The sequence below is a fragment of the Massilia arenae genome (assembly GCF_008014745.1).
GTDB classification, from domain to species: domain Bacteria; phylum Pseudomonadota; class Gammaproteobacteria; order Burkholderiales; family Burkholderiaceae_D; genus Telluria; species Telluria arenae.
This window is the reverse complement of the sequence record NZ_VPFD01000001.1, coordinates 1-226,154: the sequence shown is the minus strand read 5'-3', so window position 1 is coordinate 226,154 and position 226,154 is coordinate 1. Positions and strand designations below refer to the sequence as shown.

The 226,154-nt window shown below is 65.1% G+C and carries 214 protein-coding genes and 5 tRNA genes (1 of these 219 running past the window's edge); 78 read left to right on the top strand and 141 right to left on the bottom strand.

Annotation, left to right across the window (positions count from 1 at the left end):
• From FVD38_RS01100 to FVD38_RS01025, 16 genes are all read right to left on the bottom strand, one after another.
• Positions 1-245, bottom strand: the 5' portion of a protein-coding gene (locus tag FVD38_RS01100; RefSeq protein WP_147933137.1) for an NADH-quinone oxidoreductase subunit J. The gene continues 436 nt to the left of window position 1, outside the view; 245 of the gene's 681 nt are visible here — the first part of the coding sequence; the start codon lies at positions 243-245; its stop codon lies beyond the left edge, outside the window.
• A gap of 23 nt (positions 246-268) precedes the next feature.
• Positions 269-757 carry an NADH-quinone oxidoreductase subunit NuoI gene (gene nuoI / locus FVD38_RS01095; RefSeq protein WP_123067876.1) on the bottom strand — a complete coding sequence of 163 codons (489 nt, stop codon included), beginning with the start codon at positions 755-757 and terminating at the stop codon, positions 269-271.
• Between the two features lie 9 nt (positions 758-766).
• A complete protein-coding gene (nuoH, locus tag FVD38_RS01090) occupies positions 767-1,858 on the bottom strand; it encodes an NADH-quinone oxidoreductase subunit NuoH (protein WP_147933136.1) in 1,092 nt (363 codons plus the stop codon).
• Positions 1,858-4,200 (bottom strand): NADH-quinone oxidoreductase subunit NuoG, encoded by a 2,343-nt coding sequence (gene nuoG, locus FVD38_RS01085; protein WP_147933135.1) that lies wholly within the window; start codon positions 4,198-4,200, stop codon positions 1,858-1,860. Before nuoG ends, nuoH begins: the two co-directional genes overlap by 1 nt.
• Before the next feature lie 21 nt (positions 4,201-4,221).
• Positions 4,222-5,517: an NADH-quinone oxidoreductase subunit NuoF gene (nuoF, locus tag FVD38_RS01080; protein ID WP_123067873.1), complete on the bottom strand. Its 1,296-nt coding sequence runs from the start codon at positions 5,515-5,517 to the stop codon at positions 4,222-4,224.
• The gene (gene nuoE / locus FVD38_RS01075; RefSeq protein ID WP_147933134.1) at positions 5,514-5,990 is read right to left on the bottom strand and encodes an NADH-quinone oxidoreductase subunit NuoE; all 477 of its coding nucleotides are present in this window, start codon (positions 5,988-5,990) and stop codon (positions 5,514-5,516) included. The genes nuoF and nuoE overlap by 4 nt, the downstream gene beginning before the upstream one ends.
• 21 nt (positions 5,991-6,011) lie before the next feature.
• Positions 6,012-7,265, bottom strand: a complete 1,254-nt coding sequence (locus FVD38_RS01070; RefSeq protein WP_147933133.1) for an NADH-quinone oxidoreductase subunit D — start codon at positions 7,263-7,265, stop codon at positions 6,012-6,014.
• Positions 7,265-7,858, bottom strand: coding sequence for an NADH-quinone oxidoreductase subunit C (locus FVD38_RS01065; protein ID WP_123067870.1), 594 nt, complete (start codon positions 7,856-7,858; stop codon positions 7,265-7,267). Before FVD38_RS01065 ends, FVD38_RS01070 begins: the two co-directional genes overlap by 1 nt.
• Before the next feature lie 18 nt (positions 7,859-7,876).
• Positions 7,877-8,353 (bottom strand): NuoB/complex I 20 kDa subunit family protein, encoded by a 477-nt coding sequence (locus FVD38_RS01060; RefSeq protein ID WP_147933132.1) that lies wholly within the window; start codon positions 8,351-8,353, stop codon positions 7,877-7,879.
• A 3-nt stretch (positions 8,354-8,356) separates the two neighbouring features.
• Complete coding sequence (locus FVD38_RS01055; protein WP_147933131.1) at positions 8,357-8,716, bottom strand: NADH-quinone oxidoreductase subunit A; 360 nt, start codon at positions 8,714-8,716, stop codon at positions 8,357-8,359.
• A 171-nt stretch (positions 8,717-8,887) separates the two neighbouring features.
• Positions 8,888-8,972: transfer RNA gene (locus FVD38_RS01050), tRNA-Leu, on the bottom strand.
• Between the two features lie 297 nt (positions 8,973-9,269).
• Positions 9,270-9,716, bottom strand: a complete 447-nt coding sequence (secG, locus tag FVD38_RS01045; protein ID WP_147933130.1) for a preprotein translocase subunit SecG — start codon at positions 9,714-9,716, stop codon at positions 9,270-9,272.
• 101 nt (positions 9,717-9,817) lie between these two features.
• A complete protein-coding gene (tpiA, locus tag FVD38_RS01040; protein WP_147933129.1) occupies positions 9,818-10,564 on the bottom strand; it encodes a triose-phosphate isomerase in 747 nt (248 codons plus the stop codon).
• Between the two features lie 161 nt (positions 10,565-10,725).
• Positions 10,726-11,712 (bottom strand): NAD(P)H-quinone oxidoreductase, encoded by a 987-nt coding sequence (locus FVD38_RS01035; RefSeq protein WP_147933128.1) that lies wholly within the window; start codon positions 11,710-11,712, stop codon positions 10,726-10,728.
• 75 nt (positions 11,713-11,787) lie between these two features.
• Positions 11,788-12,738, bottom strand: coding sequence for an MYG1 family protein (locus FVD38_RS01030; RefSeq protein ID WP_147933127.1), 951 nt, complete (start codon positions 12,736-12,738; stop codon positions 11,788-11,790).
• Positions 12,739-12,810: 72 nt separating this feature from the next.
• Positions 12,811-13,374 (bottom strand): Rv1443c family protein, encoded by a 564-nt coding sequence (locus FVD38_RS01025; protein WP_147933126.1) that lies wholly within the window; start codon positions 13,372-13,374, stop codon positions 12,811-12,813.
• Positions 13,375-13,570: 196 nt separating this feature from the next.
• On the opposite strand from FVD38_RS01025, the gene FVD38_RS01020 reads away from it, so the two are divergent.
• Positions 13,571-14,749, top strand: coding sequence for a GDSL-type esterase/lipase family protein (locus tag FVD38_RS01020; protein WP_147933125.1), 1,179 nt, complete (start codon positions 13,571-13,573; stop codon positions 14,747-14,749).
• A gap of 4 nt (positions 14,750-14,753) precedes the next feature.
• On the opposite strand, the gene FVD38_RS01015 is transcribed toward FVD38_RS01020, so the two are convergent.
• Entirely contained in the window at positions 14,754-15,377 is a 624-nt protein-coding gene (locus tag FVD38_RS01015) for a tetratricopeptide repeat protein (RefSeq protein WP_147933124.1), read from the bottom strand.
• A 24-nt stretch (positions 15,378-15,401) separates the two neighbouring features.
• Positions 15,402-16,190 carry a GIN domain-containing protein gene (locus FVD38_RS01010; RefSeq protein ID WP_147933123.1) on the bottom strand — a complete coding sequence of 263 codons (789 nt, stop codon included), beginning with the start codon at positions 16,188-16,190 and terminating at the stop codon, positions 15,402-15,404.
• A 280-nt stretch (positions 16,191-16,470) separates the two neighbouring features.
• Between FVD38_RS01010 and FVD38_RS01005 the strand changes: the two genes are divergently transcribed.
• The 3 genes from FVD38_RS01005 to FVD38_RS00995 all read left to right on the top strand — a co-directional run bounded on the left by FVD38_RS01005 (position 16,471) and on the right by FVD38_RS00995 (position 19,695).
• Positions 16,471-17,862: a M16 family metallopeptidase gene (locus tag FVD38_RS01005; RefSeq protein ID WP_147933122.1), complete on the top strand. Its 1,392-nt coding sequence runs from the start codon at positions 16,471-16,473 to the stop codon at positions 17,860-17,862.
• Between the two features lie 10 nt (positions 17,863-17,872).
• Positions 17,873-19,294, top strand: a complete 1,422-nt coding sequence (locus FVD38_RS01000; protein WP_147933121.1) for a M16 family metallopeptidase — start codon at positions 17,873-17,875, stop codon at positions 19,292-19,294.
• A gap of 119 nt (positions 19,295-19,413) precedes the next feature.
• Entirely contained in the window at positions 19,414-19,695 is a 282-nt protein-coding gene (locus tag FVD38_RS00995; RefSeq protein ID WP_147933200.1) for a PAAR domain-containing protein, read from the top strand.
• Between the two features lie 3 nt (positions 19,696-19,698).
• On the opposite strand, the gene FVD38_RS00990 is transcribed toward FVD38_RS00995, so the two are convergent.
• Entirely contained in the window at positions 19,699-20,511 is an 813-nt protein-coding gene (locus tag FVD38_RS00990; protein ID WP_147933120.1) for a TOBE domain-containing protein, read from the bottom strand.
• A gap of 98 nt (positions 20,512-20,609) precedes the next feature.
• Here FVD38_RS00990 and modA point away from each other — a divergent pair, with 98 nt between their 5' ends.
• The 3 genes from modA to modC are packed head-to-tail and all read left to right on the top strand — an operon-like array spanning position 20,610 to position 23,111.
• Complete coding sequence (gene modA, locus FVD38_RS00985; RefSeq protein ID WP_147933119.1) at positions 20,610-21,353, top strand: molybdate ABC transporter substrate-binding protein; 744 nt, start codon at positions 20,610-20,612, stop codon at positions 21,351-21,353.
• 1 nt (position 21,354) lies between these two features.
• Positions 21,355-22,038: a molybdate ABC transporter permease subunit gene (gene modB / locus FVD38_RS00980; RefSeq protein ID WP_123067852.1), complete on the top strand. Its 684-nt coding sequence runs from the start codon at positions 21,355-21,357 to the stop codon at positions 22,036-22,038.
• A complete protein-coding gene (gene modC, locus FVD38_RS00975) occupies positions 22,035-23,111 on the top strand; it encodes a molybdenum ABC transporter ATP-binding protein (protein WP_147933118.1) in 1,077 nt (358 codons plus the stop codon). Before modB ends, modC begins: the two co-directional genes overlap by 4 nt.
• A 118-nt stretch (positions 23,112-23,229) precedes the next feature.
• On the opposite strand, the gene FVD38_RS00970 is transcribed toward modC, so the two are convergent.
• The 11 genes from FVD38_RS00970 to FVD38_RS00920 all read right to left on the bottom strand — a co-directional run bounded on the left by FVD38_RS00970 (position 23,230) and on the right by FVD38_RS00920 (position 36,444).
• Complete coding sequence (locus tag FVD38_RS00970) at positions 23,230-25,146, bottom strand: ATP-binding response regulator (protein ID WP_147933117.1); 1,917 nt, start codon at positions 25,144-25,146, stop codon at positions 23,230-23,232.
• A gap of 12 nt (positions 25,147-25,158) precedes the next feature.
• Entirely contained in the window at positions 25,159-26,517 is a 1,359-nt protein-coding gene (locus tag FVD38_RS00965; protein WP_147933116.1) for an ATP-binding protein, read from the bottom strand.
• Entirely contained in the window at positions 26,514-27,542 is a 1,029-nt protein-coding gene (locus tag FVD38_RS00960) for an ATP-binding SpoIIE family protein phosphatase (protein WP_147933115.1), read from the bottom strand. The genes FVD38_RS00965 and FVD38_RS00960 overlap by 4 nt, the downstream gene beginning before the upstream one ends.
• Complete coding sequence (locus FVD38_RS00955; RefSeq protein ID WP_187271442.1) at positions 27,530-27,997, bottom strand: anti-sigma regulatory factor; 468 nt, start codon at positions 27,995-27,997, stop codon at positions 27,530-27,532. The genes FVD38_RS00960 and FVD38_RS00955 overlap by 13 nt, the downstream gene beginning before the upstream one ends.
• Complete coding sequence (locus FVD38_RS00950) at positions 27,997-28,353, bottom strand: STAS domain-containing protein (protein WP_027867697.1); 357 nt, start codon at positions 28,351-28,353, stop codon at positions 27,997-27,999. Before FVD38_RS00950 ends, FVD38_RS00955 begins: the two co-directional genes overlap by 1 nt.
• Before the next feature lie 10 nt (positions 28,354-28,363).
• Positions 28,364-29,227 carry an STAS domain-containing protein gene (locus FVD38_RS00945; protein ID WP_147933114.1) on the bottom strand — a complete coding sequence of 288 codons (864 nt, stop codon included), beginning with the start codon at positions 29,225-29,227 and terminating at the stop codon, positions 28,364-28,366.
• 125 nt (positions 29,228-29,352) lie between these two features.
• Positions 29,353-32,538, bottom strand: a complete 3,186-nt coding sequence (locus tag FVD38_RS00940) for an efflux RND transporter permease subunit (protein ID WP_147933198.1) — start codon at positions 32,536-32,538, stop codon at positions 29,353-29,355.
• A gap of 22 nt (positions 32,539-32,560) precedes the next feature.
• Positions 32,561-33,751: an efflux RND transporter periplasmic adaptor subunit gene (locus FVD38_RS00935; RefSeq protein WP_147933113.1), complete on the bottom strand. Its 1,191-nt coding sequence runs from the start codon at positions 33,749-33,751 to the stop codon at positions 32,561-32,563.
• The gene (locus FVD38_RS00930) at positions 33,748-34,983 is read right to left on the bottom strand and encodes a TolC family protein (RefSeq protein WP_147933112.1); all 1,236 of its coding nucleotides are present in this window, start codon (positions 34,981-34,983) and stop codon (positions 33,748-33,750) included. The genes FVD38_RS00935 and FVD38_RS00930 overlap by 4 nt, the downstream gene beginning before the upstream one ends.
• A gap of 81 nt (positions 34,984-35,064) precedes the next feature.
• On the bottom strand, positions 35,065-35,400 hold the full coding sequence (locus FVD38_RS00925) for a DUF2946 family protein (protein WP_147933111.1): 336 nt from the start codon (positions 35,398-35,400) through the stop codon (positions 35,065-35,067).
• 144 nt (positions 35,401-35,544) lie between these two features.
• Positions 35,545-36,444 (bottom strand): LysR family transcriptional regulator, encoded by a 900-nt coding sequence (locus FVD38_RS00920; protein WP_147933110.1) that lies wholly within the window; start codon positions 36,442-36,444, stop codon positions 35,545-35,547.
• 114 nt (positions 36,445-36,558) lie between these two features.
• On the opposite strand from FVD38_RS00920, the gene FVD38_RS00915 reads away from it, so the two are divergent.
• Entirely contained in the window at positions 36,559-37,389 is an 831-nt protein-coding gene (locus tag FVD38_RS00915) for an SDR family oxidoreductase (protein ID WP_147933109.1), read from the top strand.
• A 26-nt stretch (positions 37,390-37,415) separates the two neighbouring features.
• Here FVD38_RS00915 and FVD38_RS00910 read toward each other — a convergent pair whose 3' ends face one another.
• The 3 genes from FVD38_RS00910 to rpsO form a co-directional block, all read right to left on the bottom strand.
• The gene (locus tag FVD38_RS00910; protein WP_147933108.1) at positions 37,416-39,257 is read right to left on the bottom strand and encodes an ABC transporter ATP-binding protein/permease; all 1,842 of its coding nucleotides are present in this window, start codon (positions 39,255-39,257) and stop codon (positions 37,416-37,418) included.
• Between the two features lie 275 nt (positions 39,258-39,532).
• Complete coding sequence (gene pnp, locus FVD38_RS00905; protein ID WP_147933107.1) at positions 39,533-41,635, bottom strand: polyribonucleotide nucleotidyltransferase; 2,103 nt, start codon at positions 41,633-41,635, stop codon at positions 39,533-39,535.
• A gap of 172 nt (positions 41,636-41,807) precedes the next feature.
• Complete coding sequence (gene rpsO / locus FVD38_RS00900) at positions 41,808-42,077, bottom strand: 30S ribosomal protein S15 (RefSeq protein WP_137173370.1); 270 nt, start codon at positions 42,075-42,077, stop codon at positions 41,808-41,810.
• 195 nt (positions 42,078-42,272) lie between these two features.
• On the opposite strand from rpsO, the gene FVD38_RS00895 reads away from it, so the two are divergent.
• Together FVD38_RS00895 and FVD38_RS00890 are read left to right on the top strand one after the other, a co-directional pair.
• On the top strand, positions 42,273-42,758 hold the full coding sequence (locus tag FVD38_RS00895; protein WP_229493325.1) for a hypothetical protein: 486 nt from the start codon (positions 42,273-42,275) through the stop codon (positions 42,756-42,758).
• Between the two features lie 22 nt (positions 42,759-42,780).
• Positions 42,781-43,266, top strand: coding sequence for an outer membrane protein assembly factor BamE (locus tag FVD38_RS00890; RefSeq protein WP_147933105.1), 486 nt, complete (start codon positions 42,781-42,783; stop codon positions 43,264-43,266).
• A 3-nt stretch (positions 43,267-43,269) separates the two neighbouring features.
• On the opposite strand, the gene FVD38_RS00885 is transcribed toward FVD38_RS00890, so the two are convergent.
• From FVD38_RS00885 to FVD38_RS00840, 10 genes are all read right to left on the bottom strand, one after another.
• Positions 43,270-44,199, bottom strand: a complete 930-nt coding sequence (locus FVD38_RS00885) for an alpha/beta hydrolase (RefSeq protein ID WP_147933104.1) — start codon at positions 44,197-44,199, stop codon at positions 43,270-43,272.
• The gene (pssA, locus tag FVD38_RS00880) at positions 44,199-45,065 is read right to left on the bottom strand and encodes a CDP-diacylglycerol--serine O-phosphatidyltransferase (RefSeq protein WP_147933103.1); all 867 of its coding nucleotides are present in this window, start codon (positions 45,063-45,065) and stop codon (positions 44,199-44,201) included. The genes FVD38_RS00885 and pssA overlap by 1 nt, the downstream gene beginning before the upstream one ends.
• Positions 45,066-45,195: 130 nt before the next feature.
• Positions 45,196-45,966 carry an SIMPL domain-containing protein gene (locus FVD38_RS00875; RefSeq protein WP_147933102.1) on the bottom strand — a complete coding sequence of 257 codons (771 nt, stop codon included), beginning with the start codon at positions 45,964-45,966 and terminating at the stop codon, positions 45,196-45,198.
• A 334-nt stretch (positions 45,967-46,300) separates the two neighbouring features.
• Positions 46,301-47,317 (bottom strand): ketol-acid reductoisomerase, encoded by a 1,017-nt coding sequence (ilvC, locus tag FVD38_RS00870; RefSeq protein WP_147933101.1) that lies wholly within the window; start codon positions 47,315-47,317, stop codon positions 46,301-46,303.
• A 94-nt stretch (positions 47,318-47,411) separates the two neighbouring features.
• Positions 47,412-47,903 (bottom strand): acetolactate synthase small subunit, encoded by a 492-nt coding sequence (gene ilvN, locus FVD38_RS00865; protein WP_005666354.1) that lies wholly within the window; start codon positions 47,901-47,903, stop codon positions 47,412-47,414.
• Complete coding sequence (locus FVD38_RS00860) at positions 47,903-49,630, bottom strand: acetolactate synthase 3 catalytic subunit (RefSeq protein WP_123070644.1); 1,728 nt, start codon at positions 49,628-49,630, stop codon at positions 47,903-47,905. Before FVD38_RS00860 ends, ilvN begins: the two co-directional genes overlap by 1 nt.
• Positions 49,631-50,066: 436 nt before the next feature.
• Positions 50,067-50,927 (bottom strand): ABC transporter permease, encoded by an 861-nt coding sequence (locus tag FVD38_RS00855; protein WP_147933100.1) that lies wholly within the window; start codon positions 50,925-50,927, stop codon positions 50,067-50,069.
• The gene (locus tag FVD38_RS00850) at positions 50,927-51,766 is read right to left on the bottom strand and encodes an ABC transporter ATP-binding protein (RefSeq protein WP_147933099.1); all 840 of its coding nucleotides are present in this window, start codon (positions 51,764-51,766) and stop codon (positions 50,927-50,929) included. Before FVD38_RS00850 ends, FVD38_RS00855 begins: the two co-directional genes overlap by 1 nt.
• 1 nt (position 51,767) lies before the next feature.
• Positions 51,768-52,772 (bottom strand): ABC transporter substrate-binding protein, encoded by a 1,005-nt coding sequence (locus FVD38_RS00845; protein WP_147933098.1) that lies wholly within the window; start codon positions 52,770-52,772, stop codon positions 51,768-51,770.
• A 17-nt stretch (positions 52,773-52,789) separates the two neighbouring features.
• Entirely contained in the window at positions 52,790-53,665 is an 876-nt protein-coding gene (locus FVD38_RS00840; RefSeq protein WP_147933097.1) for a TauD/TfdA dioxygenase family protein, read from the bottom strand.
• Between the two features lie 219 nt (positions 53,666-53,884).
• Here FVD38_RS00840 and FVD38_RS00835 point away from each other — a divergent pair, with 219 nt between their 5' ends.
• The 5 genes from FVD38_RS00835 (at position 53,885) to FVD38_RS00815 (ending at position 57,299) form a co-directional block, all read left to right on the top strand.
• Positions 53,885-54,457, top strand: coding sequence for an RNA polymerase sigma factor (locus tag FVD38_RS00835; RefSeq protein WP_123070640.1), 573 nt, complete (start codon positions 53,885-53,887; stop codon positions 54,455-54,457).
• Entirely contained in the window at positions 54,454-54,870 is a 417-nt protein-coding gene (locus FVD38_RS00830) for a DUF3619 family protein (RefSeq protein ID WP_147933096.1), read from the top strand. The genes FVD38_RS00835 and FVD38_RS00830 overlap by 4 nt, the downstream gene beginning before the upstream one ends.
• Positions 54,867-55,682, top strand: coding sequence for a DUF3106 domain-containing protein (locus FVD38_RS00825; RefSeq protein ID WP_147933095.1), 816 nt, complete (start codon positions 54,867-54,869; stop codon positions 55,680-55,682). The genes FVD38_RS00830 and FVD38_RS00825 overlap by 4 nt, the downstream gene beginning before the upstream one ends.
• A complete protein-coding gene (locus FVD38_RS00820; protein ID WP_147933094.1) occupies positions 55,669-56,217 on the top strand; it encodes an RDD family protein in 549 nt (182 codons plus the stop codon). Before FVD38_RS00825 ends, FVD38_RS00820 begins: the two co-directional genes overlap by 14 nt.
• Before the next feature lie 92 nt (positions 56,218-56,309).
• On the top strand, positions 56,310-57,299 hold the full coding sequence (locus FVD38_RS00815; protein WP_147933093.1) for an SDR family oxidoreductase: 990 nt from the start codon (positions 56,310-56,312) through the stop codon (positions 57,297-57,299).
• Here the strand turns inward: FVD38_RS00815 and FVD38_RS00810 are convergent.
• The 17 genes from FVD38_RS00810 to FVD38_RS00730 all read right to left on the bottom strand — a co-directional run bounded on the left by FVD38_RS00810 (position 57,293) and on the right by FVD38_RS00730 (position 72,332).
• A complete protein-coding gene (locus FVD38_RS00810) occupies positions 57,293-58,942 on the bottom strand; it encodes a choice-of-anchor I family protein (protein ID WP_147933092.1) in 1,650 nt (549 codons plus the stop codon). The two genes, FVD38_RS00815 and FVD38_RS00810, sit on opposite strands and share 7 nt — an antisense overlap.
• 67 nt (positions 58,943-59,009) lie before the next feature.
• Positions 59,010-59,516 (bottom strand): hypothetical protein, encoded by a 507-nt coding sequence (locus tag FVD38_RS00805; RefSeq protein WP_147933091.1) that lies wholly within the window; start codon positions 59,514-59,516, stop codon positions 59,010-59,012.
• 11 nt (positions 59,517-59,527) lie between these two features.
• A complete protein-coding gene (locus FVD38_RS00800; RefSeq protein WP_147933090.1) occupies positions 59,528-60,229 on the bottom strand; it encodes an RNA pseudouridine synthase in 702 nt (233 codons plus the stop codon).
• Entirely contained in the window at positions 60,226-61,260 is a 1,035-nt protein-coding gene (gene ltaE / locus FVD38_RS00795) for a low-specificity L-threonine aldolase (protein WP_147933089.1), read from the bottom strand. Before ltaE ends, FVD38_RS00800 begins: the two co-directional genes overlap by 4 nt.
• Before the next feature lie 4 nt (positions 61,261-61,264).
• Complete coding sequence (locus FVD38_RS00790; protein WP_147933088.1) at positions 61,265-62,149, bottom strand: class I SAM-dependent methyltransferase; 885 nt, start codon at positions 62,147-62,149, stop codon at positions 61,265-61,267.
• Between the two features lie 7 nt (positions 62,150-62,156).
• Positions 62,157-62,498, bottom strand: coding sequence for an ISC system 2Fe-2S type ferredoxin (gene fdx, locus FVD38_RS00785; RefSeq protein ID WP_123070630.1), 342 nt, complete (start codon positions 62,496-62,498; stop codon positions 62,157-62,159).
• Positions 62,499-62,575: 77 nt separating this feature from the next.
• On the bottom strand, positions 62,576-64,465 hold the full coding sequence (hscA, locus tag FVD38_RS00780) for a Fe-S protein assembly chaperone HscA (protein ID WP_147933087.1): 1,890 nt from the start codon (positions 64,463-64,465) through the stop codon (positions 62,576-62,578).
• Positions 64,466-64,539: 74 nt separating this feature from the next.
• The gene (gene hscB / locus FVD38_RS00775; protein ID WP_123069697.1) at positions 64,540-65,055 is read right to left on the bottom strand and encodes a Fe-S protein assembly co-chaperone HscB; all 516 of its coding nucleotides are present in this window, start codon (positions 65,053-65,055) and stop codon (positions 64,540-64,542) included.
• A gap of 4 nt (positions 65,056-65,059) precedes the next feature.
• Complete coding sequence (gene iscA / locus FVD38_RS00770; RefSeq protein ID WP_005666326.1) at positions 65,060-65,383, bottom strand: iron-sulfur cluster assembly protein IscA; 324 nt, start codon at positions 65,381-65,383, stop codon at positions 65,060-65,062.
• 30 nt (positions 65,384-65,413) lie between these two features.
• A complete protein-coding gene (gene iscU, locus FVD38_RS00765; RefSeq protein WP_147933086.1) occupies positions 65,414-65,806 on the bottom strand; it encodes a Fe-S cluster assembly scaffold IscU in 393 nt (130 codons plus the stop codon).
• A 20-nt stretch (positions 65,807-65,826) separates the two neighbouring features.
• Complete coding sequence (locus FVD38_RS00760) at positions 65,827-67,083, bottom strand: IscS subfamily cysteine desulfurase (protein ID WP_147933085.1); 1,257 nt, start codon at positions 67,081-67,083, stop codon at positions 65,827-65,829.
• A 19-nt stretch (positions 67,084-67,102) separates the two neighbouring features.
• Positions 67,103-67,579 (bottom strand): Fe-S cluster assembly transcriptional regulator IscR, encoded by a 477-nt coding sequence (iscR, locus tag FVD38_RS00755; protein ID WP_109347015.1) that lies wholly within the window; start codon positions 67,577-67,579, stop codon positions 67,103-67,105.
• A 203-nt stretch (positions 67,580-67,782) separates the two neighbouring features.
• Positions 67,783-68,574 carry a uracil-DNA glycosylase family protein gene (locus FVD38_RS00750; RefSeq protein ID WP_147933084.1) on the bottom strand — a complete coding sequence of 264 codons (792 nt, stop codon included), beginning with the start codon at positions 68,572-68,574 and terminating at the stop codon, positions 67,783-67,785.
• A 78-nt stretch (positions 68,575-68,652) separates the two neighbouring features.
• Positions 68,653-69,420, bottom strand: a complete 768-nt coding sequence (locus FVD38_RS00745) for a PEP-CTERM sorting domain-containing protein (protein WP_147933083.1) — start codon at positions 69,418-69,420, stop codon at positions 68,653-68,655.
• A gap of 477 nt (positions 69,421-69,897) precedes the next feature.
• Positions 69,898-70,590, bottom strand: coding sequence for a hypothetical protein (locus FVD38_RS00740; RefSeq protein WP_147933082.1), 693 nt, complete (start codon positions 70,588-70,590; stop codon positions 69,898-69,900).
• Between the two features lie 66 nt (positions 70,591-70,656).
• Entirely contained in the window at positions 70,657-71,301 is a 645-nt protein-coding gene (gene maiA, locus FVD38_RS00735; protein ID WP_147933081.1) for a maleylacetoacetate isomerase, read from the bottom strand.
• A gap of 11 nt (positions 71,302-71,312) precedes the next feature.
• Positions 71,313-72,332, bottom strand: a complete 1,020-nt coding sequence (locus FVD38_RS00730) for a fumarylacetoacetate hydrolase family protein (protein ID WP_147933080.1) — start codon at positions 72,330-72,332, stop codon at positions 71,313-71,315.
• Positions 72,333-72,424: 92 nt separating this feature from the next.
• Between FVD38_RS00730 and FVD38_RS00725 the strand changes: the two genes are divergently transcribed.
• Together FVD38_RS00725 and FVD38_RS00720 are read left to right on the top strand one after the other, a co-directional pair.
• Positions 72,425-73,324: a LysR family transcriptional regulator gene (locus FVD38_RS00725; protein ID WP_147933079.1), complete on the top strand. Its 900-nt coding sequence runs from the start codon at positions 72,425-72,427 to the stop codon at positions 73,322-73,324.
• A 52-nt stretch (positions 73,325-73,376) separates the two neighbouring features.
• Entirely contained in the window at positions 73,377-73,958 is a 582-nt protein-coding gene (locus FVD38_RS00720) for a gamma-glutamylcyclotransferase (RefSeq protein ID WP_147933078.1), read from the top strand.
• Here FVD38_RS00720 and FVD38_RS00715 read toward each other — a convergent pair.
• The 3 genes from FVD38_RS00715 to FVD38_RS00705 form a co-directional block, all read right to left on the bottom strand.
• Positions 73,939-74,520 (bottom strand): AAA family ATPase, encoded by a 582-nt coding sequence (locus FVD38_RS00715; protein ID WP_147933077.1) that lies wholly within the window; start codon positions 74,518-74,520, stop codon positions 73,939-73,941. The genes FVD38_RS00720 and FVD38_RS00715 overlap by 20 nt on opposite strands.
• Before the next feature lie 19 nt (positions 74,521-74,539).
• A complete protein-coding gene (locus FVD38_RS00710) occupies positions 74,540-75,853 on the bottom strand; it encodes an MFS transporter (RefSeq protein WP_147933076.1) in 1,314 nt (437 codons plus the stop codon).
• A 138-nt stretch (positions 75,854-75,991) separates the two neighbouring features.
• Positions 75,992-76,612, bottom strand: a complete 621-nt coding sequence (locus FVD38_RS00705) for a TetR/AcrR family transcriptional regulator (protein WP_147933075.1) — start codon at positions 76,610-76,612, stop codon at positions 75,992-75,994.
• 145 nt (positions 76,613-76,757) lie between these two features.
• Here FVD38_RS00705 and FVD38_RS00700 point away from each other — a divergent pair, with 145 nt between their 5' ends.
• Positions 76,758-77,774: a zinc-dependent alcohol dehydrogenase family protein gene (locus tag FVD38_RS00700; RefSeq protein WP_222706873.1), complete on the top strand. Its 1,017-nt coding sequence runs from the start codon at positions 76,758-76,760 to the stop codon at positions 77,772-77,774.
• Positions 77,775-77,802: 28 nt separating this feature from the next.
• On the opposite strand, the gene FVD38_RS00695 is transcribed toward FVD38_RS00700, so the two are convergent.
• Genes FVD38_RS00695 through FVD38_RS00675 form a run of 5 tightly spaced genes read right to left on the bottom strand, consistent with a single transcriptional unit; the run spans position 77,803 to position 83,772 of the window.
• Entirely contained in the window at positions 77,803-78,984 is a 1,182-nt protein-coding gene (locus tag FVD38_RS00695) for a PA0069 family radical SAM protein (protein ID WP_147933074.1), read from the bottom strand.
• A 58-nt stretch (positions 78,985-79,042) separates the two neighbouring features.
• Positions 79,043-79,639, bottom strand: a complete 597-nt coding sequence (locus FVD38_RS00690; protein WP_229493323.1) for a tRNA-uridine aminocarboxypropyltransferase — start codon at positions 79,637-79,639, stop codon at positions 79,043-79,045.
• On the bottom strand, positions 79,639-81,009 hold the full coding sequence (locus tag FVD38_RS00685) for an efflux transporter outer membrane subunit (RefSeq protein ID WP_229493321.1): 1,371 nt from the start codon (positions 81,007-81,009) through the stop codon (positions 79,639-79,641). The genes FVD38_RS00690 and FVD38_RS00685 overlap by 1 nt, the downstream gene beginning before the upstream one ends.
• Positions 81,010-81,017: 8 nt before the next feature.
• Entirely contained in the window at positions 81,018-82,079 is a 1,062-nt protein-coding gene (locus FVD38_RS00680) for an HlyD family secretion protein (protein ID WP_229493319.1), read from the bottom strand.
• A 19-nt stretch (positions 82,080-82,098) separates the two neighbouring features.
• The gene (locus tag FVD38_RS00675; RefSeq protein WP_147933070.1) at positions 82,099-83,772 is read right to left on the bottom strand and encodes an MFS transporter; all 1,674 of its coding nucleotides are present in this window, start codon (positions 83,770-83,772) and stop codon (positions 82,099-82,101) included.
• A 211-nt stretch (positions 83,773-83,983) separates the two neighbouring features.
• On the opposite strand from FVD38_RS00675, the gene FVD38_RS00670 reads away from it, so the two are divergent.
• Together FVD38_RS00670 and FVD38_RS00665 are read left to right on the top strand one after the other, a co-directional pair.
• The gene (locus tag FVD38_RS00670; protein ID WP_147933069.1) at positions 83,984-85,264 is read left to right on the top strand and encodes a dienelactone hydrolase family protein; all 1,281 of its coding nucleotides are present in this window, start codon (positions 83,984-83,986) and stop codon (positions 85,262-85,264) included.
• Between the two features lie 164 nt (positions 85,265-85,428).
• Positions 85,429-86,622 carry an esterase/lipase family protein gene (locus FVD38_RS00665; RefSeq protein WP_147933068.1) on the top strand — a complete coding sequence of 398 codons (1,194 nt, stop codon included), beginning with the start codon at positions 85,429-85,431 and terminating at the stop codon, positions 86,620-86,622.
• A 3-nt stretch (positions 86,623-86,625) separates the two neighbouring features.
• On the opposite strand, the gene FVD38_RS00660 is transcribed toward FVD38_RS00665, so the two are convergent.
• The gene (locus FVD38_RS00660; protein ID WP_123070674.1) at positions 86,626-87,153 is read right to left on the bottom strand and encodes a DUF2325 domain-containing protein; all 528 of its coding nucleotides are present in this window, start codon (positions 87,151-87,153) and stop codon (positions 86,626-86,628) included.
• A gap of 118 nt (positions 87,154-87,271) precedes the next feature.
• Positions 87,272-89,179, bottom strand: a complete 1,908-nt coding sequence (locus tag FVD38_RS00655; RefSeq protein WP_147933067.1) for a hybrid sensor histidine kinase/response regulator — start codon at positions 89,177-89,179, stop codon at positions 87,272-87,274.
• Positions 89,180-89,416: 237 nt separating this feature from the next.
• Between FVD38_RS00655 and FVD38_RS00650 the strand changes: the two genes are divergently transcribed.
• A complete protein-coding gene (locus FVD38_RS00650) occupies positions 89,417-91,657 on the top strand; it encodes an ATP-binding protein (RefSeq protein ID WP_147933066.1) in 2,241 nt (746 codons plus the stop codon).
• Between the two features lie 8 nt (positions 91,658-91,665).
• Positions 91,666-92,121, top strand: a complete 456-nt coding sequence (locus tag FVD38_RS00645) for a response regulator (protein WP_147933065.1) — start codon at positions 91,666-91,668, stop codon at positions 92,119-92,121.
• Here the strand turns inward: FVD38_RS00645 and FVD38_RS00640 are convergent.
• Positions 92,103-93,752, bottom strand: a complete 1,650-nt coding sequence (locus FVD38_RS00640; protein ID WP_147933064.1) for a response regulator — start codon at positions 93,750-93,752, stop codon at positions 92,103-92,105. The two genes, FVD38_RS00645 and FVD38_RS00640, sit on opposite strands and share 19 nt — an antisense overlap.
• A 189-nt stretch (positions 93,753-93,941) precedes the next feature.
• Between FVD38_RS00640 and FVD38_RS00635 the strand changes: the two genes are divergently transcribed.
• Positions 93,942-94,232 carry a hypothetical protein gene (locus tag FVD38_RS00635; RefSeq protein WP_123070679.1) on the top strand — a complete coding sequence of 97 codons (291 nt, stop codon included), beginning with the start codon at positions 93,942-93,944 and terminating at the stop codon, positions 94,230-94,232.
• Positions 94,233-94,432: 200 nt separating this feature from the next.
• Here FVD38_RS00635 and FVD38_RS00630 read toward each other — a convergent pair.
• A tRNA-Asn gene (locus FVD38_RS00630) sits at positions 94,433-94,508 on the bottom strand.
• Positions 94,509-94,666: 158 nt separating this feature from the next.
• On the opposite strand from FVD38_RS00630, the gene purT reads away from it, so the two are divergent.
• The gene (purT, locus tag FVD38_RS00625) at positions 94,667-95,881 is read left to right on the top strand and encodes a formate-dependent phosphoribosylglycinamide formyltransferase (RefSeq protein WP_147933063.1); all 1,215 of its coding nucleotides are present in this window, start codon (positions 94,667-94,669) and stop codon (positions 95,879-95,881) included.
• Between the two features lie 26 nt (positions 95,882-95,907).
• Entirely contained in the window at positions 95,908-96,468 is a 561-nt protein-coding gene (locus FVD38_RS00620) for a cysteine hydrolase family protein (RefSeq protein WP_147933062.1), read from the top strand.
• 54 nt (positions 96,469-96,522) lie between these two features.
• On the opposite strand, the gene FVD38_RS00615 is transcribed toward FVD38_RS00620, so the two are convergent.
• The 4 genes from FVD38_RS00615 to FVD38_RS00600 all read right to left on the bottom strand — a co-directional run bounded on the left by FVD38_RS00615 (position 96,523) and on the right by FVD38_RS00600 (position 98,916).
• A tRNA-Asn gene (locus FVD38_RS00615) sits at positions 96,523-96,598 on the bottom strand.
• Positions 96,599-96,664: 66 nt separating this feature from the next.
• Positions 96,665-97,423, bottom strand: a complete 759-nt coding sequence (locus FVD38_RS00610) for an alpha/beta fold hydrolase (protein ID WP_147933061.1) — start codon at positions 97,421-97,423, stop codon at positions 96,665-96,667.
• A gap of 90 nt (positions 97,424-97,513) precedes the next feature.
• A tRNA-Asn gene (locus FVD38_RS00605) sits at positions 97,514-97,589 on the bottom strand.
• A gap of 115 nt (positions 97,590-97,704) precedes the next feature.
• Positions 97,705-98,916, bottom strand: coding sequence for an amino acid aminotransferase (locus FVD38_RS00600; RefSeq protein WP_147933060.1), 1,212 nt, complete (start codon positions 98,914-98,916; stop codon positions 97,705-97,707).
• 118 nt (positions 98,917-99,034) lie between these two features.
• Here FVD38_RS00600 and uvrB point away from each other — a divergent pair, with 118 nt between their 5' ends.
• Positions 99,035-101,131: an excinuclease ABC subunit UvrB gene (gene uvrB / locus FVD38_RS00595; protein WP_147933059.1), complete on the top strand. Its 2,097-nt coding sequence runs from the start codon at positions 99,035-99,037 to the stop codon at positions 101,129-101,131.
• A gap of 175 nt (positions 101,132-101,306) precedes the next feature.
• On the opposite strand, the gene FVD38_RS00590 is transcribed toward uvrB, so the two are convergent.
• From FVD38_RS00590 to ndk, 20 genes are all read right to left on the bottom strand, one after another.
• Entirely contained in the window at positions 101,307-103,316 is a 2,010-nt protein-coding gene (locus FVD38_RS00590; RefSeq protein ID WP_147933058.1) for a hybrid sensor histidine kinase/response regulator, read from the bottom strand.
• A 96-nt stretch (positions 103,317-103,412) separates the two neighbouring features.
• On the bottom strand, positions 103,413-104,045 hold the full coding sequence (locus FVD38_RS00585; RefSeq protein WP_187271441.1) for a PEP-CTERM sorting domain-containing protein: 633 nt from the start codon (positions 104,043-104,045) through the stop codon (positions 103,413-103,415).
• A 137-nt stretch (positions 104,046-104,182) separates the two neighbouring features.
• The gene (locus FVD38_RS26610) at positions 104,183-104,827 is read right to left on the bottom strand and encodes a PEP-CTERM sorting domain-containing protein (protein WP_222706872.1); all 645 of its coding nucleotides are present in this window, start codon (positions 104,825-104,827) and stop codon (positions 104,183-104,185) included.
• Positions 104,828-104,987: 160 nt separating this feature from the next.
• Positions 104,988-105,584: a MarC family protein gene (locus FVD38_RS00575; RefSeq protein ID WP_147933056.1), complete on the bottom strand. Its 597-nt coding sequence runs from the start codon at positions 105,582-105,584 to the stop codon at positions 104,988-104,990.
• A gap of 275 nt (positions 105,585-105,859) precedes the next feature.
• Entirely contained in the window at positions 105,860-106,399 is a 540-nt protein-coding gene (locus tag FVD38_RS00570; RefSeq protein ID WP_147933055.1) for a phosphoribosyltransferase, read from the bottom strand.
• Positions 106,400-106,423: 24 nt separating this feature from the next.
• On the bottom strand, positions 106,424-107,740 hold the full coding sequence (locus FVD38_RS00565; RefSeq protein WP_147933054.1) for an adenylosuccinate synthase: 1,317 nt from the start codon (positions 107,738-107,740) through the stop codon (positions 106,424-106,426).
• Positions 107,741-107,743: 3 nt separating this feature from the next.
• Positions 107,744-108,898 (bottom strand): ATP phosphoribosyltransferase regulatory subunit, encoded by a 1,155-nt coding sequence (locus FVD38_RS00560; protein ID WP_147933053.1) that lies wholly within the window; start codon positions 108,896-108,898, stop codon positions 107,744-107,746.
• Positions 108,899-109,135: 237 nt separating this feature from the next.
• A complete protein-coding gene (hflC, locus tag FVD38_RS00555; protein ID WP_147933052.1) occupies positions 109,136-110,014 on the bottom strand; it encodes a protease modulator HflC in 879 nt (292 codons plus the stop codon).
• Entirely contained in the window at positions 110,014-111,300 is a 1,287-nt protein-coding gene (gene hflK, locus FVD38_RS00550; RefSeq protein ID WP_147933051.1) for an FtsH protease activity modulator HflK, read from the bottom strand. Before hflK ends, hflC begins: the two co-directional genes overlap by 1 nt.
• Positions 111,301-111,303: 3 nt before the next feature.
• Positions 111,304-112,515: a GTPase HflX gene (hflX, locus tag FVD38_RS00545; protein ID WP_229493341.1), complete on the bottom strand. Its 1,212-nt coding sequence runs from the start codon at positions 112,513-112,515 to the stop codon at positions 111,304-111,306.
• A gap of 32 nt (positions 112,516-112,547) precedes the next feature.
• A complete protein-coding gene (gene hfq / locus FVD38_RS00540) occupies positions 112,548-112,787 on the bottom strand; it encodes an RNA chaperone Hfq (protein WP_005666255.1) in 240 nt (79 codons plus the stop codon).
• A gap of 169 nt (positions 112,788-112,956) precedes the next feature.
• A complete protein-coding gene (gene der / locus FVD38_RS00535) occupies positions 112,957-114,294 on the bottom strand; it encodes a ribosome biogenesis GTPase Der (protein WP_123071971.1) in 1,338 nt (445 codons plus the stop codon).
• Between the two features lie 8 nt (positions 114,295-114,302).
• Positions 114,303-115,457 (bottom strand): outer membrane protein assembly factor BamB, encoded by a 1,155-nt coding sequence (gene bamB, locus FVD38_RS00530; protein ID WP_147933049.1) that lies wholly within the window; start codon positions 115,455-115,457, stop codon positions 114,303-114,305.
• A gap of 84 nt (positions 115,458-115,541) precedes the next feature.
• Positions 115,542-116,222 (bottom strand): YfgM family protein, encoded by a 681-nt coding sequence (locus tag FVD38_RS00525; protein WP_147933048.1) that lies wholly within the window; start codon positions 116,220-116,222, stop codon positions 115,542-115,544.
• Between the two features lie 48 nt (positions 116,223-116,270).
• Positions 116,271-117,623 (bottom strand): histidine--tRNA ligase, encoded by a 1,353-nt coding sequence (gene hisS / locus FVD38_RS00520; protein ID WP_147933047.1) that lies wholly within the window; start codon positions 117,621-117,623, stop codon positions 116,271-116,273.
• Positions 117,624-117,752: 129 nt separating this feature from the next.
• Positions 117,753-119,039 (bottom strand): flavodoxin-dependent (E)-4-hydroxy-3-methylbut-2-enyl-diphosphate synthase, encoded by a 1,287-nt coding sequence (gene ispG / locus FVD38_RS00515; protein WP_147933046.1) that lies wholly within the window; start codon positions 119,037-119,039, stop codon positions 117,753-117,755.
• A 28-nt stretch (positions 119,040-119,067) separates the two neighbouring features.
• The gene (locus FVD38_RS00510; RefSeq protein WP_147933045.1) at positions 119,068-120,105 is read right to left on the bottom strand and encodes a RodZ domain-containing protein; all 1,038 of its coding nucleotides are present in this window, start codon (positions 120,103-120,105) and stop codon (positions 119,068-119,070) included.
• A 49-nt stretch (positions 120,106-120,154) separates the two neighbouring features.
• Positions 120,155-120,976 carry a type IV pilus biogenesis/stability protein PilW gene (pilW, locus tag FVD38_RS00505; RefSeq protein WP_123071977.1) on the bottom strand — a complete coding sequence of 274 codons (822 nt, stop codon included), beginning with the start codon at positions 120,974-120,976 and terminating at the stop codon, positions 120,155-120,157.
• Positions 120,976-122,145, bottom strand: a complete 1,170-nt coding sequence (rlmN, locus tag FVD38_RS00500) for a dual-specificity RNA methyltransferase RlmN (protein ID WP_123071978.1) — start codon at positions 122,143-122,145, stop codon at positions 120,976-120,978. The genes pilW and rlmN overlap by 1 nt, the downstream gene beginning before the upstream one ends.
• Before the next feature lie 126 nt (positions 122,146-122,271).
• Entirely contained in the window at positions 122,272-122,697 is a 426-nt protein-coding gene (gene ndk / locus FVD38_RS00495) for a nucleoside-diphosphate kinase (RefSeq protein WP_123071979.1), read from the bottom strand.
• A 255-nt stretch (positions 122,698-122,952) separates the two neighbouring features.
• Between ndk and FVD38_RS00490 the strand changes: the two genes are divergently transcribed.
• Positions 122,953-123,639, top strand: coding sequence for a Bax inhibitor-1/YccA family protein (locus tag FVD38_RS00490; RefSeq protein ID WP_123071980.1), 687 nt, complete (start codon positions 122,953-122,955; stop codon positions 123,637-123,639).
• A 46-nt stretch (positions 123,640-123,685) separates the two neighbouring features.
• On the opposite strand, the gene FVD38_RS00485 is transcribed toward FVD38_RS00490, so the two are convergent.
• From FVD38_RS00485 to FVD38_RS00450, 8 genes are all read right to left on the bottom strand, one after another.
• Positions 123,686-125,278 (bottom strand): PQQ-dependent sugar dehydrogenase, encoded by a 1,593-nt coding sequence (locus FVD38_RS00485; RefSeq protein ID WP_229493317.1) that lies wholly within the window; start codon positions 125,276-125,278, stop codon positions 123,686-123,688.
• Positions 125,279-126,652 carry a 23S rRNA (uracil(1939)-C(5))-methyltransferase RlmD gene (gene rlmD, locus FVD38_RS00480; protein ID WP_147933044.1) on the bottom strand — a complete coding sequence of 458 codons (1,374 nt, stop codon included), beginning with the start codon at positions 126,650-126,652 and terminating at the stop codon, positions 125,279-125,281. It lies immediately after the preceding gene.
• Between the two features lie 128 nt (positions 126,653-126,780).
• Positions 126,781-127,803: an RNA polymerase sigma factor RpoS gene (gene rpoS / locus FVD38_RS00475; protein ID WP_123070867.1), complete on the bottom strand. Its 1,023-nt coding sequence runs from the start codon at positions 127,801-127,803 to the stop codon at positions 126,781-126,783.
• A 7-nt stretch (positions 127,804-127,810) separates the two neighbouring features.
• Positions 127,811-128,683 carry a peptidoglycan DD-metalloendopeptidase family protein gene (locus FVD38_RS00470; protein WP_147933043.1) on the bottom strand — a complete coding sequence of 291 codons (873 nt, stop codon included), beginning with the start codon at positions 128,681-128,683 and terminating at the stop codon, positions 127,811-127,813.
• Between the two features lie 54 nt (positions 128,684-128,737).
• Positions 128,738-129,592: a protein-L-isoaspartate(D-aspartate) O-methyltransferase gene (locus FVD38_RS00465; protein ID WP_147933042.1), complete on the bottom strand. Its 855-nt coding sequence runs from the start codon at positions 129,590-129,592 to the stop codon at positions 128,738-128,740.
• Complete coding sequence (gene surE, locus FVD38_RS00460; RefSeq protein WP_123070864.1) at positions 129,589-130,338, bottom strand: 5'/3'-nucleotidase SurE; 750 nt, start codon at positions 130,336-130,338, stop codon at positions 129,589-129,591. The genes FVD38_RS00465 and surE overlap by 4 nt, the downstream gene beginning before the upstream one ends.
• A 426-nt stretch (positions 130,339-130,764) precedes the next feature.
• Positions 130,765-133,224 (bottom strand): tetratricopeptide repeat protein, encoded by a 2,460-nt coding sequence (locus FVD38_RS00455; protein WP_147933041.1) that lies wholly within the window; start codon positions 133,222-133,224, stop codon positions 130,765-130,767.
• Positions 133,225-133,232: 8 nt separating this feature from the next.
• Positions 133,233-133,841 carry a toll/interleukin-1 receptor domain-containing protein gene (locus tag FVD38_RS00450; protein ID WP_147933040.1) on the bottom strand — a complete coding sequence of 203 codons (609 nt, stop codon included), beginning with the start codon at positions 133,839-133,841 and terminating at the stop codon, positions 133,233-133,235.
• Positions 133,842-134,018: 177 nt separating this feature from the next.
• On the opposite strand from FVD38_RS00450, the gene FVD38_RS00445 reads away from it, so the two are divergent.
• Positions 134,019-134,993 (top strand): NADPH:quinone oxidoreductase family protein, encoded by a 975-nt coding sequence (locus tag FVD38_RS00445; RefSeq protein WP_147933039.1) that lies wholly within the window; start codon positions 134,019-134,021, stop codon positions 134,991-134,993.
• 15 nt (positions 134,994-135,008) lie between these two features.
• Here FVD38_RS00445 and yoaA read toward each other — a convergent pair whose 3' ends face one another.
• Together yoaA and FVD38_RS00435 are read right to left on the bottom strand one after the other, a co-directional pair.
• Positions 135,009-137,057 carry a DNA repair helicase YoaA gene (gene yoaA, locus FVD38_RS00440; protein ID WP_370660620.1) on the bottom strand — a complete coding sequence of 683 codons (2,049 nt, stop codon included), beginning with the start codon at positions 137,055-137,057 and terminating at the stop codon, positions 135,009-135,011.
• 31 nt (positions 137,058-137,088) lie between these two features.
• Positions 137,089-137,289 (bottom strand): YdcH family protein, encoded by a 201-nt coding sequence (locus FVD38_RS00435; RefSeq protein WP_005666222.1) that lies wholly within the window; start codon positions 137,287-137,289, stop codon positions 137,089-137,091.
• Positions 137,290-137,470: 181 nt separating this feature from the next.
• Here FVD38_RS00435 and FVD38_RS00430 point away from each other — a divergent pair, with 181 nt between their 5' ends.
• Complete coding sequence (locus FVD38_RS00430) at positions 137,471-138,256, top strand: PP2C family protein-serine/threonine phosphatase (RefSeq protein ID WP_147933038.1); 786 nt, start codon at positions 137,471-137,473, stop codon at positions 138,254-138,256.
• Between the two features lie 7 nt (positions 138,257-138,263).
• Here the strand turns inward: FVD38_RS00430 and FVD38_RS00425 are convergent, their stop codons facing one another.
• From FVD38_RS00425 to FVD38_RS00400, 6 genes are all read right to left on the bottom strand, one after another.
• Complete coding sequence (locus FVD38_RS00425; protein ID WP_147933037.1) at positions 138,264-138,962, bottom strand: hypothetical protein; 699 nt, start codon at positions 138,960-138,962, stop codon at positions 138,264-138,266.
• 14 nt (positions 138,963-138,976) lie between these two features.
• Positions 138,977-140,074, bottom strand: a complete 1,098-nt coding sequence (gene zapE, locus FVD38_RS00420) for a cell division protein ZapE (protein WP_147933036.1) — start codon at positions 140,072-140,074, stop codon at positions 138,977-138,979.
• Positions 140,075-140,231: 157 nt separating this feature from the next.
• Positions 140,232-141,668 carry a dihydrolipoyl dehydrogenase gene (gene lpdA, locus FVD38_RS00415; RefSeq protein WP_147933035.1) on the bottom strand — a complete coding sequence of 479 codons (1,437 nt, stop codon included), beginning with the start codon at positions 141,666-141,668 and terminating at the stop codon, positions 140,232-140,234.
• A 15-nt stretch (positions 141,669-141,683) separates the two neighbouring features.
• The gene (locus FVD38_RS00410) at positions 141,684-142,037 is read right to left on the bottom strand and encodes a PspC domain-containing protein (RefSeq protein WP_109346952.1); all 354 of its coding nucleotides are present in this window, start codon (positions 142,035-142,037) and stop codon (positions 141,684-141,686) included.
• A 69-nt stretch (positions 142,038-142,106) separates the two neighbouring features.
• Positions 142,107-143,360 carry a 2-oxoglutarate dehydrogenase complex dihydrolipoyllysine-residue succinyltransferase gene (odhB, locus tag FVD38_RS00405; protein WP_147933034.1) on the bottom strand — a complete coding sequence of 418 codons (1,254 nt, stop codon included), beginning with the start codon at positions 143,358-143,360 and terminating at the stop codon, positions 142,107-142,109.
• A gap of 129 nt (positions 143,361-143,489) precedes the next feature.
• A complete protein-coding gene (locus FVD38_RS00400) occupies positions 143,490-146,345 on the bottom strand; it encodes a 2-oxoglutarate dehydrogenase E1 component (RefSeq protein WP_147933033.1) in 2,856 nt (951 codons plus the stop codon).
• Positions 146,346-146,654: 309 nt separating this feature from the next.
• Between FVD38_RS00400 and FVD38_RS00395 the strand changes: the two genes are divergently transcribed.
• From FVD38_RS00395 to FVD38_RS00375, 5 genes are read left to right on the top strand one after another with little or no spacing between them, the layout of a single operon-like run.
• The gene (locus FVD38_RS00395; RefSeq protein WP_147933032.1) at positions 146,655-147,326 is read left to right on the top strand and encodes a PepSY-associated TM helix domain-containing protein; all 672 of its coding nucleotides are present in this window, start codon (positions 146,655-146,657) and stop codon (positions 147,324-147,326) included.
• Positions 147,327-147,352: 26 nt separating this feature from the next.
• Positions 147,353-147,865, top strand: a complete 513-nt coding sequence (locus tag FVD38_RS00390) for a DUF2271 domain-containing protein (RefSeq protein ID WP_147933031.1) — start codon at positions 147,353-147,355, stop codon at positions 147,863-147,865.
• A gap of 29 nt (positions 147,866-147,894) precedes the next feature.
• A complete protein-coding gene (locus FVD38_RS00385; protein ID WP_147933030.1) occupies positions 147,895-148,710 on the top strand; it encodes a DUF4198 domain-containing protein in 816 nt (271 codons plus the stop codon).
• 5 nt (positions 148,711-148,715) lie between these two features.
• The gene (locus FVD38_RS00380) at positions 148,716-149,723 is read left to right on the top strand and encodes an FAD:protein FMN transferase (protein WP_187271440.1); all 1,008 of its coding nucleotides are present in this window, start codon (positions 148,716-148,718) and stop codon (positions 149,721-149,723) included.
• Positions 149,720-151,063, top strand: a complete 1,344-nt coding sequence (locus tag FVD38_RS00375; protein WP_147933029.1) for a sulfite reductase subunit alpha — start codon at positions 149,720-149,722, stop codon at positions 151,061-151,063. The genes FVD38_RS00380 and FVD38_RS00375 overlap by 4 nt, the downstream gene beginning before the upstream one ends.
• A 63-nt stretch (positions 151,064-151,126) precedes the next feature.
• Here FVD38_RS00375 and FVD38_RS00370 read toward each other — a convergent pair whose 3' ends face one another.
• Complete coding sequence (locus FVD38_RS00370; protein ID WP_147933028.1) at positions 151,127-151,471, bottom strand: KGG domain-containing protein; 345 nt, start codon at positions 151,469-151,471, stop codon at positions 151,127-151,129.
• 260 nt (positions 151,472-151,731) lie between these two features.
• On the opposite strand from FVD38_RS00370, the gene FVD38_RS00360 reads away from it, so the two are divergent.
• The 15 genes from FVD38_RS00360 (at position 151,732) to FVD38_RS00290 (ending at position 170,084) form a co-directional block, all read left to right on the top strand.
• Entirely contained in the window at positions 151,732-153,237 is a 1,506-nt protein-coding gene (locus FVD38_RS00360; protein ID WP_187271439.1) for an ATP-binding protein, read from the top strand.
• On the top strand, positions 153,234-153,896 hold the full coding sequence (locus tag FVD38_RS00355) for a response regulator (protein ID WP_147933026.1): 663 nt from the start codon (positions 153,234-153,236) through the stop codon (positions 153,894-153,896). The genes FVD38_RS00360 and FVD38_RS00355 overlap by 4 nt, the downstream gene beginning before the upstream one ends.
• A gap of 66 nt (positions 153,897-153,962) precedes the next feature.
• The gene (locus FVD38_RS26365) at positions 153,963-154,364 is read left to right on the top strand and encodes a hypothetical protein (RefSeq protein ID WP_187271438.1); all 402 of its coding nucleotides are present in this window, start codon (positions 153,963-153,965) and stop codon (positions 154,362-154,364) included.
• A 49-nt stretch (positions 154,365-154,413) separates the two neighbouring features.
• The gene (locus FVD38_RS00345; RefSeq protein WP_187271437.1) at positions 154,414-155,244 is read left to right on the top strand and encodes an alpha/beta fold hydrolase; all 831 of its coding nucleotides are present in this window, start codon (positions 154,414-154,416) and stop codon (positions 155,242-155,244) included.
• Between the two features lie 95 nt (positions 155,245-155,339).
• Positions 155,340-157,106 carry a GMC family oxidoreductase gene (locus FVD38_RS00340; protein WP_147933023.1) on the top strand — a complete coding sequence of 589 codons (1,767 nt, stop codon included), beginning with the start codon at positions 155,340-155,342 and terminating at the stop codon, positions 157,104-157,106.
• Between the two features lie 87 nt (positions 157,107-157,193).
• Positions 157,194-158,549, top strand: a complete 1,356-nt coding sequence (locus tag FVD38_RS00335; RefSeq protein WP_147933022.1) for an MFS transporter — start codon at positions 157,194-157,196, stop codon at positions 158,547-158,549.
• A 4-nt stretch (positions 158,550-158,553) separates the two neighbouring features.
• Positions 158,554-161,577, top strand: a complete 3,024-nt coding sequence (locus FVD38_RS00330; protein WP_147933021.1) for a xanthine dehydrogenase family protein molybdopterin-binding subunit — start codon at positions 158,554-158,556, stop codon at positions 161,575-161,577.
• Positions 161,574-162,392: an FAD binding domain-containing protein gene (locus tag FVD38_RS00325; protein WP_147933020.1), complete on the top strand. Its 819-nt coding sequence runs from the start codon at positions 161,574-161,576 to the stop codon at positions 162,390-162,392. The genes FVD38_RS00330 and FVD38_RS00325 overlap by 4 nt, the downstream gene beginning before the upstream one ends.
• Positions 162,389-162,982: a (2Fe-2S)-binding protein gene (locus FVD38_RS00320; RefSeq protein ID WP_147933019.1), complete on the top strand. Its 594-nt coding sequence runs from the start codon at positions 162,389-162,391 to the stop codon at positions 162,980-162,982. Before FVD38_RS00325 ends, FVD38_RS00320 begins: the two co-directional genes overlap by 4 nt.
• A 35-nt stretch (positions 162,983-163,017) precedes the next feature.
• Positions 163,018-164,574, top strand: coding sequence for an AMP-binding protein (locus tag FVD38_RS00315; protein ID WP_147933018.1), 1,557 nt, complete (start codon positions 163,018-163,020; stop codon positions 164,572-164,574).
• Positions 164,574-166,043, top strand: coding sequence for a UbiD family decarboxylase (locus FVD38_RS00310; protein WP_147933017.1), 1,470 nt, complete (start codon positions 164,574-164,576; stop codon positions 166,041-166,043). Before FVD38_RS00315 ends, FVD38_RS00310 begins: the two co-directional genes overlap by 1 nt.
• A complete protein-coding gene (locus FVD38_RS00305; RefSeq protein WP_147933016.1) occupies positions 166,040-166,654 on the top strand; it encodes a UbiX family flavin prenyltransferase in 615 nt (204 codons plus the stop codon). Before FVD38_RS00310 ends, FVD38_RS00305 begins: the two co-directional genes overlap by 4 nt.
• A 31-nt stretch (positions 166,655-166,685) precedes the next feature.
• A complete protein-coding gene (locus FVD38_RS00300; RefSeq protein WP_147933015.1) occupies positions 166,686-167,492 on the top strand; it encodes an enoyl-CoA hydratase/isomerase family protein in 807 nt (268 codons plus the stop codon).
• 14 nt (positions 167,493-167,506) lie between these two features.
• A complete protein-coding gene (locus FVD38_RS00295) occupies positions 167,507-168,958 on the top strand; it encodes an aldehyde dehydrogenase family protein (RefSeq protein WP_147933014.1) in 1,452 nt (483 codons plus the stop codon).
• Between the two features lie 37 nt (positions 168,959-168,995).
• Positions 168,996-170,084: a porin gene (locus FVD38_RS00290; protein ID WP_147933013.1), complete on the top strand. Its 1,089-nt coding sequence runs from the start codon at positions 168,996-168,998 to the stop codon at positions 170,082-170,084.
• Positions 170,085-170,118: 34 nt separating this feature from the next.
• On the opposite strand, the gene FVD38_RS00285 is transcribed toward FVD38_RS00290, so the two are convergent.
• On the bottom strand, positions 170,119-171,054 hold the full coding sequence (locus FVD38_RS00285) for a LysR family transcriptional regulator (RefSeq protein WP_147933012.1): 936 nt from the start codon (positions 171,052-171,054) through the stop codon (positions 170,119-170,121).
• 148 nt (positions 171,055-171,202) lie between these two features.
• On the opposite strand from FVD38_RS00285, the gene FVD38_RS00280 reads away from it, so the two are divergent.
• Positions 171,203-171,667 carry a DUF421 domain-containing protein gene (locus FVD38_RS00280; protein ID WP_147933011.1) on the top strand — a complete coding sequence of 155 codons (465 nt, stop codon included), beginning with the start codon at positions 171,203-171,205 and terminating at the stop codon, positions 171,665-171,667.
• A gap of 151 nt (positions 171,668-171,818) precedes the next feature.
• The gene (locus FVD38_RS00275) at positions 171,819-172,418 is read left to right on the top strand and encodes a CHRD domain-containing protein (RefSeq protein WP_147933010.1); all 600 of its coding nucleotides are present in this window, start codon (positions 171,819-171,821) and stop codon (positions 172,416-172,418) included.
• Here the strand turns inward: FVD38_RS00275 and gluQRS are convergent.
• From gluQRS to FVD38_RS00220, 11 genes are all read right to left on the bottom strand, one after another.
• Positions 172,390-173,325, bottom strand: a complete 936-nt coding sequence (gene gluQRS / locus FVD38_RS00270; protein ID WP_147933009.1) for a tRNA glutamyl-Q(34) synthetase GluQRS — start codon at positions 173,323-173,325, stop codon at positions 172,390-172,392. The two genes, FVD38_RS00275 and gluQRS, sit on opposite strands and share 29 nt — an antisense overlap.
• A 4-nt stretch (positions 173,326-173,329) precedes the next feature.
• Positions 173,330-173,821: a nuclear transport factor 2 family protein gene (locus FVD38_RS00265; RefSeq protein ID WP_147933008.1), complete on the bottom strand. Its 492-nt coding sequence runs from the start codon at positions 173,819-173,821 to the stop codon at positions 173,330-173,332.
• Positions 173,822-173,901: 80 nt separating this feature from the next.
• Positions 173,902-174,309 carry a nucleoside diphosphate kinase regulator gene (gene rnk, locus FVD38_RS00260; protein WP_147933007.1) on the bottom strand — a complete coding sequence of 136 codons (408 nt, stop codon included), beginning with the start codon at positions 174,307-174,309 and terminating at the stop codon, positions 173,902-173,904.
• 339 nt (positions 174,310-174,648) lie between these two features.
• Positions 174,649-175,335 (bottom strand): thiol:disulfide interchange protein DsbA/DsbL, encoded by a 687-nt coding sequence (locus FVD38_RS00255; RefSeq protein ID WP_147933006.1) that lies wholly within the window; start codon positions 175,333-175,335, stop codon positions 174,649-174,651.
• 160 nt (positions 175,336-175,495) lie between these two features.
• A complete protein-coding gene (gltA, locus tag FVD38_RS00250) occupies positions 175,496-176,797 on the bottom strand; it encodes a citrate synthase (protein ID WP_147933005.1) in 1,302 nt (433 codons plus the stop codon).
• Positions 176,798-176,893: 96 nt separating this feature from the next.
• Entirely contained in the window at positions 176,894-177,172 is a 279-nt protein-coding gene (locus FVD38_RS00245; RefSeq protein ID WP_005666165.1) for an FAD assembly factor SdhE, read from the bottom strand.
• A gap of 235 nt (positions 177,173-177,407) precedes the next feature.
• Complete coding sequence (locus tag FVD38_RS00240) at positions 177,408-178,118, bottom strand: succinate dehydrogenase iron-sulfur subunit (protein WP_123069828.1); 711 nt, start codon at positions 178,116-178,118, stop codon at positions 177,408-177,410.
• A gap of 48 nt (positions 178,119-178,166) precedes the next feature.
• A complete protein-coding gene (gene sdhA, locus FVD38_RS00235; protein WP_147933004.1) occupies positions 178,167-179,945 on the bottom strand; it encodes a succinate dehydrogenase flavoprotein subunit in 1,779 nt (592 codons plus the stop codon).
• Between the two features lie 2 nt (positions 179,946-179,947).
• Complete coding sequence (sdhD, locus tag FVD38_RS00230; RefSeq protein WP_109346929.1) at positions 179,948-180,316, bottom strand: succinate dehydrogenase, hydrophobic membrane anchor protein; 369 nt, start codon at positions 180,314-180,316, stop codon at positions 179,948-179,950.
• 3 nt (positions 180,317-180,319) lie between these two features.
• Positions 180,320-180,745 (bottom strand): succinate dehydrogenase, cytochrome b556 subunit, encoded by a 426-nt coding sequence (gene sdhC, locus FVD38_RS00225; RefSeq protein WP_183407442.1) that lies wholly within the window; start codon positions 180,743-180,745, stop codon positions 180,320-180,322.
• Between the two features lie 270 nt (positions 180,746-181,015).
• Complete coding sequence (locus tag FVD38_RS00220; protein ID WP_123069830.1) at positions 181,016-181,780, bottom strand: GntR family transcriptional regulator; 765 nt, start codon at positions 181,778-181,780, stop codon at positions 181,016-181,018.
• A gap of 321 nt (positions 181,781-182,101) precedes the next feature.
• Here FVD38_RS00220 and FVD38_RS00215 point away from each other — a divergent pair, with 321 nt between their 5' ends.
• The 4 genes from FVD38_RS00215 to acnA all read left to right on the top strand — a co-directional run bounded on the left by FVD38_RS00215 (position 182,102) and on the right by acnA (position 187,550).
• Entirely contained in the window at positions 182,102-183,091 is a 990-nt protein-coding gene (locus FVD38_RS00215; protein WP_147933003.1) for a malate dehydrogenase, read from the top strand.
• 85 nt (positions 183,092-183,176) lie between these two features.
• Complete coding sequence (locus FVD38_RS00210) at positions 183,177-184,166, top strand: HpcH/HpaI aldolase/citrate lyase family protein (protein ID WP_147933002.1); 990 nt, start codon at positions 183,177-183,179, stop codon at positions 184,164-184,166.
• A 7-nt stretch (positions 184,167-184,173) separates the two neighbouring features.
• Positions 184,174-184,722 (top strand): lysozyme inhibitor, encoded by a 549-nt coding sequence (locus tag FVD38_RS00205; RefSeq protein WP_147933001.1) that lies wholly within the window; start codon positions 184,174-184,176, stop codon positions 184,720-184,722.
• A 119-nt stretch (positions 184,723-184,841) separates the two neighbouring features.
• Positions 184,842-187,550: an aconitate hydratase AcnA gene (acnA, locus tag FVD38_RS00200; protein WP_147933000.1), complete on the top strand. Its 2,709-nt coding sequence runs from the start codon at positions 184,842-184,844 to the stop codon at positions 187,548-187,550.
• Positions 187,551-187,806: 256 nt separating this feature from the next.
• Here acnA and FVD38_RS00195 read toward each other — a convergent pair whose 3' ends face one another.
• Positions 187,807-188,490 carry a Fe2+-dependent dioxygenase gene (locus tag FVD38_RS00195; RefSeq protein WP_147932999.1) on the bottom strand — a complete coding sequence of 228 codons (684 nt, stop codon included), beginning with the start codon at positions 188,488-188,490 and terminating at the stop codon, positions 187,807-187,809.
• Positions 188,491-188,884: 394 nt separating this feature from the next.
• Between FVD38_RS00195 and FVD38_RS00190 the strand changes: the two genes are divergently transcribed.
• Positions 188,885-190,138, top strand: coding sequence for a DUF2863 family protein (locus FVD38_RS00190; protein ID WP_147932998.1), 1,254 nt, complete (start codon positions 188,885-188,887; stop codon positions 190,136-190,138).
• A gap of 177 nt (positions 190,139-190,315) precedes the next feature.
• Here FVD38_RS00190 and FVD38_RS00185 read toward each other — a convergent pair whose 3' ends face one another.
• Positions 190,316-191,257 (bottom strand): LysR family transcriptional regulator, encoded by a 942-nt coding sequence (locus FVD38_RS00185; protein WP_147932997.1) that lies wholly within the window; start codon positions 191,255-191,257, stop codon positions 190,316-190,318.
• 134 nt (positions 191,258-191,391) lie between these two features.
• Between FVD38_RS00185 and FVD38_RS00180 the strand changes: the two genes are divergently transcribed.
• Positions 191,392-192,135 (top strand): SDR family oxidoreductase, encoded by a 744-nt coding sequence (locus FVD38_RS00180; RefSeq protein ID WP_147932996.1) that lies wholly within the window; start codon positions 191,392-191,394, stop codon positions 192,133-192,135.
• Between the two features lie 15 nt (positions 192,136-192,150).
• On the opposite strand, the gene glf is transcribed toward FVD38_RS00180, so the two are convergent.
• From glf to FVD38_RS00150, 6 genes are all read right to left on the bottom strand, one after another.
• Complete coding sequence (gene glf / locus FVD38_RS00175; RefSeq protein ID WP_147932995.1) at positions 192,151-193,305, bottom strand: UDP-galactopyranose mutase; 1,155 nt, start codon at positions 193,303-193,305, stop codon at positions 192,151-192,153.
• Between the two features lie 203 nt (positions 193,306-193,508).
• Entirely contained in the window at positions 193,509-194,669 is a 1,161-nt protein-coding gene (locus tag FVD38_RS00170) for a serine hydrolase domain-containing protein (protein WP_147932994.1), read from the bottom strand.
• Positions 194,666-195,145, bottom strand: a complete 480-nt coding sequence (locus FVD38_RS00165) for a CYTH domain-containing protein (protein ID WP_147932993.1) — start codon at positions 195,143-195,145, stop codon at positions 194,666-194,668. The genes FVD38_RS00170 and FVD38_RS00165 overlap by 4 nt, the downstream gene beginning before the upstream one ends.
• A 4-nt stretch (positions 195,146-195,149) precedes the next feature.
• The gene (locus tag FVD38_RS00160; protein ID WP_147932992.1) at positions 195,150-196,271 is read right to left on the bottom strand and encodes a M14 family metallopeptidase; all 1,122 of its coding nucleotides are present in this window, start codon (positions 196,269-196,271) and stop codon (positions 195,150-195,152) included.
• Between the two features lie 139 nt (positions 196,272-196,410).
• On the bottom strand, positions 196,411-196,815 hold the full coding sequence (locus tag FVD38_RS00155; RefSeq protein WP_229493314.1) for a hypothetical protein: 405 nt from the start codon (positions 196,813-196,815) through the stop codon (positions 196,411-196,413).
• 162 nt (positions 196,816-196,977) lie between these two features.
• On the bottom strand, positions 196,978-197,301 hold the full coding sequence (locus FVD38_RS00150; RefSeq protein ID WP_147932991.1) for a KGG domain-containing protein: 324 nt from the start codon (positions 197,299-197,301) through the stop codon (positions 196,978-196,980).
• A 329-nt stretch (positions 197,302-197,630) separates the two neighbouring features.
• Here FVD38_RS00150 and FVD38_RS00145 point away from each other — a divergent pair, with 329 nt between their 5' ends.
• From FVD38_RS00145 to FVD38_RS00135, 3 genes are all read left to right on the top strand, one after another.
• Entirely contained in the window at positions 197,631-198,512 is an 882-nt protein-coding gene (locus tag FVD38_RS00145) for a hypothetical protein (RefSeq protein ID WP_147932990.1), read from the top strand.
• A 178-nt stretch (positions 198,513-198,690) separates the two neighbouring features.
• Positions 198,691-199,698, top strand: coding sequence for a glycosyltransferase family 2 protein (locus FVD38_RS00140; RefSeq protein WP_147932989.1), 1,008 nt, complete (start codon positions 198,691-198,693; stop codon positions 199,696-199,698).
• A 17-nt stretch (positions 199,699-199,715) separates the two neighbouring features.
• A complete protein-coding gene (locus tag FVD38_RS00135; protein ID WP_147932988.1) occupies positions 199,716-200,315 on the top strand; it encodes a D-glycero-alpha-D-manno-heptose-1,7-bisphosphate 7-phosphatase in 600 nt (199 codons plus the stop codon).
• A 40-nt stretch (positions 200,316-200,355) separates the two neighbouring features.
• Here FVD38_RS00135 and FVD38_RS00130 read toward each other — a convergent pair whose 3' ends face one another.
• The gene (locus FVD38_RS00130) at positions 200,356-201,048 is read right to left on the bottom strand and encodes a cation efflux transmembrane domain-containing protein (RefSeq protein ID WP_147932987.1); all 693 of its coding nucleotides are present in this window, start codon (positions 201,046-201,048) and stop codon (positions 200,356-200,358) included.
• Positions 201,049-201,117: 69 nt separating this feature from the next.
• On the opposite strand from FVD38_RS00130, the gene cadR reads away from it, so the two are divergent.
• On the top strand, positions 201,118-201,519 hold the full coding sequence (gene cadR / locus FVD38_RS00125) for a Cd(II)/Pb(II)-responsive transcriptional regulator (RefSeq protein WP_229446334.1): 402 nt from the start codon (positions 201,118-201,120) through the stop codon (positions 201,517-201,519).
• Positions 201,520-201,540: 21 nt separating this feature from the next.
• On the opposite strand, the gene FVD38_RS00120 is transcribed toward cadR, so the two are convergent.
• The gene (locus FVD38_RS00120) at positions 201,541-201,810 is read right to left on the bottom strand and encodes a hypothetical protein (protein WP_147932986.1); all 270 of its coding nucleotides are present in this window, start codon (positions 201,808-201,810) and stop codon (positions 201,541-201,543) included.
• Positions 201,811-202,079: 269 nt separating this feature from the next.
• Here FVD38_RS00120 and FVD38_RS00115 point away from each other — a divergent pair, with 269 nt between their 5' ends.
• The 4 genes from FVD38_RS00115 to FVD38_RS26720 all read left to right on the top strand — a co-directional run bounded on the left by FVD38_RS00115 (position 202,080) and on the right by FVD38_RS26720 (position 207,862).
• On the top strand, positions 202,080-203,099 hold the full coding sequence (locus tag FVD38_RS00115) for a transporter (RefSeq protein WP_147932985.1): 1,020 nt from the start codon (positions 202,080-202,082) through the stop codon (positions 203,097-203,099).
• Between the two features lie 123 nt (positions 203,100-203,222).
• Complete coding sequence (locus tag FVD38_RS27045; RefSeq protein WP_147932984.1) at positions 203,223-204,944, top strand: FAD-dependent oxidoreductase; 1,722 nt, start codon at positions 203,223-203,225, stop codon at positions 204,942-204,944.
• A gap of 84 nt (positions 204,945-205,028) precedes the next feature.
• Entirely contained in the window at positions 205,029-207,497 is a 2,469-nt protein-coding gene (locus FVD38_RS00105; RefSeq protein ID WP_147932983.1) for a PAS domain-containing sensor histidine kinase, read from the top strand.
• A 41-nt stretch (positions 207,498-207,538) separates the two neighbouring features.
• Positions 207,539-207,862 (top strand): response regulator, encoded by a 324-nt coding sequence (locus FVD38_RS26720; RefSeq protein WP_229493333.1) that lies wholly within the window; start codon positions 207,539-207,541, stop codon positions 207,860-207,862.
• A 21-nt stretch (positions 207,863-207,883) separates the two neighbouring features.
• Here the strand turns inward: FVD38_RS26720 and FVD38_RS00095 are convergent, their stop codons facing one another.
• Complete coding sequence (locus tag FVD38_RS00095; protein ID WP_147932981.1) at positions 207,884-208,864, bottom strand: NAD(P)H-quinone oxidoreductase; 981 nt, start codon at positions 208,862-208,864, stop codon at positions 207,884-207,886.
• Positions 208,865-209,100: 236 nt separating this feature from the next.
• Between FVD38_RS00095 and FVD38_RS00090 the strand changes: the two genes are divergently transcribed.
• From FVD38_RS00090 to FVD38_RS00080, 3 genes are all read left to right on the top strand, one after another.
• Complete coding sequence (locus FVD38_RS00090; RefSeq protein ID WP_147933191.1) at positions 209,101-210,024, top strand: LysR family transcriptional regulator; 924 nt, start codon at positions 209,101-209,103, stop codon at positions 210,022-210,024.
• A 152-nt stretch (positions 210,025-210,176) separates the two neighbouring features.
• A complete protein-coding gene (locus FVD38_RS00085; RefSeq protein WP_147932980.1) occupies positions 210,177-211,616 on the top strand; it encodes an NAD-dependent succinate-semialdehyde dehydrogenase in 1,440 nt (479 codons plus the stop codon).
• A gap of 22 nt (positions 211,617-211,638) precedes the next feature.
• Positions 211,639-211,980, top strand: a complete 342-nt coding sequence (locus tag FVD38_RS00080) for a carboxymuconolactone decarboxylase family protein (protein WP_147932979.1) — start codon at positions 211,639-211,641, stop codon at positions 211,978-211,980.
• Here FVD38_RS00080 and FVD38_RS00075 read toward each other — a convergent pair.
• Positions 211,896-212,417 (bottom strand): hypothetical protein, encoded by a 522-nt coding sequence (locus tag FVD38_RS00075; protein WP_147932978.1) that lies wholly within the window; start codon positions 212,415-212,417, stop codon positions 211,896-211,898. The genes FVD38_RS00080 and FVD38_RS00075 overlap by 85 nt on opposite strands.
• Positions 212,418-212,583: 166 nt before the next feature.
• A tRNA-Pro gene (locus FVD38_RS00070) sits at positions 212,584-212,660 on the bottom strand.
• 172 nt (positions 212,661-212,832) lie between these two features.
• Between FVD38_RS00070 and FVD38_RS00065 the strand changes: the two genes are divergently transcribed.
• Entirely contained in the window at positions 212,833-214,032 is a 1,200-nt protein-coding gene (locus FVD38_RS00065; RefSeq protein WP_187271436.1) for a DUF418 domain-containing protein, read from the top strand.
• Positions 214,033-214,051: 19 nt separating this feature from the next.
• Here the strand turns inward: FVD38_RS00065 and FVD38_RS00060 are convergent, their stop codons facing one another.
• Complete coding sequence (locus FVD38_RS00060; protein ID WP_147932976.1) at positions 214,052-215,941, bottom strand: MFS transporter; 1,890 nt, start codon at positions 215,939-215,941, stop codon at positions 214,052-214,054.
• Between the two features lie 270 nt (positions 215,942-216,211).
• Here FVD38_RS00060 and FVD38_RS00055 point away from each other — a divergent pair, with 270 nt between their 5' ends.
• Complete coding sequence (locus FVD38_RS00055; protein WP_147932975.1) at positions 216,212-216,391, top strand: hypothetical protein; 180 nt, start codon at positions 216,212-216,214, stop codon at positions 216,389-216,391.
• Positions 216,392-216,557: 166 nt separating this feature from the next.
• On the opposite strand, the gene FVD38_RS00050 is transcribed toward FVD38_RS00055, so the two are convergent.
• Both FVD38_RS00050 and FVD38_RS00045 read right to left on the bottom strand, forming a co-directional pair.
• Positions 216,558-217,877, bottom strand: a complete 1,320-nt coding sequence (locus tag FVD38_RS00050) for a homoserine dehydrogenase (protein WP_123070719.1) — start codon at positions 217,875-217,877, stop codon at positions 216,558-216,560.
• A gap of 39 nt (positions 217,878-217,916) precedes the next feature.
• Positions 217,917-219,140 (bottom strand): pyridoxal phosphate-dependent aminotransferase, encoded by a 1,224-nt coding sequence (locus FVD38_RS00045; protein WP_147932974.1) that lies wholly within the window; start codon positions 219,138-219,140, stop codon positions 217,917-217,919.
• Between the two features lie 132 nt (positions 219,141-219,272).
• On the opposite strand from FVD38_RS00045, the gene FVD38_RS00040 reads away from it, so the two are divergent.
• From FVD38_RS00040 to FVD38_RS00005, 8 genes are all read left to right on the top strand, one after another.
• A complete protein-coding gene (locus FVD38_RS00040) occupies positions 219,273-219,653 on the top strand; it encodes an Mth938-like domain-containing protein (protein ID WP_147932973.1) in 381 nt (126 codons plus the stop codon).
• A 181-nt stretch (positions 219,654-219,834) separates the two neighbouring features.
• On the top strand, positions 219,835-220,299 hold the full coding sequence (locus tag FVD38_RS00035; protein WP_267874114.1) for a peroxiredoxin: 465 nt from the start codon (positions 219,835-219,837) through the stop codon (positions 220,297-220,299).
• A gap of 263 nt (positions 220,300-220,562) precedes the next feature.
• Complete coding sequence (locus tag FVD38_RS00030) at positions 220,563-222,362, top strand: PhoH family protein (RefSeq protein ID WP_147932972.1); 1,800 nt, start codon at positions 220,563-220,565, stop codon at positions 222,360-222,362.
• A gap of 137 nt (positions 222,363-222,499) precedes the next feature.
• Entirely contained in the window at positions 222,500-222,856 is a 357-nt protein-coding gene (locus tag FVD38_RS00025) for a YciI family protein (protein WP_147932971.1), read from the top strand.
• A 111-nt stretch (positions 222,857-222,967) separates the two neighbouring features.
• Positions 222,968-223,366 (top strand): YciI family protein, encoded by a 399-nt coding sequence (locus FVD38_RS00020; RefSeq protein WP_147932970.1) that lies wholly within the window; start codon positions 222,968-222,970, stop codon positions 223,364-223,366.
• The gene (locus FVD38_RS00015; RefSeq protein WP_147932969.1) at positions 223,363-224,649 is read left to right on the top strand and encodes an RNA polymerase sigma factor; all 1,287 of its coding nucleotides are present in this window, start codon (positions 223,363-223,365) and stop codon (positions 224,647-224,649) included. Before FVD38_RS00020 ends, FVD38_RS00015 begins: the two co-directional genes overlap by 4 nt.
• Positions 224,650-224,758: 109 nt before the next feature.
• Complete coding sequence (locus FVD38_RS00010; protein ID WP_147932968.1) at positions 224,759-225,649, top strand: MBL fold metallo-hydrolase; 891 nt, start codon at positions 224,759-224,761, stop codon at positions 225,647-225,649.
• A 127-nt stretch (positions 225,650-225,776) separates the two neighbouring features.
• Positions 225,777-226,022, top strand: a complete 246-nt coding sequence (locus FVD38_RS00005) for a hypothetical protein (RefSeq protein ID WP_147932967.1) — start codon at positions 225,777-225,779, stop codon at positions 226,020-226,022.
• The last annotated feature ends 132 nt before the right edge of the window (positions 226,023-226,154 follow it).

Genomic DNA, 226,154 nt, shown 5'->3' with positions numbered 1-226,154 from the left:
TCGATATTAATGTCGAGCATCATGACGACGAAGAGGAACAGCACCATGACGGCGCCCACATAGACCAGCACCAGCACGATGGCGAGGAATTCGGCCTTCAGCAGCAACCAGATGCCGGCCGCGTTGAAGAAGGCCAGCACCAGGAACAGCGCGGCGTGGACCGGATTCTTGGCGGTGATAACGCGCAGCGAGGCCAGCACCATGATGGCCGCGAACACGTAGAACAGAACAGTTGTAAATGTCATGACTTACCCAGGACCCTTATGTTTTAGCGGTACTTCGCGTCCGCCTCGCGGGCGGCGGCGATGTCGGCTTCGTAGCGGTCGCCCACGGCGAGCAGCATCTCTTTGGTGTAGTAGAGATCGCCGCGTTTTTCGCCGTGATACTCGAAGATGCTGGTTTCCACGATCGAGTCGACCGGGCACGATTCTTCGCAGAAGCCGCAGAAGATGCACTTGGTCAGGTCGATGTCGTAGCGCGTGGTGCGGCGGGTGCCGTCATCGCGCTGCGACGATTCGATCGTGATGGCCATGGCAGGGCACACTGCTTCGCACAGCTTGCAGGCGATGCAGCGCTCTTCCCCGTTGGGGTAGCGACGCAGCGCGTGCAGGCCGCGGAAGCGGTTCGACATGGGAGTCTTTTCTTCCGGGTACTGGACCGTGATCTTGCGCGACAGCGCATATTTCCCGGTCAGGGCAAGGCCCTTGATCAACTCGGTCAGCATCAAGCTGCCGAGGATTTCTTTCATTCGAGACATGTCCGTTCCTTACTTCCAAATATTCCACGGCGTCTGCATCCAGACGGCAACGACGACCAGCCAGATCAGGGTCAGCGGGATGAACACCTTCCAGCCCAGGCGCATGATCTGGTCGTAGCGGTAGCGTGGGAAGGTACCGCGGACCCAGATGAAGAAGGTCACGAACAGGAAGGCTTTCAGGAACAGCCAGAAGAAGCCGATGAAGCCGCCAATGGTGCCGCCCACTTCCAGGAAGGCGAACGGCGCCGACCAGCCGCCCATGAAGAACAGCGAGGCCAGGGTACCGATCAGGATCATGTTGCCGTATTCGGCCAGCATGAACATCGCGTACGACATGCCCGAGTACTCGACCATGTGGCCGGCCACGATTTCCGATTCGCCTTCGATCACGTCGAACGGGTGACGACCGCACTCGGCCAGGCCCGACACGAGGTAGATGATGAACAGCGGGAACAGCGGCAGCCAGTTCCACGACAGGAAGTTCAGCCCTAAGTCGGCGAACATGCCCACTTGCTGGCCGGCGACGATGCCCGACAGGTTCAGGGTGCCCGAGACCATCAGCACGACCACCAGCACGAAGCCCATCGGGATTTCGTACGAGATCATCTGTGCCGAGGCGCGCATCGCGCCCATGAACGAGTACTTCGAGTTCGAGGCCCAGCCGGCGATGATGATGCCGTAGACTTCGACCGAGGTGATCGCCAGCAGCAGCAGCACGCCAGCGTTGACGTCGGCCAGCGCGAATTGCGGGCCGAACGGCACCACCGACCAGGCTGCCAGCGCCGGCATGATGGTCATGATCGGGCCGATGATGAACAGGTTGCGGTTCGCCTTGGCCGGGATCACGATTTCCTTGATCAAGAGCTTCAGGCCATCGGCCATCGGCTGCAGCAGGCCGCCAGGACCGACGCGGTTTGGGCCGATACGGATCTGGATCCAGCCGATGAATTTACGTTCCCACAGGGTGGCGTAGGCGATCGCGATCATCAGCGGTGCGACCACCGCGACGATCTTGATGATGGTCCAGACCAGAGGCCAGACCGGGCCGAGCAGGTCGGCGCCGCCGGCGTTGAATGAATCGATGTAACCGGGCGTTGCCATTACTTGCCCTCCCCTGCTTTTTCAACTTGGATGGAACCGAACATCGCGCCGAGCGTGGCGACGGCCGGATGGCCGGCGGCGACACGCACCGCGTTCGACGGCAGGGTCTTGTCGACGCTGGCGACCAGGACGGCCGAACCGTTGCCTTGCGTGACCTTAACCTTGTCGCCGGGGGTGACGCCGATCGATTCGGCGACCGCTTTCGACAGCGTGACCAGCGGCGCATTCGCGTCGGCGGTGCGCTGCAGCGGCTCGGAACGGCGGGCCAGCGCGTCGGTGAAGTACACCGGCACGTCGGTCAGGCGCTCGAGCTGGCCGGCCGGGGCATAGCTGCCTGCGGTCGGAGCCAGTTTCGCCACGTTGTTCAGCTTGGCCGACAGATCGGTATTGCCCTTGCCGAAGGCTTCGTCGCGGATCGATTCCGAAGTCTCGTAGTCGAAGCCGGTCAGGCCCAGCAGGTTGCCCAGCACGCGCAGCACTTTCCAGGCCGGACGCGCATCGCCCAGCGGACGCACGGTACCGTTGAAGCTCTGTGCGCGGCCTTCGCAGTTCACAAAAGTGCCCGAGGTTTCCGAGAACGGCGCGATCGGCAGCAGCACATCGGCGTAGTCCATGCCGTGCTTGAAGGCCGACATCGCGACCACCATTTCGGCGCCCTTCAGGGCGGCGACGGCTTGCTGCGGGTTGGCCGCATCCAGTTCCGGTTCCGCGTTCAGCAGCACATAGGCTTTCTTCGGCGTGGCGAACAGCGATTCCTTCTTGCCCGAGACAGCGCCCACCAGGTGGCCGCCGACCGAGTTGGCGGCGTCGACCAGGTAGCCGAACGAGCAACCGGTCTGCTCGGCGATCCACTGCGCGGCGGCATGGATCTGCGACGCTTGCGGATGTTGTGCGGCGGCGTTGCCCAGCAGGATAGCGCCTGGGACTTCGACGTCACCGACGACGACCAGCGAAGCGGCGATGGCACGCGCGTGCTCCGATGCTTCGATGCCTTCGAAACCGGCTGGCACGGCGATGTTCTTGTCGGCGGCGATGGCGACCACGACTTCCGACAGGGCGACCAGCCAGTCGCTCGGTGCGGCGACCAGCTTGTGGGCGACCTTCATCAGCAGCTCTTCATCGCTGCCACCCAGCACCGACAGGCGCAGGCCGGCCTTGGTGGCGGCGCGCAGGCGGGTGGTGACCAGCGGGTGATCCTTGCGCAGGAAGGAGCCGATGACGAGCGCGCGCTTCAGGGTCGACAGTTGCGCGATCGGCATGCCCAGCCATGGGGTCACCTGGCCGTCCAGCGCGAAATCGCTCTGGCGCAGGCGGAAGTCGATGTTCTCCGAACCGAAGCCGCGGAAGGCCTTGTTCAGCAGGTACAGTTCTTCCACCGTCGAGTGCGCGGTGGCGACGGCCGCGAGGGTGTCGGCGCCGTGCTCGTGGCGGATATTGCGCAGGCCGTGAGCGACATATTCAAGGGCCGTCGACCACTCGGTCTCGATCCACTTGTTGTCCTGCTTGATCATTGGCTTGGTCAGACGATCGGCATTGTCCAGCGCCTCGTACGAGAAACGCTCTTTATCCGACAGCCAGCACTCGTTGACCGCTTCGTTCTCGAGCGGCAGCACGCGCATGACTTTGCCGCCCTTGACCTGGACGATCAGGTTGGCGCCCAGCGAATCGTGCGGCGACACCGATTTGCGGCGCTGCAGTTCCCAAGGACGTGCCGAGTAGCGGAACGGCTTGCTGGTCAGCGCGCCGACCGGGCACAGGTCGATCATGTTACCGGACACTTCCGAGTCGACGGTCTTGCCGACGAAGGTGGTGATCTCGGAGTGCTCGCCGCGGCCCAGCATGCCGAATTCCATGACGCCGGCTACTTCTTGGCCGAAACGCACGCAACGGGTGCACTGGATGCAACGCGACATCTCTTCCATCGAGATCAGCGGGCCCGCTTCTTTCGGGGCCACCACGCGTTTTTCTTCTTCGTAGCGCGAGCCGCTCTTGCCGTAGCCGACGGCCAGATCCTGCAGCTGGCATTCGCCGCCCTGGTCGCAGATCGGGCAATCCAGCGGGTGGTTAATGAGCAGGAATTCCATCACCGACTTCTGGGCCTGCACGGCCTTGTCGCTGTGGCTGCGCACGATCATGCCTGGCGACACTGGCGTGGCGCATGCTGGCAGCGGCTTCGGCGCCTTCTCCACTTCGACCAGGCACATGCGGCAGTTCGCTGCGATCGACAATTTCTTGTGATAGCAGAAGTGCGGAATATAGGTGCCGAGTTTGTTTGCGGCGTCCATCACCATGGAACCCGGTGGGACTTCGACTTTCTTGCCGTCTAATTCGATTTCAACCATTTGATCGTTACCTGACCTGGTTTAAAGGTATGCGGGCACGAGGCAGTGCTTGTGCTCGATGTGATATTCAAATTCCTGGCGGAAGTGCTTGATCATCGCCTGGACGGGCATCGCGGCGGCATCGCCGAGCGCGCAGATGGTGCGGCCCTTGATGTTGTCGGCGATGTTGTTCAGCAGATCCATGTCTTCCGGACGACCCTGGCCATTCTCGATGCGATGGACCATGCGGTACATCCAGCCGGTGCCTTCACGGCACGGGGTGCACTGGCCGCACGATTCTTCGTAATAGAAGTACGACAGGCGCAGCAGCGACTTGACCATGCAGCGGGTCTCGTCCATGACGATGACGGCGCCCGAACCCAGCATCGAACCGGCTTTCGCGATCGAATCGTAGTCGAGGTCGGTCTGCATCATCAGATCGCCAGGAACGACAGGCGCCGACGAACCGCCAGGAATCACGGCCTTGATCTTCTTGCCGCCGCGCATGCCGCCAGCCAGTTCCATCAGGGTCGCGAACGGCGTGCCCAGCGGGACTTCGTAGTTGCCTGGACGCTCGACGTCGCCCGAGATCGAGAAGATCTTGGTGCCGCCGTTATTTGGTTTACCCAGCGCCATGTAGTTCTCGGCGCCGATGTTCAGGATGAACGGGACGGCCGCGAAGGTCTCGGTGTTGTTGATCGTGGTCGGTTTGCCGTACAGGCCGAACGAGGCCGGGAACGGCGGCTTGAAGCGCGGCTGGCCCTTCTTGCCTTCGAGCGATTCGAGCAGCGCGGTTTCTTCGCCGCAGATGTAGGCGCCATAGCCGTGGTGGGCGTGCAGCTGGAAGCTGAACTCCGAACCCAGGATGTTATTGCCCAGGAAGCCAGCGGCGCGCGCTTCTTCCAGCGCTTCTTCGAAGCGCAGGTAGTCTTCGAAGATCTCGCCGTGGATGTAGTTGTAACCCACGGTGATGCCCATCGCGTAGGCGCCGATGGCCATGCCTTCGATCAGCGCATGCGGGTTGTAGCGGATGATGTCGCGGTCCTTGAACGTGCCCGGTTCGCCTTCATCGGTATTGCAGACGAGGTATTTCTGGCCCGGGAACTGGCGCGGCATGAAGCTCCACTTCAGGCCGGTCGGGAAGCCCGCACCGCCGCGGCCACGCAGGCCCGAGGCCTTCATGTCGGCGATGATCTGCTCAGGGGTGATCTTTTCTTCGATGATGCGGCGCAGCGCCGAATAGCCGCCACGATTGACGTAGTCGGCCAGGTGCCAGTTTTCGCCGTTCAGGTTGGCGAGGATCAGCGGTTTGATGTGACGGTCGTGCAGACTGGTCATTTGTTCAGGTCCTCAAGCAGGGCGTCGATCTTGGCGTCGCTCATGAACGAACACATGCGGTGGTTGTTCACCAGCATCACCGGTGCGTCGCCGCAGGCGCCCATGCACTCGCCTTCCATCAGCGTGAACTTACCGTCGGCGGTGGTGTCGCGGAAGTCGATGCCGAGCGCGTCCTTGATGCGCTGGGCCGCGCGTTCGCCGCCCGACAGCGCGCATGGCAGGTTGGTGCACACGGTGATCTTGTGCTGGCCGACCGGCTTGATGTTGAACATATTGTAGAAAGTCGCCACTTCCTGCACGGCGATGGCCGGCATGCCGATGTAGTCGGCAATCTCTTGCATGGTTTCAGGCGACAACCAGCCCAGTTCGACCTGGGCGTGGGCCAGCGAAGCCATCACGGCCGACTGGCGTTGATCGGCTGGGTACTTGGCCAGCTCGCGATCGATTTTTTGATAGCACTGCGCGGATAACATAGTTTTTCTCTGCCCTTCCTCTTACCGGTCGATACTGCCGAACACGATGTCCTGGGTACCGATGATGGCCACCGCGTCAGCGATCATGTGGCCGCGTGCCATCTCGTCGAGGCTCTGCAGGTGGACATAGTCCGGAGTGCGGATTTTCAGGCGGTATGGCTTGTTGGCGCCGTCGGAGACGATATAGATGCCGAACTCGCCCTTCGGGTGCTCGACCGCGGCATACGCCTCGCCCTCTGGGACGTGGAAGCCTTCGGTGAACAGCTTGAAGTGGTGGATCAGCGATTCCATATTGGACTTCATGTCCATCCGGTTCGGCGGCGCGATCTTGTTGTTGTCGATCATCACCGGGCCTGGATTGGCGCGCAGCCAGGTCAGGCACTGCTTGATGATGCGGTTCGACTGGCGCATTTCTTCCACGCGCACCAGGTAGCGGTCGTAGGAGTCGCCATTGGTGCCGACCGGGATGTCGAACTCGACCTTGTCGTAGGCCGCGTAAGGCTGATGCTTGCGCAGATCCCAGGCGATGCCCGAACCGCGCAGCATGGCGCCGGTGAAGCCCATGGCTTTCGCGTCTTCAGGCGACACGACACCGATGCCGACGGTGCGCTGCTTCCAGATACGGTTATCGGTCAGCAGGGTCTCGTACTCGTCGACATAGCCGTCGAACCGCTTGGTGAACGCGTCCAGGAAGTCGATGACCGAACCCTGGCGGTGTTCGTTCAGGTCGGCGATCGCCTTGGCGCTGCGGATCGGCGATTGCTTGTGCTGCGGCATGGTGTCCGGCAGGTCGCGATACACGCCGCCCGGACGGTAGTAGGCCGCGTGCATGCGCGCGCCCGACACCGCTTCATAGACGTCGAACAGGTCTTCGCGGTCGCGGAAGCAGTACAGGAACGGGCCCATGGCGCCGATGTCCAGTGCGTGCGCGCCGAGCCACATCAGGTGGTTCAGGATGCGGGTGACTTCGTCGAACATCGTGCGGATGTACTGGGCGCGGATCGGCGCTTCGATGCCGAGCAGCTTTTCGATCGCCAGCACGTAGCCGTGCTCGTTGCACATCATCGACACGTAGTCGAGACGGTCCATGTACGGAACCGACTGCAGATAGGTGCGGGTTTCCGCCAGCTTCTCGGTACCGCGGTGCAGCAGGCCGATGTGCGGGTCGGCGCGCTGGATCACCTCGCCGTCGAGTTCGAGCACCAGGCGCAGCACGCCGTGCGCTGCCGGGTGCTGCGGACCAAAGTTCAGGGTGTAGTTCTTAAGCTCAGCCATTATTTCGTCCCGTAGGTCTCTTCGCGAATCACGCGCGGGATGTTCTCGCGCGGCTCGATCGTGACGGGTTGGTAGATCACGCGTTTCTGTTCCGGGTCGTAGCGCATTTCGACATAGCCCGAGATCGGGAAGTCCTTGCGGAACGGGTGGCCGATGAAGCCGTAGTCGGTCAGGATGCGGCGCAGGTCGCCGTGGCCGTCGAACAGGATGCCGAACATGTCGAACGCTTCGCGCTCGAACCAGTTGGCGGCGCGCCAGATACCGGTGATCGATTCGACCAGCGGCATGTCGTCGTCCGGGCAGAACACGCGCACGCGGACGCGCCAGTTCTTCGCCAGGGAAAGCAGGTGCACCACGACCGCGAAGCGCGGACCTTCGTAGGTGCCTTCGCCATAGGTCGAATAGTCGACGCCGCACAGGTCGATCATCTGTTCGAATGCCAGGGTGCTGTCGTCGCGGAGCAGCTGCATCGTCTTGATGTAGTCTGCGGCCTTGACCACCACCGTCACTTCGCCCAGCGCCGCCGAAATGGCAACGCCCTCGCCCAATGCATTTTTCAGGGCGAGTTCAAGGGTCTCGAGTTTTGTCGTCATGGAGTACGCCGTCCGTTTTTAGCGCGCGATGGTATTGGTGCGCTTGATCTTGTTCTGGAGCTGCATGATGCCGTACAGCAGAGCTTCGGCAGTCGGCGGGCAGCCTGGCACGTACACATCGACCGGGACGATGCGATCGCAGCCGCGCACCACCGAATACGAGTAGTGGTAGTAGCCGCCGCCGTTGGCACAGGAACCCATCGAGATCACCCAGCGCGGTTCCGCCATCTGGTCATAGACCTTGCGCAGCGCCGGCGCCATCTTGTTGCACAGGGTGCCGGCGACGATCATCACGTCGGACTGACGTGGCGATGGACGGAACACGATACCGAAGCGGTCCATGTCGTAGCGGGCCGCGCCCACGTGCATCATCTCGACCGCGCAGCAGGCCAGACCGAACGTCATCGGGAACATCGACCCCGTGCGCGCCCAGTTGACCAGCTTGTCGGCTGTGGTGGTGATGAAACCTTCGTTTAATACGCCTTCAATTGCCATGGCTTATTCCCAATCAAGGGCACCTTTCTTCCAGATGTACCAGAAACCGACCACGAACTCGGCGATGAACACCATCATCGTGATGAAACCGGTCCAACCCAGCTCGCGCATCGAGACGCCCCATGGGAAGAAGAATGCCGTTTCCAGATCAAACAAAATGAACAAGATCGCGATCAGGTAGTACCTGACGTCGAACTTCATGCGTGCGTCTTCGAACGCTTCGAAGCCGCATTCATACGGGGACAGCTTGGCAGCGTCGGGCTTGTGCGGGCCGAGCAGGCGACCGAGCACCTGCGGGGCAACACCGACACCGATGCCAACCAGGATAAAGAGAAGAACGGGGAGATAATTTTCGAGGTTCACAGCTGAAGCTTCCTGAACGATCGGTTAATGAAATGCTGCGGGGATGCAGCACCGAATCGTGCGAACCTGGCTTCAAGCCTGCCACCAGGACCGGACGACGATCCTCGTAAAAAAGCCAGCGCAGGCATGAGGAAAAACTCGTGCGCCCTTGCTGGCTTTCTTTCTAAATTTTGGTGCCGACGGCGAGACTCGAACTCGCACAGCTTGCGCCACTACCCCCTCAAGATAGCGTGTCTACCAATTTCACCACGTCGGCTGGAGACCAGTATTTTACCCTGCCTTAGCATTACTTATCAATGCTCAAATTGCGCAATCACAAGGATATTTGCGAATTCTTTGAATCATGTCGCCGAATAATCGATGGCTCATCAATTATTTACGCCAACAGACCGCACTGCTAAACAAGGTACGTGTCAATATTCCAGGGTCACGTACCGTATGGCTTGATACTTTAGCCACGCGCCGCAGCATTCTACGCCTAAAAACACAAACGCGCCGTAGAACGGCGCGTTTATGAACAACAAGTGTGGCGCGGTTGCCGCGCCCTACCCCATTACTTGGCTGGAGCGGCCGGCGCTGGCGCCGGTGCTGCCGGGGCCGGGGTCGCCGGAATGGCTGCGGCCGGTGCGGCGCTGTTGGCTGGCAGGGTCGGCACGTCGGCCGGTGCGGTCTGGGCCGGTGCGCCGCCAGGGATGCCCGTAGCAGGCGCCTGGCTCGACGGCACGGTCACACGTCCCATGACGCCGCCACCGCTCTCGCCGCTGCCGCTGTTGCCGATATAGGCCAGGGCCAGGGTCGAACCGAAGAAGATGGCGGCCGCGACCGCGGTCGACTTCGACAGGAAGTTCGACGAACCCGAGGCGCCGAACAGGCTGCCCGAGGCGCCCGAACCGAAGGCCGCGCCCATATCGGCGCCCTTACCGTGCTGCATCAGGACCAGGCCGATAATGGCCAGGGCCGAAACAACTTGCACGACGATAATCAAATTGAACCAGATCATTGCAATTCCATTCCAAGTTTAAAACAACGTTTTTAAATTTCTTATATTTTCAAAAGATTCGAAAATTCGTGATGCCTATAGCCAAATCTTATGCTGCGCGCTTACGCGGCCCGAATAATCCCAAGGAAATCACTCGACTTTAAGGCCGCCCCACCAATCAGGCCGCCATCGATATCCGGCTGCGCCATCAGATCGCCTGCATTCTCCGGCTTCATGCTGCCGCCGTAAAGGATTTGTACGCTCTCCGCCGCCTCGGCGTTGCAGTTGCGCAGTTTTTCGCGCAAGAAGGCGTGCACTTCCTGGGCCATCGCCGGCGTCGCCGTCTTGCCGGTGCCGATCGCCCATACCGGCTCGTAGGCCAGCACCAGCTTCGGCACGGCATCGGCGCCCACCGCTTCCAGCACCGCATCCAGCTGGGCGCCGACCACGTCCTGCGTGGCGCCCGCTTCGCGCTGTTCGAGCGCTTCACCGACGCACACGATCGGGGTCAGGCCGGCATCCAGCGCCGCCTTGGCCTTGCTCGCCACCAGCGCATTCGATTCGCCATGGTAGGCGCGGCGCTCGGAGTGGCCGACGATCACGTAACGACAGCCGAAATCCTGCAGCATCGAGGAACAGACTTCGCCGGTGAAGGCGCCGCACGGCTCGGTCGCGACGTCTTGCGCGCCCCAGGCCATCGAACTGCCTGCGAGAAGTTGTTCACACTGAAAGAGGTAGGGAGCGGGGACGCAGACGGCGCTCGCGGCGCCTGCCTCGGTCAATCCAGCAAGAATACCTTGCAGCAGCTGTGCATTGGCTGCACGGCTGCCGTTCATCTTCCAGTTACCTACGACGAGTTTGGGACGCATACTACCCCATGTCAAATAACCCGCTATTCTAGCGGTCGATCATATGGCGGTCAAACACAGGCTGAGCTGCTCAGCTCGTTGATTTTTTGCCTGGAAACCGCCGCCACTGCGTGCCCGCGAGGCCGTCCTGGCCCCGCCGACACGCTCCTTTTCCCTACCTGTCAGCCCGGCTGCACCTGCAGCACGATCTTGCCGACGTGGGTGCTCGATTCCATCAGGGCATGGGCCTCGGCCGCCTGCTCCAGGGGGAAAACCTGGTGGATCACCGGCTTGATCTTGCCCTGGGCAAACAGCGGCCAGGCATGTTCACGCAACTGTTGCGCGATCGCCGCCTTGAATTCCACCGGACGCGGCCGCAGGGTCGAGCCGGTGATGTGCAGGCGCCGCCGCAGCACCTGCCCCATATCGACATTGGCGCGCGCGCCGCCCAGCAGCGCGATCACGACCAGGCGGCCGTCGTCGGCCAGGCAATCGATCTCGCGCGCCACGTAGTCGCCCGCGACCATGTCCAGGATAACGTCGACACCTTTGCCGTTCGTGAGTTCCTTGATCACGGCGACGAAATCCTCGTCGCGGTAATTGATGCCCCGGTCGGCGCCCAGCGCTTCAACGGCGCGGCATTTGTCCGCGCTGCCGGCGGTGGCGAACACGCGGTGGCCCAGGGCCTTGGCCAGCTGGATCGCGGTCACGCCGATGCCCGAGCTGCCGCCCTGCACCAGCAGGCTTTCGCCCTCGGACAGGCGGGCGCGATCGAACACATTGCTCCACACGGTGAAATACGTTTCCGGCAAGGTGGCCGCCTCCAGCGCGCTCAGGCCTTGCGGCACCGGCAGGCACTGCTCGAGCGGCGCCGCGCAGTATTCGGCATAGCCGCCGCCCTGCACCAGCGCACACACGAGGTCGCCCTTTTTGAGGTCACTGCCTTCCAGGTCGCCGTCGACGATCTCGCCCGCCACTTCCAGGCCCGGCAGGTCGGAGGCGCCGGGCGGCACCGGGTATTTACCCATGCGCTGCAGCACGTCGGGCCGGTTGATGCCGGCGGCGTGAACCTTGATGAGCACTTCGCCGGCCTTCAGGACCGGCGTCGGGCGCTCGCACAGCTGCAGGACTTCCGGCTTGCCGGGCTGGGTGATCTCGATGGCGCGCATGGTTGATTACTCCCGTGTTAGCAAAACCGTAATTGTACGGGAGTCGGAGCCGGCTTGCGCGCCGCCGTGAATGCCTTAGGCGCCCGCCTCAACCGCCGCCAGCGCCTGGCGCGCCATGGTCAGGGCGCCCGCATAGCTGCGGGCGGCGGCGATGAAGCGGCCGGTATGGCAGAACACGGCATCCTCGACACCGGTGACGGCCGCCAGCTCGGCTTCGCGCAGGCCGGCCCAGGCTTCCGGCAGGTCGGCTCTAGCGTCGAAGCTCTCGGTGTCGACCGACACCGTGTGCAGCATATAGCGCTGCTCGGTCAAACTGTGGCTGATGACGAACAGGATCTTCGGCATCTCCTTGCGCACCACACTGCTCCAGGGAAGCGCGGCATTCTTGAGGAACAGCAGCTTGCCGTCTTCGAGCACCTCGGCCTGGCGCACCTGGGTCACGGCCAGCATCGCGCCGACGCGGTAGCGCACGGCATTGCCCATGATGTCGGTCAAGAACTCGACGGCGCGCATGAACTGGCCCATGCGGTAGACCTCGACCGCCTCGCCATAGCCCAGGCGCTGCTCGTCGAGCCAGCCGGGATTAAAGCCCGACACCACTGCCGACAAGCCATAGCTACCCGGCGCGTTCTTGGCCACGCCGACGTCCGACAGGTCGAGATATTGCACGATGTCGGCATCGATCGCGTAGGCGATCTGCTGGGCCGTCTCGTCCGTCAACCGCTCACCGGTATGGCGCTCGGCCAGGGCGGCGACGCAGCGCGCGCCATAATCGCGCCAGACCAGGCCGGCGCTGGCATAGGGCACGCCGGACACGCGGGTGGCGTCGAATTCCTTCTGGTGGTGGTCGAAACGGCCGGTGGCCGGGTCCCAGACCCCGCCGACGTCGATCGCGAAATCGGCGGCATCGATCCTGGCCTGTTCGCGGGTGCGGACGACGTCCGCCTCGGGGAACAGCACCTTCAGGACGGCGACCGCCCACGCATCATCTGCGTGGAATTTGCCGCCGTGAGTGGCAATCAACATACATGCTCCAAATGGTCGCCGCGCCATAGCCACTGTATTGACAGGCGCGCGCGCGTGAGTCGAAGCCGAAGCCTACCACGCGGACCTGTCCCGGCGCGCCCTTCCATCTCTGTTTTGGGCAATTTCCTGGCTTTGCGCACCGAGCGCACGCGCCAGCATCTTGTGGCGGTGCGCGAACAACAGCTTCACCATGGCGCGCACGACCGGCGTGGCGAACCGGGGCGAGAACTTCACATGGTCGGTAATCAGGGCGCCGCGGCCGTCGGCAGCCGGCGTGATCACGCGCTCGTGGCGCCAGGCGTGCATCGACAGCAGTTGCGACTGCTCGACGAAGCGATGGCCCGGCACGATCTCGGTGAACGTCAACTTCGACATATCGACCGGAAACAAACCGAACAACAGGAACTGGCAGCGGCCCAGCGACTTGCCGAGCATCGTATTGGCGCCGATATCCGTCATCCCTTTCGGAAAGACGAGCTTCAGCAAGGGCCGCATCTCGGCGCGCACGCTCTGGAGCGAGGTCGACCAGGCCCAGGCCTCTTGTGTCGAAACCGGCACCTGGGTCGTCATCGTCAATTCAACATCCGCCATCGTCATCTCCTCATCGATGTATCCAGGCATCATGCTGGACCCCATCGGCGCTCCGCTCAGTTCGCCAGATCGCTTACGGCCAACTTTAGATGGCTGGAATTTTCTTGTTGGAATCGCAATCAAAGTGGGCTTCGATATCGCGCAACGATGCAGCGGCTTGCCGTCTTTTCCACATCCTGTATTGCCGCTAGATTGTCAATACGAGCTCATGCTTATCGCATGAGTATCCGAGGAGCATCACATGAACCGTTTCCTGTCCGCCCTGGCCGCAGCCATCATCCTGGCCGCGCAGCCCGCCGTGGCCCAATCATGGGACACCAGCCATTGGACCGCGAGCTGGGGCGCCGCGCCGGCCGGACCGCCACCGGACGCCAGCATGCATGCCTTCAATAACCAGACCCTGCGCCTGATCGTGCAGTCCAGCGTGGGCGGCAATCGCGTGCGCATCCGCCTGTCCAACGAACTGGGATCGACACCGCTGCGGATCGGCGCGGCGCGCATCGGCCTGCGCTCCCAAGGTTCGGACCTGGCGCCCGGCACCGACCGCGCCCTGACCTTTGGCGGGCGCACCGGCGTGACGATCCCGGCCGGCGCGCCGGCGCTGTCCGATCCCGCCGAGCTGAACCTGCCGCCCCTCGCGCAGGTGGCCGTCAGCATCTACCTGCCGGGCGCCGTGCAGGCGTCCAGCGTGCACGTCCAGGCGCGCCAGACCGGCTATGTGTCCTTGAGCGGCGACCATACCGCCAGCGCCAGCCTGCCGGTCCAACGCACGATCGCGGCCTGGCCTTTCCTGACGGCGCTGGAAGTCGATGGCATGCAAGGCGCCATCGTCGTGCTGGGCGACGCCGACCGGCGCTGGACCGACGTGCTGGCGCGGCTCCTCCAGGCCCGGCGCGACGCCGCTGCGCGCCTTGCCGTGATCGACCGCGGCGTCAAAGGCAACCGCCTGCTGGGCGACGACCCGGCCAACCCGCTGGCCGGACGCAGCGCCCTGGCGCGGTTCGAGCGCGACGTGCTGGCCACCAGCGGCGTGCGCCAGCTGGTGCTGATGATCGGCATCGAGGATATCGGCCACAGTTCGGCCGCCAATCCGCTCACGCCGGAGGAGTTGGTGGCCGGCTATCGCCAGCTGATCGCGCGCGCCCGCGCCGCGCGCATCGCCGTGACCGGCGGCACGCTGGCGCCGTTCGAGGGCGCGGCGCTGTACTCGATTGAAAAGGAAGCGCTGCGCCAGGCGGTGAATGCCTGGATCCGCAGCAGCGGTGAATTCGACGCGGTGTTCGACGCCGACCGCGTGCTGCGCGACCCGGCGCGCCCCAGCCGGCTGTTGCCGGCCTATGACAGCGGCGACCACCTGCACCCGAACGACCGTGGTTACCAGGCGCTGGGCGAGGCGATGCCGCTGCTGAATACCCGCTGAATGCCTACAGGTTGCCGCCCGTCTTGGACGCGGTCGGCAAGGCCGTCCCCGCCTTCCAGGTGCGCGACAGGGCCTGCGCTTCTTCGACCTGTTCCGGCGTCATCTTCTTGCCGATCGCAGCGCGCTGTTCGACCGCATTGCGGTGGCCACCGGCCGCGGCCAGGTTGTACAGCATATAGGCCAGCACCGCATCCTGCGGCACGCCGGCCACGCTGTAGCGGTACATCAGCCCGAGCGCGTGCTGGGCGTCGGGATTGCCCTGCTCGGCCGCCTTGCGGAACCAGCTCACCACATGCTTCTGGTCCTGCGGCACGACGTTGCCGGTGTAGTACATGGCGCCCACCACGTACTGGGCGTCGGCCTTGCCCTGCCCGGCCGCCTTCAGGTGCCAGGCGAAGGCCTGCTTGTAGTCGCGCGTGACGCCGCGGCCCATGTAGTACATCAGGCCCAGCAGGTGCTGGGCGTCGGGATCGCCGGCCTTGGCCAGCGGACTGATTTCTTTTAATGCCAGCGCATAGTTGCGGGCGTTGTAGGCGCTCGCGCCCTCCGCAAAGCCGGCCCGGGCGCTCGCCTGCAGGCCCAATTGCAGGCCGATGGCTAGCAGCGTCACAAGGAGTATTTTTTTCATGTCTCGTGCACAGAATCTGGATCGTTATTTCCAGTTGACCTTGCCCAGGCCATCGAGGGCGACCTTGCGGTTGGCCGGCTTGCCGAACACCGTCACCGAGCCCATGCCCGACAGCGCGAGGTTGGCGCTGCGCTGGGCATTGACGGTGGCGTTGCCCAGGCCCGACAAGTCCAGCGTGACCGAGTCGACCGTACAGGCCTGGGCGTCCAGCCCGCCCAGTCCGCCCAGCTCGGCCCTGAGGTTCTTGCTGCGCCCGCTCAGGGTCACGTAGCCGGCGCCGCCCAGGCTCAGGTCGACGTGCTCGCTGTTCACGCCCTGGATCTTGAGGTTGCCGACGCCGCCCAGGCTGGCCTTGATGGTGCGGTATTCCGACGATGATACATACATCGAGCCGGCGCCATCCAGGTTGATGCTCAGCGTTTCGCCGGCAAAGCCGCTCACGGTGGTGGAACCGAGGCTTTCCGACGACACCGCCTGCAGGTTCGGCAGCACCAGTTCGGCCTGCAGGCCGGACGAGCGGCCGAAGCTGAAGCCGGAATTGCGGCCCTCGGTCTCGATGTTCAGGGTATCCCCTTTCTGCGAGGTCGTGGTCCGCGACAGCAGGCGCGCATCGCCGGTGAGCACCAGGGCCGGGGTGGCCCCCTGCCGGATCTTCAGGTCGCCCAGCCCTTCAAGCTTGACGCGCACCACCCGCGCATCGATCGGGCGGGTCTCGGTGCTCATCTCCGGGGCGGCCTCGGCGACGCCGATCGACGCCCAGAACAAGGCGCACGGCACGGCAATGGCGGCGCCCAGCTTGATCAGGTGGTTCATCCATTCTCTCCAGTAAATTCTTGCGCCGGCTTGGCGCCGGGACTTGTCATGTTGCAACTATAGCCTGAAAGCCAGGCGGGTCGATGGCCCATGCGACGAACTGCACGATTCGCCACCCGAAATGCACACGCCGGGGATGGATGCCGTCTGCATGAGATCGGCATAGACAGGCATAAGCCGTGCGATGGCACAATAAAAAGACCACTTATCAACATGCCATTGCGCTAAGATGAGCCGCCGGTGGCCCCGCCGCCGTCCTACCATTCATCATGAGGTCCCCATGCGCATGCGCCAATTACCTGTCCTGATGGCCGGGCTCACCCTGTCGATGTCGGCCTTCGCGGCCCCGAGCGACCAGTGGACCCTGCCGGTCAATACCAAGAAACTCGACAACGGACTGACCGTCATCGTGTCGGAAGACCGCAGCTCGCCGACCGTCGGCGTCTCGGTGGTCTACCACGTCGGCATGCGCCTCGAGCCGCGTAACCGCACCGGCTTCGCCCACCTGTTCGAACACCTGATGTTCCAGGGCACGCCGAACGCGCCGAAGGGCGTGTTCGACACCACCATCACCGCCGGCGGCGGCTGGAACAACGGCTCGACCCGCCCCGACTTCACCAACTACATCGAGACCGCCCCGGCCTCGAGCCTGGAGCCGATCCTGTGGCTGGAAGCCGACCGCATGAAGACGCTCGACTTCAACCCCACGACGCTGAAGAACCAGCAGGACGTGGTCAAGGAAGAGATCCGCGTCAACGTCAAGAATCAGCCCTACGGCGGCTTCATGTGGATCGACATCAGCCAGCACGCCTTCCAGAAATGGGAGAACAACCACGACGGCTACGGCAGCTTCGAAGACCTGGAAAACGCCAGCCTGGACGACGTGCGCGCCTTCCACCGCGACTACTACGGCCCCAATAACGCGGTGCTGGCGATCGCAGGCGACATCACGCCGCAGCAGGGCTTCGCCCTGGCCCAGAAATACTTCGGCGGCATCGCGGCGCGCCCTGTGCCGAAGGGCACCGATTTCTCGGAGCCGCTGGGCACCGCCGAAAAACGGCTGGAGCAAAGCGACGCCCTGGCCCAGGTGCCGGCCATCGCGGCGGCCTGGAAGGTGCCGGAGCGCGGCAGCCGCGACCAGGCGCCGATCGCAGTGCTGGCCGAGCTGCTGGGCGGCGGCGACGCCTCGCTGTTCTACCAGGGCCTCGTGAAGGGCCGCGAGATCGCCCTCAACGTCGACACCATGTTCGGCCTGACCAGCCCGTGGGAATACAACGGCCCGACCCTGATGACCGTGTTCGCGCTATATAAGCCGGACAGCAGCGCCGACGCCGTGCTCAAGGCGATGGACGAAGAGATCGCGAAGATCGCGAAGGATGGCGTCGATGACGCGACCCTCAAGCGCGTCAAGACCCGCATGCTGGCCGACTGGAACAACAAGCTGGAAAGCTTCGTGAACCGCGCCGACACGATGGCCAAGCTGCAGGTCTTGTGGGGCGACGCCAATGTGGTCAACAAGATCCCGGGCTGGATCGAGGGCGTGACCTCGAACGACATCCAGCGCGCGGTCAAGACCTACCTGGTGCCGGCCAACCGCACCGTCATCGACCGCAAGCCGGCCGCCATGATCGAGGCGGCCAAGACCGCCTCGGCCGCCACCAACACCAAATAAGGAGCGCATCATGAACAAACTGATGCTGAAGTTGACCTTACCTCTCGCTGTTTCCCTCGCCTTTGCGCCGGGGGCACATGCCGCTGACGTCAAGACGCCATCCGGCATGCCTGCCTACGGCCAGGAAAAATCGATCCCGGCGCCCAAGATCGCCAAACAGACCCTGTCCAACGGCCTGACCGTATGGGTCGTGCCACGCGAGGGCCTGCCGCGCGTGGACTATGTGCTGGCGCTGCGCGGCGCCGGCTTCGCGGCCGACGCGCCGAACCAGAGCGGCTTTGCCGCCATGCTGGCCGGCATGCTCAACGAAGGCACGGCCAAGCGCGATTCGCGCGCGATCGCCGAAGCGGCCCAGGGCATGGGCGGTGAAGTGGCGGCCAGCCCGGCCGCCGACGGCATCGTCGTCTCGGGCAACGCCCTGGCCTCGCAGGCAAGCGGCATGCTGAACCTGATGGCCGAGATCGTGCGCCAGCCGTCCTTCCCCGAGAACGAAGTGACGCTGGCCAAGGCCAATGCGCTGCAGTCGCTGCGTGTGTCCGAGACCCAGCCGAGCTTCCGCGCCGAGCGCGCGATCAAGAAGGCCGTGTATGCCGACCACCCGTATGGCCGCACCGACCCGACGGTCGAGTCGATCAATGCCGTCAGCGCCGGCATGCTGCGCACGGAACACGCGAAGCGCTTCCGTCCCGACCGCGCGCTGCTGGTGGTCACCGGCCGCATCACCGAAGCCGAGGCCATGAAGCTGGCGCAAGCGGCGTTCGGCGACTGGAAAGCCAGCGGCGCGGCCCTGCCCGACACCACGGCGGCGGCGACGAATGTGAAGCCGGCGCGCATCCTGCTCAAGCGTGACGGCAGCGTGCAGTCGACCCTGCGCCTGGGCAGCCCCGGCATCGCGGCCAGCGCGGCCGACCAGATCCCGCTGCGCCTGACCAGCACCATCCTGGGCGGCGGCTTCTCGAGCCGCATCAACACCAATCTGCGCGAAGAAAAGGGTTATACCTACGGCGCTTCGGCCGGCGCGCGCATGAGCCGCGCGGGCGGCATGATGGTGGGCGGCGCCGACGTGCGCAACGAAGTCACCGGTGCTTCGCTGGAAGAGTACTTCAAGGAATACAAGCGTCTGGGTAGCGAGCTGGTACCGGCCAAGGAGATGGACATGAACAAGCGCTATGTCGCGGGCGGCTACCTGCTCAGCAACCAGTTGCAGCGTTCGGTCGCCAACACCCTGGCCGCCAACTGGCTGGTCGGCCTGCCGCCGGAATTTTTGGGCGAATACGTGCCGAAGATCCAGAAAGTCACGCCGGAGCAGGTGCGCACCGTGGCGAAGAAGTATTTCGCTCCGGATAACCAGTCGCTCGTGGTGGTGGGCGATCCGTCCAAGCTCGAGGAGCAGCTCAAGCCGTATGGCGACTTCAAGGTGACGGACAAGTAAGCTGGCCGCAGATTCTTGCCTGAAAGCCCCGCGACCTTGGCGGGGCTTTTTTTATAAGTTGTCAAAACCGGCTACCCGGTCCATCCTTATGCTGCAGCCTTGGGTACAAGGAGTTGGACATGGCAACGCGCTACTACATCACGCTCGGCGCATCGACGACGTCCGGCGGCAAGGTCACGTCAGCCAGCTCGCTGCTGGCGCTCGATGGTGTGAAGGTCGCGCTCGAAGGCGACCAGGTGTCCTGCCCCGTCTGCGAGACGACGGGCATCATCGGCCTCGACGGCCCACGCCTGTCGGCGCGCCACGACGGCCGGCAGTACGCCCTCGACGGCGACCTGTGCCTGTGCCGCTGCGATCCGCCGCCGCGGCTGGTCGCGGTGCAGCATCTGTGCGGCCAATAATGCCTACTCAGGCACGCCCAGGATCACGCTCGACGCCTTGAACAGCGCGGTCGCCGCCGCGCCCTCGGCCAGTTCGAGCGCATCCACGCTCTCGTTGGTGATCGTGGCCGCCACGCTGCCGCCGCCGGCCAGTTCGATCACCACTTCGGAGTTGACCGCGCCGCGCATCAGCCGCGTGACCTGGCCCTGGAGCTGATTGCGCGCCGACAGCCGCGCGCCTTCGCCGGCCGTCATCACGATCACCGACGACGATTTGATCAGCGCAAAGGCCTGCCGCCCTTGCGCAAGTCCGAGATTTTCCGAACTCTCGCGCGTGACGATGGCGACGATCGTCTGCCCGCCCGCGATCTCGAGCTCGACCTCGTCGTTGACGGCGCCGCGCGCCACCCGCGCCACCGTGCCGAAGAACTGGTTGCGTGCGCTGGTCCTCATCTTGAACCTCGTGAAAATTGCCAGGTCGTCGGCCACGTTGCCGGCCTGGCGGTTGAGTCGATCAAGAAAATCATTGTGCACCTGCTCGATCGTCCTGAAATTGTCCACCAGCTGCTGGCCGCGCGCCGTGAGCCGCGTGCCGCCGCCTCCCTTGCCGCCGGTGACGCGCGCCACCAGCGCCTCGCCCGATAGATTGTTCATCGTGTCGATTGCGTCCCAGGCCGCCTTGTAGCTCAGGCCGACCGCCTTCGCTGCGCCCGTGATGGAGCCGAGCTGCCCGATCGCCGCCAGCAGTTCGACCCGGTTGCCGCCGCCGAGGTTCTCGCCGCCGACCGTCATCCAGACCTTGCCCTCCAGGGCGATTCCCTTGTCTTCCGTGCTCATCTGTTGCCGTGTGAAATTTCGTTATATACTTCAATACATAGCGCCTGCATATCAACCAGCAGGCTACCACGATGTTGCCGACCTTACCTGGAGAAAACATGAAACGCCTTGCCAGCCTGCTCGCCGTACTGACCATGATGGGAACGGCCCACGCCGACGAGGTCCAGGTCGCAGTCGCCGCCAACTTCGCCGGCCCGATGGAAAAGCTGGCCGCCGAGTTCCAGCGCGACACCGGCCACAAGGCCGTGGTCGCCAGCGGCGCCACCGGAAAATTCTACGCCCAGATCCGCAACGGCGCGCCGTTCGAGGTGCTGCTGGCGGCCGACGACGAGACCCCGGCCAAGCTGGAAACCGAAGGCCACGTCGTGGCCGGCAGCCGCTTTACCTATGCCACCGGCCGCCTCGTGCTGTGGTCGGCCAAGGATGGCGTCGTCGATGCCAACGGCAACGTCCTCAAGACCGGCAGCTACAAGCACCTGGCGATTGCCAACCCGAAGACCGCGCCGTATGGCGCCGCCGCCGTCGCTACCCTGCAAAAACTCGGCCTCTACGAGACCGTGCAGCCGCGCATCGTCCAGGGCGAGAACATCGCCCAGGCCTGGCAGTTCGCCAGCACCGGCAACGCCGAACTGGGCTTCGTGGCCCAGGCTCAGGTCTGGCGCGACGGCAAGTTCACCTCCGGCTCGGGCTGGATCGTCCCGGCCAGTATGCACGAGCCGATCCGCCAGGATGCCGCGCTGCTGGCCAAGGGCGCGAAGAACCCGGCGGCCCAGGCGCTGCTGCAATACCTGCGCACCGACAAGGCGAAAGCGCTGGTCCGTACTTTCGGCTACGAAGTCTGAGGTGCTCGATTCGTCCGACTTCGCCGCGATCTGGCTGACCCTCAGGCTGGCCACGGTCGTCACCCTGCTCTTGCTGGTGTTCGGCACGCCGCTAGCCTGGTGGCTGGCGCGCACGCACTCCAGGCTGCGGCACGCGGTTGGCGCGGTGGTGGCCCTGCCGCTGGTGCTGCCGCCGACCGTGATCGGCTTCTACCTGCTGCTGGCGATGGGGCCCAACGGCCCGCTGGGCCAGCTGACCACGGCGCTCGGCCTGGGTACGCTGTCGTTCACCTTCACGGGTCTCGTGATCGGTTCGGTCTTCTATTCGCTGCCCTTCGTGGTGCAGCCGCTGCAGAACGCCTTCGAGGCGGTCGGCACGCGGCCGCTGGAGGTAGCGGCGACCCTGCGCGCCAGTCCCTGGGACACCTTCTGGTCGGTGGTGGTGCCGCTGGCGCGGCCCGGCTTCGTCACCGGCGCCATCCTCGGCTTCGCCCATACCATCGGCGAGTTCGGCGTGGTGCTCATGATCGGCGGGAACATCCCCGACAAGACGCGCGTGGTCTCGACCCAGATCTACGATCACGTGGAAGCGATGGAGTACGCGCAGGCCCACTGGCTGGCCGGCGGCATGCTGGTGTTCTCGTTCGTGGTGCTGCTGGTGCTGTATACGCTGTATCCACAATCGGTCAGGGGGACACGTCGATGAGCGGCATACGCATCAAGGTAAGACTCGATCGGGGCGCATTCGCCCTCGACGCCGACCTCGACCTGCCCGACCACGGCGTGAGCGCCCTGTTCGGCCATTCCGGCTCGGGCAAGACCACGCTGCTGCGCATCCTGGCCGGCCTGGAACGCACGCCCGGCGCCTTCATCGCCGTGGGCGACGAAACCTGGCAGGACGATGCGCGCGGCGTGTACGTGCCGACCCATCGGCGCGGCATCGGCTACGTGTTCCAGGAGGCGAGCCTGTTCGACCATCTCGACGTGCGCGCCAACCTGGAGTTCGGCCTCAAGCGCCTGCCACGGGATGCGCGCCGCTTCGAGCTCGGGCCCGTGACCGAATTGCTCGGCATCGGCCACCTGCTGAAGCAGCGCCCGGCTACCCTGTCGGGCGGCGAACGCCAGCGCGCCGCGATCGCGCGCACCCTGCTCGCTTCGCCGCGCCTGCTGCTGATGGACGAGCCGCTGGCGGCGCTCGATATGAAGCGCAAGCAGGAGATCCTGCCCTATCTCGAACGCCTGCACGACGAGCTGGCGCTGCCGGTGGTCTACGTCAGCCACTCGGCCGACGAAGTGGCGCGCCTGGCCGACTACCTGGTGGTGCTGGAACAGGGACGCGTACTGGCCAGCGGTCCGCTGGCCGACACCCTGGCGCGGCTCGACCTGGCGGCGAATTTCGAGGACGATGCCGGCGTGATGATCGACACCGCGTTTACCGGGCGCGACGACGACGGCCTGTCGCACCTGGCCTTCCCCGGCGGCGTGCTGCTGGTCGGCCGGCGTGACGCCGCCATTGGCAGCCGGGTGCGCTGCCGCATCCATGCGCGCGACGTCAGCCTGGCGCTCGAGCGCCCGCGCGGCAGCAGCATCACCAATATCCTGCCGGCCGTCGTCGATGCGGTGGGTCCGGCGGCGGCGCCGGGTCAGGTGCTGGTGCGCCTGAAGATCGGCAAGACCGCGCTGCTGGCGCGCATCACCGAGCGCTCGCGGCGCGAGCTCGCGGTGGAGCCGGGATGCGCGCTGTGGGCACAGGTGAAGGCGGTGGCGCTGCTAGCGTAATCGTCGTACCCGCGAAGGCGGGTACCCAAGTTAGCCTGCGTAGTCGATACGTCGCGCGCAGCGTAATTGCGAGCGCACTTGGGTTCCCGCCTCCGCGGGAACGACGTTGCGGGTGATGTCAGCCCCGCAGCGCCGCTTCCAGATCGGACAACTCGGCCGGCTTGACCAGGTGCGCGTCGAAACCCGCCTCCTGCGCGCGGCGCCGGTCCTCGGGTGAGCCGTAGCCGGTGTGCGCCACCAGGCGGATGTGCGCCAGGTCAGGATTGGCCTTGATGCGGCGCGCGACCTGGTAGCCGTCCACGCCCGGCAGGCCGATGTCGAGCACGATCACCTGCGGCTTGTGGCGCAGCGCCAGCGCCTCGAGCTCGCCGGCGTCGGCCGTGGTGACCGGCTGGTAGCCCATCTCGGCCAGCAGGAAGCCCATCATCTCCATGGCGTCGACGTTGTCGTCCACCAGCAGCACGCGCATGCCGCCGGATTCGTTGCTTTCTTCAGCTTCCTGCGGCGCGGCCGCGGGCGCGCCGGACGCGGCGCGCAGCAGCGGCAGTTCGATCGTGAAGGTGCTGCCCTGGCCGATGCCGGGGCTGGCCGCTTCGAGCTGGCCGCCATGCAGCTCGGCCAGGTGCGACACCAGCGACAGGCCGATGCCCAGCCCTTCCGGAGCGCGGTCCGGCGGCACCGCAGCCTGGGCGAACATGCCGAAGATGTGCGGCAGGCTGTCGGCGTCGATGCCGATCCCGTTGTCGCGCACCGAGATGCGCACGCGTTGCTGCTCACTCTCATGCGCTCCCTCGCCGCTCACTTCCACGCCCAGGACGATCGCGCCGCCGGCCGGCGTAAACTTTGCCGCGTTGTGCAGCAGGTTGCCGACCGACTGGGCCAGGCGCACCGGGTCGCCCATCACCCACAGGTCTTCGTCCGGCTGGCGCACGTCGAGGTCGTGTGCGCGGCTGGCGATCAGCGGGCCGGCGGTTTCGATCGCCTGCGCGATCACGCTCCTCAGGTTCACTTCTTCATTGCGCAGCACGATCTTTCCTTCCGAGATGCGCGCCACGTCGAGCAGGTCGTCCACCAGGTGGGCCAGGTGGTCGACCTGGCGCGTGATCACGTCGCGCGCGCGCGCCTGGCGCTCGGCCGCACCTTCCCCGCTGGCGCCCAGCAGCGCCGCCGCGTTGCGGATCGGGCTCAGGGGATTGCGCAGCTCGTGGGCGAGAGTCGCCAGGAACTGGTTCTTGTTGCTGTCGGCGGTGCGCAGCAGCGCCTCCATCTCCTTGCGCGCCGTGATGTCGCTGCTCATGCGCGCCACCCGGTATACCTCGCCGCGCGAGTTACGCACCGGGAACAGGCGGTCGCGCACCCAGCGCAGCTGGCCGTCGGCGCCATGGATGCGGAATTCGTCGTCGTAGTGGGGCTCTTGCGCCAGGCGCTCCCAGCGCGCCGTCATGCGCGCGCGGTCGTCGGCGTGCACGGCCTCGAGCCAGCCACCGGGATCGTCACGCAGCGAGGCGGCGCTGAGGCCCCAGATCGGGGCATACGCCGGGCTGACATAGACCAGCGCGCGTGCCGGCACCGAGAACATCCAGAACACGTCGTCGATATTGTCGGTCAGCTGGCGAAAGCGCTCTTCGCTGTCGCGCAGGTCGACCTGGATGCGGCGCATGCGCAGCAGCGCGTTGACGTTGGCGATCAACTCATCGGCCTCGATCGGCGCCGCCAGATAATTGTCGGCGCCGCCCTCCAGGCCGCGGATCTTGTCGGCGCGGCCGGTCAGCGCGGCCGATGTCTGCAGCACCAGCACGCTGCTGCTGTCCGATTCGGCCTTGATGCGGCGGCACACCTCGATGCCGTTGATGTCCGGGAGCTTGACGTCGAGCAGAACCAGCGCCGGCGACAGGCGCTTGACCATGTCGAGCGCGTCGGTGCCGTTGGCGGCCTCGATGACGTCGAAACCGGCGCTCTGCAGGATGCGGGTCTTGGCGTAACGGGCCCCATCGTTGTCGTCAACGTTGAGAATCTGGGTCGGATGACTATTCATGATGCGGTTCCATCAGGATCCATTGGGCGGTTGCGGCGAAGTGTTGGGCAAGGTGCGCGGCAAGGTCAGTGTAAAGGTCGAGCCGACGCCCGGCGTGCTCGATACGTCGACCCGCCCCCCGAGCAGGTCGGCCAGCTTGCGGCACAGTGGCAGTCCGAGGCCCGTGCCCTTGCTGCGCCGCTGGAGCGGATGCTCGATCTGGCTGAACTCCTCGAAGATCAGCTGCAGGTTGTCCCGGCTGATGCCGATGCCGGTGTCGGCCACCGCGAAGGCGATGGTGTCGGCTTCCGGATCGTGGGCCGCGAACACCAGCACCGAGCCGTGTTCGGTGAATTTCAATGCGTTCGAGATGAAGTTGCGCAAGATCTGGGAGATCTTGCCTTCGTCGGAGTAAAACGGCTCCTCGATGCCGGACGGCTCGAAGATCAGCTCCACCCGCGCCTCGTCCACCAGCGGACGCAGCATCCCCTTGAGCGCGCGGAACAGGTTCTCGACCACCACCGGCTCGGCATGGACCTCGACCCGGCCGGCCTCGATCTTGGCCAGGTCGAGCAGGTCGTTGACCAGCTCCGACAGGTCGGCCGCCGCGGTGGAGATGAACTTCACCTGCCGCTCCTGCTCGTCGGTCAGGTCGCCATCCATGCGGTCCAGCAGCAGCTGGGCCAGCGCGCGGATCGACGACAGCGGTGTGCGCAGTTCATGGCTGGTGTTGGACAGGAAGCGCGACTTCATTTCGTCGGCGCGGCGCAGGCGCTCGGCCTTGTCCTCGATCTCGGCGTACAAGGCCACGATGCCGCGATTGGTGTCTTCCAGTTCGCGCGTCAGCGACATCAGGTCGTCCTGGCGCTCGCGCAGCTCGGCCAGGGTCGACAGCAATTCCTGGTTTTGCAGCTGCAGCTCGTGTACCGGGTTCGATACCGGGGTGTCGGCCAGGCGCGCGCCGATTTCGGCCAGCCTGGCGCCCGTCACATGTTCGTGACGCGGCAGCATCTTGCGTACCGTGACGGTCGACGCGCCGGCCTCGCCGGGATCGACCTCACAGGCATCCATCAGGCGGTGTGCGGTGACGATCGCCAGTTCGCGCAGCGATTCGACCTCGTCGGTCGCGGCCGGGCGGCCACTACCCGCGCCGCCGCTGAGCAGCACCTCCAGGTACTGGCGACCATCCTTCTCGCCCAGCTGGAACAGCGCCCTGCCGCCGCGCCCGTGGAGACTGGCGCCGCGCGCGACTTCCGAGACGGCGGTGCCGATGCGCACCTGGTCCTGCTGCGAAAAGCCCAGCAGCGCCGAGATCTGGCGCGCGCGCTGGCGCACCAGCACCACGTCCTGGTCGCTGTCCAGGCCGACGTTCAGGATGCGCTGGGCAGTCATCCCGCCCCCGCCAGGCGCCGCACCACGAGCACCATCGCGTCGTCGCGGCCGCGGATATAGTCGCGCATCAGCACCGCCGCGATCAGGGCCGGACTACGTCCCTGCAGACCCGGGTACTTGTCCAGGTCCCAGCGGGTCTCGATGCCGTCCGAATGCAGGACGCACAGCGCGCCGGGACCGAACGGCACGGCGAACTCCTGCACCTTGCGCATATTGTGGCCGACGATGCCGTTGTGCGACACCAGTGCGCGGCGCGTCTGGTCGAAGGCGACCGCACCGATATTGCCGACACCGGCGAAGCGCAGCTCATCGGCATCGAAATCGATGCGCGCGGCGGCCAGCGCCGCGCCGCGCGTGGGCCGCAAGGCCTCGTGCGCCAGGTGCATCATCTCGCTCGCCCCGACCGGTCCGCGCCGTTCGAGGGCGCCGATGGCGGCGTTGGCGGCGCGCGCCGCGTCCGGACCGTGTCCCAGTCCATCGGCGGCGAGCAGCGTCGCGCCGGAAGCCTCGCAGGCGACCGCCCAGCCGTCGCCGCAGGCCTCCTCGCCCCGGATCGGCGTCCACAGCGCGCCCACCTCGACCCCGCAAGGAGTCGGGCCGGGCACGTCGCGCCACAGGCGCATGAAGAAGACGGAGCCCTCGCCGGGCGTGGAATACACATCGAATTCGTCGGACAGGCGGTGCAGCGCCCCCAGGCCGGTGCCGGCGGTGCCGGCAGTCGAGACGCCGTCAACCAGGCTGCTGGCGAGGTCGGCGATGCCCGGGCCCTTATCGAGCGCCAGCACATCGACGCCGATGCCGCTAGGGGACTGCGCCGGACCGACGTGGATTTCGCCCTCGCCTGCGTGCTTGAGGATATTGGTGGCCGCTTCGGTAATGATCAGGGCCAGCTGGCCGGCGCGGGTTTCGTTGAAACCCAGCGAATCGGCCACCTTCTGTCCGGCGCGGCGCACCGCGGCAACGTCGCTGGCGTGGGAAACGGCGAAGACATACTGCGGGGACTGCGAACTGATCAGCGTTTCCATTTGACGATCAGCACCGCGGTGCCCTCCTTCGGACGGCTGTCGATGTCGAATTCGTCGACCAGGCGCTTGGAACCGCCCAGACCCAGGCCCAGGCCACCTCCGGTAGTAAAACCATCCCGCAAGGCACTGTCGATGTCGGGAATGCCTTGCCCGGCATCGACGAACAGCAGGCCGATGCCCTTGCGCAGGCCGTCGTCGAGCGCATCGAAATGCACTTCGCCGCCGCCGCCGTACTTGATCGTGTTGCGCGCCAGTTCGCTGGCGGCCGTCACCAGCTTGGTCTGGTCGACCAGCGACAGCGCGATTGCCACCGCGCGCTCGCGCACCTGCTTGCGCAGGCCCACCACGTCGACGTCCGAACGCAACGGCAGGGTCACGCGCGCCGTGCGCTGCTGGCGGTGATGGTCGAGCAGATGCGTCTCGAACAGGACCGCATCGGTATGCGCGCCGACCATTATTTATAGCTCTTTCCGAGCAGGGCCATGCCCTTCTCGACGTTCAGCGCGGTTTTCACGCCGTGCAGGGTTAGGCCCAGCTCGACCAGCGTGATCGCCACCGCCGGCTGCATACCCACCACCACGGTGCGCGCGTCCAGCACGCGCGCCATGGCGGCAGTATTGCTGATCATGCGGCCGATGAAGGAGTCGACCAGGTCGAGCGCCGAGATGTCGATCAGGACGCCCTTGGCGCCGTCGCTCACGATGCGCTCGGTCAGGTCGTCCTGCAGCTGCATGGCGAGCCGGTCGTGCATGTCGACCTGGATCGTCACCAGGAGCAGGTCGCCCATGCGCAGGATCGGGATGCGTTCCATGGCGCGGACCTCAGGCTTGCTTGATGGTGATTGCGGCGCCGGTGCGCTCGAGCGCCACCAGGAAGGCGTCGGCCAGGGTGGCCTTGGTGATCACGTCTTCCAGGTTCACGCCCAGGTGCACGATGGTCTGCGCGATCTGCGGACGGATGCCGCTGATGATGCAGTCGGCGCCCATCAGTCGCGCGGCGGCGATGGTCTTCATCAGGTGCTGCGCCACCAGGGTGTCGACAGTCGGCACGCCGGTGATGTCGATGATGGCGATGATAGCGCCGGTGTCGACGATCTTCTGCAGGATGTTCTCCATCACCACCTGGGTGCGGGCCGAATCGAGGGTGCCGATCAGCGGCAGCGCCAGGATGCCGTTCCACAGCTTGACGACAGGCGTGGACAGCTCGAGCAGCTCCTGCTGCTGGCGCACGATGATCTGGTCCTTGGTCTTCTGGAACACCTCGATGGTGTACAGGCCCAGCTTGTCGAGCAGGTTGGTGGTGATCCACGTCGCCGCGGCCAGTCCCGCAGGGTCGTCCGCGAACGCCTCCTGCAGGCGGCTGAACAGCGGCTGCTTGACCGAGAATACGAAAGTGGCGGTCTCGCTCGGAGTCGAGCCCGACTTGGCGCGGGTCGACGAGATCTCGGCCAGGAGGTCGCGCACCTCGTCCCAGGAGCGGTGTTGGATGTTCTCGAGTTCGCCGCTGCGGGTGGCGCCGGCGAACGCTTTCAGGAACTGGTTGCAGTGCGAGCGCAGCTGCTCGCGCGCGGCGGCGTTGCTGCGCACGAGCAGCGCTTCGAGCTGGGCGAGCCATTCGGCGCCGATGGCGGCCTCCTGGTCCAGGATTGTCTGGCTGATGCGATCCGCGTAATCCTTCGTGCTCATCTGTCTGATCCCTTGTAATGGTGATTGGCGCTGCGCCGGGGCCGCCTGGCCGCCGGCACGGGCGAATTCTGTTAAACATCCAACTATACCATTTTCAAATAGAGCAATATGTGGCGCACGGTTGTCTATGGGATATTTTTGCTGTCCCCGCGAAAAAACCCACGCACGAATGGCGAAACGACCCGTATAGGCCGTTCCCGATGCGTCCATTCATACAAAACCGGCAACAAAAGCAGGGTCAGGACGGTTGACGACAGCACCCCGCCGATGACCACCGTGGCCAGCGGCCGCTGGACCTCGGCCCCGGTGCCGACCGCCAGCGCCATCGGCACGAAGCCGAGCGAAGCGACCAGCGCCGTCATCAGCACCGGCCGCAGGCGCGCCAGCGCGCCCTGGCGCACCGCGTCCGGCACCGACATCCCATCCTCGCGCAGCCCCCGGATGAAGGAAATCAGCACCAGGCCGTTGAGCACCGCCACCCCGGACAAGGCAATGAAGCCGACCGCCGCCGAAATCGACAGCGGAATCCCACGCGCCCACAGGGCGGCCACGCCGCCGGCCAGGGCGAACGGGATCCCGGTGAACACCAGCAGGCCGTCGCGCACATTGTTGAACACCAGGTAGAGCAGGACGAAGACCAGCAGCAGCGAGGCCGGCACGATCAGCTGCAGGCGCTCGGCCGCCTTCGCGAGGTGCTCGAACTGGCCGCCCCAGGCGATCCAGTAGCCGGGCGCGATGCGCACCTCCTGCGCAATGCGCTCCTGGGCCTGGGCGACGAAGGAACCGATGTCGCGCTCGCGCACGTTGGCGCTGACCACCACCCGGCGCTTGCCTTGCTCGCGACTGAGCTGATTGGGGCCAGGCGCCACTTCGAAGCTGGCGATCTCGCCCAGGGCGATGAAGCTGCGGGTTCCCTCCGCACTGCCCGGCAGTGCCACCGGCAGCCGGCGCAGCGCGTCGATATCGCCGCGCACCGCTTCCGGCAGGCGCACCACGATGTCGAAGCGGCGGTCGCCCTCGAACAGGGTGCCGGCGGCGCGGCCGGCGGTGGCGGTGGCGATCATTTCCTGCACGTCGCCGATGTTCAGGCCCATGCGCGCGGCGCGCTCGCGGTCCACGCGAATCTGCAGCATCGGCAGGCCGCTGGTCTGCTCCACCTGCACTTCGCTGGCGCCGGGCACGCGGCGCAAGGTGGCGGCGATCTCGTTGGCCGTGGTTTCCAGCACACCCAGGTCGTCGCCGAACAGCTTCACGGCGACGTCGCTGCGCACGCCCGAGATCAGTTCGTTCACCCGCAGCTGGATCGGCTGGCTGAATTCGTAGCTGTTGCCGGGCAGGCCCTCGAGCGTGGTGCGGATCGCGCTTTCGACCTGCGCGCGGGTACGCCTCGGCTTGGGCCACTCCTTCTCGGGTTTGAAGATGATGTAGCTGTCGGCCACATTGGGCGGCATCGGGTCGGACGCGATCTCGGCGGTGCCGATGCGGGCGAACACGCGCGCGATCTCGGGGAACTCGCTCTTCAAGACGGTCTCGATCTGCTGCTGCATTTTCACCGACTGGGTCAGGCTCGTGCCGGGCACGCGCATCGTCAGCACCGCCATGTCACCTTCATCCAGATTCGGCGCGAACTCGGTACCAAGGCGCGTGCCCATCAGGGCGGCAAGTGCGATCACCACGGCCGCGAACACCAGCATCACGGCGCGGTTGGCCAGCGCGTAGTCGAGCGCCGGCGCATACCAGCGGCGCGCCGCGCCCATCACCCGGCTTTCCTTTTCCTCGACAGAGCGGCCGATGAACAGCGCCACGGCGGCCGGCACGAAGGTCACCGACAGGATCATCGCGCCCAGCAGCGCGAACACCACGGTGAAGGCCATCGGATGGAACATCTTGCCCTCGATGCCGGTCAGGGCGAAGATCGGCAGGTAGACGATCATGATGATCAGCTGGCCGTAGATGAGCGGCCGGCGCGCCTCGCGCGCCGCCTCGAACACCTCGGCAAAACGCTCCTCGCGCGTGAGGACCCGTCCCAGCCGGTGCTGGGCCGCAGCCAGGCGCCGCACGCAGTTCTCGACGATCACCACAGCGCCGTCGACAATGATGCCGAAGTCCAGCGCCCCCAGGCTGAGCAGGTTGGCGCTGACTCCGTTAGCCACCATGCCGCTGAAGGTGAACAGCATCGACAACGGGATCACCATGGCGGTGAGCAGCGCCGCGCGCAGATTCCCCAGGAAGAAAAACAGCACCGCCACCACCAGGATCGCGCCCTCCACCAGGTTCTTGCGCACCGTGGCGATGGCGCGCTCGACCAGCACCGTCCGGTCGTAGACCGTGACGGCCTTGACGCCTTTCGGCAGGCTACGGTTGATCTCGAGCATGCGCGCGTCGACCGCCTTCGACACCGCGCGGCTGTTCTCGCCGATCAGCATCACCACGGTGCCGAGCACCACCTCCACGCCATTCTCGGTGGCGGCGCCGGTGCGCAGCTCCTGGCCGATCGTCACCTCGGCCACGTCGCGCACCCGCACCGGGATGCCGCGGATGCTGGTGACGACGATATTGCCGATGTCGTCGATCGACGCGGCCTGGCCCGGCGCACGCACCAGGTATTGCTCACCTTCGCGCTCGATGTAGCCGGCGCCGACGTTGCTGTTGTTGCGCTCCAGCGCATTCACGATGTCCGCCAGCTCCAGCCCATAGGACGACAGGGTGGCCGTGTTCGGGGCCACCAGGTATTCCTTGTCGAAGCCGCCGATCGAGTTGATCTCGGTGACGCCCGGCACGGTACGCAGCTGCGGCTTGATGATCCAGTCCTGGATCTCGCGCAGGTCGGTCGGCGTGTAGGGCGTGCCGTCCGGCTTCTTCGCGCCCGGTTCGGTCTCCACAGTCCACTGGTAGATCTCGGACAGGCCGGTCGCAATCGGGCCGAGGGTCGGGATCACGCCGGCAGGCAGGCCTTCGCGCGCGTCCTGCAGGCGCTGGCTGACCAGCTGGCGCGCGAACTGGATGTCGGTGCCCTCCTCGAACACCACCGTCACCTGCGACAGGCCGTAGCGCGACAGGGAGCGGAATTGTTCAAGATGCGGGAGGCCCGACAGCACCGCCTCGACCGGATAGGTGATGCGCTGCTCGGTCTCGAGCGGCGAATAGCCCGGCGCCGCGGTATTGATCTGCACCTGGACATTGGTCACGTCCGGCACCGCGTCGATCGGCAGGCGGCCATAGTTGTAGACGCCGATGCCGGCCATCGCCAGCACGGCCAGCATCACCAGCCAGCGGCGCGCGATCGCCGTCGCGATCAGGCGGTCGAACAGGGTCGGGGATTGATTTGAGTGATCAGTGTTCATGACTACCCTCCCCCTTGCCCTGCTCCGCCTTGACCGCGAAGCTGCCGGCGGCCGCGTAGGCGTCGCCCGCGCTCAGGCCGGAGGTGACCTCGATGAAGCGCCCGTCCGAGCGGCCGGTGGCCACCGGCTGCGCGACAAAACCTTCCTTGACCCGCTTGTAGACGACTTGCCGCCCATCCGCCGTCTGGATCGCCTCACGCGCCACCGCTACCGACACGTCGCTGGAGCCGGTGACGATGTCGATGTTCACCGCCAGCCCCGGACGCCAGGCCGCGCCTGGATTGTCGAGCACCACCCGCGCCTTGGCCGAGCGCGATTCCTCGCCCACCAGCGAACTCACATACGACACCTTGCCCGGCGCCGTCGTGTTCGATGCGATCGAGCGGATCACGGCATCGGTGCCGACCCGGACGATGTCGAGGTCGCGCGCTGGCACCACCACGTCGGCCCACACGGTCGACAGGTCGGTGAGCGTGAACACGCGGGTGTCGGCGCCCACGACTTCACCCATCGTGATGTGTTTTTCGACGATCACGCCATCGAACGGCGCCCGGATTTTCAGGAGATTCGACGAACCGGCATCGCGTGCGCCGAGCGCCTGCAACTGTTGGCGTGTGCTCTGCACGGCAATCTCCGCTTCGCTCAATTCCTGTTCGGCGCGCAGCAAGTCCTGGCGCGCCGATATCTTCTCTTCCCACAGCATTTTTTCGGACGCATGGATCTTGCGCGCATACGCGAGCCGGCGCTCGGCCGTCGTCAGCGCACCGCGCTGGGCCGCCACTTCGGCGCTGGCGACGCTGGCCAGCACCTGATCCTTGCGCACCTTCTCGCCGAGGGTGGCATTGACTTCGCTGACCGCCCCGGCGGCGCGCGGCGTCACGTGGGCGGTGCGATCTTCATTGAGCGCGATCTGGCCGGGCATGCGGATGAAGGTGTCAAGGTGGACCGGGCCGGCCTTGGCGATCGTGATGCCGGCCACGCCGACCTGCTGCTCGGTGAAGCGGATCACGCCGTCGTCGGCATGCTCCTCTTGACCGCGTTCATCCGCGTGTTCCTGCCCCTCTTGATGAGCGTGTTCATCCGCACCGCCTGGTGCGCGGTCGCGCAACAGCACGATGGCGGCGAGGAAGATGGCGATCGCCAGCATGATGGCGATGACCTTGCTTTGCTGCTTGTTCATGGATTCTCCTGGACGGCTGCATGTCCCAGCAGCCGTGCGATATCGGCGGCCGCGCGATGACTCTCCGCGACGGCGTTCAGGTATTGGTTCTTCGATTGGGCCAGCACGCGCTGGGCGTCGAGCACGTCGATCAGGCCGAACTTGCCCAGCTCGAAGCCGCGGTTGGCGGCGCGCTGGGCGTCTTCGGCGCCGGGCAGCACCTCGCCGGCGATCAGCGCGCATTCGGCCAGCGCCGCCGTCAGCCGCGCATGCGCCTGGGCCAGTTCGGCGCGCAGGCGCGCTCCTGCCGCATCTGCCTCACTGCGCGCCTTGTCGACCCGGCGCAGCGCATCGAGCACGGCGCCGTCGTTGCGGTTGAACAGCGGCAGCGGCACCGACAGGCCGAGCACCGCGCGGTTGCGGGTGTCCGGCCCTTCGCGCTGGGCGCCGACTATCACGTTGACGTCGGGCGTGCGACGCGCGCGTTCGAGCCGCGCCAGCGCCTCGCGGTGGCCCACCTGGGTGCGCGCATGGCGCATCGCCGGCGCCTGGTCGAGCTGCGCCAGCAGTTTGTCCAGCGACGGAGCCAGGGGCAGCGCGGCGGCTTGCGGCGCGACGATGGCCAGCTGGCGCGCATCGCCGGCCCACAGGGCGGCCAGGCGGATGCGCGCGCCTTCCAGGTCGCGCGCCGCCTGCAGCGCCTCGATCCGGGCGCTGCCCTGGGCCACGCGGGCGCGGGTCTCTTCGACCGGCGACAAGGTCCCGGCCTCGACCCGCTTGCCGGCGGCGCCCAGCGCGCGGCCGGCAAGCGCGACGAGCTCCTGGGACATGCGCTCGCGCTCCTGCGCCGCGACGACGTCGTGGAAGGCGGCGGCGGTATCGGCGCGGACCTTGTCCCGTTCCGCTTCCAGCGCGATCGCCGCCAGCTGTCTTTCCTGGCGTGCCGCATCGACCCGCGCGCTGCGCTTGCCGCCCAGTTCAATGGGAATGTTCAGGGTGGCGGTCGTGGTGCGGTTGCTACTACCCTCGCCTTCGCGCAGCAGCTCGAGCTCGGGATTGGGCAGCGTCCCGGCCTGGGTCAGCGCGCCCTCTTGCGCCGCCACTTCGCTGCCGGCCGCGCGCAGGGTCGGATTGGCGCGCAGGGCCAGGTCGATGGCCGCTTCCAGGGTCAACGGTGATGACCATGCCGCAGCGGGCACGCACGCGCAGACGAGCGCGAACGCCGCCAGCAGCGGTGTCAAACGATGTTTCATGATGATGCTCCGAACGGGTGAATGTCCGGCGGGTGCGATGGCGTTGCCGCGTTACGCGGCTCTGTGAAAGTCCCCGCCGCCTCAGGCGCGGCGCGGGCGGTCTGGCGGAGGAATCAGGTCGGGGACGTGGGAGACGTAGCGCCGCAATTCGCCACGCATATGCGGGGCGCCCTTGGGCAGCGGCAGATTGGGTTGCGCGGACAGCACGGCGCTCGCCGTCAGGTGGTGGCAGGCGTCGCAATCGTCGCAATGCTCGCCCGGTGTGCCATCGTCCTGGTTACTCGATGGCGGATGCTTGTGGACGTGGTGACCCGGATGCATGGTCTGTTCGTCATGACTGCAATACGGCGCGCCGGCGGCCCAGGCGGCCTGGAGTGGCATCATGAGCAGCAGGAGTATCAGGAGCAGGCGTCGCATCGCGTCAGGTGGTCAGGTAGCGCAGGGCCGGTCGGCCAATTTTTTCTACCAGCTATTAAATACCCTGTAGCCGCTACAGGGTCAAGCACATTCGTACCGTTCACTGCGATTCCCGCATATCGCGTAAGGGAATCGATCCGGAACTCACGCCGGCGCGTACACCTCCTGCAGCACCTTGACGAAGGCGCGCAGCGCCGCCGGCACGTGGCGATGTCCCGGATAGTACAGCGCCAGCTCGGACGACGGCTCGCACCAGTCTTCCAGCAAAGGCAGCAGGCGGCCTTCCTGCAAATGATCGCGCACGGTCGTGTCCGGCACATAGGCGATGCCACGTCCGGCGATGGCGGCCTCGACCATCAGCCCGACCTGGTTCAGGACCAGGGTGCCCGGCACGTCCAGCGCGAAGGCCTGGCCGTGGCGCGCGAACTCCCAGCGATAGATCTTCCCGCTCTGCATGCGCATGCGGATGCATTGGTGCTGCAGCAGATCGTCTGGCACCTGCGGCGTGCCGCGCGCCGCCAGGTAGGCGGGCGATGCAACCGGCATGAAGCGCACCGGCGCGCCGAATGGGGCGACGTGCATGTCTTGCGGGACCGCCTCCAGTAGGCGCACGCCCGCATCGAAGCCGGCGGCGACGATATCGACCAGGCCATTCTCGACGAACAGGTCGAGCGACACCTCCGGATAGCGTTCCTGGAATACCGGTACCGCATGCTGCAGCAGCCAGCGGGCGGTCGGTTCGGCCGTGTTGATGCGCAAGCTGCCGCCCGGCCGCTCGCGAAAGCCGTTGACGTCTTCCAGCGTGGCGCCCAGTTCGCGCAGCACCGGTTCGAGCCGGCGCAGGAAGTGCTCACCGGCCTCGGTCGGCGCGACGCTGCGCGTGGTTCGATGCAGGAGGCGCACGCCGAGTTTTTCTTCCATCACCCGCATCATGTGGCTCAGGGTCGAGGGAGACACGCCGCGTTCGTCGGCGGCCTTGCGGAAGCTGCGGCGTTGGACAATGGCCACGAAGGCGCGCAGGCTGTCGAGGTCGGGCTGGGACATTGATGGTGATCCTTCACTAATGCATGCGGGATTGAATGGATGATAACAGCAATGCATTCGTCTATTCTGTTTTCAAGGCAGCCATCCGGCGACCACCAAGACAAGGAGAACGACATGCAACGCACCTGGTTCATCACCGGCACCTCGACCGGCTTTGGCCGCATCATGACCGAACAACTGCTGGCGCGGGGCGACCGCGTTGCGGCCGCGCTGCGCAATCCTCCCGTGCTGGCCGAGCTGCAGGAACGGCATCCCGGACAGCTGTGGGTGGCGCAGCTAGACGTCACCGACGACGCGGCCATCCGCAGCGTGATGGCGCGCGCTTTCGCGGAACTGGGTCGCATCGACGTCGTCGTCAGCAATGCGGCCTACGGCCTGTTCGGCGCGGCCGAGGAGTTGACCGACTTGCAGGTCAAGCGCCAGCTCGACACCAATCTGCTCGGATCGATCCAGCTGATCCGCGCCGCCCTGCCCCATCTGCGCGCGCAAGGTGGCGGGCGGGTGATCCAGGTCTCGTCGGAAGGCGGCCAGATGGCTTATCCGAACTTCAGCGTGTATCACGCGACCAAATGGGGGATCGAAGGTTTTGTGGAATCGGTGGCGCAGGAAGTCGCGCCGTTCGGTATCGAGTTCACACTCGCCGAGCCGGGGCCGACGCCGACCAATTTCGCGGCGGGTCTCGATGCGGCGCCGGCGATGGACGAGTATGTCGACACGCCGTCGGGTGGCGTGCGGCGCGCGCTGGCGGACGGCAGTTTCAAGCTCACCGGCGACCCGGTGCGAATGGTCGAGATCATGATCGACTCGGCCGGCCAGGTGCCGGCGCCGCGCCGCATCACACTGGGCTCGACCGCCTATGATTCGATCCGGGCGGCGCTCACCGATCGGCTGACCCGGCTCGACGCGCAAAAGAGCGTCGCCCAGGATGCGGACCTGAAGGCCTGACAGGCCTGGACGGTGAGCGCAGCCGACTAACCCGCCAGTGCTGTCTCGCGCGGCTGCCATGCGGCGGCCTGCGGCGCCATCGCGCCGAACTGGTAGTCCGCCGCGGCATGCATCTCCCAGCAGCCCTCGCCGGTCAGCCACAGCACATGGGTGTGGTGACGCAGCACCCCCGCGCGGTGCGCGATGCTGACCAGCGTCGTTCCCTTGTCGCGCAGGCGCTTGTACAGCGATGATTCATTGGCGCTGTCGAGCGCACTGGTGGCTTCGTCGAGGATGACGACGCGCGGCTCGTGCACCAGCACGCGGCCGAACGCCAGCCGCTGCTGTTCGCCGATCGACAGCAGCTTTTCCCAGTCCAGCACGGCATCCAGGCCGCCGACGCGGCCGGCCAGATAAGGCAGGTGCACCTGCTCCAGGATGGAGAGCAGCTGCTCGTCGCTCAGGTCGGTACGGTCGCTCGGATAGATGAGCTGGCTGCGCAGGGTACCCGGCTGCATATACGGCTGCTGCGGCAAGAAGAAGCACTCCTCGCGCGGCGGATGGTGGATCGTGCCGCTGCCCTGGTGCCACAGGCCGGCGATCGCGCGCAGCAGCGAGCTTTTTCCGCAGCCACTGTCGCCGGTGATCAGCAAGGCATCGCCGGGTTGCACCGCCAGCGTCAGGTCCTTGATCAGGACACGCTCGGATTGCGGCGGGCACAGCGTAAGCGAGTCGATCTTGAGGTGCGAGCAAGGCGTGCGTTGAATACGCGATGACGGATCACATGCCGGCTCGCCCGCGGATTGCGGCGCCGGCAGCACGTGGCTGGACAGGGTCTGCAGGCGCCCGATGCCGGCCACGAAGCGGCTCAGGCTTTCGAAGTTGTCAACGATGACGCCTACCGCCGTCAGCACCGCGGTGAAGGCGCCGGCAGCCTGGACCGCGCGCCCCACCTCCAGCTGACCCGACAACACGGCATCGGCCAGGATCACGAACGGCAGCACCAGGGTGAGCTGGCTGAAGGTGCGCTGGAACAGGTTGAGCGCGCGCTGCTTCTTGATCAGGCGCGAGAAATTATGGATGACCTTGTTGAACTTGTTATCGATGCGTGCGCGCTCCTGCGCCTCGCCGCCATAGAAGGCAATCGACTCGGCGTTTTCGCGCACGCGTATCAGGCTGAACCGAAAATCGGCCTCGCGCCGCAGCTGCCAGAAATTCAGGTGGATCAGCGGATTGCCGAACACGTACAGCGCGACCATCGTTCCCACCAGTGCATAGGCAACCAGCACGCCCACCAGCACCTGCGAGATCGACCACAGGACGGCGCTGAAGGCGACCAGCTGCATCAGCGAGCCCAGGAAAATCAGCATGAAGTGGATGGAGCGACCGGTGAAGGTGTTGACGTCCTCGCTGATGCGCTGGTCCGGATTGTCGATCTCGCGGTTCGACCCGAGCTCGTAGTATTTGCGTCCACCGAGGTAGCCGTCGAGGAAACGCCGGGTTAGCCAGCGCCGCCACTGGTTCGCGAACAGGTCGCGCATATAGTAGTAGAAGGCATAGATCGGCACGGCGAACGCCAGGACGACCAGGCAGGCCTGGACCGAGGTCCAGAAACGATCGCGATCCCGTCCCGCCAGCGCCGAGGTCATTTCCCCGGCCTGGTCGTTGAGCATGACCGCGAGCTTGGTTTCCACCAGCATCAGCACGATCAGGAGCGCGAGCAGCAGCCACGCCCTGCCCTTCTCGTCGCCCAGCCAGTAAGGCTTGGCGACGCCAATGAACTGCTTCCACGCAGCCACCGACAAGGTCGCGCCGCTGCGTCGTTTCTTCGTTGACCCTGGAATGTCGCCAGTGATTCCATCGTTCGACGTCTGCGTAGGGGTCTTCATGATTCGTGTGGTGCCCATGCCCGGTCAGGTCCGGCCGCAGGACATGACTGGTCTTGCTATCATCCTTGTCGACAGCGGCGCCCATCGCCCTCCCGGCGCCGGTGTCTGCGGTCCCGTGGCTTGTATTTATCCAATCCACGAGCCCAGCATAGAACCGGGAATCGAACCGTTCCGTGCGAAAACATACATAGCGAACGCCAAATAAAAAAACCGCCAGGCTCACGCACTGGCGGTTTTTTCATCGAGCGGCGAACCGCTCCGTTGCTTGCAGCTTATTACTGCGCTGCGCCTTCAACCGGATCGGCCGCCTTCATCGACAGCTTCAGACGACCGCGCTCGTCGGTCTCAAGGACCTTGACGCGCACTTGCTGGCCTTCTTTCAGGTAGTCGGCAACGGCGTTGACGCGCTCGTTGGCGATCTGCGAGATGTGCAGCAGGCCGTCTTTACCTGGCATGACCTGCACGATCGCGCCGAAGTCCAAGAGCTTCAACACGGTGCCGTCGTAGGTCTTGCCCACTTCGACCGATGCGGTCAGCTCTTCGATGCGGCGCTTGGCTTCCTGGCCGGCGGCGGCATCGACCGACGCGATGGTGACCACGCCTTCATCGCTGATGTCGATCTGGGTGCCGGTTTCTTCGGTCAGCGCGCGGATGACGGCGCCGCCCTTGCCGATCACGTCACGGATCTTTTCAGGATTGATGCGGATGGTGATCAGGCGCGGTGCGAAGTCCGACAGCTCGGTCTTCACGGTTGGCATGGCCTTCTGCATTTCGCCCAGAATGTGCTGGCGGCCTTCCTTGGCTTGCGCCAGCGCCACTTGCATGATTTCCTTGGTGATGCCCTGGATCTTGATGTCCATCTGCAGCGCGGTGATGCCTTGCGCGGTGCCGGCCACCTTGAAGTCCATGTCGCCCAGGTGATCTTCGTCGCCCAGGATGTCGGTCAGGACCGCGAACTTGCCGCCTTCCTTGATCAGGCCCATGGCGATACCGGCCACGTGCGCTTTCATTGGCACGCCGGCGTCCATCAGCGCCAGGCAGCCGCCGCAGACCGACGCCATCGACGACGAACCGTTCGACTCGGTGATTTCCGACACCAGGCGCACCGAGTAGCTGAAGTCTTCAGGGTTAGGCAGTGCAGCGATCAGCGCGCGCTTGGCCAGGCGGCCGTGGCCGACTTCGCGGCGCTTCGGGGTGCCTACGCGACCGGTTTCGCCGGTGGCGAACGGAGGCATGTTGTAGTGCATCATGAAGTCGTCGGTGTACTCGCCCATCAGCGCGTCGATCTTCTGGCTGTCGCGGGCGGTGCCGAGGGTGGCGACCACCAGGGCCTGGGTTTCGCCGCGGGTGAACAGGGCCGAGCCGTGGGTGCGCGGCAGGACGCTCGAGCGGATCGAGATCGGACGCACGGTGCGGGTGTCGCGACCGTCGATGCGTGGCTCGCCGTCCAGGATCTGCGAACGCACGACCTTGGCTTCCATGTCGAACAGGATGTTGCCGACATCGCCAGCATCGGCGGCGACGCCTTGTGCCGACAGCTCGGCCATCACTTCCGACGACAGCGACTTCAGCTTCTGCTGGCGCGCCGATTTTTCGCGGGTCTGGTAGGCGTCACGGACCTTGGCGCCGGCCAGTTCGCCAACGCGGGCGATCAGTTCTTCGTTCTTTGGCGCCGGCGCCCATTCGACTTCCGGCTTGCCGCCTTCGGCGACCAGGTCGTGGATCGCGTCGATCACGGCCTTCATTTGCTCGTGGCCGAACACGACCGCGCCGAGCATGACTTCTTCGGACAGTTGCTGGGCTTCCGATTCCACCATCAGGACGGCGGTTTCGGTACCGGCCACGACCAGGTCCATCTGCGAGGTTTTCAGCTCGGTGGTGGTCGGGTTCAGGATGTACTGGCCGTTGGCGTAGCCGACGCGCGCGGCGCCGATCGGGCCGGCGAACGGGATGCCGGCGATGCACAGGGCAGCCGACGCGCCGATCATCGCCGGGATGTCCGGATCGATTTCAGGGTTGACCGACAGCACGTGGATGATGACCTGGACTTCGTTCAGGTAGCCTTCCGGGAACAGCGGACGGATCGGACGGTCGATCAGGCGCGAGGTCAGCGTTTCTTTTTCGGAAGGACGGCCTTCGCGCTTGAAGAAACCGCCAGGGATCTTACCCGCAGCGTACGTTTTCTCCATGTAGTCGACGGTCAGCGGGAAGAAATCCTGGCCCGGCTTGGCGTCCTTGCGTGCAACCACGGTTGCCAGGATGACGGTGTCTTCGACCGACACGACGACGGCGCCGCTTGCCTGGCGCGCGATTTCACCCGTTTCCAGGGTGACCGTGTGTTGACCGTACTGGAAGGTTTTCGTAACTTTATTAAACATTGGGTAATCCCTTTCATTTTACCGACAGATTTTCAGGAGCTGTCGTTCACCTCTCACCACGGGTTGCCTTAGCAACCTTTACAGCAAAAACAAACCGCAAAAACGAAAAATGCCCGCGCTAGATTCCTGGCGCAGGCATTTTTTGACTAAACCGTCTGAAGCAAGCTTGCAATTACTTACGCAGGCCCAGTTTCGAGATCAGATCGCGGTAACGGTTCAGGTCTTTGTTCTTCAGGTAGGCCAGCAGGCTCTTACGACGGTTGACCATCATGATCAGGCCGCGGCGCGAGTGGTGATCCTTCTTGTGCTCTTTGAAGTGACCGTTCAGGTCATTGATGCGTGCGGTCAGCAGTGCAACTTGCACTTCTGGGGAACCGGTGTCTTTTTCGCCACGGGCGTTGTCCGCGATGATCGCGGCTTTGTTGATGTTTTCAACCGACATGATGTTACCTTTCACATGCGGTGCAAGAGTCGGAACCCCAGGCACCGTGAGTTATCAAATACCTGTCCGGATTGGACAGACCCGCTAGTATAGTGCAAAACGCCGGCTCGAACCAGTGTTTGCTATCTTCCTTCCGCGATTGGACAGGACCCCGTCCGGCTGGCAAGCTCGACACAGGTGACAATCATGAACAAGATGAGCAAATCTACAACGCTGGCCACCGCCCTGCTGCTGGCTGCTTGCGCCATCCGCCAGGCGCCCGCCCCTGGCGATCCGCAGGACGTGGTCCAGTTCAAGATGGGCGCGCCCACCGCGGTCTACACCGACGGCGCGCAACGCACGCTCGAGTATTCAACCGGCCCCATGGGTCAATACACCTGGATGGCGCACCTGGGCCCGGATGGCCGCCTTACCGCTTACGAGCAAGTCCTCACAAGCGAGAAATTTGCCACCGTTAAAATCGACCATGCGACCAAGGACGACATGCTGCGCATCTTCGGCCATCCGGCCGAGCGCTCGCGCGTCGCCATGCACGACTATGAGGTATGGTCCTATCGCTACAAGGAAGCCGGCGTGTGGAATTCACTGATGCACGTCCATTTTGACGGGCAAGGCGTGGTGCGCCAGATGCTGAATGCATCGGATCCCATGTACAACCCACAGGATCGCGGCAGCTGGTGAGTGCCGCGACGATGAGAACACAATGATCAAACCAACAATATTCATCGCCACCTTGTTGCTGACGGCATGCGCCATGCGCACGCCGCCGAACCCCGGCGACACGCAGGATGTGATCCAAGCCAAGATGGGAATGCCAACCGCGGTGTATGCCGACGGCGCGTCGCGTACGCTCGAATACGCCACCGGCCCCATGGGCCAATTCACCTGGATGGCGCACCTCGGCCCGGATGGCCGCCTGCTCTCATACGAGCAAGTGCTCACGAGCGAGAAATTTGCCACGATTAAAATCGATGGAGCAAACAAGGACCAGGTGCTGCGTACCGTCGGTCGTCCGGCCGAGCGATCGCATGTCGCCATGAAGGATTATGAAGTCTGGTCCTATCGCTACAAGGAAGCCGGCGTCTGGAATTCGCTGATGCACGTTCACTTCGACGGGCAAGGCGTCGTGCGCCAGATGATGAATGGTCCCGATCCGATGTACGAACCGCGCGACCGCTTCGGCTTCTAGGCGCTACTTTGCCGGAGCTGCCGGAGCGGTGCGTCGACCGCCGTCGCTGCGCACGAAATCCTCGACCGCGTCCAGGCTTGGCGCCAGGCGGCTCAGCGTGGATGATAGCGTGGCCACCAGGGTGGCGTGGTTGACGTTGTCGTAGTACTCCTCGCGCACGGGAACGCCGGCGTTGCGCATCCTGGCCGCGAGCGCGCCGGTGTTGCGTTCCGGGTTCACCGTCGTGTCGTTGCGGGCGGCGATCAGCAGCGCCGGCGGCGCACCGGTCGTGACGTGAGCGATCGGCTGCGAGTCGCGCGGCGTATCGGGGTAATGGAAAACGGGACGCGTGGTCTCGTTCTCGACGGGCAAGAAGTTATACGGGCCGGCCAGGCCGATCCAGCCGCGCAGGATGTTGGGGCTACTCCCCTGTTCGCGCAGCCAGCGTGGATCGAGCGCCAGCATCGCCGCGTTGTAGGCGCCCGCGCTATGCCCCATGACGAACAGGCGTTTCGGATCGCCGCCATAGGCCGCGATCCGGCGTTGGGTCCAGACCAATGCGCGCGCGCCATCGTGCAGGAAGCCGGGATAGCTGGCCTGCGGATACAGGCGATAATCGGGAATCACCACCACGAATCCGCGCTTGGCCAGCGAACGGCCGACGAAGGCATAATCGTCGCGCTCGCCACTGACCCAATTGCCGCCGTAGAAGAAGACGATCACCGGCGCCTTGCTCGCGCCCGATGCAGGCCGGTAGATCGACAGCACGTGGCGCGGATCGGGACCGAAGGCGGCCGTCGCAACGGAACGCGCCGTTCCGCCCGGCGACACCGCATTGACCAGGCTGAGCGGCGAACAGGCGCTCAGGGCGCCGGCCAGGACCAGGATGGCGAGCGCCGCCGCGGCGACGGCGAGCGTCTTCGTCAAGCGCGAACGGCAGCCAGGCAGCGACATCAGCGGCGCACGTCGTCCGGCTCGTCGTCGAGCGGAATGATGCTGACCGGCTTGCCCTTGGCCTTCTGCCAGACATACACGGCGTAGCCCGACATCCCGTACACCACGAAGATCGGCCACAGCACCTTGGGCGGATCGATCGCCAGCAGCGCCAGCACCAGCGCGATCAGGAACACCGCGATGAACGGCACCGACTTCCTGAAATTGATGTCTTTGAAACTATAGAACGGTACATTCGACACCATGGTCAGGCCGGCGAACACGGCGATGCACCAGGACACCCAATCCACCTTGCGCGCACTGACGCTGATGTCGGGGTCGATCATCATCATGATGAAGCCGATCACCAGCGCCGCGGCGGCCGGACTCGGCAAGCCCTGGAAGAAGCGCTTGTCCACCACCTGGATATTGGTGTTGAAGCGCGCCAGGCGCAGCGCCGCGCAGGCGCAGTAGATGAAGGCCGCGATCCAGCCCAGCTTGCCCAGGCCGCGCAGCGACCATTCATAGATCACCAGCGCCGGCGCGGCGCCGAACGAGACCATGTCGGCCAGGCTGTCGTATTGCGCGCCGAACTCGGACTGGGTATTGGTCAGGCGCGCGATGCGTCCGTCCAGGCCGTCGAGGATCATGGCGATGAACACGGCCCAGCAGGCATGCTCGAAGCGCTGGTTCATTGCCATGACGATGGCGTAGAAGCCGCAGAACAGGGCCGCGGTGGTGAAGGCGTTGGGAAGCAGGTAGATGCCGCGCCCACGTTCGCCGGCCTGGCGGTCTTCCGCGCGGCGGCCGAAACGCTTTTTCAGGCGGGAAAATCGTGGACCCTTTGGCGTTGTCCCTGGTGTTCTTCTTCGTGGAAAGGTTGGCATAAGGATTCGTATTCAAGTAAGTCGCCGAGCGACAGTTCCCCCACATTATAGAGGTGGGGACACGTGTTAGCGAAACACTACGCTAACCCGACTGGCGATTGCCTGGCGCTTACTTGAACACAGCCAGTTTTTACTTGAACTTGACCTTGCCCACCACGCGCATTTGCAGCGTGGTTTCGCCCGGTTCGAAGCTCGGTTCCGACATCTCGTCGGCCATCTCGCGCTTGGCGCTGCGCATCATCATGGCCTGCGGCGCCGCGGCATCTCCCGCGTAATTGCCCGAGCCTTCGAAGTCGACTGTATCGAGCATGGCGTCGGTCGGCTGGCGGCCCATGGCCTTGGCGATCGAGACGATGCGCTCGTTCAGGTTCTGGTAGGTTGCGGCGATGCGTTGGTCGTCCAGGCGCTTCAGGAGTTCAGGGCTCAGGCCAAAATTGACGCCATTGATCTGCAGCACCTTCTGGGCGGCGGCGGCGGTCTTCGGCAGCGCAGCCAGGTTAGTGGTCTTCACTTCCAGGTACTGGCCGACGCGCCAGGCGATCGGCACCGGCTTGACCGGTTGCTGGGTGGTGCGGCCGACCGGCTGCGGCGGCACTTCCGGATAGACCGGGTAGGTGTAATAGCCCTGGGTCTTGAGTTCGGCATTCGGATCGGCGCGGCGCACGATCTCGGTGCCCTCCTTCATCTTGCGATTGACGCGATCGGCGGCAGCATTCTTGTCCTTGTCGTGCTCTTCGACGGCGAACACGACGGTGGCCTGGTCGTTGGCGTGCTTCACTTCGCCGAAGGCCGGAACCACGACCATGGTGCCGCTGGTGGCCGGCGACGGCAGGTTTTGCGCCTGGGCAGCGCTGAAGGCCAGGACCAGGGCGGCGGCGACGAGGGATTTAGAAACGGCCATTTATTGTTCTCCTATAAGTTGCGACAGATGTCTGACAGCACTTATACGATACCAATCACAATGATTCCATCGTGATTTTGTAATGGACAGTTGCAAATGAGTAGGTTTACGGTCGAATTTGTAACAGCCGGGGAGTATCAGGAACCGTATTGCCTTCTACTCGACTCCCTAAAACAACGTCGTCCCCGCGCAGGCGGGGACCCAAGTTTCTTCGCGTAGCCACTTAATTTCATATAAGTGGTTTGCTGAGGACTTGGGTCCCCGCCTGCGCGGGGACGACGTGCTAAAGCTGCCGACCGGGTAGCGCAATCGCTGCGCTACCGTGCCAAAAAACTTAGTTCTTCGACTGATCCACCAGCTTGTTCTTGGCGATCCATGGCATCATGCCGCGCAGCTTGGCGCCGACTTCCTCGATCTGGTGCTCGGCGGTCAGGCGGCGACGCGAGATCAGGGTCGGGGCGCCGGCCTTGTTTTCCAGGATGAAGCTCTTGGCGTATTCGCCGGTCTGGATGTCCTTCAGGCACTGGCGCATCGCTTCCTTGGTCTGCTCGGTGACGATGCGCGGGCCGGTGACGTACTCGCCGTATTCCGCATTGTTCGAGATCGAGTAGTTCATATTGGCGATGCCGCCTTCGTAGATCAGGTCGACGATCAGTTTCAGCTCGTGCAGGCACTCGAAATACGCCATCTCCGGCGCGTAGCCGGCTTCGGTCAGGGTTTCGAAGCCAGCCTTGATCAGCTCGACGGCGCCGCCGCACAGCACGGCCTGCTCGCCGAACAGGTCGGTTTCGGTCTCTTCGCGGAAGTTGGTCTCGATGATGCCGGCGCGGCCGCCGCCGTTGGCCATGGCATACGACAGCGCGATGTCGCGCGCCGCGCCTGACTTGTCCTGGTAGACGGCGACCAGGTGAGGCACGCCCCCACCTTGCGTGTAGGTGCCGCGCACGGTGTGACCCGGCGCCTTCGGCGCGACCATGATCACGTCGAGGTCGGCGCGCGGCACGACCTGGCCGTAATGCACATTGAAGCCGTGGGCGAAGGCCAGCACGGCGCCCTGCTTGGCGTTCGGTGCGACGTTCTTGTTGTAGACCTCGGCGATGTTTTCGTCCGGCAGCAGGATCATGATGACGTCAGCGTTTTTCACTGCCTCATCGACCTCGGCGACCTTCAGGCCGGCCTGCTCGACCTTGCCCCACGACGCGCCGCCGCGGCGCAGGCCGACGGTGACGTTAACGCCCGATTCAGAGAGGTTCTGGGCGTGGGCGTGGCCTTGCGAGCCGTAGCCGATGATGGCGACGTTCTTGCCTTTGATGAGGGAGAGGTCGCAGTCTTTGTCGTAGAAAACTTTCATTTTAGGATCCTGTATATAAATAGTTATGTATGAGTATGGGGGCGTTACGCGTGGACGGCGTAGCCGTCCACCCTACGGTTCAGCACGTATTTGGTCAGACTTTTAGGATGCGTTCGCCGCGTCCGATGCCCGAGCCGCCTGTGCGGACGGTCTCGAGGATGGAAGCCCGGTCGATCGAGTCGATGAAGGCGTCCAGCTTCGACTTGGCGCCGGTGAGCTCGATCGTGTAGGTCTTTTCGGTGACATCGATGATGCGGCCGCGGAAGATGTCGGCGGTGCGCTTCATTTCTTCGCGCTCCTTGCCGACCGCGCGCACCTTGATCAGCATGAGCTCGCGCTCGATGTGCTGGCCTTCGGTCAGGTCGACCACCTTCACCACCTCGATCAGGCGGTTCAGGTGCTTGGTGATCTGCTCGATGATGTCGTCCGAACCGGAAGTGACGATCGTCATGCGCGACAGGGTCGCGTCTTCGGTCGGGGCCACGGTCAGGGTTTCGATGTTGTAGCCGCGCGCCGAGAACAGGCCGACCACGCGCGACAGCGCACCGGCTTCGTTCTCCAGGAGGACTGAGATAATGTGTCGCATCACAGATCCTCCGAGCCGAGCAGCATCTCGTTCAGGCCGCGGCCCGCCTTGACCATCGGCCAGACGTTTTCGTTCTGGTCGGTGATGAAGTTCATGAAGACCAGGCGGTCTTTCATGGCGAACGCTTCGCGCAGCGAACCCTCGACGTCGCCCGGCTTTTCGATGCGCATGCCGACGTGGCCATAGGCTTCAGCCAGCTTCTCGAAATCGGGCAGCGAATCCATGTACGACTCGGAATAGCGCGAACCGTAGTCGATCTGCTGCCACTGGCGCACCATGCCCAGGAAGCGGTTGTTGAGCAGGATGATCTTGGGCGTCAGGTGGTATTGCTTGCAGGTGGCAAGCTCCTGGATGCACATCTGGATCGAACCCTCGCCGGTGACGCAGGCCACGGTCGCATCCGGATTGGCCATCTGCACGCCCATCGCGTACGGCAGGCCGACACCCATCGTGCCCAGGCCGCCGGAATTGATCCAGCGCCGCGGCTTGTCGAAGGCGTAGTACTGCGCGGCCCACATCTGGTGCTGACCGACGTCGGAGGTGATGAAGGCGTCGCCATTGGTCACGCGGTGCAGCTGCTCGATGACGGCCTGCGGCTTGATCACGATGTCCGAGGTCGGATACTTGAGGCAGTCGCGGCCACGCCATTCGGCGATCTGCTTCCACCAGCCCTGCAGCGCATTGGTGTTCGGCGAGACATTGCCAGCATCGAGTTGCGACAGCAGTTCGACCAGCACGTCCTTGACATTGCCGACGATCGGGATGTCGACCCGCACCCGCTTCGAGATCGACGAAGGGTCGATGTCGATGTGGATGATCTTGCGCGGATTCGAGGCGAAGTGCTTTGGATTACCGATCACGCGGTCATCGAAGCGGGAGCCGATGGCGATCAGCACGTCGCAGTGCTGCATCGCCATGTTCGCTTCATAGGTGCCGTGCATGCCCGGCATGCCGACGAAGTGCGGATCGGACGAGCGCGATCCGCCCAGGCCCATCAGCGTATTCGTGATCGGGAAACCGGTTTTCTCGACCAGGCGGTTCAGTTCATCCGAGGCATTGGCCAGGATCACGCCGCCGCCCGCATAGATCATCGGGCGCTCGGCGTTCTGCAGCAGCTGGACCGCCTTGCGGATCTGGCCGGCATGGCCCTTGTCGACCGGACGGTACGAGCGCATTTCGATCTCGCGCGGGTACTCGAACAGGCATTTATTGACGGTGATGTCCTTCGGAATATCGACCAGCACGGGGCCTGGACGGCCGGTACGGGCGATGAAGAAGGCTTTCTTGATGGTCGAGGCCAGCTCGCGCACATCCTTGACCAGGAAGTTGTGCTTGACCACCGGACGGGTGATGCCGACGGTATCGCATTCCTGGAAGGCATCCTGGCCGATCGCGTGGCTTGGCACCTGGCCCGAGATCACGACCATCGGGATCGAATCCATATAGGCGGTGGACAGACCGGTGACGGCATTGGTGACGCCCGGACCGGAAGTGACCAGGGCGACGCCCACGGTGTTCGAGCTGCGCGAATAGGCGTCGGCGGCATGCACCGCGGCCTGTTCGTGGCGAACGAGGACGTGCTGGAATTTGTCCTGTTGGAAGATCGCGTCGTAGATATAGAGGACCGCGCCGCCCGGGTAACCGAAGACGTGCTTGACGCCCTCTTCTGCCAGACAACGGACCACTATCTCAGCGCCCGTGATCGGGACGGCTGAATCGTTACTCATGTACATTCCTTTCAAAACCCAATGGGAGATTGATCGGATGCCCGTTCCTAACGATATGCGTCTTTGCGCGACAACCCTCAGGCTTGACTACTTTCTGCGTGCACGTCGATGTTTCGGACACCGTAGGGTCCTTACGCACCGGCGCTGGGCGCAACTCGTTGAGCGTGAGTGTTTGTAGCGGTCTTACGCATCTCTCGCGCTTGTGGCGCGGGTCGGAGCAAACTGCCTACAAATGAAAGCGTGTCACAACGGACGAGGCCTTGTGTGCCGGGTCCGGATGACGGAAAAGCCTTGGGGGTGCAAAGCGTGAGGGACACCTTACCGCGCCGCACCATTTTGGTCAAGAAGGAAAGATAAAAATCGCTTCGTGAACGAAAATGGTGCAACAAATTCGGCCGACTATCCGAAAAGTGCGCGGTTTTTGCGTGAAGGGAGTTTAACGCTGCATGCCCCATCGCCGCACGGTGACGCGTTCCAGCGTCTGGAACACGAAGTGCTCGATCGCCAGCCCGATGATGATTACGGTCGCCAGTCCCGCGAACACCTTGTCGGTGAACAGCTCATTGCGGCTCTGGAAGATGTACCAGCCCAGCCCGCCCTGCCCCGAAGTGCTTCCGAACACCAGCTCGGCGGCGATCAGGGTGCGCCAGGCGAACGCCCAGCCGATCTTGAGACCCGACAGGATCGACGGCAATGCGGCCGGAATCAGGATTTGCAGGACCATGCGTAATCCCCCAAGACCGTAATTGCGACCGGCCATGCGCAAGGTCTCGGGCACGGCGCGGAATCCCGCGCTGGCATTCAGGGTCAGCGGCCATAGCACAGAGTGCACCAGCACCATCAACAGGCTGCCCTTGCCCAGCCCGAACCACAGCAGCGCCAGCGGCAGCAGCGCGATGGCAGGCAGCGGATTGAACATCGAGGTCAGGGTATCGATCAGCTCACGTCCAAAACGGTTCGAGACCGCCAGCCAGGTCAGCAGGAAGGAACCCGCCACGCCCAGCAGAAAGCCCTGGCTCAGGATCGCCAGCGACACCGAGACATAGCCGATCAGCTCGCCCGACAAGATGCCGTCCACGAAGGCGCGGCCGGTCTGCAGCGCCCCCGGTAGCAGCAGGTCGTTGTCGAACCAGCGCGCCAACACTTCCCACACGACGGCCAGCGCCAGCAGGATGGCGGGTTTTCTCAGCCAGCCGAAGCGGTCCAGCGAGATCGATGCCGCGGCGGGGACAGCCACGGCAGGCCGCAATGGCAGCACGTACTCGGGACGGATCGGCGGTTCGCGCAGGGTCGTCATCAGTGCGCCTCCGCCATGCGGTCTTCGTCCTGGCGCACATCCGGTGCGGTATCGCCATCGAACAGCAAGCCATGGATGCGCTGGGTAGCCGCCTGGAATTCCTGGCTGCCGGCGCTCGACAGGCTGAACTGGTGACTATTGAGCTCGGCCCGCACCCGCCCCGGATGGGGCGACAGCAGCAGGATGCGGTTGCCCACCACCAGCGCTTCCTCGATCGAGTGGGTCACGAACAGCATCGTAAAACCGATCTCGTCCCACAGCGCCTGCAATTCTTCCTGCATGCTGCGCCGGGTCAGCGCATCGAGCGCGGCGAACGGCTCGTCCATCAGCAGCACGGCCGGCTGCATGGCCAGCGCGCGGGCAATGGCCACCCGCGCCTTCATGCCGCCCGACAAGGTGTGCGGATAGGCGTCGGCAAAGCGCGCCAGCCCGACCTTGCCCAGCCAGTGGCGGGCACGCCTGTCGCTCTCTTCTCGTCCTACGCCGCCCGCCAGCATCGGGAACATCACGTTCTGCCGCACCGTCTTCCAGGGCGGCAACTGATCGAATTCCTGGAACACGACGATGCGATCCGGTCCCGGCCCCGTGATCGGCTCACCGGATAGGCTGAGGCTGCCGGCGCGCGGCGCGATGAAGCCGCCGATCGCTTTCAACAAGGTCGACTTGCCGCAGCCGGACGGCCCCAGCAGCACGAAGCGGTCGCCGCGATGGACGTCGAAGCTGACGTCGTCGGTGGCCCTGACGATGCCGCGCTCGCTTGCATACTCGAGCGTGACGTGCTCGGCGCGCAGCAGCGGCTCCGGGGGGACCAGGTTCAGCGGTATAACGGGGGTCATCATGTCAGCTCCCGTTGGCAATCACCGGATGCTCGAAGAAGTAATCCTTCCACGAGGCCGGCTTGTTCTTGATGGCGCCGACCTGGTGCAGGAACTGCGCCAGGCCCAGCGTATTCTGCGGCGCGACGCGGAACTGGGTCTTCGGATCCTTGATCACCTTCAGCAGCAGTGCGCGGTCGATATTGCCCTTGTTGACCCGCAGGTAGGCATAGGCAGCCCCTTCCGGATTGGTCGCGATATACTCGGCGGCCTCGGCCAGCGCATCGAGGAAGGCGCGGTAGGTCTTGGGATTTTGCCGTACGTATTTTTCGGTGGCATACAGCACCGTCGCCGACGCCGGCCCGCCCAGCACCTGGTAGGAATCGAGCACGATTTTCGCGTTCGGGTTACCGGCAAGTTCTTGCTCCTGGAATGGCGGCCCGCCGAAGTGGGCGTTCAGTTCGGTCTTGCCGGCGATCAGGGCCGCTGCCGCGTCCGGGTGCGGCAAGGTCTGGGTGATCGGGTCGAGTTTCTTGAATTGGGCATTGCCCCACTGCTTGGCGGCGGCCATCTGCAGGATGCGGGCCTGCACCGACACCGTCACCGCAGGCAAGGCAATGCGGTCTTTGGGGCCGAAATCGGCAATGGTCTTGACATTCGGATTGGTGCTGACCAGGTAATAAGGGAAGCTACCCAGCGAGGCGACGCCGCGCACGTTCTGGCGGCCCTTGGTGCGGTCCCAGATCGTCATCAGGGGACCGACGCCGGCGCCGGCGATATCGATCGAGCCCGACAGCAGCGCATCGTTGATCACGGCGCCGCCGGAAAGCTTGATCCAGCCGACATCGATGTCGACGCCCTGCTTCTTGCCATGCTTTTCGATGAGTTTCTGGTCTTGCGCCACGTTCAGCAGCAGATAGACCACGCCGAACTGCTCGGCGATGCGGATCTGGCCTTCGGCCTGGGCAAATGATGGCAGCGCCAGGGCCAGCGCGGCGCCTAAGGCAATGAACTTCTTGTGGTATTTCATGGATTTCCCGGGTTGAGTCAGAACGGAACGTCGCCTTCGATGGTCGTGCGGTACAGCTTGCGGCGTAGGTGGTCAGGACAGCCGGCCGCCAGGTGCATCAGCGAACGGTTATCCCAGAACACCATGTCGTGCGGCTGCCACTGATGGCGGTAGACGTGCGGCGCGCGCGTGCTGTGGTCGAACAGCGCGTCGAGCAGTTCGCGGCTGCGCTGTTCCGTCACACCCAGGATGCGGGTCGTGAAGTGCTCGCTGACGAACAGGGCCTTGCGGCCGGTCTCGGGATGGGTGCGCACCACCGGGTGGCTGACCGGCCTGACTTCGTCGATCTGGGCCTGGGTGAGCTTCGGGCGGAACGGGTTTTTCTGGCGCAGCTCTTCATACTTCGCCAGATACCAGTGCTCGGCCTGCAAGCCTTCGACCTCGCGCTTCAGATGGTCAGGCGAGGCGTCCCAGGCCGTGTGCTGGTTCGCGAACAGGGTGTCGCCGCCTTCCGCGGGCAACTCTTGCGCATGCAACATCGAGCCCAGGCTCGGCGTTTCCTTGTACGACAGGTCGGAATGCCAGAAATGGCCGGCATCGCCCAGGCCGATCGGCTCGCCGTTCTCGCGGATGTTCGAGACGATCAGCACTTCGGGGTGGCCCGTCAGCTGGAAATTGCGCAGCACGTGGATCTGCAACTGGCCGAAACGGCGGCTGAACTCCACCTGCTCGGCCGGCGTGATGTGCTGGTCGCGGAACACCAGCACGTGGTAGTCGAGGTGGGCGCGGTGCAGGCGTTCGAAATCTTGCGCACTGAGCGGACGCGACAGGTCAAGGCCGACGACTTCAGCGCCCAGCGGCGCGCCGATGATGGGGTGGATAGCAAATGCTTGGCGGGGAATATCGAGCGGCATGATGGCGGAGGCGGGTATGGTCGTGCTGACAGCGTAATGACGCTCCAATAGGCGAACAACGAATGATTTCGCCTATCTTCATGCAGTTTTTAAACGTTATGCATATGACATTACCGCCTCCCTCGACTGAGCGATTACGGTGCAGGCCAGGGCGTTTTTTGCTAGGATGCGAAGGTTTTCCCTAAAGCACGAGTAAGACGAGCGCTTCCTTGAACCCGCATGGCCACAGATAAAGAACTCAACGACTTCCTCGAGAATGTCGAACGGCGTGCGTTCAAGCAGGCGGTGTATGCGGTGCGCAAGGACGAGTCGGCGCTGGACATCGTCCAGGACGCCATGATCAAGCTGGCCGAAAAATATGGCGACAAGCCGGCCGCCGAGCTGCCGATGCTGTTCCAGCGCATCCTGCAGACGACGATCCTCGATTACTTCCGCCGCGAAAAAGTGCGCAACACCTGGGTCAGCCTGTTTTCTGGCTTCAGCCGCCGTGAGGGAGATGACGATGACGACTTTGATATACTTGCCTCATACGCGGCTGAAGATGGATCGGCCGCGGCAGAGTCGAGTGCGGACCAGCTTGAGCGTGAACAAACTTTGCGCTTGATCGAAGAAGAAGTACAAAAGCTCCCAACGCGTCAACGGGAAGCCTTCCTCATGCGTTACTGGCAGGATATGGACGTGGCCGAAACGGCCGAAGCAATGGGATGCTCCGAAGGCAGCGTCAAGACACATTGCTCCCGTGCCACCCACGCCCTCGCCGCAGCGCTCAAGGCCAAGGGAATCACACTATGAATACCGACGACATCAACCTGGCGTATAAAATCCGCCATGCACTGAACGAACAGCTCGATACCCTGCCGGCATCGACCACCGACCGGCTGGCCGCCGCGCGCGCGGCCGCGCTCGCGCGCAAGAAGGCGGACGCGCCGGTCGAGTATTTCAAGCCGGCCCCTTCCGGCTGGCGCCAGATGCTGGCCGGCTTCGGCAATGCCCTGAGCGGCCCGGCCATGTCGCGCCTGGCGGTCGCGGTGCCGGTCCTGGCGCTGGTGATCGGCATGGGCGGCGTCTACCAGCACGAACAGCAACAGCAGATCGCCGAGCTGGCCGATATCGATGCGGCCGTGCTGTCCGATGAACTGCCGCTCAACGCGTACCTCGACCCGGGCTTCTCCGCCTATCTGGAGTCGCAGCAGCGCCGGCAATGACAAAGAACGACGCTTCACAGTCTCGCGCATCGAAGCCCGGCGCCTCGAAAGCACGGTTTCCCGTCCTGAAAACGGTGGCCGGGGTGCTGGTGGCGGGCGTCATCGCCTGGGTCATCGTGGACCGTTTCGACACCCCGTCCGTACTGCCGTCGGTGGCCGACGTCGTCGATGGCGAGCGCGCGTCGCCCAAAAGCTTCGACAAGCCCCTGTGGAACGACCTGAGCAGCGCGCAGCAAGTGGCGCTGGCGCCGCTGGAACCCGAGTGGAACCGCATGGAAGGACCGCGCAAGCGCAAATGGATCGAGATGTCGGCGCGCTTCGCTTCCATGCCCGCGTCCGAACAGCAGCGCGTACACCAACGCATGCGCCAGTGGATGAAGCTCACCCCCGAACAGCGCGAACTCGCGCGCGAGAACTACAGCCGCACGAGCCGCCTGGCCCAAGGCGACAAGGCGGCCAACTGGGAAAACTACAAGCAGCTGTCGGATGACCAGAAACGCAAGCTGGCCAACAGCCCGGCAGCGGCGCGCAACAAGAGCATCCCGGTGGCGCTGCCTGAAGCGCCGATGCTGGTCACGCCGACGCCCTGCCCGCCGAACACCACCCGCCGCGGCGCCGAATGCATCCTGATCGGCACGGATACCGTGGTGCCGACCGACACCGCGAGCGTGCCGCCGGCAGTGCAGAGCGTCCCTGCTCCCGGTTCCCCGGTGACGCCGGGTCCGGCGGCCAGTTCCTCCGCCGATGGCGGCGCGATCGCCGCCCCGGGCGGCCAGCAGGCACCCGCGCAGGCTGCCAATGCAAGCAACTGAGCCGCTTGCCGCTGGGGGCGCGGCCACGCCGGCGCACGCGACTTCCTTGCCGACGCCGACCGTCAAGCGCCGCGTGACGGTGATGGTCTATGAATTCTTCCTGCTGTTCGCCGTCGAAATGCTGGCGGTGCTGATCTATATCCTCCTCACCGGCAACCGCCAGGAACCGCTGTTCCAGCATGGGCTCAAGCTCTGGCTGTTCCTGGTGACGGGCCTGTACTTCATCTGGTGCTGGCGCGACAGCGGCCACACGCTGGCCATGAAGACCTGGCGCATCAAGGTGGTCCAGGCCGGCCACGCGCGCCTGCCATGGCGCACGGCCATCGTGCGCTACCTGCTGGCCTGGGGCTGGTTCGCACCGGCGCTGCTCGTGTGCGCCGCGGCCGGGCTGCACGCCAAGGGCGAGATCGCCGTTGCGCTGACGGTCGGCATCGTCCTCTGGGCGCTCACCGCCTTCCTCGACAAGGACCGCCAGTTCCTGCACGACCGCCTGGCCGGCACCCGCCAGGTCCAGCTGCCCAAGGTCAAACGCTAGTCCTCCCTCGAGCTTGCCGCGCGGCATTCGAACGCGGCGACATCCGGAATCGCGGAATAATCGGCCTTTTCACTGTGAATGAAAGGTCAACAATGAAGCCATCGAATCTCCGCGTGGTCATCATGGGCGCCTCGAGCGGCATCGGCGCCGCGACCGCCATCGCCTTTGCCCGTGAGGGCGCCGACCTGGTGCTCGGCGCGCGCGGCAAGGAAGGCCTCGACGATGTCGCCCGCCAATGCTTTGAGGCCGGCGGCCGGGCCGAAACAGTGGTGGTCGACGCAACCGACGCCAAGGCGGTGGCAGCTTTCGCGCGCGAAGCGCGGGGCATCCTGGGACAGATCGACCTCTGGTTCAGCAATGTCGGCGCCGGCGTGGTCGGCAAATACCAGGACGTGCCGATGGCCGACCACCGCCAGGTGATCGAAACGAACCTCCTCACCCACATGAATGACGCCCACGCGGTGTTGCCGATCTTCCTGGAACAGGATCGCGGCATCTGGGTCAATATGATCTCGTCCGGCGGCTACGTCGCCACGCCCTATGCCGCGGCCTACGCGGCCAGCAAGTTCGGCCTGCGCGGCTTTTCCGAAGCCCTGCGCGCCGAGGTGGGCAAGCGGCGCCACATCCACGTCTGCGACGTGTACCCTACTTTCGTGGACTCACCCGGCTTCAGCCATGCGGCCAACTATAGCGGCGCCCATCTCTCGTATCCGCCGGGCGCGCTGGCGCCGGAAACCGTGGCCGATGCCGTCGTCAAGCTGGCCCGCCGTCCGCGCGACACGACCGTGATTGGGGCGCCCGCCGCCGCCATGAAAGCCACCCAGCTGGCGCCGAATCTCATCGCGGCCGGGATGAATCGCTTCATGGATGCGTGGGCAAAACGGGCGGAGCGCACGCCCGATACGCGCGGCGCGCTATACGAAGCGCCGCGTGGCGCCAGTGGCCTGCATGCCGATCCGAGCCGGCTCAATCAGCCTCGTCCCCAGCCGAGCCAGCCGGCCAACAAGGCGCTGGTGGCCGGTGCGGCGGTGGTCGCCGCCGCGATCGGCATGCAGCTGCTGCGCAAGCGCGCGGATCAGTAGGTCAGGTTGATCTGCATGACGGCGGTGGTGCCGCTGACTTCGTTACCGACGATCAGCAGCGGCTTGCCGTTCGGCGATTTGTAAGCCGGGATCAGGGTCAGGCCTTCCGGGCCCAGGTCGCCCTTGTCGCCGTCGCGCGTGTTCAGGTAGGTGACGAAGGAAGCCTGGGATGGTTTACTCACGTCATACACCATCACGCCGCCGACGCGCTCCAGGCCGATGAAGGCATAGTGCTTGTTGCCGAACTTGCCGACCACCGCGCCTTCCGGTTCCGGGCCCTTCGACGCGCTGCGGTCTTCCAGGTCGTTGTTGTCGTTGCTGGCGTTGAATTTGACGTTCGGCAGCGCCTTGGTGCGCTGCTCGAATTCGTCGCCCGAGTCGTAGACGCGTTTGATGTCGGTGTCCCAGATCGAGAACGAGCGGCCGCCGAAGGTGTACAGCTCGTTGCACTGCCCTGCCGCGTTCTTGCCATCCTTGCCGCCGTTCGGCGTCGTCGTGATGCGGAGGCGCCCCAGGTTCGAATCGAAGATCTGGTTGGCCGCGTCCGGGAAGACAGCGGGATCCAGGCCTGCCGTGCAATGCGCACGCACGCGGCTCTCTTCGTTGAAGCCCGGCCAGTCGGCGCGCGCGTCTCCCTCGTTGGCGGTGATCAGGTAATGCTTGCCGTCCACCGAATAGCTGGCGATGGCGTCCGGCAAGTACATGCCTTTCACCGGCTGCGGGCCGATCTTGATGGCCGGCGAACCGCTATTGGTATTGGTGCCGCCATCCTCGTCCGACGCATCCATCCCGAAGCCGGCGACGCTGTGGTCTTTAAAACCGAGCGGCTTGACCGCGGTGACCTTGGCCGTCGCGACGTCGATGATGGCGATCGCGTTGTTCTCTTGCAGGGTCACCCAGGCGGTGCGGCCGTCGTCGCTGACGGTGATGTATTCCGGCTCGAAGTCCTGGGCCGCGCTGGCGTTCGGTCCGAAGATGCGGATGCCCTGCGCGCGCAGCGCAGCTTCCTGGCCGTTGAAGGCGCGGAAATCGGCGGTCGCCACCGATGGCGCGCCGCCGCGGTTGACGGTGATGATGCTGACCGAACCTTCCGGATCGGTCGTGCCGGCGACGCCATAGCCGCTCGGCTCACCCTCGTTCGCGACCAGCACCTTGGTGCCGTCCGGCGTGAAGGTCAGCATATCGGGCAGCGCGCCGACCTTGACGCTGCCCGCCAGCTTGAGATCGGCCGCATTGTAGAAGGCGACGGTGCCCGGCTGGGTCTTGGGATTGGCTTCGATCGCCAGCGCCACCAGGCCGTCGTGCACGGCGACGCTGTTGACCGCCTTGCCCAGGCTGGCCACATTGATGGTGCCGATCAGTTTCGGCGTGGCCGGCGCCGACAGGTCGAGCACATCGACCGTGCCGTTGGCGCCGTTGACGACGAACAGGCGACGGCTGCCCGCATCATAGGCCGTGATCTCGGCCGCGCCGGCCGCTCCGCCGTTATAGCCGCCGATTTTTTGCAGCGCGAGCGTGGTCGGGGTCGGATCGTCGTCGTCGCCACCGCAGGCCGCGAGCACGCAGGCCAGCGCGATCGCGCTCAACATCGGCACGTAACCCGGGAGGTAACGGGAAGGTTTGGCAGGGCGGCGCAGGAACATGGTTGTCGATTTTCCAAGGATGAAAAATCGACAGCATATTGACGCAAGATGACAGCCGTATGACTTCTCAGGCTCGTTCGACGGCGCGCTGCATCAGCTTGCGCGGCCATGGCAGCAGCTGGAACAGGATGCCGCAGGCCAGTGCCGGCAGGATGAACAGTTCGATCACCATATAGGCGCGGATGATCTTCCATGGATCCGGGTTGTTCGGATCCATCCCCCCCAACAGGTCGCCGTAGGAATGGCGCGCGATGTAGAGAGTGAGCGCGGTCATCGCCAGCCCGCACAGCAGCGCCGCGCCCGCGCCCAGCAGCACGCGGCGCGGCGTGGTCTGCAGGCGCCGGCGCAGCGGCTCCAGCTTGACGGCCAGCGCCACCAGCATGCCGTGGGCCAGGCCGAGCGCACCCGCGATCAGGGCGCCGAACAGCAGCGCCGCCAGGTAGAACGACGGCATGAGCTCCATGCGGCCCTTGGTGAACAGGGTGGCCAGGGTGAACTCGATCACCGGGATCACGGGCCCGAGCAACAGGAAAAACAGGACGCTGGTCGCGACCAGGCGGAACGAACTTGGCATGGCAGTTGGATTCAGAAGCGCTCGACGTCGCGCAGGTAACGCCAGCCGCCTGGCGGCAGGCTGCCCATGGAAATGCGGCCGATGCGCAGGCGGCGCAGTGCGGTGACCTTCAGGCCGACGTCGCCGCACAGGCGCTCGATCTGGCCGCGCTGGATATTCTTGCCGGCGATGCGCAGGCGGGCCTCGCTTTGCCAGCTGGCGCGGAACATGCGGCCCAACTTGTCCAGGCCGCCATCGGCGATCTTTCCGTCCACCTCGGCCACGTACTCGTACTCGTTGCGCGGCGCGTCCTCGACGAGTTTACGCATCACGCGCCAGTCCTGGCTGAAGACGACCAGGCCGGACGCCGTTGTCTCGAGCGGCGTCGCCAGCGCCAGCTTGAACAGGTGGCGGCGCAGGAACGGCTTGCCGAAGCCATTGTCCAGCACTTGCGTGTCGGCGCCGATCGTCGCCAGCAGCGCGTCCTGATCGACGCCGGCTGGCTTGTGCAGCAGGATGGTGACCGGTTCCGGCTCGACCGGGGTCGCGCCAGGCAGCATTGCGACCTGTTGCCCGGCCGTGACGCGGGTGGCGGGATCTTCGGCCACCACGCCATCGACGCTGACCCAGCCGCCGGCGATATAGCGCTCGGCGTCGGCGCGCGAGCACCCCGCTACGTCAGCGACGCGTTTCGCGAGGCGGATGCCGTCGTCGGTGTTCGATGGTGCGGTCATGCTTGCCAATCAGAGAAAAATTCGGTGAATACGTCGATCGTACGCTTGATGTCGGCATTCGAGATGTCGAGATGGGTCACCAGGCGCATTCTGGGGCCGACGGTGGCGCGGATCTGCGCGCGCTCGAGCGCCTGGCGCAGCGGCGCGCAGGCGGCGGCCGGCACGTCCATCCAGAAGATATTCGTTTGCGGCGTGCCGACAGTGAGCTGTTCGATCCTGGCCAGGCCGCGCGCCAGTTCGGCTGCGTTGTCATGGTCGTTGGCGAGCAGCGCGACATTGTGCTCCAGTGCGTAGTGGGCCGCGGCGGCGATCACGCCGGCCTGGCGCATGCCGCCGCCCAGCATCTTGCGCCAGCGCTTGCCCTGCTCGATGAAGGCCTTCGGTCCCAGCAGGACCGAACCGACCGGCGCGCCCAGGCCCTTGGACAGGCAGACCGACACGGTATCGAAACCTTTGACCGCGTCAACCAGGCTGATGCCCTGCTTGACGGCGGCATTGCAGATGCGGGCGCCGTCGAGGTGGGTAGCCAGGCCTTTATCGTGGGCGAGCGTGGTCGCCGCGACGATGTATTCCTGGCTCAGCACGCGGCCACCGATCGTGTTTTCCAGCGCCAGCAGACGGGTGCGGGCGAAGTGCATATCGTCCGGCTTGATATAGGCCTCGATGTCAGCCAGCGCGATGCTGCCGTCCGGCTGGTTCGCGATAGGCTGCGGCTGGATGCTGCCCAGCACCGCGGCGCCGCCGCCTTCGTACTTGTAGGTGTGCGCTTCCTGGCCGACCAGGTATTCGTCGCCGCGGCCGCAGTGGGTCATCAGGGCGATCAGATTGGTCTGGGTGCCGCTTGGGGCGAACATGCCCGCTTCGAAACCGAACAGCTCGGCCGCATAGTCCTGCAGGCGGTTGACGGTCGGGTCGTCGCCGTAGACGTCGTCGCCGACCGGGGCGGCCACCATCGTGGCGCGCATCGCGGCGCTCGGCTGGGTCACGGTGTCGCTACGCAGGTCGATCCAGCGCTGTTGGTCTTGGCTCATCTTCTTATTCCGTGGTCTCGACTTGCGGGGTATAAAAACGGCGCTTCATTTCGTCCAGGCCGACCTCGTGCAGCACCTCGTGCAGGCGCTCGCTCGGCCGGCGGCGCGGCAGGTTCTTGTAGGTGGCGACGATCAGCTCGTTTTTCATCGAGTGTTCCCAGCCCACCAGTTCGGTGACCGTGACCTGGTAGCCGTGGGCCTCGAGCTGGAGGCAGCGCAGCACGTTGGTGATCTGGCTGCCGAATTCGCGGGTATGGATCGGGTGGCGCCAGATCTCGGTCAGCGCGCTGCGTTTGATGTCCTGGCCCTTGTTCTTGCGCAGCACGGTCGCGACTTCGGCCTGGCAGCACGGCACCAGCACCATATGCTTCGCCTTCTTCTTGAGGGCGAAGTCGATGGCGTCGTCGGTGGCGGTGTTACAGGCGTGCAGCGCGGTGACGATGTCTATTGTCTGGGGCAATTCTGTCGAGGAGGTCGATTCAGCCACCGACAGCGGCAGGAACGACATCCCATTGAAACCCAGGCGCGCGGCCAGCTCGGTCGATTTGCTGACCAGTTCTTCGCGGGTCTCGATGCCGTAGATGTGGGAGCCTTCGCCCTCGGCCTTGACGAACAGGTCGTACAGGATGAAGCCGAGGTAGGACTTGCCGGCGCCGTGGTCGACCAGCGACACGCTGCCCTTCTCGTTTCTCACGTCGCGCAGCAGCGGCTCGATGAAGTTGTACAGGTGGTAGACCTGCTTGAGCTTGCGGCGGCTGTCCTGGTTCAACTTGCCGTCGCGGGTCAGGATGTGCAGCTCCTTGAGCAGCTCGATCGACTGGCCGGGACGGACCTCCGGCGGCAGTTCCTGTGGTGCCGGGACTTTCCGGGCTTGCTCAAGACGCTTCATGGACGGCTCAGTGGTTCTTTTCGGCGGCGTGGTTGATCGTGTATTTCGGGATCTCGACCACCAGGTCTTCTTCCGCGACGATGGCCTGGCACGACAGGCGCGAATTCGGCTCCAGGCCCCAGGCCTTGTCGAGCATGTCTTCTTCCTTCTCTTCCTGCTCGTTCAGCGACTCAAAGCCTTCGCGCACGATCACGTGGCAGGTGGTGCAGGCGCAGACGCGGTCGCAGGCGTGTTCGATGTCGATGTCGTTGTCGAGCAGGACGTCGCAGACCGACTTGCCGGCCGGAGCTTCGAGCACGGCGCCGTCTGGGCAGAACACCGGGTGTGGGAGGATGACGATTTGTGGCACTTGGGTTACCTCGGTTGGTTGGATAATTGAATTATCCGTTGTTCTTCATATTGCGTATTCAAGCCGTTGGGGGAGATTCAAATCTCGTCCAGCGACTTGCCCGCCAGCGCCTTGCGCACGCTCTTGTCCATGCGGCGGGCGGCGAATTCTTCGGTGCCCCTGGCCAGTGCCTGCACCGCATTGTGCAAGGCATCCTGGCGCTGACCCGCTGCGGTCGACGCGTCGCTCGACGCCGTCACCGCATCGCGCACCGCCTGCAGCTGCTCGCCAATCGCGGCCTGCTCTTCCGGCGCCAGCAGATCGACGTCGGCGTCCAGCGCCGACTGGGTCGCCAGCAGGATGCGCTCGGCCTCCACCTGCTCTTCGCGCAGCGCGCGCAACTGCATGTCTTCCGATGCCGAGCTGTACGATTCCTGCAGCATGCGCGCCACGTCGTCGTCGGCCAGGCCATAGGATGGCTTGACCGTGATCGACGCTTCCACGCCCGAGCGCATCTCGCGCGCGGCCACCGACAGCAGGCCGTCGGCGTCGACTTGATACGTGACGCGGATGCGCGCCGCGCCGGCCGCCATCGGCGGGATGCCGCGCAGCTCGAAGCGCGCCAGCGAACGGCAATCCGACACCAGTTCGCGCTCGCCCTGCACCACGTGCACTGCCAGCGCGGTCTGGCCATCCTTGAAGGTCGTGAATTCCTGGGCGCGTGCGACAGGGATCGTCGAGTTGCGCGGAATGATCTTCTCGACCAGGCCGCCCATCGTCTCGATGCCCAGCGACAGCGGGGTCACGTCCAGCAGCAGCCAGTCGTCGCCCTCGGCGCGGTTGCCGGCCAACTGGTCGGCCTGGATCGCGGCGCCCAGCGCCACCACGCGGTCCGGATCGATATTGGCGTGCGGGATGGTCTGGAAGAATTCCGAGACGGCGCGGCGCACGTGCGGCATGCGGGTTGCGCCGCCGACCATCACCACGCCATCGACGTCGTCGACACTGACGCTCGCGTCGCGCATCGCCTTGCGGATCGCATTCATGGTCTTGCCGACCAGGTGCTTGGTGATCTCGGAGAACACTTCGGCGGTGACGGTCACCTGCACCAGTTCGCCCGACTTCAGGATGGCCTCGACCGTCGTTTCTTCATTGGTCGACAAGAGTTCCTTGGCCTGGCGCGCCTTGACCATCAGGGTCGCGGTGTCGTGCTCCGACAGCGGCGCCAGCTTGGCCTGCTCGGTGATCCAGCAGAACAGGCGATGGTCGAAATCGTCGCCGCCCAGGGCCGAATCGCCGCCGGTCGATAGCACCTCGAACACGCCTTTCGAGAGCTTGAGGATCGAGATGTCGAAAGTGCCGCCGCCCAGGTCATAGACGGCGTAGACGCCCTCTTTACCGTGGTCGAGGCCATAGGCGATGGCGGCGGCGGTCGGCTCGGACAGCAGGCGCAGCACGTTCAGGCCGGCCAGCTGGGCCGCATCCTTGGTGGCCTGGCGCTGGGCGTCGTCGAAATAGGCCGGCACGGTGATCACGGCGCCGACCAGGTCGTCGCCCAGCGAATCCTCGGCGCGCTGGCGCAGCGTCGCCAGGATCTGGGCCGACACCTCGACCGGGCTTTTCACGCCGGCGACGGTGTTCAGCTGGACCATGCCCTGGCCTTCGACGAAGTCGTAAGGCAGGTTTTCAGCGTGGGCGATGTCCTTGAGGCCGCGGCCCATGAAGCGCTTGACCGAGACGATCGTGTTCTTCGGGTCGGTGGTCTGGTGCACGCGCGCCTTGTGGCCGATGTTGGCGTGGCCGTTCGGCAGGTAGCGCACGATCGACGGCAGCAGCGAACGGCCCTCCTCGTCGCTCAGCACTTCGGGGCTGCCGCTACGGACGGTGGCGACGAGCGAGTTGGTGGTGCCCAGGTCGATGCCCACGGCCAGGCGGTGCTGGTGCGGGGCGGTGGACATGCCGGGTTCGGCGATTTGGAGGAGTGCCATAGTCGTGATACCAATATTGTTTTTCTGCGCCGGGAGTCAAACGGTGGACCGTCCGACAAGCGATCCGCAGCGGATCAGGCGTCGATCGCCTCGAAGGCGTACTGCACTTCATCGCCGAATTTGTCGAGGAACATCAGGCCGCGCACGCCTTGCGCGGCGCCACTGAAGTCGCCCGCGTCCAGCTGGCGCGCCACGGCGGCCAGCATGTTCTTGCGCTCGGCGCGCAGCTGCGCTTCCAGGCGGTCGAGCGCGATGGCGTCCTTGGCCGCGCGTGCGTCCTCGAGCTCTTCGCGCCATTCCATCTGCTGCATCAGGAAGGCCGGCGGCATGGCCGTATTCGACTCGGTCTGCAGGTCGACGCCGTTCAGCTCACACAGGTATTGCGCGCGCTTTTGCGGGTTGCGCAACGTTTGATAGGCCTCGTTGGCGCGGGTCGCCCATTGCATCGCGACGCGCTTTTCGGCGTCGGTGGCATTGACGAAGCGGTCCGGGTGGACGCGGCCCTGGACTTCGCGGTAGGCGGAATCGAGGGCATCCTGGTCGACCTCGAATTGGGCCGGCAGCTGGAACAGGTCGAAGTGATTCTGCATCGGCTTAAATACGGAAGCTCTCGCCGCAGCCGCAGTTGTCCTTGACGTTCGGGTTGTTGAAGCGGAAGCCTTCGTTGAGCCCTTCGCGGGCGAAATCGAGCTCGGTGCCGTCGATGTACGCCAGGCTTTTCGGGTCGACGAAGACCTTGACGCCGTGCGACTCGAACACCGCGTCTTCGGCGGCGCTCTCGTCGACGTATTCGAGCTTGTAGGCCAGGCCGGAGCAGCCGGTGGTGCGCACACCGAAGCGCAAGCCGATGCCCTTGCCCCGGCGTTCGAGGTAACGGTTGACGTGCTTCGCGGCTTTTTCGGTCAGGGTGATTGCCATGTGCTTCTCCAGCTCTGTTCTACTAAAAAATTACGCTGCTGCCTTTTCGTGCTTCGCCTTGTAGTCGGCGACGGCGGCCTTGATCGCGTCTTCGGCCAGGATCGAGCAGTGAATCTTGACTGGCGGCAGAGCCAGTTCTTCGGCGATCTGCGTGTTCTTGATCGCCAGCGCCTCGTCCAGGCTCTTGCCCTTCACCCATTCAGTGATGAGGGAGCTCGATGCGATGGCCGAACCGCAGCCATAGGTCTTGAACTTCGCGTCTTCGATCAGGCCCTGGTCGTTGACCTTGATCTGCAGTTTCATGACGTCGCCGCAGGCCGGCGCGCCGACCATGCCGGTGCCGATTGCATCGTCGCCCTTGTCGAAAGCGCCAACGTTGCGCGGGTTTTCGTAGTGGTCGAGTACTTTGTCCGAATATGCCATGGTGATGCTCCTTCAGTGATTTAGTGGGCTGCCCATTGGATCGAATTCAAGTCGATCCCTTCTTTGAACATGTCCCACAGCGGCGACAGTTCGCGCAATTTGCCAACCTTTGCTTTCAGCAAGTTGACGGCGAAGTCGATCTCTTCTTCGGTCGTGAAACGGCCGATGGTGAAGCGGATCGAGCTGTGCGCCAGTTCGTCGCTGCGGCCCAGGGCGCGCAGCACATACGATGGTTCCAGGCTGGCCGAGGTGCAGGCCGAACCGGACGACACGGCGATATCCTTGACCGCCATGATCAGCGACTCGCCTTCGACATAGTTGAACGAGATGTTCAGGTTATGCGGCACACGGTGGTCCATGTCGCCGTTGATGTACACCTCTTCGATTTCGAGCAGGCCCTTGGCCAGGCGATCGCGCAGCGCGCGGATGCGGACCAGTTCACTCTCCATCTCTTCTTTGGCCAGGCGGAAGGCTTCGCCCATGCCCACCAACTGGTGGGTCGGCAGGGTGCCCGAACGCAGGCCGCGCTCGTGACCGCCGCCGTGCATCTGCGCTTCGAGGCGCACGCGCGGCTTGCGGCGCACGTACAGGGCGCCGACGCCTTTCGGGCCATAGACCTTGTGCGCGGTGAAGGTCATCAGGTCGACCTTCGATTTTTCGAGGTCGATGACCACCTTGCCGACGGCTTGCGCGGCGTCGCAGTGGAAGATGATGCCTTTCGAGCGGCACAGTGCGGCCAGCTCTTCGATCGGCTGGACCACGCCGATCTCGTTATTGACCAGCATGACCGAGACCAGGATGGTGTCCGGACGCAGCGCAGCTTCCAGCTGCTCGACGGTGATCAGGCCGTTGTCTTGCGGCTCGAGGTAGGTGGCGTCGAAGCCGACGCGCTCGAGTTCGCGCACGGTGTCGAGCACCGACTTGTGCTCGGTCTTGACCGTGATGATGTGCTTGCCCTTGGTCTTGTAGAACTGGGCCGCGCCCTTGAGCGCCAGATTGTTGCTCTCGGTCGCGCCCGAGGTCCAGATGATCTCGCGCGGATCGGCGCCAACCATGTTCGCGACGTTCTGGCGCGCCTCTTCGACCGCCGCTTCAGCGCTCCAGCCATAGGCGTGGCTGCGCGAGGCCGGGTTGCCGAACTGCTCGCGCAGGAACGGGATCATGGCATCCGCGACGCGTGGATCGACCGGCGTGGTGGCCGAGTAGTCCAGGTAGATCGGGAAATGGGGCGCAGTCGCGAAGCTCTGCTCGGTTTTCTTGTCCAAAGGCGCGTTCATCAATTCACTCCAGTAAGCTTCAGTTTGTTCCGACGGCGGCGGGGGCGCCACGGTGCACGTGCACGACGTTCTGTTCTTTTTGCCGCTGCTGGTCGACCAGGTCTTGCAGCGATACCGAATCGAGGTAGTCGACCATTTTTTCGTTCAGCGTGGTCCACAATTCGTGGGTCATGCAGCGGGCGCCATCGGTGTGGGCGCCGTGGCAATTCTCTTTGCCACCGCACTGGGTCGCATCCAGCGGCTCGTCGACGGCGATGATGATGTCGGCCACCGTCACCTTGCCCGCCGGCCGTGCCAGGCTGTAGCCGCCACCCGGGCCGCGGATCGATTCGACGATCTCGTGGCGACGCAGCTTGCCGAACAGCTGCTCCAGGTAGGACAGCGAAATGGCCTGGCGCTGGCTGATGCCCGACAGCGTGACCGGACCATTGCCTTGACGCATGGCAAGATCGATCATCGCGGTAACAGCAAAACGGCCTTTGGTGGTCAGACGCATTACAACCCCGGTTAATGTTAAAATATTCCTCTTGTCCAACTATCACGTCCTGCCGCCGACTTCTCTTGCGGGACCAGGCTAAAAACCCGATTAGTTGAACGATTTAGTCAAGTATAGCAAATCGCGGACATCTTGTCTTGGCGGCCCCCAAAATGGGCCTCCCACCTTCTCTCCCTTTCGTTTGACTCCTGCGACGCCGGTCGTTATCGCTTGCGCAACAGCGCCATCGGGCCAAACAGCTGTTGCATACCCGCGTGCCCGATGAAGCTCAGGTTGTAGGGATGCTCGGCCAGCGCCTGCGGGAAGGCGGCCGTCTCGGGCAGCCTTTTCAGTTGTTCGGCGATTTTGCCCCACAGGACCAGGGTCGGGGGATCGGGCCGCTCGGCCAGCGCCGCCAGCACGGTTTGCAGGAATGGCAACCAGGCGCGTGCATCGATGGCCGGCGCGACGTGTTTACGGAACACCAGCGCTGCGTTCAGCAGCAGGAAGCCGTGGCCGTGCAGATTGTCCTGCAGTTCGGCCAGGGTCTGGATCGAGCCGTCGCTTCTCGCGGCCAACGCGATCGGCGCCAGCGCCGCGCCGCCGGTCGCGTCAGGCTGCAACTGGCCGCTCGCCACCAGCAGCATCTTCATGAAATTGCGCAGCGAGGTCGCGCGGTTGACCGGCTTCGACAGGCCGCTGTCGGACCACAATTCCCCCACTGCCCCATCCATGAAACAGACGCCGGTCGCGCTCGCGGCACGCGGGTATGGGCCCTCGCCCACCAGCACGTAGCGGACCTTGTCCAGTGGCTGGGCGAAGGCGGCGAACAGGCGGTGTTCGGTGGGCAGGTAGTCGTCGACCGCCAATGCCGACAGGTAGCCGGGATTGGCGGTCGCCACGGCCTCGAGGCCGGCTTCGAGGATGGGATGCCAGGAGGCGTCGGCCAGGTCGAGGGCTTGCAGGATCGGGGCGGGAATCAGCGCGGAAGGCGCACGGGCGGCGGTAGAGTTCATGGCGTACCGGTAAAAAGACGAGGCCGGATTGTATCCCGCCTCGTCGATCCGGTTCGCCAGCCTTCCGCCGGTTGTCGGTCAAGCCCTCGGTGTATGGCGCGAGCGACGGCGCGCCATCCAGCCCAGCATGCCGAGACCGCCGAACATCAGCGCGACGCTCGACGGCTCCGGCACCTCGGCCACGCCGGCGCTGACCGAAATATTGTCGATCGCGACGTCGAAGTCGGTGAAGCCGTAGAACCAGCCGGGAACGAGGGTCGAGAATACCAGTTCATCCACGCTCGACAGCACGTCGGCAAAGGTGCGGCCGGACGGGAGACCCGGACCCTGGGCGTCATCCGTCGTACCGTAGCCGCCCCAGCCGGCCGGCAGGGCCGCCATGGTGGTATCGGCGATCGTCACCGACAGGTGCTGCCAGCCAAGCGTGGCGTCGATGACGCCCAGGTCGAACCAGACGCTGGAATATGGCATGCCCTCCGGCGTATTGTTGTAGTCACGCAATTCGACGATCAGGTTGCGCGAGACCTGCTGGCCGACATAAGTGATCGAATTGGCGATGATGTCCAGGCCAATGGTCACGCTGCCGAGCTTCGAGTAATCCCCCACGTAATTCTGGCTGCTGTTGCTGAAACCGATGCCGAAGTTTTCCATCACGGTGTGCAGCGCAAGGGCGCCATTGCCCAGGGTGGTATCGATCCATGACCCGCCTTCGCCATTTGCAGGCTGCGAGCCTTCCCATCCCTGGGCGCCGTTGGAAAAGTCGACGAATGACGAGGCCGGTGCGGCCTTGACGACGGTCGCCGCCAGAGAAAGCGCCAACACAAACATCAATTTATGCAAGGTCATGATTTTCCCTATGAATATTTAAAAAAGGCAAATATCCACCCCTTCCAGCTATAAGCAGAATCGATTTAGAACGCGCTGAAATAAATGCAGGGGAAATGGATGAGTGATTCTAGGGCTGCCATATTTCTCGGTCTATGGCATCACGACACTAAATTGTCATAATATGTAGCAAATTTACTATTGGAGATTTATTCATTCCCCATAGAAACCATTACTGTGATCGAGAATCGATTAATAAAGTTCGGGCAAAATAACCACCTTAGTTTAGTAAAAACCACTCCCGTGTTTAGCGCGTTTATTAAATGAATTGGCGATCCCGAATGTGGGCAATTCGGAATATCATGAATATCTGACGGGGAGGATGCGGGGGGGCGCGTGTGATTCGCGGAGCCGATGCCGGGCAAAGCCCGATGTCGCAGCCGATGATCTGGGCCAGCTCGCGTACGCTCGAATTGCCTCCAGCAACTGGCGTATCAGTCAGATCCGCAGCTTCGCATGTGCGGCAAACACTTCCTCGCTGATAACGGCAGGACGACTTCCGTTTCCTGGGGACTGGACGACAAATTGCAGGGAGTCGCGCAAAGCCGTTGGGTGACCTTCCACATCGCAGCCAATCGCGGCACCGGCGGAAAAAGGCGCGAGGGCCTGGCTGAATCGCCTGACGAGATTGTCTTGCCCGTAGCTGTTCTGATGAAATCTCACCGCTTCGTTCAAGAGCGCACAATCGATCATGGTGCCGGTGAGCCATTCACACGCGGATGCATAACCGATGATCCAACGTAGATTACTCCCCTGCAAGGTCAACTTGTGCGCGTCGGTGATACTGCCGGCATAACAGCTGCCAAGCAGCATTCCCGTGATATTGAAATCCTTTGAACGTTTGCGGACTGCCGAGCTGATGTCGGTGAGATGAGCACCGGCGTGCGTTTGGCTGCCATGGGCCGCCACATACACCAGCGTATTTCTGAATGGCGTCTTGCACAGCTTTTCCAGGCCGTCTTCAAAACTGTCCTCGTCATAGAAAACAGTATGGCATACCTCGATGTCGCCGGCATACTTCGCCATGCCCTCGATGAATGGTTTAACGCTACTGCGGTTCGCATCGCGCTCGTCGAGTCCCCACGGACTTTCGAGGACCAGGATTGCACCTTTCGTCTGCTGCATCGGCATGTGACTTCTTCAATAAAATCATCATGCTAGCACGCAACAATGCGTCAACCGCTTCGCCTGCAGCGCTTATTCTGTATCCGTCTGATGCGACGGATGCGCCGCCCTGAACGCCGGCAACTCAACGCACAGCGAATTGATGCGATCGATATTCGGATAGGCCGAGACATCGATATTGAAACGCTGGGCATTGAAGACCTGCGGCACCAGATAGCAGTCGGCGATGGTCGGATGATCGCCATGGCAGAACGGTCCGGCGCCCGGATCGCGCGCCAGATGCGCCTCGAGCGACTGGAAGCCCTCGATGATCCAGTGGCGATACCACTCGGTCTTGGCCTGGTCCGACAGGCCCATGTGCTTGACCAGGTAGTTCAGCACACGCAGGTTGTTGATCGGGTGGATATCGCAGCCGATGATCTGGGCCAGCTCGCGCACCCTGCCCCGACCCGGCGCATCCTTTGGCAGCAGCGGCGGCTCGGGATGGATCTCTTCGAGGTATTCGATGATCGCCATCGACTGGGTCAGCGTGATGCGGTCATCCTGGAACGACGGCACCAGGCCGCTCGGGTTGATCTTGCGGTAGTCGTCCTGCAGGTGCTGGCCGCCGTCCTTGAGCAGGTGCACCGGCACCGCATCGTAGAACATGCCCTTCAGGTTGAGCGCAATGCGCACCCGGTATGCGGCCGAGCTGCGAAAATAGGTATAGAGCTTCATCGCTGCCTCTCTTACTTCTCTTGATATCGCATCACTTCCTGGTCGATCGCGCCGAAGATGCTGGCGCCGTCGGCATCCAGCATCTCGATGCGCACCGTGTCGCCGAAGCGCAGGAATGGCGTCTTCGGCTTGCCTTCTTCGATGGTTTCATACATGCGCACTTCGGCCAGGCAGCAGTAGCCGACGCCGCCGTTTTCGACGCTCGAACCGTGCAGGCTGCCCTGCTTGTTCGACACCGTGCCCGAGCCGATGATGCTGCCCGCGCACAGCTCGCGGGTGGCGGCCGCGTGCGCGACCAACTGCGCGAAGCTGAAGGTCATGTCTTCGCCGGCATTCGGACGGCCGAAGGCGGCGCCGTTAAGCGTCACCAGCAGCGGCAGGCGCAGCTTGCTGCCCTGCCAGGCGTCGCCCAGCTCATCCGGCGTGACGGCGACCGGCGAGAAGGCGCTGGCCGGCTTGGACTGGTAGAAACCGAAGCCCTTGGCCAGTTCGTTCGGGATCAGGTTGCGCAGCGAGACGTCGTTGACCAGCATAACCAGGCGGATCGCGCTCGCGGCCCGCTCGACGCTGGCGCCCATCGGCACGTCGCCGGTGACCACCGCCACCTCGGCTTCGAGGTCGATGCCCCAGTCCTCGGACAGTGCCGCGATCGGGTCGCAGGGCCCGACGAAGGAATCGCCGCCGCCCTGGTACATCAGCGGATCGGCATAGAACGAGGCCGGCACTTCGGCATTGCGCGCCTTGCGCACCAGCTCGACGTGGTTAATGTAGGCCGAGCCGTCGGCCCACTGGTAGGCGCGCGGCAGCGGCGAGTGGCATTCCTGCTCGATGAAGGACTCGGCGCCGTCGGCGTCGCCGTCGTTGAGCTGCTCGTAGACCTGCTGCAGGCGCGGCGCGACCGCATCCCAGTCATCCAGCGCGGCTTGCATGGTGCGCGCGATCTCGGGCACGACCTGATAGGTGACCAGGTCGCGGCTGACGACGACCAGGGAGCCGTCGCGGCCGCCGGATTTGAGGGTGGCGAGTTTCATGGGCGTTTCCTTATTGCTGAGTAGCCACCATTACAAATCAAAAGCCACTATCATACAAACAGTATTTTCAACCCGATTTATCAGGTTTTCTTATGAATCCAACCCTGCGCCAGATGCGCGCCTTCGTCGCCCTGGCCAAGACCGGCAATTTCACGCTCGCGGCGCAGGCGATCCACGTGACGCAGTCGGCGCTGTCCGGGCTGATCAAGGAGCTCGAACAGACCCTTGGCGCACGGGTGGTCGACCGCAGCACGCGCCGCATCGTATTGACCGACATCGGCCGCGAATTGTTTCCCTTATTTAGCCAGATGATCGATGACCTGGACGGTGCGCTGGCTAACGTCGCCGATCACACGCAACTCAAGAAGGGGCTGGTGCGGATCGCGGCGCCGCAGCTGATGTCGTGCACCCTGCTGCCGCAGGCGATCGCGGCTTACCGGGCCGAGCACCCGGCGATCGAGGTGCGCCTGAGCGATACCGAAGTGGAAGGCGTGATCGCGCGCGTCTTGTCGGGCGAGGCGGACGTGGGCATCGGTCCCGAGCGTGTGCCGGCGCCACCGCTCGAGGCGCGCGAGCTGTTCGAGATGCCGTTCGCGCTGGTCTTTCCAGAAAATCATCCGCTGGCCTCGCTGCCGCGCCTGACCTGGCGCGACGTGGCGAATTTCCCCTTCATTTCGCTGCAGGGCCAGTTCACGGAACGCCTGCTCGACGATATGCATGCGTCGCTGCGCGAGACGCCCATCAAGCCGGCGCACGAGGTGACCTTCATGACCACGGCGTTGGCGATGGTCAGCGCCGGGCTCGGGGTAACGGTCTGCCTGCCATATGCCGAGCCGCTGGTGAAGTTGCACGGTCTGGTTTTGCGTCCGCTGGATGAGCCGGTGCTGACGCGGCGCTTTTTCGTCTACACCCGTCCCGGCCGCTCGCTGTCGCCGGCGGCCGAGAGTTATATTAATTTCCTGTTTGGATATGTAAAACGGTCGCAACGCTGATGGCGCCTGGCGCGCTACAATGAACAGCATCTGTCTTAGCCCTGACCTCACGATGTCACACAATACGATCGCGATCAACCAGCGGATGAACAAGTTCAACGGCCACAAGCGTGTCTGGCTGTTCGGCTACGGTTCACTGATCTTCAAGGCCGATTTTCCCTTCATCGACCGGCGCCCCGCCTATATCGGCGGCTGGTCGCGGCGCTTCTGGCAAGGTTCGCACGACCACCGCGGCACCGAGACGGCGCCGGGACGGGTCGTCACCCTGGTGCCCGACGCCGGCACGCTATGCCACGGCATGGCCTACCTGGTGACGCCGGAAGAATTCGCGCATCTGGATCACCGCGAAAAGAATGGCTATCTGCGCCTGGCGACCGAGATGCATTTCGACGACGGCAGCAGCGACGAGGGGATCGTCTACATCGCCACGCACGAGAACGAAGCCTATCTCGGCCCGGCCGACGAAGTCGACATCGCACGCCAGATCGCCACGGCCCGCGGCCCGAGTGGGCCGAACAGCGAATACCTGCTGGGCCTGGCGCAAGCCCTGCGCGAACTCGGCAAGCCCGATCCGCACGTGTTCGCGCTCGAGCGGCACCTGGCCGATTTCGGCGTTACGCAGCTGCGCGCGTAATTTCGCGGTCCTGCTCGATCGACGACAGGACTTCCATCACCTTCGCGGCGCGCTGTTCCAGCGTGCCCGTCAACACCGTGTAGTCGATGCCGCGCCGGTCGAGGTCTTCCAGCACCAGGCGCTGGATGTGCGTCCTCCAGCCGGCGTTCTCGCGCACGCCGGGTTCTTCTTCATACGGGATGTCGTCCGCGCACACGAAATGGTGCAGGTAGCGGGTACGGCAGTCGTCGGCATGGCGCAGCAGCGCGGGCGGGACCGGTTCGGTGACCTGGCCGAAGCACAGGCCGAGCAGCAGCGTGGTGAGCGCATTAGTGTCGACGAAGACCCAGGGGCTAGAAGTCTGGCTGACTACAGCATCCTCGGCAGCGCGGTGGCGTTCCGATATCTCGACGTAATCGTCGGCCGTGAGCCGGCCCTGCTTTTCTTCCCAGATGAAGCGGCCGATTTCGGGAACGAAGCCGGCGTCGAGCCGCTGCGCCAGGTGCTGCGCCAATGTGGATTTGCCGGTCGATTCCGCGCCGACGAAGACGATCATGCCGGCCTGCTGCTGTTGTACGCCCATCCGTTTCACCTCTGTATCCTCAATCCAGCGCCCGCTGGCGCGACTCGGTGTCGACGCACAGGATAGCGACCGCCCCGACCAGCAATAAGCTGGAGAGCATCACCAGCGCCAGCGTGAAGTGCGTCGCCATCACCGGCGCCACGATCGCCGGCGCGAACAGGCCACCGAAGCGCGCGACGGCGCCGGCCGTGCCCATGCCGGTTGCGCGCAGGCGGGTCGGATAGACCTCGGGCGTGAACGCATACAGGGCGCCCCAGGTGCCGAGCAGGGCGAAGCTCATCAAGAGCGTCGATCCTACCACCAGCGCGGTGGAACTGCCGAGGCTATAGCCAAGGCAGCCGACGGCGCTCAGCAACAGGAAGCCGACCAGGGTCGGCTTGCGCCCCCAGCGCTCGACGCCATAGGCCGCCAGCGCGAAACCCGGCAACTGGACCAGCGCCAGCACGATCAGGAATTCCTGGCCGCGCATGAAGCCGAAGCCTTCGGCGCCGAGCCTGATCGGCAGGTAGACGAACACGCCGTAATAGGCGATCGAAATCAGCGCCCATGCCATGAACAGCGCGACGCTGCGGCGGCGCAGACCGTCCCTGAACAGCGAGAGCAGCGACGTGGCCTGCCTGCGCTCGGGCTGCAGCATCGGGATGTCGACATTGCGGCCATTGGTCCTGGCCACCCGCGCCAGCACCGCGCGCGCCTCCTCGATCTTGCCGCTGCGGTGCAGGTACATGGGTGACTCGGGAATATAAAAACGCAGGACCACGCCGACCAGGGCCGGCAGGCCGGTGACGAAGAAAATGACGCGCCAGGCGTCGTCGCCCCACTGCACCGCCCACAGCGCCAGCACCGCCAGGCAGATCGTCCCCAGCGCCCAGAACGACTCGAGCAGCACCAGCCAGCGGCCACGCCGGTCGCTGGGCAGGAATTCGGCCATCATCGTGTAGTCGACCGGCAGGGTCGCGCCGACGCCGACGCCGGTCAGGAAGCGCAGCACCAGCAGCCAGGTGAAGTCGGGGGCGAAGGCGGACGCCACGCCGAAGCAGGCGTCGATCAGCACCGCGATCAGGAGGACGGGGCGGCGGCCGATCCGGTCCGCCAGCCGGCCGAACACGAAGGCGCCGATCAGCATGCCGACGAAGAACAGCGTCCCCGTCTGCAGGGCTTGCGGCATGCTCAAGCCGAAAGTCCTGGCGATCGACGGCGCACTGAAACCGATCGACAGCACCTGCATGGCGTCGGCCAGCCAGACCAGGCCGAAGATCGTGAAGATGCGGTACTGGAAGCGGCCGACGCCGGCGGCCTGGAGGCCCTGCTCCACTGTCACGGACGTCGTCATGCGGACATGGGCTGCATCGCCACCAGCTTCATCGTTCACCCTTAGCCAAGATATTTAAATGAACGAGGCCGTCATCGCGCCGACCTCACATGCTGGATTATAGGGGGATTCGGCGCGCAGCCGCGGGAGCAAGCCGTTTCAATGGCGCGCCGCGCAAGCGTCCCATGCGGCCAGCGCACAGCCGACGCCCGCCTCGATGGCCGCCAGCGGGACGCCGTCGCGCACCTGGATCGACACGCCGAGCAAAAAGCCGTCGAACAACGCCGTCAATCCCTGCAGGTCGGCATCGGGGCGTAACTCGCCCGCCTCCACGCCGGCTTGCAGGCAGTCGCGCAGCGCGGCGCGCGTGAAGGCGCGGCCATCGGCCGCCACGGCGCGCGCCTCGCCGCCGGCATGGGCGTCGATCGGCGCCGACAGGGTCAGCATGCAGCCGAGCGGATGCGAGGCGTCGCCCTGCACCGCGACCGACGCGCGCAGCGCCCGTTCGAGCCGCATGCGCGGCGCCAGCGTGCGGTCGCGCAGGATCTCGAGCATGCCGCCATGCAGCGCGTGATAGCGCGCCAGCGCCTCGCGGTAGAGCGCCTCCTTCGATCCGAAGGCCGCATAAAAGCTGGCCGACGACAGTCCCTTGGCGCCGCCCATCGTCCGCCGCAACTCGTCCAGCGACGTGCGCTCGTAACCGCGTTCCCAGAACAGCAGCATGGCGCTATCGACCGCGGCGTCGCGGTCGAAACCGCGCGGCCGTCCTGCTCTTGCCATCTTCACTCCCTTCGTTATCCCGCCCCGCAAGGACTGCGCCATGGCGATCTGTGTATAATTATGGATCAATCAATCCACAATTACCACCGCATTCACTGCGCCTGCGCGCCACCCTGGCGCCGCACACCACCGTGAAGGAAAGACCATGATGAAAGCATTTGAAATCGGCGCCCAAACCGGTCTCGATTCCCTGCGCGCCGCCACCCGCCCCGTCCCGACGCCGGGCCCCGGCCAGGTACTGGTGGCGCCGCAACTGGTCAGCCTGATCAGCCGCGACGCGCAAATCCTGCGCGGCACGTATGCCGCGGGCCAGTCGCCGCAGCGCATTCCCGTGTCGGAGGGCGTCGGCCGGGTGGTCGCTATCGGCGAGGGCGTCACCGAGGTCGCGGTTGGCGAGCGAGTGGTGTGCGGGCATTTCGCGGACTGGATCGATGGGCCCTTCAATCCCGCCATCTTCGGTCATGACATCGGCGCCACCCACGATGGCTGGCTGGCCGAGCGGGTGCTGCTGCCCGCAGCGTCCGTGATCCCGGTGCCGCCGTCGCTGGCCGACGAAGACGTCGCCGGCCTGGCTTCGGCAGGCCTGACCGCCTGGCATGCGCTGGTCGAGATGTGCCATGTCAAACCCGGCGACCTGGTGCTATGCCTGGGTACGGGCGGCGTCGCGCTGGCCGCCATGAAGCTGGCCAAGGCCCATGGCGCGCGCGTGGCCATGACGTCGTCCAGCGACGCCAAGCTGGCCGTGGTGCGCGAACTGGGCGCCGACATCACCATCAACTACCGCACCCATCCGGATTGGGCGGCCGAGCTGCTGGCGCAAACGGGCGGCGTCGGCGCCGACATCGTCATCGAGACCGGCGGCCAGGACACGCTGGGTCTGTCGATCGCGTCGATCGCTCCCAATGGCCGCATCGTAGTGGTTGGCCTCACGCCCGGCACCCGGCATGCCATTCCCAATTACCTGGCCTTCGTCACCCACAACGTGACGATTCGCGGCATCGCCAACGGCAGCCGCGCCATGATGGTCGACCTGCTGCGCGCCATCGAAACCCACGGCATCAAGACCGTGGTCGGCAAGACTTTCGCCTTCGACGACGCACCCCAGGCCTACCGGTATTTCGCCGAGGCGAATCACGTGGGCAAGGTCATGATCGCCTTCTGACCGAGTGTGGGCGCCCCGCCCCGCACAGTCAGAACAAGTCCAGCTGCCCCTCCCGCTGCGCCGCCAAGGCGCGCGCGGCGGATGCGGGCACAACTAGCGGCCGCCTGAACTGCGACCTGTCGAGCCGCCCGAAGCGCCCGCGCAAGTCTGAAAAGCCCAGGCGCTCGGATGCCTTTTCGAAACGCTGCCGGATCAGGTCGGCCCACACGCCCTCGCCCTTCATGCGGGTCGCGAAATCGCTGTCGTAGTCCTTGCCGCCCCGCATCTCGCGGATGCGGTTCATCACCCGTTGCGCGCGGTCCGGGAAGTGCGCCTGCAACCATTCCTGAAACAAGGGATTGACCTCGTGCGGCAGGCGCAGCACCGTGTAGTGCGCGCCCACCGCGCCGGCGTCGCGCGCCGCTTCCAGGATGCGTTCGATCTCTGGCTCGGTCACGAATGGAATGATGGGCGCCACGCTGACGCTCACCGGGATACCCGCGTCGGTGAGCGTGCGGATGGTGCGCAGGCGCCTCATCGGCGCCGCCGCGCGCGGTTCCAGCGTGCGCGATATCTCCGCGTCCAGCGTGGTGAGCGTTATGGCAGCGCACGCCAGCCCCTTCGCGGCCATCGGCGCCAGGATGTCGATGTCGCGCTCGATCAGCGAGGATTTGGTGATCAGCCCGGCCGGGTGACGGCATTCGGCCAGCACTTCGAGCACCGACCGCGTCAGCTTGCGCTCGCGCTCGCACGGCTGATAGGCATCGGTGTTGACGCCGATGGCGATGTGCTCGGGCACGTAGCCGGGTTTCGCCAGCTCGCGCCGCAGCAGCTCGGGCGCGTTCACCTTGGCGAACAGGCGGGTCTCGAAATCGAGCCCCGGCGACAGGCCGAGATAGCTGTGCGTCGGCCGCGCGAAGCAATAGATGCAGCCATGCTCGCAGCCGCGATAAGGATTGAGCGAGACGCTGAACGGGATGTCTGGCGAGGTATTGCGCGACAGGATGCTCTTGGCGATCTCGTCGGTGACCACGGTCTTGAAGGCTGGCGCTTCATCATCGTCGACCGCCCACCCGTCATCGAAGCGCTCGCGGCCGTTGACCTCGTAGCGGCCTTGCAGGTTCGACACCGCGCCGCGCCCCTTGCGCGCGAGCGGCGCCACGGACGGTGCAAGGGCAACGTGCCCGTCGTCGAACGGTTCGCGCTGGAGTGGAAAATCGATGGTGCCCATGGTCGGCGCTCCGATACTGTATATTTGTACAGTATATTACGCCGCTCCTGCGGCGAATTCAAGCGCGCACGTACGATGCCTGTTGCGAAACAAACCCATCGAAGGCTTCCAACAATGCCCCGTACCGTCCGCCATCGCCTTCGAGCTGGCCCAGCGCCTGCGCCGCCGCTTCCAGGCTCGACAGCTGATGCGGGGCATGCGCCTTGCGGATGCGATAGTTGGACGGCGCCACGTCGCTCAAGGCCAGCCGCGGCAAGCGCTGCAAGGCCGGATTCAGGTACAGCATCTTGCGGCTTTTGCGCCAGGTGGCGTCGAGCACGACCAGGCGCAGCATCGATGCCGGCAGCGAAGGAAGCGCCGGCGGGGGCGGCACACTCCGGTCGTCCGGCGTCTGCGGATACAGCAGCACCGGCGTGCGTCCATCGGCATGCAGCAGGCCGTCCAGCACCTCCGCATCGAACATTTCACCGACCGCCAGCGCGCTGCCCGCCACGCTCAGGTGCAGCAATCTCCCACTGTTCTTGGCATTGCCGGTTTCGAGCGGATGCAGCAGGACGAGCAGCGCGGCCTCGGGCGAGACGGGCGCGATCCAGCGGCAGATGCAGGCCGACTGCGCCCGCAAGCAGGTCGGGCAGACCGCACGCTTCGTCGCCATCACTGCGCAGGCGTCCATCCGCCGCCCAGTGCACGGTACAGGTCGACGTGCGCCGCCAGCAGGCTGGCACGCAACTGCAGCGCATTCAGGTCAGCATTGAAGGCCGTGCGCTGCGCGTCGAGCTCCTCCAGATAGGAAGCGTAGCCATTGCGATAACGGTTGGCCGCCACCCGCAATACCTCGCCCGCCGCCCGGCGCCGCGCCTCGGCCTCCACCAGTTGCCGCTGTAAGCCCTCGATCGAAGCCAGCGCATTGTCCGTCTCGGCGAACGCCGTGCGCACCACCGATTCATAGGTGTAGACCGCGCGGTCGCGCACCGTGCCCGCGATCTCTGCCTGTGCGCGCAGCCGGCCCGCGTCGAACAGCGGCGCCAGCACACTGCCGCCGATGCTCCACAACTCGGTCGGATCGCGCAGCAGCTGCGACAGGCTGTGTCCCTGCGCGCCCAGCGATGCCGTCAGGCGGATCGACGGCAGCAGCGCATCGCGCGCCACCGCCAGGCTGGCGTCGCTGGCGGCCACCAGGCGCTCGGCCTGGGCGATGTCGGGGCGCCGGCGCAGCAGTTCCGACGGCAGCCCCGGCGCCGGCCGCGGTTCGTGCAATGCTTTCAGTTCGGCGCCGCGCGCCAGCGGACCGGGGCTGGCGCCGAGCAGCAGGTTCAGCGCCTGCTCCTGCAGCGCGATCTGGCGCTCGAGCTGGGGCACGGTGGCGGCGGTCGAATGCAGCTCGGCCTCGGCCTGCGACATCTCCAGGCGCGAGCTGTAGCCGACCTCGAACTGGTGGCGCGCGAGTTCAAACGAGCGCTCGCGCGATTCGAGGGTTGCGCGCGCCAGCGCCAGCTGGGCGTCCAGCCCGAGCAGGTTCAGGTAGCCGGACGCCGTGTTGGCGGCCACCGCCAGCGCCGCGGCTTCCAATGCAGCCTCCTGCGACAGCGATTCGAAACGCGCGGCCTCCACGCTGCCGGCGATGCGGCCAAACAGGTCCACTTCATAACTGGCCTGTACCGCGCCGACCACCGAGGTGGTCTCGACCGGCTCGCCGAGCGCGCCGATGGTGCGCGAGCGCGTCGGCCCCAGCGACAGGTTCAATGCCGGCAGCCGCGCGCTGTCGGCCACGCGGATGCGCGCCTGGTATTCCTGCAAACGCGAGCGCGCGATTTTCAGGTCGCCGTTATTGTCGAGCGCGCGCCGCACCAGCGAGTCGAGCGCCGGATCGCCAAAGGCGCGCCACCAGTCACGGTCGATGGCAGCGCTGCCGCCAGCGCTGGCCGTGCGCCAGGCCGGAGGAACGGTCAGGGAGGGCTCCGGCGCCGGCTGCGGCGCCATCGCGCAGGCCGACAGCAGCAGCGGCAACGCTGCCAGGACGAGCACGCGCCGGCTCACCGCGCGGCTCCGACTTGCGCCGTATCGATCGTGGTCACCACCGACATGCCAGGCCGCAGGCGCGCGGCCAGCGGCTGGTTCGGATCGATGCTGATCCGCACGGGAATCCGCTGGGCGATCTTGACGAAATTGCCGGTGGCGTTATCGGGCGCGATCACCGAGAACTCCGAGCCGGTTGCCGGCGAGATGCGTTCAACCTGGCCGCGCAGGCGTGCGTTACCCAGGGCGTCGACGCTGAACGTCACCGGCTGGCCGACGGCCACATTGGCCATCTGCGTTTCCTTCATATTGGCGATGACCCACATCGTGTCGGGCACCAGCGCCGTCAACTGCGCGCCCGCGTTCACGTAGGCTCCCTGGCGCACCGTCACCTGCCCCAACTGGCCGTCGCGCGGGGCGGTGATATGGGTGTTGGCCATGTCGATCTCGGCCAACTTGACGGTCGCCTCGGCATTGGCCACCGCCGCCTCGAGCGCGGCGCGGTTGACGTCGACCGAGCGCAGGTTCTGGCGTGCGATCTCGATCGCGGCGCGCGACTGGTCGCGCGAGGCGCTGGCCTGGGCCTGCGTTGCGCGCGCGGCATCGAGTTCGCGCGCCGACAGCGAACCGTCGGCCGCCAGCTCTTCCACGCGGCGCAGGTCGGCCTGGGCGCGCCGTGACTGCGCCTCGTTCGACGCCAGCAGCGCCTGGTTCTGGGCGATGGTGGCGCGCGCGCTCGACTGGCTCTGGGCAAAGTTCGCCAGCGCTGCCTGGCGGTTGGCCAGTTCGGCGCGCGCCTGCGCCAGGCGCTGGGTGGGAATGCGCTCGTCGATGCGCATCAGGAGTTCCCCCTTCTTGACCATCTGGAAATCCTGCACCCGCACCTCGACCACGTAACCACTCAGTTGCGGGCTGATGATCGTCACCTGGCCGCGCACCAGCGCATTCTCGGTGCTCTGCAGGGTGCTGCGAAACGGCGGCAGGTTCCAGGCATACAGCACGATCAATACGCCGGCGATGGCGATGGCGCCGAACGCGAGTGCGCTCAGCAGGATGCGGCGGCGGGAACGGGATGGCACGGTCGATGGTTCTGGCATATCAGTCGGTCACAGGGTCGGGTGGTGGTGGGGTTCCCGGCTTGGGCGCGGGGGTCGGCACGGCTTTCGCCGCCGCGAAGTAATGCAGCCACACGGCATGCAGGAAGATCCAGGCCGCGCTCCCGGCAGCCAACATGGCCAGCACCAGGAACACGTCGTTGTAGGCGAGAATATTGGCTTCGCGCGTCGCGGTGGCCGACAGCGACTGCAGGCTCTGGCGCGTTGCGGCCGCGGGGTCGGCCAGCAGGCGCCCGGCCGCGGCGGCGCCGGACTGGATGCGGCTGGCCACCAGCGGATCCAGGCTGGAAAGGCCCTCGACGATCAGCGAGGAATGGTATTTTTCGCGGATCACCTGGAAGGTGCCCACCAGGCTCGAACCGAGCAGGCTGCCCAGGTTTTGCGTCAGGCCGAACAGCACCGAAAAGCTGATCAGGTTTTGCGGATTGGGGATCACGGCCCCGAGCAGCGACACCACCAGGGGCCCGAGGAACAAGGTGCCGCCGAAGGCGAGCAGGCTCTGGCTCAGGTACATCTGCTCGGGGCGGGTCTGGTTGCTGGCATGGGCATCGATCCAGGCCCCCAGCGCCATGCACAGGAGCGCGATCACCTGCGGCGATACCAGGTGCTTGACGTTGATCGTCAGCGCCGACACCACGATCCCGGCCACCGTGGCGGCCAGCACGATCGCGTACAGGGTTTGCAACTGGTCGTTGTCGAGGCCAACGGCGCGCAGGAAGCCGACCGCGCCCACGCTCTGCTCCGACAGCACGATGCGCACCAGCAGCATCGACAGCGCCAGGCGCGCGATATTGCCGCTGGCCAGCCAGCGCAGGTTCAATAGCGGATTGGCGCGGTTGTGCTCGACGCATAGCGCCGCCGCCAGCAGCACGATCGCGCCCGCCAGCGCCATCCCGATCCAGGCGCGCTCGAACCACCACTCCACGCGGCCGAAGCTGATCGCCGCGCACAGCAGCGCCATGCCCGGCGCGAACAGGGCGAAGGTGACGAAATCGGTGGGCCGGAAGGCCTTGATGTAATCGCCCGACGGCAGCTTGAGCAGCAGCACGGCGCCCAGCGACACCAGCGCCAGGCCCAGCTCGAACAGGTAGAGGCCGCGCCATTCGGCGATCTGCAGCAGGTCGTTGGAGAAGATATAGGCCAGCGGCAGCGCCAGCTGGGCCGCGCCCATCGCCAGCGCCACCCCGCGCAGGCGCCACTCCTTCTTGAAGCCTTGCAGGACGTAATACAGGCCCAGCGGAGACACCGCCGCCGCCAGCATGCCATGGGCGGCGCGCACCGCGATCGCCGAGGCCAGGTCGTTGACGAACAGGTGGGCGAAGGTCACCAGCGCATACAGCACCAGGAAGATCTCGGTGAACAGGCGCAGGCCGAACTGTTGCCGGAATTTCACCAGCAGCAGGTTCATCGAGGCATTGGCCATCACGTAGGCGGCCGGCAACCAGGTGGTTTCGGTGGAATAGGCGCCCAGCACACCTTGCAGATGGACCAGGTTGACGGTGACCAGCGCGTTGCCGAGACCGCCGGTAATGGTGATCAGGACGCCGACGAACAGGTAGGCGAAGCGCAGCGGAGTCGGATGGGCCGGCGTGGACGGCGAGCCCGGCATCATCGGCCGCTCGTCGGGTGCCCACTCGCGCGGCGCATACTTGCTCATGCGTAATTTCCCTTGCTACTCACAGGGCGCGATGATACTCCTTGTGGGAAAAACGCGTCGGATGACACTTTCGCCACACACAAAAATATTCCTTCCGATCTGGTCAACCGGATATTGCTCTCAAGATTTACCCGTCCTAGACTCGGTTTATTCCCTGCGGAAATTGTTCCGCATGGCAGTAAATATGCACCGCGCATTTCCAGAGTCATCCATGTCGAGAACACTGTCCACCCTGATCTCCGCTTCGATTGCCGCGCTGGCCATGCTGCCCGCCGTGGCGCATCTGCAGGAACTGCCTGCCGCAGCCGTCCCTGCCAGCACCGCGGCGCTCGATTACCGCATGAACGAGCGCATCGTCCAGGTTCCGGCCGGCGACGGCGGCGTCACGCTCGAGACCACCGTGTTCCAGCCGAATGGAGCCGGTCCGTTTCCCCTGATCGTCATCAACCACGGCAAGGATTCCGGTCGCCCCAGCCTGCAGCCGCGCGACCGCTTCTATCACATGGCCAGCGCCTTCGTGAAGCGCGGCTATGCGGTGATGGTGCCGATGCGCCAGGGCTTTTCGAAGTCGGGCGGCCGCTACCGCGACCATGGCTGCGACATGACGGCCAACGGCTATACGCAAGCCAAAGACATCCGCTCGACCCTCGACTATGCGCGCCAGCAGTCCTGGATCGATGCCGAGCGCATGGTGGTGGCCGGCCAGTCGTATGGCGGCCTGGCCACGATCGCCCTCGGCACCGAAAACCTGCCGGGCGTGCGTGGCCTGATCAATTTCGCCGGAGGCCTGCGCGACGACAGCGACCGCTGCGCCTGGCGTTCGCAGCTGGTGGCGGCCTTCGGCGAATATGGCGCCAAGGCCACGCTGCCGAGCCTGTGGATGTATGGCCAGAACGACTCGCTGTTCGGGCCGGAACTGGCGGGCCGCATGCACGCCTCCTACGCCCAGGCCGGCGGCCGCGGCCGCCTGGTCGAGTTCCCCTCGTTCAAGCGCGATGCCCACGGCATGCTGGCCAGCCGCGACGGCGAGAAGGTGTGGCTCGAAGATACCGAACGCTTCCTGAAAGAGATCGGCATGCCGACCGCGGTCGTGGTCGACGTCGCGGCCCCGCCGAGCCAGCCGCGCACCGATTTCGCCAGCTTCGACGATGTCGATGCCGTGCCCTTCCTGTCCGAGCACGGCCGCCGCGCCTACCGCGAATACCTGACCAAGATGACGCCGCGCGCCTTTGCCGTTTCGCCGAGCGGCGGCTGGACCTGGGCCGAGGAAGGCGAAGACCCGGAAGGCCGCGCGCTGGCCACCTGCTCGGCCAAGAGCCGCGACCCGTGCCGCCTGTATTCGGTCGACGACTACGTGGTCTGGACCGATGGCCGCCTGGAGCAGGCCGAAAAGGCGGCGGCCACCGCGTCGACCGAACCGGTGCCTGGCGCGACGCCGGCGACGGCGGTCTCGGAGCCGACCACCTCGGTCGGCAGCACCACGGTGCGTTGATCGTATAAGAAATAAACGCAGGGAATGTGACACCGCCTTGTCAAGCGACATGCGCATGTTTCCTCGCGTGAAGTTTAATTCCTTTGCCGCGGGTCGATGCAGCGCAAACCCGACCGTCGTCCTACCTCCGACAATGTGCTTGACGCATTTATCGGAGAAGCCAGATGGTTCGGTTCTATCGCGCCTGCGCCGCCCTGTTGACGGCGCTGGGCATCCTTGCCGCCCCCGCCTGCAGCGCGGCAAATAACTATCCCGTCATCCTCGTCCACGGCTTCCTCGGCTTCGGGCCCGAGGAATTCCAGCACAGCGGTTTCAACTACTGGGGCGGCTACGGCGACATCGCCTCGCAGATGCAGATCTACCGCGGTCCACGCGCCGTATTCGCCGCGGCGGTCGGGCCCATTTCGTCCAACTGGGACCGCGCCGCCGACCTGTACGCCCAGATCAAAGGCGGCTGCGTCGACTATGGCAAGGCCCATGTGCGCGACCACGGCTTGCCCGGTCAAGTACAAAAGCCGCCCGGTAAATGCTGGGCCGCCGATCCGCGCAACAACCCGCAAGACTATCCGCTGGCCCTGTATCCGGCCTGGGACCAGGACCACCCGATCCACATGATCGGGCACAGCCAGGGCGGCACCACGATCCGGGCGCTGATCGAACTGCTGGAGCATGGCTCGCCCCAGGACGAAGGCGACGGCGAACTGTTCAAGGGCGGCAAGGTCGGCTGGATCCGCAGCGTGACCACGATCTCGGCGCCACACAACGGCACCACCCTGACCGATGCCGTGTTCAACATCCTGCCAGGCATCCGCCTGCCGCTGCGCGACGTCCTCGGGCACCGGGTAGCGGGCTGGGAACTGGCGCCGGACGGCGCGCGCGAATTCAATCTGTGGGCGCGCACTTCGCCGAACATCTATTATTTTTCGGTCGGCACGGTGGCCACCGAAGGCGGCGCCTGGTGCTGCAACGGCACCGACCGCATCGTCGCCCCGGTCCAGACCACCTTGTTCCAGTATGCGCGCGCCGACATGATCCCCTATTTCAAATCCTTCGCCGGCGAATGGATCGTGCCCTCGGTGGCGCAGCGCGGCATGGGCAGCTATACCCTCGACCTGCCTAATCGGGTACGCATCGACAGCGACTGGTTCTCGAACGACGGCGTGGTCAACACGATCAGCATGCGCTCGCCCAATGGCCACCCGGCGCGCGACTACGACGGCACGGCCGTGCGCGGCGCCTGGAATTTCCTCGGCAACTACAAGGGCTACGACCACTTCGACATCCTGAACTGGCCCAACCAGGGGCCATCGGCCGACAAGCTCTATGAGCAGGTCAGCGACATCATTTTTGCGCTGTAAGATTTACGCGAGGCTCTCAATGCGCACGATGTGCATGCGGTCGGGCCGGTCGACCAGCATGCATACTTTGCCGCTGCGCTTGCAGTGATCCTGCACGCGCCAGTAGTCGCCATGGCTCAGGCAACCGGTCTGGCAGATCACCAGATCGGCCGCCAGCAGGCTGGCTTCCAGCTCGACTGGCAAAGCCTCGTCGGCCCGCGAAGCATGCTCGGCCAGTTCGCGCGCATGCAGTTGGCGCATCAGTGTGTGCACCCGCGCCTGGAGGGACTCGATCTGGCGGCCCATGGCGGCGCGCCGCTTCAGGCCAGGCGTAGCCTCTTCGAGCGCGGCGCGGTCTTCGCGCTCCCAGGCAAGCTCAGTAAGGCTGCGGATCGCCGCCGCGCGCGAGCGCATCAGCGCCGCATCCAGGCCGCGAATGCGCTCGGCCTGCTCGCGTAACAGCACCGTGCAGCGCGCCTGGACCTGGGCATGAGCCCGCAGCAGCGCGCCATGCTCGCATAGCAGTCGATCGACGTCCTGTTCGGCCAGCATCCCATCCCCTTTCGAAGAGTGACACAAGGCGCGCCACAGCCGCCATCTTAAATGAGAATTATTCTCATTTCAATAAAGACCCTTTGGCAACCATGGACTCAGAGACAAAAGGCACCGATCAATGCGCGCTGCGCAGGCTCCGGGCCAAATCCGACAAGCGGTACGGCTTGCTGACGAAGGCGAACTCCCCCAGCCGCGAGCGGTCGAGTTTCAATGCTGGCTGCGGATAGCCCGAGGCCAGCATCACCTTCACGTTCGGGTAGTTGTTGCGCGTGTAGGCCGCCAGTTCGATGCCGTTCATCCCGTTCGGCATCACCACGTCGGTGAACAGGATGTCGACGTCGCGGCTGGCCAGCAGGTTCAGGGCGTCGTTGCCGCTGGCGGCGGTCATCACGTCGTAGCCCATGCTCAGGAACAACGAGGACGCGACGTCCAGCAGGTCGGGTTCGTCCTCGACGATCAGCACGGTCTCGGTCTCGATTTCCGCAAGATCGTGCGCGTGCGAGGTCACGGCCGGCAGCCAAATGACGATGCTGGTGCCCTCGCCCACCGTGCTCTCGATGGTCACCTCGCCGCCCGACTGCTTGATGAAGCCATATACCTGCGACAGGCCGAGGCCCGTGCCCTTGCCCACTTCCTTGGTGGTGAAGAAGGGTTCGAAGGCGCGCGCGATGGTCTCGGGCGCCATGCCGGTGCCGGTGTCGCTCACGCTCAGGCGCACATAGTGGCCGGCCGCCAGCGACGGGTGCTCGCCGTGCACCAGCTCCACATTGGCCGTCTCGACCAGGATCCGCCCGCCGCCCGGCATGGCGTCGCGCGCATTGACCACCAGGTTCAGCACCGCCGACTCCAGCCGCGCGGCGTCGATCACGGCGTTCGGCGCCCGGGCATCGAGCTTCATCACGAACTCGATCGACGAATTGGCCGCGCGCCGCAGCACCGATTCGAAGCCGCTGATAATGCGGTTGACGTTGCGCGTCTCGGGTTCCAGCGGCTGCTGGCGCGCGAAGGCCAGCAATTGCTGGGTGAGCGTGGCGCCGCGGTCGATAGCGCGCCGCATGCTGTCGAGCGTCTTGGCGTCGCCGCCGGGATTACGCTGCATGCTCAGCACCTCGACGCCGCTCGAGATCACCGACAGCAGGTTGTTGAAGTCGTGCGCGATGCCGCCGGTGAGCTGGCCGATCGATTCCATCTTCTGGGCCTGGAACAGGGCCGCCTGCGCCTTGTCGAGCGCCTCGGCCGCCGCCTTCTTCTCGGTCAGGTCGCGCGTGATCTTGGCAAAGCCGACCAGGCGCCCGTCCTCGTCGCGGATGGCGTCGATGACCACATTGGCCCAGAACCGGGTGCCGTCCTTGCGCATGCGCCAGCCTTCGGCCTCGTAGCGGCCGACCTCGCCGGCCGTCATGAGCGCGCGCACCGGCAGGCCGCGCAGGCGGTCCTCGTCGGTATAGAAGCGCGAGAAATGGTGGCCGACGATGTCATCGTAGCTGTAGCCCTTGATGCGCTCGGCGCCGACGTTCCAGTTCGACACCATCCCCTCGGGTGTCAGCATGTACAGCGCGTAGTCGGTCACTCCCTGCACCAGCAGCCGGAAGCGCCGCTCGCTGTCGCGCAGCGCATCTTCGGCGCGCTTCTTCTCGGTGACGTCGCGCGTGATCTTGGCGTAGCCGATCAGGACGCCGCCGCTGTCGCGGATCGGATCGATCACCACATGGGCCCAGAAGCGGCCGCCGTCCTTGCGCACGCGCCAGCCTTCGGATTCGTAGCGACCGTATTCGAGCGCATGGGCCAGCGCCTGCGCCGGCAGGCCGGTGGCGCGGTCTTCCGGGGTATAGAAACGGGAGAAATGCTGCTGCAGGATCTCGTGCTCGACATAGCCCTTGAAACGCTGGGCGCCGGCATTCCAGCTGTTGACGTATCCCTGCGGATCGAGCATGTAGATCGCGTAATCGCTGATGCCGGCGATCAGGTACTGGAAGCGTTGCTCGTCGGTCAGCGTCTGCTTGACGGGTAGAGAAGTGTCCATGGGGCGATACCGCGTCCTTGTCTACGGGGCCAAAAAAGTAGCCCATCATACATCTGCTTTTGCCAAACACGCCATGCGAAAATATGTACGTGTGCGACGGTAACCAGTTGTCAGGACGGATAACCACAGTGGCAATACGTTGGGGTATCGGGTGTTGAAAAACATTCTATATAGAATGAGATACCAGCTTTTCACGTTACAATGCGCCTTGTTCCCTGCTCGTTACCAAGCGGCTCCATGACCCAGGCCTCTCCCGACAACCTCGACATCACCGGCTGCGACCGCGAACCGATCCGCACGCCGGGCAGCATCCAGCCGCATGGCTTCATGCTGACGCTGTCGCCTGCACTCGACGTGCTGCAGGCGAGCGCCAATCTCGCCGGGTGGACCGGCGTCGACGCCGGCGCCGCGATCGGCCGGCCGCTGGCCGCCGCGATCGGCGAAGCGGCCGTTGCCCACCTGGCCCTGGAACTGGGCAGCGGCACGCTGGGCCAGCGTCCGGCCTACCTCGGCACCGTCACGACCGGCAACGGCCAGCACTTCGACGTGTTGGCGCACGCCTGGGACGGCCTGGTGATCGCCGAATTCGAATCGGTCATGCGCGCGCAGCCGGCCGATTTTCGCCACCTGTACCCATTGATCTCCGACTTCCTGGCACGGGTCGGCGACCATGCATCCATTCCGGCCCTGACCGACCTGGCCGCGCGCCACGTGCGTTCGGTGACCGGCTACGGCCGCGTGATGGTCTACCAGTTCGACCCCACCGGCCATGGCCGGGTGGTGGCCGAGTCGAAGGCGGACGATTACGACTCGTATCTCGATCAATCGTTCCCGGCCAGCGATATCCCGGTCCAGGCGCGCGCACTGTATACGCTGTCGCCGATCCGTGTGATCCAGGACGCCAACTACGAGGCCGCCCCTCTGGTCCCGGACGTCAATCCGGCCACCGGCGCGCGCAACGACCTGTCGTTCGCCGCCCTGCGCAGCGTCTCGCCGGTGCACCTGCAGTACATGCGCAATATGGGCACGCTGGCCTCGATGTCGGTGTCGCTGATCGTCAAGGGCCAGTTGTGGGGCCTGATCTCGTGCCATAACGCGACGCCCTGCCAGGTGTCGGTCGAAAAGCGCACCGCCTGCGAGCAGCTGGGCCAGATCCTGGCGCTGTGCGTCGAGTCGCGCGAGGATGCGCGCGAACTGCAGTTCCGCCTCGACGTGCGCCGCATCATGGTCGAGATGCTGGGCCGCCTGACCAAGGGTTCCGACTTCATCGACAACCTGTCCGGCGTGTTCCCCGAACTGCTGCGCTTTGCGCGCGCCGGCGGCGTGGCGATCGTGGTGGACGACCGCATCCTGACCTATGGCGACACGCCGAACGACGCGTCGATCCGGTCGCTGGCCACCTGGCTCGCGGTGCACGGTCACGAGGTGTTCCATACCGATCACCTGGCCGACGCCTACCCGCCGGCGCAGGAACTGACGCGCAACGCCAGCGGCCTGCTGGCGCTGCCGATCTCGCGCATCCACCAGCACTATCTGCTGTGGTTCCGTCCCGAGCTGGTGCAGACCGTGGAATGGGCCGGCAACCCGTATGAAAAACAGGCCGCCGCCAATGCGCCGACCAGCCTGTCGCCGCGCCAGAGTTTCGCCGCCTGGCGCGAGACCATCCACGGCCACAGCCTGCCGTGGCATGCCGCCGAGATCGAGCTGACCACCGAGTTTCGCAGTGCGCTGCTGGGCATCGCGCTCGAGCGCGCGGAACAGATGGCCGAACTGGCCGAAGAACTGGGCCGCGCCAACAAGGAGCTCGAAGCGTTCTCGTATTCGGTGTCGCACGACCTGCGCGCGCCGCTGCGCCACATCGCGGGCTTCTCGGACCTCTTGATCGAATCGGCCGGCAGCGAAGACGTGGCCATGCGCCAGCGCTTTTTAAAGAACATCAAGGAATCGGCGCGCCTGGCCGGCAAGCTGGTCGACGACCTGCTGTCGTTCTCGCAGATGGGCCGCGCCGCCCTGCGCCCGACCAATATCGACATGACAGACCTGGTGTCGGGCTGCATCGATAAACTGGCCCTGGACATCGGCCAGCGCAAGGTCGACTGGCATATCGAAGGCATGCCGGTGGTCTGCGCCGACCCTGCGTTTTTACATCTGGCGATGTTCAACCTGCTGTCGAACGCGGTCAAGTTCACGCGCGAGCGCGAACAGGCCGTGATCCGGATCACCTGCGACGAGACCGCCGACGAATTCGTGTTCCACGTAGCCGACAACGGCGCCGGCTTCAATCCCAACTACGTGCACAAGCTGTTCGGCGTATTCCAGCGCCTGCACCGGATGGAAGACTTCCAGGGCACCGGCATCGGCCTGGCCAACGTCCGCCGTATCATCGAGCGCCATAACGGCCGCGTGTGGGCCGATTCGATACTGGGCGAAGGAGCGACGTTCTCCTTCACCCTTCCAAAACAACCCATCAATCCGTAGACCGTACCATGCTCAAACCCATTCTTCTGGTAGAAGACAATCCGCACGACCTCGAACTGACGCTGATCGCGTTGTCGAAGAGCCAGCTGGCCAATGAAGTCGTAGTTGCACGCGACGGCGCCGAGGCGCTTGACTACCTGCACCGGCGCGGCGAATTCGCCGACCGCCAGCAGGGCAGCCCGGCCGTGATCCTGCTCGACCTCAAGCTGCCCAAGGTCGACGGCCTTGAGGTGCTCAGGGAAATCCGCAACACCGAGGCGCTCAAGCCGGTGCCGGTAGTGATGCTGACCTCGTCCAAGGAAGAGCAGGACGTGGTGCGCAGCTATGCGCTGGGCGTGAACGCCTATGTGGTCAAGCCGGTGGACTTCAATGAATTCGTGCGCGCGATCGCCGATCTCGGCATCTTCTGGGCGGTGCTGAACGAGCCGCCGCCAGGCTCGCACCGCTACATCAAGCCGAAGTGAGTCGCGCTTGACGGCTTGCCGGCGGCGCGCCTGGCGCGCCGCAGCAGGTGACGGATGCGCGCACTCAGCGCTTCCGGATGGTAGGGCTTCTGCAGCAAATGGACCGATGCGTCCAGTTTTCCTTCATGGGTCAGCACACCCTCGGCATAGCCCGAGGTGTACAGCACTTCGCATTCCGGCAACTTGCTGCGCACGATCTCGCCCAGTTGCAGGCTGGTGAGCGGCCCCGGCATCACCACGTCGGTGAATACCAGGTCGATGTGACGCCCCTGCTCGATAATCGCCGCTGCCTGCGCGGCATCTCCCGCCTCCAGCACGTCGTAGCCGAGCGCGGACAGGATGCCGCAGGTCGACGAGCGCACGTCTTCTTCGTCCTCGACCACCAGGATGGTTTCCAGGCCGCCGGCCAGCGGCAAGTGGTAAGGATGCTCGCTGGCGACCTGTGGCGCCGCACTGCTGCGCGGCAGATAGATGCACACACTGGTACCCTTGCCGGCTTCGCTGCGCAGCACGATCTCGCCGCCTGACTGCTTGACGAAACCGTAGGCCATCGACAGACCCAGGCCAGTGCCCTGCCCGGTCGGCTTGGTGGTGAAAAACGGCTCGAAGGCGCGGGCCATCACGTTGGGCGGCATGCCCTTGCCGGTGTCGGCAATCTCGATCATCACGAAGTCGTCGGATGCCACTTCCACCGGCCGTGCGTCGCCAGGGCCGACGTTAGTGGCGCGAATGGTCAGGGTACCGCCGCCAGGCATCGCGTCGCGCGCATTGATGACCAGGTTGAGCAGCACATTATTGAGCTGGTTCGGATCAATCACCGTGCTGCCAAGGTCGGCAGCGATCTCGCTGCGGACAAAGGTATTGGCGTCCAGCAGGCGGCGCGCCATATCGTCGAGCTCACGCAGCAGATGGCCGGGATCGATCACGATCGACTGCAAGGGCTGGCGGCGCGCAAAAGCGAGCAGGTGCGACGCCAGCTTGGCGCCGCGTTCGACGCCGGCCAGCGCCATCTCGACCCGCGAGCGCCCCGCATCGCTCAGGCCGCCAACCATCCTGAGCAGTTGCAGGTTGCCGCCGATGATCTGCAGCACATTGTTGAAGTCGTGGGCGACGCCGCCGGTGAGCTGGCCGATTGCTTCCATTTTCTGTGCCTGTTGCAGGGCCGACTGGCTGGCGGCCAGCTCTTCCTGGCTGCGGCGCAGCGAGGCGAAGGCCTGGTCGCGCTCGCGCCGGGCGATGCAGGCGCCGCTGTGGTGGCGCACGCGCGCCACCAGTTCGCGCGGATCGGGCCACTTGACCATATAGTCGCTGGCGCCGATGGCGAAGGCCTTGGCCTTGATGTCGGGATCGTCCTCGGACGAGAGCAGGATGACGGGAATGTCGTGGGTATCCGGATGCGCGCGCAAGCTGGCGATGACGTCGAAGCCGTCGACGCCACCCGGCATGCGCAGGTCGACGAGGACAACGGTCGCATCGACCTGGCGCGCCACCTCGACGGCGCGCGACGAGTCCGATTCATACACGAGTTGATGGCCGACACAACCTTTCAGACCGTGCGCGATGATGTCCTGGGCAAAGGATTCATCGTCAATCAACAGCACGGAACAGCGGGTCGAGTCGTCTTCAATCATGCAACTGCGTCGCTTTCAGGCTAAAGAGGTGAATGTCTTGCGCTAAGGCCAAGGGTAAATTTTACACGTTTCCTATTTTACACAAGGCGCACACGCATTTCTCCATTGAAATTATCGGGTCAAGACTTGTGCAACGCGCTCTAGCCCACCATATCGCAATCGATAAGCAAACACAACCCGGAGAAGGATGTGATCGACAACTGTTGTCCCCTGTGCGGACGGCCTCTCGGGACTGTCAATATCGACCGCCACCACCTGGTCCCGAAGACCTTCAAGGGCAAGGAGCAGTTCCCGATCCACAAGATCTGCCACCGCAAGATTCACTCTGCGCTGACCGAGCGCGAACTGCTGCGGCAGTATCACACCTGGGACGCGCTGCGCGGGCACGAGGACATCGCCGCCTTCATCGACTGGGTGGCAAACAAGCCGCCCGAGTTCTACACCCGTACTTACACATCCAACAAGAAAAAGAGCCGCTGATCGATAGGCTCGCGACAACTTTCGCACTCACCCGCAGTCCAGGGTGGATTGGGGCGCTCTTGGCGGCAATGGTGGCGGGGATGGACATCTACGATGCTGCAGCAACGGCGCTTGCAAGGGCTGCAGGCACGGCGCGCGGCGACACGAAAGCTTTGCAAAAGCAAAAAGGGCCGCATTCGCATGCGGCCCTTCTCTTGTTCTGGCTCCCCGACCTGGACTCGAACCAGGGACCTGCGGATTAACAGTCCGTCGCTCTACCAACTGAGCTATCAGGGAATTGAGGCAATATTATAGCCGGGCGATTGCAATTTGACCAGTGCCTCTTGTGAATCGATGCCACTACCCGATCCTGCGCCTCCTGCTTTGCTATAGTTTCGGCTTCGCCGCCACCTGCGGCCTGCCACCTCATCACAGTCCGACATCACAGACAAACCATGACCACTTCCCGCACCCTCGGCACCCCGCTCTCCCCTTCCGCAACCAAAGTCATGCTGCTCGGCTCCGGCGAGCTGGGCAAGGAAGTGATCGTCGCCCTGCAGCGCCTGGGCGTCGAAGTGATCGCCGTCGACCGCTACCCGAACGCGCCCGGCCACCAGGTGGCGCACCGCGCCCACGTGATCGACATGACCGACGGCGCCGCACTGGAGGCCCTGATCGACCGTGAGCGCCCCGACCTGGTGGTGCCCGAGATCGAGGCGATCGCCACCGACAAGCTGGCCGAACTCGAAGCCGCGGGCCGCATTACCTGCATCCCGACCGCCCGCGCGGCCCAGCTGACCATGAACCGCGAAGGCATCCGCCGCCTGGCAGCCGAGGAACTGGGCCTGGCAACCTCGCCCTACCGCTTCGCCAGCAGCCTGGCCGAATTGCAGCAAGCCTGCGAAGCGGTCGGCTTCCCCTGCGTGGTGAAACCGGTGATGTCGTCGTCCGGCAAGGGCCAGTCGAAGCTCGATTCCGCCGGCGACGTGCAAGCCGCCTGGGCCTACGCCGCCGCGGGCGGACGGGTCGACGCCGGCCGCGTGATCGCCGAAGGCTTCATCGATTTCGACTACGAAATCACCCTGCTGACGGTGCGCTCGCTGGGCGCCGACGGCACGATCGAAACGAGCTTCTGCGAACCGATCGGCCACAAGCAGGTGCAGGGAGACTACGTCGAATCGTGGCAGCCGCACCCGATGCAGCCACTGGCGTTGGAGCGTGCGCGAGATATCGCGAGCAAGGTCACCGCCAACCTGGGCGGGCTGGGCGTGTTCGGTGTCGAGCTGTTCGTCAAGGGCGATATGGTGTGGTTCTCGGAAGTGAGCCCGCGTCCGCACGACACCGGCATGGTGACGATGGCGAGCCAGTTGCAGAGCGAATTCGAACTGCACGCGAAAGCCATCCTCGGCCTGCCGGTGAATCCGGCATTGCGCGCGCCCGGCGCCTCCGCCGTGATCTATGGCCAGCTGGACGAAGCCGGCATTGTCTTCGAGGGCGTCGCCGAAGCGCTGCGCGTGCCGGGCGCCGACCTGCGCCTGTTCGGCAAGCCGGAATCGTTCGCGCGCCGCCGCATGGGCGTGGCGCTCGCGAGCGCCGACGATGTCGAGACCGCGCGCCAGCGTGCGCTCGAGGCGGCGTCGAAGGTCAGGCCGGTGTCTGGCAAGCGCTGAAGCAACCTCCATCAAGGACGACCGCCATGCATGAACAGCTTGCACTGCTCATCATCGATATGCAGAACGCGATGTGCAGCCAAACCCTTCCACCCCGCAACAACCCGGCGGCGGAAGACAATATCGCACGCCTCCAGCTCGCCTGGCGCAATGCGGGCCAGCCGCTGGTCTTCGTGCGGCACATCAGCCGTTCGCCGACGTCCGTGTTCGCGCCTGGCCAGCATGGGGCGACGCACCAGGAGCGCTTCCAGCCGCAGCCACATGAACACGTCGTCGAGAAGAACGTGCCCGACGCCTTCATCAACACCGGGCTCGAGCGATGGCTACACGCACGGGGCTTGCGCCGCCTCGTGATCGCCGGGGTCAGCACCAACAATTCGGTCGAGGCGACGGCGCGCACCGCCGGCAACCTGGGCTTCGACGTCGTGGTCGTGTCCGATGCCTGCTTCACCTTCGACAAACAGGATTTCGGCGGCACGTGGCGCAGCGCCGAAGAGGTGCACCTGATGGCGCTGGCCAACCTGCATGACGAGTATGCGCAGGTGCGCAGCACGGATGAGGTACTGGCGGCGCTACCGGATCGCTGAGCGGTTACGCGCAAAACAAAAAGGGCCGCATTCGCATGCGGCCCTTCTCAATTCTGGCTCCCCGACCTGGACTCGAACCAGGGACCTGCGGATTAACAGTCCGTCGCTCTACCAACTGAGCTATCAGGGAAAGGAGGCCGCATTATACCTGCTGTTTTCGATTTCGCAAGCATTCACGCGACGAAAAAACGTGAAACTAGACTTTCGTCCGCGCGACCAGGCGCTTCAGGGCGTCCAGCACCAGCGCCGGCTCGGTCAGCTGCGGGAAGTGGGCGCTGCGCCGCGCCTCGATCCGCTCGCCCAACGGCGACAAGGCCGCCAGCCCCAGCTGCGTACGCTCGCGCTCGCGCACGAGCGCCGCAGGCACCATCCAGCGCGGCAGGCGCTTCGTGCCGGACAGCACCGTCACCGGCACTGGCGGGAACGCGGGCGCCTCCTGGATGTCCTTCACGGTCTCGGCTTCGTGCCGGATCTCGTCAAATTGATCGCGCGGCGATATGCGGTCGAGCAGATTGATGAAGCCGCGCTGCAGCGGCGACTGGAATTGCTTGAGCGTGGTGACGTCGTCCGGCGCGGTCGCTTCCAGGAACATCACGCCGGCCACTTCGTCCGCGAAGGCGCGTGCGAACAGGTTGGCGTGCAGGCCGCCGAAGGAATGGCCGACCAGCACGAACGGCGGCTCGACGCCGGCCGTCTGCAGCAGCAGGCGCAGCTGCGCCACCACGGTCTCGCCGTACTGCGCCTCGCGCGGCTTGGGGCTGCCGCCGACACCGGGCCGATCATAGGCGAACACGGTGCCCAGCTGTTCGATCTCGGGATACAGCTTGTACCAGCCATCGAGCGGGCCGCCCGCGCCATTGATCAGCACGATCGACGGCTTGCCCTGCCCCGACTTCATCAAGCGGAACATCTGCCCTTCGATCAGGGTGGCATGGCTTTTCGGAAGTTGCTTCACGCGGGTATCTCCTATGGTGCCCGACAGCGCCAATGATGCACGCCGCAAAACGAAAAAGGCCGCATCCTCAGATGCGGCCTCTTCTAATTCTGGCTCCCCGACCTGGACTCGAACCAGGGACCTGCGGATTAACAGTCCGTCGCTCTACCAACTGAGCTATCAGGGAATTGATGCTTGCATTATATGGCTGGTGAAACGTTTCTGTCAAATCTGCACAGTGTTCAACAACCATTCACGCTTGCTCTCCACAAACGCTGTAACGCTTGCGGAGAGCCGGGATTTTAGAGAACTTTGGCAACCGCGTCAACGACGCGATCGATATTGGTCGAGTTCAGCGCGGCGACGCAGATGCGGCCGGTGTCCACGGCGTAGATCGATTCGTCGCGCAGCTTGCCCACTTGCTCCTTGGTCAGGCCGGAATACGAGAACATGCCGACCTGCTCGCGCACGAATTCGAAGTCGTGGCCCGGGGCCTTGGCCTTCAGCTTCTCGACCATCGCGCCGCGCATTTCGCGGATGCGCACGCGCATGCCGGCCAGCTCTTCTTCCCACAGCTTGCGCAGCTCGGGGGTCGACAGCACGGTCGCGACGACCTTGCCGCCATGGGTCGGCGGGTTCGAATAGTTGGTGCGCACCACGCGCTTGAGTTGCGACAGCACGCGGGACGCCTCTTCGCCACTGGTGGCGACGATCGACAGCGCGCCGACGCGTTCGCCGTACAGCGAGAACGACTTCGAGAACGAGTTCGACACCAAGAGCGGCATGCCGGTCGCGGCGAAGCGGCGCACGACGGCGCCGTCTTCGTCGATGCCGTTGGCGAAGCCCTGGTAGGCCATGTCCAGGAACGGCACCAGGCCGCCTGCCTGCACGGTGGCGATGACTTGATCCCACTGCTCTTGCGACAGGTCGGCGCCGGTCGGGTTGTGGCAGCAGGCGTGCAGCACGACGATCGCGCCGGCCGGCATGGCCTTGAGCGCGGCCAGCATGCCGTCGAAATTCACGCCGCGGGTGCTTGGATCGTAATAGGCGTAGTTGTGGACGGTGAAGCCGGCACTTTCGAACAGCGCGCGGTGGTTTTCCCAGCTCGGGTCGCTGATGTACACGTCCGAATTCGGCAGGAAGCGCTTGAGGAAATCGGCGCCGATCTTGAGCGCGCCGGTGCCGCCCAGGGCTTGCACGGTGATCGCACGTTTCTCTTGAATTACGGCGCTGTCGGCACCAAATACCAGCTCTTGCACCGCCTTGTCGTAGGCCGCCAGGCCATCGATCGGCAGGTAGGTGCGCGGCGCAGGCTGCTCCATCAACTTGGCTTCCGCTTTCTGTACGCATTCCAACAGTGGCACCTTGCCGTTATTGTCATAATAGACGCCCACGCCGAGGTTGATCTTGGCAGGGTTGGTATCGGCATTGAAGGCTTCGGTGATGCCCAGGATCGGGTCACGCGGGGCCATTTCAATGGCGCCGAAGAGGCTGGCAGAGGCGGTGGAAGTCATCGTGATAAACTCGGTTTTCGGCTGGGTTGGCAGCGGTGGGGTTAGTAATTGTATAGACAGCGGCCCTTGTAGGTCCAAGGCCGCGGGCGGATTCTCATTCTAACAAAGGTCTGTAAGCATGGCTGATTTATCCATCGCAACTTCGCCGGAACCGACGGTCATCACCTTCCCGGATTCCCCTTTCAAGTTGCATCAACCGTTCGAGCCGGCGGGCGACCAGCCGACCGCGATCGCGGGCCTGATTGAAGGCATCAACGACGGCCTGTCGTACCAGACGCTGCTTGGCGTGACGGGCTCGGGCAAGACGTACACGATGGCCAATGTGATCGCGCGCGCTGGCCGTCCGGCGATCGTGTTCGCACCCAACAAGACGTTGGCGGCCCAGCTGTATTCGGAGTTCCGCGAATTCTTCCCGCAGAACGCGGTCGAGTATTTCGTTTCTTACTACGATTACTACCAGCCCGAGGCCTATGTGCCGCAGCGCGACCTGTTCATCGAAAAGGACTCGTCGATCAACGAGCACATCGAGCAGATGCGCCTGTCGTGCACCAAGTCGCTGATGGAGCGGCGCGACGTGGTCATCGTGGCCACCGTGTCGGCGATCTACGGTATCGGTAATCCGAACGAATACCACAAGATGATCCTGACCCTGCGCCACAAGGATAAAGTGGCGCAGCGCGACATCATCGCGCGCCTGATCCAGATGCAGTACACCCGCAACGAGATGGATTTCTCGCGCGGATCGTTCCGTGTGCGCGGCGACACCATCGACATCTTCCCGGCCGAGCATGCCGAGCTGGCGATCCGCATCGAGATGTTCGATGACGAGATCGAATCGCTGCAGCTGTTCGACCCGCTGACGGGCCGCGTGCGCCAGAAGATCCCGCGCTTTACCGTGTATCCGGGCTCGCACTACGTCACGCCGCGCTCGACGGTACTGCGCGCGGTCGAGTCGATCAAGGCCGAGCTGCGCGACCGCCTCGAGGAATTCCGTCAGCAGAACAAGCTGATCGAAGAGCAGCGCCTCGAACAGCGCACGCGTTTCGACCTCGAGATGATGGCCGAGATCGGCTTTACCAAGGGCATCGAGAACTACTCGCGCCACCTTTCCGGCGCGATGCCGGGCGAGCCGCCACCGACCCTGATCGACTACCTGCCGAAAGACGCGCTGATGTTCATGGACGAGTCGCACGTCATGATCGGCCAGCTCAACGCCATGTACAGCGGCGACCGCTCGCGCAAGACCAACCTGGTCGACTATGGCTTCCGCCTGCCGTCGGCATTGGACAACCGCCCGCTCAAATTCCAGGAATTCGAGAGCAAGGCGCGCCAGACGATCTTTGTCTCGGCCACGCCGGCCGACTACGAGCAGGGCAAGGCCGACAATGTGGTCGAGCAGGTGGTGCGGCCCACCGGCCTGGTCGACCCGCAAATCATCGTGCGCCCCGCCCTGTCGCAGGTCGACGACCTGATGAGCGAGATCAACGACCGCGTCGCCAAGGACGAGCGTGTGCTGGTGACCACGCTGACCAAGCGCATGGCCGAGCAGCTCACCGAATACCTGGGCGACCACGGCATCAAGGTGCGCTACCTGCACAGCGATATCGATACGGTCGAGCGCGTGGAGATTCTGCGCGACCTGCGCCTGGGCACCTTCGACGTGCTGGTCGGGATCAACCTGCTGCGCGAGGGCCTGGACTTGCCCGAGGTATCGCTGGTGGCGGTGCTCGATGCCGATAAAGAGGGCTTCCTGCGCTCCGAGCGTTCGCTGATCCAGACCATCGGCCGCGCGGCGCGTAACCTCAACGGCGTGGCGATCCTGTACGGCGACCAGATCACCGATTCGATGCGGCGCGCGATCGACGAGACCGAGCGTCGCCGCGCCAAGCAGATCGCCTTCAACGAGGCCAATGGCATCACGCCGAAGGGTGTGCACAAGAAGATCAAGGAAATGATCGACGGCGTGTACAGCAGTGCCGCGCAGAAGGCCATGGTCGAGGGCGTGCACGAGGATGCGGCGACGGCCAAGGTCGAGTCGATGAGCGAGAAGCAGATCAGCAAGGAGATCAAGCGCCTCGAGAAGCTCATGGTCGATCACGCCAAGAACCTCGAGTTCGAGAAGGCGGCGCAGGTGCGCGATCAGCTGCATGTGCTCAAGCAGCAGGCGTTCGGGGCGCCGGGGGCGGATAATGTGGTGTCGATGTTGGGCAAGTAACGCGCCCGCCAGTTCGCAACGCTCGCCCGTCGTTCCCGCGTAGGCGGGAACCTAATTCGCCTGCGCAGAGACTACGTTTGAGATAGTCGACATAGCGTCAGCCTTAGGTTCCCGCCTGCGCGGGAACGACGTTTTCAGGCTGCGAACAGAATTACCTTCGTACGGTGCGGACGCCCTACACCGCCACCGCCGCCAGCAACTCCAGCAGCTTCGCCAGATCCGCCGGCTTAGCCATGTGATGATCGAATCCGGCATGGTGCGCACGCTGCCGGTCTTCCTCCTGCCCATAACCCGTCAGCGCCACCAGCATTGCCTGCGTGGTCTCGGGCATCGCCCGCAGCCGGCGCGCCAGTTCGTGGCCGTCGATGTCGGGCAGGCCGATATCGAGCAGGGCCACGTCCGGGGGCGCCTGCAGCGCACTCGCCAATGCGCCCTTGCCGTCGTATTCGACCTTGACCTCATACCCATTCATCTCCAGCAGCGTCCCCAGCATCTGGGCCGCATCGACGTTGTCGTCGACCACCAGCACCTTCAGCCCGCGCGCCCCGCGCGACTGCACGTCGAGCCGCCGCGGACCCGCTTCCGGCGCCGCGGCCAGGCACGGCAGGTACACCACGAACTCGCTGCCCTTGCCCAGGCCTTCGCTGTGCGCCTCTACCCGTCCGCCATGCAGCACGGCCAGGCTCTTGACCAGCGCCAGGCCGAGCCCAAGGCCGCCCTGCGAGCGGTCGGGCGTGCGCTCGGCCTGGATGAACAGGTCAAAAATGTAGGGCAGGATCGGCGGATCGATGCCCTGCCCGTTGTCGCGCACCGCCACCCGCACGTCACCGGCCTCGATGCACGCGCTGAGCACGATGCATCCGCCCGGCGTCGTGTACTTGGCGGCGTTGTTGAGGATGTTCGAGACCACCTGGACCAGGCGCGTGCGGTCGCCCTCCACGCGCAGCGTGCCGGAGGCGATCTCGCAGTGCAGTTCGTGGCCGCGCGCATCCATCAGCGGGCGCACCTGTTCCACCGCCGCGCCCACGATCTCGCGTACCTCCAGCGCCTCCCTGGTGATGGTCACCTGGCCGCGTGTCACGCGCGAGACGTCGAGCAGGTCGTTGACCAGGGACGTCATGTGCTGGGCCTGGCGCGCGATGATGTCGCTGGCGCGCTGGATGCCTGGCGCGTCCATCTGGCCGCGCTGCAGCAGCTGGGCCGCCGTCGTAATCGGCGCCAGCGGGTTGCGCAGCTCGTGCGCCAGCATCGCCAGGAACTGGTCCTTCTGGCGGTTGGCGGCGCGCAGCTCGTCCTCGATGCGCTTGCGCGCCGTGACGTCGCTGCCTTCGACGAAGATGCCGGAGACCTTGCCGTGCTGGTCATGGATCGGCTGGTAGACGAAGTCGATGAAGCGCTCTTCCAGCGGCGCGTCGCGGTCGCGCTGCACGCGCAGCGGCACCGCGTGGCCGACGAAGGGCTGGCCGGTCTGGTACACGTGGTCGAGCAGCTCGAAGAAGCCCTGTCCCTTCACCTCGGGCAGGGCGTCGCGCACGGCCTTGCCCACCAGCGCGCGGTGGCCCACCAGCTGCAGGTAGGAGCGGTTGGTGAGCTCGAACACATGGTCCGGGCCGCGCAGCACGGCGATGATGCCGGGCGCCTGCTCGAACAGCGTCACCAGGCGTTCGTTCTCTTCCTCGCGGTAGCGCTGGGCCAGCACCTCGCCGGTCATCTCGACGCAGGCGCAGAACATGCCGGCCACGGTGCCGTCCTCGTCGCGCACCGGAGAGTAGGAAAAGCGAAACCAGGTGTCTTCGTCGTAGCCGTGGCGGCGCATGCGCAGCGGCAGGCGGTCCATATAGCTCGCCTCGCCCTTGAGTGCGCGCACGACCAGCGGATGGATGTCGAGCCAGATCTCGGCCCAGACATCGTGGAATCGTCTGCCAAGCGCGGTCGGGTGCTTGTCGCCCAGGATCGCGATGTAGGAGTCGTTGTACAGGAAGCCGAGCTCGCCGCCCCAGGCGACAAACATCGGGAACTTCGAGTTGAGCATGAGGCCGACCGTCGTGCGTAGCGCCTGCGGCCAGGTGCGCGGATGCCCCAGGGGCGAGGCCGACCAGTCGTGGGCGCGCATCATCGCGCCCATCATCCCTCCCCCGCTGAGAAAGGGCAGCCATTCGGTCGGTGACGCGGATTCCTGATTCATTCGTGTGCCGGGAGTCGCGTACAGTTTACGCAATTGCAGTGTGCCAGAATTGTCCGGCGACTCCCGCACGGATGCGCGGAACAGGCTGCTTGCCGCTCAGGACGCGCGTGTGCGCCGCCACCTGCAGAGGCCGAGACAGCCGAGCGCCATTCCGAACAGCGACAAGGTTCCTGGCTCCGGGATCTGGCTGATCGCCAACTCGACCGAGACGTCGTCGAAGAAGATGCCCGAAGGGTCGTGGTAGCCGGATAACTGCAGGATGGTCGACGCCGATGTCGCCAGCAGGTTGCGGACAATGATCTGTGTGGACGGGCCGCCCGTCGTGATATCGGTGGACGTGTTCGTGGTCGGGAAGTTGTAGATGGCCGTGGCCAGCGCGTCGCCGAACATCACCTGTATTCCGTTATCAAACTGAGCTACCGGAAAGCCTTCCGGGCCGATCAGGCCGTCGGCGTACAGCCAGAAGCTCAGGTCGTAGCGTTGGCCGATCGTCGTCGGCAGGACCTGGGTGGCGAAGCAGGAGAACTCGGGCCCGAAGCAGCCGGTACTGAGCGAGTTGACCCCGCTTTGCGCGCCGCGGCCGGCGTCACCCAGAAACCAGCCTTCGGTGAGTTCCCAAGTGCCATCGTTCAATTCGAAACTGCCGTCGCGGACAATATTGGCACTTGCCGGCACGGCGACCGCCACCGCAAGCAGGATTGCCGCGGCAACACGCATTACAGCTTTCATCGAGACCTCCTCTGAACACATCCGGGAGTAAACGATGATTGATTTTCGCGAGGACGAAGTCAAGGAACGCCATCTGACGGGAGTCAATGCGGAGGCGAGTCCCGCACAGATGGCTTCAGGACGGCAGGGGCCGCCCCTTAGTCGGCGCGCACGCGGCGCCTGCGCGCCAGCGCCAGTCCGCCCATTGCCAGGCCGAGCAGCGACAGCGTGCCCGGCTCCGGCACTTCGCCCGGCTCTTCGCCAGGCACTGCCTCGACCACGACGTTGTCGAGATAGATGCCGGCCGGGTTGTGGTAGCCGGCGAACTGCAGGACGGTCGATGCGGAAGTCGCCAGGATATTGCTGATAGTGATCAGCGTCGAAGGTCCACCGGGGTTGAAGCTCCCGCTCGTATTCGTCGTCGGGAAATTGATGATCGTCTGGACGATCTCGTCGCCGAACCAGACCCGCAAGCCGTTATCGAAATTCAACGCAACGTTGCCATTGCTGTCGACAACGCCGTCGGCGTACAGCCAGAAGCTCAGATCGTAGCGCTGACCGGCGACAGTGGCCAGGGTCTGGCTGAGCGTGCAGCTGAAATTGCTGCCCATAGCGCAACCGGTACCTACCGACGAGCTGCCGTCCTGCGTGCCGCGCACGTACCGGCTCCAGCTCTCGGTTTGCCATGCGCCCTCGCCGTCGAAGGCTTCGAAACTGCCGTCGACGACGATATTGGCGCTGGCCGGTGCGATGACCGCGGCAGCCAGGACGAACGTGGCGGCAAGTTGTTTTGCGAATTTCATCTGACATCCCTTCAGAAATAGTTGGTCTTGTGTCCTCCCATCGAAAGGAAGGTGCTTCTGCCTAAGCAAAAAGCACACCACGCCAACAATTTCCTTAGGAATCAAGCAACTAAAGTTGCGTCACACCTGACACTGCGATCTCTGTAAAGAAAACCGACAGCTACAACGACTGAACGAATTCGCGAATACCACCCAGCAGCATCTCGATCGACATCGCCGTCAGGATCAAGCCCATCAGGCGCTCGAAGGCGGTCATGACTTGCGGGCCGAGTTTCTGCTGCAGCTTCTCGGCGCTCAGGAACACCATCAGCCACACGATGCCCACGGCAGCCAGCGCGGCGACGTGCACCATCGTGTCGGTGAAGCTGGTCGACGAGAACAGCAGCACCGTCGCCAGCGCCGACGGACCGGCCAGCGCGGGAATCGCCAGCGGCACGATGAAGGGCTCGCCGCCTTCGCTCTTGCCCAGCACGCCATCCGGGTGCGGGAAGATCATGCGAATCGCGATCATCAACAGGATGACGGCGCCGCCGATGCGCAGCGCGACCGGGGAGAGGTGCAGCGCTTCGAGGAAGTGCTTGCCGAAGAACATGAAAGTCAACAGCAGCAGGAAGGCGATGGCGCACTCACGGATCACGATCTTGTTGCGGCGCTCGATCGGCGTGTCTTTCAGGGCGGCGGCGAACAGGGGGACGTTACCGAACGGGTCGGTGACGAGGATGAGCAGGATAAAGGTCTGGAAGAAGCTTTGGGTCATGGCTTGTTATTGTTGGGATGCCAAAAGTTTTGGTGAGGCAATACTACCAGAGGCCCGAAACGACGTCGTCCCCGCGAAGGTGGGGCCCCAAGTAAAGACGTCGTCCGCGCGAAGGTGGGGACCCAAGTAAAGACGTCGTCCCCGCGAAGGCGGGGACCCAAGTTAATGTGCGCAGCCACTTCGCTTGAAGCAAGTGGTGCGCTGAAAAACTTGGGTCCCCGCCTGCGCGGGGACGACGTGGGGCGGCGGCTGACTGGGTAGCCGTAGCGGTCTGCTTACTTCTCGAATTTCTTCAGCCACGCCGCGAGCTGGTGCGGGCGCAGGCCGTCGTACTCTTCGAACGGTTGATGGATCCACGGATTGTGCGGCAGATCGTCCAGGAAGTAATCCGGACGGATCGACGACGTGCCCTTGACCCAGATGACCGCCGATTTCACTTCGGTCACTTGCGGGTAGTTCTCGGTCAGGTGCTGGCTGACTTTACGCAGCGTCACGCCCGAATCGGCCAGATCGTCGACCAGCAGCACGCGGCCGGACAGCGGACCCTTGGTCATGGTCATGTACTTCGAGATGTCCAGATCGCCCTGCTTGGTGCCGGCTTCTTCGCGGTACGAGCTGGTCGACAGGATCGCCAGCGGCACGTCGAAGATGCGCGAGAATACGTCGCCAGGACGCACGCCGCCGCGCGCCAGGCACAGCACCTGGTCGAACTTCCAGCCCGATTCATAAACCTGCAGCGCCAGGCGCTCGATCAGGCGGTGGTATTCATCCCAGGAGACCCACAGGTCCTTGTCCGTCGATACGGGGGTATTCATCTTCTACTCCAGATTCTTCTTGATTTATGCTGCGAACGGGTGACGCAGGACGATGGTTTCTTCACGGTCCGGGCCGGTAGACACCATGTCGATCGGCACGCCAACCAGTTCTTCGATGCGCTTGATGTAGGCGCGGGCGTTGGCCGGCAGCTCTTCCATCGACTTGGCGCCGACGGTGGTTTCGGTCCAGCCTGGCATCTCTTCGTACACCGGCTCGCACAGGGCGGCTTCTTCGGCGCCGACCGGGAAGATGTCGACCTCGCGGCCGTCGATCCTGTAACCGGTGCAGAGTTTAAGGGACTCGATACCATCCAGCACGTCCAGCTTGGTCAGGCACATGCCCGACACGCCGTTGATCTGGACCGAGCGGCGCAGCAGCGCGGCGTCGAACCAGCCGCAACGACGGGCGCGGCCGGTCACGGTGCCGAATTCATGGCCGATGCGCGACAGGTGCTCGCCCACGCCTTCTTCGGTCGGCAGTTCGGCCGGGAACGGGCCCGAACCGACGCGGGTGGTGTAGGCCTTGGTGATGCCCAGGATGTAGTGCAGCATGTTCGGACCGACGCCGGCGCCGGCGGCGGCATTGCCGGCCACGCAGTTCGACGAGGTGACGAACGGATAGGTGCCGTGGTCGACGTCGAGCAGCGAACCCTGCGCGCCTTCGAACAGCAGCTTGCCGCCGGCCTTGTGGGCCGCGTACAGCAGCGACGACACGTCGGCGACCATTGGACGCAGGCGCGGCACGAGGGCCATCGCGTCGTCGTAGGTGGTCTGGAAGTCGATCGCTTCGCCGCCCAGGTAGTTGACCAGCACGTGGTTGTGGTAGTCCAGGTTTTCCTTGAGCTTCTCGGCGAAGCGCTCGGCGTTGAGCAGGTCGGCGATACGGATCGCGCGGCGCGCGACTTTGTCTTCGTAGGCCGGGCCAATGCCCTTGCAGGTGGTGCCGATCTTGTTCTCGCCGCGCTTGGCTTCGCGCGCCTTGTCGATGGCGACGTGGTACGGCAGGATGATCGGGCACGCCTCGGAGATCTTCAGGCGCGACACGACTTCGATGCCGGCAGCCTGCAGCTTGTCGATCTCGCGCATCACGTCCGGTACCGAGACCACGACGCCGTTGCCGATGTAGCAGGCCACGCCTTCGCGCATGATGCCCGAAGGGATCAGTTGCAGCGCGGTCTTCTGGCCTTTGATCACCAGGGTGTGACCAGCGTTATGGCCGCCCTGGAAACGCACCACGCCGGCGGCGTGGTCGGTGAGCCAGTCGACGATCTTACCTTTGCCTTCATCGCCCCACTGGGTGCCGATGACAACGACGTTCTTTGCCACGTTAGTATTTGACATCACTTAACCTAAGTTTTTGAGAATCCAATTTCCGTTTTCGAGGACGAGCACGCGGTCGCACTCGAACTCGTCCTGAACATTGTCGTGACCAGGCATGCTCTGGATCACGACTTCGCCTGCCTTGCGCAGGTCAGCGATTTTTTCCTTCAGCTCGGGGGCATTGCCCCACGGCGCGCGGATGGAATGCTTGCGCTCGGCCGTCGGCAGCAGCCGGGCCAGTTCGCGCAGGTCGAGCGAGAAGCCGGTCGCCGGACGCGCGCGTCCGAAGGCCTCGCCCACATGATCATAGCGCCCGCCACGGGCGACGGCGTTCGGCAGGCCCGGCACGTACAGCGCGAACATGGCGCCGCTTTCGTACTGGTAGCCGCGCAGGTCGGCCAGGTCGATCGCCACGTCGGCGCGGCCGATGGCGCCAGCGGCCAGCGCCGCCAGTTCAGCCAGCGCGCGCCCGATCCCCGGCAGCGCCGGCAACTGTTCGCGCGCCTTGGCCAGCACCTCGACGTCACCGTACAGGTGCGGCAGCGCCAGCAGCGCCTGGCGGGTCTGCGGGTAGTAATTGGTCGAGATCTCGTCCAGGCCCGGCGCATCCTTGGCGCGCAGCAGGCAATAGATCTGGGTCTCGTCGCGCTTGGCGGCCGGGTCTTCGTTCAGCAGTGCGCGCAGCACGCCGACGTGGGCCAGGTCCAGGCGCACATTGGTGAAGCCGGCCAGGGCCAGCGAGCCGAGGGCCAGTTCCTGGATCTCGGCGTCGGCTTCCAGCCCGGCATGGCCGTAGATCTCGGCGCCGATCTGCACCGGCTCGCGGGTGGCGTGCAGGCCCGACGGACGGGTATGCAGCACGCTGCCGGCATAGCACAGGCGGGTGATCGATTCGCGGTTCAGCAGGTGGGCGTCGATGCGCGCTACTTGCGTGGTCATGTCGGCGCGCAGGCCGAGCAGGCGGCCCGACAGCGGGTCGACGACCTTGAAGGTCTTCAAGTCGGTATCTTCGCCGGCGCCGGCCAGCAGCGATTCAAGGTACTCGAGCATTGGCGGCATCACCAGCTCGTAACCGTAGAGCCGGAAGTTATCGAGCATCAGGCGGCGCAGCTCTTCGATCTTGCGCGCTTCGGACGGCAAGACATCGGCAATATTCTCAGGCAATAGCCAGTTCGGCATGGGCAACAGATGGGAGTTGGGATTGTATTTGCGATGGGCGTGCCAGCGCATGGCGCGAACGCCGAATCGGTGATTTTACCCGAAAACAGCGCGGGTGAGGCATGGAATGCTGGTTCGACAGCTTGCCGGGTTAACAATCTGCCACGTTCGGGATGCCTATACAAGCTGGCAAATCCCATGAAAAACGGGCTCCCGTTTGCGCGGGAGCCCGTCCTGGGCGATGCCTGGCGACGCGGTTTAACGTCCCGACGCTGCCGGCTGCTTGAGGTACTTGAAGAACTCCGAGCTCGGATCCACCACCAGCACGTCGCTGCGATCCTTGAAGCTGGCGCGGTAGGCTTCGAGCGAACGGTAGTAGCGGGCGAATTCCGGGTTCTTGCCGAAGGCGTCGGCGTAGATGGCCGAGGCTTTCGCGTCGCCGTCACCCTTGACCTTCTCTGCGTCGCGGAAGGCTTCGGCGATGATCACCGTGCGCTGGCGGTCGGCATCGGCGCGGATCTGTTCCGACTCGGCGGCGCCGGTCGAACGCAGCTCGTTGGCGACGCGGACGCGCTCGGCGCGCATGCGTTCGTACACCGAGTTGTTGATCTGCTCGATGTAGTCCACACGCTTGAGGCGCACGTCCACGATACTGACGCCGATCTCCTTGGCCTCGGCCACGACCTTGGCCTGCACCGCCGCCATCACCGCGGCGCGCTCGCCGGAAATCACTTCGCGCACGGTGCGCTTGGTGATCTCGTCGTTCAGGGCCGCCTTGATGATCTGCGACATGCGGTCGCGGGCACGGCTTTCGTCGCCGCCGAAGCTGACGTAGTACAGGCGCGGATCTTCGATACGCCATTTCATGAAGGCATCCACCAGGATGTTCTTCTTCTCGGCCGTGATGAAGCGGTCGGCGTCAGGCGTGTCCAGCGTGAGGATGCGCTTGTCCAGGTAGATCACGTTCTGGAACGGCGGCGGCAGCTTGAAGTGCAGGCCCGGCTGGGCGATCACTTCCTTCACCTGGCCGAGCGCGAACACGATCGCGAAGCGGCGCTGGTCGACGACGAAGATCGTCGACGACAGCAGCATCAGTGCGATGAAGCCCGCGACGAAAATAGTTACGAGGCGGTTCATCAGCGGGTCTCCCTGTCGCGTGAGGTATCGCGGCTACGCTCGTCTCGCTGGCGCACCGCTTCCAAGGCCTGGGTCACTTCGGCCGGCTGGCCGTTCTGCTGCAACTGCACCGGACCGGATTTGCTGCCGACCTGGGCGTCGTTGGCTGCCTGCTGCTGCATCAGCTTGTCGAGCGGCAGGTACAGCATATTGTTGTTGGCGCGCGAGTCGATCATCACCTTGGTGGTGCTGGTGAAGATCTGCTGCATGGTGTCGATGTACATGCGGTCGCGGGTCACGGCTGGAGCACGCGAATACGCATCCACCACCTGGTCGAAGCGCGAGGCGTTACCGGTTGCGTTCTCGACCACCATCGAGCGGTAGGCTTCGGCGTCCTGCTGCAGGCGGAAGGCCTGGCCGCGCGCAGCCGGGATGATCTGGTTGGCATATGCTTCACCTTCATTACGGGCACGGGCGCGGTCTTGCCCTGCGCGCACGGCGTCATCGAAGGCACTCTGCACCTGCTCCGGTGGCTGCACGCCCTGCATCGTGACGTTGGTGATCAATGCGCCCAGCGCATAGCGGTCACCGATCGCCTGCATCATCGAGTGCACGTCGGCGGCGACCTTCTCGCGGCCTTCGTACAGGACGAAGTCCATCTTGTTGCGGCCGACCACTTCGCGGATCGCGGTTTCGGCGATCTGGCGCACGCTGTCGTCCTGGTCGCGGTTGTTGAACAACCAGGCGACCGGGTCCTTCAGCGTGTACTGCACCGCGAACTGGATGTCGATGATGTTTTCGTCATCGGTCAGCATCAGCGCTTCTTGCGGCTGCTTGTTGCGCACGTTCGCGCGGTAGCCGATCTCGGCAGTACGGATCTGCGAGGTGTTGACGGTCTCGTGGGCCTGGAACGGATACGGCCAGCGCCAGTTGAAACCCGGCGTGGTCGTATGGCTGTATTTGCCAAAGGTGGTCACGACGCCGGCCTGGCCCTCTTGCACGATGAAGGCGCCACTGGCGAGCCAGATGAAGCCGACGATGATGGCGATCACGCCGGCGCCGATGCCGGCGCCGCGCATCTCGCCGCGCGGGCTGCCGTTGTCGCCGCCGCCGTTATTGTTGCCGCGGCCGCCGAACATGCGGTTCAGGCGCGCATTGAAATCGCGCCACATCTGGTCGAGGTCGGGAGGACCGTCACCGGGGCGGCGACCATCCTGGGCCTTGCGGTCGTCTTCGGGGTTGCGTCCCCAGCGTGGGTCGTTCAGCGACAATTTGACGCCGAATCTTTTTAGTAGAGAAACAAGCATAGGCTAGTTGGGCCTGACATGGGTGGAAGTTGGCATATTGTCGGCAAGACCGCCGGGGTGCGCGTCCACCGACGCGTCGTCCTCGGCGAGCCCGAAGGCTTCGTCCTGCTCTTCGTTTTCTGGGTTGCTGTACCCGCCTGACCCCGGCGCGGAAGCGGCTGCCTCGGCGATTGCCGAACGCAGCAGATCCAGGCCGGCGCCACTGTGGGCGCTGATGAAAACCCGGTTGATCTTATCATACTCATCACGCTCGATCCCAGGTTCCAGGCCGGCGGCATCGATCTTGTTCCATACCAAAATTTGCGGAACATGATCTGCGCCAATCTCGCGCAAGACTTCATTGACCTGTTCGACCTGTTCCATGCGCGTCGGGGAGGCGCTGTCGACCACGTGCAGCAAGAGGTCGGCATGGATGGTTTCTTCCAGCGTGGCGCGGAAAGCCGCCACCAGCTGGTGCGGCAGTTCGCGCACGAAACCGACGGTGTCCGAGATCACGACGCTGCCCACCTCGTCATTCAGGTACATGCGGCGGCTGGTGGTGTCGAGGGTCGCGAACAACTGGTTCGCCACGTACACGCCGGCTTTCGTCAGCGTGTTGAACAGGGTCGACTTGCCGGCGTTGGTATAACCGACGAGCGACACCGAGAAGGTCTTGTTGCGGCCGCGCTGGCGGCGCTGGGTCTCGTGCTGCTTGCGCAGCTTGGCCAGGCGCGCGCGCAGCATCTTGACCCGCTCGCCGATCAGCCGGCGGTCGGTCTCGAGCTGGGTTTCACCCGGACCGCGCAGGCCGATACCGCCCTTTTGACGTTCAAGGTGGGTCCAGCCGCGGATCAGGCGCGTGGCCAGGTGCTGCAGCTGAGCCAGTTCAACCTGCAATTTACCCTCGTGGCTCTTGGCGCGCTGGGCGAAGATATCGAGGATCAGGCTGGTACGGTCGATCACGCGCAGCTCGAGACGACGCTCGAGGTTACGTTGCTGGGCGGGAGACAGTGCGTGGTTGAAGATGATGATCTCGGCGCCAAGGGCCTTGGCGTCGAGGGCGATTTCGTCGGCCTTGCCGCTGCCGACGAAAAACGCGGGATCGGGGCTGCTGCGCTTCGCCGTGATCGTGGTGATCGGATCGGCGCCGGCGGAGCGCGCAAGCAGCGACAGCTCTTCGAGACTGGCGGCAAAGTCGCCAGTCCCGAAGTCGATGCCGACCAGCGCTGCGCGCAAGGTGGGAGTGCCGGGGGCGTCAGCCATCGGCCTTACTCGGCTTCGTTGGAGTCAAGGTTGAGGTTGACGGCACGTGCCGGCACGACGGTGGAAATGGCATGCTTGTAGACCATCTGGGTCACGGTATTACGAAGCAGAACGACGTATTGGTCGAAGGATTCGATATGGCCCTGGAGTTTGATACCGTTGACGAGGTAGATGGAGACAGGGACGTGTTCCTTGCGCAAGGCGTTGAGGAATGGGTCTTGTAACAGTTGCCCTTTGTTGCTCATAACAGCTCCGTAATGTTGTTGTAGTTAAAAGTTTGAGGCGATTTGCCGGTTTTCAAGTAGCTAGAGCCATATTCTGCGTGAGCGAATGCAGCCCTAAGCCTACTGTAACCTGTTTTGCCGGTTTTTGTCGTACTGCTAAGGTTAAGAACGACTTAATCGCCTCGGCAAATCAATCCTTGGCAAACGGGTTCTTACCGCTACGCAGCTCGATCCGCAGCGGCGTGCCGACCAGGCTGAACGTCTCGCGGAAATGCTTTTCCAGATAACGCTTGTATGGCTCGGTAATGCCTTCGAGGGCATTGCCGTGGATGACGATGATCGGCGGGTTCTGGCCACCCTGGTGGGCGTAGCGCATCTTCGGACGCGAGGTACCCTTGCGCTTCGGCTCCTGCTTCTCGACCGCTTCTTGCAGCGCGCGCGTCAGGCGCGGCGTCGACAGGTTGGCGGTGGCGGCGGCATAGGCCGCTTCGACCGATTTCATCAGCTGCGACACACCGGTGCCGCGCAGCGCCGACACGAAGTGGGTCTTGGCGAAACTGAGGAAGTCCAGCTTGCGGTCGAGGTCGATCTTGACCTCGTCGCGGTCCTGCGTCTGCAGGCCATCCCATTTATTCACGGCTACCACGAGCGCCCTACCCGACTCCAGGATGAAGCCGGCGATGTGCGCATCCTGCTCCGAAATATCCTGCTGGGCGTCGAGCAGCAGGATCACGACGTTGGCGTCCGAGATCGACTGCATGGTCTTGACCACCGAGAATTTCTCGATCGCCTCGAACACCTTGCCGCGGCGGCGGATACCGGCGGTGTCGATCAGCGTGAAGCGCTTGCCGTCGCGTTCGAACGGCACTTCGATCGAGTCGCGGGTGGTGCCGGGCATGTCGAAGGCGATCACGCGCTGCTCGCCGACCAGGGTATTGATCAGGGTCGACTTGCCGACGTTGGGACGGCCGACGATGGCGATCTTGAAGCCGTGGTCGGCCGGCTCGAGCTCTTCGGGCTCTTCCGGACGGCCTTCGAAGGCCATGTCGAGCGCCTCGTTGACCAGGTCGGTGACGCCGTCGCCATGGGCGGCGGAGATGACGTAAGGGTCGCCCATGCCGAGCTCATAGAAATCGGCGGTGACCGAGGTGTACTTCATGCCTTCCGACTTGTTCACCACCAGCATGACCTTGCGGCCACTCTTGCGCAGGAAATCGGTGATGGTCTTGTCGTGCGGCGTCAGGCCCTGGCGGCCGTCGACGATGAACACGACCACGTCGGCCTCGGCCACGGCTTGGCGCGTCTGCAACGCCATTTCATGCATGATGCCTTCTTTGGCGACCGGCTCGAAACCGCCCGTGTCGATGACCAGGAATGGCCGTTCGCCAATCCGGCCTTCGCCATAGTGGCGGTCGCGTGTCAGGCCAGGGAGGTCGGCCACCAGCGCGTCACGCGAACGGGTCAGGCGGTTAAATAAGGTCGATTTCCCGACGTTGGGACGACCTACGAGTGCGATTACCGGCTTCATGTTTTATTCTATTCGACCGCGATGGCGGTCACAGTTCCATTTTGTGTTTGAAAAATCAGGTTCGTGCCGGCCACCAGCGGCGTACCCATGATCGGGCTGCCATCGGTCGCTGCGCGCGCCAGGAAAGATCCGTCCTCGCGCGACAGGAAGTGCACGAAGCCCTCGAAGTCGCCGACCGCGACGGCGCGGCCATACGACAGCGGGGTCGACAGGCGGCGGAAGGCCAGCTTGTCGTTCTTCCAGCTGGAAGAACCCGTATCGCGGGTGAAGGCATGCAGAGCGCCCTTGTCGTCCGGTGCGAACACATACAATTGGTCGACGGCGACGCCGGCATCGGACGACAGGTCGCGCGTCCATTTGGCCGAACCGGTGACCAGGTCGAAGCAGCCTACGCGGCCTTGATAGGACGCGGCGCACACCTCGCTCTCGAACAGCACTGGGGCGCCGCCGATATCGGTCACGCGCTCCAGTTCGGTGGCGCCGCGCGAGACGCCCACCTCGACGTCCCAGCGCGGCGCGCCGGTGGCCAGGATCATCGACGACAGCTTGCCGCCCGGCTGGGCGACGATGACGTCGCCGCCGGCCACGATCATGCCCGGCGCATTGCGCAGGGTGAGCGGCGGCGCGACCTTTTGCACGGTCCACTTGGTCTTGCCGTTGGCGGCATCGATGCCGACGATGCGGTTGTCGATCGAGCGCGCCACGACGATGCCTTGCGACACCACCGGCGCCGACAGGATTTCGCTCGACAGCTGGCTCGTCCACAATTTCTTGCCGTCCATGTCGAAGGCCAGCAGCTGGCCCTTGTCGGCGCCGACCACGATCAGGTTGCCGTCGGTGCCGACGCCAGCCGACAGTTCGGTATCGGCCTTGATGCGCCACAGCTGCTTGCCGCTCTCGGCTTCGACGCGCGCGATGGCGCCGTCGGCGCCGGCCACGACCACCGTGTTGCCGGTCAGCGCGGGCGAGAAGGTGTAGCCGTGCGCCTTGCCGATATCAAGTTTCCATGCGGTACGCACGGCCATGCTGCCTTTCAGCTCGACCAGCTTGGCCGGCTGGTCGCCCTTCTTTTCAGACGCGAATGGATTGAGCGAATTGAGGGTCGAGCAACCCGTCATCAGGGCCAGTACGCCGACACCAACAAGCTTGCTGCAAATACGCATTTTGTTCTACCTTGTTCCTGGACTATAGAGGACGCAAGGCCCGCGCCGCCGTCAGGCGTGCGCGGGCCCTCTCATGGGGGAGGATTACGCGGCTGCCTTTTGCTCGGCAGCTGCTTCCGATTTCTTATCTGCCGGCACGGTGCCGCCGATCGCTTCCAGCTTGATCTGCACCAGCTGGCGGCCAGGCGCGTTCGGATCCATGGCGGCGATCGCCGCGACATAGGCCGCGCGCGCTTCGTTCAGCTTGTTCTGCGCGACCAGCACGTCGCCCTTGCGGTCGTTCACTTCCGACGTGAACTGCGGCAGGAACTTGCCGTTCAAGACTTTCAGCGCTTCGTCGAATGCCTTCTCGTCCAGCAGCACGCCGGCCAGGCGCAGGTTGGCGATCGACTTGTATTCGTCGTTGCCGTGCTCGGCCGCCCACTGCAGGTGCGCCTTGGCGCTCTTGAGGTCGTTGGCTTCGAAGGCGGTCTTGGCCGCGGCCAGGGCCGCCATCGTGGCGTAGGCCGACGATTCGTACTTGGTGCGGATGTCGCCCGCGACGCGCTGCACCTTGGCATTATCGTTCGCCAGCAGCGAGGCCTGCAGCTCGTCATACAGCGCCGACGCCTCGACCGACTGGTTGCGCTGGTGGGTTTTCCAGTAGTTCCAGCCGGCGTAGGAGCCGAGCGCGAGAATCAGGACCCAGATGATGATATTGCCGTACTGCGACCAGAACGCCTTGAAGGAATCAAGCTGTTCCTGTTCCTGGTGATCGTATGCCATGTGCGTATTCTTGTAGTGAGTGGTTCGAAAATGTGGCCAGTGCCGGGATTAATGCCGGTGCACGTGGTCGTGGTCGTGGTCGCAGTCGGGGCCGTGAACATGTCCACCGACGATCTGGTCGACCAGGTAGTCGACCACTTCCTCGAACGGCACGCTGGCCTGCTGCTGTTCGCCAATCTCGCCGCGCATCGTTTTCACTTGCACGGCATTGTTCGCGATCTCGTCCTGGCCGATGATGACGGCAAAGGCCGCGCCGCTGCCATCGGCCTTCTTCATCTGGCTCTTGAAGCTGCCTGCACCCGTTGGAGTTGCGCAATGTAACACAACATCCAGGCCGGCATCCCGAATCCTCTCGGCCAGGATGAAGGACTGCAGTTGCGCTTCTTCACCCTGGTGGACCATGTAGACGTCGCACACGTTCGGCTCGGCCGGTTCGCCCAGGCCCTTCATGAGCTCGATGATGCGTTCCATGCCCATCGCGAAACCGACCGCCGGGGTCGGCTTGCCGCCGAAGGTCTCGATCAGCGGATCGTAGCGGCCGCCGGCGCAGATGGTGCCCTGGGCGCCCAGCTCGTCGGTGACCCACTCGAACACGGTGCGGTTGTAGTAATCCAGGCCGCGCACCAGGCGCGGGTTGACGGTGTACTGCACCGCGTTCTTGTCCAGCAGCGCCTTGACGCCGTTGAAGTGGGCCAGCGACTCCTCGCCCAGGTAGTCCAGCAGGCGCGGGGCGGCGTTGACCATCTCTTGCATCGCCGGGTTCTTGGTGTCCAGGATGCGCAGCGGATTGCTGTGCAGGCGGCGCTTGGCCTCGGCGTCCAGGATATCTTCGTGCTTCTCCAGATACACGATCAGGTCGGCGCGGTGGCGGTTGCGCTCTTCGGCATTGCCGATCGAGTTCAGTTCGAGACGCACGTTCTGCAGGCCCAGGTCATCCCACAGGCGGCGCGACATCATGATCATTTCGGCGTCGATGTCCGGGCCCGAGAAGCCGATCGCTTCAGCGCCGAACTGGAAGAACTGGCGGTAGCGGCCGCGCTGCGGACGCTCGTGGCGGAACATCGGGCCCTTGTACCACAGGCGGCGCGGGCCGTCGTAGACCAGGTTGTGCTCGAGCACGGCGCGCACGACGCTGGCCGTGCCTTCCGGACGCAGGGTCAGCTGGTCGCCGTTCATCGAGTCTTCGAAGGAATACATCTCCTTCTCGACGATGTCGGTGACGGCGCCGATGGCGCGCGCGAACAGGCCCGTCTGCTCGACGATCGGGGTCACGATCTTCTGGTAGCCGTAGCTTTTGAGGATCGTTTCGGTGGTGTTCTCGAACAGCTCCCACAGCGGCGCATCTTGCGGCAGGATGTCGTTCATGCCTTTGATGGCGACGATTTTTTCTGGTTTGGACATAAGTGTTAGCTCTCAAATCACCGTCGTTCCCGCGGAGGCGGGGACCCAATTTTGTATGCGTCACGGCGGCGCTAAAAACTTGGGTTCCCGCCTTCGCGGGAACGACGTGTTGTGGCCGGTGGCCGTATTTTATTGCGTTGCCGCCTCGCGGCCGTAATTCTTCTTCACATAATCGAGCACGATGGTCTGGAACTCGTCGACGATGCGCTCACCGCGCAGGGTCGCGAATTTCTGGCCATCGACGAATACCGGTGCGGCCGGCGATTCGCCGGTGCCCGGCAGGCTGATGCCGATGTTCGCATGCTTCGATTCGCCCGGGCCGTTGACGATGCAGCCCATCACGGCCACGTTCATCGCCTCCACGCCTGGATACGTTTTCTTCCATTCCGGCATCTGCTCGCGCAGGAAAGTCTGGATATTGTCCGCCAGCTCCTGGAACACGGTCGAGGTCGTACGGCCGCAACCCGGGCAGGCGATCACCATCGGGGTGAACTTGCGCAAGCCCATGGTTTGCAGGATTTCCTGACCCACCACCACCTCGCGGGTGCGGTCGCCGCCCGGTTCCGGCGTGAGCGAGATGCGGATGGTGTCGCCGATGCCCTCTTGCAGCAGCACCGACAAAGCCGCGGTCGAGGCGACGATACCCTTGCTGCCCATGCCGGCCTCGGTCAGGCCCAGGTGCAGCGGGTAGTCGCAGCGGCGCGCCAGTTCGCGGTAGACCGCGATCAGGTCCTGCACGCCCGACACCTTGCACGACAGGATGATCTTGTCGCGCGCCAGGCCGACTTCTTCGGCGCGCACGGCGTTCTCGATCGCCGACGTGATCAGGGCTTCGTACATCACCGCCTGGGCGCTCCAGGGATTGGCGCGCGCGGCGTTCTCGTCCATGATGCGGGCCAGCAGCGACTGGTCCAGACTGCCCCAGTTGACGCCGATGCGGACCGGCTTGTCGTATTTGGCGGCGATCTCGATCATCTGGGCGAACTGGGTGTCGCGCTTGGCGCCCTGCCCCACATTGCCCGGATTGATGCGGTATTTCGACAGCGCCTGCGCGCATTCCGGATAGTCGCGCAGCAGCAGGTGGCCGTTGTAGTGGAAGTCGCCCACCAGCGGCACGTCGACTTCCATGCGGTCGAGCTGTTCGCGGATCGCCGGCACGGCGGCAGCTGCCGCCGGCGTGTCGACCGTGATGCGCACGATCTCGGAACCGGCGCGCGCCAGGTCCTTGATCTGGATCGCGGTGCCGATCGCGTCGGCGGTATCGGTATTGGTCATCGACTGAACCACCACCGGGGCGTCGCCGCCCACCCACACCGTGCGGGCGCCGTGCGAGACGGCCACCTTGCGGCTGGCGCGGCGCGCCAGTGGGCCGGAGGGGATTGCTTCAGACGTGCAGCCTTGATTCAACGAGTTCATCGGTTTTGTTCCAGCTTGTTCCAGCTAATTATTTCAGCGCCACGCGCGCGATGGTGCGGCCCGGCTGCGGCGGCAGCGCGATGTCGGCGCCGCGCAGGGTTGCGGTCACGCCGCCAGGCGCGCCGACCACCAGGGTCGCCGGGCCGGCCAGCTCGATCGATTCGGTACTGCCGCCCTTGACCAGGCGCGAGATCAGCGGACGGCCGCCGGCGCTCGGGCGCACTTCGATCCAGGAATCCTCGCGCACGTTCAGCACCAGGGTATTGGCGCCGGCGGCGGCCGGCACCGCGGTCACGGCGACGGCGGCGGTCGCGACGCTAGGGGTCGGGGTGGCGCCAGGCGCGGCGGCGCTTGGCGTTGCAGTTGGCGGCGTCGTGGTCGCGGGAGCGGGCGCAGTCGGAGCGGCCGGCGCTGCCGGCGTGTCCGTGGCCGGGGCCGCTGGCTGCGCACTGTCGCCAGCCGGCGCCGGCACCGAAATCAACGGCACCGACGGATTGATCAGGCCTGGGTGGGCGCCACTCGCGGGCGCCGAACCCGGCGCGACGACGCCGGCGGCAGGATTCTCGAGCACCGTGGCGTCGCCCGGCTCGCCATCGCGCTGCAGGTTCGGAATCAGGTCGAACTGCCAGGCCGCGACGGCGGCGCCGGCCACCACCACGGCGGCGGCGATCCAGCCCAGCGGCAGGCGGTTGCGTTTGCCGCCCATCGGGAAACGGTTCTCGGAGAACGTGGCCGGACGCTGTTCGCGGCGCACGGCGCCGGTATTGATGGGAGCACCGGCCTGGGCTTCCGGCGGCATATTCAGTTCGATCATCGACACCAGCGGCGCGGCGTCGATCTTGAGCAGCTTGGCGTAGGCGCGCACGAAGCCGCGTGTCACTGCCGGGCTCGGTAGCGCGGCGTAATCGCCCGCTTCCAGCGCCACCACCTGGCGCGGGGCCAGCTTCAGCTGGTCCGCCACCTGTTCCACACTCCAGCCCATCGCCTCGCGCTGGGATTGCAGGGTCTTGCCAGGGATGCCGGGCTGGTTGCCTGGCGTAGCCGGCTGATCTGCTTGCTCGTTCATTGTCCTCGTCCTTGTCCGTGTGAGCTTCTAGTTGAGCTTGTTTTTCTGCTTACTCGTCGAAAGCGCCGCGCTCGAACGCCGCGTACTCGGGCGAGCCGGGGAAGCGCCGCCGCAGCTGGGCCGCCAGCGTCGCTTCGTGGGTCCGGTCGCCCAGCTTGCGCTGTACGCGCAGCGCGAGCCAGAGCGCGTCGGCCGGCAGTGTCTCGATGCTTGCCGACTCGATCAGGCGATTCACGAAAAAACCGGCGCGCTGCATGTCGCGCCGCTCGTAGTACACCCGCGCCAGGCCGGCATTCACGGCCGGCAGCGTCGGGTTCAGACGCAGGGCCTCGAGCAGGTAGCGCTCGGCCGCGTCGACATTCCGGTTCTTGATGCTGCACCCACCCGCATTGATCAGCGCGGACAGCGGCGTCTGGTAGGTGGGATTCTTGAGCGCGGCATCGAAATAACGCAGTGCTTCGGCCGGCTTGTTCACCGACTGGCACAGGAAGGTGCCGTAATTGTTCGCGAACTCGGGATTGCCCGGTTCGAGTCGCAACGCGTGGCGATGGTTCTCGTCGGCCAGCGGGAACTGCCCCATCGAGGTATAGATCAGCGCCCGCAGGCCGTAGGCGTCGGCGTAGTTCGGATCGGCCGCCAGCGCCTGCTTGACTTCGTCGAGGGCGATCTCGTGCTTGCCCTCCTGGTAGTAGCCGACCGCCAGCTGCACCCGGATCGAGGCGCGCTTTTCCAGCGCAGTCTGGTCCGAGGCGGTCCTGAGTTCGCCGTCGCGCGCGGTCGCCGCGCCGCCCGCCCCCGTGCTGGCGCAACCGGCCAACACAGCGAGGGACAGGGTCGATGCGAATGCGAGCCAGGCGGCGGCGAATTTCATCAGGTCGGGATCTCCACGATGCGGCCGAAATCGGCGCCGAACTTCTTCTGGTATTCGGCCATCTTTTCCATGCGCTCGGCCACCCGGGTGCGGTCCTTGACCTCGCCCGCCAGCTGGCCGCAGGCGGCGTCGATGTCGTCGCCGCGCGTCTTGCGCACGGTGGTCACGATGCCGGCGTTCATCAGCACTTCGGCAAAGGCCTTGATGCGCGGGTTCTTGGAGCGGAACAGGCCGGACTCCGGGAACGGGTTGAACGGGATCAGGTTGAACTTGCAGTTCACGCCGACCACAGGATCGTTCACCAGCGCGATCAGTTCGCGCGCGTGCTCGTCGCTGTCGTTGAAACCGTCGAGCATGCAGTACTCGAAGGTGATGAAGTCGCGTGGCGCGAACTCCAGGTAGCGCTTGCAGGCTGCCATCAGCTCGCGCAGCGGATATTTTTTATTCAGCGGCACCAGGATGTCGCGCAGCGCATCGTTCGAGGCGTGCAGCGACACGGCCATGGCCACCGGCACGTCTTGCGACAGCTTGTCGATATTCGGCACCACGCCCGAGGTCGACAGGGTCACGCGGCGGCGCGACAGGCCGTAGGCGTTATCGTCGAGCATCAGCTTGAGCGCGGTGACGGTCGGCTCGTAGTTCAGCAGCGGCTCGCCCATGCCCATCATCACCACATTGGTGATCTGGCGCTCGCCTTTCGGGCCGGGCTCGATGCCCTTGGTACGGCGCAGCTCGAACTCGGCCATCCACAGCTGGCCGATGATCTCGGCCACCGTCAGGTTGCGGTTGAAGCCCTGCTTGCCGGTCGAGCAGAAACGGCAGTTGACGGCGCAGCCCGCTTGCGTGGAGATGCACAGCGTGCCGCGGTTTTCTTCCGGGATGAACACGGTTTCGACCGCGTTGCCGTTGCCGACGTCGACCAGCCATTTGCGGGTGCCATCGCTGGCCGTCTTGTCGCTCACGATGGCCGGCGCGCGCACTTCGGCGCGCGTCTTGAGCTTTTCGCGCAGCGACTTGGCCAGGTCGGTCATGCTATCGAAGTCCGCCGCGCCGAACTGGTGTATCCAGCGTTGCAATTGCTTGGCGCGGAACGGTTTCTCACCCAAGTCGGCGCAATAGGCGACGAGTTGCGCGGGATCAAAGTCCAGCAGGTTGGTGAGAGTTGTCATGGCTAAATTCCTATATTTCTGAACCCGCTTGCGCCAGCCCTTGGCTGCGGGCAAGCGGGTTACTCATTTAAATTAGTCCGGGGGAATCAATCCGGGGAACGCCCGGACTGCGTTCCCCCTTACTAATTAACGCGAGTAGACGTTCAGTGCTGGGAAGTAGTAAGCGATTTCCACAGCGGCGGTTTCGGCAGCGTCCGAACCGTGAACGGCGTTGGCGTCGATCGAGTCAGCGAAGTCGGCGCGGATGGTGCCGGCGTCGGCCTTCTTCGGATCGGTAGCGCCCATCAGGTCGCGGTTTTTCAGGATCGCGCCTTCGCCTTCGAGCACCTGGATCATCACTGGACCCGAGATCATGAAGTCGACCAGGTCCTTGAAGAACGGACGTGCAGCGTGCACTGCGTAGAAGCCTTCGGCTTCAGCGCGCGACAGTTGCACCATGCGTGCAGCCACGACCTTCAGGCCGGCTTCTTCGAAACGGCTATAGATTTTGCCGATCACGTTTTTTGCAACTGCGTCCGGCTTGATGATGGACAGGGTGCGTTCGATTGCCATGAGAAAACTCCAATAAAAGAAAGGTTTTGAACTGAGAAATTCGTTTGAACTTTGGGACTCAATCAACCTTTAATTTTACCATACCTGCCCCAGATATCCGATATTGCGGTAGCGGCAAGCATGGGTTACAGTGGCGGCAAAAGTCCGTCCAATGTGATCGTTTCTTCATCTTCAGTTAAGAAAGATGCGATAGGATCAAGCTGACGTACCTCGCGTAGCACTCGCAAGTACCATTTATCTAACCGGAGGCACTATATGTACCCTAGTACCCAACAGCAAAGTACCATCGACCTGAGCAAAGGTGGTCAGGCCACGCGTAACAAAGTGTTACGCAACACGTATTGGCTGCTGGCGCTGTCGATGATTCCTACCGTCCTGGGCGCCTTTACCGGCATCTCCCTGGGCATCGCATTCACCGGCATCATGGGCTTCGTCATCTTCCTCGCGGTTGCCTTCGGCTTCATGTGGGCGATCCAGAAGAACAAGGATTCCGGCCTGGGCGTCGCCCTGCTGCTCGGCTTCACCTTCTTCATGGGCCTGATGTTGGCGCCGCTGCTGACCCACACGCTCAATTACTCGAACGGCGGCAGCCTGATCATGACCGCCTTCGGCGGTACCGCCGCCGTGTTCGCCGTGATGGCCAGCATCGCCACCACCACCAAGCGCGACTTCTCGGGCATGGGCAGCTGGCTGATGGCCGGCGTCGTCGTCCTGCTGCTGGCGGTCGTCGCCAACATCTTCCTGCAGATGTCGGTGCTGTCGATCGTGATCTCGGTCCTGGCGATCGGTATCTTCTCGGCCTTCATCCTGTATGACGTGCAGCGCATCGTCAACGGCGGCGAGACCAACTACGTCACCGCCACCCTGTCGATCTACCTGAACGTGTTCAACATCTTCACCAGCCTGCTGCGCCTGCTGGGCATCGTGGGCGGCGACGACTGATCGATCGCTGTTTCTCGATAAGAAACCGGCCTGCGGGCCGGTTTTTTCATGGGCGCGTCAAACGCAGCAGGCTGGCATCGACGCCATCGGTCAGGACGTAGATCGCGCCGTCCGGGCCGACCTTGACGTCGCGCAGGCGCTGATTCAGTTCTGCCAACAGCGTCTGCTGGCCGACGATCCTGCCGCCATCGCGCACGACGCGGTGCAGGGCGCGGCCGCGCAGTGCCGGCACCAGCAGGTCGCCGCGCCATTCGGGGAACTGGTCGCCGCGATAGACCGCGAGGCCGCCAGGTGCGATCGATGGCGTCCATTCCAGCAGCGGCGCCTCGAAGCCGGCCAGGCGGCTGAAGGGCGTCACGCGGCCGAACGGATAATCGATGCCGGCCGTGACGAGCGGCCAGCCGTAATTCTTGCCCGCCACGATGCGGTTGATCTCGTCGCCGCCACGCGCGCCGTGTTCCGTCAGCAGGAGTTCACCGCTGGCCGGATCGACTGCGATGCCCTGCGGGTTGCGGTGGCCGAGGCTGTACACCTCGGGCGCGGCGCCGGGGCGGCCGATATAAGGATTGTCGGGCGGCGCCTTGCCGTCGCGGTCGAGCCGGACGACGGTGCCGAGGTGATTGGCGACGTTCTGCGCTTCTTCACGGCGCCAGTTGCCGTCGCCGACCGTCAGCACCAGCGTCTGATCGGGCAGGAAGGCGATGCGACCGCCGTTGTTGCCGGCGCGCGGCTTCGGCGTGGAGCTGAACAGGACACGGACGTCTTCCAACCGGTCATTCTCCAGCCTGGCCCGCGCCAGGCGCGTGCCATTGGCGCCCTCCTCGCCATGGCCCATTGTCAGGTACAGCAAACCATTGCGCGCGAAGGCGGGATCGAGGGCGACGTCCATCAGGCCGATCGTGCCGCCACGCTGGAACACGGACGGCAGGCCGCCGGTGGCGATCGGCGTCTTCGCGCCATCCCTGCCGATGACCAGCAGGCGCCCGGCCATCTCGGTGACGAGCAGGCGGCCGTCCGGCAGGAAAGCCAGCGACCACGGCCGATCGAGTCCCTTCGCCACGGTCTCGACCCGGTAAGTGGCGAGATCGACCGCCTCGAGCTTGTCGGCCGCGCCCGGCGAGGTGAGGAGGAAGAGCGCCGCCGGGACCAGGGCCATCAGCGCCGCCGCCAGCACCTGGCGCCGCGGGCCTGCGGCCTGCCGCGCCGGCGATGTCATGCGGGCATAGACCAGGCCGCCGGCGATGCCGCTCAAAGCCATCAGCGCATGCTCTAGTCCACCGCGGGTCGCGGCGATCGCCGGCATGGGAATGACGTTGAGCATCAACCAGAATGCCGCCCACAGGCCGGCGACGGCGGCCACGACGAATAGCGGCATGCGGCGCGCCGGCCCGATCATGTGCCCAAGCGCATGCGCGACCAGCATGGCCGGCAGCAGCGCCGCGAACGAGATCCCGATCATGACAGGGCCGAAGCCCGCCAGGTCTTGCAGGGTGGTCCAGGCCCGCAGCGACAGAGGAATCGCCGCGCCGAGCGCGGTGAGTTCGCCGAGATTGACCTGGGTCTGGACCAGGCTGGCGACCATCCCGGTCGCGACGGCGGCGGCCAGCAAGGCTGCCGCGTGGCGACCGAGCTGCCTCAATCAGGCCACCGCGTCAGCTGCCGGCACCGGCTTGGCGCCCAGCTCGAACACGCCGATCGACTCGACGTGCGAGGTATGCGGGAACATATTCACCACGCCCGCCTTCTTCATCACATAGCCCGCCTTGTGCACCAGGATGCCGGCGTCGCGCGCCAGGGTCGACGGGCTGCACGACACATAGACGATGCGCTGCGGCATCAGGTCTTCATGGGTCTCGCGCAGTTCGGCCAGCGCCGTCGCCAGCGCCATGGCGCCGTCGCGCGGCGGATCGACCAGCATGCGGTCGAACCGGCCGAGCGCCACCAGGTCGTCCTTGGTGACTTCGAACAGGTTGCGGGTCGAGAACGAGGTTTTTTCCGCCAAGCCGTTGGCCTTGGCATTGTCCAGCGCGCGCGTGGTCAGCGCCGTGCTGCCCTCGATGCCCACGACTTCACGCGCCTGGGTCGCGAGCGGCAGGGTGAAGTTGCCCAGGCCGCAGAACAGGTCGGCCACGCGGTCTTGCGGCTGCACGTCGAGCAGGCGCAGCGCCTTCGCCACCAGCACCCGGTTGATCTGGTGGTTGACTTGCGTGAAGTCGGTCGGCTTGAACGGCATGCGGATGCCGAATTCCGGCAGCGTGTAATACAGCTCCTTGCCCAGCGGGTAGAACGGATGGGCAGTGTCAGGGCCTTTCGTCTGCAGCCACCACTGGATGCCCCACTGGTCGGCGAAGGCTTTCAACAGGGTTTCATCGGCGCCCGTCAGCGGTTCCATAATGCGCAGCACCATCACGGTGCTTTCCTCGCCGATCGCCACTTCGATCTGCGGCAGGTTGTCGTAAATCGACAGGCTTGCAATCAGTTCGCGCAGCGGCACCAGCAGGCGCGCGACGTGGTCGGGCAGGATCTCGCAGGTGGTGATGTCGGCCACGAAGGACGAGCCGCGCTCGTGGAAGCCGACCAGGATGCCGCCCTTCTTCGCCACGTGGCGCACCGACAGGCGCGCGCGGTAGCGGTAGTCCCAGGTCGGGCCGTACATCGGGCGCATGATCATCTCGGCCTTTACTTTGCCGATGTGCCACAGGTTGTCTTCCAGCACGCGGCCCTTCATCGCCACCTGGGCGCCCGGCTCCAGGTGCTGCATCGAGCAGCCGCCGCAGACACCAAAATGCTGGCATTTCGGCTCGACCCGCATCGACGAGGCACGTTGCAGGGTGACCATGCGGCCCGCTTCCCAATTCTTTTTCTTGCGCGTCGTCTCGAAGCTGACGCGTTCGCCAGGCAGCGCGCCTTCGACGAAGATCACCTTGCCTGGCGAGCCGTCCTCGTTCTCGAGGTGGCCCACGCCGCGCCCGTCCATGTCGAGGGATTTGATGTCGATGAAGATTTCTTGCATGGTGATGAGAAAGTGGAGTGAAGGCAGGGAGCTGGCCCTGGCTGGCGGCGCATGCTTCAAAGGCCGCGCAAAAAAGAACGGCGGATGATAGCAAGGAATCGAAGTGGACGCTACCGCAGGCCTTGTCGTTACAGCAATGAATCGCGCACCACGCCGCGCGCCGCCATCGCGCGCTTGAGCTTGACCAGCGCCTCCTGCTGGATCTGGCGCACCCGCTCGCGCGTCACACCCATCTCCTCGGCCAGCGTTTCAAGCGTCGCCGGATCGTCGTTGTCGAGGCCGAAACGGCGGGTGACGACCAGGCGCTGCTTGTCCGGCAGCCGGGTCAGCCAGTCGCGCACCAGCAGCGCCACCTCTTGCTGCTCGGCGTGGGCGTCGGGACTGCCTTCGCCGTCGTCGGGCAGCATGTCCATCAGGCTCGATTGCGGATCGTTGTCGAGCGGCGCATCGAGCGAGGTCGCGTGCTCGGACAGGGTCAGTATGTCTTGCACTTCCTCGACCGGGCGGCCGACCAGGCTGGCGATGTCCTCGCTCGAGGCTTCCTTGCCGTCGTGCTTTTGCGCTTCGAGGTGGTATTTGGCGCGCAGCACGCCGTTGAGCTCGCGCACCATGTGCACCGGCAGGCGCACGGTGCGGGCCTGGTTCATGATGGCGCGCTCGATGCTCTGGCGGATCCACCAGGTGGCGTAGGTGGAGAAACGAAAGCCGCGTTCGGGCTCGAACTTGTCGATGGCGCGCATCAGGCCGATATTGCCCTCCTCGATCAGGTCGAGCAGGACCACGCCGCGGTTGATGTAGTGCTTGGCGATCGAGACGACCAGGCGCAGGTTGTGCTCGATCATCTTCTGGCGCGCGCCGAAGTCGCCGGCCTTGGCCAGCGTGGCGAAGTGGACCTCCTCGACGGCCGTGAGGAGCGGCCTGGCGCCGATCTGGTTCAGGTAGTGCTGGGTGGTGTCGGTCGCGAGCTCGGCCTGCAAGACCTTGCGCAGCTCGTCGACCGTCTCGACGCTGGCGTGGCGCGCGAGCGGCTCCTGGTCGGCCGCGCCGTCGGCACGGTCGGTATCGTCATCAGCATGCACGCGCTCGCTTTCCGGCTCATCCGGAAACTCATCCGTATCGTCCTGGTCCAGCGAGTGCGGCGGCTGCGTCATACCGTTCCTAACGAACGGGCAAGAACCTCGTCGGGTCGACCGGCTTGCCCTGCTGACGAATCTCGAAGTGCAACTTGACGGCATCGGCGTCGGAGTCGCCCATCTCGGCGATCACCTGGCCACGGCTGACGTTGTCGCCCTCCTTGACCACGATCTTGCGGTTGTGGGCATAGGCGGACAACAGGCTGTTGCTGTGCTTGACGATGACGAGATTACCATAACCGCGGATGCCGCTGCCAGCATACATTACCTTGCCCGAACTGGCGGCAACCACCGGCTGGCCCAGCTTGCCGGCGATGTCCAGACCCTTGTTGCGGCCATCGTCGAAGGTGGCGACGACGCGGCCTTCGGACGGCCACATCCAGCTCAGGCGCGCTTCGTCGGCAGCAGCCGGGGTGGCCGGTGCGGCCGGCGTGGCCGGTGCGGTAGCCGGCGGCGTGGTGGTGGTGGTGGCCACCTTGCCATCGGTGTAAGGCGTCTTGTCGGCGCGCGGCTCGGTCTTGCGCGGCACGCTGGCCGACGGCGGCATCGGCACAGGCTGGGTCTGGATATTGGCGCTGCGCTCGCCGCCGGGCTGGCTCACGCGCAGCACCTGGCCGACCTTGATGTCGTCCGGATTGGCCAGGTTATTCCAGGTCACCAGGTCACGGTAGTTTTCGCCGAAATCGAGGGCAATGCGCAGCAGGGTGTCGCCCTTGCGCACGGTGTACATGCCGCGCTCGTCCTGTTTCGGCGCTTCTTCCACGCGCGCGGGCGCTGGCCGGCTTGGGGCGGCGGTGACAGGGCGCTCGACGACCGGCGCCTGGCGGGTAGTGGTGGAACAACCGGCCACGAGGCCGATGAGGATCGTCAGGAGGGCTAAACGCGGTGCTTGTGTCATTGGCATTCTATTGTCTTATCGGCGTACGGCGGGCCTGGCGGCCCTTCTTGGGTTTTAGATGGTGCCTGGGCGCAGCGGCACGAAGTGGCACGCTTCCAGCGTTTCGCTGGTCCACTCGGATTTGCCGGTGCGGGTAATACGGTGCAGGTGCTGCACCTGGGCGCCGACCGGCGCCACGAGATGCGCGCCGATGGCCAGCTGCTCGAGCAAGGCCCGCGGCACCTCGAGCCCGGCGGCGGCGAGGATGATGCCATCGAAAGGCGCGACCTGCGGCAAGCCTAGCATACCATCCCCATACTGCAAACGCAGGTTCGATATCCGCAGCGGCCGCAGATTGGTCTTCGCGAGCTCATGCAAGGGCTTGATGCGCTCGATCGAATACACGTCCTTGGCGACGAAGGACAGGACCGCGGCCTGATAGCCGCAGCCGGTGCCGATTTCGAGCACTTTGCCCAGCTCGCCGCCGGCTCGCATCACTTCAATCATGCGGGCGACAATATACGGCTGGGAAATCGTCTGGTTATGGCCGATCGGCAGCGAGGCGTCGACATACGCCTGGCCCGACATGGCCGGTTCGATGAACAGGTGGCGCGGCACCGTTTCCATCGCCATCAGCACTTTCGGGTCGCTCACGCCCTGGCGCGCGATGCGGCCCACCATCGCGCGGCGCACCGCCTCGCTGGCCGCCAGGTCGGAACGCTGGGCGGCCGGCGCACTGCTCGTCACCTGCACATAGCCGGGCGCGCGCGGCGCCGGGCCGGGGGACGGCGGCGTCCTGGCGCCGGTATAGGTGGTGGCGTTGCGGGTCGCGGTCTGCGGCGTCTGCACCGGCGCCGGCGTGCCGGGCTTGCGCACGCCGCTCGTCACCGACGACAGCGGCAGCGGGAAATTCGGTCGTGCATCCTTCATGCCAGGCCTCCCGCCAGCAGCGCCAGCTGGGTCTTGTGGGTCAGGTCGATCTGCAGCGGCGTGATCGATACGCGGCCCTGCGCGGTCGCGTGGAAGTCGGTGCCCTCGCCCGCATCGCGGCAGGCGCCGGGGGCGCCGATCCAGAAGATCTCGCGGCCGCGCGGATCCTCTGCGCGGATCACGGGCTCGGCCTGGTGCCGGCGTCCGAGGCGGGTCGGCGTCAGCGGGCCGATCTCCTCATACGGCAGGTTCGGGATGTTCACGTTCAGCAGGAAGGGCTTGGGCAGCATGTCGAAGCCGCCGGCGGCGAAACGCTCGACGATGTCGCGCGCCACGCGGGCGGCCGAATCGACGTGAGCCCAGCCGCCATGCACCTGCGAAAAGGCGATCGCCGGCAGACCGAACAGGAAGGCTTCGGTGGCGGCGGCGACAGTGCCGGAATACAGGGTGTCGTCGCCCATATTCTGGCCATTATTGATGCCAGAAACCACCAGGTCGGGCGGCGCATCGGACATGCCGGTCAGGGCGATGTGCACGCAGTCGGTCGGCGTTCCATTGGTGAAATAGAAGCCGTTGGCCGATTTGTAGACCGACAGCGGCCGGTCCAGGGTCAGCGAATTCGAGGCGCCCGAGCGATTGCTGTCGGGTGCGACGACGACGATGTCGGCGATCGGCGCGAGCGCGTCCGCCAACGCCTGCAGCCCAGGCGCCAGATAACCGTCATCGTTACTGATCAAGATTCGCATGGCGGAGATTTTACCTGAAGCAACGCCCGTATCGACGCCCGGCAGCAGAAATTCACGCCCGGATTTCATAATCCGGGACAGTCGATGGACCGTCTGATAACAGTGAAGCGGTCATGCGACAGTTTACTGGACAGGCTGACAAGCTCGACTGGAATCGGCCAATGCCGTATTTACAAGTTGCTTGTCAACAGGGTAAGTCTGGGCATGGCGAGGGAAAGCGACGGCAAGTCAGCGCAGGCAGATGCGAGGCCGGCGAGCGCCGGCATACGGGCGCCGGCATGCGGGCGCTGGCATACGGGCGCTGGCATACGGGCGCCGGCACACGGGCGCCAACGTACGGGTGCGGGCATCAGAGAGCCGGCATACGAACGCCGGCGCAAGCACTTGCCCGGAGCGGCGCCGGGCGTCAAGGCTGGCGCAGCGCCGTCAGCGCATCGCCATCGGATTGTCGCGCGCCGCCTCGATCAAGGCTCCTTCGAGCAGCGACACTTCGTCCTGGGTGAAGGACAGCAGCGCGTCCTTGTCGCCCTCTTGCAGATAGACCTGCTTGATCATGGCGGCGCCGCGCCGGCGCAGCGGATGGGCGGCGCTGGGCCTCAGCACCGAGGTGCGCAGGCTGTCGGCCAGCGCCCTGGCCTCGCCCGGACTGCTGCTGTCGATCAGGCTCTGCAACTGGGTCAGCTTGTGCCCCAGGTTGTCGGCCGCGTGGCCGGTCTCGGCATGCTCGCGCGCGGCCGCATGCGCGTGCTGGCCGCGCGCCGCAACGCCGTCCGCCGCAGGCTGGGACCGCGGGGTAGTCCCCACGTCGTCCGGGAGCAGTCCGGCGGTTGACGCCCCGGCCTGGGCTCGCATCCGCTCAAGCATCTGCGCCTGCACGGCATCGTCCGGCGCGCCGCCGAACGCCGGCGCGCCTTCGACTTCGCGCAGGTGCTGGCGCAGCTCGGCCACCTGTTCGCGCAGGCGGCGCGCGGCTTCAGCCTCGCCCTGCTGGCCCAGGGTCGAGGCCAGCCGCAGCTGCATATTGAGCGTTTCGGGATGGCCGGCCCCGAGGTGCCGCTCGCGCGTGCGCGCCAGCGATTCCTGGATGCTGCGCACCGCCGCCAGGTCGCCCTGGGCGGCCAGGATCTCGGCCAGCGCCTCGCGCGCCGACAGCGTGCCGGCGGCGTCCAGGCCATCGTGCCGTTCGCGGGCCCGCAACACCGATTCGAGCATGCGCCGCGCGTTGCCCAGTTCGCCCGTCTCGCCCAGCAGCAGCGCCAGCCGCTGTCCGCAGCGCAGGGTGTCGGCATGCTCGCCGCCCTGGCGCCGGCGACGGGCGTCGAGCACCCGTTCGAGCACGATGCGGGCGTGTTCGAGTTCGCGCTGCTGCATCAGGCTGTGGGCAAGGTCCTCGAGGCAGTCGAGCGTGACCAGGTGTTCGGCGCCGAGCGCGCGTTCGCAGGTAGACACCACCTGTTCGTGCAGCGCCAGCGCCCGTTCGCCCTCGCCCAGCGCGGCCAGCACCCGCGCCAGCTGCGAGCGCGCCGCCAGCGTCTCGGCGGCTTCCGCGCCGGCCTTGCGCGCGCAGGCCTGGACCAGCAGGTCGTAGTGGCGGCGCGCCTCTTGCACGGCGCCGCTGTCGAGCAGGAGCGCGGCCAGCGCGGCGCGGCCCAGTCGCGTGGCCGCATGGTCGTCGCCGAGCAGGCGCTCGCGCAGCACCAGGCTTTCTTCGAAACAGGCGCGGGCTTCGTCGCGGCGCCGCTCGCGGCGGCACAGTTCGCCCAGCCGGACGAGGTGGTCGGCCAGCTGCGGCGAACCGATCTCGTCGTCGCCGCCCAGCCTGCGCGCCTGCGCGACCGCGGCGCGCAGGCGCACTTCGGCCAGCGACTGCCAGGGGAAGCTCCCCGGCGCCAGCCATTCGGCCAGCAGCGCCGCATGGCGCGCCAGCGCACGGCGGTCGCCGGCCGGGCCGGCGGTGGACAGGGCGTCGGCCAGCGCCAGCTGGGTCTCGTCGAACCAGCTGTCGAGGTTGACGCGCGACCAGCCATAACTGGCGCGCAGCAGCGCCTCGAAGCGCGGCTGGTAGCCCGGCAAGCCGTGGCGCGCATCGCCGCGTCGCCAGCGCGCATGCGGATCGCTGCGCGCGCCGTCGGCGCTGCAGGCCAGCGGATAGAGCAGCAGCGGACGCTGTTCGTCTACATGGGTGCAGCGGTAATCGATGGCACGCCGCAGCACGCCTTCGATGCCTTCGATGCTGCCCGGCGCCGGCGTGAACAGGCCCACCAGGCGGTCGGGCACGAGGGTCGTGCACACGCTGACGGCAGACGAGCGCCCGGCGGCGGTGGCGACCAGCACGTGGCCGAAATGCTGCGCCAGGCGCGCCGCGAAGCGGCGAAACAGCGCCGGACAGGCGTCGAACAGGGCTGTGTAGTCGAGCCGGCCGGCGCGTTCGGCATAGCTGTCGTCGAAGCGTCCGGCGCGCAGCAGGTAGAGCGGACGGCGGCCGTCGGCGCGTTCGAGATAGGCTTGCCAGCCGACGCCGTCGATCACGCGGTCGGCCAGTTCCTCGCCGCGGCCGGCGGTGTTGCGTAGCCGGGCGCGGCAGGCTTCGAAGAATTCGAGCAGGCCGGGCCGGGCGGCGTCGCCCGCGTCGTCGTCGGCCGCATGCGCGGAGACAGGCATGACGGCAAACGGTTCATCGGCCGGCATCGCGAAATGGCGGTGCAGCGCCGGCGCCTCGAGATCCCAGTCGATCACCAGCACCGGCGCCCCGGCGTCCCCACCCGCCAGCTGCAGCGCCAGCGCCGCCAGCACGGCATTGCGCGCCGCCCCGCCCTCGTAGGCATAGAAGCTCGTCACCGCGCCGGGCATGGCCAGCGGCGGGAGCGAGATACCTTGTTGGTCCATATGGCTCCTCATTCTTTTGGAAACGTCAGTTCTGGGACATCGCGCCATTCTGGTGGGACAGCGGGAAGCACGAATTGGTTGCAGTCGTGGTCGATCGGGGTATGCTTTTTTTGACATGCATAATGGGCTGCGATCCGCTTGACCATTTTGTCAATATCCGGCAAGAAGTCTGGATTCGACATGAGATCGGGCGTGGCCATCGTGTAGTGCGAAAAGTCGACGTAGAAGCGTGCGTCGCTGATCTGGGGCGGCAGCGATTCGGGGTGGCGCGTCATGACCACCGGGATGATCAGGCGGCTCGGCAGCGTGTACCACTTGCCGCGCTCGGCCTCGATCAGGCGCATGGCCTCGTACTCGCGCCGCGTGTAGGCGTGGGCCTCGTACTTGGGCGTGTAGATGAGGATCATGCAGACGCTCTCGCACATGGCGCGTGCGATCTTGCTGTCCAGATCGTCGCCGCCGCCCAGCTGCTCGGTATCGATAAACAGTTCGTCTTCGTTGTCGAAGTAGGGTTCGAGATAGCAGCGCAGGGCGTCGGCCAGGGCCGACTTGAAACGCTGCATCAGCGCGTGTCGGCCGTGGGCATAACTGAAGAAACAACCGTAACGGATTGCCATGCTTGTCCTCTTGTGCCGGGCGCGCGCGGCGTCCACATCCCAAGACTCTAGCGCGCAGTCCCCTGCGGGCTTTGCGGACGGACAAGCGGACACGGGCCTTACGGACGAAGATTCGCTCTCTTTCTTAAGGCATAATTCGCCCCGCCAATAACTGCGCCAATAAACTGTGAGGAAGCAATGAAAGCCGTACGCTGCACCGCTTGGGGACCGCCAGACAGCCTGGTGCTCGACAACTTGCCGGAGCCGGTCGCCGGCCCTGGCGACGTCGTGGTGGACGTGAAGGCGGCCGGCGTCAATTTCCCCGACGTGCTGACGGTCCAGGGAAAATACCAGGTGCGGCCTCCCCTTCCCTTCACGCCGGGCAATGAATTCGCGGGCGTGGTGCGCGCGGTCGGCGCAGGCGTGGACGACTTCGTTCCCGGCCAGCGCGTGATCGGCTTCACCCGCACCGGCGCCTTCGCCGAGCAGGCCGTGGCGCCGGCAAGCGCCTTCCTCCCCATGCCGGACGATATGGACTTCGACGTCGCCGCCGCCATCACGCTCACCTATGGCACCTCGTACCACGCGGTCGCCGACCGCGGTGCCTTGCAGCCGGGCGAGACGATGCTGGTGCTGGGCGCGGCCGGCGGCGTGGGCCTGGCGGCGATCGAGATCGGCAAGGCCCTCGGCGCGCGCGTGATCGCGGCCGCGTCCAGCGACGAGAAACTGGCGGCGTGCAAGGCGCATGGCGCCGACGTGCTGATCAATTATGAAACCGAGGACTTGCGCGAAGCGATCCGCGCCGCCACCGACGGCAATGGCCCGGACGTCATCTACGACCCGGTCGGCGGCAAGTACAGCGAACCGGCGCTGCGCTCGATCGCCTGGCGCGGGCGGCATCTGGTGGTGGGCTTCGCGGCCGGCGAGATCCCGCGCCTGCCGTGGAACCTGATGCTGCTGAAAGGGGCGTCGGTGGTGGGCGTGTTCTGGGGCGACTTTACCCGCAAGGAGCAGCAGGCGCACCTGGCGGCGATGGCGCGCGTCACCGGCTGGATATCGGAAGGAAAACTGAAGCCGCTGGTGTCGGCACGCTACCGCCTTGCCGACACCGCGCAGGCGCTGCAGGACATGGCGGCGCGCAAGGTGATCGGCAAGGTCGTCATCGTGCCCTGAGCGGGCAGCGAAGAATCAGGCGACGTTCTCGTCCGCCTCCTCGACCGGACGGAAGAACTGGATCACTTCTTCCTGCACCCGGGTGCGCTTGAACGACGGCAAACTCTGCCAGATGCGGCGGCCATAGGGCTTGGTGATGATGCGCGGATCGCAGATCATCAGCACGCCGCGGTCGTCGACGTCGCGGATCAGGCGTCCGGCGCCCTGCTTGAGGGTGATGATTGCCTCGGGCAGCTGGTGGTGCATGAAGCCGTTCATGCCCTGCTTTTCCATCACCTCGATGCGCGCGGCCAGCACCGGATCGTCGGGCGGCGCGAACGGCAGCTTGTCGATGATCACCAGCGACAGCGCCTCGCCGCGCACGTCGACGCCTTCCCAGAAGCTCTGGCTGCCGACCAGCACCGCATTGCCGGCATTGCGGAAGGAATCGAGCAGTTCGGTACGGCCGCGCTCGCCCTGCACGAATAGCGGGAAATCCCAGCCGCGCTCGGCGAACTCCGTGCGCAGGCGTTCGGCCACTTTATTCACTGCGCGGATCGTCGTGCACAGGAAGAAGGTGCGGCCGCCGGCCGCCTCGATCACCGGCAAGGCAGCATCGACCACGGCGTCGGTGTACACGGCCGCCTGCGGCTCGGGCAAGCCGGTCGGCACGTACAGGATGCCCTGGTTCTCGTAGTCGAACGGGCTGGGCCAGGTCTTGGCCGGCTCGCCGGTCAATCCCAGCTGATCGGAGAAATGCTTGAAGTCGTTCTTCACCGCCAGCGTGGCCGAGGTGAAGATCCAGCTGCGCGGCGTGCCTTCGCGCTGGTTGGTGAAGATCGGCGCGATCGACAGCGGCGTCTTGTGCAATTGCAGCGAGGACGAGAAGGCCTCGGCCCACAGCACGGCCTGCTCGTTGGCCGGCGCCTTGTGGTCGGGCTTCCAGGCATCAAACGAGGCGGCCAGCTCGTGCGCACGCAGGCGGCAGGCCTCGATGGTTTCGGCGCGCGCGGCGTTTTCTTCCAGCACCGTGATCATGCCGGCGATCTCTTCTTTCAGCTTGTCCAGGGCCGGGAAGAACTGCGACGTCGGCATGATCTGCGGCAGCGACAGGCGCAGGTTGCCGTCGCCGAAGGACAGGCGCAGGTCGCGCGCAGCCTTCTCGACCACGGTCACCACCTTGGCCCAGTCCGGGCCGCCGCGCGCATGGGCCAGGCCCTCGGCCAGCACGTCGCGGCACAGTTCCAGCACTTGCGAGGTCGACACCGACTGGCCGAAGAACAGGGTCGCGACGTCGGGCAGCTGGTGCGCCTCGTCGAAGATGATGGTATTGGCCGACGGCAGCAGCTCGGCCACGCCGGTATCCTTCAGCGCCACGTCGGCGAAGAACAGGTGGTGGTTGACCACCACCACGTCCGCCTGCTGCGCTTCCCTGCGCGCCTTCATCACGAAGCAGTCCTGGTAGTACTGGCACTCGGCGCCCATGCAGGTGTCGCGGGTCGAGGTGACCAGGTTCCACACGGTGGCGGTCTCGGGCACCTTGGCCAGCTCGGCCTTGTCGCCCGAGCTCGTCATCTTGATGAAGCGCGAGATCTCGCGCAGGTGGCCGACGTCGTCGCGCGAGGTCAGGCGCCCGTTCTGCAAGGTACGTTCGAGATGGAAATGGCAGACATAGTTCGAGCGGCCCTTGAGCAGGGCGACCGAGACCGGCGCGCGCAAGGCGGCCCGCACGGTCGGGATATCGCGCAGGAACAATTGGTCTTGCAAGTTCTTGGTACCGGTCGAGACGATGGTCTTGCCGCCCCACAGCAGCGCCGGGACCAGGTAGGCGAAGGTCTTGCCCGTGCCGGTGCCGGCCTCGGCCATCAGCACTTGCTGGTCGGCGATGGCCTGGGCCACGGCCTTGGCCATCTCGGTCTGCGATTGGCGCGGCTTGAAGGTGCCAACGGCCGGCGCGAGCGGGCCGCCCGCACCGAACAGGCGATCGACGTCGGCGTCGTACTTGCCGGCGGGAGCCTGGGTTTCCGGGGCTGCGGGAGCAATAGTCTCCACCGCATCCGGAGAAGCAGAAAGTTGGTCGGTCAAAATACGTGGTTTCGTTGAGCCTGGGAATGAATCAGGCGGGGATATCGGGTACCAGCTGCATCTTCAGCAGCGTAATATGATCTTTGAGCTGCAGTTTACGCTTCTTGAGGCGGCGCAGTTGTAACTGGTCGGCATGACCGTCCGCCGTCAACAGGGAGATCACGGCATCGAGGTCGCGGTGTTCCACATCGAGTTCGATAATACGGCGCTGGATGTCCTGGACGTCGGTCATAGTGGATGCAATTACGGGAAAGAATGGCGAAAAGCGCCGGCCAGGGCGGGCGCTCCGGATGTTGCTGCATTGTTGCTACAAGATTAACTTGCAAGCTGGTGGCTTCTCGGTGCATAGTTTAATCGAGGCGGAGGTTGCCGCCAACAAAGAATGGCGTTAGCGTGCCGGAAAACACGGATTTATGACTTCTTACAAGATCGAAGCGGGCACCGCGCAACATATCGGAAACCGCCCCCAGCAGAACGACCGCGCCGCCCTGTTCACCGGCGCCCGCGCGCCCGGCTACGTGCTGGCGGTGCTGTCGGACGGGGTTGCCAGCCCGGCCGGGGCTGACCAGGTCTTGCACACGGCGCGCCAGGTCTTCGACGCATTCAAGCCCGGCGACCAGCCCGGCATCGAGCGCCTGGCCCAGCTGCTGCACGAGATGATCAGCGAGACCCACACGGTAATCAAGATGAACGCCGTGGCCACGCAAGCCGAAGTCCACGCCAGCTTCGTCGGCCTGGTGATCAGCCCGCACGGCGAGGCGGTCTGGGCCCACGTGGGCGATTCGCGCCTGTACCGCTTCGAGCACGGCAAGTGCGCAGTGCGCACCAGCGACACCGCCTACGTCGAGCACCTGGTCGGCAGCGACCGCCTGCCGCCGGACGCGGCGCGCAACCACCGCCGCTCCAAGCTCTTGCTCAATGTATTGGGAAACAGCCGCAAGGAACCCTTCGTCACGACCGGCAGCCACACGGGCCTGGCGGCGGGCGACAGCTTCTTGCTGTGCTCGGACGGCCTGTGGCATTTCTTCACTGACGCCGAGCTGGCGGCCGTGACCGCCAAGGCGACGCCGCGCCAGGCGTCCGAGATGCTCATCAACAAGGCCACCGAACGCTCGCAAGGCAAAGGCGGCAACTGCACCATGGTCATCGTGAAGCTGGTCAAGCCGGCGCAGGATGGGTCCTTCGCCGGCCCGAGGTGACCCCGCCTTAGTTGGTCGGCGCCGGCTGGCCGCCGTTGGTCCGCTTGGCTTCCTCGGCCGCGCGCTGCGCCGCCTTGGCTTCGCGTTCGGCCACGCGACGCGCCACTTCCTTCTGACGCTCTTCGGACTTGCGGCGGCGCTCTTCATAGGCCGCGACATTGGCCGCGCGTTCGGCGGCTTCCTTCTCGGCGTTCGCCGCGCTTTCCTGGGCGCGCTGCTGGCTGCGCACCACGCGCGATTCGCCCGGCTTGGCGCGCGGTGGCGGCAGCGCGGCGGCGGCAGGATCCTTCACCGGCGGCGGCTCGGCCGCCAGCTTGGCTTCTTCTTGCGCATAGGCGGCGTCGGCGTCGGCGATCGCCTTGTCGCGCTCGTCGACCTTGAGGCGGCGCAGATAAAGCGAGGCCTCGATCTCGATCGCGCGCTGCGTCACCAGGGCCGCGCGCCGCACTTCGCGGGCTTCGTCCAGGCAGCGGTTGACGAAGAATTTGTCGTAGCAGACCACTTCGCGATCGGCATAGCGCGCCTCGATCGCGGCGCGTTCGGCGGCGACCGCGGCCAGGCGCCCTTCGGCCTGTTCGACCGAGGTGGTCGGCGCCGGCGGCGTTTCTTCCTGCACCAACTCGGTGTTCGAGCACGCCCCCAGCAGCAGCGTCAGGGAGATGGCGGCGGCGATGGCGGTAAGGCGCAGCATCGGTTGTCTTGTCATGGTGTTCCTTTCGATCATGCAATGGCGTCGGCCGCGCCGCGCCGTTCGGCGAGCAGGTACTCGCGCGACTGCATCTCGATGATACGCGATACGGTCCGGTGGAATTCATTCGCCAGCTGGCCCGTGGTGTACAGCTCTTCCGGCTCGACCGCGGCCGACATGATCAGCTTGACCTTGTGGTCGTAGAACACGTCGATCAGCCAGGTGAAGCGGCGCGCCTCGGACGACTGGGCCGCCGACATGGCCGGGATGCCGGACAGGACCACGGTATGGAACTGGCTGGCCAGTTCCAGGTAGTCGTTCTGCGAGCGCGGACCGCCGCACAGGGTGGCGAAGTCGAACCAGATCACGCCGCCGGCGCGGCGCAGCGCGCGGATCTCGCGCTTTTCGATGTGGACGATCGGCGATTCGTCGGCGGTATCGGCCACCTTGGCATAGGCGTCGCGCAGCGCCTTGTCGGACGCCGCGTCGAGCGGCGTGTAATAGGCCTCCACCTGTTCCAGCGCGCGCTTGCGGTAGTCGTTGCCGGCGTCGACGTTCAGGACGTCGAGTTTCTGCTGCAGCAGCGCGATGGTGGGCAGCATGCGGTCGCGGTGCAGGCCGTCCGGATACAGGGTCGACGGCTCGTAGTTCGAGGTCATCACGAAGCTCACGCCGTTGTCGAACAGGGCCTTGAGCAGGTTGTACAGGATCATCGCGTCGGCGATGTCCGAGACGTGGAATTCGTCGAAGCAGATCAGGCGATATTTCTTGGCGATGCGCTTGGCCACTTCGTCGAGCGGATCGGCCACGCCCTTCAGTTCATCCAGCTGGCCATGCACGGCGCGCATGAACTCGTGGAAGTGCAGGCGCGTCTTGCGCACCACCGGCACTACCAGATAGAACGAATCCATCAGGAAGGATTTGCCGCGCCCCACCCCGCCCCACATGTAGATGCCCTTGGGCACGTCGGGCCGGTTGATCAGGCGCTTGAAAGCGGACGACCGCTGGGCCTTGTAGTGGACCCAGTCGTCGTACGCCTGTTGCAGGCGGTCGACCGCCATTTGCTGCGCCGGGTCGGACTTGAAGCCGCGCTCGTTCAGCGCGTGCTGGTAATACTCTTGAACGTTCATATCAGTGCCGCTAAGTGTTGCCGCAAAAACGTAGGGTGGACGGGTCCCCCGTCCACGCGTTCAACGAACGGCAGCGTGCCACGGAGGTGGCCATGCGCGCGTGGAGTGAACGCGTGGACGGCGGAGCCGTCCACCCTACGATGTGATCCGCTTCGAATTAGAAGTTCAGCGAACGCTTGTCGACTGCCAGCGCGGCTTCCTTGGTCGCTTCCGACAGCGACGGGTGCGCGTGGCAGATGCGGGCGATGTCTTCCGACGAGGCCTTGAACTCCATCGCGACCACGGCTTCCGAGATCAGCTCGGAGGCCATCGGGCCGACGATGTGCACGCCCAGGATTTCATCGGTCGTGGCATCGGCCAGGAACTTGACCATGCCCGAGGTGTCGCCCAGCGCACGCGCACGGCCGTTGGCCATGAACGGGAAGGTGCCGGCCTTGTACTGCACGCCTTCGGCCTTCAGCTGCTGCTCGGTCTTGCCGACCCACGCGATTTCCGGCGAGGTGTAGATGACCCAAGGGATGGTGTTGAAGTTCACGTGGCCGTGCTGGCCGGCGATGCGCTCGGCAACCGCCACACCTTCTTCTTCGGCCTTGTGCGCCAGCATCGGGCCGCGCACGACGTCGCCCACCGCCCACACGCCCGGCAGGCTGGTGCGGCATTCGTCGTCGACCACCACGAAGCCGCGCTCGTCGAGCTGCAGGCCGACGGTCTCGATGCCGAGGCCGTTGGTATTCGGCACGCGGCCGATCGAGATGATCAGGCGGTCGAACACAGCCGTCGAGGCGGCGCCGGTCGAATCCGTATATTCCACGGTGACGTCGTTGGCGCCCTTGGTGATCGCGCCGATCTTGCAGCCCAGGTTGATCTTCAGGCCCTGCTTGGTGAACAGCTTGTGCGCTTCCTTGGCGATCTGCTCGTCGACCGCGCCCAGGAAGGTCGGCAGGCCTTCCAGCACCGTGACGTCGGCACCGACACGGCGCCACACACTGCCCATTTCCAGGCCGATGACGCCGGCGCCGATCACGCCGAGCTTACCCGGCACGGCGTCGATCGCCAGTGCGCCGGTGTTCGACAGGATCAGTTTCTCGTCGAATTCAGCGCCTGGCAGCTGACGTGCGTTCGAACCGGTCGCCACGACCACGTTCTTGGCGGTGATAGTGTCGGTGGTCGGGCCGCTGACGTTGATGGTGTAGCCCGCATCGCCTTCCGCCTTGCCTGCGAAAGCGCCGCGGCCGTGGAAGAAGGTGACCTTGTTCTTCTTGAACAGGAACAGGATGCCGTCGTTGTTCTGCTTGACGATGGTGTCCTTGCGCTTGAGCATGGTCGGCAGGTCGAGTTCGAGGCCCGAGACCTTGATGCCGTGGTCGGCGAAGGCGTGGCCGGCGTGCTCGAAGTGTTCCGACGATTGCAGCAGCGCTTTCGACGGGATGCAGCCGACGTTGGTGCAGGTGCCGCCCGGGGCAGGCTTGCCGGCGGCATTGCTCCACTCGTCGATGCAGGCGGTCTTGAAGCCCAGCTGGGCAGCGCGGATGGCGGCGATGTAGCCGCCAGGACCGCCGCCGATCACGACGACGTCAAATTGTTTATCGCTCATTACTTTGATTCCTTTTTATTCTTCCGGAATGAATACCCACAGCAGCAGGTATATCAGGATGCCGAAGCCGAACGTCAGGACGAACAGCACGAAGATCAGGCGCCAGACCCACGATTCGAGACCGTAGGTGCGCGCCAGGCCGCCGCACACGCCGCCCAGCCAGCGGTCGAGCCGCGAACGGCGCAGGCCGCTCAGCAGGTCGTCGCGGTGCTGGTCGAAGGAAATCCGCTCCGTGGTGGGCGGCTCCTTGCTGAGACTGACGGTCGAGGCACCCGACAGGATGCGCGCCTTGGCCTGCTCGAATTCGGCATCCGACAGCGCGCCGGCCTGGTGCAGCTCGTGCAGCCGCTTGATTTCATCTGACAGCATGACGTTCTCCGGCAAACAGCAAGCCGGCGCCGCGCATCGAGGTCCGATGTGGCGCCGGCACGTGATGAATTACAGGTCCAGCAGCAGGCGGGCCGGATCTTCCAGCGCGTCCTTCATCGCGACCAGGCCCAGCACGGCTTCGCGGCCGTCGATGATGCGGTGGTCGTACGACATGGCCAGGTAATTCATCGGACGGATGACGATCTGGCCGTTTTCGACGACGGCGCGGTCCTTGGTCGCGTGCACGCCCAGGATCGCCGACTGCGGTGGGTTGATGATCGGGGTCGACAGCATCGAGCCGAACACGCCGCCGTTCGAGATCGAGAAGGTACCGCCCGACAGGTCGTCCAGGGTCAGCTTGCCGTCCTTGGCTTTCTGGCCGAACTCACCGATTTTCTTTTCGATCTCGGCGATCGTCATCTGGTCGGCGTTGCGCAGGATCGGCACCACCAGGCCACGTGGCGAACCGACGGCGATGCCGATGTCGAAGTAGCCGTGGTAGACGATGTCGTTGCCGTCGACCGAGGCGTTCAGGATCGGGTATTTCTTCAGCGCGGCAACGGCGGCCTTGACGAAGAAGGACATGAAGCCCAGCTTGACGCCGTGTTCTTTCTCGAACTTGTCCTTGTACTTGTTACGCAGTTCCATGACCGGAGCCATGTTCACTTCGTTGAAGGTGGTCAGGATGGCGTTGGTCGATTGCGATTGCAGCAGGCGCTCGGCAATACGGGCGCGCAGGCGGCTCATCGGCACGCGTTCTTCCGGACGGTCGCCCAGGTTGGCTGGCGACGGTGCGGAGACTTGCTGCAGGGCAGCTTTAGGTGCTGCTGCTGGCGCTGCGGCTGGCTTGCCGGCTGCGGCGGCCAGGGCGTCGCCCTTGGTCACGCGGCCGTCACGGCCCGAACCTTCGACGCTCGACGCCGAGATATTGTTCTCAGCCAGGATCTTGGCGGCGGCCGGCATGGCGACGCCTGCTTTCGACTGATCAGCAGCTGGTGCGGCGGCTGGTGCGGCTTCGATCGGCGCGTTTGGCGCTGCCGATGGGATGGCCTTGACCGCGATCGGGCTGGTCTGCGCCGATGCTTCGGTATCGATGATGGCGATGACTTCGCCGGCGACGACGGTCGCGCCGTCGGCCTTGAGCAGTTGCACGATCACGCCGGCGCTTGGCGCTGGCAGTTCCAGGACCACCTTGTCGGTCTCGATGTCGATCATGTTTTCGTCGCGCGACACGGACTCGCCGACTTTCTTGTGCCACGACAGCAGGGTTGCTTCAGCAACGGATTCCGACAGAACAGGGACCTTGACTTCGATTTGTGCCATTTTTTAAAACTCCAGTAATTATTCTTTGCAAGTACCCCCGCGCACGAGACGCGGGGGCCGTGGTTTTACCTTACTGACCAATTACTTGGTCAGGAGCCGCACGTATAACGTGCGGCGCGCCTTTGCAACTTACTTCGTAAGGATGAAACCTTTGAGCTTCGAGAACGCGGTCTCCAGCAGTTCTTTTTGCTGAGCGATGTGCTTGTCCGCATAACCCACCGCCGGCGATGCCGACGCGGCGCGACCGGCATAAGCCAGGCGCTGGCCATCTTCCATGCCTTCGAAGATGTTGTGCTGGATCTGGAACCACGGACCCTGGTTTTGCGGCTCGTCCTGTGCCCACACCACTTCGGTCGCGTTCGGGAACTTTTTCAGTTCGGCGGCGAACGACTTGTGCGGGAACGGGTACATCTGCTCGATACGGATGATCGCGGTGTCGGCGCTGTTGCGTGCCTTGCGTGCGTTGACCAGGTCGAAATAGACCTTGCCAGAGCAGGCGATCACGCGCTTGACCTTGCTTGCTTCGATCTTGTCGTCGCATTCGCCGATGACGGTCTGGAAACCGCCCTTGGCCAGGTCGGTCAGCGGCGAACCGGCGTCCTTGTTACGCAGCAGCGACTTCGGCGTGAAGATCACCAATGGCTTCCTGAACTGGCGCACCATCTGGCGGCGCAGCAGGTGGAAGATCTGGGCCGCCGTGGTCGGCTGGACCACTTGCATATTGTTGTCGGCGCACAGTTGCAGGAAGCGCTCGATACGGGCCGACGAGTGCTCCGGACCCTGGCCTTCGTAGCCGTGCGGCAGCATCATGACCAGGCCCGAGGCGCGGCCCCATTTCACCTCGCCCGAGGCGATGAACTGGTCGATGACGACTTGCGCGCCGTTGACGAAGTCGCCGAACTGGGCTTCCCAGATGGTCAGGGTGTTTGGTTCGGCGGTCGAGAAGCCGTATTCGAAGCCCAGCACCGCTTCTTCGGACAGCACCGAGTCGATCACGGTGAAGTCGGCCTGGTTGTCAGAGACATTGGCCAGCGGCAGGTAAATGCCCTGGTCCCAGCGCTCGCGGTTCTGGTCGTGCAGCACGGCGTGGCGGTGCACGAAGGTGCCGCGGCCGGCGTCCTGGCCCGACAGGCGGATCGCGTAGCCCGAGGCCAGCAGCGAAGCGAAGCCAAGGTGTTCGCCCATGCCCCAGTCGAGGTTGACTTCACCGCGGCCCATGGCGGCGCGGTCGGCCAGCACCTTGTCGACCAGCGAGTGCGGTTTGAAACCTTCAGGCACCTTGGTAATGCGTTCGGCCAGGCGTTTCAGTTCGGTGATCGGCACCGCGGTGTCGGCGGCGTCGGTCCACTTCTTGTTCAGGAACGGCGCCCAGTCGACGGCGTACTTGCCCTTGAAGTTGGTCAGCACCGGATCGACCGTGTGCTTGCCGGCGTCCATGGCGTCGCGGAAAGCGGCGACCAGCTTGTCGCCGCCGTCGGCTTCGATGGTGCCCTGCGCAGCCAGTTTCTCGGCGTACAGCTTGCGGGTGCCCGGGTGCTTGGCGATCTTCTTGTACATCAGCGGCTGGGTCAGCGCCGGCGTATCCTGCTCGTTGTGGCCCAGTTTGCGGTAGCAGATGATGTCGACCACGACGTCCTTGCCGAACTCGGCGCGGTAGTCAAGGGCGATCTGGCTGGCCAGCACGACGGCTTCAGGATCGTCCGCATTGACGTGCAGCACCGGCGCTTCGATCATCTTGACGACGTCCGAGCAGTACAGGGTCGAGCGCGCATCGCGCGGATCCGACGTGGTGAAGCCGATCTGGTTATTGATGACGATGTGGACGGTACCGCCGGTACCGTAGCCGCGGGTCTGCGCCAGGTTCAGGGTTTCCATGACCACGCCCTGGCCGGCGAACGCAGCGTCGCCGTGCACCAGGATCGGCAGCACTTCCTTGCCCTTCTTGTCGCCGCGGCGCTGCATGCGCGCCTTGACCGAACCTTCGACCACCGGGTTGACGATCTCGAGGTGGGAAGGATTGAAAGCAAGTGACAGGTGGACCGGGCCGCCCGGGGTCGAGATATCACTCGAGAAGCCCTGGTGGTACTTGACGTCGCCAGCCGGCAGGTCGTCGGCGTGCTTGCCTTCGAATTCTTCGAACAGGTCGGCCGGGCTCTTGCCCAGGGTGTTGACCAGCACGTTCAGGCGGCCGCGGTGGGCCATGCCGATGACGATTTCCTGCACGCCTTTTTCACCAGCGCGCTGGATCACTTCGTCGATCGAGGCGATGAACGATTCGCCGCCTTCGAGCGAGAAGCGCTTGGCGCCGACGTACTTGGTGTGCAGATAGCGTTCCAGGCCTTCGGCCGCGGTCAGGCGTTCGAGGATGTGCTTTTTCTTTTCAGCGCTGAAGGTCGGGGTCGAGCGGATCGACTCCAGGCGCTCTTGCAGCCAGCGCTTTTCGGTCGGATCGCTGATGTACATGAACTCGGCGCCGATCGAACGGGTGTAGGTATCACGCAACATGTTCAGGATGTCGCGCAGTGGCGCGGTTTCCTGACCGAAGTAGGTGTTGCTGATATTGAAAACGGTGTCGAGATCGGCTTCGGTGAAGCCGTAGAAGGCTGGATCGAGCTCTGGGAGTGGTGGACGTTCCTGGCGTTGCAGCGGATCCAGGTTGGCCCAGCGCGATCCGAGGTAACGGTAGGCGGCGGTGATCTGGGTGACGGCGACGCGCTTGCGGCCCAGTTCGGAGTCGGCCGAAGCGACGACGGTGCGGATCGGACCCTGCTTGGCGCGTTCAGCGAACGAGGCGACCACCGAGGAGTGCACCACATCGGGACGGTTCGAGCCGTCGACTGCCGGCACGTGTTGCATCTGGTCGAAATAGGCGCGCCAGTTTTCGGGCACCGAAGTCGGATTATCCAGATAGGCCTCGTACAACTCTTCCACGTACGGGGCATTGCCGCCGAACAGGTAGGAGTTGGCGTTATGTTGTTGCATCATTCTTGCTCACCTTTCTTTTCGCGCTTCGCGAGGTTTGGGCGGGTTGTTTAAAACCTTCCGCGACACGGCCTGACCGGTTAGCGGATTGCACTTCAAGACATCAAGTTGTGGGGGAAGGACTGTTCGGTACCAAAATACTTGTGCAAAATCCTGCCAATTTGCGCACATTATTGTAACGCATGATCTTGACCAAGGCAGACCTTGGTCGAACAAATTATTTATTTCAAAATGTGTTTTTCTGCGTCACACTTTTGGCAATAATTCCATTGCTGAGTTGACCCTGTAAATGATAATCGTTATCATTTAAGGATGCCTTCTTCCGCAACTCCTCTCAAGAATAAAGCCGCGACCGAAAGCGCCCTGCCCCGCGCGGGCCGCGCCATGTGGCTCAAGCAGTTACATCAGTGGCATTGGATCAGTTCGGCCATCTGCCTGATGGCCATGCTGCTGTTCAGCTTTACCGGCCTGACCCTGAACAACGCCACCCTGATCGAGGCCAAGCCCGTCGTCACGCGCCTGAAGGCGACGCTGCCCGAGCCGCTAAGGGCCCAGTTGCAGGCCTATGCCGAAGACCACGTCGACGCCGAAGTGCCGCTGCCGAGCGAGATCGCGGACTGGACCAATAGCGTCTTCCCGGTCGACGTGCGCGGCAAGCGTGCCGAATGGAGCGAGGAAGACGCCTACGTCGCCCTGCCCCGCCCCGGCGGCGACGCGTGGCTGCGCATCGCGGTCGACGGCAGCGCCGAATTCGAAAAGACCGACCGCGGCTGGATCTCGTGGCTCAACGATATGCACAAGGGCCGCAATACGGGCGCGGTGTGGAGCTGGTTCATCGACATCTTCGCCGTGGCCTGCGTGGTGTTCTGCATCACCGGCTTCTTGATCATGAAATACCACGCGGCCAAGCGGCCGTCGACCTGGCCGGTGGTCGGTTTCGGCATCGTGCTGCCGATCGTGCTGGCCCTCCTGTTTGTCCACTGATCCATCAACCTGAGAGAAGACCAAGAATGAAACTGTCCCATTCGCTCGCCCTCACCCTCCCGCTCGCATCGGGCTGGGCCATGGGCGCCGACCTGTCCGTCAAGTTCGACGTGCCGCAGCTGAACGTGGCCGAATATCACAAGCCCTATGTGGCGATCTGGATCGAGGGCGCCGACCAGAACATCGCGTCCAACCTGGCCGTGCTGTACGACGTCAAGATGAAGGACAAGGGCGGCGAGAAATGGGTCAAGGACTTGCGCACCTGGTGGCGCAAGGCGGGCCGCGACGCCACCCTGCCGATCGACGGCGTCAGCGGCGCCACCCGCGCGCCCGGCACCCACACCATGAAATTCGACGGCGCCAAGTTCGGCATCGACAAGCTGGCGGCCGGCGAATACAAGCTGGTGGTGGAAGCGGCGCGCGAAGCGGGCGGACGCGAAGTGGTCAAGGTGCCGTTCACCTGGACCGGCAAGGGCAAGCTGGCGGCGAACGCGGCGGGCAAGGAAGAACTGGGCGCCGTGTCGCTCCAGATCCAATAACGATAACTACACACAAACAGGAGAACACCATGCAACAGAATAAATTCTACAAAGCCGCCATCGTCGGCCTGATGCTCGCCGGCGCCTCGATGACGGCCCAGGCCCACCGCGCCTGGATCCTGCCGAATACCGCCATGGTCGATTCGAAGGAAGCCTGGGTCACGATCGATGCCGCGATCTCGAACGAAGTGTTCGAGTTCAACCACCACCCGCTGCGCCTGGACAACCTGGTGGTCACCGATCCGGACGGGGTGCAAGCCAAGGCCGAAGGCGCCGTGGTCGGCAAGTACCGCAGCACGCTCGACCTGCGCCTGCCGAAGGACGGCACCTATCGCCTGGCGATCGTCAACAACAACGTGATGGGCAGCTACAAGCTCAATGGCGAGACCAAGCGCTTCCGCGGCGCCGCGGGCAGCCCGGCGGTGGCGATTCCCGCCGGCGCCACCGAGGTGCAGACCACCGCCGTCCACTCGCGCAATGAAACCTTTGTGTCGGCCAACAAGCAGAACGACACCGCCCTGAAACCGGTCGGCGAAGGCCTGGAAATGATCCCGCTGACCAACCCGTCCGACCTGCGCGTCGGCGAGCCGATCCGCGTGCGCTTCCACCTCGACGGCAAGCCGGTCGCCAACCTGCCGTTCAGCATCGTGCAGGGCACCGTCAAATACCGCGGCGCGTCGGGCGAACAGCGCCTGACCACCGACGCCAAGGGCGAAGCCTCGTTCACCGTTCCGGCCGCGAATATGTACTGGCTCAGCGCCGGCTTCCCGTTCGGCGAAGGCAAGCCGCAGCCGGGCGCCAAGCGCTACAGCTACGCGGCCACGCTCGAAGTCCTGCCGCAATAAGCACGATGCGCGACGTTCTCGTTCCGCTGGAAGTCGACATGGCGCTGCCGCCCGGCGGCAGCACCTTGTACTCGGCATCCGGCACGTCGATGGGCACCGGCTGGTCGGCGCGGCTGATGTTGCCGCCCGGCGCCGACGGCGCCGCCCTGACGCTTGCCCTGCAGCGTGAACTGGACGAGATCGTCGCGCAGATGAGTCACTGGGAGCCCGACTCCCTGCTGTCGCGCTACAACCATGCCCCGGCCGGCAGCTGGCATGCGCTGCCGCCGCAGTTCTTCGAAGTCGCCGACTACGCGCTGCAGGTGCATGAAGACAGCGCCGGCGCCTACGATCCAGCCGGCGGGCAGCTGGTGAACCTGTGGGGCTTCGGCGCCACCCGGCGCTACGACCAGGCCGGCTTCTACGCGCCAGATGCCGCCGCGATCGGCGCCGTGCTGGCGCAGCGCGGCGCCAGTCAACCTGTGCTTGACCGCGCCGCGCGCCGCCTGCTGCAGCCGGGCGGCGCCCTTCTCGATTTTTCTTCCGTCGCCAAGGGCTATGCGGTCGATTGCATGGCGCGCTGCCTGGAACAGCGCAGCGTGCGCCACTTCGTGGTCGAGGCCGGCGGCGAGCTGCGCGGAGCCGGCGCCAAGGCCAGTGGCGAGCCGTGGTGGGTGGAGATCGAAGGCGTCCCCGATGCCGACGCCGCCACCCAGGCCGTGGTCGCCCTGCATGGCCTGGCGATCGCTACCTCGGGCGACTACCGCCGCTATTTTCAACATGGCGCCCGACGCGCCGCGCACACCCTCGATCCACGCAGCGGCTATCCGGTTGCCAATGGCGTCGCCTCGGTGACGGTGCTGGCGCCCACCTGCATGGCGGCCGATGCGCTGTCCACCGCGCTCACGGTGCTGGGTCCCGACGACGGCCTCGCCTTCGCCGAGACGCGCGGCATCGCGGCGCGCTTCCTGGTGCGCGCGCCGGGCGGGCTGGTCGATACCACCTCCAGCAACTGGCGCGCCTTACTGCAATGATGCTGACCATAGAACCCCTGCGCTGGGGCGGCGCGCTCGCGCTGTCCGGCGTCTATCTCGCCATGTGCCTCGGTATCTGGCGCAGCCGCCTGGCGCGCACCCGCGCCAGCGGCGGCGTGGCCGACTGGCTCGTGGTCCACGCCAGCCAGACCGGCAGCGCCGAATTCCTGGCCGAGCGCACCGCCGCCACCCTCGCCCTGGGCGGCCTCGACGCCCGCGCCGCCTGCATGTCGACCGTCGACGCCACGCAGCTGGCCGCGGCCTCGCGCGTGCTATTCATCTGCAGCACCTATGGCGAAGGCGATGCGCCGGATACCGGCGCGCGCTTTGCCGGCCACACGATGGGCGAAGCGCTCGACCTGTCGCAGTTGCACTTCGGCGTGCTGGCGCTGGGCGACGCGACGTATACCAATTACTGCGGCTTCGGCCGCGCGCTGGACGTCTGGCTGCGCGAGCGAGGCGCCACGCCGCTGTTCGACCGGATCGACGTCGACCGCGGCGCGCCCGACGCGCTGGCCGCCTGGCAGCACCAACTGAGCCACCTGGCCGGCACCAGCGATGCACCGGACTGGGAAGCGCCGGCCTACGGCGAATGGCGCATCGCCAGCCGTATCCACCTGAACCCCGGCAGCGCCGGTGCGCCGCTGTACCGCATCGCCCTGGTGCCGCGCGATGGCCTGCTGCCCGCCTGGGAGGCCGGCGACCTCGCCCAGCTCAGCGCTCCGCTCGACCCCGACCATCCGCGCGATTACTCGATCGCTTCGATGCCGGGCGAAGGCCGGCTCGAATTGCTGGTGCGTTTGCAGACGCGCGAGGACGGCACGCCGGGTGCGGCGTCGGGCTGGCTGTGCGTGTGCGCGGACCAGAACGACACGATCCGCCTGCGCGTGCGCGCCCATGCGCGCTTCCGGCTGGGCACGAATGCGGGGCGTCCACTGATCGCGATCGGCAACGGCAGCGGCCTGGCCGGATTGCGTTCGCTGCTCAAGGCGCGCATCGATGCCGGCAAGGACCGCAACTGGCTGCTGTTCGGGGAGCGCAATGCGGCCCACGACCATCTATGCCGCGAGGAACTGGAAGCCTGGCGTGATGGCGGCATGCTGACGCGGTTGGACCTGGCGTTTTCACGCGACGAGGGGCAGGCGCGCTATGTGCAGCACTTGGTGAATGCGCATCAGGAAGAATTGCGTTGCTGGGTCGCGGACGGCGCGGCGATTTATGTATGCGGCAGCCTGCAAGGCATGGCCGGCGGCGTGCACGATGCGCTGGTGTCGGCGCTCGGACTCGATACGGTCGAGGCATTGACGTCCGACGGGCGCTATCGGCGCGACGTCTACTAGACAGAAAGGACAACCGCCGGCAATGCCGGCGGTATCGATCAAACTTGCTGTACCAAGACAGCGTTAGCGCTTGTCGTTCTTGTGGCTTTGACGCCCGGCTTCGGCGTGCTGTTCCGGCGAGCCACCCTGGACGCCCTTCTGCTGGCTGCCCTGGCTACGGCCGCTTTGCTGGCTACCCTGGTTCAGGTTGCTCTGCTGGCTGCCCTGGTTGTTGCCGCTCTGCTGGTTGCTCGAGCCATGCGACGCGCGGCCGCCCTGGCTGGCGATTTCACGCTGGCGCTCCGGATCCATCGACGCAAAACCTTGCTTGCCGCTACCCTGGTTACCCTGGTTACCGCTCTGGCTATTGCCTTGCTGCGAGTGCTGGTTGTTGCCCTGTGGGTTGTTGTTACGCGAATTGTTTGCCATGATTGACTCCTTTTCATCGTGAACAAAATGTCAGCTGTGCTGACTCGAAGGACTCCATCGTAGCCACCTGAAAGCGCGCTGAACACCAAAAACCGGCAGTGCTCCTGTAGGAGTCTGCCCCACTGGCCTATGCGTCTGGACTGGCATCTTGAAAGAAAATGAGATATGAATTTGCCAGTTTATAGAATAATAATTAGTAAAATAGAAGCACTGCGGAAGAAACTGGCTGCGTCGGGACGTCCTTATCACCTTGCAGCAATATGAAGATCGGCATCGGGCACCGTCTTTTCATCGCCGTCCTGCTCGCCATTCTCACGGTGGCCGGCGCCGGTGTTTTATTACTGCGGCACAAGGTACTGGGCAGTTTCGGCGACTACGCGGTCGGCATCGAGCTCGACCGGCTGGACGGCTTGTCGAATGCCGTGGCGCGCCAGTACCGGGACCATGGCGGCTGGACTTTCGTGCCTGGCGGCGATGCGCGGCGCGGCTGGATCACGCAAGAGCTGGCGCGCCTGCAGACGAGCCGTGTCGTCGCCCCGGTCATGCCGGTCACGCCAGCGCCGCCAGCGCCGCCAGCGCCGCCCGCCATGCCGGTGGCCCCGGTCCCTCCCGCGCCACCGGCGCCACCATTGCCGCCGCTGCCGCCGCCCGCACCGACCGGCGTCACCCAGGACCTGCACGCGCGCATCACCCTGTTCGACGCCGCCGGCCGCTACCTGGCCGGACGTCTTCCCGGCACGCTGCCGCTGGCGCGACGCCCGATCGAGGTCGATGGCCGCACGGTCGGCTATCTCGGCGTGGCGCGCAGCCACCGGCCGAGCGACACAATGGCTTACGCCTTCCTGTCCGAGCTGCAGCACAGCCTGTGGCTGATCGGCGCCGTCGCCGTCGTGCTGAGCGCACTGGCGGCGATCCTGCTGGCGCGCCACTTCCGGCATCCGATCGACCAGCTCGCGCGCGGCGCCGCCACGCTTGCCGCCGGTGACTACGGCGTGCGCCTGCCGGACGCGCGCAGCGACGGACTGGGCGCACTGGCGCGCCATTTCAATGTGCTGGCCGAACGCCTCGACGGCGCCGAAACGGCGCGCCGCCAGTGGGTGGCAGATACTTCTCACGAGCTGCGCACCCCGCTGGCGGTATTGCGCGCGCAGCTCGAAGCGATCCAGGACGGCGTGCGCCAGGCCACGCCGGAAGCCATCGACGCCATGGGGCGCCAGGTACTATCCCTGACCAGATTGATCGACGAACTGTATGCGCTGGCGCGCGCCGACGTCGGGGCGCTCGAATGCCGGCGCGAAGCGCTCGACCTGTGGGCGCTGGCGGCCAGCGAAGCCGGCGCCTTTGCCGCGCGCTTCCAGGCGGCCGGAATCGCGCTCGATATTGCCGCTGCGCCCACGGCGTCGCGGGTGCTGGCCGATCCGGACCGCATGCGCCAGGTATTGGCCAACCTGTTCGAGAACAGCCTGCGCTATACGGCCGCCGGCGGCGCCGTGCGCCTCGCCGCGCATGCCGACGCCGGCCGCCTGCACCTGCTGCTCGACGACAGCGCGCCCGGCGTGCCCGAAGAAGCGCTGTCCCGGCTGGCCGAGCGCTTCTACCGGGTCAATGCCTCGCGCAGCCGCGAGCATGGCGGCGCCGGACTCGGGCTGGCCCTGTGCCGGCGGCTGCTCGAGGCGCAAGGCGCCACCCTCGCCTTCGACCATTCGCCGCTGGGCGGCCTGCGCGTGACCGTGTCGCTGCCTTTGGACGAAAAGGAACACGCATGAGCGTGGCCATCATGATCGTCGACGACGAACCCGAACTGGCATCCGTCATCGCCGACTACGCGCAGGCCGCGGGCTATGCGCCGGCCGTGTTCGGCGACGGCCTCGTGGCGCTTGAAGCGATCCGGCGCGCACCGCCGGCCCTGGTGGTCCTCGACCTGATGCTGCCGGGGATGGACGGCCTGGCACTGTGCCGTGCGGTGCGCGCCTTTTCCAGCGTGCCGATCGTGATGGTGACGGCGCGGGTGGAAGAAGTCGACCGCCTGCTGGGGCTGGAAACGGGCGCCGACGATTACCTGTGCAAGCCGTTCAGCCCGCGCGAGCTGATGGCGCGCATCAAGGCCATCCTGCGCCGCAGCGGCCCGCCAGAGGCTGCGCCCGTGCTGGCGCTGGACGAAGCCGCGCGCCGCGTCACACTCCACGGCCAGGCGCTCGAACTGACACCGAGCGAGTATGCGATCCTGGCCGCCCTGGCGCGCCGTCCCGGCCAGGTGTTGTCGCGCGCCCAGTTGCTCGACGCGGCCAGGGCCGACCACCTCGACGCCACCGACCGCGCCATCGACAGCCACGTCAAGAACCTGCGGCGCAAGATCGACGCCGTCGCCCCCGGCCTGGAACCGATCCGCTCGATCTACGGACTCGGTTACCGCTGCGATCTCTGAGTGGTCTCCATTTTTTCTCCACATTCGGGAGGCACGATGGTGTTCATCGCCACCGAGGAGAAAAACATGCAAAGAACCATCCCGCTGATCCTGGCCGCCATGCTCGCGCTCGGCGCCACCGCTGCCGACGCCAGCATCCACTATGTATGCGAGGCGGCGCGCGGCAAATGCCCCAAGCCGCCGGTGCCGCCCGCCCCTCCCGCTCCACCCGCGCCACCGGCCCCGCCGGCGATCGTCGGCCAACCGGCGCCAGTCACGCCGGCCCGCCCCGCCCCACCGGCGCCGCCGGCGCCACCGGAAATCGACCTTCCCGAAATTCCCGCCGCCTTCCACGCGGCCTGCCAGGGCAAGGTCGATGGCACCAGGCTGAACCTGACCATGCGTCCCGGCGAAGGCATGGGCGGCGTGTGCGAGAACGAAGGCGGCAAGATGGTGTTTCACCTGCGCAGTTACCATCGCGCGGATTGAGCGCGGTCGACGCCAGGCCCGGCATCGTTCCTGTTGTAGCATACGCAGCATGACAAAGCCCATTGCAGATCATCAGCCTTTCTTCATCGACCTCGTATGGGGCGGCCAGGCCATCCGGCTGGAAGCGCGATGGGTCGGCGCCACGGCGACGCATGCCCCGACTGTCGTGTTCCTGCACGAAGGTCTCGGGTCAGTCTCACACTGGAAAAACTTTCCCGATGAATTTTGCCGCGCACATGGGTTGCGCGGACTCGTATTCTCGCGCTTCGGCTACGGCCTGTCGAGCGCGCGTACCGCTCCACTGACGCCCGACTATCTGCACCAGCAGGCGCATGAAGTCCTGCCCGCCCTGCTCACGCAGTTGGATATCGTAAAACCCTGGCTCTTCGGTCACAGCGACGGCGCCTCGATTGCATTGCTGTACGCGGCCCGCCACAGCGCCGACCTCAGTGGGCTGATCGTCGCCGCGCCCCATCTGTACGTCGAGGATTGCGCGTTGCAAGCGATCGCGGCGGCGCGCGAGGCCTACCGTGACGGAGCGCTGCGCGCGCGGCTGGCGCCCTACCACGCCGACGTCGATGCGGCATTTTACGGATGGAACGACATCTGGCTCGATCCCGCCTTCCGCGACTGGAACATCAACGCGGATGTGGCTGCGATCACGGCACCGCTGATGGCGATCCAAGGCGAGGACGACCCCTACGGCACGCTCGACCAGGTCGACACGATCGCGCGCCTCGTTCCGCATACGCGCCTGCTGGTCTTGCCTGGCTGCGGGCATTCTCCCCATCGCGAGCGCAGCGCAGAGGTCATCGCCGCTGGTGGCCTGTTCATTCAGGCAGCCGGCACGACCGAGAAATTGAACGATGAAATATCATAAATAGTGATATTACGGATCATTAAACATTATTAGAAGAGATGAAGATTCCACGTTAATCTTCTTTGCATACAAGTAGCGACACGACGGTTTCGGCGATGTTGCACAGCAAGGAGACATGTGTGAGCAAGGCAAGTGAACACTATGATTACCTGATCGTCGGCGGCGGCTCTGCCGGTTGCGTGCTGGCCAACCGCCTGTCCGAAGACCCCGCCGTGCGGGTCGCCCTGATCGAGGCCGGAAGCGACACGCCACCAGGCCTTGAACCGGCCGAGATCCTCGACAGCTACCCGATGCCGCTATTCTGCGGCGACCGCTTCATCTGGCCTGACCTCAAGGCGCGCGCCACCCCCACCTCGCCGTTGAAAACCTATGAACAGGGCCGCGTGATGGGCGGCGGCTCCAGCATTAACGTACAGGCCGCCAACCGCGGCCTGCCGCGCGACTATGACGGCTGGGTCGGCCAGGGCGCCGCAGGCTGGAGCTGGGACGAGGTACTGCCGTATTTCCGCAAGCTCGAACGTGACCTCGATTTCGGCGGTGCGCCGCTGCACGGCGACCGCGGTCCGATCCCGATCCGCCGCATCGCGCGCGCCGACTGGCCGCGCTTCTGCCACGCGTTCGCCGGCGCCCTGCAGGCCAACGGCCTGGCCTACATGGACGACCAAAACGCCGAGTTTCGCGATGGGATGTTTCCTGCCGCGTTCTCGAATATCGACGACCGCCGCGTGTCGAGCGCCGCCGGCTACCTGGACGCGGCGACGCGGGCGCGGCCGAACCTGCGCATCCATGCGGAGCTGAGGGTCGAGCGTATCGTCATGGCGGGTCGCAGCGCACGCGGCGTAGAGGCGCGCGACGCCGCCGGCCATGCCGTGCGGTTCGACGCCCGCGAGGTGATTCTTTGCGCCGGAGCCCTGCAATCGCCTGCCCTGCTGCTGCATGCCGGCATCGGCGACGCCGCCGCCCTTGGCCGGCTCGGCATCGCGGTCGTGGCCGACCGTCCCGGCGTCGGCCGCAACCTGCAAGACCATCCTTCGCTCACCTTCTGCCATTTCCTGGCGCCCGAGTTCCGCATGCCGCTGTCGCGCCGCCGCGCCAGCATGACGGCGGCGCGCTTCTCCTCGGGACTGGCTGGCTGCGACGCGTCCGACATGTATATGTCGAGCTCGACCCGCGCCGCCTGGCATGCGCTCGGCAACCGCCTTGGCCTGTTCTTCCTGTGGTGTAACCGGCCATTCTCGCGCGGCCAGGTGCGCATCGCTTCACCCGATCCGCTCGCGGCGCCCGAGGTCGACCTCAATCTGCTGAGCGACGAACGCGACCTGCTGCGCATGGCGATCGGGGTACGCACACTGGCCGCGGTGGTGACGGGCAGCGAACTGCATCGCGATGCCGGCGACTTCTTCCCGGCCTCGTTCTCGCCGCGCGTCAAGGCGCTGAGCCGGGTGACGCCGGCCAACGCGCTGCTGACGCAGGCGCTGGGACTGGCGCTCGATACCCCGGCGCCGCTGCGGCGCTGGATCATCGAGCGCTTCGTGACCGGCGGCCAGCGCATGAGCGCGCTCCTGGCGGACGACGCGGCCCTGCATGCCTTCATCCGCAAGGCCGTGTTCGGCGTCTGGCACGCCAGCGGCACCTGCCGCATGGGCAGCGCCGACGACCGCGACGCGGTGACCGACGCCGAGGGCCGCGTGCACGACGTGGCCGGCTTGCGCGTGGTAGACGCCTCACTGATGCCGAGCCTGCCTTCGGCAAACACCAACATCCCCACGATCATGATGGCCGAGAAAATCGCCGATGCCATTCGCGCACGCGGCCGCCACGGCGGCGTGCCGCGCCAGCCGGCCCTGGCCGACGATTCCTGAGGCCACGCAGACGGCACGCACGCAGTCGAGACCACCACCACGGCGCCCCGAGGCGCCGGGACCATAACCATTCCACAGGAGACAAGCATGGCGCTCGCATCACCCGATACCGTAATGACCGCAAAGGAGAACGACCGCAACACGTTCAGGGCCGTGATGGCCTCGTGCGTCGGCTGGTCGCTCGACCTGTACGACCTGTTCATCCTGCTGTACGTGGCGCCGATCATCGGCCGCCTGTTCTTTCCGTCCGAGCATGCGATGCTGTCGCTGGCGGCGGTATACGCCTCGTTCGGCGTCACCTTGCTGATGCGCCCGCTCGGCTCGGCGCTGTTCGGTTCCTACGCCGACCGCAAGGGCCGCAAGGCCGCCATGATCGCCTCGATGATCGGCGTCGGCGTGTCCACCGCCGCCTTCGGCCTGCTGCCGACGGTGGCCAGCATCGGCGTCATGGCGCCGGTGCTGTTCATTCTCCTGCGCCTGGTCCAGGGCGTCTTCGTGGGCGGCGTGGTCGCATCGACCCACACCATCGGCACCGAATCGGTGTCGCCGCGCTGGCGCGGGGCGGTCTCGGGCCTGATCGGCGGCGGCGGCGCCGGCCTGGGCGCCCTGTTCGCGTCGTTCACCTTCTGGGTCCTGTCGGCCATCTTCCCGGGCGAGCAGTTCGACGAATGGGGCTGGCGCTGGATGTTCTTCACCGGCATCATCAGCGCGGTGCTGGGCATCACCATCTTCGGCAAACTCGAAGAGTCGCCGATGTTCAAGAAACTGCAGGCGGAAAAGGCGCGCAACAAGGCCACCGCCGCGCCCACCGCCAACCCGATCCGCACCCTGTTCACCGGCAAATACCGCAACATCCTGCTGGTCAACCTGCTGTTGACCCTGGGCGGCGGCGCCGGCTACTACCTGACCTCGGGCTTCCTGCCGACCTTCCTGAAAGTGGTCAACGGCACGCCTTCCGAGACCGCCGGCTTCATCCTGATGCTGGCCAGCGTCGGCGTCATCATCGCCTCGGTCGCCACCGGCCACGTCAGCACCTTCATCGGCCGCAAGAAGACCTTCGTCTGGGTCGGCGTGCTGCGCCTGATCATGTTGCCGGCCATCGCGCTCCTGATGCCCGGCGTGACCGACACCTTCACGCTGGCGATCTACGTCATCGTGTTCAGCATGCTTGGCAGCATGGGCTATGCGCCGCTCCTGATCTTCCTCAACGAACGCTTCCCGACCGAGATCCGCGCCACGGGCACCGGCCTGTCGTGGAATATCGGCTTCGCCATCGGCGGCGTGCTGCCGACCTTCGTGTCGCTGGCCTCGCCCATGCCGTCCGACGTGCCGATGTCGCTGGCGCTGTTCCTTGCGGGTATCAGCGTGATCTTCCTGATCGGCGCCCTGATCGTTCCCGAAACCATCGGCAAGCTCGACGAACCTGCCGCCCCTGGAGCCTGACAGCATGGACACCACAAACGCTCGATCCGCCGCGCCGCAGCCGCCGGCGCCCTTCATCGGGCGTTCGCTGCAACGCATCGAAGACGTGTCGCTGCTGACCGGCCGCGGCCAGTTCGGCGACGACGTCGGCGTCAAGCCCGGCACGCTGCACGCGGCGATCGTCCGGGCGCCGCATGCCCACGCCCTCATCAACGGCATCGACAGCACGCGGGCCGAACAGGCGCCGGGCGTGCGCGCGGTGCTGACCGGCGACGACCTGGCCGTCTGGTCGAAGCCCTTCGTCGTCGGCGTCAAGGCTTCGATGGAGATGTGGGCGCTGGCGCGCGAACGGGTGCGCTACGCCGGCGAACCGGTCGCGGTGGTCGTGGCCGACACCCGCTATCTGGCCGAGGATGCGGCCGACCTGGTCGTGGTCGACTACACCCGCCTCGAACCGGTCACTTCGATCGACGCCGCGATCGCGCCGGACGCGCCGGTGCTGCACGATGGCGTCGGCAGCAATATCGCGAGCGACCGGAGCTTTCGCTACGGAGACCCGGAAGCGGCGTTCGCCCGCGCCGCGCATACGGTCGAACTGAGCGTGCGCTACCCGCGCAACTCATGCACCCCGATCGAGTGCGCGGTGGTGGTCGCCGACTACCTGTCGCCCGAGGAAGGCTATGACGTCGCCTCCAACTTCATGGGTCCGTTCTCGCTGCATACGGTGATGGCGCTGGCGCTGCGGGTGCCGGGTCACAAGCTGCGCCACCGCACCTTCCGCGACTCGGGCGGCAGCTTCGGCGTCAAGCACGCGGTATTCCAGTACGCCGTGCTGATGTGCCTTGCGTCGCGCAAGGCCGGGGCGCCCGTGAAATGGGTCGAAGACCGCCTCGAACACCTGGGCGGCCTGACCTCGGCCACCAGCCGCCAGTCCACCATCCGCGCCGCGGTCGAGGCGGACGGACGCATCACGGCGCTCGACTACGACCAGTTCGACGACGTCGGCGGCTATCTGCGCGCGCCGGAACCGGCCACCTTCTACCGCATGCACGGCTGCCTGACCGGCGCCTATGCGATCCCGAATTTGGCGGTGCGCAACCGCGTGGTGCTGACCAACAAGACGCCCGCCGGCCTGGTGCGCGGCTTCGGCGGCCCGCAGGTGTACTTCGCGCTGGAGCGCCTGATGCAGCGCATCTCGGTCGAACTGGGCATCGACCCGGTCGACCTGTACCGCCGCAACTTCATCCCGGCCGACGCCTTCCCCTACCAGGCCGCGGCCGGCGCCCTGATCGACTCAGGCAACTACCAGCGGGCGCTGGAACTGGTCGCCAGCGAAGGCCGGCTGGCCGAACTGTACGCGACACGCGAGCGTGCGCGCGCCGAGGGCCGGCTGTACGGCATCGGCTTTGCCGCCATCATCGAGCCGTCGATCTCGAACATGGGCTACATCACCACCGTGCTGCCGAAGGAAACCCGCGCCAAGGTGGGGCCGAAGAACGGCGCGATCGCCTCGGCCACCGTGGCCATCGATCCGCTGGGCGGCGTCAACGTCACGATCGCGTCGGCGCCGGCCGGCCAGGGCCACCGTACGGTGTGCGCCCAGGTGGTGGCCGATGTGCTGGGCGTGGATCCCGACCAGGTGGCGGTCAATGTCGAATTCGACACCCAGAAGGATGCCTGGTCGGTTGCCGCCGGCAATTATTCGAGCCGCTTCGCCGGCGCCGTGGCCGGCACCGTGCACCTGGCGGCCATGCGGATCCGCGACAAGCTGGCCGCCATCGCCGCGCCGCAACTGGGGGTCGACGCCGCCGACGTCGTGTTCGCCGGCGGCGCCGTGCACGTCAAGGACGACCCGGCGCGCGCCCTGCCCTTCGCGCGCATGGCGGCCAGCCCGCACTGGGCGCCGGCGCTGCTGCCCGAGGGCGTCGGGCTGGGCCTGCGCGAAACTGCGTTCTGGAGCGCGCCGCAACTGGGCGCGCCCGACGACGACGACCGCGTCAACACCTCGGCCGCGTACGGCTTCGCCTTCGACGTGTGCGGGGTCGAGATCGACCGCGACACCGGCCGCGTCACGATCGACAGATACGTCACCACCCATGACGCCGGCAAGATCCTGAATCCGGCGCTGGCCGACGGCCAGATCCGCGGCGCCTTTGCCCAGGGACTGGGCGCGGCGCTGATGGAAGAGTTCCGCTATGGCGAGGACGGCAGCTTCCAGTCCGGCACCTTCGCCGACTACCTGGTGCCGACCACCTGCGAGGTGCCGGAACCGCAGATCATCCACCTCGAGACGCCGTCGCCGTTCACGCCGCTGGGCGCGAAGGGCCTCGGCGAAGGCAACAATATGAGCACCCCACCCTGCATCGGCAATGCCGTCGCCGACGCGCTCGGCGTGGCCGATATCGTGCTCCCGCTGACGCCGTCGAAAGTCATGGCGCTGATCGGCGCCGACGAACCGCCGCCCTCCGCGGCCGTGCGCCAGGCCATGCCGGCGCCCGCGCCCGCCGCCGGCGGCAAGGGCGGCAAGGCGCTGTCGGCGCGCGGCGAAGTGGTGCTGGCGGCGCCGCCCGAGGCCGTGTTCCGGGTCTTGCTCGACCCGGTCGCGCTGGCCAAGGTCATCCCCGGCTGCAACGCGCTGGAACCGGCCGGCGAACACCGCTACCGCGCCGACGTCAGCATCGGCGTGGGCATGATCAAGGCGCGCTACGCGGCCGAAGTGGCGCTGTCAGAACTCGACCCGCCGCGCAGCCTGCGCCTGGCCGGCTCCGGCCTGTCGGCGGTCGGCAGCGCCAGCGGCAGCGGCCTGGTGACCCTTGAACCCGCCGATGGCGGCACCCGCCTGCGCTACGACTATTCGGCCGAAGTGTCCGGCAAGGTCGCGGCGGTGGGCAGCCGCATGCTCGAAGGCGCGGCCAAGATCGTCCTCGGCCAGCTGTTCGAACAGCTGGGCCGCGAAGCCGGCGGCCAGGGCGCACTGCCCCAGGCCAGCGCCGGCGAACGACCTGGCCTGTGGCGGCGCCTGCTGGCCCTGTTTGGAGTACAACGATGAAACCACAAGCATTCGACTACGCACGTCCCGACAGCGCCGACGAGGCAGTGGCGCTGCTGGCCGAGGGCGGCGACGACGCCCGCATCCTGGCCGGCGGCCAGTCGCTGATGGCGGTGCTGAACCTGCGCCTGGCCCAGCCGGGCATGCTGATCGACATCTCGCGCGTTCCCGACCTGAACTATGTGCGCGCCGGCGCCACCCATCTCGCGATCGGCGCCGCCGCGACCCAGGGCGCGGTCGAATGGCGCGCGCAACTGGCCGCCGAGGTGCCGCTGCTGGCGCAGGCCTTCCCGCACATCTCGCACTTCCAGATCCGCAACCGCGGCACCGTGTGCGGCTCGATCGCCCATGCCGACCCCAGCGCCGAGCTGCCGCTGGCGCTGCTGGCACTCCAGGGCGAGGTCGCGCTGCGCAGCCGGCGCGGGCGGCGCGTCGTCGCCGCCGCCGATTTCTTCCAGGGCATGCTCATGACGGCGCGCAGTGCCGACGAACTGGTGGAAGAAGCGCGCTACCCGCTCGCGCGTCCCGGCGAGCGCTACGCATTCGAGGAGTTCTCGGGCCGCCACGGCGACTTCGCGCTGTGCGCAGTGGCGGCCGTGGTTGGCCCCGACGGCATCCGGCTGGCGGTCGGCGGCGTGTCCGACCGCCCGCGCGTGAGGGCCTGGCCGCATCTGGCCGGCGCCGACCTCGAGCACGCCATCAACGACTTCGCCTGGGAACTCGAGGCGAAGGACGATCACCACGCCTCGGCCAAGTTCAGGCGTCAACTGGTGCGCCACCTCGGCGCCACCGCGATCCGGAGAGCATCCACATGAAAACCTACCGCAAGAACGACGTCGTGCGCATCGCGCTGGTGCTCAACGGCCAGCCGCGCAGCGGCACCTGCGAACCGCGCACCCTGCTGTCGGACTTCCTGCGCCAGGAACTGGGCGCCACCGGCACCCACGTCGGCTGCGAGCACGGCGTTTGCGGGGCCTGCACGGTCACCATCGACGGCGTCGCCGGACGTTCTTGCATGACGCTGGCGGTGCAGGCCGAAGGCAGCAGCATCGACACGGTGGAGGGCCTCGACCGTGCGCGCAAGGCCGCGGGAGAAGACGGCCTGTCCGACCTGCAGGAGGCGTTTCGCCGCAATCACGCGCTGCAGTGCGGCTTCTGCACCGCCGGCATCATGATGTCGTGCATCGACTACCTGCGCCGCAATCCCGATCCGAGCGAAGACGAGGTGCGCGCGATGCTGTCGGGCCACCTGTGCCGCTGCACCGGCTACACGAACATCGTGCGCGCCGTGCTGGAGACCGCCGCCGACCGGCTGGGCAAGCCGCGCGCGCCCGGCGCCCGGCCGGCTGACCCGGGTCACGCCGCCATCGGCGCGGCCGAGCAGGCGCGCCTGGTCGACGCCTGACGCCCCCCCATCACAACAACGACAAGGAGAACACCGTGCTCGATCTTGGACGCACCTTCCTGCAAAGCGTCGAACGCAGCCCGCACACGCTGGCCGTCGTCGACGGCGAGCAGCGCCTCACCTATGCCGAATGGCACGATCGGATACAGCGCGTCGCCCACGGCCTGTCGGCGCTCGGCCTGCGGCGCGGCGACCATCTGCTGCTGGTGCTGCAGAACCGCATCGAGATGGCGACGCTGCACTGGGCCTGCCAGTTCCTGGGCGTGATCGCCACGCCCCTCAACTGGCGCGCCAAGCCCGACGAAGTCGAGTACTGCGCCGTCGATTCGGGCGCGAAGGCGGTCGCGTTCGAACCGGTCAGTGCGCCGGCGGTGGCGGCGAGCCTGTCGGCCAACGCGTTGCCGCGCATCGCCGTCGGCGGCGCCGACGGAGGCACGCTGGCCTTCGACGACCTGCTGGCCGCGGCGCCCGCCGCGCCGATCCTGCAGGCCGGCAGCGACGACATCTCGCTGATGCTGTACACCTCGGGCACGACCGGCAAACCCAAGGGCGTGCCGCGGCGCCACCGCGCCGAACGCGCCGCCGCGCTCGGCCATGTGGCGCAAAACATGTACCGGCGCGGCGAGTGCACGCTCGGCGTCATGCCGCTCTATCATACGATGGGCGTGCGCTCGCTGCTGGCGATGGCGCTGGTCGACGGCCGCTTCGTGTGCGTGCCCAAATTCGACTGCGCGGCCGCGTTCCGCTCGATCGAACAGGAACGCGTCAGCAACCTGTACCTGGTGCCGACGCTGTACCACGACATGCTGGCCTGGCGCGAGCAGCATGGCGCGGACATCTCGTCGGTGACCAAGCTGGGCTTCGCCGGCGCGCCGATGCCGGACGGACTGCTCAAGCGCCTGACCGAGACCTTCCAGCCCGAGCTCTTCGTCAACCACTACGGCTCGTCCGAGGTCTACACCTTCGCGATCGACCAGGATGCCACTCGCAAGGCCGGCAGCGCCGGGCGCGCCGGCATCAACACGCGCCTGCGCGTGGTGCCGCTCGGCGCCGAGGGACCCGACACCCTGGCGGCGCCGGGCGAAGAGGGCCAGATCATCTGCGACCTCGAGGGCGACGAATCCTTCGACGGCTACTGGAACCGGCCGGACGCCGACGCCAAGTCGATCCGCGCCGGCTGGTACTTCACCGGCGACACCGGCTACATCGACGCCGACGGCGACCTGTTCGTCACCGGCCGCATGGACGACATGATCATCAGCGGCGGCGAGAATATCTCGCCGGTCGACATCGAGTCGGTGCTGTCGCTGCATCCCTCGGTCGACGAAGTCGCCGTGGCGGGCCTCGTCGACGAGCGCTGGGGCCAGAAGGTGGTCGCCTTCGTCAAGGTGCATGGCGAGGTCAGCGCCGAAGCGCTCAACGAGTACTGCCGCAACTCCGACCTGCTCAACTTCAAGCGCCCGCGCGAATACGTGTTCGTGCGCGACATCCCGAAATCACCGGTCGGCAAGATCCTGCGCCGCAAGCTGGTTGCCGGCGAATACGACGTGGTGGCGGCGCCGGGCGCCACCGAACCTGGAGACACCAAATAATGAACAACACCGAGCTCCCGAACCACAAGGCGCGCGACCTGCGCCATTGGCTGGCCCATCTCGAAGCGAGCGGCCGCCTGGCCGTGATCCGCGAAGGCGTGCCGCTCAGGCACACGCTGGCGGCGATCGCCAAGCGCCTCGACGGCAGGCAGGCGGCTTTCTTCCCGCGGCCCGACGGCCATGACATCCCCGTCGTATCCGGCTTCGTGGCGCGCCGCGCCTGGATCGCCGAAGCCATGGGCGTCGAGCAGGCGGACCTGCTCGGCGCGTTCCGCCGCGCCGTCGACCATCCGCTGCCGTGGCGCGAGGTCGATGCCGCAGGCGCGCCCTGCCAGCAGGTGGTGCACGACTTCGGCGGGCCGTCGCCAGGCGACCTGCACGCGCTGCTGCCGATCCCGACCCACAGCGAACATGACAACGGTCCCTACATCACCGCCGGCCTGGTCATCGCGCGCAATCCCGTCACCGGGGTGCAGAACGTGTCGATCAACCGCATCCAGGTGCACGGTCCCGACCGCATGGCGATCCTGATGCTGCCGCGCCACCTGCTGGCGTTCTACAAGGCGGCCGAGGAACAGGGCCAGGCGCTGGACGTGGCGGTGGTCATCGGCGCCGATCCGCTCACCCTGCTCGCCTCGCAGGCCATCACGCCGATCGATTTCGACGAACTGGAGATCGCCGGCGCCCTGCATGGCGCGCCGCTGCCGGTCGTCAAGTGCCGCACCAGCGAGATCCGCGTGCCGGCCAATGCCGAAATCGTCATCGAGGGCAAGCTGCTGCCGAAGGTGCGCGAGCCCGAAGGCCCGTTCGGCGAATTCCCGAAGTACTACAGCGCGCGCGAAAATCGCGAAGTGATCGCGGTCGGCGCGGTGACCCATCGCCGCCAGCCGATCTTCCACACCATCGTGCCGGCCGAGATGGAACACCTGCTGCTCGGATCCATCCCGCGCGAGGCGACCATGCTGGCGCACCTGCAACGCAGCTTCCCGAACGTGCTGGACGTGCACCTGTCGGTCGGCGGCGTCGGCCGCTACCACCTGTTCGTCAAGTTCCGCAAGCAGCGCGAGGGCGAGCCGCGCAACGTGATCCTCGGCGCCTTCGGCGCCCATTACGACATCAAGCAGGTCACGATCGTCGACGAGGACGTCGACGTGCACGATCCGCAGCAGGTCGAATGGGCGGTGGCCACGCGCTTCCAGGCCGACCGCGACCTGATCGTCATCGCCGGGGCCCAGGGTTCTGCGCTCGATCCCTCGACCACGATCGGCCAGATGCCGGACGGCGAGGTCGCGCCGCCGCACCTGCAAGGCATCAGCGCCAAGATGGGGCTGGATGCGACCAAGCCGGTGGCCTACCACGGCCACATCTTTACCAAGGTCGCGATTCCCGGCGAGCGCGAGATCGACCTCGACCGGGAAATCGTGCGCGGCGCCACGATCGACTGGAACGACGCGGCGGTGCGCCCATGAACCGGCCGCGCCTGATTGTCGCGATCACCGGCGCCAGCGGCGCGGTGTACGGCGTGCGCCTGCTGCGGCACCTGCGCGCCTCCGGCGTCGCCGAGACCCACCTGGTGATGTCGGCATCCGGCATGATGACCGCGCAGCAGGAACTCGACCTGCGCCGCGCCGACATCGAGGCGCTGGCCGACGTGGTGCACAACGTGAAGGACATCGGCGCCACGATCGCCAGCGGCTCGTTCCGCTCGGCCGGCATGGTGGTGGCGCCGTGCTCGATGAAGACGCTGGCCGGCATCGCCCACGGCCTGGCCGACAACCTGGTCACGCGCGCCGCCGACGTGGTGCTCAAGGAGCGCCGCAAGCTGGTGCTGGTGGCGCGCGAGACGCCGCTCAACCTTGCGCACCTGCGCAACATGACGGCGGTGACCGAGATGGGCGGCATCGTGTTCCCGCCGGTGCCCGCCTTTTACACCCGGCCAGACTCGCTCGACGAGCTGGTCGACCACACCGTCGGGCGCCTGCTCGACCTGTTCGACCTGCCCCACCAGGGCCTCGTGAAGCGCTGGGAAGGCATGGGCAGGTCCGGCGCCGACGACGCCGCCCGAACCGACAAATCTTGACCATACAAACCGATTACACCAGGAGAACAGCATGACCCAACTGAATCACCCCGCCCACAGCCTGCTGGCCAATCTCGAAGGCTTCCGGGTCGAGATCGACGCCGGGCGCCAGCGCGCCGACATCGTCCTGTCGAACGGCCCGTTCAACATCATCTCGATGACCCAGCGCGAGCAGCTGCGCCTGGTATTCGAGTCGCTCGACGCCGACGAGCGCGTGCGCGTGATCGTGCTGCGCGCCGACGGCCAGCACTTCTCGAGCGGCGGCGACATCCGCGGCTTCCTGGAGGCAAGCCCCGAGCATGTGTCGAAGCTGGCCTGGAACATCGCCGCCCCGACCCGCTGCAGCAAGCCGGTGATCGCCGCCAACCGCGGTTTCTGTTTCGGCGTCGGCTTCGAGATCTCGCTGGCCTGCGACTTCCGCCTGGTCACCGACACCACCTTCTACGCGCTGCCGGAACAGAAGCTGGGCCAGATTCCGGGCTCGGGCGGCTCGGCGCGCCTGCAGAAGATGGTCGGCATCACCCGCACCAAGGACATCGTGATGCGTTCGCGCCGCATCCCGGGCCAGCAGGCCTATGACTGGGGCGTGGCCACCGAGTGCGTGCCGGACGCCGAACTCGAAGCCGCCACCGACCGCCTGGTCGACGAACTGCGCGCGTTCTCGCCGATCGCCCAGCGCACCGCCAAGAAGCTGCTGAACGATACCGAGGATTCGCCGCTGTCGATCGCCATCGAGCTGGAGGGGCACTGCTACAGCCGCCTGCGTTCGTCGAACGACTTCCGCGAGGGCGTCGAAGCATTCCATGCCAAGCGCCCTCCGGTCTTCGACGGCTCCTGAGGGGAAGCGCTGACATGAGCGAACTGCACGCACGGAACTACATCGATGGCCAGTGGCAGGAGGCGGCTAGCGGCACCACCGGCATCAGCCACGATCCGGCCAGCGGCGCCGTCATCGGCCGCTTCGCCGCCAGCGCCGCGGAAGATGCCCGGCGCGCCATCGCCAGCGCGCGCCGGGCCTTCGACGAGTCGCACTGGGCCCACGATGCGCGCCGGCGCCAGATGGTGCTGCTGCAATGGGCCGACCGCCTGGAGCAGTGCACCGCTCTGGCGGGCCTGCTCACCCACGAAAACGGCAAGGTGCTGCCCCAAGCGCACGGCGAAATGGCGGCCGCGATCTCCGAGATCCGTTACTACGCCGGGCTGGCCCGCCACATCCCTGGCCACTTCATGGAAGTCGAGCCGGGCGCCTACTCGGCGACGCTGCGCGAGGCGGCCGGTGTGGCGGCCCTGATCATTCCGTGGAACGCGCCGGTCGTGCTGCTGATCCGGTCGCTGGCGCCGGCGCTGGCGGCGGGCTGCACGGTCGTGGTCAAGCCCGCGCACCAGAGCGCCCAGATCAGCGCCGCCGTCCTGCGCGAACTGGCCGCCGTCGAGACGCTGCCGCGCGGCGTCGTGAACCTGGTGCTGGAACAGGGCAGCGAGGCCGCCCAGGAACTGGCCACCTCGGCCGACGTGGACGTGCTGAGCTTCACCGGCTCCAACCTGACCGGCCAGCGCATCATGGCCGCGGCCGCGCCGACCATGAAGAAGCTGTCGCTGGAACTGGGCGGCAAGTCGAGCTGCCTGGTGTTCCCCGACGCCGACGTCGGGGCGGTCGCGCGGCGGCTGGCGACGGCGGCGACGATCATCTCGGGCCAGCAGTGCACCGCGGCGCGCCGCGTGCTGGTTCACGCCGCCTGCTACGACGCCATGAAGGAAGCGCTCAAGGGCGCGCTGGCGGCAATCGTGGTCGCGCCGGGCACGACGCCGGGCGCCGGCATGGGGCCGCTGATCGACGCCGATGCGCATCGGCGCGTGTCGGCCGACGTGGCGCGCGCGCTGGACCTGTGCGACGAAGTCGTGCTGCGCGGCGGCCGGCCAGATGGCCTGCCACCCGGGGGCCACTTCATGACGCCGACGCTGGTGGCGCATGCCGACGCCTCGGCCTTCTTCACGCAGGAAGAGATCTTCGGACCGTTCGTGGTGCTGGAGCGCTTCGAGGACGAGCGGCAGGCGGTGGCGCGCGCCAACGATACCGTGTTCGGCCTGTCGGCCAGCGTCTGGACCGCCGACGGCGACCGCGGCATGCGCCTGGCCCGCGCGCTGCGCAACGGCACGGTCTGGATCAACGACCACAACCGCCTGTTCGCGGAAGCCGAAACCGGAGGATACCGGCGCAGCGGCATCGGCCGCCTGCACGGCTATGAAGGACTGGCGGACTTCCTGGAGTCCAAGCACATCTTCCGCGACGCGGGCCTGCTCTGATCAGCGCCCGATAAAAACTACAACGACTGGAGACACCATGAACCACCTCACCAGAGGCGCGCTCGCGCTCGCCTTCGGCATCGCCACGTCCAGCGCCAGCGCGCAATCCTCGGTCCAGATCTACGGCATCGTCGACAGCGGCGTGGTGCACACCACCAATGCCGACGCCGAGGGCGACTCGATCACCAAGGTGCCGTCGCTGACCGGCTCGTTTCCGTCGCGCATCGGCTTTCGCGGCACCGAAGACCTGGGCGGGGCCCTAGAGGCATTCTTTGTGCTGGAAACCGGCATCGCCATGGACAGTGGCGCGCTTGGCCAGGGCAACCGCCTGTTCGGCCGCGCCGCCCACGTCGGCCTGAAAGGCGACTGGGGCGCGCTGACGGTCGGGCGGCAAGTGAATATGACGTATATCGCGACCATCAAGACCGACGTGATGGGGCCGAACCTGTTCGCCATCAGCAGCATCGACGGCTACCTGCCGAACGCACGCTCGGACAATGCGATCGGTTACATGGGCAATGTCGGCAACCTGGTGGTGGGCGCCACCTGGAGTGTCGGACGCGACGCTTCCAGCGCCGGGGGACCGGCCGCCACCAACTGCGCCGGCGAAGTGGCAGGCGACGCCAAGGCCTGCCGCCAGTACACCGCCCTCTTGGGCTGGGAGACGAAGCGCTGGGGCGTGATCGGCTCCTACGACAAGCTGCATGGCAACAGCGGCGCCGCCTTCGGCCTGACCAGCAGCGCGCATACCGATGTGCGCACCACCCTGAACGGTTACCTGATGCTGGGAACGACGCGCCTGGGCGCCGGCGTCATCCACCGCGACACCACTGCCGCCACCGGCCAGGCGCTGTCGAACCTGTGGTACCTCGGCGCCAGCCACCCCATGGGACCGTTCACGCTCGACGCCCAGTGGGCCAGGCGCGACCTCAGGGATTCGCCGTCCGACGTGTCGATGCTGGTGGCGCGGCTGACGTATTCGCTGTCCAAGCGCAGCCACGTCTACGCGGCGGTGGGCCGCATGGACAACGACGGCGCGTCGGCGATCGCCCTGGACGCCGGCGGCACAGTGGGAGCCGGCATGGCGCAGAACGGCGTCATGGTGGGCCTGCGTCACCACTTCTGAGCGGGACGTTTCCCGGCGCCGTGCCTGGCGCCGGCTAGGCCGCGGCGTCGGGCGTATCCACGGTGGCGCCGGGCGCACGCAAACGCAGGTTCGCCGCCAGCATCGAAATGAACAGCCTGGTGGCCGGGCTGAGCGGCCGCCGTGGATTCGACACGCTCACCACGCGCCGCACCAGGCGCGGCGAGACGATGCTGTGGGCGCGCAGGCTGCCGTCGTAAAGTTGCCGGTGCACCGCCACGCGCGGCACGATGGTCGCCATCCGGGTCTGCTCGACCAGCGTGATCGTCGCGACCAGCGAATCGATCTCGAACTTGGGCGCCAGCTCGATATTCTCGCTCTCGAAAAAGCTGTCGATATTGGCCCGCAGGCCGTGGCCGCGGGTGGGCAGCACCAGGTCGAGCCCGAGCCCTGCCATCTGGCGCAGCGTCATGCAAGGCGCAAGGGTGCCTTCGAAACGATGGCCGACGATCAGCACCATTTCTTCATCGATGATGTGTTCGACGTCGAGCGCCAGCGGACGTCGCGGCTTGTTGACGATCGCGGCATCGAGCCGTCCTTCCGCGACCCGGTCCGCCAGCACGCTGGTGTAGCCGTCGCTGACCGACACGTCGACCCCGGGATACTGGCGTGAAAACGCGCCGAGCGTCTCGACCAGCACGCCTTGCGTGATGGAGGCGATCAGGCCGATATTGACATGCCCGCGGATCTCGCCTTCGCTGCTCAGCATCTGCGCCTCGGCATTCGAGAAGTCGCGCATGATCGGCAGGAACAGCCGGTACATCTGGCGCGCCGCGTCGGTCGGCACCATGCCGTGCTTGGTCCGTTCGAACAGCTTCTGGCCGAGATGCTCTTCGAGCCGGCCGATCTGCATGCTCAGCGCCGGCTGGACGATGTGAAGACGGTGCGCCGCGCGCGTGACCGTGCCCTCTTCGTACAGGGAAATGAAATAATGAATCTGACGGAAGTCCATGAGGCGAAACAGTGCGCGCCGGAGCTGACTGAAAGGAACATCATACCTTAGGGAGAACTGCTGGCCGGAGGGAGGCGCACGCTTGAACAGAAAATTGTTAATAAAGTGATTACAATTAGCTGTACAGACTCAAGCCTGCGGAGGGCGCATGTTCGATCTCGATCTACCCTGGTGGGAACTCATCGCGCGCGGCGCCATCGTGTATTGCGCGCTGCTGGTCATGATGCGCCTGTCCGGCCGCCGCACCGTCGGCCAGTTCACCCCGTTCGACTTGCTGGTGGTGATGCTGCTGTCCGAAGCGGTGTCGAATTCCATGACGGGCGGCGACGAATCGCTGCTTGGCGGCCTGGTTATCGCGGCGACGCTGGTGGCGCTAACCGTGCTGTTCGCCTTCGTTACTTCACGCAGCAAGAAGCTCGAAGAGCTCATCGAGGGCAGCCCCGTGCTGATCGGCCGCGACGGCGTATTCTTCGACAAGGTCATGAAGCGCTGCCGTCTCTCCGACAGCGACGTCGAGGAAGCGCTGCGCGAGGCCGACTGCCCACGTCCCGAGATGAAATGCGCCTTCCTCGAGGCGGATGGGCGGATCAGCGTCCTGCGTAATCCTCAATAGCCTCATCGCTCTTGCCAGAACTGCCGAGATTTCTCAGCAGCCTTTGACCTCCCGTACGGTGTGGGCGGACTAATCCTGCTGTGCTAATTTTTTGGGCACCGCTGCCAATCCGGCGGCGCGATTGGTTTCTTTCCTGTTCAGGAGGTCTACCATGAAACGAGCCCTTACCGTGCTAGCGCTGGCCGCGTCGACGCTGGCCGCCACCAGCCAGGCCGCGCCGGTCTACTACCGCGCGGTTGCCAGCGGCCCCGCCGAAGACATTCCCAACGGTTCGCCTGGGTCGAGCATCTCGGCCTTCGAGATCGACGACCTCACCCTGCGCGCCGAGGTGCCGTTCCGTGACCTGTCCAGCCAGACCATCAGCGCCCACATCCATTGCTGCACGGTGGACGCCTTCCGCGGCGTGGGGCCGGTCGCCATTCCCTTCACCGACTTCCCGCTGCAGGTCACGGCCGGCGCCTACACGGCCACCTTCGACCTGGGCGCCCCCGCAGTCTACGATCCCGACTTTTTGGCCGCCAACGGCGGCACGCCGCAGCTGGCCAGTGGCGCGCTCATCAATGCGTTCAACGGCAACCAGGCCTATGTCAACATCCACACCGAACGCTATACAGGCGGCGAAATCCGCGGCTTCGCGGTCGCGGCGCCGATACCGGAGCCGCATACCTGGGCGATGATGGGGATGGGCCTGGGCATGCTGGCGCTGCTGGCGCGGCGCCGTTTTATTCCGCAGCCGCGGCTGGCGAAGTAGTTTGCGCGGCGGCACGGCGCGCGAGCAGCCGGCCCCATGCAGGGATCGCCGCCTGCCAGAACTCCTGGCGCGAGCGCGGCGGCGCCAGTGCGAAGTCCAGGTCGAGGTCGAGGAAACGGGCCGCCTGCACCAGTGCGGCCACGCCGGCGGGTTCGTCCCCCGCCGTCACCGCCAGCGCGCCGGTCTGCTTCGACAATTTCTCGCCGTTCTCGTTGCGCACCACCGGCACGTGCAGGTAGCGCGGCGTCGGCACGCCCAGCAGGCGCTGCAGGAAGATCTGGCGCGGTGTCGAATCGAGCAGGTCGGCGCCGCGCACGACGTCGGTCACGCCTTGTTCCGCATCGTCCACCACCACCGCCAGCTGATAGGCCCAGAAGCCGTCGGCGCGCTTCAGGACGAAGTCGCCCGAGTCTAGCGCCAGATGCTGCGTGACTTTGCCCGAGAAGCGGTCGGTGAAGGTGACCTCGTCAAGACCGGCCTCGGGCACGCGCACGCGCAGGCTACGCATGGTGCGGTCCGGCCCCAGGCCATGGCGGCAGGTGCCGGCATAGATGGCCGCGCCGTCGGGGGCGAAGCCAAGGCGCGAATCGGCGATCTCTCGCCGGTTGCAGCCGCAGGGATAGGTGTCTTGCGCGATTCGCTCGGCCGCCGCCTGGTACAGGTCCTTGCGATGACTTTGCCAGACGATCTCGCCGTCGGCGTGCATGCCCAGCGCATCGAGCAGCGCAAGGATGCCCTCGGCCGCACCTTGCACGCTGCGGCCCTCGTCGACGTCTTCGATGCGCACCAGCCAGGTGCCGTCGTGCCAGCGCGCGTCGAGGTAGCTGGCCAGCGCCGCCACCAGCGAACCGGCGTGCAGCGGGCCGGAGGGAGATGGGGCGAAGCGGCCGATATAAGCTGGGTTCACTTGCTTACTTCTTGGCCTTCTTCTCGTGCTCGGCGATGATGCCGGTAACCTGGTCGACCACTTCGTTCGGCACGGCGACCGACAGCTGGTAATGCACGATCTCAAAACCCTTGGCCGTCTTGCGGATCACGCCGCTGGCCATCGCATGGCCCATGTTCTTGGTGTCGAGTAATTCGTCGAACCAGATCAGCGACTTGTCGGCCGACGCATAGACGTTACGGCGGGTCGCCTTGAAAGTCCAGGCCGACTTGGCATCGAAATACTTCTTCGACCAGGCCTTGAATTCGTCGCGGGTCCACAGCTCGCTGCGGTCGGTGCCGATGTAGACACCGTCCTTGGCGATCTTGTCGAAATAGGCCATCCGCGTGTTTGCCGCGTCGTCGTGCCATCCGTCGACGAAGGCGTTGACCTGCTTCGTCAGTTCGGCATCGGTGGCGGCGTTGGCAGCGCCAATCAGGCCCAGGCACAGCAAGCAGGCGGTCAGGAAGCGTTTCACGAAAAGTCCCTTCGATAGAGTTTGAGCGCAGTTATTGTACACATGCAAATGTGCGAACAACACACCACGCTCAGCTCCTGCTATCGGTGCAACTCCCCTGCCCGTTCCGGCTGGTAGTCGATGTCGAGCACGATGGCCTCGAAGGTGCCGCCGCCCGGACGTTGCCAGGTGATGCTGGCGCCGACGCGCAGGCCCAGCAAGGCGGTGCCGACCGGCGTCAGCACCGACAATTGCTCGCCGCTGTCCTTCATGTCTTTCGGGTAGCTCAGGGTCATGGTCACGTCTTCGTCGGAACCTGCGAAGCGGAAGCGCACGCGCGAGTTCATGGTGACGACGTCGGGCGGCATGTCCCACGGCTCGACCATTTGAGCACGCTCGAGTTCGCTCAACAGGGCGTCACGCGCATTGGATTGCGCGGCGGGAAGGCGGTCGAGGATGCGTTCGAGACGCTCGAGGTCGAGCCAGGATACGACGATGGAAGGTTTCATGTGTTCTCCACAAAATGACCGGATAAGGTCAAGAATGATGACGGCGCCTGCATGGTCGATGCAGACGATTCAGTGAATGGAGGCGGCCCGGGAGGATGGACAGGCGCTGGCCTGCCGTGTTCCTCACCGAGCCCGGGAAAGCCGGGCGAGGTCGAGGCTGGAAAGGTGCGCCGCTCGGCGCGATGCCACGCGCACGCGCACGCCAACAGCGCCCAGAGGCGATGCGGTGTCAAACGGTGGTAGGCAAAATGGATTCATGGCGGGCGGCTGGAACGATTAGCGCAGTATAGCCCGCTTTGTCGTCCAGTCAACCGGCGGCTGATCTGGACGATGGCTTATTTACTTGCTGGCGGCAGCCTTGCTCACGAGGGCGTCGAGCACCTGGCCGGTGGCCGTCATCAACTGGCCCACGTCCTGGATCTTGTTGGCTTGCCGCACCGCATCGGGCGACACGACGTACTTGCCGTCGATGACCACGGTCGGCGTGCCGCTCACCTTGTAGGCGTTGGCGATCTGCGACAGGCGCTTGAGCCTGGTCTGCACGCCGAACGAGTTCCACGCTTCCATGAATTTCGCCTTGTCCAGGCCATTGGCCGAGGCCCAGGCGATGATGTCGTCGTCCTTCATCAGGCGTTTGCGTTCGACGTGCACGGCGCGGAACACGCGGTGATGGTATTCATCGAGCTTGCCCATCGCTTCCAGCGTCAGGAACAGGCGCGCTTCCGGGTCAAGCGGCCCCTGGAACGGCAGCGGGATGCGGCGCATGACGATATTGTCGCCCTGCTTCTTCGCCCAGTTGACGAGGGTCGGCTCGAATGCGTTGCAGGCGCCGGAGTGATAGGCGAAGAACTCGATCACTTCGACCTTCTTGCCCACGGCCTGGGTCGCCTGCGGCTGTGCCAGGGTGGTGAATTCGGCGCCGTTGCGCGGGTCGGTGGGCGACGCGTTGGCGACACCCGCAGCGAGTGCGGCCGCAACCAAGACAAAATGCGGGGCAAAGTGCGGGGCAAAGCGCATGAGACGCATATCTTTCCTTCGGCAAATAAGTGGACGAAGGCGAGATTACCACTTTTTCATGCCGCGACTGCCGGAGAAGCTGTGCAGGACTGGGAACGCCGGGCCTCGAAAAACAGCGTCAAATAAAAAAGCGGGCCGAAGCCCGCTTTCCGATCACGCCGCGTTCTAATTAACGCTTGTCGATCGCTGGCACGTCGCGCACCGGCGAACCGATGAACAGCTGACGTGGACGGCCGATCTTCTGCTCTGGATCGGCGATCATTTCGTTCCACTGGGCGATCCAGCCGATGGTACGGGCCATCGCGAAGATGCCGGTGAACATCGAGGTCGGGATGCCCAGCGCCGATTGCACGATGCCCGAGTAGAAGTCGACGTTCGGGTACAGCTTGCGCGACACGAAGTATTCGTCGTTCAGGGCGATCTTTTCCAGTTCCATCGCCAGCTTGAACAGTGGGTCGTCCTGCAGGCCCAGCTCTTCCAGCACTTCGTGGCAGGTTTCGCGCATCAGCTTGGCACGCGGGTCGAAGTTCTTGTACACGCGGTGACCGAAGCCCATCAGCTTCACGCCCGAGTTCTTGTCCTTGACCTTCTCGATGAAGGCTGGGATGTTCTCGACCGAGCCGATTTCCTTCAGCATGGTCAGTGCGGCTTCGTTCGCGCCGCCGTGGGCAGGGCCCCACAGGCAGGCGATGCCGGCTGCGATACAGGCGAACGGGTTGGCGCCCGACGAACCGGCCAGACGGACGGTCGAGGTCGATGCGTTCTGCTCGTGGTCCGCGTGCAGGATCAGGATACGGTCCAGGGCGCGCACCAGCACGTCGTTGACCTTGTATTCTTCGCACGGGTTACCGAACATCATGTACATGAAGTTGGCGCTGTACGACAGGTCGTTGCGCGGGTACATGAATGGCTGGCCGACCGAGTATTTATAGGCCATCGCGGCCAGCGTCGGCAGCTTGGCGATCAGGCGGATCGCCGAGATTTCGCGCTGCTTGGCATCGTTGATGTCCAGCGAATCGTGGTAGAACGAGGCCAGCGCGCCGACGGTGCCGACCAGCACCGACATCGGGTGCGCGTCACGGCGGAAGCCACGGAAGAAGAAGTTCATCTGCTCGTGGATCATCGTGTGCTTGGTCACGGTGTCGCTGAACGTCGCCTTCTGCTCCGCGTTCGGCAGTTCGCCGTTCAGCAGCAGGTAGCAGGTCTCCAGGAAGTCGCAGTTGACGGCCAGTTGCTCGATCGGGTAGCCGCGGTACAGCAGCTCGCCCTTGTCACCGTCGATGTAGGTGATGCTCGAGTTGCAAGCGGCGGTCGACATGAAGCCAGGATCGTAGGTGAACTTGCCGGTCTGGGCATACAGCTTGCGGATGTCGACGACGTCCGGGCCGATGGTGCCCTTGTAGATTGGCATGTCGACCGACGGGCTGCCGTCCGAGAACGACAGGGTGGCTTTGGTATCAGAGATGTTCATGGCACTTCCTTCTTGTGGGAGTGGGTTCTACAAAATAAAACGAAACCGGAGGGCGCCGCGACCAGCCCGCGAGGCAGACCGGATGCCCAATTTCGCTTACGCTTGCCGCAACCGCGCCAACAAGGCACGCACATGCGGCAGGTCGACTTCGCCGGAAGGCTCGGAGCGTCCCAGCAGCAGGTCCATCAACGGGTTGTCCGCCAGATCGAGCAGGCGGGTCAGCGCATCGACCTCTTCGTCGGTCAGTTCTTCTTCGTGCGCATCGAGGAAGCGCGTGAGAATCAGATCGTTCTCGAGCAATCCCCGGCGTGCGCGCCAACGCAGGCGGGCACGGTTGGCGGGATCGGATTGATGCGCGTTTGCACTAGGTTTCACACTAGAGTCCGTTGTGGGTTCGACATCATACTCCGGCTGCCGCGATTCGGCAGTACGGTACTTTTACTGTATTGCTTCGGCATATTTAGTGCCGATAAGGGTGATGCACACGTCCGTTGAACGCGTGGACGGGGGACCGACTCGGCGTCCCTGTCCACCCTACGGATACCGGCGCTCAACGCACGTCTGCACACCACATGCGGCGCCATCCGGGCCGCCGCATGCATGGCGCCAATTAAATGGCGCGACGAACCAGCAGTTCCTTGATCTTGCCGATCGCCTTGTTCGGATTCAGGCCCTTCGGGCACACGTCCGTGCAGTTCATGATCGAGTGGCAGCGGAACAGGCGGTACGGGTCTTCCAGGTTGTCCAGGCGGTCGTTGGTCGCTTCGTCGCGCGAGTCGGCGATGAAACGATACGCTTGCAGCAGGCCGGCCGGGCCGACGAACTTGTCCGGGTTCCACCAGAACGACGGGCACGAGGTCGAGCAGCAGGCGCACAGGATGCATTCGTACAGGCCGTCGAGCTCTTCGCGCTCTTCCGGCGACTGCAGGCGCTCTTTCTCGGGCTTGATCGAATCGTTGATCAGGTACGGCTTGACCGAGTTGTACTGCTTGAAGAAGTTGGTCATGTCGACGATCAGGTCGCGCACCACCGGCAGGCCCGGCAGAGGACGCAGCACGATCGGCTGGGTCAGCTCGTTCAGGTTGGTGGTGCAGGCCAGGCCGTTCTTGCCGTTGATGTTCATCGCGTCCGAACCGCACACGCCTTCGCGGCACGAGCGGCGCAGGGCCAGCGAATCGTCGACGTCCGACTTGATGCGCTGCAGGGCGTCCAGCAGCATCTTGTCGGTGTCTTTCAGCTCGACGGTCACGTCTTGCATATAGGGCTTCGAATCCTTGTCCGGATCGTAGCGGTAGATTTTCAGTTGGACGGTGCGTGCCATTTGATTACCTGTTCTCGGCCGGAACATCGGTTCCGGCCATGGAAAATATTAGAAAGTACGGGCCTTCGGCTTGAAGGTGTCGACGGTCAGCGGTTTTTGCACGACAGGCTTGTAGTCGAGACGGTTGCCTTCCGAGAAGAACAGGGTGTGCTTCATCCAGTTCTCGTCGTCGCGGTTCGGGAAATCGCTGTGGGCGTGGGCGCCGCGCGATTCCGGACGCGCCGCTGCCGACACGATGGTCGCCTTGGCAGTCTCGATCAGGTTGTCGAGTTCCAGCGCTTCCACGCGGGCGGTGTTGAACACCTTCGACTTGTCCTGGAACGACACGTGCTTGCGACGCTCGTCGAGCTTCATGATTTCGGTGACGCCCGTCTCCAGCAGTTCCTGGGTACGGAACACGCCGCAGTATTTCTGCATCGTGGCGCGGATATCGTTGGCGACGTGCTGCACTTTTTCGCCGCCGACCGAGGTCTCGAGCTTGTTCAGGCGCGCCAGGGCGAAGTCAGCCGCGTCCGCTGGCAGTGGCTTGTTCGACTTCTGCTTCAGGTTCGACGCGACGACGTGGTTGCCGGCCGCGCGGCCGAACACCACCAGGTCGAGCAGCGAGTTGGTGCCCAGGCGGTTCGCGCCGTGGACCGAGACGCAGGCGCATTCGCCAATTGCGTACAGGCCATTGACGATCTTCTGGCCGCCGGCGCCGTCAGGCGCCACCACTTGACCGTGGATATTGGTCGGGATGCCGCCCATCTGGTAGTGGATGGTCGGGACGACCGGAATCGGTTCCTTGGTCGCGTCGACGTTGGCGAACTTGTGGCCGATTTCCAGGATCGAAGGCAGGCGCTTCTCGATGGTGTCCTTGCCGATGTGGCGCAGGTCCAGCAGCACGTGGTCTTTATTCGGACCGCAGCCGCGGCCTTCCTTGATCTCCTGGTCCATCGAACGCGACACGAAGTCGCGCGGCGCCAGATCCTTCAGGGTCGGCGCATAGCGCTCCATGAAGCGTTCGCCATTCGAGTTGATCAGGATACCGCCCTCGCCGCGCACACCTTCGGTGATCAGGACGCCGGCGCCCGACACACCCGTTGGGTGGAACTGCCAGAACTCCATGTCTTGCAGCGGCAGGCCGGCGCGCGCCGCCATGCCCATGCCGTCGCCGGTATTGATGAAGGCATTGGTCGATGCGGCGAAGATGCGGCCTGCGCCGCCGGTGGCGAAGATGGTGGTCTTCGCTTCCAGGATCATCACGTCGCCGGTTTCCATTTCCAGGGCCATCACGCCAACCACGTCGCCGTCGGCGTCGCGGATGACGTCGAGGGCCATCCACTCGACGAAGAAGTGGGTACGGGCGCGGACATTTCGTTGATACAGCGTATGGAGCAGCGCGTGGCCGGTACGGTCGGCCGCGGCGCAGGCGCGCTGGACCGGCTTTTCGCCGAAGTTCGCGGTGTGGCCGCCGAACGGACGCTGGTAGATGGTGCCATCGGGATTGCGGTCGAACGGCATGCCGAAGTGCTCGAGCTCGTACACGACCTTCGGTGCTTCGCGGCACATGAATTCGATCGCATCCTGGTCGCCCAGGTAGTCGCCACCCTTGACGGTGTCGAACATATGCCAGTACCAGTCGTCCTCGCTCATATTGCCCAGCGAGGCGCCGATGCCGCCCTGCGCCGCAACGGTGTGCGAGCGGGTCGGGAAGACTTTCGACAGGACCGCAACGTTCAGGCCGGCTTCGGCCAGTTGCAGCGAGGCGCGCATGCCGGAACCGCCGGCGCCCACGATGACCGCGTCAAAACGACGGGTTGGAATTGCAGTTTTGATTGCTGCCACGATTACACACTCCACAGAATTTGCACGGTCCAGGCGGCGCAGGCGATCAGCCAGAAGATCGTTGCGAGCTGGAGCAGCAGGCGCAGGCCTGCGTTCTTGACGTAGTCCATCCAGATGTCACGGATGCCGACCCAGGCGTGGTAGTACAGCGCCAGGAAGGTCACCAGCGAGAACAGCTTGAACCACTGCTGGGCGAACAGGCCGGCCCAGCCTTCATAGGTGAAATTCTGGCCGGTCAGGAAGGAGACCAGCAGGACGACCGTGTAGATCGCCATGACGATGGCGGTGACGCGCTGCGCCAGCCAGTCGCGGAAGCCGTAGTGGGCGCCGACGACCATGCGGCGTGGGCCGATATTATTCTTCGTTGCCATGATTTAAAACACTCCGAACAGTTTCAGGCCGACCAGCGCGGTCAGCAGCAGGCTGATGATCAGCACCCAGCGCGCGGTCTTCTGGGCAGCGTCCTTGTCCAGGGCAAAGTGATTGTCCATGAACAGGTGGCGGATGCCGGCGGTGAAGTGGTGCAGGTAAGCCCACGACAGGCCCAGCAGGATGATCTTGACCAGCGGGTGCGACACGATGCCGGCAAAGTAGCCGAACGTCGATTCCGACAGCAGGCTCTGCTGGAACAAATACAGCAGGAACGGCAGCATCAGGAACAGTCCGGCGCCGCTGACGCGGTGCAGGATCGACACGATCGCCGACGGCGGCATGCGATATTTCGTCGTGATATCGCCGATTCCGACGTTGCGATACACCGGCCGCCCTTTCTTGCTTGCTTCTCTCACGGCTTCCGACATGATGGTACACCTCCCATTTATGACAAATTTTTGTATGAACCCTGCATTCTTGCCGATTTCACGTCCTGGTCCGGGAAAGTGGGACCAAGCCAGCGGGACAGCGAGCGGCGAACCGGGTCATGTCCGTCGCGTACCCAAAACCAATATATTTTAATCGCATTCGTGCGATTGCCGCAGAGGGGAGTTTTATCCCCTTTGGCTATTTTCCGAACTATTTGAAAAGACAGAAAACAGAGAATATTTACTCGGCTGTTTTCAGCTTTATTCTCCTCACGACAATTCGTTCAAATAATGATGTTTCACGGTCGAGTACAGCTCGCGGCGCAGCTCGACGGCCTTGTCGCCGTAGGTGAACGACACCCGCTCACCCAACAGCAGCGGCGTGCCTGGCGCCACCTTGAGGTGCTCGGCCGTGGCCGCGTCGGCCGACACCGCGCGGATCTTCTCGGTCGCGCGAATCATGCGCGTGCCGAACTCGGTTTCGAACAGACCGTACATCGGGCCCTTGTATTCCTGCAGCCGCTCCGCGCTCAGGCCCTTGAACAGCTGACCCGGCAGCCACAGCTCTTCCAGGATGGTCGGCTGGCCGTCGAACGATTGCACGCGCTTGATGTAGACCACGGCGTCGCCCGATTTGAGATCGAGCAGGCGCGCGACCTCGGCCGGCGCACGGATGCGCTTGACCTCAAGGAAGCGGTTCTCCGGATGATGGGGGAGCCCTTCATCCGGCATCAGTCGCAGGAAGCGGAAATGGGCGCGTTCTTCGGCGTGGCTGGCAACGAAGGTGCCCTTGCCCTGGCGCCGCAGCACGAGGTTTTCGGCAGCCAGTTCGTCGATCGCCTTGCGCACGGTGCCCTGGCTGACCTTGAAACGGGCCGCCAGCTCGACTTCGCTCGGCATGAGTTCTCCAGGTTTCCACTCACCGGCCTGCAGGCTCTGGGTGATCAGCGCCTTGATCTGCTGGTACAGGGGCCGGAACGACGGCGAGCCACTGCTGACAGGATCAAGGGCCGGATTGGATGGGGCGGAATTCATAGACCGCGATTTCACCACAAAAGTGCATGACCGTCCAGTATTAGAGGTCTTTAGATATGTGTCTTATATAAGACATATGATATTGAATTGACAGACCAAACGGCAGAGGAATACACTCATGGCCGACCGGGAGTCGGCGCCACTCTTGACATCATTGTACGCGCGCGACACCCGTCTTTCGACCTTGAAGGCTTGAAGAGCGCTTTTGGTATCATTGCAGCTTCATCAAACCGCAGTGAAGGCAATTTGTAACCAAACAGGCGTATGCTCGGCGTCGACCTTCGGCGCAAACCGTTTTCATTCCCACTTTGGAGATTCATCATGGCTAAAACCCCAATGCGCGTCGCCGTCACCGGCGCGGCCGGCCAGATCGGCTATTCCCTGCTGTTCCGCATCGCCAACGGCGACATGCTGGGCAAGGACCAGCCGGTCATCCTTCAGCTGCTCGAGATCGACAACGAGAAGGCACAGAAGGCGCTCAAGGGCGTCATGATGGAAATCGACGACTGCGCATTCCCACTGCTCGAAGGCATGACCGCCCACTCGGACCCGATGACCGCCTTCAAGGACATCGACGTCGCCCTGCTGGTCGGCGCCCGCCCACGCGGCCCTGGCATGGAGCGCAAGGACCTGCTGGAAGCCAACGCCCAGATCTTCACCGTGCAAGGTAAAGCGCTGGACGCCGTCGCTTCGCGCAACGTCAAGGTGCTGGTGGTCGGCAACCCGGCCAACACCAACGCCTACATCGCGATGAAATCGGCCCCGAACCTGCCGGCCAAGAACTTCACCGCCATGCTGCGCCTGGACCACAACCGCGCACTGTCGCAAGTGGCCGCCAAGACCGGCAAGGCCGTCAAGGACATCGAAAAGATGGTCGTGTGGGGCAACCACTCGCCGACCATGTACGCCGACTACCGCTTCGCCACCGCTGGCACCGAAGCCGTCAAGGACCTGATCAACGACCAGGAATGGAACGCCAACACCTTCCTGCCGACCGTCGGCAAGCGCGGTGCAGCGATCATCGAAGCGCGCGGCCTGTCGTCGGCCGCGTCGGCCGCCAACGCAGCGATCGACCACGTGCGTGACTGGGTGCTGGGCACCAACGGCAAGTGGACCACCATGGGTATCCCTTCGGATGGTTCCTACGGTATCCCAGAAGGCACCATGTTCGGCTTCCCGGTTACCACCGAGAATGGCGAATACACCATCGTCCAGGGCCTGGACATCGATGCCTTCTCGCAAGAGCGCATCAACCTGACCCTGAAAGAGCTGGAAGAAGAGAAAGCCGGCGTCGCTCACCTGCTGGGCTAAGTTTTGAATCTGGCGCGCGGCATTTGCCGTGCGCCAACCGCGCCGTGCCATTTATTTGGCACGGCCGTTTTATGTTGTGAGAGATATGCACCCTTCCGAGGTTTTATTCCAGGGCAAATGCCAGCCACTCCTTCTCCCCGCCTGCGACCACTACGCCGGTTCCGAGAAGCTGATGCGCAAATCGATGGCCCTGCAACAAGAGCTTGGCCCCCTGTTCGACATCACCTTCGACTGCGAAGACGGCGCCACCGCCGGCAGCGAACTGGAGCACGCCATCCTGGTGGCGCAACTCGTCAACAGCGACGACAACCATTTCAACCGCATCGGTGCGCGCCTGCACGAGCCGGCCAGCCCCCATTTTGCGAAAGACGTCGAATTCATCGTCGGCGGCGCAGCCAAGCGCCTGGCCTATATCGTGCTGCCCAAGGTGGAAAGCGCCATGCAAGTCACGCGCGCGATCGACCTGATCAACCAGCATGCCCAGGCCGCCGGTCGGCCTGACCTGCCGGTGCACGTACTGGTCGAGACCCATGGCGCGCTGCGCGAAGCCTACGACATCGCCGCCCTGCCCCAGGTCGAGTGCCTGTCGTTCGGCATCATGGATTTCGTGTCGAGCCACTATGGGGCGATCCCCGCGAGCGCGATGCGCACCCCGGGCCAGTTCACCCACCCGCTGGTGGTGCGCGCCAAGCTCGAGATGGTGGCGGCCTGCCACGCCCACGGCAAGGTGGCGTCGCACAATGTCACGACCGATATCAAGGACAGCCCGACGGTCGCCAACGACGCCCAGCGCGCCGGCGCCGAATTCGGGTTTACCCGGATGTGGAGCATCCATCCGGACCAGATCAAGCCGATCCTGAAGGCGTTCACGCCGCGCCTTTCAGAGGTCAATGAAGCGACGAATATCTTGACCGAGGCCATGGCGGCGGACTGGGGACCGATTGCCCAACATGGCCGCTTGCACGACCGTGCGAGCTACCGATATTATTGGTCGGTGTTGCAGCGTGCCAAACTGGCGGGCCTCGCGCTGCCGGATGCCGCTGCCGCAATCGTCAACCTCCCCGACAGCGAATAAACCGACCATGGCCACCCTCCTCCCGAAAATGATCGCCGCCTGCGCCGTCGCGCTCGCGGCTGCCGTCGTGTGTGCGCCGGCAAGCGCTTCAGTCGCCAAGGAAAAACATCCGAAAGCGGAAGCGGTCCTGAAGGCGCAAGCCAAGAAGAAGCCTTCGAAGAAAGCGCAGGCGGCAGCGGCTGCGGCTGCAGCCGCCGCCGCTGCTGCAGCGGTCGCGGCGAACCCGCTCGAAATCAACGAGCCGGACATCACCGACACCAAGGTGACCGAATACGCTTGCGAACTCGGCAACAAGATCACGATCTATACCAACGATACCGATGACAGCCATATCGCGCTGCGCTGGAAACAGCGCCTGCATCGCCTGGCCCGCATCGGCACCACCACCGGCGCGCTGCGCTTCGAGAATCCGCACTATGGCCTGATCTGGATCGGTATCCCGTCCAAGGGCATCCTGCTCGACTCGAAGCTCAACCGCCAGTTGGCCAATGAATGCAAGAACGCCGAACAGTCCGCGATCGTGGCGACCGCGGAACCGGAGGCGAGCAAGACTTGAAGGTGCGGCGCGGACTTTCCCGGAAGTGCGCGCCGTTCTGTCGCCCGAAGTTATATCTGGCCCGTTATTTCCGTGAACGCTGCTGTTGAAATAACAATATTCCCACTGAAGGAGAGATTATGTCTCGCAACACTCTGAACACACTGAAGGAATTCCCGATCGGCGCAGGCCAGAGCGGCCAGTTCCATTCGCTGCCGGCGCTGGCGGAAAACCTCGGTGTGAACCTGTCGCGCCTGCCGGTGTCGATCCGTATCGTCCTCGAGTCCGTGCTGCGTAACTGCGACGGCAAGAAGGTCACCGAAGAACACGTCAAGCAAGTCGCCAACTGGGGCGCGACCGCAGAGCGTACCGACGAGATCCCGTTCGTCGTGGCCCGCGTCGTGCTGCAAGACTTCACCGGCGTGCCGCTGCTGGCCGACCTGGCCGCGATGCGCAACGTCGCCGCCAAGATGGGCCTCGACGCCAAGAAGATCGAGCCGCTGGTGCCGGTCGACCTGGTGGTCGACCACTCGGTCACCATCGACCACTTCCGCGAGCCGGGCGCGCTCGACCTGAACATGAAGCTGGAATTCTCGCGCAACAACGAGCGCTACCAGTTCATGAAGTGGGGCATGCAGGCCTTCGACACCTTCGGCGTCGTCCCTCCGGGCTTCGGCATCGTCCACCAGGTCAACCTGGAATACCTGGCGCGCGGCGTCATGAAACAGGGCGACGTGTACTACCCTGACACCCTGGTCGGCACCGACTCGCACACCACCATGATCAACGGCGTCGGCGTCGTCGGCTGGGGCGTGGGCGGCATCGAAGCCGAAGCCGGCATGCTGGGCCAGCCGGTCTACTTCCTGACCCCGGACGTCATCGGCGTCAACCTGAAGGGCAAGCTGCGCGAAGGCTGCACCGCGACCGACCTGGTGCTGACCATCACCGAACTGCTGCGCAAAGAGAAAGTCGTCGGCAAGTTCGTCGAGTTCTTCGGCGAAGGCACCCGTTCGCTGTCGACCACCGACCGCGCGACCATCGGCAATATGGCGCCTGAATACGGCGCGACCATGGGCTTCTTCCCAGTGGACGAAGCGACCGTCGACTACTTCCGCGGCACCGGCCGTACTGAAGAAGAACTGGCTGCCTTCGAAGGCTACTACAAGGCCCAGGGCATGTTCGGCATCCCGCAAGAAGGCGAGATCGACTTCACCCGCGTGGTCGAGCTGGACCTGTCGACCGTCACGCCGTCGCTGGCTGGCCCGAAGCGTCCACAAGACCGTATCGAGCTGGGCAACGTCAAGAACAACTTCACCGAGCTGTTCAGCAAGCCAACCACCCAGAACGGCTTCAACAAGAACCCGGACGACCTGCACAAGGTCTACGAGACCACCAACGGCGTGCGCGTGAAAAACGGCGACATCCTGATCGCCGCCATCACCTCGTGCACCAACACCTCGAACCCGAGCGTGCTGCTGGCCGCCGGCCTGCTGGCCAAGAAAGCCGTCGAGCGCGGCCTGACCGTGGCGCCGCACATCAAGTCGTCGCTGGCCCCTGGATCGCGCGTGGTCACCGAGTACCTGACCGCCGCTGGCCTCTTGCCTTACCTGGACAAGCTGGGCTTCGGCGTGACCGCCTACGGCTGCACCACCTGCATCGGCAACGCCGGTGACCTGACCCCGGAACTGAACGCCACGATCACCCAGAACGACATCGTCGCGTCGGCCGTGCTGTCGGGCAACCGTAACTTCGAAGCACGTATCCACCCGAACATCCGTTCGAACTTCCTGGCTTCGCCACCGCTGGTCGTCGCCTACGCGATCGCCGGCAATATGACGAAAGACCTGATGACCGAGCCAGTGGGCAAGGACAGCAACGGCGTCGACGTCTACTTGGGCGACATCTGGCCAACCTCGCAAGAGATCGGCGAACTGATGCGCTTCGCGATGAACTCGGAAGTGTTCAAGAAGAACTACGCCGACGTCAAGGGCAACCCTGGCGCGCTGTGGGAACGCGTGTCGTCGACCGAAGGTCAAGTCTACAACTGGCCTGAATCGACCTACATCGCCGAACCACCGTTCTTCGCCGATTTCGAAATGACCCCGAAAGCGGCCGCCACCAGCATCACCGCGGCCCGCGCCCTGGGCGTGTTCGGCGACTCGATCACCACCGACCACATCTCGCCGGCCGGTTCGATCAAGGAAGACGGCCCTGCAGGCAAATGGCTCAAGGAACACAACGTCCTGAAAGCGGACTTCAACTCCTACGGTTCGCGCCGCGGTAACCACGAAATCATGATGCGCGGCACCTTTGCCAACGTGCGTATCAAGAACCGCATGATCCCGGCCAAGGCTGACGGTTCGGCGGTCGAAGGCGGCATCACCCTGCACCAGCCGACCGGCGAACAGATGTCGATCTATGACGCTGCAATGAAGTACGTGGAAGCGGGCACCCCGACCATGATCTTCGGCGGCGAAGAATATGGCACCGGCTCGTCGCGCGACTGGGCGGCCAAGGGCACCCAGCTGCTGGGCGTGAAGGCCGTGATCGTGCGTTCGTTCGAGCGCATCCACCGCTCGAACCTGGTCGGCATGGGCGTGCTGCCGCTGCAATTCATCGGCAACGACAGCGTCGACACCCTGGGCATCACCGGCAAGGAAACCTACGACCTGAAGGGCCTGGAAGGCGAGATCAAGCCGCAACAACTGGCGACCCTGGTGATCCACCGCGAAAACGGCGAATCGCAAGAAGTCAAAGTGCTGCTGCGTATCGACACCCCGATCGAAGTCGACTACTACAAGCATGGCGGCATTCTGCCGTTCGTGCTGCGTCAGTTGCTGGCTGCTTAAATCTGGAAGGCCCGCGCGAGCGGGCTCGATGGATGGCAAAAGGGCTGGAACCTGCGAGGGTTCCAGCCCTTTTCATTGGCGCTATCGGTTACGCGCCCTGTTCTCAACCACCGCCCCTTGCACGTCATTCCCGCGCAGGCGGGAATCCAAGTCCTTCGCGCGCCACAGGTATCAAACGTCAGTGGTATGCACGCACACTTGGGTTCCCGCCTGCGCGGGAACGACGTTCAAGGGCCGCGGGTGCAGTCGCACCACATCAGACTTCGGCCCACATCCGGAGCAGGTTGTGATAATGCGCCGTCAACCCCACCGTGATTTCCGACTCCCCATGCTGCGCCCGCAGCTTCTGGATCTGGGTATCGAGATCGAACAGCATTCCGCGCTTGCCATCGTCGCGCACCATGCTCTGGGTCCAAAGAAAGGAAGCCACCCGCTCGCCGCTCGTCACCGGCCGCACCTGGTGCACGCTGCCCGACGAGTACACGATCGCGTCGCCCGCCGCCAGCTTGACCTCGTGGGTGCCGTACAGGTCGACCACTTCCAGTTCGCCGCCCTCATATTCGTCCGGCTCGCTCAGGAACACGGTGGTCGAAACGTCGGCCCGCACCGGAGCACCGCCGCCGCGCTGGGCACGGATGGCGCCGTCCACGTGCAGCCCGTAATGCTCGCCGCCGCTATATGCATTGAAATATGGCGCCAGCACCCGCAGCGGCAGCGCACTGGAAAAGAATATGGGGTTCGCCATCAGGGCCGCGCTCACGATCTGGCCCAGCTCGACGGCGAGCGGCGTGCCCTCGCCCAGCTGGCGGTTGCGCTTGACCTTTGCCCCTTGCGGGCCGACGCTCTCGCGGCCATCGAGCCATTCCGGCGCGCCGGCCATGCGGGCGCGGATATGGGCCACCTGGTCCGGCGTCAGCACGCCGGGAATATGCAGCATCATGTCGTTCTTCTTGCTGTCGAACCAACAAAAAAATCCCTCCTGACAGTGTCAGGAGGGCAGAATCCGGTTGCCCGGCGGGGGTGGTACTCCGTGAGAAACATCCGTCAGTGCTTTCCCGGTCACCAACGGCTACTGCAACACAAGCTGGAAACACAGCTCGAACACTCCAATCGCTCTTCCCAAACATGTTTGAATGAGAATTATTCTCATTATGTACCCTGTTCGCGCATTGTGCAAGCGTTTGCGTGCACGGCTCTCGACTGGCTTTCGTCCTCCCCTCGTGACACCCATTGTTCATGACCTGTAGCCGAATCAACTACAATACCGGGGATATGGGTTTATCATCCCCCCTCGGACTTTCGAAACATTCACTGACAAGAGACCCACCAGCGCCATGCGTCGTCCTTCCAAAGATTCAACTCCAAAACTTTCCGCAGAAAGCCAGCGCCTCGTCAGCCTCTCGCAAGCCCTCATGCAAGCTGCCAGCCGTGCTGAAGAACGTGCTTGGGAACACCAACTCGACACGTGTCTGCAAAAGCTGCTCAAGACCAATCATCAGGACAGCATCGACGCCGCCCTGAACGCCCTGTTCAAGGACGACCTGGCCTCGTACGACGTGCTGATGGATACGGTCGAAGCGGTCAGCGAATCGGCCACCATGGTCGAGCAGGCCGATGGCGGCGACGTCACCTGGCAGGCCCTGCTGGTCGCGGCGCCGATCCTGGCCTGGACCCGCTTCTCGATCGCCACCGGCACCATCCCGAACGACCTGCTGTCGACCCTGGGCGCCCACTTCTCAGCCCACCTGCTGGCCGACGGCACCAAGATGGCGATCGCGCCCACCCTGTATTCGCTCGACCAGCTGCCGCGCACCCACGCCGAAACTGCGGCGCTGACGCAAAAGCTGGCCGCCGCCGCCCACAAGGGCGGCACCATCAAGCCGGCCCAGCACCTGGACGAGACCGCGCCCTTCCTGGCCGATACCCGCTACCTCTTGATCGCGATCGTCGCCCGGGCCGGCGAGCCGCTGTTCCGCTGGCAAGAGCCGCAGCACCATCTGCGTTTCGCCGACGAGCGCAATCGCAGCCTCGAGCAGTGGCGCGCCCAGGCCACCGCGAATATCGCGCGCCTGCTGCCGGGCTGCGGCATCGAGCTGCTGCTGCCAGAAGCCTATTACGTGGCCTGCCGTGAAGCCGACAAGCTGATCCGTCCGATCTCGATCCGCGCCGCCGTGCACTACCTGACCAATACGCTGGGCGTGGAAGCGTCCGACCTGCGCGCCGTGATCGCGGGCTTCGGCGAAGAGTCGCCGGACATCCAGATCGACGAATACCGCGTCTCGTTCACCATGCGCCAGAGCGCCGACGTGGTGTATGGCATCGTCTGGCCGCTGTATGGCCAGGAAGACGAGGACGGCACGCCGATGGAAGGTCCGCTGGCGGCCAGCGCCACGCCGCTGTCGCCGATCAACGAGATCGCGGCCCACCTCAACGACGCCGGCGTCGCCCACATCAAGCGCATCAACGAGCGCTACGCGGCCGAGTATTGCGACGACTGCGGCTCGCCGCTGTTCGCCGATCCGACCGGCGAGCTGGTACATGCCGAGATGCCGGAAGACGCGCCGGCTGGGACTGAGCACTTCCATTAAGCCGATCAGCATAAATCCCCGTCGTTCCCGCGAAGGCGGGAACCTAAGCCCGTAGCGGACCAGCACATTTTTTCTGGCTAGATCTGGCGCACTTAGGTTCCCGCCTTCGCGGGAACGACGGTTTTGGGGCTGCGTTAAACGACGGCTCTGGGGCTGCGTTACTTCGATAACGGGGCACTACGCACCCGGCCCCTCCGGCGTCATGAACTGCCGCGCCAGCCCCTGCTCCTCGAAACGCGCGACGACGAAGTCGATGAAGACGCGCGTCTTGGCCGGCAACAGCCTGCGGCTGGCGTAATACAGGCAGAGCGCACGCCCCTCCACGAACCAGCCCGGCAAAACGTCGACCAGCGCCCCGCTACGCAGGAATGCTTGCGCGTGTGGCAACGGCAGCACCGCGATCCCGATACCGGCCAGCGCCGCCTGCGCCATCGCTTCGGGATCGTCGCACACCAGCGCCGTGCGCAGGTCGACTGGCGCCTGCCGTCCGTCGCCATGGCGCAGGGTCCAGCTCAGCAAGCGGCCGCTACCCACGGCGCGGCGCGCGATGCCGTCGTGCCTTGCCAGGTCGTCCGGACCGAGCGGCCAGCCGCGCCGCTCGAGGTAGGCCGGGCTGGCCACGACGATGCTGCGCACGGTCGTCAGTTCGCGCGCCACCATCCCCTCGTTCAACTCGACGCCACCGCCGATCGCCACGTCGAAACCTTCCTTGACCAGGTCGACCTGGCGGTTCTCGAAATGCAGGTCGGGAACGATGGCCGGGTAGCGCTTGAGAAAATCTTCCAGCATCGGCACGAAATACGTCCTTCCGACCAGCGGCGCCATGCTGATCTTCAGGGTGCCGCCCGGCTGGCCGGCGCCCTGGCGCGTAGCCAGGGTCGCCTCTTCGATCCGCCGCCAGGGCTCGGCCACTTCATGCAGATAGCGTTCGCCCTCGGCCGTGAGGCGCAGTTGGCGCGTGGTGCGCTGGAACAGGCGCACGCCCAGGTGCTGCTCGAGGCGGGCGACGTTCTTGCTGACCGCGGCCGGGCTCAGGCCCAGGCGGCGCGCGGCGGGCGAAAACCCGCGCTCCTCGGCGCTGTAGATGAAGGAGACGAGATGGCTGATCGATTCAGGCATGACGGTGTCTGGATGGTAGCGATCCGGGGATTTTATACCTGGAGTTGAAAGTCATACGACCTCTAGCTGGCTAGTTTCAACTCCTGGTCGGCAGCATACTGCCGACTCGACCAATCATTCACAGGGAGTCCATCATGAACAAGGCATTCGAAGGCAAGGTTGCAGTCGTCACCGGCGGTTCGCGCGGCATTGGCGCCGCCATCGCGAAGAGGCTCGCGCAACAAGGCGCGCACGTGGCGCTGACCTACCAGCAATCGGCCGGCGCCGCCGAGACGTTGGTGGCGGAGATCAAGGCTTCAGGCGGCAGCGCCGAGGCGATCCGCAGCGATGCCGCCGATCCGGCGGCGATCGAGGCCGCCATCGCGCGCGTCGCGCAACAACATGGCCGCATCGACATCCTGGTGAACAATGCCGGCGTCGCCGTGTTCGGCCCGATCGACGACTTTACGCTGGAGGATTTCGACAAGACGGTCAACATCAACGTGCGCGCCGTCTTTGCCGGCGTGAAGGCGGCGCTGCCGCATATGAAGGAAGGCGGACGCATCGTCAACATCAGCAGCACCAATGCGCTGCGCATGCCGATGGTGGGCGGGTCGGTGTATGCGATGAGCAAGTCGGCCCTGAGCGGCCTGACCCAGGGACTGGCGCGCGAACTGGGGCCGCGCGGCATCACGATCAATAATGTGCTGCCCGGCCCGGTCGACACCGACATGAATCCGGAAAAGACCGAATTCGGCGCCGGCCTGCATGATTATATGGCGATCAAGCGCCATGGCCGTCCCGAAGAGATCGCGGCCATGGTCGCCTACCTGGCCGGACCGGAAGCCGCCTACGTCACCGGCGCCGACCTGTTGATCGACGGCGGCTTTGCGGCCTGAGCGCGGCCTGAGCTGTTACGCCATCGGATCGATGGTGAAGGCCGGCATGCGCTCGCCGGTCTTTGCGCTGTCGAGGAATTTGTCGGCAGTGAGCAGCGCTTCGTGGATGGTGACGTCCATGTCCAGGTAGCGGTAAGTGCCCAGGCGGCCGACGAAGGTAACGTTTTCTTCGTTTTTCGCCTTGTTGACGTACCGCTCCAGCTGCGCCTTCTCGCGCGTCTGGCGGATCGGATAGTACGGGACGTCCTTTTCTTCGCACTGGCGGCTGTACTCGGCGTAGCAGATGGTCTTCTCGTGCTTTTCCCACGGCGAGAAGTGCTTGTGCTCGGTGATGCGGGTGTATTTCTTGTCGTCGTCGCAGTAGTTGATGACGGCATTGCCCTGGTAGTCGCCGTCGGCGCGGAAGGTTTCAAAGTCCAGCGTGCGGTAAGGCAGGCGGCCCTCCTCGTGCTTGAACCAGGCGTCGATCGGGCCGCTGTAGAACACGTGGGCGTAATTGCCTTTATCGGCCGGATCGAAGGCCGTGCTCAGGTGCACGGTCACGCCCGGCACATCGATGATGTTCTGGACCAGCGCCGTATAACCATCGGCCGGCATGCCCTGGTATTTGTGATTGAAGTAATTGTCGTCGTAATTGAAACGCACCGGCAGGCGCTTGAGGATGCTGGCCGGCAGTTCGCTCGGGTGCAGGCCCCATTGCTTGATCGTATAGGTCTTGAAGAAGGCTTCGTACAGTTCGCGACCGACGAAGCGCAGCGCCTGCTCTTCGAAAGTGGTCGGGTTCTCGATCGACTTGTCGCCCAGGCTCTGCAGGAATTCCTGCGCCTCGGCCGGGCCCATGGTCTTGTTGAAGAACTGGTTGATGGTCAACAGGTTGATCGGCAGGGTGAACACCTTGCCGCCGGTGATGGCCTTGACGCGATTGACGTAAGGCTTGAACTCGGCATAGCGGTTGACGAATTCCCAGGCGCGCTCGTTATCGGTGTGGAAGATGTGCGGGCCGTAGACGTGGACCATGACGCCGGTCTCGGCATCGCGTTCCGAGTAGCAGTTGCCGGCGATGTGGGGACGCGATTCGAACACGTCGACGGTATAGCCGGCCTGCGCCAGCTGGTTTGCGATCACGGCCCCGGAGAATCCAGCGCCGACGATGGCGATATTCTTGTTCATTCTTGTGTGTCCTGGTGGTGTTGGCAATGCCGGAGCGTATGCCTGACCTTGACCCGACCGGGGTTACTTCAAGAATAAATTGTCGGGTCAATCGTGGACACACAACACCGCATCGCGGGAAGAATTAATGATAAAAATATATCATTCAAATCCCCTTTTGCCCCGCACAATTGGAGCGGCCCGCGCTGCGGTTATTAAATGTGTTATTTACGGATTGCGGCGATCACGCGTGTGGCGAACTCGGCCGCGTTGCCGGCATGCCAGCGCCAGACGATCACCAGGTCATGCTCCGGCGAAACGACGATGTCATTGCTGCCCGCCCCCAGCGCCGCGAAGGCGGTGGCCGGCATGCCCGGCAGGTTCTTGCCCTTGGTGTTGAGCCACCACAGATAGCCATAATCCGGACCGTGGGCGCTCGGGGTGAGCGCTTCCTTCACGTAGGACGCCGGCAGGATCTGCTTGCCGCCCCAGTTGCCCTCGTTCAGCCACAGGTAGCCGAAGCGCGCCATGTCCCAGCTGTCGATCCACATGCCGCCGCCCCACCGCGTGCCGCCGCTGACCGATGGCACCTGCTTGCCGTTCACTTCGACATAGCTGTTATGGTAAGGAACCCATTTCCAGGTCGACGAGGCGCCGATCGGATCCATGACCTGCTGCTGGAATACGTCCGGCACCGACTGGCCGAACACGCGCAGCAGCGACAGCGCGAAACGGTTGACGCGGGTGTCGTTGTACTCGTAGAAGCTGCCCGGCGCCTTGATCGCGCGCGGCTTTTTCTCACCCTTGCCGAACGCTTCCTTGCCGATGAAATTGCTGTGCTTGCCCCACAGCTCGCCTTCCCACTCGGATTCCTGCTGAAGGTGCTGCTTCCAGGTGACGGGCGCATTGTGTGGCGCAGCATAACCACCGTCGCTGACCGTTTTGACCACCGGATCATTGACCTGAATGCGGCCGTCGCGCACCGCCACGCCGGCAACCGTCGCCAGCATGCTCTTGGCCACCGAATAAGTCGGATCGACGAAGCGCGTGTCGCCGAACTCGGCCACCACATAGCCCTTGTAGATCACGACGCCGTTGGTATGGGCGCGCTTGGTCGGCATCGAGCCCAGGCGGGTGCCGAACACGGCTTCCTGGTCGGACAGGTCGAGCGGACGCTCGGTCTCGCGCGACTCCGCGAACTTGACGGCCGCAGCCAGGGCCGCCGGGTCCATGCCCAGCTGGGCCGGGTCCTTGCGGGTCCAATCGCCGGCAGGAGGGAAATAAGCTGCATTGTCGGCGGCTAACGCGCCGGTGGCCGGCAGCGCCAGGCCCAGTGCGGTGGTGAGGGAGAGTGCGAGCAGGCTGCGGCGCGAGACAATAATCATCGGTCGGTATCGGTCCAGGTGGAATACGGAGAACGGATCAGGTTGGAGTTGTAATAGCGCTTGTCGCCGGTGACTTCTTGGCCGATCCAGTCCGGCTTGTCGAAGACGGCGTCTTCAGCCGGCAGCTCGATCTCGGCCACCACCAGGCCCGTGTTCTCGCCCAGGAATTCGTCGACTTCCCAGGTGAAGCCCGCGTGCTCGATGCGGCGCCGATATTTTTCCACCAGCGGCCGCTCGCACAGGCGGTCGAGCAGTTCGGCGGCATCATTCAAGGGAATCGGATACTCCCACTCCCCGCGCGCGGCGCCTTCGCTCTTGCTCTTGATGGTAAGAAAACCCTGGTCGCCGTAGATGCGCGCCCGCACGGTGCGCAACGGGTCCGAGCTCAGGTAACCCTGGCGCACCAGGACGGGCGTGCCCAGCGTGCGCCAGGCATCGTTCGCCATCAGGAACTTGCGTTCGATTTCAATGCCCATGCGATCAGCCCAGCGCCTGCAGGATCGGCTGCAGCATCGCCGCGCCCAGGCCGGCGCTGCGCGCACCGTTCCAGCCGACGTGCGGGTCGGGCAGGTTGGCATTGTCCTTGAACGGCATCTCGAGCGTCAGCGACAGGCATTTGTAGTGGTGGCCGACGTACTTCGAGGCCAGGGTCAAGAGCTCGTCGTTGTACTTGCTGGCGGCGTAGCCGTATTCCTTCTGGAAGTCCGGGCTGCACGAGATATAGCGGTCGATGAAGCTGCTCTGCTCCAGCGCGCGCTCGGCGGTGAAGTCTTCGAGCATCTCGCAGCCGGCCACGAAGTTGTAGGGCAGCGCCTCGTCGCCGTGGATGTCGAAGAACATGTCGATGCCGACTTCTTCGATCTTGCTCTTGACGCACAGCACTTCAGGGCTACGCTCGATCGACGGGTTCATCCACTCGCGATTCAGGTTGGCGCCGGCGGCATTGGTGCGCAGGTTGCCGCGCACCGAGCCGTCCGGGTTCATGTTCGGCACGATGTAGAACACGGCGCGCTGCAGCAGCTTGCGCGCGACCGGGTTGGCGTTGTCGAGCAGCGCATCCATCATGCCTTCGACGAACCACTCGGCCATCGATTCGCCCGGGTGCTGGCGCGCGATGACCCAGATTTTTTTCTCAGCCTGCGGATTGCCGATCACCACCAGGTTCATGTCGCGGCCGTCGACCGTGCTGCCGATGTCGTGCACGCGCGCGATCGGGTTCTCGGCCACTTCACCCAGCAGGCGCAGGTGGCGTTCCCAGGTGTAGGGCTCGAAATAGGCGTAATAGACGCTGTCCAGCTCCGGGGTGTGCTCGATCGTCATCACCTGGCCGTCGAAGCTGGTGGGCACGCGGAACCAGTTCTCGGTATCGTAGCTCGCCACCGCCTGGTAGCCCTCGAAGCCCTTCGGATAGGTGGCCTGGCCGGCGTTCAGGAAGCGCATCGTGACCGCCTGGCCACGCGCGCCTTGCAGACGGAAGTGGAACCACTGGTGGATGTCGGCGTGCGAATCCTTGCGCAGGTTCAGGTCGATCTGTTTGACGTTGTCGGCGCGGACGACGTCGATCGAGCCGGAGTCGAACATCGTGCTGATCTTGATGGGCATCGTGGGATCCTTTCATGGCCCGTCGCAGTGGACGGTGTGCAAATATCGGAAGCGTCGGGCGCCTGCCCGACGTGGCCCGGCCATGATACCGGATCGGCCACGCCGACCGCTGATGCCGGGCCGGGGTGGGAGCGCGTGTTTACTGCGCGTCGAGGTCGATCAGGTCCTTGGTGTACATGGCCATGATCTGGCGCATCAGTTCGACGTTGCCGCGGTCGAGGACGACGGTCAGCTCGGGCTTGCGATCGAGCACGAAGTGCATGCGGATCGCGCCTGGCAGTTCCTTGCAGTTCACGTATTGCGCGCGCGGAATGTAGGGACTGTCCCAATCGGCCTGGGTAATCCCGGGACCGGCAGGCGGCGCCTTCAGTTGCGGATCGCGGTTGACCGGCAAGTGCTTGAGCAGCCAGAACACGATCGAGGCCGGGATGTGGATGCACAGGTCGCTCGCGCCCTGGCTGGAGAACTTGGTGAGCAACAGGTTGCCGACCCGGTCGCAGGACATGGACAGGCTCTTGACTTGACGAATGACCGCTGGTTTCACGACGTTGATCCTTGGGGGAAGGTTGAAAAAGGCGCAGCGATTCTACCGCATCCCATTCGCGTTTTGTGTGTATTAAAGGCAAAACCAAAGCAAAACGGGAAGCTCGTGGCTCCCCGTTCCTCGCCTGCCGCCGGCATCGGCCGGTCGGTTGATTACTCTTTCTTACTCTTTCGCGCCGCCGCTGCGGTTGCCGCCCTGGGCGCTCTGGCGGTTGCCGCTCTTGCTCGAGGTGCGCGATGCCGTGCCGGCGCTGGCATTGGCCGACTGGCGGTTTCCGTGGCTCAAGCTACCGGCGCGGCGTGCTTCTTCCGACGTGAATTCGTGGGCGGTGCCCTTGGCGTGCGCAGCCTTGCCGCCCTGGCTGGCGATTTCGCGCTGGCGCGCTGGATCCATCGAGGCGAAGCCGCGATTGCGGGTACCGCTGGCGGTGCTCTGGCTATTGCCTTGGTTGCCCGATTGCTTGTTACCCTGGTTGCTTGAGGCCATGATGACGTTCTCCCTTATACACTTGTGGAAACCGCCGCGTCCTGCGGCAGGCTTGAGACCGACCGCCGCCGGCTGGCGAACGATGAGTCGAAGCCCATCTTAGGCAGGCATCTCCAATGCGGCTATAGGAGCATTTCAGATGACTTTGTAGGACTTCGCGCGACAAATAATGTATCTGCGAAAAATTACTTCCAGTCGTCAACAAACTCGTCAGGACCAGTCCTACACCGTCCCCCTACCTCTTCCTATTCTGTGTGGGGCGCGCGAGCCGCATCATGGCTGTATACGGCAGGAATTCGACCTGCCTGTCTACAGCACAGGAGACCGTCATGGACACCAACAAGCAAGACAAGCACACGCTCCCCGGCAACCAGGCCGACTACGGCGCCAATGAAAAAGGCACGCCAGGTTCCAAGGGCATCACGCGCGATGGCCCGCCGGATCATACCTACCCCAATGCAGCCAGCCGCCAGCAGGGCAGTTCGGCGATCGACGACTCGGGCGGCAGCCTGGCCCGCGGCGGCTCGATGCAGGGCCAGCAGTCCGGCGGCAGCGGCACCACCCAGGGCGTCACCGACAGTCACGAGCGCCAGATGCAGATGCATTCCGATGCCTGGGGCAAGCTCGAGCAGCCGGTCGGCAACCGCCAGCGCGATACCGGCGTCTCGGTGAGGGGCGACGTCCTCAACCGCCAGGGCAAGACCCAGACCGGCGACACGCTCAATCCGCAGGATCCGGCGCATCCGCAGCTGCATGGCGCCGAACCGGGCCGTGACGGCCGCGTGCCGGGCACTGTGCCGCCGGAGCCGGTCGGCACCGAGGCCGGCGTGCCGGGCGTGCAGCACGGCGACATCTACGGCAACCGCCAGGGCGCCGACGACAACCGCGCCGACACCCAGGGCGCCAGCGCCAGCCGGGTCCAGCGACAGGTCGACCGCGAAGCCGCACAGGGCGCCGAGCCGCGCAAAAAAGGCAGCGACGACGTCCACAAGTCGAACAACGTGTCCGGCGGCCTGCCGCGCAGCCCCGGCAACTCGGGCCCGCGCACCGAGGGCGAAGGCTACCAGGTGGGCGGCAGCATGCATGCCGAGCCGAATCCGGTGCACCAGTCGAACGACGCCGCCGGCGGCTATCCGCGCAGCCCGGGTGGCGCCAACAAGCTGGCGGGCGACCGCAAGATGGACGACGACACCGGGCTCTCGCGCGGCTGAGTCCGCTCTTTTTTCGCATGACAAGCGGCCCCATCGAGGGCCGCTTGTTTTTTCCGGCATCCGCGTTGATCCATCTCCAAACCGTACCGGACTGGAGGAACCGGGCCATACGCTGGGCACTCGAACCGCTCGACATCGCCACGATCACGCCGTGGCGCGAGACCAGCGGAGACCTCCTATGCCTGCACCGGACGACGCCCCCAACACTGCCCTCCCCACGGTTTCCGTGGTGCTGCCGGCCTGCGGCCGCATGGACCTGCTCGACCGCAGCCTGGACGCCCTGATGCGCCAGAGCGTCGATCCGCGCAGCGTCGAAGTCATCGTCGTGGACGACGAACCCAACCACAACACGCTGCACCTGGTGGCCGGCTGGCGCACCCGCACGCTCGAGCGCGGGCCGCGCCTGGCCTATGTCGCCAACACCGGGCCGCGCGGCCCCGGCGCCGCGCGCAACCGCGGCTGGCGCGCGGCGCGCGCCGACGTCATCGCCTTCACCAGCGACGACGCCGTGCCCAGCCCCGACTGGCTGGCCCAGGGCCTGGCCGCCTTCGATGACGGCGCCGCCGTCGTCTGCGGCCGCATCGAGACGCCGGTGCCGGCCCGTCCCACCGACCGCCAGCGCAGCGCGCATGCGCACGAACTCGCCGATTTCACCAGCGCCAACTGCTTCGTCCACAAGCCGGTGCTCGAACGGCTCGACGGCTTCGACGAGCGCTTCAGCGTCCAGCGCGGCAGCGACGCCGACCTGCACTTCCGCCTGCTAGAACAGAACATCCGCATCGTGCGCGCGCCGCAGGCGCTGGCCGTGCACCCGGTGCGTCCGGCGCCCTGGGGCGCGAGCCTGCTGCAGATCCGCCATGCCGTGTTCGACGCACTGCTGTACAAGAAGCACCCGACGCTGTACCGCGAACGTATAGAAGCGCGTCCCTGCTGGGACCATTACGCCATCGTCGCCGCCCTGCTGCTGGCCCTGCCCTGCTGGGCGCTGGGCGTGCGCTGGCTGGCCCTGGCCGCCACCCTGGTCTGGCTGGCGCTCACGGTGCGCCTATGCCTGCGCAGGCTGAAGGGCACGGCGCACAGCGCCTCGCATGTGGCCGAAATGGCGATCACTTCGGTCCTGCTGCCGCCACTGTCCGTGTTCTGGCGCCTGGCCGGCGCGGTGCGCTATCGCGTGCGCTTCGCCTGATCTTCGGCCGAGCGCGCATGAAAGCCATCTTCCTCGACCAGGAGGGCACGCTGGTCAACGACATCCCATTCAATGCCGAACCGCGCCGCATCCACCTGGTGAGCGGAGCCGGCGCGGCGCTGCGGCTGCTGGCCGAGCTCGACTATCGCTTGTTCGTGGTCTGCAACCAGTCCGGCATCGCGCACGGCTGTTTCACCGAAGCGGCGATGGGCCCGGTGTCCGACCGCCTGGGCGACCTGCTGTTTCGCGAACAGCTTGTCCTCGCAGGCTATTACTACTGCCCGCATCATCCGCTCGGCACCGTCAGCGAGTATGCCTGCGCCTGCGCCTGCCGCAAGCCCTCGCCCGGCATGCTGCTGCGCGCGGCGCACGAGCATGCCATCGACCTGCGCGCGTCCTGGATGATCGGCGACATCCTGCACGACGTCGAGGCCGGCAACCGCGCCGGCTGCCGCACCCTGTTGATCGACAACGGCAGCGAGACCGAATGGCGACTGGGACCGCGCCGCCTGCCCACGCGCATCGCGCCGGACCTGTACAGCGCGGCCCTGCTGATCGCCGAACATGGCGAGCGCGAGGACGTGCGGCCGCAGGCGGGTGCGCGTCCTTTGGGATAGCGAGGGCCGGCGATATTTGCCAGAACCGTGACGATTCCAGTCAACTCCGCCGGATCTCGATGATCGGCGACCGCGCCGACGCAGGCGCCGGGACCGACTCCGGCACGCTTGCCGCCAACGCCTGCTCACGCAGCTCGGCGCGCGCCTGCCGTATCACTTCGCGCGCGGCAGACAGGCCGAGACAAGCCATGATGCTCGCCACCACGATGTCCGGCCATCCGGCGCGGGTGCCGAACACGCCGAGCGCCGCCAGCATCACGGCCAGGTTGCCGATCATGTCGTTGCGGGTGCACAGCCATACCGAGCGCATATTGGCGTCGCCGTTGCGAAACGCGTACAGCATGGCCGCCACCGCGCCATTGGCGGCCAGCGCCAGCAGGCTGACGGCGCCCATGGTCCCGGCATGCGGCAGATGGCCGTCCAGGCCGAGCCACAGCGCCCGCGCCAGCACCAGCACGCCGAACACGCCCATCACGACGCCCTTGGCATAGGCCGCGCGCGAGCGCCACACCACGGCCATGCCCAGCACGAACAGCGACACCCCGTAATTGGCGGCGTCGCCGAGAAAGTCGACCGAGTCGGCCAGCAGCGACACCGAGCCGGCGGCCAGGCTGCTGGCCAGCTCGACGCCGAACATGGCGAAATTGATGATGAGCGCCGCCCACAGCACCTTGCGGTAGCGCCCGTCGGGCGGTGGTGTGGAACTGCAGGATCCGGAACAACAGGCAGACATGGTTGACCTCCAATGACGATATCTGCATTAGAATCCCTGTAGTTACTACAAGGTCAAGCGAGGATTTGCATGCTGATGCGCATTGGTGAACTGGCGAAACTGACGGGCTGCCAGTCCGAGACGGTCCGTTTCTACGAGCAGAAGGGATTGCTGCCGCCACCGGTCAGGTCGCAGGCGAATTACCGGATGTACGATGCCAGCCACGCCGAGCGGCTGCATTTTATCCGCCGCTGCCGGTCGCTGGGCATGTCGCTGGGCGAAGTGGAAACCCTGCTCGGCTACCAGGACCAGCCGGAGCGTTCCTGCAGCGGCGTCAACGCGCTGGTCGACCACCAGCTGTCCGAGATCGACCGCCAGATCCTCGAACTGAAGGCGCTGCGCACCGAGCTGTCGACCCTGCGTGCGCGCTGCGATTCGACGCGGCCCGCCGGCCAGTGCGCCATCCTGCGCGAGCTGACCGAACACGCCTGAACCGCGGCCGACGACCCTCGATTACATCCTGGGATCGTCGATCACCGCGCGCTCGTCGAGCGCCGCCTGATCATCGCCACGAAGCTGCTCGCCCATCAGCACGCGGTGGATCACGGCGCCATGCACGCCGTGCTGCTTGAGGAATTCGACGGCGCTGCGGGTACCCAGGCTGGCCTGGATAAGGATGCCCTGGCGCACCACGTGGGTCGCGCCCGCATAGGGATTGGCAAGGCTATTGTCAGCCATGTCGTTCGGCGCCGCGCCGCGGCGATCGATCTGAGAGATTTGCATCTGTTTCCTTTCGTCGGGCCTCGACAGCCCATCGTGCAGCGCCATGCCCGCCTGGGAGGCGCACAAAAAAAATCCGCCGACCGTGAGGCCGACGGAAAAACGCAGTATCCGGTTGAGGGATCACGCGGAGAGACACAGGAGCAATCTTAGCGGCCGATGGTTTCAACTTGATGACAGGGCAAGATTTCCACACTTGCAGGCGGCACTGATCCGCAACACTCTGCAATTACGCTCTACAATTGCCTATCGTTTATTCATCAGGAAGGTCAATGGCGCAGATGGCGGCTCCCGGCTTCAGTTACGGCTCCGACGATTCGGGCCTGGTATGGGGATTTCTATTCAGCCGCGACGCGACCGCGACGCCGATCGGCGTGCACGAGGCCCTGGCCTGGATGCGCGACCCGCAACCGGAACAGTTCATCTGGCTGCACTTCAACCTGTCGAACACCGCCAGCGAGCGCTGGCTGCGCAGCCACGCCATGCTGGCCGACGAGTTCTACGAGACCTTGCACCAGGGCTCGCGCTCGACCCGCCTTGAACTGGCCGACAATGCCCTGATCGCCGTCGTCAACGACGTGCTGCACGGCTTTTCGCTCGACAGCGCCGAGATCTCGACCTTGTGGGTGCATGTCACGCCGCAGGTCGCGATCAGTGCGCGCAGGAAACCCCTGGCCTCGATCGAGCGCCTGCGCCAGGACGTGCGCCAGGGCACCCTGCTGCGCTCTTCGAGCGAACTCTTGATCCACCTGCTGCGCGACCAGGCCGACGTGCTGGTGAACATCGTGCGCGAGGCGGTGGCGCGGGTCGACACCATCGAAGACCGGCTGCTGGCCGGCCGCCTGACGCGCCAGCGCGAAGACCTCGGCACGCTGCGCCGGGTGCTGGTGCGCCTGCAGCGCCTGCTGGCGCCGGAACCGGCCGCCCTGTTCCGCCTGCTGCAACGGCCGCCGACCTGGGTCGATGGCGACGACCGCCAGGACCTGCGCCAGGCGACCGAGGAATTCACGGTGGTGCTGAGCGACCTGGCCGCGCTGCAGGAACGCATCAAATTGCTGCAGGAAGAACTCGCCGCCCGCGTCAACGAGGACAATGCCCGCAGCCTGTACCTGTTGACGATCGTGACGGTGATGGCGCTGCCGATCAACCTGATCGCCGGCCTGCTCGGCATGAACGTCGGCGGCATCCCGCTGGCCGACGAGAGTCACGGCTTCTGGATCGCGCTGGGACTGGTCGCGACTTTTACCACGGTGGCCGGCTGGCTGCTGTTGCGGCTGCAGCGCCAGCGCTGAATAGGGAGGGATTTACACGCCTTGGATACCCATCCTAGGGTATAGCTTACAAAGCGACCGGCCTGGATTACCATGCAGTCGCCAGCACGCCATCCGACCAGCCCAGCCGAGCCGAGAACCGCCATGAATGACAGCACGCCCGAGTCCCTGCCCGAACCGTCCGTCATCGATCCGCGCTACCTGATCGACCTGAAAACACGGGGCCACCAGGTCTATCCCGTCCTCGGCGAGGATGAACTCAAGCGCATTCGCCGCTTCGCGACCGAGCGCGCCTGGCGCGACGGCGACTATGTGTTCCGGGCCCTGGTCGATTCGCCCGGCATGGTGGTCGTGCTGTCCGGCCAGCTGCGCTGCAGCCGCAGCAATGCGCTCGGCCACCGGGTCGAGGTGCACCTGTTCGAGCCCGGCCAGTTCACCGGCGAAGTGTCCCAGCTGTCGGGCCGGCCACCGCTGGTCGACGGCGTGGCGGTCGGCCACCTGGAAGCGCTGGTGCTCGATCCCGAGGCGCTGCGCGCGCTGCTGATGGCCGAGGCGGTGCTGGGCGAGCGCGTGATGCGCGCCTTCATGCTGCGCCGTGCGCGCCTGATCGGCGAACAGCCGACCGGACCGATCCTGATCGGACCGCCCGGCCATGCGCGCCTGTTCGAGCTCGAGAGCTTTTTGTCGCGCAATGCGCAACCCTATACCCGGCGCGACCCGGCCTCCGATCCGGAGGCCGGCCAGCTGGTGCGCGAGCACTGGCGCCAGGAGCACGACTGGCCGCTGGTTGCCATGCCCGACGGCTTCGTGATCAAGAACCCGAGCCTGCTCGAGATGGGCCGCTTCCTCGGCACCATGCCGCGCATCACGCGCGAGATGGTCTACGACGTGCTGGTGGTCGGCGCCGGCCCGGCCGGCCTGGCCACGGCCGTGTACGCGGCCTCGGAAGGCCTGTCGGTCATGGTGCTGGAACAGCGCGCCTATGGCGGCCAGGCCGGCGCCAGCGCGCGCATCGAGAACTTCTTCGGCTTCCCCACCGGCATCTCGGGCCACGCCCTGGTCAGCCGCGCTTTCGTGCAGGCGAGCAAGTTCGGCGCCGAGGTCGCGATCCCGGCGCCGGCCATGCGCCTGCTGTGCCGCGAGCGCCCGCTGCGCGTGGAACTGGACGACGGCAGCTGTGCACGGGCGCGCAGCGTGGTGCTGGCGGCCGGCGCGCGCTACCGCAAGCCCGAGCTGGACGACCTGGCCCGCTTCGAGGGCCGCGGCGTGTACTACTGGGCCTCGCCGGTCGAAGCGAAAGTATGCCGCCAGCAGACCGTGGTGCTGGTGGGCGGCGGCAACTCGGCTGGCCAGGCCGCCGTCTACCTGGCAGCCCACGCCCACACGGTGCACCTGATGGTGCGCTCAAGCGGTCTCGAGGCAAGTATGTCGAGCTACCTGATCGAGCGCATCCGGGCGAGCGCGAACATCGAGCTGCACACCCGGCTCGAACTGGCCTCGCTCGAGGGAGACGACACCGGCCTGGAGCGCGTGCATTGCCGCAGCCGCAGCGGCGGCCCGCCGGTCGTGTTCGATAGCCACCACCTGTTCCTGTTCATCGGCGCCGATCCCAACAGCGACTGGCTGCTCGAGTGCGGCGTGGAACTGGACCGCAAAGGCTTCGTGCTGACCGGCTACGAGGCCACGGGGCGGCATGGCGGACGCGATCTCGAGACCAGCGTGCCGGGCGTATTCGCCGTGGGCGACCTGCGCGCCGGCTCGACCAAGCGCGTCGCCGCTGCGGCCGGCGAAGGCGCGGCCGTGGTGGCGCAAGTCCACCGTTTCCTGGCCGAACAGCAGCAAGAGTCCAGCGCCGGCGCCGCTTGAGTCGAGTATTGCCGTGCAACATTGCAGTTGCCAAGTGAGCAAGCACTCCGTATCGTGGGGAGCTACTCACACCACTGATTGACGATGTTGCACACGAATCACAGCTTCCTGGCCGGCGGCGGCGAGATGGGCGCCCTCATGCGTGCCCACGATTGGCGCAACAGCCCGCTGGGACCGCCCGACGCCTGGCCGTCCACCCTCAAGACCCTGTTGCGGGTCCTGCTGTCGAGCAATCACCCGATGTTCATCTGGTGGGGCGACGACCTGATCCAGTTCTACAACGACGGCTATCGCCAGACCCTGGGGCCGGAGCGCCATCCGGCCGCCCTGGGCCAGCCCGGCCGACCATGCTGGGAAGAAGCCTGGGACCTGATCGGACCGGACATCGAGCGCGTCATGCGCGAAGGCGCCAGCGCCTGGTACGAGGACCGCCTGGTCCCGCTGACCCGCAACGGCCGCCGCGAAGACGTCTGGTGGACCTATGGCTACAGCCCGATCGAGGACGAGGCCGGCATCCGCGGCGTGCTGGTGATCTGCAACGACGTCACCGAAGACCACCTGCTCCGGCAGCGCCTGCAGCAGACCAATCACGCGCTGATCGAGACCATGGACGACGGCTTCTGCCTCGTCGAGCTGATCGACGACGCCGACGGGCGCGCGGTCGACTACCGCTTCATCGAGGCGAACCGCGCCTTCGCCCGCCACACCGGGCTGGTGGACAGCGTGGGCCGGACCGCGCGCCAGCTGGTGCCGAATCTCGAGCAGGGCTGGGTCGACACCTACGACGGGATCGCGCGCAGCGGGGTGGCGCGCCGCTTCGAGGAAGGGTCGGAAGCGATGGGACGCTGGTTCAATGTCTACGCCAGTCCGATCGACCATCCGGACAAGCGACGCGTGGCCCTGCTGTTCACCGACATCACCGACAAGAAGAACGCCGAGCGCGCCCTGCAGGCCAGCGAAACGGCGGCGCGCGCCGCGGCCAGCCAGGCCGAAGCCGACCGCCGCCGCCTCGATGCCCTGCTCAGCTCGGCGCCGGTCGGGATCGTCTATGTCGACGAGCACGGCGCACTGTCGGCCGTCAACCGCATGAACCGCCAGTTATGGGGCGAGCACCCGATGTCGACCAGCCAGGACCAGTACGCCGAGTGGCGCGGCTGGTGGGCCGACGGCTCCGAGCGCCACGGCCGCCAGATACGGCCGGAAGAATGGGCTCTGGCGCGCGCGCTGCGCGGCGAGCAGGTGGAGGCCGACGTCGTCGAGATCCAACCTTTCGGCCGGCCGCACGAGCGCCGCACCCTGCTCACCCGCGCCACCGCGATCCGCGCGGAAGATGGCGCCATCACCGGCGCGGTCGCGGCCTCGATGGACCTCACGGACCAGGTCGACACGCAGCGCGCGCTGCGCGAGAGCGAGGAAAAATTCCGCACCATCACCGATGCGATGCCGCAGATGGTGTGGTCGAGCCTGGCCGATGGCAGGAACGATTACTCGAACCGGCGCTGGCTCGAGTTCACCGGCCTCGACAACTCCGAACTGCTGGGCACGAACTGGATCGGCATCATCCATCCCGACGACCTGCCCGTGCTGCAGGCGCTCTGGGCCGACAGCCTGGCAAGCGGTACGCTGTTCGAGATCGAGCACCGCCTGCTTCACCACAGCGGCGAATACCGCTGGGTACTGAACCGCGCGCTGCCGGTGCGCGAGGAGGCCGGCCGCATCATCCGCTGGATGGGCACGGTCACCGACATGCACGACCAGAAGCTGGCGGCCGAAGAACTGAAAGCGGCGAACGCGCGCAAGGACGAGTTCCTGGCCATGCTGGCCCACGAGCTGCGCAACCCACTGGCGCCGATCAGCACCGCGGCCCAGATGCTCAAGCTGTCCGGCACCGATCCGAAGCGCATCGCCCATGCCAGCGACGTCATCGGCCGCCAGGTGCGGCACATGGTCGAGCTGGTGGACGACCTGCTCGACGTTTCGCGCGTCACGCGCGGCCTGGTCGAGCTGGAATGCGAACCGGTCGACCTCAAGTCGGTGATCCACAACGCCATCGAACAGGCGCGCCCGCTGATCGAAAAAAAGGGCCACACCCTGTCGACCCGCCTGGGCGCGGCCAACGTCACCGTCACGGGCGATCGCAAGCGGTTGGTGCAGGTGATGGCCAACCTGATCAACAATGCGGCCAAGTACACGCCGGACGGCGGCGAGATCACGGTCTGCGCCGATCCGCTGCCCGAGTCCGGCCAGGTGAAGCTGAGCGTCAAGGACACCGGCATCGGCATCGAAGCCGCGCTGCTGCCCGATGTGTTCGAATTGTTCACCCAGGCCAAGCGTACGCCGGATCGCGCCCAGGGTGGCTTGGACTGGGCCTGGCGCTGGTGCGCAGCATGGTCAACCTGCATGGCGGGACGGTCGAGGCGCATAGCGACGGGCCGGGACGGGGCAGCTGCTTCAGTGTCGTCCTGCCGCTCGGTACCGACAGCGCGCCTGGCGATGACGCTGGCGGCGAGCAGGGAAGCACGCTCACCGCGCACTCGGCGCTGCGCATCCTGATCGTCGACGATAACCGCGACGCCGCCGAAGCGCTGGGCATCGTGCTGTCGGCGGTGGGGCACACAGTGCAAGTCGAGGACTCATCGATGGCCGCCCTGCGGCGCGTGCAGACGGAAGGGTTCGACGTGTGCCTGCTGGATATCGGCTTGCCGGACATGGATGGCCATCAGCTGGTGGGCCGGCTGCGCATGGCGCCGCTGGTGGCCGGTGCGGCCATGATCGCGCTGAGCGGCTACGGACAGCCGCAGGACATGGCGGCGTCGAAACGGGCCGGATTTACCAGGCATCTGGTCAAGCCGGTAGACGTCGGCAAGCTGCTGGCCGTGCTGGACCAGCTCACGCCGCCCGCTTCCGCGATCGACTGACCAGGATCGTGCACCCCTGCTTCATATGGTGAGGACGATCTTGCCGACATTCAGGCCGGCTTCCATGCGCTGCTGGGCAGCGCCGGCTTCGGCCAGCGGAAAGGTGCTGTCGACCACCGGCGCCAGCTGGCCGTTGGCAAACGCCGACAGCCAGCGTTCGCGGAAGCGGTGCGACATGGCCCACTTGACGTCTTGCGGGCGCGACTTCATGACCGTTCCGATGATGTGCAGGTGGCGGTACAACAGGCGCTCGAGCGGCATGCTGGCTTGCCCGGCGCCGCCCATGATGCCGATCTGGACCAGCCGCCCGCCGAAGTCGAGCGCGTTGACGTTGCGCTCGAAGTAAGGCGCGCCGATGAAATCCAGGATGAGATCCACGCCGCGGCCATCGGTCAGCCGTGCCACGACATCGGTGAAATCGTCGTGCTCGTAATCGATGACGACATCGGCGCCAAGATGGCGTACCAGCGCGTGCGACGAGCGCTTTGCCGTCGCCAGCACGCGCGCCCCGAGCGCATGCGCCAGCTGCACCGCGGCGCCGCCGACGCCGCCAGCCCCCGCATGGACGAGTACCGTTTCACCGGGCAGCAGCCGGCCCAGGTGAATGAGGGCTTCATGCGCGGTGACGAACACCTCGGTGATCGCCGCGCCCTGGACATAGTCGAGGCGATCGGGAATCGGCATCGCCATGCGGTAGTCGATGCGCGCCATCTCGGCGTAGGCGCCGCCGCCGACAATGCCCATGATGCGGTCGCCCACCGCATGGCCGCGCACTGCGTCGCCGACCGCGATCACGTCGCCGGCGATTTCCAGGCCCATGACGGTCGAGTCGCCGAAGTCCGGCCGGCCATAGCCGCCGCGGCGATGGGTCAGGTCGGCGCGGTTGACACCGGCCGCACGAGTGCGAACCAGCAGGTCATGGGGCCGGACCACCGGTTCCGGCACATCGCCGATCCTGAGGACGTCCGGCGCGCCAAACTGGTCGAAGACGATCGCTTTCATGCTTGCTCCTTGAAGTAGTGGGGGACGGTATGTCGCATGTCATGGACATATACGGTCAGGATAGCCAGCGGCGCCGTGCTTGATAATCGGTCGCGGCCGGTCAATGGCTATGCGCATTTCGCACAAATGCCGCGCTCATGGACGCATAAACGCGGACCTGTCGGTCCTGCGCGGGCCCCGGGTCGTCGTGTTTTTCCATGTGATAATGCTTAACAGATTGACGATGGAGCTTGCGAATGCTGACGGATCGCTTTGCCGAATACCTGGGAGTCTTTGCCGACGTGGCCCGCGAGGGCAGCTTTTCCAGCGCCGCGCGCCGGCGGGGCATTACGCCGTCGTCGGTTGCACGCCAGATCGACGCGCTCGAAGCGCACCTGGACGCGGCCCTGTTCCTGCGCTCGACCCGGATGCTGACGCTGACCGAGTCCGGGCAGGCGCTCCTGGTGCGCGCACGCCGCGTCCTCGACGAGCTCGACGACGCACAGCAGGAAATCGCCTCCATGAAAGGCGAAGTCCAGGGCGTGCTGCGCATTGCCTGCTTTCCGACTTTCGGACGGCGCCACGTCATCCCCGTGGTTGCCGGGTTGGCCGAACGCTATCCGGCGCTGCGGATCGAGCTGGACCTGACCGAACGCCTCGCCGATCCGGTGGCCGAAAGGCTCGACGCCGTGATCCGCATCGGCAGCCTCGCCGACAGCACCCTGATCGCCACCCGCATCGCCCGCCAGACCCGGCTGTTGTGCGCCAGCGCCGCCTACCTGGCGCGCCACGGCGCCCCATCTTGCACGGAGGCGTTGCGCGGGCACCGCCTCGTCGACAAGCTGCACGGTAACGACCTGCTGGGCTGGGCCGACCTGCTGGGAGAAGCTGTCGGCGCCGGACAGGCGGTGTTTCGCTGCGACGATTTCGAAGCGATGTTCCAGTCCGTCCGGGCCGGCATGGGCATCGGCCTGCTGCCGGACTGGGTGGTCGGCGAGGCGATCAAGGAAGGCGAACTGGTGCAGGTGCTCCCGCAAACCTGCGCCATGCCATCCATGCACACCGATATCCATGTCCTGCGGGCGCTGGCGCAGCCGGCGGTCAAGCTGCGCGCCTTCATCGATGCGTTGAAAGCGCATATCGGCGCGCCGGAGAGGTGGACGGTCGCGGCCGTCCCCTAGGGCCACGCTTCGCACCGGCCCAGGCCGGCCCCGCCCATCTCCATTTGTGCACAACGCGCAAAACCCTTATGGGTCTCGACCCGATTATCAAAAGCGTTCCCAAAGCCTAATCTTTGTCCGGTGCACTACCCACTCACCGGAAAGGAACGCAGATGCAACCCGCTTCGTACGACCCGCTCTACCTGTTCATCGATGGCTGCTGGCTCGATGCCGGCCTGCGCGACACCGCCGCCGTCGTCAACCCCGCCACCCATGCCGTGCTCGGCCGCCTGCCGCTGGCGAACCTGTCCGACCTCGACCGCGCACTGCGTGCCGCCGGACAGTCCTTCACACTGTGGCGCCGCACGGCGCCGGCGGAACGGGCCCGCATCCTCAAGGCTGGCGCCGAGCTGATGCGTGAACGATCGGAACACATCGCCACGCTGATGACGCTGGAAGAAGGCAAGCCGCTGGCGGAGAGCCGCGACGAGGTGCTGCGTGCCGCCGACTACTTCGAGTGGTTCGCGGAGGAAGCGCGCCGCATCGATGGGCGGGTGGTCCCCGCCAACCGTCCCGGCGTGCTGCAACTGGTCAAGCGCGAGCCGATCGGGCCGGTCGCTGCCTTCACGCCGTGGAATTTCCCCGCCATCACGCCGGCACGCAAGCTGTCGGCCGCGCTGGCCGCCGGCTGCAGCGTCATCATCAAGCCAGGCGAGGAAAGCCCCGCCACCGCACTGGCGCTGGCCCGCGCGCTGGACGATGCCGGCCTGCCGAAAGGGGTGCTGCAGGTGGTGTTCGGCCGCCCGGACGAGGTGTCCGCGCACCTGATCGCCTCGCCGGTGATCCGCAAGGTCGCCTTCACCGGTTCGATGCCCGTTGGGCGCCTGCTGGCCGGCCGCGCCGCCGCCGGCGTCAAGCCGATCACGCTGGAGCTGGGTGGACACGGTCCGGTGCTCGTGTTCGAGGACGCCGACCTGGAAGCCGCCGCCGTCGGCGGCGCCGCCAACCGCTTCCGCGGCACCGGACAAATCTGCATTTCGTCGACCCGCTTCCTGGTCCAACGCAAGGTGTACCAGCAGTTCACGGAACGTTTTGTAGCAGCCACCCGCGCACTCGTCGTCGGCGATGGCCTCGACGCGGCCACCCAGGTCGGACCGCTGGCCAATGCACGCCAGCTGGACAAGATGACGTCGCTGGTCGAAGACGCGGTGCGCCAGGGTGCGCGCCTGCTCACCGGCGGCCACCGCATCGATGGTCCCGGCTATTTCTTTGCGCCGACAGTGCTGGCCGACGTGCCGCTGAGCGCGCGCATCATGCATGAGGAACCGTTCGGCCCGATTGCCGTGCTGCTTGCCTTCGATGACCTGGAAGACGCCCTGGAGGAAGCGAACCGGCTGCCCTACGGATTGTCGGCCTATGCCTTCACCACGGACGCGCGCACGGCGATCGACGTAGCCGACCGGCTCGAAGCGGGGATGATCGGCGTCAACCAGTACCGTATCGTCGCCACCGAACTGCCATTCGGCGGCATCAAGGAAAGCGGCATCGGTTCCGAAGGCGGCGCCGAGGGCATCCACCACTACCTGGTCAACAAATTCGTCAGCCAGGCCTGATCCACATCCACAAGGAATAGCCATGAAAACGATCGATTTCAGCAGCCCGCGCGCCGCCGCACGGGCCTTCACTCCCAAGTTGAGCGCCCTGGTCGAGGAACCGCTGTATTCGCAAGTCTGGGCCGATCCAGACCTTGCGCCGCGCGACCGCAGCCTGGTCACCATCGCCGCCCTGGTCGCCCTGGGCCATGCCGAGGAATTGCCGGCGCACCTGAAGCGCAGCATCGCCAACGGTTTGACCAGGACCGAGCTGGCGGCCGCGATCACCCACCTGGCGTTCTATGCCGGCTTTCCGGCGGCAATCACCGCATCGGCCCATGCGCACGCCGCGCTCGGTGAACCGGGCGCCGACTGCCCCGTGTAAACGCGCGGCGCCAACGAAACGGCCAGCTTTTCAGCTGACCTTTTCGGTGAATCCATTGGTCGGGGCGAGAGGATTCGAACCGCGGCGCGCAGGCGATCCTGCTCTGCTTGCTTGGCGAACGGCTGCTGGCCGATGTATGTTTCGACCGTGGCCACGCATTCGGACAGCGATTGCTTGCCAGCCTTGTAGCCGGCATAGAGCTTGTCCCGGTCGGCGTAGAAGCTGGGGTCGATGCCGACGGTCTTGCCGTTGATGCGGTCGAGCAGCGCCTCGTACTCCTGGACCGCCTTCGCCGCTTTTTCGACTCCTTTATCGCTGCAGCGCGCGCCGGCACGACAAGTGTGGCCGACACGTCGCCAAGCTGGCGCCGAGCACGCGTTTGAAGGCCGCGGCGCACGCCCAACAAGAAACAGGTAGGGAGTAAGGGATGAATGCACCAAAACGCTTTTTGCGCATCAAGTCGGTGATCGATATGGTGGGCCGGTCGCGCACCGCTATCTACCGTACTTTTGTAGGGGTAAAAGCTGTGGGGGTAAAATTGGGGTAATTCCGTCAGAAACGAAAAAGGCCAACCTCTCGGCTGGCCTAACTCGTTGATTTCTTTGGTCGGGGCGAGAGGATTCGAACCTCCGACCCCGTGCACCCCATGCACGTACGCTACCAGGCTGCGCTACGCCCCGACTAGCTGGCAATTATACCAGAGAGAATAGCAAACTTGCACATCTGCCACGCAATGACTGCGTTGGCCGCAGTCCCGATCTGGCAGTCGATGGGCATTGCATGATTTGCACATCATGGTGTTGTGATGATAGCGTTAACATCTATAATTGGGCCTTCACTCCCGGAGTTTCCATGCCCCCTTCGTCCTCGCGTATCAGCCTGGTCGACGCCCTGCGCGGCTTCGCCATCCTGGCAATCATGCTGCTGCACAATATCGAGCGCTTCGATCTGTACGGCACGCCAGCATGGACGCCGGCGTGGCTGGCGGCGCTCGACAAGGGCATCTGGAGCGCCGCCTTCTTCCTGTTCGGCGGCAAGGCGTACGCGATCTTCGCCTTCCTGTTCGGCTTCACCTTCGCCCTGCAATTCGACAAGCGCGCGGCGCTTGGACAAGATTTTCGTCCCCGCTTCGTGTGGCGCATGTTCCTGCTGCTGTGTTTCGGCCTGGTAAACTCGCTGTTCTACCATGGCGATATCCTGTCGATCTATGCGGTGCTCGCAATGAGCCTGCTGCCGGTGGCGCGTCTTGGCAACCGCGCCCTGCTGATCGTGGCAACGATCCTGCTCCTACAGCCCCTGGCCTGGCTCGACCTGTTCCATGCACTGCCTGCCGCCGCCACCACGCTTGCCGACCCGGCCTCCTGGGCGCACTTCAGTGCCGCCAACGTCTACCTGATGCACGGCACATTGCTGGACGTGTGGATCGGCAATCTCACCAATGGCAAGACGGCCGCCATCCTGTGGAGCTGGGAGAACGGCCGGATCCTGCAAATCCCGGCCCTGTTAATGCTCGGCATGCTGGCCTGCCGCACCAGGCTGTTCGACACGGCGCATGACGCGGCCGCGCGCTGGCGCCGCATCGGGCTGGGCGCCCTCCTGGCGTTCACCCTCTTGTTTCTTGCGAGCAAGTCGCTGGATGGATGGATTGCCGCCGAAGGCGTGCGCCGCCCCTTGCAAGTGATCGTCACCTCGTGGTCGAACCTGGCATTTGCGACGCTGCTGGTGGCGTCGTTCGTCGCCCTGTACACCCGCAAGGCGGGTGCGGGCCTGTTGTCCCGCCTGGCGCCGATGGGGCGCATGAGCCTGACCAGCTACATCGCGCAATCGCTGATCGGCACCACGCTCTACTATGGTTTCGGTCTTGGCCTCTACCAGTTCACCGGTGCGGGCATCTGCCTGGCGATCGGTATCGCTCTAGCGACCATGCAAATTCGCTGGAGCAGCTGGTGGCTCCAGCGCCATGCGCAGGGTCCGCTTGAGAGCCTGTGGCACCGGGCGACCTGGATCGGCCAGCGCCCGGCGGCGCCATCAGCGCAAGCAGGACGGCACTGAAGCGCCCCAGCCGCGATGTCTACTTCCACTCGCCGCGCAGCGCCATCACCTGCTGCTGAAGGTATTCCGGCGTCGCCAGCTCCGGCGCTACCGGCTGGCCGACGGCCAGCGCCAATTGCGAACGCATGCCGCGCGCAATGCGGCGCCCGAACAGATTGCTCTGGTCGCGTGTGAACCAGCTGCCCCACAGGCCGCGCAGCGCCATCGGGATCACCGGCACCTTGCTGCGCTCCATGACCTTCGAGATCCCATGGCGGAACTCATTCATCTCGCCGGTCGAAGTCAGGCGTCCCTCCGGGAAGATGCACACCAGTTCGCCGTCATGCAGCGCATGGGCGATGTCCACGAACGCCTTTTCCATCGTCCACGGATCCTCCTTGGCCGGCGCGATCGGGATCGCGTTCACGGCGCGGAAGATCCAGCGCAGGAAAGGCGTCTTGAAGATCCGGTGGTCCATCACGAAGCGGATCGGACGCGGGCTGGCGGCATTGATCACGATCGCATCCACATAGCTCACATGGTTGCACACCAGCACCGCCGGGCCTTCGCTCGGAATGCGCGCCGTGTCGATGGTGCGCACCCGGTACACGGTGTGGATCAGCAGCCAGGCCAGGAAGCGCATCAGGAATTCCGGCACCAGCGAGAAGATGTACACCGCCACCACCGCATTGAGCAGGGCCGTGGTCAGGAACAGTTCCGGGATGCTGAAGCCCTGCCCCAGCAGCAGGATGGCGACGCCGGCCGAGGCGACCATGAAGATCGCGTTCAGGATGTTCATGCCGGCGATCGTGCGCGACACGTGTTTCTGGTCGCAGCGGGTCTGGATCAGGGCGAACAGCGGCACGATGAAGAAGCCGCCGAACACGCCGATCATCACCAGGTCGCCCAGGATGCGCCAGGCGCCCGGCTGGTTCAAGAGGCCCAGCCAGTCCACCGCCGTCGTGCTGGCGATAAAGGCTTCGCTGGCGAAATACAGGTCGATGCCGAACACCGACAGGCCGATCGAGCCGAACGGCACCAGGCCGATCTCGACCTTGTGGCCCGACAGGCGCTCGCACAGCAGCGAGCCGACACCAATGCCGAGCGAAAACACGGTCAACAGCAGCACGAACACGCTGTGGTCGCCCATCAGATAGTCTTTCGAGAACACCGGGAACTGGGCCAGCAGCAAGGCACCATAGAACCAGAACCAGGAATTGCCGAGCATCGACAGGAACACGGTGCGGTTCTGGCGCGAATACGCCAGGTTGCGCCACGATTCGGCGATGAAGTTGCGGCTGATGCGCAGCTCGGGCGCCGGCGGCGGCGATGGCGGGATGCGCCAGGCGGCGGCCAGGCCCAGCACGGCGAAGAGCAAGGTCGCGCCGGCCACCAGCATGATGCCGTTCGGCTTGTAGCCGACCAGGATCGCGCCGGCCACTTCACCCAGCAGGATGCCGACGAAGGTCCCCATCTCGACCACGCCATTGCCGCCGACCAGCTCGTCGGGCTTGAGGTTTTGCGGCAGATACGCGTACTTGACCGGCCCGAACAGCGTCGAATGCATGCCCATGCCGATCACCGCCGCGACCAGCAGCCACAGCGTGTGCGTCATCCAGCCGATGCCGGCCACCAGCATGATCGCGATCTCGGCGACCTTGACGATGCGCGCCAGCCTGGCCTTGTCGAATTTGTCGGCGATCTGGCCCGAGGTGGCCGAGAACAGGACGTAGGGCAGGATGAACAGGCCGGGGATCAGGTTGTTGATCAGGGAGGGATCGAGCGTGGTCCAGTTGATCGCGTCATAGGTCATGACGACCAGCAGCGCGGTCTTGAACAGATTGTCGTTGAAGGCGCCCAGGAACTGGGTCCAGAAGAACGGGCCGAAACGGCGCTGGGTCAGCAGGGAAAACTGATTCGGTTGGCTCATGCTGGAAAGCTCGGCTGTGAAGGAGTGCGTAATGTACAACGGCAAGCACAGCGGAACAAACGCTGTTTCTCACATAGTTACTTGCGTATCCGCATTTGATACTACGGGTCTTGCTCTACAGTACGAAGTGCTGCTTGCGCGAACACAAACGGCGTCCGGCGGCAAGCGTGCGCACCGAAACCATGCCATGTGGGCGATTGACGATTGAAGCCGGTCAAATAGGGCTTGATCTGGCACATTGGTGCAATGCAGCGCAGGTAGAATCCGCAGATGACTTCCGCCAACTTCCACATCAGCTACGCCAGCGTCGCCAATGCGCTGTTCGAGCATATCGAGCAGGACCTGCTGCTCCTCACCACCGCCCTCCTCGACGACGACGAGGAATTACCACGCCGTTTCGAGGCGTATCCAGCGATAGCGCTGGCGCACGAAGGCATGCCGCCGCCATAAGACGCGTGCTTGCACCACAAGCGTAAAAACGTCGTTCCCGCGGAGGCGGGAACCCAAGTCAGCATGCTCCGAGACTACGAACAACGTAGTGGTGAAGCGGGCAAACTTAGGTTCCCGCCTGCGCGGGAACGACGTATTGAGGCTAGTGGCCAGGCGTAAAGGGTCGTCAGCCCAGCGCTTCCAGGCGAATCCGCGTCACCTTGCCGATCACCGCTGGCAAGCCTTCGATCTTGGCGATCGCCGCGTCGATGTTCTTTTCGCGCGTCTGGTGCGTCAGCATGATAATGTCGATGTCGACCCGGTTGCCCGGCTCCTTCTGCAGCACGGCGTCGATCGAGATGCCGGCGTCGGCCAGGATGCGGGTCAGGTCGGCCATCACGCCCAGCTGGTCCTGCACGTGCACGCGCAGGTAGTAGCTGGTGGTGATCTCGGACATCGGCATGATCGCGACGTCGGTCATCTGGTTCGGCTGGAACGCCAGGTGCGGCACGCGGCTGTACGGGTCGGCGGTCAGCAGGCGGGTCACGTCGACCAGGTCGGCGATCACGGCCGATGCGGTCGGCTCCGAACCGGCGCCCTTGCCGTAGTACAGCGTGGCGCCGACCGCGTCGGCCTGCACCAGCACCGCGTTCATCGCGCCTTCGACATTGGCGATCAGGCGCGCGGCCGGGATCAGGGTCGGGTGGACGCGCAGCTCGACGCCCTCGCCCGACTCGGTATGGGTGCGGCGCGTGATGCCCAGCAGCTTGATGCGGTAGCCGAGCTGTTCAGCGTAGCGGATGTCGGCCGCCTGCAGCTGGCTGATGCCTTCGATATAGGCCTTGTCGAACTGGACCGGGATGCCGAAGGCGATCGCCGACATGATGGTCAGTTTATGGGCCGCGTCGACGCCCTCGATGTCGAAGGTCGGGTCGGCCTCGGCATAGCCCAGTTCCTGCGCCTGCTTGAGCACGGTTGCAAAATCCAGGCCCTTCTCGCGCATCTCGGTCAGGATGAAGTTGGTGGTGCCGTTGATGATGCCGGCCACCGATTCGATGCGATTGGCGGTCAGGCCTTCGCGCAGGGCCTTGATGATCGGCACGCCGCCGGCCACGGCCGCCTCGAAGGCCACCATCACGCCCTTTTCTTGCGCGGCGGCGAAGATCTCGTTGCCATGCAGCGCCAGCAGCGCCTTGTTGGCGGTGACTACGTGCTTGCCGTTGGCAATTGCTTGCAGCACCAGCTCGCGTGGCAGCTCGTAGCCGCCGATCAGCTCGACGACGATGTCGATCTCGGGATTGTTGACCACCGCAAACGGGTCGGCCACGATCTCGACCGTACCGCCGGTCACTTCGCGCGCACGTTCAATATTGCGCGCCGCAATCATCGCAATCTCGATGCCGCGTCCGGCGCGGCGGCGGATGTCTTCCTGGTTGCGTTGGAGGACGTTGAAGGTACCGGCACCCACGGTGCCGATGCCCAGGAGGCCAACTTGAATCGGTTTCATAAAATCTGTTTCTCTTGATGGTCAGGACGCCGGTCCCGTTCAGGCATGGCGTCGTCGGTAACCGTCGAGGAAGCGCGCGATGCGTCCGCAAGCGTCGGTCAGGTCGTCGGAATTGGGCAGGAACACCAGCCGGAAATGGTCCGGGGCGATCCAGTTGAAGCCGGTGCCTTGCACCAGCAGCACTTTTTCCTCGGACAGCAGTTCGCAGATGAACTGCTGGTCGTCCGTGATCGGATACATCTTCGGATCGAGGCGCGGGAACATGTAGAGCGCGGCTTTTGGCTTGACGCAGGACACACCCGGTATATCGGTAAGCAATTTATGCGCGAGGTCGCGCTGTTTCAGCAGGCGTCCGCCCGGTCCCACCAGGTCGTTGATGCTCTGGTGGCCGCCGAGGGCGGTCTGGATGGCGAACTGGCCCGGCGCATTGGCGCACAGGCGCATCGAGGCCAGCATGTTCAGGCCGTCGATATAGCCCTTGGCGTGGCGCTTCTCGCCCGAGACCACCATCCAGCCGGCGCGGTAGCCGCAGGAACGGTAGTTCTTCGACAGGCCGTTGAGGGTCACGAACAGCACGTCGTCGGCCAGCGAGGCGATCGAGACGTGCTCGGCGCCGTCGTACAGGGTCTTGTCGTAGATCTCGTCGGCGTAGACGATCAACTGGTGCTGGCGCGCCAGCTCGATGATGTCGAGCAGCACTTCGCGCGGATACAGGGCGCCGGTCGGGTTGTTCGGGTTGATGACGACGATCGCGCGCGTGTTCGGCGTGATCTTGCGGCGCATGTCCTCGATGTCGGGCAGCCAGCCGGACTGTTCGTCGCACACATAGTGGATCGGCGCGCCGCCGGCCAGGCTCACGGCCGCGGTCCACAGCGGGTAATCGGGCGCCGGCACCAGCACTTCGTCGCCGTTGTTCAACAGGCCCTGCATCGACATCACGATCAGCTCCGAGGCGCCATTGCCCAGGTAGATATCGTCCATGCCCACGCCGACGATGTTCTTCTCTTGCGTGTAATGCATGACGGCCTTGCGCGGCGCGAACATGCCCTTGGAGTCGGTATAGCCGGCCGCGCCGTGCATATTGCGGATCATGTCGCTGACGATCTCGTCCGGCGCGTCGAAGCCGAACACGGCCAGGTTGCCGATATTGAGCTTGATGATCTTCTGGCCGTCTTCTTCCATCTGGCGCGCCACGTCCAGGGCCGGACCACGGATTTCGTAGCAGACATCGTCGAGCTTGTTGGATTTGGCGATCGGTCTCAAGATTTCCCCAGATGTGAGCGTGCTCTGTTGCAGTGCGAAAAATACCATTCTGCCGAAAGCGCCCCATTTAGGCAACCTTGCCGATCCGGTTACAATGGGCCTTTGCCAGCACACCGGATTTCAGCCAACGCCATGAAGCTCCATTCCGACAACACCCAACAATACCAGACAGTCACCGGCTACGACGCTTCGGGCGTGGAAATCAATGCCGAACACTTCAACTACAGCCTGACCGTGCTCCCGGAGATCGCGCCGCGGCCCTGGAACGTGACCCGCTTCGACGAACTCACCACCGCCCATTTCGAAGAGATCGCGAAGGACGCGCCGGACGTCGTCATCCTCGGCACCGGCGAGCGCCAGCGCTTCGTGCACCCGCGCCTGGTGGCCAGCCTGTCGGCGCTGCACATCGGCGTCGAAAGCATGGATAACGCAGCCGCCTGCCGCACCTATAACGTGCTGATGGGCGAAGGCCGCAAGGTCACGCTGGCCCTGATCCTCGACGCCGGCGCCTGAATCCACTGGCCTCGGGTCGGCGGAAACGTTTCATAAACCATGTAAATAGTGCGATTCTGTCCAGCCGGACACTAGCGGCAGGTGGCATGGCCGGATTATCATGCCAGTGCCGCTCCCCGCCATCATGCGCCGGGAGGTTAATATCGCAGCGCAACGCGCTGTCACTGCCCAGGAGAAGCCCGTGGCCGAGAGCCCAGCAACCATCGCCCCATTTTCCGCCCCGATGACCGGTGGCCAGACCTTTGAGCTGCTTGGCCGTCCCGCCAGGTACACCGTGCTGTACTTCTACCCCAAGGACAATACGCCGGGCTGCACTACCGAGAGCATCGCCTTTCGCGAAGCCTGGCCCGAATTCCAGGCGCTTGGCGCCGAGATCTATGGCCTGAGCCGCGATTCGCTGCGCTCGCACGAGAACTTCAAGGCCAAGCTGGGCCTGCCCTTCGAACTGATCTCCGATCCGGACGAAGCGGTCTGCACGCAATTTAATGTCATGAAGATGAAAAATATGTATGGCAAACAGGTGCGTGGAGTCGAGCGCAGTACGTTTGTCATTGACGCTCAAGGCCGATTGGTGAAAGAATGGCGTGGCGTGAAAGTCAATGATCACGTCACCGAAGTGCTGGAATTTTTGAAGAGCCAGCCCTGAATTACGGATGGCTCCAGTTTGTTCAACCTGCTGGATCGCTATCCTTTATTTTGAGTCAACGCGTAATACATCCACATTCTTCCAATCTGGTTTCCCGCCGGGCCGGAGTATTTCCGGGCTCGGCCTTACTGCAGAGGTTCTTCCCTGCAGTCCACGCGGCGGTTCACCCGCCACTCCCGTTAGTAGCATCGACTCCGTGCGGCAGCGCGCCACGTGGCCAGCGCGCGCACGGCCATCCAGACTTTTTTTAGATTGAGAACCTGATGCCACTGCCAAAGATGCCTACCCAGCCAGCGACCATGCTGCTGGCAAAAGATTACCCCAAGGCCGAACCCGGCAAATCGCCGGTACGTCCCGTCTCGGCCCAGGCCAATGACGACGTCGAGGACCTGATCAGCGGCCAGGCCGTGCCGACGCCGAAATCGCGCGCACGCCGCAAGGCGCAAGACACCCTCGCCGCGGCGCAAGCGCCCGCGGTTGCCAAACCCGTCGCAGCCGTGCCAGCCGTTGCCGAACAGGCTCCCCAGCCAGCCCGCAAGGCCGCGCCGGCACAGGCCAAGCTGCGCGAGACCGACGCCGATCAACCGCATCCGGCCAAGCACAAGCCGGTCGAAGTCACCATCAAGTCGTCCACCAGCCGCAAGGCCGACCGCTCCGGCACCACCAAGGTGTTCGTGCTCGACACCAATGTGCTGATGCACGATCCGACCTCGCTGTTCCGCTTCGAAGAGCACGACGTCTACCTGCCGATGATGACGCTCGAGGAGCTGGACAACCACAAGAAGGGCATGTCCGAAGTCGCGCGCAATGCGCGCCAGGTCTCGCGCACGCTCGACGCCCTGATCGCCAACGTCGACGACGACGCGATCGAGTCCGGCATTCCGTTGTCCAAGCTGGGCAACAAGGATGCCAAGGGCCGCCTCTTGTTCCAGACCCGCCTGAACAGCGCCGCCCTGCCCGAAGGCCTGCCGGCCGGCAAGGCCGATAACCAGATCCTGGGTGTCGTGCGTGCGCTCGAGCAGCAGACGGCGGGCCGCGCCATCGTGCTGGTGTCGAAAGACATCAATATGCGCATCAAGGCGCGCGCCATCGGCCTGCCGGCCGAGGATTACTTCAACGATCACGTGCTGGAAGACACCGACCTGCTGTACTCGGGCATCGTCCAGCTGCCGGACGATTTCTGGGACAAGCACGGCAAGGACGTCGAATCCTGGCAAGAGAACAAGAACGGCAGCTCGGCGACCTATTACCGCGTCACCGGCCCGCTGATCCCGAGCCTCCTGGTGAACCAGTTCCTGTTCCTTGAGCCGAAGGATGGCCAGTCGCCGTTGTACGCGCAAGTCAAGTCGATCAACGGCAAGACCGCGGTGCTGCAGACGCTGCGCGACTATAGCCACAACAAGAACAACGTCTGGGGCATCACGGCGCGCAACCGCGAGCAGAACTTCGCCCTCAACCTGCTCATGAATCCCGAAGTCGACTTCGTCACCCTGCTAGGCCAGGCCGGCACGGGTAAAACCCTGCTGGCGCTGGCGGCCGGCCTGGCGCAAGTGCTGGAGACCAAGCTCTACAACGAGATCATCGTCACCCGCGTGACGGTGCCGGTGGGCGAGGACATCGGCTTCCTGCCGGGCACCGAAGAAGAGAAGATGTCGCCGTGGATGGGCGCCTTCGACGACAACCTCGAGGTGCTCATGAAGTCGGACGGCGACGCCGGCGACTGGGGCCGCGCCGCCACGCAAGACCTGATCCGCTCGCGCATCAAGATCAAGTCGCTCAACTTCATGCGCGGCCGCACCTTCGTCAACAAGTTCCTCATCATCGACGAGGCGCAGAACCTGACGCCGAAGCAGATGAAGACCCTGGTGACGCGCGCCGGTCCCGGCACCAAGATCCTGTGCCTGGGCAATATCGCACAGATCGACACGCCTTACCTCACCGAGGGTTCGAGCGGCCTGACCTATGTCGTCGACCGCTTCAAGGGCTGGAGCCATGGCGGCCACGTGACCCTGGCGCGCGGCGAACGCTCGCGCCTGGCCGACCACGCGAGTGACGTGCTCTGAGCATGACGGTCGCTTGACCTTCAACGCCCGCCCTCACCGGCGGGCGTTTTTTTTGCCTGAACCGCAAACAGCGCTACCATAGGGTCGGCGGCTACACCGTCCACGCGTCCAAACATATCCCGCCCAAAGGAGACCCCATGCCCCATATGCTGCTCATCAACGAGCCCGTCGGCCAGCGCGCCACCCGCAGCGAAGCCGAAGGACGCGCCATTTACGAGCGCATGCTGCGCTGGGGCGAGGACTTGAGGGAACGCGGTCTGCTGCTGGCGGCCGAATCGCTGGCCTCCCTTGATACCGCGGTGCGGGTGACCGTCCCGGCTGGCAAGGCGCGCATCGTCGACGGCCCGTTCGCCGAGGCCAAGGAAATGGTGGGCGGCTTCTTCATGGTCGATGTCGACTCGCGCGACGAGGCGATTGCCCTGGCGGCCGAGTGCCCGGCCGCCGAATGGGCCACGGTCGAGGTACGCGCGCTGGCGCCCTGCTTCATGCGCTAGAAAATATTTTTCATGATGGTTTGTCGGGATTGTCGAAAACGGTGAGCGCCGTTCGTCGTGGACCATGAAAGGCCTGCTGCCGCGGGCCGCTCACCATTCAAGGAGAACACCATGCGTTTCATGATCATCGTCAAGGCCAGCGTTGCGACGGAAGCGGGAGAAATGCCGCAAGAATCGCTGCTCGCCGAAATGAACGACTACCACCAAGAGCTGGCGCGCGCCGGCGTCCTCCTCGACGGCAATGGGCTCAAGCCCAGCAGCCAGGGCTGGCGCATCCGCTACGAAGGCGGCGAGCGGCGCGTCGTCGATGGTCCCTTTGCCGAGACCAAGGAGCTGATCGCCGGCTATACCCTGATCCAGGTCCGTTCGCGCGAGGAAGCGCTCGAATGGACGCGCCGCTTCCCCAATCCCCAGGGTCCGGGCCTGGAAGCCGAGATCGAGGTGCGCCAGCTGTTCGAGCTGGACGACTTCGCCCCCACCGAAACCATCGAACGCATGCGGGCGCAATGACAGGCAGGGTCGAGGACACCATCGCTGCGCTGTGGCGGATCGAATCCGGCCGCATCGTCGGCAGCGTCGCGCGCATCGTGCGCGACGTCGGGCTGGCCGAGGAGCTGGCCCAGGACGCCCTGGTGGCCGCGCTCGAACGCTGGCCGCGGGACGGCATCCCCGACCGCCCCGGCGCCTGGCTGCTCACGACGGCGCGCAACGGCGCCTTCGACCTGCTGCGGCGCGACCGTAGCCTGCGCCAGAAACTGGAACAGATCGGCCTCGATCTCGAGGCCCAGGAGACTCTGACAGTGCCGGATTTCGTGGACGACCTCGACGCCAGGCGCAACGACGTGCTCAAGGACGACCTGCTGCGCCTGATGTTCACCGCCTGCCATCCCGTGCTGTCGCTCGATGCGCGCCTGGCGCTGACGCTCAAGCTGCTCGGCGGCCTGGCGACCGGCGAGATCGCGCGCGCCTTCCTGGTGCCTGAGAGCACGATGGCCCAGCGCATCGTGCGCGCCAAGCGCACCCTGGGCGAGGCCAAGGTCCCGTTCGAACTGCCGCCGCCAGCCGAGCTGGGCGAGCGCCTGGGGGCCGTGCTGGAGGCGGTCTACCTGATCTTCAACGAGGGCTATACCGCCACGGCCGGCGCCGACTGGATGCGCCCGGCCCTGGTCGACGAGGCGCTGCGCCTGGGCCGCATCCTGGCCGAGCTGGCGCCAATCGAGCCCGAGGTGCATGGCCTGGTGGCGCTGATGGAGCTGCAGGCTTCGCGCACGGCGGCGCGCCTCGATGCGAACCGGCGGCCGGTGCTGCTGCTCGACCAGGACCGCGCGCGCTGGGACGGCGTGCTGGTCCGGCGCGGCCTGGCCGCCCTCGAGCGCGCGGCGCGCATCGGCACACAGGAAACGAGGCACGCCGGCCCCTACGTGCTGCAGGCCGAGATCGCCGCCTGCCACGCACGCGCCCACCGTGCCGAGCTGACCGACTGGCGCCGCATCGCCGAGCTGTATGGCGAACTGGCCGCAGTCCAGCCCTCTCCTGTCGTTGAACTCAACCGTGCGGTGGCGGTGGGCATGGCCGACGGCCCCGCGGCCGGCCTGGCGCTGGCCGACCGGCTGCGCGCGGACGGCCGGCTGGACGGCTATCACTGGCTGCCGAGCGTGCGCGGCGACCTGCTGTCCAAGCTCGGACGCCGGCCGGAGGCGCGCGCCGAGTTCGCGCGCGCGGCCGCGCTCACCGCTAACGCCGCCGAGCGCGAACTGCTGCTGGCGCGAATGCGCGACGCAGCGGATGCATGAGCCTGCGCAAATACTTTGCGTTAATTGATGACTATGCCGGAGGGATACATACCGCTATGATCGAGGGTGTATAGAATAAAAACCAAGCGATCGTGACGGGAGACCTGCAATGAAATTCCGGTTCTGGGGAGTGCGTGGATCGATCCCTTCGCCAGGTCCGCGCACTGCGCGCTACGGCGGCAATACCACCTGCATCGAGGTGCGCACCGACGCCGGCGCCCTCCTGATCCTGGACGGCGGCACCGGGCTGTTCCCGCTGGCCCAGCACCTGGTCCAGCAGGGGCCGGTGGCGGCCAATATCTTCATCACCCACAGCCACTGGGACCACATCCACGGCCTGCCCTTCTTCGCGCCGCTGTTCATCAAGGGCAACCGGGTGCGCCTGCACGGCGCCCACGACGAAATCACGGGCCACGGCATCGAGCACGTGATGAACGTGCAGTTGCAGAACAGTTATTTCCCGGTAGGCGAGGCCGAGATGAGCGCCACCCTCGACTACCGCACGCTCGAGATCGAAACGCCGATCGACGTGGAAGACGCCGTGGTGTCGAACGTGGCGATGAACCATCCGGTGCTCAACCTCGGCTACCGCATCGACTGCAACGGCAAGTCGCTGTTCTTCACCGGCGACCACGAACCCTGGCCCAACCCGCACCCGGCCGGAAGCGGCGAGCACGCCGCCTGCGAGGAACACCTGCGCGAGCGCGAACGCCGCATGGACGCCGTCATGCGCGGCGTGGACGCCCTGGTCGTCGACTGCTCGTACACGCGCGAGGAATACCCGTCCAAGCGGGGCTGGGGCCACGGCACTTTCGACGGCGCGTTCGACATGGCGCTGCGCGTGGGCGCCCGGGCGCTGTACTGCACGCATCACGAACCGACGCGCGGGGACGACGAACTGGAAGCGGTGTTTGCCGAGGTGATGGCGCGCCATGCCGGACGGCTCGGCGGCCTGCGGGTCTTCCTGGCCTACGAAGGCCTCGAGGTCGACCTCGGCTAGCACGGCGCGCGATGCGCGACACCTGCCAGAATCGAGAGGAACCACTCTTTCCGCCGGCGGTAAAATGGACCCGGGGCGTCAATACACACCGACGGCCCGTCCTTCCCAGTCCACGAAAGAGCATCGAATGAAGATCATCCTGATTGTCCCGGCGGCGGCGCTGCTGCTTGCGGGCTGCGCGTCCACCACTCCGAGCGGCGATGCCGCCGCCAGCGCCAGCGCGCAGGAAGAACGCTACGTCCCGCTCGGCACCTACCTGCCGCGCAAGCGGGGCCAGACCGCCAACAACGCCAGCGCCGTCGACAAGACCGACCTCGAGAACATGAAGAATGCCGGTACCGGCACCGGCGCCAACGAAGGCCTGACGCGCTGAACCGGCGAGCGTGTGCAGCGCAAAAAAAACGGAGCCGCGTGGCTAATGCCGTTCAGTTAAGACTGAGCGGCATTTTTCTTTTCAGGTGTTGTAAACGCTAGCTGAGGCTGTTAACCTGCGTCACCATGTTTG

What these genes read in the sequence shown, in the direction of transcription:
- FVD38_RS00095 (WP_147932981.1), bottom strand. Translation starts at nt 208,864, where the DNA reads ATGAAAGCGATCGTCTTCGACCAGTTTGGCGCGCCGGACGTCCTCAGG.
- FVD38_RS00320 (WP_147933019.1), top strand. Translation starts at nt 162,389, where the DNA reads ATGAAAACCTACCGCAAGAACGACGTCGTGCGCATCGCGCTGGTGCTC.
- FVD38_RS01000 (WP_147933121.1), top strand. Translation starts at nt 17,873, where the DNA reads ATGAACAAACTGATGCTGAAGTTGACCTTACCTCTCGCTGTTTCCCTC.
- FVD38_RS00850 (WP_147933099.1), bottom strand. Translation starts at nt 51,766, where the DNA reads ATGATGACCCCCGTTATACCGCTGAACCTGGTCCCCCCGGAGCCGCTG.
- odhB (WP_147933034.1), bottom strand. Translation starts at nt 143,360, where the DNA reads ATGGCACAAATCGAAGTCAAGGTCCCTGTTCTGTCGGAATCCGTTGCT.
- FVD38_RS00295 (WP_147933014.1), top strand. Translation starts at nt 167,507, where the DNA reads ATGAGCGAACTGCACGCACGGAACTACATCGATGGCCAGTGGCAGGAG.
- FVD38_RS00025 (WP_147932971.1), top strand. Translation starts at nt 222,500, where the DNA reads ATGCCCCATATGCTGCTCATCAACGAGCCCGTCGGCCAGCGCGCCACC.
- FVD38_RS00145 (WP_147932990.1), top strand. Translation starts at nt 197,631, where the DNA reads ATGGACACCAACAAGCAAGACAAGCACACGCTCCCCGGCAACCAGGCC.
- rpoS (WP_123070867.1), bottom strand. Translation starts at nt 127,803, where the DNA reads ATGACGCAGCCGCCGCACTCGCTGGACCAGGACGATACGGATGAGTTT.
- FVD38_RS00345 (WP_187271437.1), top strand. Translation starts at nt 154,414, where the DNA reads ATGACAAAGCCCATTGCAGATCATCAGCCTTTCTTCATCGACCTCGTA.
- lpdA (WP_147933035.1), bottom strand. Translation starts at nt 141,668, where the DNA reads ATGAGCGATAAACAATTTGACGTCGTCGTGATCGGCGGCGGTCCTGGC.
- FVD38_RS00445 (WP_147933039.1), top strand. Translation starts at nt 134,019, where the DNA reads ATGAAAGCCGTACGCTGCACCGCTTGGGGACCGCCAGACAGCCTGGTG.
- iscR (WP_109347015.1), bottom strand. Translation starts at nt 67,579, where the DNA reads ATGCGTCTGACCACCAAAGGCCGTTTTGCTGTTACCGCGATGATCGAT.
- FVD38_RS00430 (WP_147933038.1), top strand. Translation starts at nt 137,471, where the DNA reads ATGACTTCTTACAAGATCGAAGCGGGCACCGCGCAACATATCGGAAAC.
- FVD38_RS00665 (WP_147933068.1), top strand. Translation starts at nt 85,429, where the DNA reads ATGGTTCGGTTCTATCGCGCCTGCGCCGCCCTGTTGACGGCGCTGGGC.
- FVD38_RS00890 (WP_147933105.1), top strand. Translation starts at nt 42,781, where the DNA reads ATGATCAAACCAACAATATTCATCGCCACCTTGTTGCTGACGGCATGC.
- FVD38_RS00435 (WP_005666222.1), bottom strand. Translation starts at nt 137,289, where the DNA reads ATGACCGACGTCCAGGACATCCAGCGCCGTATTATCGAACTCGATGTG.
- ispG (WP_147933046.1), bottom strand. Translation starts at nt 119,039, where the DNA reads ATGAACTCGTTGAATCAAGGCTGCACGTCTGAAGCAATCCCCTCCGGC.
- FVD38_RS00195 (WP_147932999.1), bottom strand. Translation starts at nt 188,490, where the DNA reads ATGATGCTGCATATTCCCGGCGTGCTGACGCCGGACCAGGTGGCCCAT.
- rnk (WP_147933007.1), bottom strand. Translation starts at nt 174,309, where the DNA reads ATGAAACCTTCCATCGTCGTATCCTGGCTCGACCTCGAGCGTCTCGAA.
- FVD38_RS00285 (WP_147933012.1), bottom strand. Translation starts at nt 171,054, where the DNA reads ATGGACTTCCGTCAGATTCATTATTTCATTTCCCTGTACGAAGAGGGC.
- FVD38_RS00065 (WP_187271436.1), top strand. Translation starts at nt 212,833, where the DNA reads ATGCCCCCTTCGTCCTCGCGTATCAGCCTGGTCGACGCCCTGCGCGGC.
- FVD38_RS00645 (WP_147933065.1), top strand. Translation starts at nt 91,666, where the DNA reads ATGCTCAAACCCATTCTTCTGGTAGAAGACAATCCGCACGACCTCGAA.
- nuoF (WP_123067873.1), bottom strand. Translation starts at nt 5,517, where the DNA reads ATGACCAGTCTGCACGACCGTCACATCAAACCGCTGATCCTCGCCAAC.
- FVD38_RS00660 (WP_123070674.1), bottom strand. Translation starts at nt 87,153, where the DNA reads ATGCTGGCCGAACAGGACGTCGATCGACTGCTATGCGAGCATGGCGCG.
- FVD38_RS00565 (WP_147933054.1), bottom strand. Translation starts at nt 107,740, where the DNA reads ATGTCAAATACTAACGTGGCAAAGAACGTCGTTGTCATCGGCACCCAG.
- FVD38_RS00300 (WP_147933015.1), top strand. Translation starts at nt 166,686, where the DNA reads ATGACCCAACTGAATCACCCCGCCCACAGCCTGCTGGCCAATCTCGAA.
- FVD38_RS00860 (WP_123070644.1), bottom strand. Translation starts at nt 49,630, where the DNA reads ATGAGTAACGATTCAGCCGTCCCGATCACGGGCGCTGAGATAGTGGTC.
- FVD38_RS00080 (WP_147932979.1), top strand. Translation starts at nt 211,639, where the DNA reads ATGAAAACGATCGATTTCAGCAGCCCGCGCGCCGCCGCACGGGCCTTC.
- FVD38_RS00930 (WP_147933112.1), bottom strand. Translation starts at nt 34,983, where the DNA reads ATGAAACATCGTTTGACACCGCTGCTGGCGGCGTTCGCGCTCGTCTGC.
- FVD38_RS00700 (WP_222706873.1), top strand. Translation starts at nt 76,758, where the DNA reads ATGATGAAAGCATTTGAAATCGGCGCCCAAACCGGTCTCGATTCCCTG.
- purT (WP_147933063.1), top strand. Translation starts at nt 94,667, where the DNA reads ATGACCACTTCCCGCACCCTCGGCACCCCGCTCTCCCCTTCCGCAACC.
- FVD38_RS00950 (WP_027867697.1), bottom strand. Translation starts at nt 28,353, where the DNA reads ATGGAACGCATCCCGATCCTGCGCATGGGCGACCTGCTCCTGGTGACG.
- FVD38_RS00255 (WP_147933006.1), bottom strand. Translation starts at nt 175,335, where the DNA reads ATGCGTCTCATGCGCTTTGCCCCGCACTTTGCCCCGCATTTTGTCTTG.
- FVD38_RS00670 (WP_147933069.1), top strand. Translation starts at nt 83,984, where the DNA reads ATGTCGAGAACACTGTCCACCCTGATCTCCGCTTCGATTGCCGCGCTG.
- FVD38_RS00240 (WP_123069828.1), bottom strand. Translation starts at nt 178,118, where the DNA reads ATGGCACGCACCGTCCAACTGAAAATCTACCGCTACGATCCGGACAAG.
- FVD38_RS00410 (WP_109346952.1), bottom strand. Translation starts at nt 142,037, where the DNA reads ATGCTGTCAGATGAAATCAAGCGGCTGCACGAGCTGCACCAGGCCGGC.
- FVD38_RS00090 (WP_147933191.1), top strand. Translation starts at nt 209,101, where the DNA reads ATGCTGACGGATCGCTTTGCCGAATACCTGGGAGTCTTTGCCGACGTG.
- FVD38_RS00990 (WP_147933120.1), bottom strand. Translation starts at nt 20,511, where the DNA reads ATGAGCACGGAAGACAAGGGAATCGCCCTGGAGGGCAAGGTCTGGATG.
- der (WP_123071971.1), bottom strand. Translation starts at nt 114,294, where the DNA reads ATGAAGCCGGTAATCGCACTCGTAGGTCGTCCCAACGTCGGGAAATCG.
- FVD38_RS00690 (WP_229493323.1), bottom strand. Translation starts at nt 79,639, where the DNA reads ATGGCGACGAAGCGTGCGGTCTGCCCGACCTGCTTGCGGGCGCAGTCG.
- FVD38_RS00005 (WP_147932967.1), top strand. Translation starts at nt 225,777, where the DNA reads ATGAAGATCATCCTGATTGTCCCGGCGGCGGCGCTGCTGCTTGCGGGC.
- FVD38_RS00760 (WP_147933085.1), bottom strand. Translation starts at nt 67,083, where the DNA reads ATGAACGCGCCTTTGGACAAGAAAACCGAGCAGAGCTTCGCGACTGCG.
- FVD38_RS01035 (WP_147933128.1), bottom strand. Translation starts at nt 11,712, where the DNA reads ATGCGCGCCATCGAGATCACCCAGCCCGGCAAGCCGGAAGTCCTGCAG.
- iscA (WP_005666326.1), bottom strand. Translation starts at nt 65,383, where the DNA reads ATGGCAATCACCCTGACCGAAAAAGCCGCGAAGCACGTCAACCGTTAC.
- FVD38_RS00720 (WP_147933078.1), top strand. Translation starts at nt 73,377, where the DNA reads ATGTCACACAATACGATCGCGATCAACCAGCGGATGAACAAGTTCAAC.
- FVD38_RS00170 (WP_147932994.1), bottom strand. Translation starts at nt 194,669, where the DNA reads ATGATTATTGTCTCGCGCCGCAGCCTGCTCGCACTCTCCCTCACCACC.
- FVD38_RS00115 (WP_147932985.1), top strand. Translation starts at nt 202,080, where the DNA reads ATGGCGCAGATGGCGGCTCCCGGCTTCAGTTACGGCTCCGACGATTCG.
- hflK (WP_147933051.1), bottom strand. Translation starts at nt 111,300, where the DNA reads ATGCTTGTTTCTCTACTAAAAAGATTCGGCGTCAAATTGTCGCTGAAC.
- FVD38_RS00205 (WP_147933001.1), top strand. Translation starts at nt 184,174, where the DNA reads ATGGCCACCCTCCTCCCGAAAATGATCGCCGCCTGCGCCGTCGCGCTC.
- FVD38_RS00060 (WP_147932976.1), bottom strand. Translation starts at nt 215,941, where the DNA reads ATGAGCCAACCGAATCAGTTTTCCCTGCTGACCCAGCGCCGTTTCGGC.
- FVD38_RS00375 (WP_147933029.1), top strand. Translation starts at nt 149,720, where the DNA reads ATGATGCTGACCATAGAACCCCTGCGCTGGGGCGGCGCGCTCGCGCTG.
- FVD38_RS00805 (WP_147933091.1), bottom strand. Translation starts at nt 59,516, where the DNA reads ATGCCAAGTTCGTTCCGCCTGGTCGCGACCAGCGTCCTGTTTTTCCTG.
- FVD38_RS00180 (WP_147932996.1), top strand. Translation starts at nt 191,392, where the DNA reads ATGAACAAGGCATTCGAAGGCAAGGTTGCAGTCGTCACCGGCGGTTCG.
- sdhC (WP_183407442.1), bottom strand. Translation starts at nt 180,745, where the DNA reads ATGTCGGAAGCCGTGAGAGAAGCAAGCAAGAAAGGGCGGCCGGTGTAT.
- FVD38_RS00835 (WP_123070640.1), top strand. Translation starts at nt 53,885, where the DNA reads ATGGCCACAGATAAAGAACTCAACGACTTCCTCGAGAATGTCGAACGG.
- FVD38_RS00960 (WP_147933115.1), bottom strand. Translation starts at nt 27,542, where the DNA reads ATGGAAACGCTGATCAGTTCGCAGTCCCCGCAGTATGTCTTCGCCGTT.
- FVD38_RS00715 (WP_147933077.1), bottom strand. Translation starts at nt 74,520, where the DNA reads ATGGGCGTACAACAGCAGCAGGCCGGCATGATCGTCTTCGTCGGCGCG.
- iscU (WP_147933086.1), bottom strand. Translation starts at nt 65,806, where the DNA reads ATGGCATATTCGGACAAAGTACTCGACCACTACGAAAACCCGCGCAAC.
- FVD38_RS00620 (WP_147933062.1), top strand. Translation starts at nt 95,908, where the DNA reads ATGCATGAACAGCTTGCACTGCTCATCATCGATATGCAGAACGCGATG.
- FVD38_RS00385 (WP_147933030.1), top strand. Translation starts at nt 147,895, where the DNA reads ATGCAACAGAATAAATTCTACAAAGCCGCCATCGTCGGCCTGATGCTC.
- FVD38_RS00215 (WP_147933003.1), top strand. Translation starts at nt 182,102, where the DNA reads ATGGCTAAAACCCCAATGCGCGTCGCCGTCACCGGCGCGGCCGGCCAG.
- cadR (WP_229446334.1), top strand. Translation starts at nt 201,118, where the DNA reads ATGCTGATGCGCATTGGTGAACTGGCGAAACTGACGGGCTGCCAGTCC.
- FVD38_RS00355 (WP_147933026.1), top strand. Translation starts at nt 153,234, where the DNA reads ATGAGCGTGGCCATCATGATCGTCGACGACGAACCCGAACTGGCATCC.
- ilvC (WP_147933101.1), bottom strand. Translation starts at nt 47,317, where the DNA reads ATGAAAGTTTTCTACGACAAAGACTGCGACCTCTCCCTCATCAAAGGC.
- FVD38_RS00370 (WP_147933028.1), bottom strand. Translation starts at nt 151,471, where the DNA reads ATGGCAAACAATTCGCGTAACAACAACCCACAGGGCAACAACCAGCAC.
- FVD38_RS00135 (WP_147932988.1), top strand. Translation starts at nt 199,716, where the DNA reads ATGAAAGCCATCTTCCTCGACCAGGAGGGCACGCTGGTCAACGACATC.
- FVD38_RS00750 (WP_147933084.1), bottom strand. Translation starts at nt 68,574, where the DNA reads ATGAACTCTACCGCCGCCCGTGCGCCTTCCGCGCTGATTCCCGCCCCG.
- FVD38_RS27045 (WP_147932984.1), top strand. Translation starts at nt 203,223, where the DNA reads ATGAATGACAGCACGCCCGAGTCCCTGCCCGAACCGTCCGTCATCGAT.
- nuoE (WP_147933134.1), bottom strand. Translation starts at nt 5,990, where the DNA reads ATGTTATCCGCGCAGTGCTATCAAAAAATCGATCGCGAGCTGGCCAAG.
- rpsO (WP_137173370.1), bottom strand. Translation starts at nt 42,077, where the DNA reads ATGTCGGTTGAAAACATCAACAAAGCCGCGATCATCGCGGACAACGCC.
- FVD38_RS00280 (WP_147933011.1), top strand. Translation starts at nt 171,203, where the DNA reads ATGTTCGATCTCGATCTACCCTGGTGGGAACTCATCGCGCGCGGCGCC.
- FVD38_RS00380 (WP_187271440.1), top strand. Translation starts at nt 148,716, where the DNA reads ATGCGCGACGTTCTCGTTCCGCTGGAAGTCGACATGGCGCTGCCGCCC.
- FVD38_RS00130 (WP_147932987.1), bottom strand. Translation starts at nt 201,048, where the DNA reads ATGTCTGCCTGTTGTTCCGGATCCTGCAGTTCCACACCACCGCCCGAC.
- FVD38_RS00030 (WP_147932972.1), top strand. Translation starts at nt 220,563, where the DNA reads ATGCCACTGCCAAAGATGCCTACCCAGCCAGCGACCATGCTGCTGGCA.
- FVD38_RS00050 (WP_123070719.1), bottom strand. Translation starts at nt 217,877, where the DNA reads ATGAAACCGATTCAAGTTGGCCTCCTGGGCATCGGCACCGTGGGTGCC.
- FVD38_RS26610 (WP_222706872.1), bottom strand. Translation starts at nt 104,827, where the DNA reads ATGAAATTCGCAAAACAACTTGCCGCCACGTTCGTCCTGGCTGCCGCG.
- FVD38_RS00465 (WP_147933042.1), bottom strand. Translation starts at nt 129,592, where the DNA reads ATGAAGGATGCACGACCGAATTTCCCGCTGCCGCTGTCGTCGGTGACG.
- FVD38_RS00455 (WP_147933041.1), bottom strand. Translation starts at nt 133,224, where the DNA reads ATGGACCAACAAGGTATCTCGCTCCCGCCGCTGGCCATGCCCGGCGCG.
- FVD38_RS00810 (WP_147933092.1), bottom strand. Translation starts at nt 58,942, where the DNA reads ATGTTCCTGCGCCGCCCTGCCAAACCTTCCCGTTACCTCCCGGGTTAC.
- hisS (WP_147933047.1), bottom strand. Translation starts at nt 117,623, where the DNA reads ATGTCCAAACCAGAAAAAATCGTCGCCATCAAAGGCATGAACGACATC.
- FVD38_RS00395 (WP_147933032.1), top strand. Translation starts at nt 146,655, where the DNA reads ATGCCTTCTTCCGCAACTCCTCTCAAGAATAAAGCCGCGACCGAAAGC.
- FVD38_RS00490 (WP_123071980.1), top strand. Translation starts at nt 122,953, where the DNA reads ATGTACCCTAGTACCCAACAGCAAAGTACCATCGACCTGAGCAAAGGT.
- hfq (WP_005666255.1), bottom strand. Translation starts at nt 112,787, where the DNA reads ATGAGCAACAAAGGGCAACTGTTACAAGACCCATTCCTCAACGCCTTG.
- FVD38_RS00560 (WP_147933053.1), bottom strand. Translation starts at nt 108,898, where the DNA reads ATGCCGAACTGGCTATTGCCTGAGAATATTGCCGATGTCTTGCCGTCC.
- secG (WP_147933130.1), bottom strand. Translation starts at nt 9,716, where the DNA reads ATGATCTGGTTCAATTTGATTATCGTCGTGCAAGTTGTTTCGGCCCTG.
- FVD38_RS00945 (WP_147933114.1), bottom strand. Translation starts at nt 29,227, where the DNA reads ATGAGCACGAAGGATTACGCGGATCGCATCAGCCAGACAATCCTGGAC.
- nuoI (WP_123067876.1), bottom strand. Translation starts at nt 757, where the DNA reads ATGTCTCGAATGAAAGAAATCCTCGGCAGCTTGATGCTGACCGAGTTG.
- FVD38_RS00955 (WP_187271442.1), bottom strand. Translation starts at nt 27,997, where the DNA reads ATGGTCGGCGCGCATACCGATGCGGTCCTGTTCGAGACGCATCTGCTC.
- FVD38_RS00340 (WP_147933023.1), top strand. Translation starts at nt 155,340, where the DNA reads ATGTTGCACAGCAAGGAGACATGTGTGAGCAAGGCAAGTGAACACTAT.
- FVD38_RS00965 (WP_147933116.1), bottom strand. Translation starts at nt 26,517, where the DNA reads ATGACTGCCCAGCGCATCCTGAACGTCGGCCTGGACAGCGACCAGGAC.
- gltA (WP_147933005.1), bottom strand. Translation starts at nt 176,797, where the DNA reads ATGAACATCTCTGATACCAAAGCCACCCTGTCGTTCTCGGACGGCAGC.
- FVD38_RS00020 (WP_147932970.1), top strand. Translation starts at nt 222,968, where the DNA reads ATGCGTTTCATGATCATCGTCAAGGCCAGCGTTGCGACGGAAGCGGGA.
- FVD38_RS00915 (WP_147933109.1), top strand. Translation starts at nt 36,559, where the DNA reads ATGCAACGCACCTGGTTCATCACCGGCACCTCGACCGGCTTTGGCCGC.
- FVD38_RS00575 (WP_147933056.1), bottom strand. Translation starts at nt 105,584, where the DNA reads ATGACCCAAAGCTTCTTCCAGACCTTTATCCTGCTCATCCTCGTCACC.
- tpiA (WP_147933129.1), bottom strand. Translation starts at nt 10,564, where the DNA reads ATGCGTCCCAAACTCGTCGTAGGTAACTGGAAGATGAACGGCAGCCGT.
- FVD38_RS00570 (WP_147933055.1), bottom strand. Translation starts at nt 106,399, where the DNA reads ATGAATACCCCCGTATCGACGGACAAGGACCTGTGGGTCTCCTGGGAT.
- FVD38_RS00830 (WP_147933096.1), top strand. Translation starts at nt 54,454, where the DNA reads ATGAATACCGACGACATCAACCTGGCGTATAAAATCCGCCATGCACTG.
- FVD38_RS00220 (WP_123069830.1), bottom strand. Translation starts at nt 181,780, where the DNA reads ATGAATTCCGCCCCATCCAATCCGGCCCTTGATCCTGTCAGCAGTGGC.
- FVD38_RS00840 (WP_147933097.1), bottom strand. Translation starts at nt 53,665, where the DNA reads ATGCCGCTCGATATTCCCCGCCAAGCATTTGCTATCCACCCCATCATC.
- pssA (WP_147933103.1), bottom strand. Translation starts at nt 45,065, where the DNA reads ATGCCAACCTTTCCACGAAGAAGAACACCAGGGACAACGCCAAAGGGT.
- FVD38_RS00140 (WP_147932989.1), top strand. Translation starts at nt 198,691, where the DNA reads ATGCCTGCACCGGACGACGCCCCCAACACTGCCCTCCCCACGGTTTCC.
- FVD38_RS00585 (WP_187271441.1), bottom strand. Translation starts at nt 104,045, where the DNA reads ATGAAAGCTGTAATGCGTGTTGCCGCGGCAATCCTGCTTGCGGTGGCG.
- FVD38_RS00895 (WP_229493325.1), top strand. Translation starts at nt 42,273, where the DNA reads ATGAGCAAATCTACAACGCTGGCCACCGCCCTGCTGCTGGCTGCTTGC.
- modC (WP_147933118.1), top strand. Translation starts at nt 22,035, where the DNA reads ATGAGCGGCATACGCATCAAGGTAAGACTCGATCGGGGCGCATTCGCC.
- FVD38_RS00800 (WP_147933090.1), bottom strand. Translation starts at nt 60,229, where the DNA reads ATGACCGCACCATCGAACACCGACGACGGCATCCGCCTCGCGAAACGC.
- FVD38_RS00695 (WP_147933074.1), bottom strand. Translation starts at nt 78,984, where the DNA reads ATGGGCACCATCGATTTTCCACTCCAGCGCGAACCGTTCGACGACGGG.
- FVD38_RS26365 (WP_187271438.1), top strand. Translation starts at nt 153,963, where the DNA reads ATGCAAAGAACCATCCCGCTGATCCTGGCCGCCATGCTCGCGCTCGGC.
- FVD38_RS00995 (WP_147933200.1), top strand. Translation starts at nt 19,414, where the DNA reads ATGGCAACGCGCTACTACATCACGCTCGGCGCATCGACGACGTCCGGC.
- FVD38_RS00935 (WP_147933113.1), bottom strand. Translation starts at nt 33,751, where the DNA reads ATGAACAAGCAGCAAAGCAAGGTCATCGCCATCATGCTGGCGATCGCC.
- pilW (WP_123071977.1), bottom strand. Translation starts at nt 120,976, where the DNA reads ATGAAATTCGCCGCCGCCTGGCTCGCATTCGCATCGACCCTGTCCCTC.
- FVD38_RS00425 (WP_147933037.1), bottom strand. Translation starts at nt 138,962, where the DNA reads ATGACAAGACAACCGATGCTGCGCCTTACCGCCATCGCCGCCGCCATC.
- FVD38_RS00160 (WP_147932992.1), bottom strand. Translation starts at nt 196,271, where the DNA reads ATGCCCATCAAGATCAGCACGATGTTCGACTCCGGCTCGATCGACGTC.
- FVD38_RS00790 (WP_147933088.1), bottom strand. Translation starts at nt 62,149, where the DNA reads ATGAAGCGTCTTGAGCAAGCCCGGAAAGTCCCGGCACCACAGGAACTG.
- rlmN (WP_123071978.1), bottom strand. Translation starts at nt 122,145, where the DNA reads ATGACAACTCTCACCAACCTGCTGGACTTTGATCCCGCGCAACTCGTC.
- surE (WP_123070864.1), bottom strand. Translation starts at nt 130,338, where the DNA reads ATGCGAATCTTGATCAGTAACGATGACGGTTATCTGGCGCCTGGGCTG.
- FVD38_RS00740 (WP_147933082.1), bottom strand. Translation starts at nt 70,590, where the DNA reads ATGCCGATGCAGCAGACGAAAGGTGCAATCCTGGTCCTCGAAAGTCCG.
- nuoH (WP_147933136.1), bottom strand. Translation starts at nt 1,858, where the DNA reads ATGGCAACGCCCGGTTACATCGATTCATTCAACGCCGGCGGCGCCGAC.
- FVD38_RS00590 (WP_147933058.1), bottom strand. Translation starts at nt 103,316, where the DNA reads ATGAATCAGGAATCCGCGTCACCGACCGAATGGCTGCCCTTTCTCAGC.
- FVD38_RS00190 (WP_147932998.1), top strand. Translation starts at nt 188,885, where the DNA reads ATGCGTCGTCCTTCCAAAGATTCAACTCCAAAACTTTCCGCAGAAAGC.
- FVD38_RS00820 (WP_147933094.1), top strand. Translation starts at nt 55,669, where the DNA reads ATGCAAGCAACTGAGCCGCTTGCCGCTGGGGGCGCGGCCACGCCGGCG.
- FVD38_RS00525 (WP_147933048.1), bottom strand. Translation starts at nt 116,222, where the DNA reads ATGGCATACGATCACCAGGAACAGGAACAGCTTGATTCCTTCAAGGCG.
- FVD38_RS00925 (WP_147933111.1), bottom strand. Translation starts at nt 35,400, where the DNA reads ATGCGACGCCTGCTCCTGATACTCCTGCTGCTCATGATGCCACTCCAG.
- FVD38_RS00185 (WP_147932997.1), bottom strand. Translation starts at nt 191,257, where the DNA reads ATGCCTGAATCGATCAGCCATCTCGTCTCCTTCATCTACAGCGCCGAG.
- bamB (WP_147933049.1), bottom strand. Translation starts at nt 115,457, where the DNA reads ATGCGTATTTGCAGCAAGCTTGTTGGTGTCGGCGTACTGGCCCTGATG.
- FVD38_RS00210 (WP_147933002.1), top strand. Translation starts at nt 183,177, where the DNA reads ATGCACCCTTCCGAGGTTTTATTCCAGGGCAAATGCCAGCCACTCCTT.
- FVD38_RS00120 (WP_147932986.1), bottom strand. Translation starts at nt 201,810, where the DNA reads ATGCAAATCTCTCAGATCGATCGCCGCGGCGCGGCGCCGAACGACATG.
- FVD38_RS00815 (WP_147933093.1), top strand. Translation starts at nt 56,310, where the DNA reads ATGAAGCCATCGAATCTCCGCGTGGTCATCATGGGCGCCTCGAGCGGC.
- FVD38_RS00330 (WP_147933021.1), top strand. Translation starts at nt 158,554, where the DNA reads ATGGACACCACAAACGCTCGATCCGCCGCGCCGCAGCCGCCGGCGCCC.
- FVD38_RS00705 (WP_147933075.1), bottom strand. Translation starts at nt 76,612, where the DNA reads ATGGCAAGAGCAGGACGGCCGCGCGGTTTCGACCGCGACGCCGCGGTC.
- FVD38_RS00150 (WP_147932991.1), bottom strand. Translation starts at nt 197,301, where the DNA reads ATGGCCTCAAGCAACCAGGGTAACAAGCAATCGGGCAACCAAGGCAAT.
- maiA (WP_147933081.1), bottom strand. Translation starts at nt 71,301, where the DNA reads ATGAAGCTCTATACCTATTTTCGCAGCTCGGCCGCATACCGGGTGCGC.
- acnA (WP_147933000.1), top strand. Translation starts at nt 184,842, where the DNA reads ATGTCTCGCAACACTCTGAACACACTGAAGGAATTCCCGATCGGCGCA.
- FVD38_RS00290 (WP_147933013.1), top strand. Translation starts at nt 168,996, where the DNA reads ATGAACCACCTCACCAGAGGCGCGCTCGCGCTCGCCTTCGGCATCGCC.
- FVD38_RS00710 (WP_147933076.1), bottom strand. Translation starts at nt 75,853, where the DNA reads ATGACGACGTCCGTGACAGTGGAGCAGGGCCTCCAGGCCGCCGGCGTC.
- FVD38_RS00010 (WP_147932968.1), top strand. Translation starts at nt 224,759, where the DNA reads ATGAAATTCCGGTTCTGGGGAGTGCGTGGATCGATCCCTTCGCCAGGT.
- FVD38_RS00600 (WP_147933060.1), bottom strand. Translation starts at nt 98,916, where the DNA reads ATGACTTCCACCGCCTCTGCCAGCCTCTTCGGCGCCATTGAAATGGCC.
- FVD38_RS00730 (WP_147933080.1), bottom strand. Translation starts at nt 72,332, where the DNA reads ATGAAACTCGCCACCCTCAAATCCGGCGGCCGCGACGGCTCCCTGGTC.
- pnp (WP_147933107.1), bottom strand. Translation starts at nt 41,635, where the DNA reads ATGTTTAATAAAGTTACGAAAACCTTCCAGTACGGTCAACACACGGTC.
- FVD38_RS01065 (WP_123067870.1), bottom strand. Translation starts at nt 7,858, where the DNA reads ATGACGACAAAACTCGAGACCCTTGAACTCGCCCTGAAAAATGCATTG.
- FVD38_RS00055 (WP_147932975.1), top strand. Translation starts at nt 216,212, where the DNA reads ATGACTTCCGCCAACTTCCACATCAGCTACGCCAGCGTCGCCAATGCG.
- sdhD (WP_109346929.1), bottom strand. Translation starts at nt 180,316, where the DNA reads ATGGCAACGAAGAATAATATCGGCCCACGCCGCATGGTCGTCGGCGCC.
- modA (WP_147933119.1), top strand. Translation starts at nt 20,610, where the DNA reads ATGAAACGCCTTGCCAGCCTGCTCGCCGTACTGACCATGATGGGAACG.
- FVD38_RS00885 (WP_147933104.1), bottom strand. Translation starts at nt 44,199, where the DNA reads ATGTCGCTGCCTGGCTGCCGTTCGCGCTTGACGAAGACGCTCGCCGTC.
- FVD38_RS00470 (WP_147933043.1), bottom strand. Translation starts at nt 128,683, where the DNA reads ATGACACAAGCACCGCGTTTAGCCCTCCTGACGATCCTCATCGGCCTC.
- FVD38_RS00845 (WP_147933098.1), bottom strand. Translation starts at nt 52,772, where the DNA reads ATGAAATACCACAAGAAGTTCATTGCCTTAGGCGCCGCGCTGGCCCTG.
- uvrB (WP_147933059.1), top strand. Translation starts at nt 99,035, where the DNA reads ATGGCTGATTTATCCATCGCAACTTCGCCGGAACCGACGGTCATCACC.
- FVD38_RS00745 (WP_147933083.1), bottom strand. Translation starts at nt 69,420, where the DNA reads ATGACCTTGCATAAATTGATGTTTGTGTTGGCGCTTTCTCTGGCGGCG.
- FVD38_RS01015 (WP_147933124.1), bottom strand. Translation starts at nt 15,377, where the DNA reads ATGAAAAAAATACTCCTTGTGACGCTGCTAGCCATCGGCCTGCAATTG.
- ilvN (WP_005666354.1), bottom strand. Translation starts at nt 47,903, where the DNA reads ATGCGACACATTATCTCAGTCCTCCTGGAGAACGAAGCCGGTGCGCTG.
- FVD38_RS00165 (WP_147932993.1), bottom strand. Translation starts at nt 195,145, where the DNA reads ATGGGCATTGAAATCGAACGCAAGTTCCTGATGGCGAACGATGCCTGG.
- FVD38_RS00675 (WP_147933070.1), bottom strand. Translation starts at nt 83,772, where the DNA reads ATGAGCAAGTATGCGCCGCGCGAGTGGGCACCCGACGAGCGGCCGATG.
- hscA (WP_147933087.1), bottom strand. Translation starts at nt 64,465, where the DNA reads ATGGCACTCCTCCAAATCGCCGAACCCGGCATGTCCACCGCCCCGCAC.
- hflC (WP_147933052.1), bottom strand. Translation starts at nt 110,014, where the DNA reads ATGAACCGCCTCGTAACTATTTTCGTCGCGGGCTTCATCGCACTGATG.
- FVD38_RS00725 (WP_147933079.1), top strand. Translation starts at nt 72,425, where the DNA reads ATGAATCCAACCCTGCGCCAGATGCGCGCCTTCGTCGCCCTGGCCAAG.
- FVD38_RS00360 (WP_187271439.1), top strand. Translation starts at nt 151,732, where the DNA reads ATGAAGATCGGCATCGGGCACCGTCTTTTCATCGCCGTCCTGCTCGCC.
- FVD38_RS00875 (WP_147933102.1), bottom strand. Translation starts at nt 45,966, where the DNA reads ATGGCCGTTTCTAAATCCCTCGTCGCCGCCGCCCTGGTCCTGGCCTTC.
- FVD38_RS00400 (WP_147933033.1), bottom strand. Translation starts at nt 146,345, where the DNA reads ATGATGCAACAACATAACGCCAACTCCTACCTGTTCGGCGGCAATGCC.
- FVD38_RS00390 (WP_147933031.1), top strand. Translation starts at nt 147,353, where the DNA reads ATGAAACTGTCCCATTCGCTCGCCCTCACCCTCCCGCTCGCATCGGGC.
- glf (WP_147932995.1), bottom strand. Translation starts at nt 193,305, where the DNA reads ATGAACAAGAATATCGCCATCGTCGGCGCTGGATTCTCCGGGGCCGTG.
- FVD38_RS01005 (WP_147933122.1), top strand. Translation starts at nt 16,471, where the DNA reads ATGCGCATGCGCCAATTACCTGTCCTGATGGCCGGGCTCACCCTGTCG.
- FVD38_RS00105 (WP_147932983.1), top strand. Translation starts at nt 205,029, where the DNA reads ATGTTGCACACGAATCACAGCTTCCTGGCCGGCGGCGGCGAGATGGGC.
- FVD38_RS00275 (WP_147933010.1), top strand. Translation starts at nt 171,819, where the DNA reads ATGAAACGAGCCCTTACCGTGCTAGCGCTGGCCGCGTCGACGCTGGCC.
- FVD38_RS01070 (WP_147933133.1), bottom strand. Translation starts at nt 7,265, where the DNA reads ATGGCTGAGCTTAAGAACTACACCCTGAACTTTGGTCCGCAGCACCCG.
- rlmD (WP_147933044.1), bottom strand. Translation starts at nt 126,652, where the DNA reads ATGCAAGAAATCTTCATCGACATCAAATCCCTCGACATGGACGGGCGC.
- FVD38_RS00920 (WP_147933110.1), bottom strand. Translation starts at nt 36,444, where the DNA reads ATGTCCCAGCCCGACCTCGACAGCCTGCGCGCCTTCGTGGCCATTGTC.
- ndk (WP_123071979.1), bottom strand. Translation starts at nt 122,697, where the DNA reads ATGGCAATCGAACGCACCCTGTCCATCATCAAGCCGGACGCAGTTGCA.
- nuoG (WP_147933135.1), bottom strand. Translation starts at nt 4,200, where the DNA reads ATGGTTGAAATCGAATTAGACGGCAAGAAAGTCGAAGTCCCACCGGGT.
- zapE (WP_147933036.1), bottom strand. Translation starts at nt 140,074, where the DNA reads ATGAACGTTCAAGAGTATTACCAGCACGCGCTGAACGAGCGCGGCTTC.
- FVD38_RS00640 (WP_147933064.1), bottom strand. Translation starts at nt 93,752, where the DNA reads ATGATTGAAGACGACTCGACCCGCTGTTCCGTGCTGTTGATTGACGAT.
- FVD38_RS00655 (WP_147933067.1), bottom strand. Translation starts at nt 89,179, where the DNA reads ATGGACACTTCTCTACCCGTCAAGCAGACGCTGACCGACGAGCAACGC.
- FVD38_RS01010 (WP_147933123.1), bottom strand. Translation starts at nt 16,190, where the DNA reads ATGAACCACCTGATCAAGCTGGGCGCCGCCATTGCCGTGCCGTGCGCC.
- FVD38_RS00910 (WP_147933108.1), bottom strand. Translation starts at nt 39,257, where the DNA reads ATGAAGACCCCTACGCAGACGTCGAACGATGGAATCACTGGCGACATT.
- FVD38_RS00825 (WP_147933095.1), top strand. Translation starts at nt 54,867, where the DNA reads ATGACAAAGAACGACGCTTCACAGTCTCGCGCATCGAAGCCCGGCGCC.
- FVD38_RS01025 (WP_147933126.1), bottom strand. Translation starts at nt 13,374, where the DNA reads ATGGGGTCCAGCATGATGCCTGGATACATCGATGAGGAGATGACGATG.
- FVD38_RS01020 (WP_147933125.1), top strand. Translation starts at nt 13,571, where the DNA reads ATGAACCGTTTCCTGTCCGCCCTGGCCGCAGCCATCATCCTGGCCGCG.
- FVD38_RS00335 (WP_147933022.1), top strand. Translation starts at nt 157,194, where the DNA reads ATGGCGCTCGCATCACCCGATACCGTAATGACCGCAAAGGAGAACGAC.
- FVD38_RS00015 (WP_147932969.1), top strand. Translation starts at nt 223,363, where the DNA reads ATGACAGGCAGGGTCGAGGACACCATCGCTGCGCTGTGGCGGATCGAA.
- FVD38_RS00450 (WP_147933040.1), bottom strand. Translation starts at nt 133,841, where the DNA reads ATGGCAATCCGTTACGGTTGTTTCTTCAGTTATGCCCACGGCCGACAC.
- FVD38_RS00510 (WP_147933045.1), bottom strand. Translation starts at nt 120,105, where the DNA reads ATGAACGAGCAAGCAGATCAGCCGGCTACGCCAGGCAACCAGCCCGGC.
- FVD38_RS00040 (WP_147932973.1), top strand. Translation starts at nt 219,273, where the DNA reads ATGAAGCTCCATTCCGACAACACCCAACAATACCAGACAGTCACCGGC.
- FVD38_RS00650 (WP_147933066.1), top strand. Translation starts at nt 89,417, where the DNA reads ATGACCCAGGCCTCTCCCGACAACCTCGACATCACCGGCTGCGACCGC.
- FVD38_RS00855 (WP_147933100.1), bottom strand. Translation starts at nt 50,927, where the DNA reads ATGACGACCCTGCGCGAACCGCCGATCCGTCCCGAGTACGTGCTGCCA.
- FVD38_RS00085 (WP_147932980.1), top strand. Translation starts at nt 210,177, where the DNA reads ATGCAACCCGCTTCGTACGACCCGCTCTACCTGTTCATCGATGGCTGC.
- hscB (WP_123069697.1), bottom strand. Translation starts at nt 65,055, where the DNA reads ATGCAGAATCACTTCGACCTGTTCCAGCTGCCGGCCCAATTCGAGGTC.
- FVD38_RS00325 (WP_147933020.1), top strand. Translation starts at nt 161,574, where the DNA reads ATGAAACCACAAGCATTCGACTACGCACGTCCCGACAGCGCCGACGAG.
- FVD38_RS00970 (WP_147933117.1), bottom strand. Translation starts at nt 25,146, where the DNA reads ATGAATAGTCATCCGACCCAGATTCTCAACGTTGACGACAACGATGGG.
- ltaE (WP_147933089.1), bottom strand. Translation starts at nt 61,260, where the DNA reads ATGAGCCAAGACCAACAGCGCTGGATCGACCTGCGTAGCGACACCGTG.
- FVD38_RS01030 (WP_147933127.1), bottom strand. Translation starts at nt 12,738, where the DNA reads ATGTTGATTGCCACTCACGGCGGCAAATTCCACGCAGATGATGCGTGG.
- FVD38_RS00310 (WP_147933017.1), top strand. Translation starts at nt 164,574, where the DNA reads ATGAACAACACCGAGCTCCCGAACCACAAGGCGCGCGACCTGCGCCAT.
- FVD38_RS01060 (WP_147933132.1), bottom strand. Translation starts at nt 8,353, where the DNA reads ATGGCAATTGAAGGCGTATTAAACGAAGGTTTCATCACCACCACAGCC.
- FVD38_RS00305 (WP_147933016.1), top strand. Translation starts at nt 166,040, where the DNA reads ATGAACCGGCCGCGCCTGATTGTCGCGATCACCGGCGCCAGCGGCGCG.